204 protein-coding genes, 1 other RNA gene, 1 pseudogene, 1 riboswitch and 1 other annotated feature (1 of these 208 only partly in view) are annotated in these 230,686 nt (G+C 45.2%); of the genes and pseudogenes, 63 read left to right on the forward strand and 143 right to left on the reverse strand.

Annotated features, from left to right (window positions below; translation table 11 throughout):
- From hisD to tet(35), 3 genes are all read right to left on the reverse strand, one after another.
- On the reverse strand, window positions 1-380 hold the 5' portion of the coding sequence (gene hisD, locus J4N42_RS08915) for a histidinol dehydrogenase (protein ID WP_252027528.1). 931 nt of this gene lie to the left of the window's left edge; only the first 380 of its 1,311 coding nucleotides appear in the window; the start codon lies at window positions 378-380; the stop codon falls past the left edge of the window.
- A gap of 4 nt (window positions 381-384) precedes the next feature.
- Window positions 385-1,281 (reverse strand): ATP phosphoribosyltransferase, encoded by an 897-nt coding sequence (gene hisG, locus J4N42_RS08920; RefSeq protein ID WP_252027529.1) that lies wholly within the window; start codon window positions 1,279-1,281, stop codon window positions 385-387.
- Window positions 1,282-1,333: 52 nt separating this feature from the next.
- Window positions 1,334-1,471: a sequence feature (His leader region), on the reverse strand.
- A gap of 176 nt (window positions 1,472-1,647) precedes the next feature.
- Window positions 1,648-3,249, reverse strand: coding sequence for a tetracycline efflux Na+/H+ antiporter family transporter Tet(35) (tet(35), locus tag J4N42_RS08925; RefSeq protein ID WP_252027530.1), 1,602 nt, complete (start codon window positions 3,247-3,249; stop codon window positions 1,648-1,650).
- Window positions 3,250-3,364: 115 nt separating this feature from the next.
- Window positions 3,365-3,547, reverse strand: a riboswitch (Lysine riboswitch).
- 391 nt (window positions 3,548-3,938) lie between these two features.
- On the opposite strand from tet(35), the gene J4N42_RS08930 reads away from it, so the two are divergent.
- On the forward strand, window positions 3,939-4,349 hold the full coding sequence (locus J4N42_RS08930) for an H-NS family histone-like protein (protein WP_252027531.1): 411 nt from the start codon (window positions 3,939-3,941) through the stop codon (window positions 4,347-4,349).
- A gap of 90 nt (window positions 4,350-4,439) precedes the next feature.
- Here the strand turns inward: J4N42_RS08930 and J4N42_RS08935 are convergent, their stop codons facing one another.
- Window positions 4,440-5,744, reverse strand: coding sequence for an inosine/guanosine kinase (locus J4N42_RS08935; RefSeq protein ID WP_252027532.1), 1,305 nt, complete (start codon window positions 5,742-5,744; stop codon window positions 4,440-4,442).
- 114 nt (window positions 5,745-5,858) lie between these two features.
- Window positions 5,859-6,128, reverse strand: coding sequence for a hypothetical protein (locus J4N42_RS08940; protein WP_252027533.1), 270 nt, complete (start codon window positions 6,126-6,128; stop codon window positions 5,859-5,861).
- Between the two features lie 219 nt (window positions 6,129-6,347).
- On the opposite strand from J4N42_RS08940, the gene mnmA reads away from it, so the two are divergent.
- The 3 genes from mnmA to purB all read left to right on the forward strand — a co-directional run bounded on the left by mnmA (window position 6,348) and on the right by purB (window position 9,637).
- The gene (mnmA, locus tag J4N42_RS08945) at window positions 6,348-7,457 is read left to right on the forward strand and encodes a tRNA 2-thiouridine(34) synthase MnmA (RefSeq protein WP_252027534.1); all 1,110 of its coding nucleotides are present in this window, start codon (window positions 6,348-6,350) and stop codon (window positions 7,455-7,457) included.
- A 26-nt stretch (window positions 7,458-7,483) separates the two neighbouring features.
- Window positions 7,484-8,101: a high frequency lysogenization protein HflD gene (gene hflD / locus J4N42_RS08950; RefSeq protein ID WP_252027535.1), complete on the forward strand. Its 618-nt coding sequence runs from the start codon at window positions 7,484-7,486 to the stop codon at window positions 8,099-8,101.
- Between the two features lie 165 nt (window positions 8,102-8,266).
- On the forward strand, window positions 8,267-9,637 hold the full coding sequence (gene purB / locus J4N42_RS08955) for an adenylosuccinate lyase (RefSeq protein ID WP_252027536.1): 1,371 nt from the start codon (window positions 8,267-8,269) through the stop codon (window positions 9,635-9,637).
- Between the two features lie 203 nt (window positions 9,638-9,840).
- Here purB and htpX read toward each other — a convergent pair whose 3' ends face one another.
- A complete protein-coding gene (htpX, locus tag J4N42_RS08960; RefSeq protein ID WP_252027537.1) occupies window positions 9,841-10,716 on the reverse strand; it encodes a protease HtpX in 876 nt (291 codons plus the stop codon).
- 246 nt (window positions 10,717-10,962) lie between these two features.
- On the opposite strand from htpX, the gene J4N42_RS08965 reads away from it, so the two are divergent.
- On the forward strand, window positions 10,963-11,130 hold the full coding sequence (locus J4N42_RS08965) for a hypothetical protein (RefSeq protein WP_252027538.1): 168 nt from the start codon (window positions 10,963-10,965) through the stop codon (window positions 11,128-11,130).
- A 49-nt stretch (window positions 11,131-11,179) separates the two neighbouring features.
- On the opposite strand, the gene bioD is transcribed toward J4N42_RS08965, so the two are convergent.
- From bioD to bioB, 4 genes are read right to left on the reverse strand one after another with little or no spacing between them, the layout of a single operon-like run.
- On the reverse strand, window positions 11,180-11,860 hold the full coding sequence (gene bioD, locus J4N42_RS08970) for a dethiobiotin synthase (RefSeq protein WP_252027539.1): 681 nt from the start codon (window positions 11,858-11,860) through the stop codon (window positions 11,180-11,182).
- On the reverse strand, window positions 11,857-12,660 hold the full coding sequence (gene bioC, locus J4N42_RS08975; RefSeq protein ID WP_252027540.1) for a malonyl-ACP O-methyltransferase BioC: 804 nt from the start codon (window positions 12,658-12,660) through the stop codon (window positions 11,857-11,859). The genes bioD and bioC overlap by 4 nt, the downstream gene beginning before the upstream one ends.
- Complete coding sequence (locus J4N42_RS08980) at window positions 12,661-13,815, reverse strand: 8-amino-7-oxononanoate synthase (RefSeq protein WP_252027541.1); 1,155 nt, start codon at window positions 13,813-13,815, stop codon at window positions 12,661-12,663.
- Window positions 13,799-14,851, reverse strand: a complete 1,053-nt coding sequence (gene bioB / locus J4N42_RS08985; protein ID WP_252027542.1) for a biotin synthase BioB — start codon at window positions 14,849-14,851, stop codon at window positions 13,799-13,801. The genes J4N42_RS08980 and bioB overlap by 17 nt, the downstream gene beginning before the upstream one ends.
- A 126-nt stretch (window positions 14,852-14,977) precedes the next feature.
- Here bioB and bioA point away from each other — a divergent pair, with 126 nt between their 5' ends.
- Window positions 14,978-16,258 (forward strand): adenosylmethionine--8-amino-7-oxononanoate transaminase, encoded by a 1,281-nt coding sequence (gene bioA / locus J4N42_RS08990; protein ID WP_252027543.1) that lies wholly within the window; start codon window positions 14,978-14,980, stop codon window positions 16,256-16,258.
- Between the two features lie 83 nt (window positions 16,259-16,341).
- On the opposite strand, the gene J4N42_RS08995 is transcribed toward bioA, so the two are convergent.
- Both J4N42_RS08995 and J4N42_RS09000 read right to left on the reverse strand, forming a co-directional pair.
- Window positions 16,342-17,037 (reverse strand): YccT family protein, encoded by a 696-nt coding sequence (locus tag J4N42_RS08995; RefSeq protein WP_252027544.1) that lies wholly within the window; start codon window positions 17,035-17,037, stop codon window positions 16,342-16,344.
- Window positions 17,038-17,200: 163 nt separating this feature from the next.
- Window positions 17,201-18,169, reverse strand: a complete 969-nt coding sequence (locus tag J4N42_RS09000) for a porin (protein WP_252027545.1) — start codon at window positions 18,167-18,169, stop codon at window positions 17,201-17,203.
- Window positions 18,170-18,683: 514 nt separating this feature from the next.
- Between J4N42_RS09000 and dinG the strand changes: the two genes are divergently transcribed.
- From dinG to J4N42_RS09030, 6 genes are all read left to right on the forward strand, one after another.
- Window positions 18,684-20,759, forward strand: coding sequence for an ATP-dependent DNA helicase DinG (gene dinG, locus J4N42_RS09005; RefSeq protein WP_252027546.1), 2,076 nt, complete (start codon window positions 18,684-18,686; stop codon window positions 20,757-20,759).
- A 62-nt stretch (window positions 20,760-20,821) separates the two neighbouring features.
- Window positions 20,822-21,601, forward strand: a complete 780-nt coding sequence (locus J4N42_RS09010) for a sulfite exporter TauE/SafE family protein (RefSeq protein ID WP_252027547.1) — start codon at window positions 20,822-20,824, stop codon at window positions 21,599-21,601.
- Window positions 21,598-22,146: a primosomal replication protein gene (locus J4N42_RS09015; protein ID WP_252027548.1), complete on the forward strand. Its 549-nt coding sequence runs from the start codon at window positions 21,598-21,600 to the stop codon at window positions 22,144-22,146. The genes J4N42_RS09010 and J4N42_RS09015 overlap by 4 nt, the downstream gene beginning before the upstream one ends.
- 1 nt (window position 22,147) lies before the next feature.
- A complete protein-coding gene (gene rsmS, locus J4N42_RS09020; protein ID WP_252027549.1) occupies window positions 22,148-22,315 on the forward strand; it encodes a pleiotropic regulatory protein RsmS in 168 nt (55 codons plus the stop codon).
- Window positions 22,316-22,319: 4 nt separating this feature from the next.
- Window positions 22,320-23,477: a ribosomal protein uL16 3-hydroxylase gene (locus J4N42_RS09025; protein WP_252027550.1), complete on the forward strand. Its 1,158-nt coding sequence runs from the start codon at window positions 22,320-22,322 to the stop codon at window positions 23,475-23,477.
- A 113-nt stretch (window positions 23,478-23,590) separates the two neighbouring features.
- The gene (locus J4N42_RS09030) at window positions 23,591-23,869 is read left to right on the forward strand and encodes a hypothetical protein (protein ID WP_252027551.1); all 279 of its coding nucleotides are present in this window, start codon (window positions 23,591-23,593) and stop codon (window positions 23,867-23,869) included.
- Window positions 23,870-23,931: 62 nt separating this feature from the next.
- Here J4N42_RS09030 and J4N42_RS09035 read toward each other — a convergent pair whose 3' ends face one another.
- Window positions 23,932-26,049, reverse strand: a complete 2,118-nt coding sequence (locus J4N42_RS09035) for a methyl-accepting chemotaxis protein (protein ID WP_252027552.1) — start codon at window positions 26,047-26,049, stop codon at window positions 23,932-23,934.
- 214 nt (window positions 26,050-26,263) lie between these two features.
- On the opposite strand from J4N42_RS09035, the gene xthA reads away from it, so the two are divergent.
- Window positions 26,264-27,070 carry an exodeoxyribonuclease III gene (xthA, locus tag J4N42_RS09040; RefSeq protein WP_252027553.1) on the forward strand — a complete coding sequence of 269 codons (807 nt, stop codon included), beginning with the start codon at window positions 26,264-26,266 and terminating at the stop codon, window positions 27,068-27,070.
- Window positions 27,071-27,143: 73 nt separating this feature from the next.
- On the opposite strand, the gene J4N42_RS09045 is transcribed toward xthA, so the two are convergent.
- From J4N42_RS09045 to J4N42_RS09060, 4 genes are all read right to left on the reverse strand, one after another.
- Window positions 27,144-27,821 (reverse strand): ABC transporter permease, encoded by a 678-nt coding sequence (locus J4N42_RS09045; protein ID WP_252027554.1) that lies wholly within the window; start codon window positions 27,819-27,821, stop codon window positions 27,144-27,146.
- 3 nt (window positions 27,822-27,824) lie between these two features.
- Window positions 27,825-28,565, reverse strand: a complete 741-nt coding sequence (locus J4N42_RS09050; protein ID WP_252027555.1) for an ABC transporter permease — start codon at window positions 28,563-28,565, stop codon at window positions 27,825-27,827.
- Between the two features lie 92 nt (window positions 28,566-28,657).
- Window positions 28,658-29,428 (reverse strand): L-arginine-binding protein AotJ, encoded by a 771-nt coding sequence (aotJ, locus tag J4N42_RS09055; protein WP_252027556.1) that lies wholly within the window; start codon window positions 29,426-29,428, stop codon window positions 28,658-28,660.
- Between the two features lie 80 nt (window positions 29,429-29,508).
- Window positions 29,509-30,279, reverse strand: coding sequence for an ABC transporter ATP-binding protein (locus tag J4N42_RS09060; RefSeq protein WP_252027557.1), 771 nt, complete (start codon window positions 30,277-30,279; stop codon window positions 29,509-29,511).
- A gap of 591 nt (window positions 30,280-30,870) precedes the next feature.
- Here J4N42_RS09060 and J4N42_RS09065 point away from each other — a divergent pair.
- From J4N42_RS09065 to J4N42_RS09075, 3 genes are all read left to right on the forward strand, one after another.
- Window positions 30,871-32,418, forward strand: a complete 1,548-nt coding sequence (locus tag J4N42_RS09065) for a DUF3360 family protein (RefSeq protein ID WP_252027558.1) — start codon at window positions 30,871-30,873, stop codon at window positions 32,416-32,418.
- A 291-nt stretch (window positions 32,419-32,709) separates the two neighbouring features.
- Entirely contained in the window at window positions 32,710-34,986 is a 2,277-nt protein-coding gene (gene pflB, locus J4N42_RS09070) for a formate C-acetyltransferase (RefSeq protein ID WP_252027559.1), read from the forward strand.
- A gap of 210 nt (window positions 34,987-35,196) precedes the next feature.
- Window positions 35,197-36,201 carry a lipid A deacylase LpxR family protein gene (locus J4N42_RS09075; RefSeq protein ID WP_252027560.1) on the forward strand — a complete coding sequence of 335 codons (1,005 nt, stop codon included), beginning with the start codon at window positions 35,197-35,199 and terminating at the stop codon, window positions 36,199-36,201.
- Between the two features lie 6 nt (window positions 36,202-36,207).
- Here the strand turns inward: J4N42_RS09075 and J4N42_RS09080 are convergent, their stop codons facing one another.
- Window positions 36,208-38,088, reverse strand: coding sequence for a methyl-accepting chemotaxis protein (locus tag J4N42_RS09080; RefSeq protein ID WP_252027561.1), 1,881 nt, complete (start codon window positions 38,086-38,088; stop codon window positions 36,208-36,210).
- A 222-nt stretch (window positions 38,089-38,310) separates the two neighbouring features.
- On the opposite strand from J4N42_RS09080, the gene pflA reads away from it, so the two are divergent.
- The 3 genes from pflA to J4N42_RS09095 all read left to right on the forward strand — a co-directional run bounded on the left by pflA (window position 38,311) and on the right by J4N42_RS09095 (window position 40,413).
- Complete coding sequence (pflA, locus tag J4N42_RS09085) at window positions 38,311-39,051, forward strand: pyruvate formate lyase 1-activating protein (RefSeq protein ID WP_252027562.1); 741 nt, start codon at window positions 38,311-38,313, stop codon at window positions 39,049-39,051.
- Between the two features lie 69 nt (window positions 39,052-39,120).
- A complete protein-coding gene (locus J4N42_RS09090) occupies window positions 39,121-39,789 on the forward strand; it encodes an energy-coupling factor ABC transporter permease (protein ID WP_252027563.1) in 669 nt (222 codons plus the stop codon).
- 123 nt (window positions 39,790-39,912) lie between these two features.
- Window positions 39,913-40,413 (forward strand): YfbU family protein, encoded by a 501-nt coding sequence (locus J4N42_RS09095; protein WP_252027564.1) that lies wholly within the window; start codon window positions 39,913-39,915, stop codon window positions 40,411-40,413.
- 124 nt (window positions 40,414-40,537) lie between these two features.
- Here J4N42_RS09095 and J4N42_RS09100 read toward each other — a convergent pair whose 3' ends face one another.
- A complete protein-coding gene (locus J4N42_RS09100; RefSeq protein WP_252030816.1) occupies window positions 40,538-41,245 on the reverse strand; it encodes a MipA/OmpV family protein in 708 nt (235 codons plus the stop codon).
- A gap of 376 nt (window positions 41,246-41,621) precedes the next feature.
- On the opposite strand from J4N42_RS09100, the gene J4N42_RS09105 reads away from it, so the two are divergent.
- From J4N42_RS09105 to J4N42_RS09115, 3 genes are all read left to right on the forward strand, one after another.
- The gene (locus J4N42_RS09105; protein ID WP_252027565.1) at window positions 41,622-43,556 is read left to right on the forward strand and encodes a PrkA family serine protein kinase; all 1,935 of its coding nucleotides are present in this window, start codon (window positions 41,622-41,624) and stop codon (window positions 43,554-43,556) included.
- A 90-nt stretch (window positions 43,557-43,646) separates the two neighbouring features.
- Window positions 43,647-44,918 carry a YeaH/YhbH family protein gene (locus J4N42_RS09110; protein ID WP_252027566.1) on the forward strand — a complete coding sequence of 424 codons (1,272 nt, stop codon included), beginning with the start codon at window positions 43,647-43,649 and terminating at the stop codon, window positions 44,916-44,918.
- Between the two features lie 9 nt (window positions 44,919-44,927).
- Window positions 44,928-46,469 (forward strand): SpoVR family protein, encoded by a 1,542-nt coding sequence (locus J4N42_RS09115; RefSeq protein WP_252027567.1) that lies wholly within the window; start codon window positions 44,928-44,930, stop codon window positions 46,467-46,469.
- Window positions 46,470-46,566: 97 nt separating this feature from the next.
- Here J4N42_RS09115 and kdsB read toward each other — a convergent pair whose 3' ends face one another.
- Genes kdsB through J4N42_RS09140 form a run of 5 tightly spaced genes read right to left on the reverse strand, consistent with a single transcriptional unit; the run spans window position 46,567 to window position 52,520 of the window.
- Window positions 46,567-47,313, reverse strand: a complete 747-nt coding sequence (gene kdsB, locus J4N42_RS09120; protein ID WP_252027568.1) for a 3-deoxy-manno-octulosonate cytidylyltransferase — start codon at window positions 47,311-47,313, stop codon at window positions 46,567-46,569.
- On the reverse strand, window positions 47,313-47,492 hold the full coding sequence (locus tag J4N42_RS09125; RefSeq protein WP_252027569.1) for a Trm112 family protein: 180 nt from the start codon (window positions 47,490-47,492) through the stop codon (window positions 47,313-47,315). The genes kdsB and J4N42_RS09125 overlap by 1 nt, the downstream gene beginning before the upstream one ends.
- Entirely contained in the window at window positions 47,473-48,480 is a 1,008-nt protein-coding gene (gene lpxK / locus J4N42_RS09130) for a tetraacyldisaccharide 4'-kinase (RefSeq protein ID WP_252027570.1), read from the reverse strand. Before lpxK ends, J4N42_RS09125 begins: the two co-directional genes overlap by 20 nt.
- A 3-nt stretch (window positions 48,481-48,483) precedes the next feature.
- On the reverse strand, window positions 48,484-50,232 hold the full coding sequence (msbA, locus tag J4N42_RS09135; RefSeq protein WP_252027571.1) for a lipid A ABC transporter ATP-binding protein/permease MsbA: 1,749 nt from the start codon (window positions 50,230-50,232) through the stop codon (window positions 48,484-48,486).
- Between the two features lie 32 nt (window positions 50,233-50,264).
- Window positions 50,265-52,520, reverse strand: coding sequence for a DNA internalization-related competence protein ComEC/Rec2 (locus J4N42_RS09140; RefSeq protein ID WP_353505324.1), 2,256 nt, complete (start codon window positions 52,518-52,520; stop codon window positions 50,265-50,267).
- Window positions 52,521-52,528: 8 nt separating this feature from the next.
- Between J4N42_RS09140 and J4N42_RS09145 the strand changes: the two genes are divergently transcribed.
- Window positions 52,529-53,038: a DUF2062 domain-containing protein gene (locus tag J4N42_RS09145; RefSeq protein WP_252027573.1), complete on the forward strand. Its 510-nt coding sequence runs from the start codon at window positions 52,529-52,531 to the stop codon at window positions 53,036-53,038.
- A 161-nt stretch (window positions 53,039-53,199) separates the two neighbouring features.
- Here J4N42_RS09145 and lolE read toward each other — a convergent pair whose 3' ends face one another.
- The 3 genes from lolE to lolC are packed head-to-tail and all read right to left on the reverse strand — an operon-like array spanning window position 53,200 to window position 56,329.
- Complete coding sequence (gene lolE, locus J4N42_RS09150) at window positions 53,200-54,444, reverse strand: lipoprotein-releasing ABC transporter permease subunit LolE (RefSeq protein WP_252027574.1); 1,245 nt, start codon at window positions 54,442-54,444, stop codon at window positions 53,200-53,202.
- Window positions 54,445-55,131, reverse strand: a complete 687-nt coding sequence (gene lolD, locus J4N42_RS09155; RefSeq protein ID WP_252027575.1) for a lipoprotein-releasing ABC transporter ATP-binding protein LolD — start codon at window positions 55,129-55,131, stop codon at window positions 54,445-54,447.
- Entirely contained in the window at window positions 55,124-56,329 is a 1,206-nt protein-coding gene (lolC, locus tag J4N42_RS09160) for a lipoprotein-releasing ABC transporter permease subunit LolC (protein WP_252027576.1), read from the reverse strand. Before lolC ends, lolD begins: the two co-directional genes overlap by 8 nt.
- A 244-nt stretch (window positions 56,330-56,573) precedes the next feature.
- Here lolC and J4N42_RS09165 point away from each other — a divergent pair, with 244 nt between their 5' ends.
- From J4N42_RS09165 to J4N42_RS09180, 4 genes are read left to right on the forward strand one after another with little or no spacing between them, the layout of a single operon-like run.
- A complete protein-coding gene (locus J4N42_RS09165; protein ID WP_252027577.1) occupies window positions 56,574-57,140 on the forward strand; it encodes a PilZ domain-containing protein in 567 nt (188 codons plus the stop codon).
- A gap of 8 nt (window positions 57,141-57,148) precedes the next feature.
- Window positions 57,149-60,610: a transcription-repair coupling factor gene (mfd, locus tag J4N42_RS09170; protein ID WP_252027578.1), complete on the forward strand. Its 3,462-nt coding sequence runs from the start codon at window positions 57,149-57,151 to the stop codon at window positions 60,608-60,610.
- Between the two features lie 45 nt (window positions 60,611-60,655).
- Window positions 60,656-61,432 (forward strand): peptidoglycan binding protein CsiV, encoded by a 777-nt coding sequence (locus tag J4N42_RS09175; RefSeq protein WP_252027579.1) that lies wholly within the window; start codon window positions 60,656-60,658, stop codon window positions 61,430-61,432.
- A 56-nt stretch (window positions 61,433-61,488) separates the two neighbouring features.
- Window positions 61,489-62,025: a GNAT family N-acetyltransferase gene (locus J4N42_RS09180; protein WP_252027580.1), complete on the forward strand. Its 537-nt coding sequence runs from the start codon at window positions 61,489-61,491 to the stop codon at window positions 62,023-62,025.
- Window positions 62,026-62,124: 99 nt separating this feature from the next.
- Here J4N42_RS09180 and J4N42_RS09185 read toward each other — a convergent pair whose 3' ends face one another.
- The 7 genes from J4N42_RS09185 to hinT form a co-directional block, all read right to left on the reverse strand.
- Window positions 62,125-63,414, reverse strand: a complete 1,290-nt coding sequence (locus J4N42_RS09185; protein ID WP_252027581.1) for an NAD(P)/FAD-dependent oxidoreductase — start codon at window positions 63,412-63,414, stop codon at window positions 62,125-62,127.
- Window positions 63,415-63,791: 377 nt separating this feature from the next.
- Window positions 63,792-64,331: an alpha/beta hydrolase YcfP gene (gene ycfP / locus J4N42_RS09190; protein WP_252027582.1), complete on the reverse strand. Its 540-nt coding sequence runs from the start codon at window positions 64,329-64,331 to the stop codon at window positions 63,792-63,794.
- A 176-nt stretch (window positions 64,332-64,507) separates the two neighbouring features.
- Window positions 64,508-65,383 carry a phosphotransferase gene (locus tag J4N42_RS09195; RefSeq protein WP_252027583.1) on the reverse strand — a complete coding sequence of 292 codons (876 nt, stop codon included), beginning with the start codon at window positions 65,381-65,383 and terminating at the stop codon, window positions 64,508-64,510.
- Window positions 65,384-65,407: 24 nt separating this feature from the next.
- The gene (gene lpoB / locus J4N42_RS09200) at window positions 65,408-65,998 is read right to left on the reverse strand and encodes a penicillin-binding protein activator LpoB (RefSeq protein WP_252027584.1); all 591 of its coding nucleotides are present in this window, start codon (window positions 65,996-65,998) and stop codon (window positions 65,408-65,410) included.
- 146 nt (window positions 65,999-66,144) lie between these two features.
- Window positions 66,145-66,531, reverse strand: a complete 387-nt coding sequence (locus tag J4N42_RS09205; RefSeq protein WP_252027585.1) for a YcfL family putative periplasmic lipoprotein — start codon at window positions 66,529-66,531, stop codon at window positions 66,145-66,147.
- Entirely contained in the window at window positions 66,531-67,934 is a 1,404-nt protein-coding gene (locus J4N42_RS09210) for a COG3014 family protein (RefSeq protein WP_252030817.1), read from the reverse strand. The genes J4N42_RS09205 and J4N42_RS09210 overlap by 1 nt, the downstream gene beginning before the upstream one ends.
- Before the next feature lie 161 nt (window positions 67,935-68,095).
- Window positions 68,096-68,446, reverse strand: coding sequence for a purine nucleoside phosphoramidase (hinT, locus tag J4N42_RS09215; RefSeq protein WP_252027586.1), 351 nt, complete (start codon window positions 68,444-68,446; stop codon window positions 68,096-68,098).
- A gap of 229 nt (window positions 68,447-68,675) precedes the next feature.
- Here hinT and J4N42_RS09220 point away from each other — a divergent pair, with 229 nt between their 5' ends.
- Window positions 68,676-70,667: a methyl-accepting chemotaxis protein gene (locus J4N42_RS09220; protein WP_252027587.1), complete on the forward strand. Its 1,992-nt coding sequence runs from the start codon at window positions 68,676-68,678 to the stop codon at window positions 70,665-70,667.
- A 172-nt stretch (window positions 70,668-70,839) separates the two neighbouring features.
- On the forward strand, window positions 70,840-72,000 hold the full coding sequence (locus tag J4N42_RS09225) for a DUF1887 family protein (RefSeq protein ID WP_252027588.1): 1,161 nt from the start codon (window positions 70,840-70,842) through the stop codon (window positions 71,998-72,000).
- 60 nt (window positions 72,001-72,060) lie between these two features.
- Here J4N42_RS09225 and fadR read toward each other — a convergent pair whose 3' ends face one another.
- The gene (gene fadR, locus J4N42_RS09230; protein ID WP_252027589.1) at window positions 72,061-72,900 is read right to left on the reverse strand and encodes a fatty acid metabolism transcriptional regulator FadR; all 840 of its coding nucleotides are present in this window, start codon (window positions 72,898-72,900) and stop codon (window positions 72,061-72,063) included.
- A 631-nt stretch (window positions 72,901-73,531) separates the two neighbouring features.
- On the opposite strand from fadR, the gene nhaB reads away from it, so the two are divergent.
- Both nhaB and dsbB read left to right on the forward strand, forming a co-directional pair.
- On the forward strand, window positions 73,532-75,124 hold the full coding sequence (gene nhaB / locus J4N42_RS09235) for a Na(+)/H(+) antiporter NhaB (protein ID WP_252027590.1): 1,593 nt from the start codon (window positions 73,532-73,534) through the stop codon (window positions 75,122-75,124).
- A gap of 83 nt (window positions 75,125-75,207) precedes the next feature.
- On the forward strand, window positions 75,208-75,732 hold the full coding sequence (gene dsbB / locus J4N42_RS09240) for a disulfide bond formation protein DsbB (RefSeq protein ID WP_252027591.1): 525 nt from the start codon (window positions 75,208-75,210) through the stop codon (window positions 75,730-75,732).
- 215 nt (window positions 75,733-75,947) lie between these two features.
- On the opposite strand, the gene J4N42_RS09245 is transcribed toward dsbB, so the two are convergent.
- Complete coding sequence (locus J4N42_RS09245) at window positions 75,948-78,977, reverse strand: DNA translocase FtsK (RefSeq protein ID WP_252027592.1); 3,030 nt, start codon at window positions 78,975-78,977, stop codon at window positions 75,948-75,950.
- A 171-nt stretch (window positions 78,978-79,148) separates the two neighbouring features.
- Window positions 79,149-79,643 carry a leucine-responsive transcriptional regulator Lrp gene (lrp, locus tag J4N42_RS09250; RefSeq protein WP_017033863.1) on the reverse strand — a complete coding sequence of 165 codons (495 nt, stop codon included), beginning with the start codon at window positions 79,641-79,643 and terminating at the stop codon, window positions 79,149-79,151.
- Between the two features lie 156 nt (window positions 79,644-79,799).
- On the opposite strand from lrp, the gene ald reads away from it, so the two are divergent.
- Complete coding sequence (gene ald / locus J4N42_RS09255; RefSeq protein ID WP_252027593.1) at window positions 79,800-80,924, forward strand: alanine dehydrogenase; 1,125 nt, start codon at window positions 79,800-79,802, stop codon at window positions 80,922-80,924.
- 73 nt (window positions 80,925-80,997) lie between these two features.
- Here the strand turns inward: ald and yfbV are convergent, their stop codons facing one another.
- Window positions 80,998-81,450, reverse strand: a complete 453-nt coding sequence (gene yfbV / locus J4N42_RS09260) for a terminus macrodomain insulation protein YfbV (protein ID WP_252027594.1) — start codon at window positions 81,448-81,450, stop codon at window positions 80,998-81,000.
- 363 nt (window positions 81,451-81,813) lie between these two features.
- Between yfbV and J4N42_RS09265 the strand changes: the two genes are divergently transcribed.
- Window positions 81,814-83,010 (forward strand): acetate kinase, encoded by a 1,197-nt coding sequence (locus tag J4N42_RS09265; protein ID WP_252027595.1) that lies wholly within the window; start codon window positions 81,814-81,816, stop codon window positions 83,008-83,010.
- 67 nt (window positions 83,011-83,077) lie between these two features.
- Window positions 83,078-85,243 (forward strand): phosphate acetyltransferase, encoded by a 2,166-nt coding sequence (gene pta, locus J4N42_RS09270; protein ID WP_252027596.1) that lies wholly within the window; start codon window positions 83,078-83,080, stop codon window positions 85,241-85,243.
- 134 nt (window positions 85,244-85,377) lie between these two features.
- Here the strand turns inward: pta and J4N42_RS09275 are convergent, their stop codons facing one another.
- From J4N42_RS09275 to J4N42_RS09315, 9 genes are all read right to left on the reverse strand, one after another.
- Window positions 85,378-86,319, reverse strand: coding sequence for a glutathione S-transferase family protein (locus J4N42_RS09275; RefSeq protein ID WP_252027597.1), 942 nt, complete (start codon window positions 86,317-86,319; stop codon window positions 85,378-85,380).
- A gap of 180 nt (window positions 86,320-86,499) precedes the next feature.
- Entirely contained in the window at window positions 86,500-87,873 is a 1,374-nt protein-coding gene (locus tag J4N42_RS09280) for a YjiH family protein (RefSeq protein WP_252027598.1), read from the reverse strand.
- A gap of 266 nt (window positions 87,874-88,139) precedes the next feature.
- Window positions 88,140-89,132: a murein tripeptide/oligopeptide ABC transporter ATP binding protein OppF gene (gene oppF, locus J4N42_RS09285; protein WP_286036640.1), complete on the reverse strand. Its 993-nt coding sequence runs from the start codon at window positions 89,130-89,132 to the stop codon at window positions 88,140-88,142.
- On the reverse strand, window positions 89,129-90,100 hold the full coding sequence (locus J4N42_RS09290) for an ABC transporter ATP-binding protein (protein ID WP_252030818.1): 972 nt from the start codon (window positions 90,098-90,100) through the stop codon (window positions 89,129-89,131). Before J4N42_RS09290 ends, oppF begins: the two co-directional genes overlap by 4 nt.
- 28 nt (window positions 90,101-90,128) lie before the next feature.
- Window positions 90,129-91,031, reverse strand: coding sequence for an oligopeptide ABC transporter permease OppC (oppC, locus tag J4N42_RS09295; RefSeq protein ID WP_252027600.1), 903 nt, complete (start codon window positions 91,029-91,031; stop codon window positions 90,129-90,131).
- A gap of 15 nt (window positions 91,032-91,046) precedes the next feature.
- Window positions 91,047-91,967, reverse strand: coding sequence for an oligopeptide ABC transporter permease OppB (gene oppB, locus J4N42_RS09300; protein WP_252027601.1), 921 nt, complete (start codon window positions 91,965-91,967; stop codon window positions 91,047-91,049).
- A 73-nt stretch (window positions 91,968-92,040) separates the two neighbouring features.
- Window positions 92,041-93,681 carry an ABC transporter substrate-binding protein gene (locus tag J4N42_RS09305; protein ID WP_252027602.1) on the reverse strand — a complete coding sequence of 547 codons (1,641 nt, stop codon included), beginning with the start codon at window positions 93,679-93,681 and terminating at the stop codon, window positions 92,041-92,043.
- 763 nt (window positions 93,682-94,444) lie between these two features.
- On the reverse strand, window positions 94,445-95,440 hold the full coding sequence (locus J4N42_RS09310; RefSeq protein WP_252027603.1) for a DUF1254 domain-containing protein: 996 nt from the start codon (window positions 95,438-95,440) through the stop codon (window positions 94,445-94,447).
- Between the two features lie 86 nt (window positions 95,441-95,526).
- Window positions 95,527-97,032 (reverse strand): DUF1254 domain-containing protein, encoded by a 1,506-nt coding sequence (locus tag J4N42_RS09315; protein ID WP_252027604.1) that lies wholly within the window; start codon window positions 97,030-97,032, stop codon window positions 95,527-95,529.
- A gap of 117 nt (window positions 97,033-97,149) precedes the next feature.
- On the opposite strand from J4N42_RS09315, the gene J4N42_RS09320 reads away from it, so the two are divergent.
- Complete coding sequence (locus J4N42_RS09320; protein WP_252027605.1) at window positions 97,150-98,103, forward strand: LysR family transcriptional regulator; 954 nt, start codon at window positions 97,150-97,152, stop codon at window positions 98,101-98,103.
- A gap of 63 nt (window positions 98,104-98,166) precedes the next feature.
- Here the strand turns inward: J4N42_RS09320 and J4N42_RS09325 are convergent, their stop codons facing one another.
- Window positions 98,167-99,150, reverse strand: a complete 984-nt coding sequence (locus J4N42_RS09325; RefSeq protein ID WP_252027606.1) for a helix-turn-helix domain-containing protein — start codon at window positions 99,148-99,150, stop codon at window positions 98,167-98,169.
- 146 nt (window positions 99,151-99,296) lie between these two features.
- Here J4N42_RS09325 and J4N42_RS09330 point away from each other — a divergent pair, with 146 nt between their 5' ends.
- On the forward strand, window positions 99,297-100,250 hold the full coding sequence (locus tag J4N42_RS09330; RefSeq protein ID WP_252027607.1) for a LysR family transcriptional regulator: 954 nt from the start codon (window positions 99,297-99,299) through the stop codon (window positions 100,248-100,250).
- Between the two features lie 88 nt (window positions 100,251-100,338).
- On the opposite strand, the gene J4N42_RS09335 is transcribed toward J4N42_RS09330, so the two are convergent.
- From J4N42_RS09335 to J4N42_RS09390, 12 genes are all read right to left on the reverse strand, one after another.
- Entirely contained in the window at window positions 100,339-101,370 is a 1,032-nt protein-coding gene (locus tag J4N42_RS09335) for an HlyD family secretion protein (protein WP_252027608.1), read from the reverse strand.
- Window positions 101,370-101,831 (reverse strand): magnesium transporter, encoded by a 462-nt coding sequence (locus J4N42_RS09340; protein ID WP_252027609.1) that lies wholly within the window; start codon window positions 101,829-101,831, stop codon window positions 101,370-101,372. Before J4N42_RS09340 ends, J4N42_RS09335 begins: the two co-directional genes overlap by 1 nt.
- 11 nt (window positions 101,832-101,842) lie before the next feature.
- Entirely contained in the window at window positions 101,843-103,024 is a 1,182-nt protein-coding gene (locus tag J4N42_RS09345) for an OmpP1/FadL family transporter (RefSeq protein ID WP_252027610.1), read from the reverse strand.
- A gap of 218 nt (window positions 103,025-103,242) precedes the next feature.
- Window positions 103,243-105,423 (reverse strand): TonB-dependent siderophore receptor, encoded by a 2,181-nt coding sequence (locus J4N42_RS09350; protein ID WP_252027611.1) that lies wholly within the window; start codon window positions 105,421-105,423, stop codon window positions 103,243-103,245.
- Window positions 105,424-105,630: 207 nt separating this feature from the next.
- Window positions 105,631-106,521 carry an AraC family transcriptional regulator gene (locus J4N42_RS09355; RefSeq protein WP_252027612.1) on the reverse strand — a complete coding sequence of 297 codons (891 nt, stop codon included), beginning with the start codon at window positions 106,519-106,521 and terminating at the stop codon, window positions 105,631-105,633.
- A gap of 72 nt (window positions 106,522-106,593) precedes the next feature.
- Entirely contained in the window at window positions 106,594-107,325 is a 732-nt protein-coding gene (locus tag J4N42_RS09360; protein WP_252027613.1) for a siderophore ferric iron reductase, read from the reverse strand.
- Window positions 107,326-107,450: 125 nt separating this feature from the next.
- Window positions 107,451-108,617, reverse strand: coding sequence for a tetratricopeptide repeat protein (locus J4N42_RS09365; protein WP_252030819.1), 1,167 nt, complete (start codon window positions 108,615-108,617; stop codon window positions 107,451-107,453).
- A gap of 32 nt (window positions 108,618-108,649) precedes the next feature.
- Window positions 108,650-109,270, reverse strand: a complete 621-nt coding sequence (locus J4N42_RS09370; protein ID WP_252027614.1) for an energy transducer TonB — start codon at window positions 109,268-109,270, stop codon at window positions 108,650-108,652.
- The gene (locus J4N42_RS09375) at window positions 109,270-109,674 is read right to left on the reverse strand and encodes an ExbD/TolR family protein (protein WP_252027615.1); all 405 of its coding nucleotides are present in this window, start codon (window positions 109,672-109,674) and stop codon (window positions 109,270-109,272) included. The genes J4N42_RS09370 and J4N42_RS09375 overlap by 1 nt, the downstream gene beginning before the upstream one ends.
- Window positions 109,671-110,237 (reverse strand): MotA/TolQ/ExbB proton channel family protein, encoded by a 567-nt coding sequence (locus tag J4N42_RS09380; protein WP_252027616.1) that lies wholly within the window; start codon window positions 110,235-110,237, stop codon window positions 109,671-109,673. Before J4N42_RS09380 ends, J4N42_RS09375 begins: the two co-directional genes overlap by 4 nt.
- Entirely contained in the window at window positions 110,237-111,586 is a 1,350-nt protein-coding gene (locus J4N42_RS09385; RefSeq protein ID WP_252027617.1) for a MotA/TolQ/ExbB proton channel family protein, read from the reverse strand. Before J4N42_RS09385 ends, J4N42_RS09380 begins: the two co-directional genes overlap by 1 nt.
- A gap of 1 nt (window position 111,587) precedes the next feature.
- Complete coding sequence (locus J4N42_RS09390) at window positions 111,588-112,355, reverse strand: DUF3450 domain-containing protein (protein WP_252027618.1); 768 nt, start codon at window positions 112,353-112,355, stop codon at window positions 111,588-111,590.
- Between the two features lie 395 nt (window positions 112,356-112,750).
- Between J4N42_RS09390 and J4N42_RS09395 the strand changes: the two genes are divergently transcribed.
- The 5 genes from J4N42_RS09395 (at window position 112,751) to J4N42_RS09415 (ending at window position 119,465) form a co-directional block, all read left to right on the forward strand.
- Window positions 112,751-113,518 carry an ABC transporter ATP-binding protein gene (locus tag J4N42_RS09395; protein ID WP_252027619.1) on the forward strand — a complete coding sequence of 256 codons (768 nt, stop codon included), beginning with the start codon at window positions 112,751-112,753 and terminating at the stop codon, window positions 113,516-113,518.
- A gap of 23 nt (window positions 113,519-113,541) precedes the next feature.
- Window positions 113,542-114,432 (forward strand): ABC transporter substrate-binding protein, encoded by an 891-nt coding sequence (locus J4N42_RS09400; protein ID WP_252027620.1) that lies wholly within the window; start codon window positions 113,542-113,544, stop codon window positions 114,430-114,432.
- Window positions 114,433-114,510: 78 nt separating this feature from the next.
- On the forward strand, window positions 114,511-116,436 hold the full coding sequence (gene fhuB, locus J4N42_RS09405; RefSeq protein ID WP_252030820.1) for a Fe(3+)-hydroxamate ABC transporter permease FhuB: 1,926 nt from the start codon (window positions 114,511-114,513) through the stop codon (window positions 116,434-116,436).
- A 211-nt stretch (window positions 116,437-116,647) separates the two neighbouring features.
- A complete protein-coding gene (locus J4N42_RS09410) occupies window positions 116,648-118,804 on the forward strand; it encodes a TonB-dependent receptor (RefSeq protein WP_252030821.1) in 2,157 nt (718 codons plus the stop codon).
- A gap of 181 nt (window positions 118,805-118,985) precedes the next feature.
- Complete coding sequence (locus J4N42_RS09415) at window positions 118,986-119,465, forward strand: peptide-methionine (S)-S-oxide reductase (RefSeq protein WP_252027621.1); 480 nt, start codon at window positions 118,986-118,988, stop codon at window positions 119,463-119,465.
- Here the strand turns inward: J4N42_RS09415 and J4N42_RS09420 are convergent.
- Complete coding sequence (locus J4N42_RS09420; RefSeq protein ID WP_503034766.1) at window positions 119,456-120,289, reverse strand: DUF3626 domain-containing protein; 834 nt, start codon at window positions 120,287-120,289, stop codon at window positions 119,456-119,458. The two genes, J4N42_RS09415 and J4N42_RS09420, sit on opposite strands and share 10 nt — an antisense overlap.
- 77 nt (window positions 120,290-120,366) lie before the next feature.
- A complete protein-coding gene (locus J4N42_RS09425) occupies window positions 120,367-120,819 on the reverse strand; it encodes an HPP family protein (protein ID WP_252027623.1) in 453 nt (150 codons plus the stop codon).
- Between the two features lie 106 nt (window positions 120,820-120,925).
- Between J4N42_RS09425 and J4N42_RS09430 the strand changes: the two genes are divergently transcribed.
- Both J4N42_RS09430 and J4N42_RS09435 read left to right on the forward strand, forming a co-directional pair.
- Window positions 120,926-121,501: a TetR/AcrR family transcriptional regulator gene (locus J4N42_RS09430; RefSeq protein WP_252027624.1), complete on the forward strand. Its 576-nt coding sequence runs from the start codon at window positions 120,926-120,928 to the stop codon at window positions 121,499-121,501.
- A gap of 59 nt (window positions 121,502-121,560) precedes the next feature.
- A complete protein-coding gene (locus J4N42_RS09435; protein ID WP_252027625.1) occupies window positions 121,561-122,298 on the forward strand; it encodes an RNA methyltransferase in 738 nt (245 codons plus the stop codon).
- A gap of 109 nt (window positions 122,299-122,407) precedes the next feature.
- Here the strand turns inward: J4N42_RS09435 and fdxA are convergent, their stop codons facing one another.
- Window positions 122,408-122,731: a ferredoxin FdxA gene (gene fdxA / locus J4N42_RS09440; RefSeq protein ID WP_252027626.1), complete on the reverse strand. Its 324-nt coding sequence runs from the start codon at window positions 122,729-122,731 to the stop codon at window positions 122,408-122,410.
- Window positions 122,732-122,937: 206 nt separating this feature from the next.
- Here fdxA and J4N42_RS09445 point away from each other — a divergent pair, with 206 nt between their 5' ends.
- Window positions 122,938-124,551, forward strand: coding sequence for an NAD(P)/FAD-dependent oxidoreductase (locus J4N42_RS09445; protein WP_252027627.1), 1,614 nt, complete (start codon window positions 122,938-122,940; stop codon window positions 124,549-124,551).
- A gap of 116 nt (window positions 124,552-124,667) precedes the next feature.
- Window positions 124,668-125,477: a fumarylacetoacetate hydrolase family protein gene (locus J4N42_RS09450; RefSeq protein ID WP_252027628.1), complete on the forward strand. Its 810-nt coding sequence runs from the start codon at window positions 124,668-124,670 to the stop codon at window positions 125,475-125,477.
- A 137-nt stretch (window positions 125,478-125,614) separates the two neighbouring features.
- On the opposite strand, the gene J4N42_RS09455 is transcribed toward J4N42_RS09450, so the two are convergent.
- Entirely contained in the window at window positions 125,615-126,046 is a 432-nt protein-coding gene (locus tag J4N42_RS09455; RefSeq protein ID WP_252027629.1) for a hypothetical protein, read from the reverse strand.
- A gap of 206 nt (window positions 126,047-126,252) precedes the next feature.
- Here J4N42_RS09455 and J4N42_RS09460 point away from each other — a divergent pair, with 206 nt between their 5' ends.
- A complete protein-coding gene (locus J4N42_RS09460) occupies window positions 126,253-126,795 on the forward strand; it encodes a sigma factor-like helix-turn-helix DNA-binding protein (RefSeq protein WP_252027630.1) in 543 nt (180 codons plus the stop codon).
- Window positions 126,767-127,411 carry a DUF3379 family protein gene (locus J4N42_RS09465; protein WP_252027631.1) on the forward strand — a complete coding sequence of 215 codons (645 nt, stop codon included), beginning with the start codon at window positions 126,767-126,769 and terminating at the stop codon, window positions 127,409-127,411. Before J4N42_RS09460 ends, J4N42_RS09465 begins: the two co-directional genes overlap by 29 nt.
- A gap of 100 nt (window positions 127,412-127,511) precedes the next feature.
- Here the strand turns inward: J4N42_RS09465 and ahpF are convergent, their stop codons facing one another.
- The 5 genes and pseudogenes from ahpF to J4N42_RS09490 all read right to left on the reverse strand — a co-directional run bounded on the left by ahpF (window position 127,512) and on the right by J4N42_RS09490 (window position 133,500).
- Window positions 127,512-129,119 (reverse strand): alkyl hydroperoxide reductase subunit F, encoded by a 1,608-nt coding sequence (gene ahpF / locus J4N42_RS09470; RefSeq protein WP_252027632.1) that lies wholly within the window; start codon window positions 129,117-129,119, stop codon window positions 127,512-127,514.
- Window positions 129,120-129,488: 369 nt separating this feature from the next.
- On the reverse strand, window positions 129,489-130,046 hold the full coding sequence (gene ahpC / locus J4N42_RS09475; protein WP_032553653.1) for an alkyl hydroperoxide reductase subunit C: 558 nt from the start codon (window positions 130,044-130,046) through the stop codon (window positions 129,489-129,491).
- Between the two features lie 348 nt (window positions 130,047-130,394).
- An RNA gene (gene ffs, locus J4N42_RS09480) (signal recognition particle sRNA small type) lies at window positions 130,395-130,491 on the reverse strand.
- A 135-nt stretch (window positions 130,492-130,626) separates the two neighbouring features.
- Window positions 130,627-132,636 (reverse strand): GGDEF domain-containing protein, encoded by a 2,010-nt coding sequence (locus tag J4N42_RS09485; RefSeq protein ID WP_252027633.1) that lies wholly within the window; start codon window positions 132,634-132,636, stop codon window positions 130,627-130,629.
- A 124-nt stretch (window positions 132,637-132,760) separates the two neighbouring features.
- Window positions 132,761-133,500, reverse strand: a pseudogene (locus J4N42_RS09490) (VP0952 family biofilm-associated protein).
- A gap of 52 nt (window positions 133,501-133,552) precedes the next feature.
- Between J4N42_RS09490 and J4N42_RS09495 the strand changes: the two are divergent.
- Window positions 133,553-133,855, forward strand: a complete 303-nt coding sequence (locus J4N42_RS09495) for a DNA base-flipping protein (RefSeq protein WP_252027634.1) — start codon at window positions 133,553-133,555, stop codon at window positions 133,853-133,855.
- 36 nt (window positions 133,856-133,891) lie between these two features.
- Here the strand turns inward: J4N42_RS09495 and J4N42_RS09500 are convergent, their stop codons facing one another.
- On the reverse strand, window positions 133,892-134,323 hold the full coding sequence (locus J4N42_RS09500; RefSeq protein ID WP_252027635.1) for a YbaY family lipoprotein: 432 nt from the start codon (window positions 134,321-134,323) through the stop codon (window positions 133,892-133,894).
- A gap of 149 nt (window positions 134,324-134,472) precedes the next feature.
- Between J4N42_RS09500 and tesB the strand changes: the two genes are divergently transcribed.
- Window positions 134,473-135,333, forward strand: coding sequence for an acyl-CoA thioesterase II (tesB, locus tag J4N42_RS09505; protein WP_252027636.1), 861 nt, complete (start codon window positions 134,473-134,475; stop codon window positions 135,331-135,333).
- 16 nt (window positions 135,334-135,349) lie between these two features.
- On the opposite strand, the gene J4N42_RS09510 is transcribed toward tesB, so the two are convergent.
- Both J4N42_RS09510 and J4N42_RS09515 read right to left on the reverse strand, forming a co-directional pair.
- The gene (locus tag J4N42_RS09510; RefSeq protein WP_252027637.1) at window positions 135,350-136,060 is read right to left on the reverse strand and encodes a substrate-binding periplasmic protein; all 711 of its coding nucleotides are present in this window, start codon (window positions 136,058-136,060) and stop codon (window positions 135,350-135,352) included.
- Window positions 136,061-136,150: 90 nt separating this feature from the next.
- On the reverse strand, window positions 136,151-136,609 hold the full coding sequence (locus J4N42_RS09515; RefSeq protein WP_252027638.1) for an Lrp/AsnC family transcriptional regulator: 459 nt from the start codon (window positions 136,607-136,609) through the stop codon (window positions 136,151-136,153).
- A gap of 124 nt (window positions 136,610-136,733) precedes the next feature.
- On the opposite strand from J4N42_RS09515, the gene J4N42_RS09520 reads away from it, so the two are divergent.
- Window positions 136,734-137,801: a PLP-dependent cysteine synthase family protein gene (locus J4N42_RS09520; RefSeq protein ID WP_252027639.1), complete on the forward strand. Its 1,068-nt coding sequence runs from the start codon at window positions 136,734-136,736 to the stop codon at window positions 137,799-137,801.
- 143 nt (window positions 137,802-137,944) lie between these two features.
- Here the strand turns inward: J4N42_RS09520 and recR are convergent, their stop codons facing one another.
- The 7 genes from recR to J4N42_RS09550 all read right to left on the reverse strand — a co-directional run bounded on the left by recR (window position 137,945) and on the right by J4N42_RS09550 (window position 143,934).
- Window positions 137,945-138,544: a recombination mediator RecR gene (gene recR / locus J4N42_RS09525; RefSeq protein WP_252027640.1), complete on the reverse strand. Its 600-nt coding sequence runs from the start codon at window positions 138,542-138,544 to the stop codon at window positions 137,945-137,947.
- A gap of 38 nt (window positions 138,545-138,582) precedes the next feature.
- Window positions 138,583-138,912, reverse strand: a complete 330-nt coding sequence (locus J4N42_RS09530) for a YbaB/EbfC family nucleoid-associated protein (RefSeq protein ID WP_004413339.1) — start codon at window positions 138,910-138,912, stop codon at window positions 138,583-138,585.
- 88 nt (window positions 138,913-139,000) lie between these two features.
- Complete coding sequence (gene dnaX / locus J4N42_RS09535) at window positions 139,001-141,229, reverse strand: DNA polymerase III subunit gamma/tau (protein ID WP_252027641.1); 2,229 nt, start codon at window positions 141,227-141,229, stop codon at window positions 139,001-139,003.
- Window positions 141,230-141,254: 25 nt separating this feature from the next.
- A complete protein-coding gene (gene apt, locus J4N42_RS09540; RefSeq protein ID WP_252027642.1) occupies window positions 141,255-141,800 on the reverse strand; it encodes an adenine phosphoribosyltransferase in 546 nt (181 codons plus the stop codon).
- A 241-nt stretch (window positions 141,801-142,041) separates the two neighbouring features.
- Entirely contained in the window at window positions 142,042-142,434 is a 393-nt protein-coding gene (locus J4N42_RS09545; protein WP_286036668.1) for a YbaN family protein, read from the reverse strand.
- 25 nt (window positions 142,435-142,459) lie between these two features.
- Window positions 142,460-142,591, reverse strand: a complete 132-nt coding sequence (locus tag J4N42_RS22615) for a hypothetical protein (protein ID WP_005432936.1) — start codon at window positions 142,589-142,591, stop codon at window positions 142,460-142,462.
- A gap of 239 nt (window positions 142,592-142,830) precedes the next feature.
- Complete coding sequence (locus J4N42_RS09550) at window positions 142,831-143,934, reverse strand: response regulator (RefSeq protein WP_252027643.1); 1,104 nt, start codon at window positions 143,932-143,934, stop codon at window positions 142,831-142,833.
- A gap of 239 nt (window positions 143,935-144,173) precedes the next feature.
- Between J4N42_RS09550 and J4N42_RS09555 the strand changes: the two genes are divergently transcribed.
- The gene (locus J4N42_RS09555) at window positions 144,174-145,049 is read left to right on the forward strand and encodes a LysR family transcriptional regulator (protein ID WP_252027644.1); all 876 of its coding nucleotides are present in this window, start codon (window positions 144,174-144,176) and stop codon (window positions 145,047-145,049) included.
- A gap of 83 nt (window positions 145,050-145,132) precedes the next feature.
- Here J4N42_RS09555 and J4N42_RS09560 read toward each other — a convergent pair whose 3' ends face one another.
- The 3 genes from J4N42_RS09560 to fadI form a co-directional block, all read right to left on the reverse strand.
- Window positions 145,133-145,681 carry an NAD(P)H nitroreductase gene (locus J4N42_RS09560; protein ID WP_252027645.1) on the reverse strand — a complete coding sequence of 183 codons (549 nt, stop codon included), beginning with the start codon at window positions 145,679-145,681 and terminating at the stop codon, window positions 145,133-145,135.
- 149 nt (window positions 145,682-145,830) lie between these two features.
- On the reverse strand, window positions 145,831-148,008 hold the full coding sequence (fadJ, locus tag J4N42_RS09565; RefSeq protein ID WP_252027646.1) for a fatty acid oxidation complex subunit alpha FadJ: 2,178 nt from the start codon (window positions 148,006-148,008) through the stop codon (window positions 145,831-145,833).
- The gene (gene fadI, locus J4N42_RS09570; RefSeq protein ID WP_252027647.1) at window positions 148,008-149,333 is read right to left on the reverse strand and encodes an acetyl-CoA C-acyltransferase FadI; all 1,326 of its coding nucleotides are present in this window, start codon (window positions 149,331-149,333) and stop codon (window positions 148,008-148,010) included. The genes fadJ and fadI overlap by 1 nt, the downstream gene beginning before the upstream one ends.
- A gap of 575 nt (window positions 149,334-149,908) precedes the next feature.
- On the opposite strand from fadI, the gene J4N42_RS09575 reads away from it, so the two are divergent.
- From J4N42_RS09575 to J4N42_RS09590, 4 genes are all read left to right on the forward strand, one after another.
- Window positions 149,909-150,484: a sigma-70 family RNA polymerase sigma factor gene (locus J4N42_RS09575; protein WP_252027648.1), complete on the forward strand. Its 576-nt coding sequence runs from the start codon at window positions 149,909-149,911 to the stop codon at window positions 150,482-150,484.
- The gene (locus J4N42_RS09580; RefSeq protein ID WP_252027649.1) at window positions 150,477-151,202 is read left to right on the forward strand and encodes a DUF3379 domain-containing protein; all 726 of its coding nucleotides are present in this window, start codon (window positions 150,477-150,479) and stop codon (window positions 151,200-151,202) included. The genes J4N42_RS09575 and J4N42_RS09580 overlap by 8 nt, the downstream gene beginning before the upstream one ends.
- 245 nt (window positions 151,203-151,447) lie before the next feature.
- A complete protein-coding gene (locus J4N42_RS09585) occupies window positions 151,448-152,758 on the forward strand; it encodes an outer membrane protein transport protein (RefSeq protein ID WP_252027650.1) in 1,311 nt (436 codons plus the stop codon).
- Window positions 152,759-153,057: 299 nt separating this feature from the next.
- Window positions 153,058-154,344 carry an outer membrane protein transport protein gene (locus J4N42_RS09590; protein WP_252027651.1) on the forward strand — a complete coding sequence of 429 codons (1,287 nt, stop codon included), beginning with the start codon at window positions 153,058-153,060 and terminating at the stop codon, window positions 154,342-154,344.
- 93 nt (window positions 154,345-154,437) lie between these two features.
- On the opposite strand, the gene J4N42_RS09595 is transcribed toward J4N42_RS09590, so the two are convergent.
- The 23 genes from J4N42_RS09595 to sixA all read right to left on the reverse strand — a co-directional run bounded on the left by J4N42_RS09595 (window position 154,438) and on the right by sixA (window position 175,817).
- Window positions 154,438-155,190, reverse strand: a complete 753-nt coding sequence (locus J4N42_RS09595) for an MlaA family lipoprotein (RefSeq protein ID WP_252027652.1) — start codon at window positions 155,188-155,190, stop codon at window positions 154,438-154,440.
- A 76-nt stretch (window positions 155,191-155,266) separates the two neighbouring features.
- Window positions 155,267-156,484, reverse strand: a complete 1,218-nt coding sequence (gene ccmI / locus J4N42_RS09600; RefSeq protein ID WP_252027653.1) for a c-type cytochrome biogenesis protein CcmI — start codon at window positions 156,482-156,484, stop codon at window positions 155,267-155,269.
- Complete coding sequence (locus J4N42_RS09605) at window positions 156,484-156,963, reverse strand: cytochrome c-type biogenesis protein (protein ID WP_252027654.1); 480 nt, start codon at window positions 156,961-156,963, stop codon at window positions 156,484-156,486. Before J4N42_RS09605 ends, ccmI begins: the two co-directional genes overlap by 1 nt.
- A complete protein-coding gene (locus J4N42_RS09610; RefSeq protein WP_252027655.1) occupies window positions 156,960-157,514 on the reverse strand; it encodes a DsbE family thiol:disulfide interchange protein in 555 nt (184 codons plus the stop codon). Before J4N42_RS09610 ends, J4N42_RS09605 begins: the two co-directional genes overlap by 4 nt.
- On the reverse strand, window positions 157,515-159,473 hold the full coding sequence (locus tag J4N42_RS09615) for a heme lyase CcmF/NrfE family subunit (protein WP_252027656.1): 1,959 nt from the start codon (window positions 159,471-159,473) through the stop codon (window positions 157,515-157,517). It lies immediately after the preceding gene.
- Window positions 159,470-159,955 (reverse strand): cytochrome c maturation protein CcmE, encoded by a 486-nt coding sequence (gene ccmE / locus J4N42_RS09620; protein ID WP_252027657.1) that lies wholly within the window; start codon window positions 159,953-159,955, stop codon window positions 159,470-159,472. The genes J4N42_RS09615 and ccmE overlap by 4 nt, the downstream gene beginning before the upstream one ends.
- A complete protein-coding gene (gene ccmD, locus J4N42_RS09625; protein ID WP_252027658.1) occupies window positions 159,952-160,158 on the reverse strand; it encodes a heme exporter protein CcmD in 207 nt (68 codons plus the stop codon). The genes ccmE and ccmD overlap by 4 nt, the downstream gene beginning before the upstream one ends.
- A gap of 1 nt (window position 160,159) precedes the next feature.
- Complete coding sequence (locus tag J4N42_RS09630; RefSeq protein WP_252027659.1) at window positions 160,160-160,912, reverse strand: heme ABC transporter permease; 753 nt, start codon at window positions 160,910-160,912, stop codon at window positions 160,160-160,162.
- A gap of 91 nt (window positions 160,913-161,003) precedes the next feature.
- Entirely contained in the window at window positions 161,004-161,672 is a 669-nt protein-coding gene (gene ccmB, locus J4N42_RS09635) for a heme exporter protein CcmB (RefSeq protein WP_252027660.1), read from the reverse strand.
- Between the two features lie 3 nt (window positions 161,673-161,675).
- On the reverse strand, window positions 161,676-162,296 hold the full coding sequence (ccmA, locus tag J4N42_RS09640) for a cytochrome c biogenesis heme-transporting ATPase CcmA (protein ID WP_252027661.1): 621 nt from the start codon (window positions 162,294-162,296) through the stop codon (window positions 161,676-161,678).
- 207 nt (window positions 162,297-162,503) lie between these two features.
- Window positions 162,504-162,989 (reverse strand): DUF2802 domain-containing protein, encoded by a 486-nt coding sequence (locus tag J4N42_RS09645; RefSeq protein WP_252027662.1) that lies wholly within the window; start codon window positions 162,987-162,989, stop codon window positions 162,504-162,506.
- Window positions 162,989-163,483 carry a chemotaxis protein CheW gene (locus J4N42_RS09650; protein WP_252027663.1) on the reverse strand — a complete coding sequence of 165 codons (495 nt, stop codon included), beginning with the start codon at window positions 163,481-163,483 and terminating at the stop codon, window positions 162,989-162,991. The genes J4N42_RS09645 and J4N42_RS09650 overlap by 1 nt, the downstream gene beginning before the upstream one ends.
- Window positions 163,484-163,523: 40 nt before the next feature.
- Window positions 163,524-164,582 (reverse strand): chemotaxis protein CheW, encoded by a 1,059-nt coding sequence (locus J4N42_RS09655; protein ID WP_252027664.1) that lies wholly within the window; start codon window positions 164,580-164,582, stop codon window positions 163,524-163,526.
- A complete protein-coding gene (locus tag J4N42_RS09660) occupies window positions 164,575-165,351 on the reverse strand; it encodes a ParA family protein (protein ID WP_252027665.1) in 777 nt (258 codons plus the stop codon). The genes J4N42_RS09655 and J4N42_RS09660 overlap by 8 nt, the downstream gene beginning before the upstream one ends.
- 10 nt (window positions 165,352-165,361) lie before the next feature.
- Complete coding sequence (locus tag J4N42_RS09665; protein WP_252027666.1) at window positions 165,362-166,480, reverse strand: protein-glutamate methylesterase/protein-glutamine glutaminase; 1,119 nt, start codon at window positions 166,478-166,480, stop codon at window positions 165,362-165,364.
- A gap of 28 nt (window positions 166,481-166,508) precedes the next feature.
- Window positions 166,509-168,734: a chemotaxis protein CheA gene (locus tag J4N42_RS09670; RefSeq protein ID WP_252027667.1), complete on the reverse strand. Its 2,226-nt coding sequence runs from the start codon at window positions 168,732-168,734 to the stop codon at window positions 166,509-166,511.
- A gap of 9 nt (window positions 168,735-168,743) precedes the next feature.
- Entirely contained in the window at window positions 168,744-169,463 is a 720-nt protein-coding gene (locus J4N42_RS09675) for a protein phosphatase CheZ (protein ID WP_252027668.1), read from the reverse strand.
- Window positions 169,464-169,510: 47 nt separating this feature from the next.
- Window positions 169,511-169,879, reverse strand: a complete 369-nt coding sequence (cheY, locus tag J4N42_RS09680; protein WP_161153530.1) for a chemotaxis response regulator CheY — start codon at window positions 169,877-169,879, stop codon at window positions 169,511-169,513.
- A 45-nt stretch (window positions 169,880-169,924) separates the two neighbouring features.
- Window positions 169,925-170,656: an RNA polymerase sigma factor FliA gene (locus J4N42_RS09685; RefSeq protein WP_252027669.1), complete on the reverse strand. Its 732-nt coding sequence runs from the start codon at window positions 170,654-170,656 to the stop codon at window positions 169,925-169,927.
- Window positions 170,649-171,536 (reverse strand): MinD/ParA family protein, encoded by an 888-nt coding sequence (locus J4N42_RS09690; protein WP_252027670.1) that lies wholly within the window; start codon window positions 171,534-171,536, stop codon window positions 170,649-170,651. Before J4N42_RS09690 ends, J4N42_RS09685 begins: the two co-directional genes overlap by 8 nt.
- Window positions 171,537-171,549: 13 nt before the next feature.
- Window positions 171,550-173,025, reverse strand: coding sequence for a flagellar biosynthesis GTPase FlhF (gene flhF / locus J4N42_RS09695; RefSeq protein WP_252027671.1), 1,476 nt, complete (start codon window positions 173,023-173,025; stop codon window positions 171,550-171,552).
- A 31-nt stretch (window positions 173,026-173,056) separates the two neighbouring features.
- A complete protein-coding gene (gene flhA, locus J4N42_RS09700; RefSeq protein ID WP_252027672.1) occupies window positions 173,057-175,150 on the reverse strand; it encodes a flagellar biosynthesis protein FlhA in 2,094 nt (697 codons plus the stop codon).
- A gap of 202 nt (window positions 175,151-175,352) precedes the next feature.
- Complete coding sequence (gene sixA, locus J4N42_RS09705) at window positions 175,353-175,817, reverse strand: phosphohistidine phosphatase SixA (RefSeq protein ID WP_252027673.1); 465 nt, start codon at window positions 175,815-175,817, stop codon at window positions 175,353-175,355.
- Window positions 175,818-176,177: 360 nt separating this feature from the next.
- On the opposite strand from sixA, the gene J4N42_RS09710 reads away from it, so the two are divergent.
- Window positions 176,178-178,955, forward strand: coding sequence for an insulinase family protein (locus tag J4N42_RS09710; RefSeq protein WP_252027674.1), 2,778 nt, complete (start codon window positions 176,178-176,180; stop codon window positions 178,953-178,955).
- Window positions 178,956-179,084: 129 nt separating this feature from the next.
- Here the strand turns inward: J4N42_RS09710 and J4N42_RS09715 are convergent, their stop codons facing one another.
- On the reverse strand, window positions 179,085-179,681 hold the full coding sequence (locus J4N42_RS09715) for a VOC family protein (RefSeq protein ID WP_252027675.1): 597 nt from the start codon (window positions 179,679-179,681) through the stop codon (window positions 179,085-179,087).
- Window positions 179,682-179,905: 224 nt separating this feature from the next.
- Between J4N42_RS09715 and argS the strand changes: the two genes are divergently transcribed.
- Window positions 179,906-181,639 (forward strand): arginine--tRNA ligase, encoded by a 1,734-nt coding sequence (argS, locus tag J4N42_RS09720; protein ID WP_252027676.1) that lies wholly within the window; start codon window positions 179,906-179,908, stop codon window positions 181,637-181,639.
- Window positions 181,640-181,737: 98 nt separating this feature from the next.
- Window positions 181,738-182,166: an HIT family protein gene (locus J4N42_RS09725; protein WP_252027677.1), complete on the forward strand. Its 429-nt coding sequence runs from the start codon at window positions 181,738-181,740 to the stop codon at window positions 182,164-182,166.
- Window positions 182,167-182,237: 71 nt separating this feature from the next.
- Here J4N42_RS09725 and J4N42_RS09730 read toward each other — a convergent pair whose 3' ends face one another.
- From J4N42_RS09730 to znuA, 5 genes are all read right to left on the reverse strand, one after another.
- The gene (locus J4N42_RS09730; protein ID WP_252027678.1) at window positions 182,238-182,468 is read right to left on the reverse strand and encodes a FeoC-like transcriptional regulator; all 231 of its coding nucleotides are present in this window, start codon (window positions 182,466-182,468) and stop codon (window positions 182,238-182,240) included.
- Window positions 182,465-184,738 (reverse strand): Fe(2+) transporter permease subunit FeoB, encoded by a 2,274-nt coding sequence (gene feoB / locus J4N42_RS09735; RefSeq protein ID WP_252027679.1) that lies wholly within the window; start codon window positions 184,736-184,738, stop codon window positions 182,465-182,467. The genes J4N42_RS09730 and feoB overlap by 4 nt, the downstream gene beginning before the upstream one ends.
- Window positions 184,735-184,965 (reverse strand): FeoA family protein, encoded by a 231-nt coding sequence (locus J4N42_RS09740; protein ID WP_252027680.1) that lies wholly within the window; start codon window positions 184,963-184,965, stop codon window positions 184,735-184,737. Before J4N42_RS09740 ends, feoB begins: the two co-directional genes overlap by 4 nt.
- A gap of 841 nt (window positions 184,966-185,806) precedes the next feature.
- Window positions 185,807-189,151 (reverse strand): AraC family transcriptional regulator, encoded by a 3,345-nt coding sequence (locus J4N42_RS09745; protein ID WP_252027681.1) that lies wholly within the window; start codon window positions 189,149-189,151, stop codon window positions 185,807-185,809.
- Window positions 189,152-189,365: 214 nt separating this feature from the next.
- Window positions 189,366-190,247: a zinc ABC transporter substrate-binding protein ZnuA gene (gene znuA / locus J4N42_RS09750; protein ID WP_252027682.1), complete on the reverse strand. Its 882-nt coding sequence runs from the start codon at window positions 190,245-190,247 to the stop codon at window positions 189,366-189,368.
- An 82-nt stretch (window positions 190,248-190,329) separates the two neighbouring features.
- Between znuA and znuC the strand changes: the two genes are divergently transcribed.
- Entirely contained in the window at window positions 190,330-191,115 is a 786-nt protein-coding gene (znuC, locus tag J4N42_RS09755; protein WP_252027683.1) for a zinc ABC transporter ATP-binding protein ZnuC, read from the forward strand.
- On the forward strand, window positions 191,108-191,893 hold the full coding sequence (gene znuB / locus J4N42_RS09760; RefSeq protein ID WP_252027684.1) for a zinc ABC transporter permease subunit ZnuB: 786 nt from the start codon (window positions 191,108-191,110) through the stop codon (window positions 191,891-191,893). The genes znuC and znuB overlap by 8 nt, the downstream gene beginning before the upstream one ends.
- A 93-nt stretch (window positions 191,894-191,986) precedes the next feature.
- Here the strand turns inward: znuB and purF are convergent, their stop codons facing one another.
- From purF to fabB, 10 genes are all read right to left on the reverse strand, one after another.
- Window positions 191,987-193,501, reverse strand: coding sequence for an amidophosphoribosyltransferase (purF, locus tag J4N42_RS09765; RefSeq protein ID WP_252027685.1), 1,515 nt, complete (start codon window positions 193,499-193,501; stop codon window positions 191,987-191,989).
- A gap of 32 nt (window positions 193,502-193,533) precedes the next feature.
- The gene (locus tag J4N42_RS09770; RefSeq protein WP_252027686.1) at window positions 193,534-194,025 is read right to left on the reverse strand and encodes a CvpA family protein; all 492 of its coding nucleotides are present in this window, start codon (window positions 194,023-194,025) and stop codon (window positions 193,534-193,536) included.
- 62 nt (window positions 194,026-194,087) lie between these two features.
- Complete coding sequence (locus J4N42_RS09775) at window positions 194,088-194,636, reverse strand: SPOR domain-containing protein (RefSeq protein WP_252027687.1); 549 nt, start codon at window positions 194,634-194,636, stop codon at window positions 194,088-194,090.
- Window positions 194,637-195,902, reverse strand: coding sequence for a bifunctional tetrahydrofolate synthase/dihydrofolate synthase (gene folC / locus J4N42_RS09780; RefSeq protein WP_252027688.1), 1,266 nt, complete (start codon window positions 195,900-195,902; stop codon window positions 194,637-194,639). It abuts the gene before it with no gap.
- Window positions 195,903-195,944: 42 nt separating this feature from the next.
- Window positions 195,945-196,871, reverse strand: a complete 927-nt coding sequence (gene accD / locus J4N42_RS09785; protein ID WP_252027689.1) for an acetyl-CoA carboxylase, carboxyltransferase subunit beta — start codon at window positions 196,869-196,871, stop codon at window positions 195,945-195,947.
- Window positions 196,872-197,045: 174 nt separating this feature from the next.
- Window positions 197,046-197,840 carry a tRNA pseudouridine(38-40) synthase TruA gene (truA, locus tag J4N42_RS09790; protein WP_252027690.1) on the reverse strand — a complete coding sequence of 265 codons (795 nt, stop codon included), beginning with the start codon at window positions 197,838-197,840 and terminating at the stop codon, window positions 197,046-197,048.
- 111 nt (window positions 197,841-197,951) lie between these two features.
- The gene (locus J4N42_RS09795; RefSeq protein WP_252027691.1) at window positions 197,952-202,970 is read right to left on the reverse strand and encodes a FimV/HubP family polar landmark protein; all 5,019 of its coding nucleotides are present in this window, start codon (window positions 202,968-202,970) and stop codon (window positions 197,952-197,954) included.
- A 308-nt stretch (window positions 202,971-203,278) separates the two neighbouring features.
- Complete coding sequence (locus J4N42_RS09800) at window positions 203,279-204,292, reverse strand: aspartate-semialdehyde dehydrogenase (RefSeq protein WP_252027692.1); 1,014 nt, start codon at window positions 204,290-204,292, stop codon at window positions 203,279-203,281.
- On the reverse strand, window positions 204,276-205,421 hold the full coding sequence (locus J4N42_RS09805; protein ID WP_252027693.1) for a 4-phosphoerythronate dehydrogenase: 1,146 nt from the start codon (window positions 205,419-205,421) through the stop codon (window positions 204,276-204,278). Before J4N42_RS09805 ends, J4N42_RS09800 begins: the two co-directional genes overlap by 17 nt.
- A gap of 253 nt (window positions 205,422-205,674) precedes the next feature.
- On the reverse strand, window positions 205,675-206,886 hold the full coding sequence (gene fabB, locus J4N42_RS09810; protein WP_252027694.1) for a beta-ketoacyl-ACP synthase I: 1,212 nt from the start codon (window positions 206,884-206,886) through the stop codon (window positions 205,675-205,677).
- Between the two features lie 128 nt (window positions 206,887-207,014).
- Between fabB and mnmC the strand changes: the two genes are divergently transcribed.
- On the forward strand, window positions 207,015-209,033 hold the full coding sequence (gene mnmC, locus J4N42_RS09815) for a bifunctional tRNA (5-methylaminomethyl-2-thiouridine)(34)-methyltransferase MnmC2/FAD-dependent 5-carboxymethylaminomethyl-2-thiouridine(34) oxidoreductase MnmC1 (protein WP_252027695.1): 2,019 nt from the start codon (window positions 207,015-207,017) through the stop codon (window positions 209,031-209,033).
- Between the two features lie 109 nt (window positions 209,034-209,142).
- On the opposite strand, the gene J4N42_RS09820 is transcribed toward mnmC, so the two are convergent.
- From J4N42_RS09820 to J4N42_RS09830, 3 genes are all read right to left on the reverse strand, one after another.
- Window positions 209,143-209,667, reverse strand: a complete 525-nt coding sequence (locus tag J4N42_RS09820) for an NADPH-dependent FMN reductase (RefSeq protein WP_252027696.1) — start codon at window positions 209,665-209,667, stop codon at window positions 209,143-209,145.
- Between the two features lie 117 nt (window positions 209,668-209,784).
- Entirely contained in the window at window positions 209,785-210,048 is a 264-nt protein-coding gene (locus J4N42_RS09825; protein WP_252027697.1) for a YfcL family protein, read from the reverse strand.
- A 48-nt stretch (window positions 210,049-210,096) separates the two neighbouring features.
- Window positions 210,097-210,627, reverse strand: a complete 531-nt coding sequence (locus J4N42_RS09830) for an elongation factor P hydroxylase (RefSeq protein WP_252027698.1) — start codon at window positions 210,625-210,627, stop codon at window positions 210,097-210,099.
- A gap of 215 nt (window positions 210,628-210,842) precedes the next feature.
- On the opposite strand from J4N42_RS09830, the gene J4N42_RS09835 reads away from it, so the two are divergent.
- Window positions 210,843-211,466, forward strand: coding sequence for a trimeric intracellular cation channel family protein (locus J4N42_RS09835; protein WP_252027699.1), 624 nt, complete (start codon window positions 210,843-210,845; stop codon window positions 211,464-211,466).
- Window positions 211,467-211,558: 92 nt separating this feature from the next.
- On the opposite strand, the gene aroC is transcribed toward J4N42_RS09835, so the two are convergent.
- Window positions 211,559-212,644 carry a chorismate synthase gene (gene aroC / locus J4N42_RS09840; RefSeq protein ID WP_252027700.1) on the reverse strand — a complete coding sequence of 362 codons (1,086 nt, stop codon included), beginning with the start codon at window positions 212,642-212,644 and terminating at the stop codon, window positions 211,559-211,561.
- 194 nt (window positions 212,645-212,838) lie between these two features.
- Window positions 212,839-213,771 carry a 50S ribosomal protein L3 N(5)-glutamine methyltransferase gene (gene prmB, locus J4N42_RS09845; RefSeq protein WP_252027701.1) on the reverse strand — a complete coding sequence of 311 codons (933 nt, stop codon included), beginning with the start codon at window positions 213,769-213,771 and terminating at the stop codon, window positions 212,839-212,841.
- Window positions 213,772-213,832: 61 nt separating this feature from the next.
- Here prmB and smrB point away from each other — a divergent pair, with 61 nt between their 5' ends.
- Window positions 213,833-214,363, forward strand: coding sequence for an endonuclease SmrB (smrB, locus tag J4N42_RS09850; protein ID WP_252027702.1), 531 nt, complete (start codon window positions 213,833-213,835; stop codon window positions 214,361-214,363).
- Between the two features lie 20 nt (window positions 214,364-214,383).
- Here smrB and flhB read toward each other — a convergent pair whose 3' ends face one another.
- The 17 genes from flhB to J4N42_RS09935 all read right to left on the reverse strand — a co-directional run bounded on the left by flhB (window position 214,384) and on the right by J4N42_RS09935 (window position 230,596).
- Window positions 214,384-215,514 carry a flagellar biosynthesis protein FlhB gene (gene flhB, locus J4N42_RS09855; RefSeq protein ID WP_252027703.1) on the reverse strand — a complete coding sequence of 377 codons (1,131 nt, stop codon included), beginning with the start codon at window positions 215,512-215,514 and terminating at the stop codon, window positions 214,384-214,386.
- Window positions 215,515-215,565: 51 nt separating this feature from the next.
- The gene (gene fliR / locus J4N42_RS09860; protein ID WP_252027704.1) at window positions 215,566-216,348 is read right to left on the reverse strand and encodes a flagellar biosynthetic protein FliR; all 783 of its coding nucleotides are present in this window, start codon (window positions 216,346-216,348) and stop codon (window positions 215,566-215,568) included.
- A gap of 9 nt (window positions 216,349-216,357) precedes the next feature.
- Window positions 216,358-216,627 (reverse strand): flagellar biosynthesis protein FliQ, encoded by a 270-nt coding sequence (gene fliQ, locus J4N42_RS09865; protein WP_252027705.1) that lies wholly within the window; start codon window positions 216,625-216,627, stop codon window positions 216,358-216,360.
- Between the two features lie 12 nt (window positions 216,628-216,639).
- Complete coding sequence (fliP, locus tag J4N42_RS09870; RefSeq protein WP_252027706.1) at window positions 216,640-217,527, reverse strand: flagellar type III secretion system pore protein FliP; 888 nt, start codon at window positions 217,525-217,527, stop codon at window positions 216,640-216,642.
- Window positions 217,524-217,919 carry a flagellar biosynthetic protein FliO gene (gene fliO, locus J4N42_RS09875; protein ID WP_252027707.1) on the reverse strand — a complete coding sequence of 132 codons (396 nt, stop codon included), beginning with the start codon at window positions 217,917-217,919 and terminating at the stop codon, window positions 217,524-217,526. The genes fliP and fliO overlap by 4 nt, the downstream gene beginning before the upstream one ends.
- A 35-nt stretch (window positions 217,920-217,954) precedes the next feature.
- On the reverse strand, window positions 217,955-218,365 hold the full coding sequence (gene fliN, locus J4N42_RS09880; RefSeq protein WP_252027708.1) for a flagellar motor switch protein FliN: 411 nt from the start codon (window positions 218,363-218,365) through the stop codon (window positions 217,955-217,957).
- A 14-nt stretch (window positions 218,366-218,379) separates the two neighbouring features.
- Complete coding sequence (gene fliM, locus J4N42_RS09885) at window positions 218,380-219,435, reverse strand: flagellar motor switch protein FliM (protein WP_252027709.1); 1,056 nt, start codon at window positions 219,433-219,435, stop codon at window positions 218,380-218,382.
- 7 nt (window positions 219,436-219,442) lie between these two features.
- Window positions 219,443-219,940 (reverse strand): flagellar basal body-associated protein FliL, encoded by a 498-nt coding sequence (gene fliL, locus J4N42_RS09890; RefSeq protein WP_252027710.1) that lies wholly within the window; start codon window positions 219,938-219,940, stop codon window positions 219,443-219,445.
- A 32-nt stretch (window positions 219,941-219,972) separates the two neighbouring features.
- Window positions 219,973-222,057, reverse strand: coding sequence for a flagellar hook-length control protein FliK (locus tag J4N42_RS09895; RefSeq protein ID WP_252027711.1), 2,085 nt, complete (start codon window positions 222,055-222,057; stop codon window positions 219,973-219,975).
- A gap of 157 nt (window positions 222,058-222,214) precedes the next feature.
- Window positions 222,215-222,667, reverse strand: a complete 453-nt coding sequence (gene fliJ, locus J4N42_RS09900; RefSeq protein WP_252027712.1) for a flagellar export protein FliJ — start codon at window positions 222,665-222,667, stop codon at window positions 222,215-222,217.
- Between the two features lie 59 nt (window positions 222,668-222,726).
- Window positions 222,727-224,046 (reverse strand): flagellar protein export ATPase FliI, encoded by a 1,320-nt coding sequence (gene fliI / locus J4N42_RS09905; protein WP_252027713.1) that lies wholly within the window; start codon window positions 224,044-224,046, stop codon window positions 222,727-222,729.
- The gene (fliH, locus tag J4N42_RS09910) at window positions 224,046-224,846 is read right to left on the reverse strand and encodes a flagellar assembly protein FliH (protein ID WP_252027714.1); all 801 of its coding nucleotides are present in this window, start codon (window positions 224,844-224,846) and stop codon (window positions 224,046-224,048) included. Before fliH ends, fliI begins: the two co-directional genes overlap by 1 nt.
- Before the next feature lie 63 nt (window positions 224,847-224,909).
- Window positions 224,910-225,965 carry a flagellar motor switch protein FliG gene (fliG, locus tag J4N42_RS09915; protein WP_252027715.1) on the reverse strand — a complete coding sequence of 352 codons (1,056 nt, stop codon included), beginning with the start codon at window positions 225,963-225,965 and terminating at the stop codon, window positions 224,910-224,912.
- Entirely contained in the window at window positions 225,958-227,703 is a 1,746-nt protein-coding gene (gene fliF / locus J4N42_RS09920; protein ID WP_252027716.1) for a flagellar basal-body MS-ring/collar protein FliF, read from the reverse strand. The genes fliG and fliF overlap by 8 nt, the downstream gene beginning before the upstream one ends.
- Before the next feature lie 16 nt (window positions 227,704-227,719).
- Window positions 227,720-228,031 (reverse strand): flagellar hook-basal body complex protein FliE, encoded by a 312-nt coding sequence (gene fliE / locus J4N42_RS09925; protein ID WP_252027717.1) that lies wholly within the window; start codon window positions 228,029-228,031, stop codon window positions 227,720-227,722.
- 98 nt (window positions 228,032-228,129) lie between these two features.
- Complete coding sequence (locus J4N42_RS09930) at window positions 228,130-229,536, reverse strand: sigma-54-dependent transcriptional regulator (protein ID WP_252027718.1); 1,407 nt, start codon at window positions 229,534-229,536, stop codon at window positions 228,130-228,132.
- A complete protein-coding gene (locus J4N42_RS09935) occupies window positions 229,523-230,596 on the reverse strand; it encodes a sensor histidine kinase (protein WP_252027719.1) in 1,074 nt (357 codons plus the stop codon). The genes J4N42_RS09930 and J4N42_RS09935 overlap by 14 nt, the downstream gene beginning before the upstream one ends.
- Window positions 230,597-230,686: the final 90 nt, after the last annotated feature.

A 230,686-nucleotide genomic window follows, 5' to 3' on the forward strand; every position in this document is an offset into this window, starting at 1 on the left:
TACAAACCCACGGTATTAATTGGACGCGTAACTTGCTCACAAACAACACCAGGTTGAGTTTCTACTCTGAGAGGCTCAGGGCGCTGAGCCTTGTGAAATTTGGCGATGTTAGAGTACGCTTGCTCAAGTGCGTTTTTCATCTTTTCTGATAGACGCCCAGCAGCCTCATCGATTTCTTGTGCAGAGACACGAATAGATTCAGGTTTAACGCGATCAAACTTTTCTGTCAGCTCTGTTAATGCCTTATCACCTTCGCTACGTACCTTGGCTATAACATCGGACACTGCCGCTGTAATGTTTGCGCCTTCACTGATCGCAGGTCGCTCCAGTACAGAGTCTTGCTGAGATTCACTTAATGACTGCCATACAACCGTTCTCATGTTGTTACCCCATCATTTTCTCAATTGGAAGTACTAGAATTGAGCTTGCACCCAACTCTTTCAGCTGTTCCATCGTTTCCCAGAACAAGTTTTCTGTACTAACAAGATGTACGGCTACTTTCTCCTTATCAGAAGAAAGAGGCAAAACGGTTGGATCTTCTGCTCCTGGCAATAACGCCTTCACTTGTTCAAGCTTGGCAACAGGAGCGTGCAACATGATGTACTTCGACTCTTTCGCTTGCTGAACGCCTTGCATACGAGTAAGTAACTTTTCAATTAACGCAAGTTTGTCTTCATCAAACTCGCCAACACGTTGAATCAAGGTCGCCTTAGACTGGAAAATAACTTCGGCTTCTTTCAGCCCATTTGCTTCTAAAGTCGCACCTGTCGAAACAAGGTCTGCAATCGCATCAGCTAGGCCCGCTCTTGGAGCCACTTCTACAGAGCCTGTCAGCATACAAGTGCTAAACGGTACGCCCTGCTCATCCATGTAAGCTTTAAGCAATTGAGGGTAAGTCGTTGCGATACGCTTTCCGGCCAAATCTTGCGGGCCGTTATACTCTTCATCTTTGTCAATGGCGATGGACAAACGGCAACCACCAAAATCTAAGCGACGAAGTGAAACAAATTCATAAGGCTCACCTAGTGCTTTACGGTCATAACGAACTTCTTCAAGCTCATTTTCGCCAATAAAGCCCAAATCAACGACTCCGTCCATGATGAGGCCTGGAATGTCATCATCACGAACAAGCAATAAATCAATTGGCATATTTAGTGAGTGAACCACTAGGCGCTCACCCATGATGTTAAATTTAACACCACATTTTTTGAGTAGGTCTTGGCACTCTTTACTCAAGCGACCTTTCTTTTGGATTGCGATTCTTAGGCGTTGTGATTGCATTGCTGTATCCCTGTGCAAGAAGTTGAATTTATTAAATTTTACTGAATCAAAAACTAAAAAACCCTCAGGAGCTTTTGGTCTCCCGAGGGTTTAAAATCTTGTTTTCTATGATTTTATCTCCGGGAGTTTTCTGCCTCCCGGGTATGCGCGTATCTCCCCGAAAGACTAGATAGGGTGATGATGGTGATGAATGTTCATTACAAAATTGCGCATACTTATCAGCTCTTAGTTATGTTGCTGTCTTGATATCCACACTAACTAAGCTTGATTTTATTTGCAACCTTTAATTAGCACTTTTTTAATTTTATTTGTTTGAAACAAAAAAGGAGGCCGAAGCCTCCTTTATGACAGTTTTATTTCCTGCGCTTAAGCGCTCTGGCAATTTGCCATTTTTGATTTCGACATAATCGAAAGTACAAAACAAACCAATACAAATGTTGCAGCAGCGGCAGCAAAAGACATAGCAATAGAGGTAGTCATGCCAAGAACAATAAAGCCAATACAAGAGACTAACGCTACAGAAAGTGCATATGGGAGCTGAGTCGCAACGTGGTCAATATGGTTACAACGTGCCCCTGTAGATGAAAGAATCGTTGTATCAGAAATTGGTGAGCAGTGGTCACCAAATACAGCGCCTGCCAGTACAGCACTCAACATAGGTAGCATCAGCGCTACATCAGTTGCACCAGCCATATCACCAGCGATTGGTAACATGATACCAAACGTACCCCATGACGTACCGGTTGAGAAAGCCATTAGGCCCGACAACAAGAATAAGATGACTGGTAGCCAATGAACGTCAATGTTGCCTTGAGCTAAGGTAGACAAGTAAGAACCCGTCTTCATGTCACCAATGACTGAGCCAATTGTCCAAGCAAATACTAGGATCAGAATTGCACCAAACATTGATTTTGCACCAATCCAAAGCGTACGGGTAATTTCCACCATTGGAATACCCTGCTTAAGTACAGTAAACAGTGCAACCGCTAGGCCAAGCAAACTACCATAGATAAGAGACATGCCTACATCGGTGTTTTCGAATGCACCAAGCAACGCAAATTCTTTACCATCGGCTGCCAGTGCTTGTCCACCGGTGTAGAGCATGGCTGCTACTGTTGCTACGATAAGCGTTACGATAGGAAGTACTAAATCAAGCACATTGCCTTTCTCACTTTCACGAATATCCAACTCTTCGTTTAAGTCATGAGCTTCCTGTGTGTCGTTCTCTTTATCTTTATCGAAACCACGGCCTTGGGAAGCTGCAATTTCATGATCACGCATTTTACCAATATCTAAACCGAACCATGCCACTGCAAATACCATTAGGAGAGCAAATACAGCGTAGAAGTTCATTGGTATGAGTCGAACATAAGCACCAAGAGCTGAATACTCTGTAATGCCGTGAGAGACCAAAATACCGCCGATAATAGTAATGATGTAAGCACCCCAACTAGAAGCCGGCATAATCACACACATCGGCGCCGCCGTTGAGTCTAGGATGTAAGCTAGTTTAGCGCGAGAAACATAGAATCGATCAGTTACCGGACGCGAGATAGCGCCTACCGCTAGACTGTTGAAGTAATCATCAACAAAGATGAAAACCCCAAGGAACGCTGCGAGTAACTTCGAGCCGCGTTTACTTTTCACACGAGATTGAGCCCATTCAGCAAACGCGCGAGTACCACCAGACAATGTCAGTAATGCAGTCGTCATTCCTAATAAAATAAGAAAACCTACAATGCTCATGTTCCAAGTATTAATACCACCGTCTTCAATAAAGACGCTTGAAACAGTTGTCCCAACATAACCTAGTGCATTACCGATAGAGTAATCGGCAAGCAAAACTGCCCCCAGGAGAATACCAACCCCAAGAGATACTAAAACACGACGAGTAATGATTGCTAAGCTAAGCGCGACAATTGGCGGCAATAGCGACAGCGGAGATGATGCGAAATCAATTAAATTCATGATCTTCAAAAACCAGTAAGTAATGGCTAGAGATCTACTGCAGACAAATTACGTGAAGTCATTTTAACGCAATTAATGTTGAACTTAGCGAAAGGGAAGCGAACACTTCACCCAACCCTACAGTAGCGCTCCATAGTTTAACAAATTATAGACTATGGCAGTGTTGTACCTATTTGATACAACCCCAGCAGGTGGCGTTGATATACCAATCTACTTCGGCGATAGCACCCTTTCACAACAATTCATAGGCATCACCCCAACTGCTGCTACTGATTTGTATCGCTCCTCTACCGCGCAACATACAATCAACTATTGAAAAGTCAATTTAACAATTAATTAACTGCACATACGCATAAGGTGACGCCATTGTACTTACACAGGTCACCAATGCAACATATCATTCCATTTTTAGTGATATTTTATTTTTGGCCAATTCTGGCACATCTACTCTTGTAGGAAATCTAATGCTACAAATATCATAACTAGGATTAATAGCTAGAGAGACACTTTAGTCGTGTATGGGTAGCTTCGATAAAATTCACTCATATCTGGTTACTTATTCGATTAAATATGAAGCAAGTTTAATTTAACCCAAATATTAAAAACTATTCGAGCGAAATAATATTGTATTCTTAGTAGTCGCAGTTTAATATTATTCGGTCGACTCTTTTAAATTCATAGGAATAGTCATGTCGGATCTATCTAAAACTTTATTAAACATTCGTAGCCTACGTGCTTTTGCTCGTGAATTAACTTTAGAGCAACTAGAAGAAGCATTAGACAAACTAACCATCGTTGTTCAAGAACGCCAAGAAGCTGAAGCAGAAGAGCGCGCAGCGAAAGCAGAGCAAGAAGCGAAGCTGGCGGCAATTGCTGATCAAATCGCTAAAGATGGTATTGATGTAGAAGCACTTATTTCAGCACTTTCTGGTGAAACAAAAGCGAAAGGCACAAAAACAAAACGTGCTCCTCGCCCGGCTAAATACAAATATGTAGATGGCGAAGGTAACGAAAAAACCTGGACAGGCCAAGGTCGTACACCTTCAGCTATCCAAGCGCAGCTTGACGCAGGTAAATCTCTAGAAGATTTTGCGATTTAATAGCGAATTCGTTAAATAAAAAAGGCTCCTTTCGGGAGCCTTTTTTATTATTACTAATTAGTCATGTTGTCCACTTATTACATGAGGAGCTTAGCGTTCCCAATATGACTCTTCTAGGCTATCTTCTCGTTCAGGTAAACCTCGAGACAAACGCGGAGAGTGTTGAACTAATACTTCGTAACTGGCTCTATTTGAATACTTACAAACTTGTGAGAATGAAGAGTAAGTTAAGAATGTATGAGCGTGTTTGCTCGAATTCGGTACATTCTCTTTATGGTATTTATTTGCTGCCATATCATGCAAAAGAGCTGACAATGCAGCATCACCAGCACCGTTGGTATTCTTTATTTTTTCTGGGCCGCCCATATAAGGTGCAATATGTGAATATACCTTGATTGGTTGTTCACATGCAGACTTTGACGCCGGACGACTGAACTCAAAACGGTTAAATTCAGCAATAGAGCCCGGTAAGAGAGGTAACGAAGTTTCCCTTTTTGCGGCATCTTCAGTATAGCCAGCCATGAACAGTCCAACAGGACCTGCGGTACACAATACCAAGTCAACCCATTCTAACGCTTTATCCGATGCAGCTAGAGGATCGGATTCCCCAGTTAACGCTTCAGCTTCGTCTTCATTCATAGCTACCACAGTGACATGGTCGCGTAAAAACTCTTGCCAGAACGTCGGATCATCTTGAATTACGAATTTCGTTCCTAATGTAAGTACAACAGGCACGTCATTTTGTTTTGCATATTCTATTGCTTTCATCGTCGCTTCAGGCATTGGGTCGCCTTCTTTACAACGAACTAAATATGCTGTTAATACTAACGCAGAAGCATTTTTAAAGATTTTCTCTGGAATACTTTCTGGATGAAGTTTATTCATTTGGCCTTCACTGATCGCGAAAGTTCTTTCTCCATCTTCGGTAATCAAGGCAAAACAACGGCCAATTGCTCCTTCAACACCCTGTAGATAATTCAAATCCATTCGGCTCGATGTATTACATAAATAACGGTAACCGTAGCTGCCAATCTTAATATCTTGGCTCATCACTCCTAAAAGCGTCGAACGATCATCGGCAAGCACAGAGTAGTTGTGCAAAGTATTGCCAATCGTGCCACCCGCAAATTCATTGGTAATAAGTTTTTGGTCTTTGAGTTCGTTATAGAGAGACTCTGCCGCTTCATCATCAATAACCAACGAATGACCTTTACTTAGATTATATTTCTCAATTAAATCAGTCGTCACTTTTGCTTCAATATCAACCAGAGTTTGATCAATACCGATAATATGCGTGCTGGACATTTTTTTACTTTCTTGAGCCTGGCTCACTAAAGGGTCACGAGCGTGTACTGGAAAGTAGTGCTTAGATTTACGTTGGCCTGGAAATTTCATAGCAATGATTCTAAGTATGGAAGTGAAGGATGCGGGATTCTACCGCGCACTTGTGTGCGCGGCAATACAGTGAATTATAGCAAACGTTTGCAACATTCAATTAACGGCTGAGTTCTATTCCCCTTCCATAAAACTCAAATCTGGTAGCATATCTAAGTGCTCAGAATAACGTTTTAAATTAAATTCAGAGTCGTTTTTCATTACATCGAAAATCTCAATCGCAACGGCACACGCCATCATCGCAACCGCTTCGTCGCGTGGGGTTCCTGTCATCATCAAACGCATTAAAGTTTCTTTCGCTTTGATCGGGTTACCATCTTCCAATTGATTCTCAACCACTTCAATCAACTCGGCTTCCTGCATAAATTCATTTTGTTCAGACATAATTTTCTCTTAGGCTTGTTTTCGCGAAACTATGCCATATATACGCATGGAATACATCTGAAGAAATAGTAAGAGCGGCGCGTTAAGACACTGTCCAACCACCGCCACTTAAGTGGGTAATTTGTAGTCAAATCGAATTGTGATTTAGATCGCGGATCTGTCCCCTACTCGCTATTTCTGTTAGAATCTGCGTCCAGTTATTTTGAGTGGTGTTTAGTAATGTCTGACAACAGCCAGAAAAAAGTCATTGTCGGTATGTCCGGCGGTGTTGATTCCTCCGTTTCCGCTTATCTTCTGCAACAACAGGGCTACCAAGTTGAAGGCCTGTTCATGAAGAATTGGGAAGAAGACGACAACGAAGAGTATTGTACTGCAGCGGAAGATTTAGCAGATGCACAGGCTGTGTGCGACAAACTAGGCATTCACCTGCACACCATCAACTTTGCTGCAGAGTATTGGGATAACGTATTTGAGTATTTCTTAGCTGAATACAAAGCTGGCCGTACGCCAAACCCTGATATTCTGTGCAACAAAGAAATCAAATTCAAAGCGTTTTTAGAGTTTGCCGACGAAGTACTCGATGCCGACTACATTGCTATGGGCCATTACGTACGCCGCTCTTTCCCAGAAAATGGCGATAAACCGCAGATGCTTCGTGGTTTAGATGGTAATAAAGATCAAAGTTACTTCCTATACACATTGAGCCACGAGCAAGTTGCACGCAGCTTATTCCCAGTAGGTGAGCTGGAAAAGCCAGAAGTTCGTCGAATCGCTGAAGAACAGGGCTTAATCACTGCCAAGAAAAAAGACTCTACCGGAATTTGTTTCATTGGCGAACGTAAGTTCACTGACTTCCTAGGGCGCTACCTACCTGCTCAACCAGGTAATATTGAGACCCCAGAAGGTAAAGTCATTGGTAAACACAATGGCTTGATGTACCACACCCTAGGTCAGCGAAAGGGCTTGCACATTGGTGGCCAAAAAGGCGGTGGTGGTAATGAAGACCCATGGTTCGTTGGTGACAAAGATCTCAAACGCAACGTACTTATCGCAGTACAAGGCAAAGATCACCCAATGCTTAAATCTCAAGGGCTTATCGCTTCTCAGTTACACTGGGTAGATCGCGACGTTATTAATCAACCATTACAATGCACTGTGAAAACTCGCTACCGTCAAACAGATATCCCGTGTACTATCATCCCTATTGACGATGAAAACATTAAAGTTATCTTTGATGAACCTCAAGTCGCTGTAACACCAGGGCAATCTGCAGTTTTCTACCTAGGCGAAGTTTGCTTAGGTGGCGGCATTATAGAACAGCGCATTTAACTAATTAAAATAAGGAGTAAGACTACGTGGCTAATACACTTTATGATCGTACTATCGCTTTTGCAGGGATCTGCCAAGCTGTTGCTTTAGTTCAACAAGTAGCGAAGAACGGTGAATGTGATACTGACGCGCTTACAACTTCTTTGAATGCCATACTCAACACAAACCCGAACAGTACACTAAACGTATTTGGACGTGAGGCCGACCTGAAAATTGGTCTTGAGTGTTTAGTGAAAGGCATTGACAGCACTCCGACAGGAAGTGAGATTACTCGCTACATCATCAGCTTGATGGCGCTTGAGCGCAAACTAAGCAGCAGAAACGACGCTATGTCTCAACTTGGTGATCGTGTCCAAATGTTAGAGCGCCAACTTGAGCATTTTGATTTGCTAGACGAACAGATGGTTAGCAATCTTGCGAGTGTGTACCTAGACGTAATTAGCCCTATCGGGCCAAGAATCCAAGTCACAGGTACGCCGGAAGTGCTTCAACATACAACAAACCAACACAAAGTAAGAGCTTTGCTGCTGTCTGGAATCCGAAGCGCCGTTCTATGGCGTCAAGTAGGGGGCAAACGACGCCACCTCATTTTCGGACGTAAGAAGATGGTTGAACAAGCTCAAATCTTGTTGGCCAGAATGTAATACTCAGCTCGCGCATAGTCGCGAGCTGATTTTTTATCCGCCAATACTTTTTATTTACCAAAACAAACTCAACGCAAACGTTTGCGCAATCTTCGTGACAATTGCCGTTGATATTGGTATAAAGCTCACCAAATTAAGTTAAGAACCTCAATTCAGGAGAACACCATGGAACTGTCAGCATTGACTGCTGTTTCACCAGTAGACGGCCGTTACGGAAGTAAAACCACTGCATTACGTAGTATCTTTAGTGAGTTTGGCCTACTAAAGTACCGCTCTATCGTTGAAATTCGTTGGTTGCAAAAACTTGCTGCTACCGATGCGATTAAAGAAGTACCAGCATTCAGTGCAGAAGCAAACCAGTTCCTAGATGAACTTGCAGCAAACTTCTCTGAAGAAGATGCAGCACGTATCAAAGAGATCGAACGTACAACCAACCACGATGTTAAAGCGGTTGAGTACTTCCTTAAAGAGAAAGTAGCTGGTGTACCTGAGTTGCACGCTGTAAACGAGTTCATTCACTTTGCTTGTACTTCAGAAGACATCAACAACACTTCTCACGCTCTAATGCTGAAAGAAGCTCGTGACGAAGTGATTCTTCCTGAAATCCAAAACATCATCGATGCTATCAAAGCGCTTGCTGTTGAATACCGCGACATCCCTCTTCTATCTCGTACACACGGACAGCCTGCATCTCCATCTACAATGGGTAAAGAAATGGCGAACGTGGCGTACCGTATGGAGCGTCAATACAAGCAAATCGCTAACGTCGAAATTCTAGGTAAGATCAATGGTGCTGTAGGTAACTACAATGCTCACCTTTCTGCTTACCCAGAAGTTGATTGGCACCAATTCTCTGAAGAGTTCATTACTGAATCTCTAGGCGTAACTTGGAACCCATACACGACTCAAATCGAACCACACGATTACATCGCTGAACTGTTCGATGCAGTTGCACGTTTCAACACTATCTTAATCGACTTCGACCGCGACGTATGGGGCTACATCGCTCTAGGTCACTTCAAGCAGAAGACTATTGCTGGTGAGATCGGTTCTTCAACGATGCCACACAAAGTGAACCCAATCGACTTTGAAAACTCGGAAGGTAACCTTGGCTTAGCGAATGCAGTATTCGGCCACCTAGCGCAGAAACTACCAATTTCTCGCTGGCAGCGCGACCTAACGGACTCGACAGTTCTACGTAACCTAGGTGTTGGTGTTGGCTACGCAATCATCGCATACACTTCAACTTTGAAAGGTATTAGCAAACTAGAAGTGAACCGTGAAGCACTTCTTGCGGAACTAGACCAAAACTGGGAAGTTCTTGCAGAGCCAGTACAAACTGTGATGCGCCGTTACGGCATCGAAAAGCCTTACGAGAAGCTAAAAGAGCTCACTCGTGGTAAGCGTGTTGATGGTGAAGCAATGCGTAACTTCATCGACGGCCTTGAGCTTCCAGAGCACGAAAAAGCACGCCTAAAAGAAATGACTCCAGCTAACTACATCGGTCAAGCAATCGAGCTAACTGACAAGCTGTAAGTTTCAAATAAGATGATTAGAAAAGGCTTCCAAAATGGAAGCCTTTTTTGTTCCCCCAGGACGATATATAGATAATACGGCCAGCAGTCAGCTCAGCTCTATAACTCAACGGCCAAGCCAGCCAAAATCGGCACCTGAAATTTCAAACAGGTAATAAAAAGGCCTCCTAATGGAAGCCTTTTAATAAATCGCTGTACTAGCAATTACATGTTACGTAGAGACGCAATGCGCTTATCTAACGGTGGGTGGCTCATTAGAAGCTCACTCAGAGAGCGTTTACCATTGATACCAAACGCCATCATAGAACCTTCTAGTTGCGGCTCATGACTCACTTTTAAGCGCTCAAGTGCCGCTATCATCTTCTCTTTACCAACTAGGCGAGCTGCTCCAGCATCCGCATGGAATTCGCGATGACGGCTGTACCACATCGTAATAAAGCTGGCTAAGAAACCAAACACCAATTCAAGCACCATAGACACACCGAAGTAAACCATCATGTTACTTCCACCCTCACCCTCTTCATTGTTGTTATTTGAGGCAACAATGTTGGCAATAAAGCGAGATAAGAAGATAACGAAAGTATTTACTACACCCTGCATAAGAGTCATGGTAACCATGTCGCCATTCGCAATATGGCTCACTTCATGGGCCAGAACGGCTTCCGCTTCGTCTCGGGTCATGTTGTGTAAAAGACCTGTAGACACTGCAACTAAGGAATCGTCTCTTTTTGCACCCGTTGCGAATGCGTTGATATCTGCTGCGTCATAAATCGCAACCGTTGGCATACCGATACCAGCCTGTTGCGCTTGACGGCCGACTGTTTCTAGAAGCCAGTGCTCCGTTTCGTTACGTGGACTTTCGATCACCATACCACCCACTGAGCGAAGAGCCATGCTCTTTGACATCATCAGCGATATGAATGAACCACCGAAACCAAAGACGGCAGCCATTAATAGAATTCCAGACGTGCTTCCGCCGCCTAGTTGAATTCCAAATACAGCACTCACAATATTCAAAACAACACTTAGCACTAAAATCACGGCCAAGTTAGTTGCTAAGAACAACATTACTCGCTTCATTACCTGTCTCCAATAGCAAGCTTTTAATTATCCCCTTCCAACACTCAGTTGTTAGGGACTGTTAGTTATAGATATAGTTTAAATGCAAATAAAACAAGGTTAAGTGTTAAATTGAAACATTTGTTTTCTGGTAAGATTTTGGAATCAGCGCCACACGTTAGACTTTAGTCTTATTGAGGTCGAAAGATAAAGAGACTACATTGCGATGAGAACAAAACGAGCTCCATGTAACCAAAGGGACTGACCATGGCAGAGACTAGCAACTATCAAATGGCTATTGATTTACTTTGCTGTCATCTTGGAATCTCAGAAGATGAAGCAAAACAACAACTTGGAATAAAGCAGCCACAACAGGCGCAACAACAAATCAGTGATACTCAACAAGCACTGATGGGCTTAACCCAAGAAAAATAACTACAAATAAAGGGCTGCAACTGCAGCCCTTTTTCATTTTTCTCTCTCGTTAACTCATCAATGGAGCTAAATCGATATATTTACCAAGATCTTTTCTCTTCACTCTAGGCACGTATGGAATTTCACCTAACTTAGGTGCATCCATCTTGTCTTCAAGCATTTCAATGATCTCAGCATAGTGCTCTGTACCAGGGTTAACTCGGTTAGCGACCCAACCTACAAGGTTAAGTCCGTCGGCTTTAATAATTTCAGCCGTTAACATCGCATGACTCAGACAACCCAATTTAATCCCAACGACTAGTACAACTGGAAGTTGTTCTTGCTTGACCCAAGTGGATAAGCAGTCAGTATCGGAAACAGGTACACGCCACCCACCTGCGCCTTCAACCAGAACGACATCGGCGTTCTGTTTATGCAGCATAAGCTTTTCGCTCAATACCTCATACTCGATAGATACGTTTTCATGCTTTGCAGCAATATGAGGAGAAGCAGGTAGCTCCAACGTGTAAGGATTTATATCTTTATAATCACACTCAACATTTGCGGCTTGTTGTAAATGCAACGCATCTGAGTTGCGCATTCCCAGTTCAGTGCTTTCACTACCCGCTGCAACCGGCTTATAGCCAATTGTTTTTAACCCTTGTGCAGCCAACGCTTGAAGAATAGCCTTCGAAGCGACTGTTTTGCCTACATCGGTATCCGTACCAGCAATAAAAAATGAGTCGATCATAGATTGATGGCCCCAAAACATACCTGATAAGTAGCAGGCAGTTTATTCTGTTGATTCTTGTATACTTGGTACGCACGCTCGACTTGAATAAGCGATCGACGACTCGTCAGACCATGTGAGCGACCACTTACGTGGTTAGCACCTATGCCTTTGAGATCACGCATGACAGAAAATGCAGTGTCGTACCAAACTGTGATAGGGGTCAAGTTTAGGTGATGATTGGTGCAGTGAGATTGCGCTAGCGCAATTTTTACCTGATTGGATGTCATAAAATCGTTAACATGTTGATATGAGTCAACTTCACGCCACGCTTGCTTAAGCTCATTCAGTGAGCCATCAAGTAATGTGGAGAATACTCCTCTACCTTTCGGTTTAACGATCCGCTTTATCTCAGCTAACGGCACCGCGAGATCGGTACACCATTGCAATGCCAAGCTTGAGAACACAAAGTCCACGCTATTATCCGCCAAAGGTAAGCACTCCGCATCGGCTAGCACATATTGAACTTTCTCGCTCCCACAGCGCTGATTAGCTTGTTCTAGCATCTGACTTGAAAGGTCAATACATATCACTTCAGCACCTTTCGCCAACAACTGCTCACTGAAGTAGCCGGTTCCACAGCCAAGGTCGACAACGGTTGTACCGCTCAGGTCTTCAGGTAATAGTGTCAGCAACCTATGCCCAACATCGCGTTGAAAGGCAGCATGCTGATCGTATCCCGCAGCTGCTTTTCCAAAAGACTCAGCAATAAGGCGTTTATCCGTTTGCGTATCAAACAATTCTGTTACTACTTGAACCATTTAGTACCCTTTATTGATATTTTCGAGTATCGCATCCGACAAGTTCACGACTTGCTCCTTCGTGTGGTTGGCAGTCAAAGTTACTCTCAATCGTGCACTATTTGTCGCAACAGTTGGCGGCCTGATAGCAGCAACCCAAAGTCCTGAAGCTTTTAGGTAGTTAGAAAAGGTGAGCGCTCGCTCACTGTCGCCTAATATGAAAGGTTTGATTGGTGTTGTTGTATCTACAAAACCGTTAACTTGACTCAGCTTGCTTTGGTATACACCCTGCAACTCTGCTAGTTTTTCTCTGCGCCAATTCTGCGTTTGAATCATTCCAATAGCATGAGTTAGAGCGTAAGCCTGAGAGGGCGGAATCGCGGTCGAGTATACGTGGTGCTTTGCAAACTGCGTTAAGTAATCCCCACACTCCTGACTACAAAGGATCGCTGCTCCCGACAAACCAAATGCCTTGCCAAAAGTCACCACCAATATTTCAGGGCGAATTCCAGCCTCATCACAACTACCTCGACCGTCTGAGCCCAACACTCCGATCCCATGAGCATCATCGACCGCCAACCATGCTCTATCGAGACAAGCGCTTTGGATATCCACTAACGGCGCAGTGTCTCCATCCATGCTGAACACACCTTCGGTCATGACGAGCGTATTCGAAGCCTTACCCAAGAAACTCGACAGATGTTGAACATCATTGTGGCGAAAACGCTTCATATCAGCGGCTGACAACAATCCAGCTTCCATCAAAGATGCATGGTTTAATTTGTCTTGAACGAGCAAATCACCCTTTTCTAAGAGACCAAAGATTAACGCCTGATTAGCTGAAAATCCTGAGCTAAACAGTATTGCCCTTTCAAAACCAAGCCAATCACACAATGCACTTTCAAGATCTGCATGGGCCGAGCTATAACCTGTAACTAATGGTGATGCGCCACTGCCACAGCCGTATAAGCTAAGTCCATGCTGCCAAGCTTCCAGCAACTGTTTATCTCGGCCCAAGCCAAGATAGTCGTTGCTAGAAAAATTAACATATCGGCTCCCTTCGAACTCGATACATGCTTCGTCAAGCGATGTCAGTATCTTTGATTCTCTAGCGAGATCATGCTGACGCCGATATTCTAGTGCACCAGCAATCCGCTCGTTAAATGCTGGCTTCATAAAATAGGTCGTCTTTACCCGGTCTTGCCGCAACGCGCTCAACGACACGATCTAAGAGGTCATTTTCTTGAATTTCATCTGGCTTCTGAACAACTTGTTGACTATTGATGCCCAATTTTTTGAACAATTGCATGTCGCTGTCTTCGTCCGGGTTTGGAGTCGTAAGTAGCTTACATCCATAGAAGATTGAGTTAGCTCCAGCCATAAAGCAAAGCGCTTGCATTTGCTCATTCATATTCTCACGACCAGCAGAAAGACGCACAGCTGACTTAGGCATCATAATGCGCGCAATCGCAATCAAGCGGATAAAGTCGAATGGCTCAACATCGTCAACTTCTTCAAGCGGAGTACCTTTCACTTTAACCAGCATGTTAATAGGCACACTCTCTGGGTGGGTCGGCAGATTCGCCAGTTCTACGAATAACCCAGCTCGGTCATTCGTACTCTCACCCATTCCAATAATTCCACCTGAACAGATTTTCATACCTGCATCTCGCACATGAGATAATGTATCTAAGCGGTCTTGGTAGGTGCGTGTTGTAATGATATTGCCGTAGAATTCAGGGGAGGTATCGAGATTGTGGTTATAGTAGTCAAGACCAGCATCCGCTAACTCTTTCGCTTGCTCTGGGTTAAGCATACCCAGAGTCATACACGTCTCTAGCCCCATACCTTTTACCCCTTTAATCATTTGGGTTAAATGTGGCATGTCACGCTCTTTCGGGTTTTTCCATGCAGCCCCCATACAAAAACGCGTTGAACCTGAATCTTTTGCCTTCTGTGCAGCATCGAGTACACGCTCAACCTCCATTAATCGTTCTTTATCTACATCAGTACGATAATGAGCACTTTGTGGGCAGTATTTACAGTCTTCCGGACACGCACCTGTTTTAATCGACAACAGCGTGCTGACTTGTACGTGGTTATGAGGTTGATGTGAGCGATGAACAAGCTGCGCTTCAAACAGTAGATCCATGAACGGCTTTTGCATCAGTGTTTGTACTTCTGCATGTGTCCAGTTGTGACGTACTTCCACAAGGCTTCCTTATTTAATTATTTGTTAATTGCTTGGCTAGTGTAACGACAACAGATACACTGTCAACAAATTGAGATTCAACAAGTTTACACTTGGTTATTTTTTAATCTACAGGTTAAATCATTCATGGACTTAGAATTCGACCAGCAGCACATTTGGCACCCATACACCTCTACAATCTCTCCTTTAAAATGCTACCCCGCTTCATCTGCAAAAGGAGTACATATAGAACTTGAAGATGGCCGGCAGTTGATTGATGGAATGTCTTCCTGGTGGTCTGCAATTCACGGCTACAATCACCCGACTCTTAATGAAGCGGCTCACGCGCAGATTGACCGCATGTCGCATGTCATGTTTGGTGGTATAACACACCAACCGGCCATCGACTTATGTAAGTCGTTAGTTGAAATGACTCCGAAAGGGCTTGAGCAAGTTTTTCTCGCTGATTCAGGATCGGTAGCTGTTGAAGTCAGTTTAAAGATGGCGCTGCAATACTGGCACGCAAAAGGTGAAAAACGATCTAAGTTTCTAACCTTAAGGGATGGTTATCATGGCGATACCTTCGCTGCCATGTCAGTGACCGACCCCGATAACTCGATGCATTCCCTATATAAAGGTTTCTTACCTGAACACATCTTTGCCTCCTCCCCTAATACGGGGTTCTGGGACAATTGGAACCCAGAGGATATTGAAGATTTGGAGCACAAACTCGAGCATAACCATAAGGAGATTGCCGCGGTTATCCTTGAGCCGATCGTGCAAGGTGCAGGAGGGATGCGTATTTATCACCCGGAATATCTAAAACAGGTACGTAAGCTCTGCGACCAATATGGCCTATTGCTGATTCTCGATGAAATAGCGACCGGATTCGGGCGGACGGGAAAATTGTTTGCTTGCGAGCACGCTGAAGTCATGCCGGATATTCTCTGCGTCGGCAAAGCCTTAACAGGCGGATACATGACCCTATCGGCAACCATAACGACTAAACATGTCGCGGACACTGTATGCAGTGGAGAAGCGGGTTGCTTTATGCATGGTCCAACGTTTATGGGAAACCCACTTGCGTGTGCAGTTGCTTCAGCAAGCATGTCACTACTTAAGCAAGGCAACTGGAAATCTCAAACACACAATATCGAGTCAATCTTTGCCAAGTTGCTCCCTGCACTTCTTCAAAACGAACGCGTGAAGGACGTGAGGTGGTTAGGTGCTATAGGTGTCGTAGAAACCAACCAACCAGTTAATATGGAAGCAATACAAAAACGGTTTGTTGAACAAGGGGTTTGGATACGACCATTCGGCAAACTTATTTATATGATGCCTCCCTTCATTAGTGAGGCTCACCATATCAAGCAACTGATTGATGCGATTGCACAGGTTATCACCGAAGACGATTGCTTTTTAGATTAGTTTATAGTTTTTGACACCTAACTATTAAAACAAAAGCCGCATCGACAGACGCGGCTTTGCTGTGTAGATGACACTTTGAACTTTTATTCTTGATCAATCATCCATTTACGGAATTCTTTTTGCTCAGCTTTAGTCGCTTTCTTATACCAAGCTTTAAGCTGTTCTACTGTCTGAGGTTCGACAGCCTTAGGTTGCTCAACAACGTTCTTTTCAACCTGCGTCGCCGAAGTTTGTGTAACTTCTTTCTCTGCTGATGCACTGGTCGCAACCACTGCTGCACTTGCCGTTGTCGCAGTCACCAGTTTGCCATCGACAAATGTAATACCACGTTCGCTGTTATAGTCTTCGACAATGCCGTCCATCCCCATGAATGGAAGTAGACCTTTTTTGCCCGAAAGTTTGTCCAGATCATAAGCTAACGCATTGCCATCCTGAGACAAGCGCCATTCAGGGTTGTTAGAGCGAAATGCTTTTTCTGCCTCAGCTTTACTTCTGGCTACAGGGTGGTTCAATTTTATTTCTTCACCAGAAACATCAAACGTCAAGACAAAGGGTTCCGATGTATATACCGAGCTGCTGCTTCCTCGCCCTAAATCTTTGTCCATACGAACAATAACTTGATTCATGCCTGGATCGATGTTGTTCTTGCCAATTTTTGATTCAGCTTCTTGACCATTAATATAAAGGACAGAAACCCCTTTAGCGGGAACTAGTGTTGCTGCATTAATAGAGAATGCGACCATCATTGTCGACAGTGAAAGGATTTTGATTAACTTCACAGGGCTTAACTCCTTGATAATTATACGCTAGTGAACCTTTACTAGCTCGATAGATACTATAATTCACATCAAACGAGACAACAATGCTCGTCAAGTTATACTCAAAAAAACAAAGCCACCCTTCAGGGTGGCTTTGTTAGGATATAAATCAATTAAGATTTAATTAGAAGCTAGCTTTAACACCTAGTGCAACGCCTACTTCGCTGTTGTCAGCATCATCGCCACCTACTTCAGCGTAAGCTGTAGTGTTTGGAGCTAGAGCATAACCAGCATTTAGGAACCAGTTGTCTGATTCTAGAGCATCAACGTCGCTTGAACCGAAGCTGTAACCAGCAGCGATAGTAACTGAATCGATTGTGTAATCAGCAGCTAGGCCAACAGTGCTTGAATCAACTTCAGAACCAGTTGCTTTAACTTTAACGTTAGTTGCGTAGTAACCTAGTTCTAGGTTTAGGTTCTCTACACCAGCGTAACGAGCTTCTAGAGCAAGAATTTGTTCTTCTTGAGGAACAGTAGCTAGAGTTAGGTCGCCGTCACCGTAGTAACCAGTGAAGTCGAAGTCAGCAACGCGAGCACCTAGTTTAAGGTCAAAGTAAGAACCATCTGTACCGATGTTAGTTGAGTTGTTGTGGTCCTGTGCGATAGACACTGTACCGTAGAAAGTACCTTTGTCTACGTCGTAACGAATCATTTCGTCTTCACAGAATGTGCTGTCGTTGTTGAAGAAAGAGCTAATACCAAATTGGAAGTCAGAACCAACACCAGCGTCATCTAGAGCACCACAAGTACGACCTACTTTAATAGAACCGATAGACTGAGAGTATAGAGCTACGTATGTGTCACCAACATCTGCGCTAGAACCTTGACCGCTAGTTACAGTACCGCTTGCGCCGTCAAATTCCCAGTAACCACCGAATTGTAGATCGTCGTTGATTGCGTAACGAACGTCAAAACCGAAGTCTGCGTCTTGAATTTCTTGTTGGAACTCAGCGTCTTTGTCGAAACCTTTTACGTATACAACTTCGATATCACCAGCTAGATCAACTGTAACACCTTCATTGTTGTAAATCTCGATTGCTTGAGCAGAACCTGCTGCCGCCATAACACCTAGAGCTACTAGAGTCTTTTTCATAATAATCCACTGCCTTTTCTATAGAATGGGAATTCCTTATCCGGTTCCCTTTATGTTTTTTGACCATGACTCAAACTCTTAACTGGTTGGATGTCATCGCCTGTAATTCGGGTTCTAGATTGCAAAAGATCCTCCCGCCTGTCAAATAAACTAAAAAATTATTATCAAAAAACATAAAACCCATTAATAACAATAAGTTACAGTGATTTGCGTATTTTTTTCGAGCAACTTCTTAGCTTTGCCCGATGTTTACCCCGAGTCATCCCCCACCCACAGAGTAGTTTTAAATTCCAATTTTTAACTAAAATTGTCACCGTCACAGAATATTAAACTTAACATTCATACAACTCGAAGTTATATATAATTCATTACCTAAATTTATTCTAAGTTCATGATGGTTCAGTTTTTTTTTGTGAAGGAGATCTAGATTTGTTTTAAAAGCATTCAATTTCGTGAACTAAGTATCCCATAGCAATATGTGCTACTATCCGGGGGTCGTTAAGTAGGTCACAGTATGTCAACCAGTAAAATCCAGCAATCCATTCGCCACAGCTATCAAAACCTTCAATCACAGCTAGAAAACTTTGTACCTCGTCGAGCTCAGAATTATCTTGTTGCTGAGATCGCCAAGACACTCTGTGGCGACTATCACAAATCTAATCGCATTCTGGTGGCCGAAGCCGGTACTGGGATCGGTAAATCGTTGTCTTATTTGATGGCCACGATTCCCGTGGCAGTATGGAATAATCGTAAAGTTGTTATTTCTACCGCTACCGTTGCGCTACAAGAACAACTAATAAATAAAGACCTTCCATTGTTTCGTCGACTAACTGATAGAGAGTTTTCTTTTATTCTTGCAAAAGGTAGACAACGGTATTGCTGCGCGGAAAAGCTGGCATCAGCAAGTGGCGTTGATGGTGGTCAACTGGCGATGTTTGAGTCAAAGCCGAAAGCAAAAGACATCGAATTACTCGGAAGACTCTATACCGCTTTGTCCCAAGGTAAATGGGATGGTGACAGGGATTCTTGGCCAAAACCAATCAAAGATGAATTGTGGCAACACATCGTTAGCGACAAACATACCTGTAATCTCAGTATGCCCGCTCATAGAGACTGCCCTTTTCAGAAAGCCCGATCAGAGCTAGACAAAGCTGATGTCATTATCGCAAACCACAGTTTAGTGATGTCCGACGCTGACTTAGGCGGGGGCGTAATTCTTCCAGAACCCGAAAACACAATTTACGTTTTCGACGAGGCCCATCACCTGCCAAAAGTTGCACGTGACCACTCCTCGGCGGCCGCCAGTCTAAAAGGTGCTGCAAGTTGGTTGGAGCGGTTGAACCAAGCTGCGAGTAAGTTTTCTTCCCTCGCAGATGAAAAGCGGGTCAGTCGCTTTCGAAATGAACTACAGGATGCTATCCAGTTTCTCATACCCACTCTAGGTGCTCTCGCAACGCGTTTTGAGCCAAGCCAATTTGAAGAAAAGCGCTATCGTTTCGAGAATGGTGAACTCCCCGAATGGCTAGAAGCCGAATCTCAGGAGCTTAAGAAAGCTGCGAATAAAGCAAACACAGCAGTCGCGAAGATCGCAGATTTAATCGCCGAACGCGTCAAAGATGGAGAGTTAGCAAATCGGCTAGCGGAACCGGCACTTGCTGAACTGGGCTTCTATATACAACGGATGGAGAACCTTGCCCAAGTATGGCAGTTGATGGCCGAGCCGATTCGAGATAAAGGAGCTCCGCTCGCTAGGTGGCTAGAAGTGAGTCCGGATAGAGAAGACGACTACATTGTTAATGTCTCACCACTAGAAGTTGGCTGGCAGCTAGACCAGCAACTTTGGAGCAGGTGTATTGGCGCGGTCTTGGTGTCTGCAACCATGAGAGCGCTAAACTCTTTCTCTTTCTTTTGTCATCAAGCTGGCATTAGTGAAAAACCGGAAAAAGGAACACGCTTTCTAGCGTTGGCCTCACCGTTCGACTATCAAAATCAGGCCGAACTTTACGTGCCAACAATGAAGTATGAGCCTCAAGCTCCTCAGTTTACTGAATATCTTATTGAAAGATTGCCTAAGCTAATAGAAGACAAGAAAGCCAACCTTGTTTTATTCTCCTCTTACTGGCAAATGAACCAAGTTGCTGAAGCATTGGCAACCAATTTTGCTAAAAGAGGCTGGGCTCTTCAGGTTCAAGGTGATAGCTCAAGGTCAGAAATTCTAAATAAACATAAAACGCTCGTACAATGTCAGAAAACCAGTGTGCTATTTGGTACTGGTAGCTTTTCAGAAGGCTTAGATTTACCAGGTGAGCTACTGGAAAACTTAATTATTACGAAGATTCCTTTCGCTGTTCCAACGTCACCTGTAGAGCAGGCTCATGCGGAATATATAGAACAGAGGGGTGGGAACCCTTTCTTACAAATCAGTGTACCTGAAGCGAGTAAGAAGCTGATCCAATCGGTTGGCCGTTTGCTGCGCAAAGAACGAGATTCTGGTAGAGTCATCATCCTTGATCGCCGGATAGTCACCAAGCGGTATGGAAAGTCGTTACTCGATTCACTACCACCGTTTAAAAGAACAATCGAATATTAGGAAATTTCCCTAGAACTCGTTCTCCGTAGTATCCGGTGAGTGAATAAATAGAAGAATAATGTATGGAATTTATCGAACCAACCATGTTGGTTGCGTTGGCACTTGTTGCATTCACTGCTGGGTTTATAGACGCAGTGGCCGGAGGGGGGGGGATGTTAACAGTCCCAGCTCTCTTATCAATCGGCTTACCACCTCATATCGCGCTGGGGACGAATAAGCTTGCCGCTACTTTTGCGTCATCAACGGCAGCATTTACTTACTACAAGAAAAAGCTCTTTAAACCCGAGTGCTGGGGAAGAGCTTTTGTTGCGACATTAATCGGCGCGACAATCGGGACACTAGTAGTCGATGCAATCAGTACAGAGTGGCTCGAAAAAGTGCTGCCATTAGTCATTTTGGCGGCCGCTATCTATACCATCTGGCATAAAACACCGAATGCAAATAACAATGCCACACCTCAGCCCTGCCCCACCCTACACAAAAAGCAATACGTGCAGGGTTTTACGCTTGGTTTTTATGATGGTGTAGCCGGGCCAGGCACCGGCGCTTTCTGGACGGTAAGCTCCATGGCGCTATATCGCTTAAATATACTGCTCGCTTCAGGGTTAGCGAAGGCGATGAATTTCACCAGCAATTTCACATCATTGGTCACTTTTGCCATATTAGGACACATCGATTGGGTATTGGGACTCACCATGGGTGTATGCTTAATGGCAGGTGCTTTTGTCGGCGCCCATTCAGCCATTCGCTTTGGTGCTAAGTTTATCCGTCCTGTGTTTGTAACCGTAGTAAGCGTATTAGCAATTAAGCTTGCTTATGAAGCTTGGTTTGTGAATCTATGAGTAAATTGTCGCAATTAAAACCAATATTGGCTCAGCTCGCTGTAGACGCAGCCAATCTCGACCGAGCCCGCGGCGAGCACCACCAGCCTCTATTTGATGAGCGCTTGTTCCATGCGCACTGTAAATTGCTAGTACCGTGTGTGAAAGAAGCTCAATCTACATTCGACACGATTCTTCGAGAAGAACAAGCGAATAAACTTACGCAGCAACGGGCTGAGTTTCTTTCAGAGCGGTTGCTCGCACAGATCTCTGCCATTCAACGAGAATTGTCGACTCAATCTATCCGCAAAAACGAACCCAAGCACTCTTCTTACTATCGAAAGCCTATCAACGCCTTGTATCAAGAGCTTGCGCAGCACCAAGAGTGGGAAACACGGCTTAAAGATATGGTTCGTGAAAAAGAATTCGCTGTATCCCAAGCCTCTTCTTTTCAGCAACAGCAAGCTCAACAAGCACTGATTGCAACTGAGCAGCGGCTAAAGCGCTGCCAAGAAGCCAAACTCAAAATCGAAAACCAAATTACCTATCGAGAGAAGAACCAATAACATGGCCGACCAAGCTAAATCACCACTCGATGACGCGCCCGAAGAAATCAAACTGGCCGTCGACCTCATCTATTTACTTGAATCGAATGAAATCGAACCTTCCATAGCGCTAAAAGCCATTGAGATCGTCAAATCAGATTTAGAACAAAAGCTATCCGCTACAGAGTAATACCATGGATCAACTAACCGAGTATCAGCTAACTTTCTCCCTAGACGAGTTTCTATCCCTGTATTGGCAGAAAAAGCCCACCATCATTAAACAGGGTTTTAAAAACTTTAGAGATCCTATTTCTGCCGAAGAATTGGCTGGTTTAACCATGGAAGAGGAAATAGACTCTCGCTTCGTTTCTAACTTGAATGACGACTGGTGCGCTGAACACGGGCCTTTTGACGAGACTAAGTTTTCAACTTTAAATGACTCTCACTGGCAGTTTATCGTTCAAGCAGCAAATCACTGGCACCAAGGTGCAGCGCAGCTTGTCAAACCATTCAAGCAGTTACCGCAATGGCTGTTTGATGATTTGATGATCAGCTATTCTGTACAAGGTGGGGGGGTTGGCCCTCATATCGATCAATATGATGTATTCATCATTCAAGGAAGTGGGCGTAGACACTGGCGTGTTGGCGCAAAAGATATCGGTCAGTATAAAGAAACTTGCCGCTCATCCGCTTTACGCCAAATCGAAGGCTTCGATGCTGTCATTGATGCAATACTAGAGCCCGGTGACATTCTTTATATTCCACCAGGCTACCCTCATGATGGTTACGCACTAGAACCTAGTATGAGTTATTCTGTTGGCTATCGTTCACCAAAAGAACAGGAACTCGTCAGTAATTTCGCCGACTACATACTTGCTCACGATATGGGCGACGTGCACCTCAGTAACCCTGACCTTAGAGCCCGTCAGCAATTCGGTGAAATACAGCAGCAAGACTTAACGCAACTCACCGAGATGCTCACCTCCGCACTTGAGCACCCTGAAACTATCAAAGACTTTATGGGCTGTATGCTGAGCCAGTCTCGTCACCAGTTAGATATTGTTGAACCCCAGGAGAAATGGGAAGCTGAAGAAATACAATATTACTTACAGCAAGGCGGTCCGTTGCACAAAGTGTCAGGCTTACGTGCCCTTTATCATCAGGGTGAAAGTAATATTGCCTACATTAATGGTGAAGTTATTAAGGTCCCGACAACGCAGTGCCACATACTTGAAACTCTGTGTAACCAAGATGAATTTCAGTTGAAAGATTTAGATGGAGAGACTGATGCGTCCACAATTTCTCTGCTTTGTAATCTGGTAAATAAAGGCTATTGGTACTTACTCGATTAGGGTACTTACTCGATTAAGCACCAAACCTTTTTCTTACGGTTAGCACGAGTTGGAGTGATCTTTTCCCATAACACCACGTATTCCTTGAATGAGAACGGTGTTGGGGAATAGTTATGTCGGACAACGAAAAGCTAAGGGAAATTCATCAAAGGTTACGTACAAAAGCTGAGTGGAGAAAAGCTTTCTCTATATTGGCTTTAATAGCCAGTTCTGCGATATTAACAATTGCATTGATTTGGACGACAGCTTATCTCATCGACTCAGACAAGGCTGTTGACTGGGGCATCACTTTCGAACACATAGCCTACACATGGAGTCCGCTGTTACTCATCTTTACCTGTATTCTCCTAGCTCTTTTCAGCATTAAGAGTTACATCCATCAAGAGCGATAAAAAAAGCGAAGAGAAAACTCTTCGCTTTTTCAATTGTTTGATTGCTTGATCGCTTGACAGTGTTAAACCTTAAATTGATCTACCAGCTTTTGCTGATTTGCAGACAGCTCTTCTATCTGTACACCGACCGCTTCTGATTCACCCGCTTGCGACAGTATCTGCGCACTTAAGTCCCTTATATTCGAGACGCTTTGGTTCACTTCCGCCGATACGGCTTGTTGTTCTTCTGCTGCCCTAACAATCTGACTGTTCATATCATTAATTGCAGAGATCGCCTCAAAGATATGACTCAATTCAACGACAGCTTGGTTCACTTGCTGTGCAGAATCATTGGCAAGAATATTACCTTCTTGAATGGCCTCAACTACGTCTTGAGTACCTTGTTGAACTTTGGCGATAACATCTCGAATTTCTCCCACAGAATCCTGGGTCCTACTTGCAAGGTTACGAACTTCGTCGGCTACGACTGCAAAGCCTCTACCTTGTTCTCCCGCACGAGCAGCTTCGATTGCGGCATTCAATGCCAGTAGGTTAGTCTGCTCCGAGATGCCTTCAATAACGGATAGGATTTCGGTAATATTAGCGTTGTTCTTTGCCAGTTCCTCTACAACAGGTACGGCTGCGGTCATGCGCTCAACCAGCTTAACCATCTCTTGTTCTGACTGTTCGATAACTCTTTGCCCTGAGCTTGCTGCTTCATCCGCTTCACTCGCCGCCTTCACTGCCACTTCCGCATTTTGGACCACGAGACTTGCCGTTTGAGTCATTTCTTCTGACGCGGTCGCGACAAGGTCGACTTCCTTAAATTGAGAGTCACTACTGGTTCGCGTTTCTGCCGCGGCAATTTTTGCTTGCTCTGTCGTCGTTGCGACCTGATGGGTGGTATCAACAACTTGTTTGATCGTGTGCTGCAGCTTATCTAAGAAAGAGTTGAAGCCATTCGCCAACTGGCCAATTTCATCTTTGGATTTTACGTCTAATCTCTGAGTCAGATCTCCTTCACCAGAAGCGATATCATCCAAGCGGCTGACCACTTCACGTATTGGCTTAACGATATTTAAAGCCAGCAGTGCAATCAGAGCTAAACCAACAACAACAAAAATAGCGCCTGCAATCAATTCAGTTTGAACACCTGCAGAGACTTGATCGCTGATGATCATATCGAGCTTGTCCGCATCTTCTAACACTGCTGATCGTGGCATTTCAAATATAACGCCCCAGGTCTGGTTAGCGACCATTATCGGCGCGAACACAGACAACCATTGGCCATCGTCGCTCCATTGAGTCGTCACCTCATAACCAAACAAGAAGTCTGTAATAGCATCACTACTTAGGCGTGGCGTGGAAAGCGCTTGACCAATCGTTAGTGACGAATCATCGCTGGCGATCAAGCTACCATCTAACGCGACGATATATACATTACCCAAACCAGAGAACAGAGTTTCATCAGAGGCTTTAGCAACATCACCGAGCTGGTCGAGTTTTAAATCGATGCCGAAGAAGCCGATAGCGGTGTCGTCTATTTTAATTGGCACGGAGATGGATGTAGTGAGGACAGTACCTTGCTCTTGCTGAACCAGTTTTGGCGTTGATACACATGTTTCACCACTGGCCAACGGACAGAAGAAACGCTCGCTATTATCACCGTGGTCAATCATCGCTTCTGTTAGAACATTAGGAACAATGTTTTCACCGTTAGCGGCGGTTTGCCAGTACGGTGCAAAACGCCCTCTCTCGTTTGACCCCACATAATCGGCACCTTCATAGTTACTGTCTTCACCATCAAGCATATGAGGTTTAAATACGAGATAAGCGCCCTGAATTGAATCAAATGCTATAACGGATTTTCTCACCATTTCATCAAGCGCAGTACGTAGCTCTTCACTAGAACCAAAGTTTTCTTCTGTATTGGTTTTATAGAAAAGAGCACTAGATGCCAGCATCTCTGATCGATAGATAGCTTCATTCAGATATTCACTCACTTCCGTTGAATTGAGCAGCGCACGGGTTTGTAACAATTGCTCTGATTTATCGATCACCGATTCAGAACTTTGTTCCTTAATGATCTGCTGATTCGCCACCGCGTTATAGACAGAGAATCCAACTAATGAAAGAGAGGTAATAAGCAGGCAACATCCTGCTAGAAGTGTGATTTTCCACTGAACGGAAAGGGTTCGCATACTACATCCTTATAAGCAAGCAATCTATACATCTTAATGAGAATAACCTGACTAAATCATTAGACCATAATCCTTAAACAGGTCAATCTAAAGTTTATATATCTGTTAACAATTTTGTCATAACTGGTCAATGTAGCTGGTTAGCCACGTCTATTTCTCGTTCTGTTTTGTTTAGTGTTACTATCTCAGTCAAATACAAAAACAAGGACACTCAATGAAAGTCATTAGCTTTAATATCAATGGACTTAGAGCTCGCCTCCACCAGCTACAAGCATTGATCGACAAACATCAACCGGATGTCATAGGCCTTCAAGAAATCAAAGTTCATGACGAAGCATTCCCAATTGAAGACGTTGAAGCCATGGGCTACAAAGTCTACTTTCATGGTCAAAAAGCGCACTACGGTGTAGCAATGTTGTGTAAGCAAGAGCCAGTTCACGTCCAGAAAGGCTTCCCTACCGACAACGACGATCATCAAAAGCGCATGATCATGGCAACTTTCGAAAATGAAAACGGCGAAAAAGTAACGGTATTAAATGGCTACTTCCCTCAAGGAGACAATATTTCTCACGAGACTAAGTTCCCATACAAGCGCCAGTTTTATAAAGATCTGATGACTTATCTAACCGATCATCACAGTAACGATGAGCAACTTATTGTCATGGGCGACATTAACATCAGTCCGCTCGATTCAGATATCGGCATTGGCGAACCAAACCGTAAGCGCTGGTTGAAAACGGGTAAGTGTTCATTCCAACCGGAAGAACGTGAATGGCTGAAAACACTGCTTGATTGGGGATTTGAAGATACATTCCGTAAGCTGCATCCAGACACTACTGAGCAGTACTCATGGTTTGATTACCGCTCACGCGGGTTCGACGACAACCGTGGCCTTCGTATTGATGTTGTGCTGGCGACGCCATCACTTGCGGCAAAGTGTACTGAAGCGGGTATCGATTATGAGTTGCGTGGCATTGAAAAACCATCCGACCACGCGCCAATCTGGTCGACATTCGAATAATAAAACTCGAGTTTTAAACCCAAACGAAAAAAGGCTTCCAAATTGGGAGCCTTTTTGTATTCATCAAAATGAACTAGCTAAGTGGTCTTAGATACGCTAGGAAACGTTTTTCCGCGTGTTTGAAACACCACAGAATGATGAACGTTAGAGCCATGTAGAATAGGCCTGCAGTTAAGAATGATTCAAACGGCGCATAGTAACGAGAGTTCACCAGGCGAGCGGCCCCCGTTAAGTCCATAATAGTCACGATACCGGCAACTGCACTACCATGCAGCATGAAGATCACTTCGTTACTGTAAGCAGGCAATGCACGACGCAGTGCACTTGGCAGAATGATCCTACGGTATGTCTTCCACGGACTCATACCATAAGCTTTCGCCGCTTCTACTTCACCCTTTGGTAAACCGTTAATCGCGCCGCGGATAATTTCCGCTGTATACGCTGACGTGTTCAAAACAAACGCGACGAGTGCACAGAACCAAGCGTTCTCCCACAACGTATCTTTAACCGGAAAGAACTGGTCCATTCCGTAGTAAATAAGATAAAGCTGAACCAGCAATGGTGTGCCGCGGAAAAAGTAGATAAAGGCCCAAGATGGCCCACTCACAAAGTAGTTGTGGCTATTACGAGCGACGGCCAAAGGAATCGCTACGATTAGACCAAGAATCAGTGCTAGCCCGACTAACCAAACCGTCGTCCATAAACCGTCTAAGTAGACCGGGAAGCTTTCAATTACTAATGAAAAATCCATTTCTTACCTCGCGTGAATACTGAACTTGCGCTCAACGAGCTTTAAGAAGCCGGTCGATACACTGGTGAAGAAAAGGAAAATAAGCGCAACAGCCATGTAGAAAGTGAATGGCATTTTCGTTGAGCCCGCAGCTAGGGAGCTCACACGAACCATGTCTTCAAGGCCGATAATGGAAACCAGTGCTGTCGTTTTCAAAAGTACCAGCCAGTTATTGCCAAAGCCTGGCAACGCATGGCGAATCATTTGCGGCAACAGGATGCGGCGAAAAGCCAGTACCGAACTCATTCCGTACGCCTTTGCCGCTTCCATTTCGCCTTTGTCGACCGCCATAATTGCACCGCGGAACGTTTCCGCCATGTAAGCGCCGAATATAAAACCAATGGTTAAGATACCCGCGATAAACGGACTAACGTCAATGTAATCCGGCAGGTAAGAAGTCCACTCATGGTTTGGATCGCTCGAAGCGAACCACTCATTTAACCATTCGTTAATTGAGTACAAACTGTTATTGAGAAGAATTTGGCCACCAAAGAAAATTAGCATCATCAGAACCAAATCGGGGATGCCACGAATGATGGTGGTGTAAAGAGTAGCGATAGCACGCGCCCAGCGATATGGCGCAAGTTTTGCCAGTGCTCCTAGCATGCCTAATACCATTGCAAGTATTAACGACAGAATCGCAACTTCAATAGTCAGCACGGCCCCTTTAAGAATAGAGGCTTCGTATCCTTGTAAATCCAGCATATTTTTATCCCAACAGAACTGCTTAAGTGTTGGTAAATAGAGTTAAATCAGGAGAGGCACCAGCCTCTCCTAAACCTAGAAAAATCTAGTTGTTATTGACCGTAAACGTCGTAGTTGAAGTATTTAGCAGCAATCTCTTGATAAATACCTTTCTCACGTAGAGATAGGATTGCAGCGTCTAGCTTCTTAGTAAGATCTTTATCTTGCTTACGTACCGCAATACCAAAGCCTTCACCGAACCACTTCGGATCAGTCAGAGAAGGACCAACGAACTCATACGCTTCGCCGCCCGCTTTATTTAGCACGCCTTCTTCAAGTGCAGATGCATCACCTAGAACTGCCGCTACGCGACCGTTTGCTAGGTCAAGGTAAGCTTCATCGAAAGAGCCGTAACGTACGATGTCTACTTTGTCACCGTAGTTGTCAGTTAGGTATTTATCATGCGTTGTTGCACGCTGTACCGCGATTTTTTGACCATCTAGGTTGTCAAAGTTCAGGCCTGCGCCTTTCTTCGCGATGAATTTGTTAGGGATAAGTGCGTACTTACCAGTGAAATCAACTTTCTTCTTACGCTCTTCGGTGATAGACATCGCTGCGATGATTGCATCGTATTTACGAGCAAGTAGAGAAGGAATGATACCATCCCAATCTTGAGGAACGATCTTACATTGAACTTCCATCTCTTTACACAGAGCGTTAGCCATATCCACGTCGAAACCTTTCAGAGAACCATCTGATTCTGTCCAGCTAAACGGAGGGTAAGCACCTTCGATACCGAAGCGAACTGTTTTCCATTCTTTCGCTTGAGCGACACCAGTTGCAGTAGTTGCAGCAAGTGCTGCTACTAATAACCACTTTTTCATTTCCATACTCCTGTGATTGGTATAATCGTTTTTTGTTAGTTAATGTTGTGTTTTTAGAATGACTAACTTGGCTAGCCAATTTAGTAAATCGAAGATATAAATTGCTGAAGTCTTTCAGACTCAGGCTGCGTAAATAGCTTAGCAGGATCTCCCTGTTCTTCTACTAGCCCCTGATGCAAGAACATCACGTGATTGGAAACATCACGAGCAAACGCCATTTCATGAGTTACCACTAACATGGTTCTGCCTTCATCAGCCAGATCACGCATTACACCAAGAACTTCACCCACTAGTTCAGGGTCAAGTGCAGAGGTCGGCTCGTCAAATAGCATAACTTCTGGGTCTACCGCGAGAGCGCGTGCGATTGCTGCACGTTGCTGCTGCCCGCCTGAAAGGTGGCCTGGGTAATAATCTTTACGCTCGTAAAGCCCTACCTTCTTTAGCAACATTTCTGCATTTTCGATAGCTTGAGCTTTTGGCACACCTAATACGTGAACTGGAGCTTCGATAACATTCTCAAGCACAGTCATATGTGACCAAAGGTTAAAGCCTTGGAATACCATCGCCAAGCGAGAGCGAATTCTTTGTACTTGTTTTTCATTAACAGGTACGGCTTCGCCTTGACGGTTATTCTTCATTTCGATGAGCTCACCGTTTACCCAGATTTCACCTGCGGTCGGTGTCTCTAATAGATTGATACATCTAAGAAAGGTACTCTTTCCTGAACCGGAAGAGCCAATAATAGAAATTACGTCGCCTTTGTGTGCTTCTAAAGAAATACCTTTTAGTACTTCATTCTGGCCAAAGGTTTTGTGCAGTTCTTTTATATCCAGCGCTGGTACATCTTTCATGCGCTTTTACTCCCTGTCGTGTCTAACTGCTTGGGTTCCACCCATATTTCGCTACAAACTAGCACTCCTCCCGAACAGATGCAACAAATTATTAACCTATAAACTATGGATGCATAGTTACAAAATATGACTAATAATTCATAAAATAGGCATTTATGCTTCTATGCTCGCATAAACCAAACAGCAACCATCAATTCCATTGAGTTATATTTATTAACAAATTTATAAAAACAAGATCTATCTCAATCTTTAGATTTCCGCCTAAAATCACTCCTGACATAGCATATGCATATTGTTTACTTCGAGTTATGTAATAATATTTCACTTTAAAAATCAGAACGATGGACTATTTAGGCTGCTTGTGTAGTTTTCTTTCACATTCTTTCATAAAGTGATCAAGATCAATCACCCTAAAGGGTAAGCACGTTACACTCGCCTCAAAGATAAAAGCCCTTAGAAGGCTACCATTGTCTTTTTAGTCGTCTATTCTTAAGCACTCAATTACCGTGCTACATAGGCAGGCTAAGGACTTTGCCGCAGGAAGCGGACTTGAAATTGAAAGAATGACTTACTTTTGAATATGAGGAATCTATGTCAGACGCAGTGAAACAACCGCACTCTGATTCGGATATTGAGAACAAGAGCTATAAAGAGCTTCATCGTCCAGCATCAGAATTTGCGAGCCGTTCAGATTACTTAGATCATGAACTGCAAATTATGAAACCGCGCCGCTTTGGATTAAACCTTCCTGGTCGCGACTTCCGATTTGAACTTGAAGATTTAGTTCCTGCACTCGCAGGTACCATCGGCATTATCGCGATGTACTCTGCAGTAATGATGTCTTGGGCAGATGGCCTAACCGCCGCTTGGGACCACGTGAACCTTGGTAAAGAGTTTGCGATTGAAGTTGCTCGTGTAGAGATGCTTATCCCTGCCCTACTTTTCTGTATTCTTGCTTCAGGCTTTTTTAACCCTCGCGCCAACCTGGCCGGTAACCATGGCCCGATGATTCCGCTGATCGGTTCCATCGCGTTAGCTGGCGCTCACCCTCTTGCTCTTGCAATTTTACTTGGCGTGTTTGGTTTACTATTAAGCTACTTTAAGGGCGGTTCCAAACTGGTGAACCTCACCTCAGAAGGTACAGCCGGCGGCTTGCTTATCTTCCTTGGCTTTACGGGTACCATGAGCCAGATTGGTTCAATTCAATCTTGGGCAACGGGTCTACAGTCTGCAGATGTCGCTGCAGGTAGCATGGGCTATGTTGGCCTCATCGTACTTGGTATCACCATCGCCATTTACGCTTTCCTAGCCAAAATCAACATGCGTTGGTTAGCCATCCCTGTATGTGCTATTACCGGCCTTATCGTCGCACTTGTACTTGGCGCCGGCTTCGACCTAACGTTTGAAACTGAAATGGGTCTACCTAACCTAAACCCTGTTTATTGGTGGGGCAGCACAGAACAAGGTTGGATGCTTGGTCTTCCAAATCTTGAGCACTTCATCGCTTCTTTACCTTTTGCGATTCTAGCGGTAGCTATGTGGTCACCAGATTTCCTTGGTCACCGTATCTTCCAAGAACTGAACTACCCACGTAAAACTGAAAAAGTGCTGATGGACGTTGATGACACTATGACTATGTGTTCGGTACGTCAAATGGTCGGTACGGCGGTTGGTGGTGGTAACATCACATCTTCTTGGGGTACTTACATGATCCCAGCTGCAATCGCGAAACGTCCTATCCCAGCAGGTGCAATTTTACTAGGTTCACTATGTATTATTGTTGCTATCCTTGGTTTCCCTATGGACGTTGCGGTATGGCCACCAGTGATGCGTGTTGCTCTGTTAGTAGGTGTTTTCCTACCACTACTTGAAGCTGGTATGCAAATGGTAAAAGACACCAAGGACTCGCAAGCTGCAGGTATTTGTATCTTCGCTTCTGTAGTTGCTAACCCTGTATTAGCATGGGCTCTGACCATGTTCTTAGACAACAACGGCCTAATTGGCGATAAAGAACGTGCCACTCGTCTATCGTTTGCAGACAAGATCATTATCCCTGTTGGTGTATTTGTTATCTGTCTCGTTGCTATGCTTGCTGTAGGTATGCTAGAAAGCCAATATGGCTTAAAAGCTTGGCTATAAGCACCATCGATTCAAAAAATGTGTGGGTAGCGCAAGTCGCTACCCTACTTTTATCAACTTTTTTTATCTTTTATTGATTTAGTTTAAGGTTTACGGATTTTTTTTAGTTTACTCTTAATTTCAAGTTAGCGAGTCTCTTTCTCGAAACGAGTAACAATATCTATAGTATTAACGTTGAATTTTGAAACTATACATATTGTTATTAATAAAGAGTGTACTGGTTCCCTCTCTGGGATTGCTGGCTCAACAGTAAACAGTACGTGTTTTTTCTACTAAAAAGGTAGGTATGTCATGGCAGAGCAATTTGCTAAAGCTTGGGAAGGTTTTGCTGAAGGTGATTGGCAGAACGAAGTAAACGTTCGTGATTTCATTCAAAAGAACTACACACCGTATGAAGGCGACGAGTCTTTCCTAGTTTCTGAAGGTACTGAAGCAACAAACGTACTTTGGGCTAAAGTAATGGAAGGCATCAAGCAGGAAAACGCGACTCACGCACCTGTTGATTTCGATACTTCTGTTATCTCTACCATCACTTCTCATGATGCTGGTTACATCAACAAAGACCTTGAAACTATCGTTGGTCTTCAGACTGAAGCACCTCTAAAACGTGCAATCATGCCTAACGGCGGTGTACGTATGATCGAAGGTTCTTGTAAAGCTTACGGTCGTACGCTAGACCCACAAGTTTCTAAAATCTACTCTGAGTACCGCAAAACGCACAACCAAGGCGTTTTCGATGTGTACTCTCCTGATATCCTAAAATGTCGTAAGTCTGGTGTTCTGACTGGTCTTCCAGATGCATACGGCCGTGGTCGTATCATCGGTGACTACCGTCGTGTTGCACTGTACGGTGTAGACTTCCTAATGAAGGACAAAGTTGCTCAGTTCCACTCTACTCAAGAGAAACTAGAAGCTGGCGACGATCTACAAATGACTATGCAGCTGCGTGAAGAGCTTCAAGAGCAACACCGTGCTCTAGGTCAAATGAAAGAAATGGCTGCGTCTTACGGCTTCGACATTTCTGGTCCTGCGACTACAGCTCAAGAAGCTATCCAGTGGACTTACTTCGGTTACCTAGCAGCTGTTAAATCTCAAAACGGCGCGGCTATGTCTCTAGGTCGTACTTCGACTTTCCTTGACGTATACGTTGAGCGTGACATCGCAGCTGGCATCATCACTGAAGAACAAGCTCAGGAAATGATCGACCACTTCGTAATGAAGCTACGTATGGTTCGCTTCCTACGTACTCCTGAGTACGATGAGCTATTCTCTGGCGACCCGATCTGGGCAACAGAATCTATGGGTGGTATGGGTGTTGACGGTCGTACGCTAGTAACACGTACAAACTTCCGTTTCCTAAACACGCTATACACTATGGGTCCTTCTCCAGAGCCAAACATCACTGTACTTTGGTCTGAGCAGCTACCTGACGGCTTCAAGAAGTTCTGTGCGAAGGTATCTATCGATACTTCTTCTATCCAGTACGAGAACGATGACCTAATGCGTCCAGATTTCGACAACGATGACTACGCTATCGCTTGTTGTGTATCGCCAATGGTTATCGGTAAGCACATGCAGTTCTTCGGCGCTCGTGCAAACTTAGCTAAAACTCTTCTATACGTTATCAACGGCGGTGTAGATGAGAAGCTTAAGATCCAAGTTGGTCCTAAGACTGAAGCAATGACTGACGAAGTTCTAGACTTCGACAAAGTTTGGGCTGGTCTAGACAACTTCATGGATTGGCTAGCTAAGCAATACGTGACTGCGCTAAACGCAATCCACTACTCTCACGACAAGTACAGCTACGAAGCAGCGCTTATGGCTCTACACGACCGTGACGTTCGCCGTACAATGGCTTGTGGTATCGCTGGTCTATCAGTTGCAGCTGACTCTCTATCTGCAATTAAGTACGGCACAGTTAAGCCAATCCGTGACGAAGACGGCATCGCAATCGACTTCGACATCTCTGGCGACTACCCGAAATTTGGTAACAACGACGCGCGTGTTGATGACATGGCTTGTGAACTTGTGACTATCTTCATGAACAAGATCCGTAAGCTTAAGACTTACCGTGATGCAGTACCTACACAGTCTATCCTGACTATCACTTCAAACGTGGTATACGGTAAGAAGACTGGTACTACACCAGACGGTCGTAAAGCAGGTGCTCCATTCGCTCCAGGTGCAAACCCAATGCACGGTCGCGATGAAAAAGGTGCTGTAGCTTCTCTTACTTCTGTAGGTAAACTACCGTTTGCTGACGCTAAAGATGGTATCTCATACACATTCTCTATCGTTCCAAACGCACTAGGTAAAGAAGAAGATTCACAGCGTTCGAACCTTGCTGGCCTAATGGATGGTTATTTCCACCACGAGCAAGGCATTGAAGGTGGTCAGCACCTAAATGTGAACGTTCTTAACCGTGAGACTCTAGAAGACGCAGTTAAGCACCCAGAGAACTACCCTCAGCTAACAATCCGTGTATCCGGTTACGCTGTTCGCTTCAACTCTCTAACTGTTGAGCAGCAAAAAGACGTAATCGCACGTACGTTTACTGAAACTCTGTAAAACATCCGTTAATAAACGCTTGTTAACAGTAAAAGCCCTGCTCTATTGAGCTGGGCTTTTTTATTATTCAAAAACATAATTATTAGTTATGAACTCGATGCGGTAAATTGGCGAGCTCGTGCACATTTGTACTTGTTTCTGCATTCTTTGCTCACAGATGGTTACAAGTTGCGGTAACATGAGGGTTCATTCAAGATTTGTAGTACACACATGAAGTTCACTCACCTATTACCTTTGCTCCTGCTATCGACTAGCGCTGTAGCCTCTGAACGTTCTACCGTTACTTTTGGCTTAGACAATGATGGCGTATTCGGTGTCGATCAGGATTACACCAACGGAATATTCCTCTCTTATACATCCAGTGCCATTAACGAACCTTGGCTCATATTTAAGCCTCTCAGCCTTTCATTTTGGGGCGCAGGTTCACTGGATAAATGGGAATTTACGCTCGGTCATAAAATGTGGACTCCTTCAGATATCGAAGATACCACTCCGCGCGCGAACGACCGCCCATACGCAGGTTACTTCCATGGTGAACTGAACTACATCAGCCTACACCCCCAACAAGCTCAACGCTTCAACTTAACACTGGGTGCAACGGGCGAAAACTCCTACGCAGACCAAGCACAAAAGTTGGTTCACAGTATTACCGGATCAGACGACCCGAACGGTTGGGAATTTCAAATTGATGATGAAGTAGTGGGAAGTGTGGGCTATTTGAGCCACTTTAACCTAATGCGTAATCGCTCCATTGCCAATACAGATTGGGAAATCTCCAATGTATCGGAAGCGAATGTCGGTAACTTCCGAAGTGATGTCTCTACAGGCTTAATGTTTCGCTGGGGTACCGACCTAGCAGGCAACATGGGGGCTGCGAACATCAGCACAGAAAACCCATTTCGTGCAGGCATGATTGGTGCGTCCAATTCCGCTTGGTTCGTCTTTACCGGTATTGAAGGTCGCTATCGTTTCAACGATATAACCATTGAAGGCGATCGCTCTGGGGTTGAAGAGTGGGCGCTAGAGAATGGACAAGATCCAAGTATCTATGATGTGACTCTTGAGAATGTTCAAGCTAGTGCCGTTGCTGGTGTCGCTTGGTATAATGAATACGTAGGCGTGAGCTTAGCAGCAACAGTGAAAACGCCCGATTACAAAGAAGCCACTGAATCCATTTACGGTACTGGTGCCTTCTCTTTCTGGGCGTTCTTCTAACAAGTCCTAAATAGTAAAACGTTGGCAGTCTGAATTCAGGCTGCTTGAACGTTTGTCCACAAGTTGGCTGGTTGCTCTTAACTGTTCGTTGTTGTCTTCCAGCTCTTTCATCGCACCGGAAATTTGCGTCATGTTGTCCGCCATAGACTGACTAGTGGTCGCTAGCTCTCTAATTGAAGCGAATATGACTTCCGTTTGGTGCGCCGCTTCATCGGCTTTTTCAGTGATTTGAGTCAACGCCTGCATAGCCTCATGGCCTTTTTCCTGCCCAACTCGTATCGATGATTCGGATTGGCCAATATACTGAATCACTTCCGCACTCTCTTTTTTCATAGTGTCGATGGTGTCTGATATCTCAGTCACGGCATCTACCGTACGGACTGCTAAGCTTCTAACTTCGTCGGCTACCACCGCAAATCCTCGACCTTGCTCGCCTGCCCTAGCGGCCTCAATAGCCGCATTCAGTGCCAACAAGTTAGTCTGCTCGGCGATTCCGTTGATGATTTCCATGACAGAGTCGACTTTCGAAGAGGCTTCTTCCAGTTGCTGAGTGTGGCCTGCCGCTGAACTTAGGATCTTACCCACATCTTCTAGAGATCCAATAGCAGCAGTAATGACGGCTGCCCCCTCTTCAGCCGCTTGTGTCGAAGACTTACTGATGTCTGCCACGAATTCTAACGAGTTTGATACTTCTTGAGTTGTTACGCTGACTTCTTCAGTTGCTGAAGCCAAAAGTTGAGTTTGTCCTAGTACTTCTGACTGATTGTGGACCAACCTGTCGATGCCAACGTTGAGCTCAGCTGCGTTTTCTGACAACGCATCACTGCTTTGTTGCACACCATGAACCAATTCTCCTAAGTTTTCACAACTTTCATTAATCGTGGTGGCTAATTGATTGAATTCATCTTTATGATTCTTACTGATTACCATTCTCTGAGACAAATCCCCTTTCGCAACCGCCCCCAATACCTTGTTGGTCAAGTTGACAGAACGGGTAAGTGTCATACTGATCGTTATAAAAATTGCGATAGTGAACACAGCCAGTACTGCACATGCCACCAGCACCGACCACTGTGTTTGAGTTGCACTTTTGCTCGCATTCGCTTGGTAACGATGACTTATATCGGCGAGCTCTGCTGTCACCGCGTTGATGACACTAGTGAAATGCTCCTCACTGGCAAACAGCTGCTGATCCTTGCTACCTAGTTGCTGAGAGAGCTCACTCACTCGCATGAAGGTACTTTTGAATGCGTCGATTTCTTTCTCATACAAGTCCAACATCGCATAGGTATTCGACATATTGACGAAGCCCGCCATGGCTCGATTGAACAATTTTAAGTTTTTTTCATTCGGTTGAAGTAAGTAGTTTTGCTGCGCTTTGATCATGGCTTGAAAATCGGAGTTGAGCGTAACCATGCCGGTTTCTTCAATTTTTTGCTCAATGGTTGCAGCGAGTTGTTTAAGTTGTCCAAGGTTACCTTCGTCAACATTAAAACCAAGCTCTGCTTTGAGTTCTAGCCAAGGCACAATTGCAGTAGCAAATTCATTGGCACTTTCTGTTAATTCGCTGGCTTGTGTTGCAAGTCCTAATTCACGTAGAAAAAGCGCATCTTGCTCCGTCATGGCCTTAAGCTCATCCACTTTGGTTTTCACTTCTTGAACTTGGGAAGCTGTGAGTGAATCCAATTCTGAGGCTAAAAATAGCAACTCACTTTGCGTTCGATAGATAGACATCGAACCATCGGCTACTTCACCACTGCTGTGGTACTGCTCTTCCATTCCAGATAACCGATTCGACGTGAAAATGCCGAGCGTTAAAAAACCAACTGACAACACGACTAAGAACAAAGTGATCTTTTGTCGCTGAGACATGATTAGCGCATCCATGAAATTTCCCTCAATCACCAATGGTGATTCCAGCAAAAGGCAATATACCCAAGTAAGTATTTACATTTTTGTTATTAATAACAATTTTATAACATATTTCTAACCATGATCGATGTTTTTTTGCTGTTACAGTTTTCATCTTGAGGATTCGCCCTAAAGACCTATTTATACAAAGGGTTTTGTAATAAAATAACGTACAAATCCCTTACTTGAGAGCACACCATGTCTACAACTGGTCGTATCCACTCCTTTGAGTCTTGTGGAACCGTTGACGGTCCTGGAATTCGTTTTATTGTCTTTATGCAGGGCTGCTTAATGCGTTGTATGTATTGCCACAATCGCGATACTTGGGATACTCACGATGGCAAGGAAGTCACTGTTGAAGAAATCATTAGTGAAGCAAAGTCTTATCGTCACTTTATGAATGCTTCCGGTGGTGGTGTCACATGTTCCGGTGGCGAAGCAATGTTGCAACCTGAGTTTGTGCGTGATTTCTTCCGTGCGGCAAAAGCAGAAGGCATTCACACCTGCTTAGATACCAATGGCTATATTCGTAAGCACACTGAAGTTGTAGATGAAGTGCTCGAGGCGACAGACCTTGTCATGCTCGACCTTAAACATATGAAGGATGAAGTTCACCACGACTTTATTGGTGTCTCAAATAGACGTACGCTCGACTTCGCTCGATACTTACACAAAATTGGTCAAAAGACTTGGATTCGATACGTTGTCGTTCCAGGTTACACCGACGATGAAGAAGCGGCGCACATGCTCGGTGAGTTCATTAAAGATATGGACAACATTGAGAAAGTCGAGTTACTTCCTTACCATAAGCTAGGTGCGCATAAGTGGGAAGCATTAGGTCACGATTACCCACTGGATGGTATCAACCCACCGTCAAAAGAGACAATGGACAATATCGTTTCTATCATCGGTCAGTATCACGATAACGTTAAGTATTAAGTACATAACGGAAATACGATAGACTATAAGCCAGCATTCTTTGCTGGCTTTTTTATATGGAGATAAATCATGCTGCTGCCAGAGCTGTTTGCATTGGCTATCGTGACGGTTGTCATCGTGGTGTTTTGCTATACCGACGTAAATACAGTGTTTTTCCCAAAACTCCAGGCAGAGAAGACTTTCCAACACCTCACTTTCGCCAGCATGTTCGCCATTTTTATTCTTTGGTCAGCTCAGGCAGGGATTAAGCAAGGTTTAGACATCCATTTTCTCGCACTAACTACATTGTGTTTAATGTATGGTTGGAAAAGTGCATTTACCATCACAATCCCAATCACTTTTGGCCTAGCTCTATTTGGTACAATCTCGTTTTACCACATCCCAGTATACCTGTTGGTTTCCAGCCTAATTCCAATCCTTGTTAGCTATTTAGTTTTCGAGCTCAGCTACCGATTTTTGCCACGTAATATATTTGTATTTATCTTTGTTGCTGGTTTTTTTAACGCCGCATTCACTGGCAGTATCCACCTCGTCGTCAATGCGCTTTGGTACTCCGTTAATGACGCGTATACGTGGCCTGAAATCGTTGATAACTACCTTGTATTCTTGCCTTTGCTCGCTTTCCCCGAGGGGTTACTCAATGGCATGTCAGTCGCCCTACTTTGTGTATTCAAACCAGAGTGGCTGCGAACGTTTTCTGATAGAGATTACCTTTACCCACGAAACTCTCAAAAGTAGCCCTTCAAGCACGTTAAAAATTACATTTTTCACATTAAAACCGTGTTGAGATCATGTTTCGAGCCGGATAACACCTGTTAATCTTAGCTACAGAAAAATGAATATCTTTTAGTGAGGCTACTTATGGAAATGACAAACGCTCAACGTTTGATCCTATCGAACCAATATTACTTAATGTCTCAGATGGACCCTGAAAACCGTGCAAAGTACCAGCGTTTACAAATGATTGTTGAACGTGGTTATGAACTTCAAATGCGCGAGTTAAATAAAGATTTCGGCTGCTTAGTAGAAGCAGAGTGCCGTGAAATCATCGATATCTTAGAAATGTACCACGCAATGCAAGAGTCTAATAAAATGCTTGCAGAGCATGAACAATCGCAAGTGGATCAGCGCCGCCTTCAATTTTTAGGCTTCGATATCGCTAGTGAAGCGCAACTAGTGAACTATGTACGTTTCTTAATTGACTCAGAAGGACTTTATCCTCAATTCGACAAAGGCGATCACCACTTTAACAGTCAGATGCCAATGTTAGATAAATACCGCCGTATGCTGGTAACTTGGAAAAATTGTCCAAGACAATACCACCTATGCGCGACAGAGCTTACCCAAATTTTTAACGCGTAAGCTCTTCCCCTCTGTTTTAGGCACGTTAGAGCCAAGAACGACAAAAGGTTGGATTACATCCAACCTTTTTTACGCCAAATACTCTTGTTGTGCCAAAACAAAGGTCTACTCACTTTTCCTTTATTTAGAAAACGTACGCCACACCGACGTTGGCCGTGGTATTGACCCCACTTTCGATAATCGGGCTTCGCTCGATATCACCTTCTAAGTTGGTGTAACGAACCCCACCTGTTACCCGAACTCTCGGTGTAATGTGCAGGTATGCCGAAGCTCCAATAAAGTACTGGCCGTCCCAATCTGCATCAAACTCCGTCAACCCACTTCTCATAGCCTCTTCACCACTCACACCATATAAATGATTGTTGAGGTTCTCGCTGTTGTAGGCATATCCGATTGACGGTGTAATCGCCCAGCCGCGTTTTCTAATTGGTAGCCTCCACGCAGCTTCTGCATATAAGCCATTATGTGTACGCCCAACATCGGTTCCTGCCGTCGCTTCAAACATACCCACCATGGTAATAAGCTGATAGCTGACACCACCTAATATTGTCGAATCACGCTCGTCAAGCTTCTGAATTTGTTCATTGTCTGAGTCAGATGGCTTGAGCGTTCTTGGGTCATACACCAAGCGAAATACTACGTTCTGTACTGAACCTACCGGATTAATGCGATAGCCTGCGCTAAAGCCACGTAAGAATAAGTGTTCTCCCTCGTAACCAATTACGGGAATGACTGTCTGATTTGATGGCGTGTCTTTATAAACAGCAGGAGAGTATGACGCTGCGACACCGAGTGACCACTGAGATATGTCAGCTTGTACTCCTGATGTCATCGCTGTCCAAACACCAATCGAACCCACTATTTGTTTCAAAAATCTCACACTGCCACCAGTCACCTCAAATTAATTAGGTTTGAAATATACAGAACAACGTACAGTTTATCAATACAATCATTGTTCATTTTTATTTATTAAGCATGAAGCATTCACTCACAAGAGGACTTTCTCATAGAAGCAAAACTGCGGAGAAGCACAGCCATATTCAACTCGCAAATGAGAAATTTTAGATAGGCGATTTTCATCACCCTTTTGCAAATAAACACATAATTGTTAAGCAAAATTCGAAATAGCAACTAGGCTTAAATAGGAAAGGATTTGTATTCCATTGCGGGTTGTTTGTCAGTATGACAGGTTCAGAGGGGATTTCATTATGAGTATTTTCGACCACTTCCAAGCACGCTATGAAGCAGCCAAGGATGAAGAGTTATCACTGCAGGACTTTTTAGGTCTCTGTAAAGATGATAAAAGCGCGTATGCAAACGCAGCAGAACGATTACTAATGGCCATTGGTGAGCCAGAAGTTATTGATACTGCCCAAGATCCCCGATTAAGCCGTATTTTTTCTAATCGAGTCATCTCTCGTTATAAAACGTTTGAGGATTTTTATGGGATGGAAGATGCGATTGAACAGATCGTTTCTTACCTAAAACATGCGGCTCAGGGGTTAGAAGAGCGCAAACAAATTTTATACTTACTCGGCCCGGTGGGCGGTGGTAAGTCATCACTTGCAGAAAAGCTAAAAGCACTGATGCAACAAGTACCAATTTACGTACTGTCCGCTAACGGAGAGCGAAGCCCAGTCAACGACCACCCATTCTGTCTATTTGATGTCAGCGAGGATGGTGACTTATTGAAGCAAGAATATGGCATCGAAAAACGTTACCTACGTTCAATCATGTCACCTTGGGCTGCAAAACGTCTGCACGAGTTTGGGGGGGATATTTCTAAGTTTAAAGTAGTGAAAGTTCGCCCTTCTATCCTCGACCAAGTTGCGATAGCTAAGACTGAGCCAGGTGATGAAAATAACCAAGATATCTCATCTCTAGTTGGTAAAGTCGACATTCGTCAGTTAGAGCACTTTTCTCAAGATGATCCCGATGCCTACAGCTATTCCGGTGCTTTATGTAAAGCCAACCAAGGCTTGATGGAATTCGTCGAGATGTTCAAAGCTCCAATTAAAGTGTTGCACCCGCTCCTAACTGCGACTCAAGAAGGCAACTTCAACGGTACCGAAGGGCTGTCGGCACTTCCATTCGACGGTATGATCCTGGCTCACTCCAATGAGTCCGAATGGCAAACCTTTAGAAACAACAAGAACAACGAAGCATTCCTCGACCGTGTGTACATTGTCAAAGTACCGTATTGTCTAAGAGTGTCTGAAGAAGTGAAGATTTACCAGAAATTGCTGGATCACTCAGAGCTATCCAAAGCACCTTGCTCACCAAGCACATTAGATTTACTGGCTCAATTCAGTATCCTGTCGCGCTTAAAAGAACCAGAAAACTCTTCACTGTTCTCCAAAATGCGAGTCTATGACGGTGAAACCCTTAAAGACACCGATCCAAAAGCGAAAAGCTACCAAGAATACCGCGATTATGCAGGCGTCGATGAAGGCATGTCAGGGCTATCTACCCGTTTTGCATTCAAGATCCTCTCACGTGTATTCAACTTTGACCAAGCAGAAGTGGCAGCTAACCCAGTGCACTTGTTCTATGTCATTGAACAACAGGTAGAGAGAGAGCAGTTCCCTCAAGAACAATCAGAGAAATACTTGGAGTTCCTAAAAGGTTACCTAGTGCCACGCTACGTCGAATTTATTGGTAAAGAAATTCAGACTGCGTACTTAGAGTCCTACTCTGAATACGGTCAAAACATCTTTGACCGCTATGTCACCTACGCGGATTTCTGGATTCAAGATCAAGAATACCGTGACCCAGAAACAGGCCAGCTGTTCGACAGGGCATCACTGAACAGTGAGCTTGAAAAAATTGAGAAAACAGCAGGCATCAGTAACCCTAAAGATTTCCGTAACGAAATCGTTAACTTTGTACTTCGAGCTAAAGCCAACAACAACGGACAAAACCCTGTTTGGACCAGCTACGAGAAACTTCGCACCGTGATCGAGAAGAAAATGTTCTCGAATACGGAAGAGTTGCTTCCAGTTATCTCCTTCAATGCGAAAACCTCTTCAGAAGATCAGAAAAAACACGACGACTTTGTCGCTCGCATGATGGAGAAGGGCTATACCGAGAAGCAAGTGAGATTGCTATCTGAGTGGTATTTGCGAGTACGTAAATCCTCTTAAACGCAAGCTAACCTAAGCCCGCAATAAACCTTACAGCCATCATAATGGTGGCTGAAGGTTCAGTGGTGTGACGCTTACAGGGGGTAACTCATGGCGCAATTTATCGATAGACGACTGAACGGGAAGAACAAGAGTGCGGTTAACCGTCAACGCTTCCTTCGCCGTCACAAAGAGCAGATTAAAGAGTCTGTGGCAGATGCCGTTAATCGCCGCTCAATCACTAACACTGATTCTGGTGAGGATGTTTCAATCCCTCACCGAGATATAAAAGAACCCGTATTCCATCAAGGAAAAGGAGGCGTTCGAGAGCGCGTTCATCCAGGTAATGATCAATTCATCAGAGGCGATAAAATTGAACGTCCAAAAGGCGGTGGCCAAGGTGGAGGCTCAGGTGAAGGTGAAGCAAGCCCTGATGGCGAAGGGCAAGACGAATTTGTATTCCAGATCTCCAAGGACGAGTACTTAGATCTTCTATTTGAGGACTTAGAGCTACCAAACCTCGAAAAGAATCAAATCAACAAAATTACTGAATGGAAAACCCACCGAGCAGGTTTTCAGACCGCTGGTATTCCTTCTAATATCGCGATCGTTCGTTCATTGCAGCAATCTCTTGCTAGACGCACAGCAATGACAGCCGGCAAAAAACGTATGCTTAACGAGTTAGAAGACGAACTAGAGCGAATCAAGAACATTGAGCCCGCTCAAGCACTTGAAGAAAAACGGCTGAAACAAGAAATAAAGGACCTACGCAAGAAGATCGAAAGTGTCCCATTTATCGATACGTTTGACCTTCGCTTTAAAAACTATGAGAAACGCCCTGTTCCTTCCAGCCAAGCGGTTATGTTCTGCTTGATGGACGTATCAGGCTCGATGGACCAAGCCACAAAAGACATCGCTAAACGTTTCTATGTACTCTTGTACCTGTTCTTAACTCGTACGTATGAAAATGTTGAAGTGGTGTTTATACGTCACCACACGCAAGCGAAGGAAGTCGACGAACATGAGTTCTTTTACTCACAAGAAACCGGCGGAACCATCGTTTCAAGTGCCCTTAAGCTAATGAATGAGATCGTTGCAGATCGCTACCCTGTTGGCGAGTGGAATATATACGCAGCGCAAGCTTCTGATGGTGATAACTGGGCAGATGACTCCCCTCGTTGTAAAGAGCTTCTAATAAACAAACTGTTGCCGACGTGTCAGTACTATTCGTACATCGAAATTACTCGTCGCTCCCATCAAACTTTATGGCATGAATACGAAAAACTCGAACAGTCTTTCGATAACTTCGCGATGAAGAATATTCGAACGGTTGACGATATTTTCCCTGTATTCCGAGAGCTATTCCAAAAAGAAACCGCGTAGGGAGGCACTATGACAACAAAAACGAAAAAGCCAACCAACAAAAGTAAGGTGCTGCCGGACGGTCCTGATTGGACGTTCGAATTATTGGAGCGTTACCACAAAGAGATAAAGCGTGTAGCAAACCACTATCGACTCGATACTTATCCAAACCAAATTGAAGTCATTACATCTGAACAAATGATGGATGCATATTCTAGTATTGGTATGCCCATTAATTACAACCATTGGTCATTTGGTAAAAAGTTCATCCAAACCGAGCAAGGTTACAAACATGGTCAGATGGGGCTCGCCTACGAGATTGTTATCAACTCAGACCCTTGTATTGCCTATCTCATGGAAGAAAATACGGTCACCATGCAAGCGCTTGTTATGGCTCACGCATGTTACGGTCATAACTCTTTCTTTAAGGGTAACTACCTGTTCCAAACGTGGACAGATGCCAGCTCTATTATCGATTACTTGCTATTTGCCAAAAACTACATCACTGAATGTGAAGAGAAGTATGGTGTCAGCGAGGTAGAGGAGTTATTAGATTCTTGCCACGCACTGATGAACTTCGGTGTCGATAGATACAAACGCCCGGAAAAAATCTCTATTGCAGAAGAAACCGCACGCCAAGAAGAGCGTGAGGCGTACTTGCAATCTCAAGTGAATGAGCTTTGGCGTACCGTACCTAAGGCTAAAACCAAAGAGGAAGATATTAAGGTTCGTTTTCCTACCGAACCTCAAGAAAACATTTTGTATTTCATCGAGAAACACGCGCCATTGTTAGAGCCTTGGCAACGAGAAATTGTGCGTATTGTGCGTAAAATCAGCCAATATTTTTACCCACAAAAACAAACTCAAGTGATGAACGAAGGTTGGGCTACGTTCTGGCATTACACCATACTCAACCATCTTTATGATGAAGGGTTGGTGTCAGACAAATTCATTCTAGAATTTTTGCACAGTCATACCAGCGTAGTCGCGCAGCCGTCATACAACAGCCCTTATTTTAGTGGTATCAACCCGTATGCTCTGGGCTTTGCAATGTTTCGAGATATTAAACGTATCTGTGAAGAACCTACCGACGAAGATAAAGAATGGTTCCCAGACTTGGCCGGAACGGATTGGCTAGATGCAGTTCACTTCGCAATGCATAATTTCAAAGATGAGAGCTTCATTAGTCAGTACTTGTCACCTAAGCTGATGCGTGATTTTAAGCTTTTCGCTGTGTTGGATGACGATCGTAAAAACTTCATTGAAGTGAGTGCCATCCATGATGACTCTGGTTATCGTGCCATCAGGGAGAAGCTAGCCGCGCAGTACAACCTTAGCAACCTTGAACCTAACATTCAGGTATTCAATGTGGATGTAAGAGGCGATCGTTCATTGACCTTACAATACGTGCCTCATGATCGCATTCCATTAGCGGACAACCATGAAGAAGTCCTCAAGCACATGTACCGGCTTTGGGGATTCGATGTCATTCTTGAGGAAGTGAAAGACACAGGAAGAAGAGAAATACTCTCCACCTGCCCTCAACGTGGAGACTACGACGGTAAAATTTAGTATTTGAAAGATTTAACTTCCCCCTCCCCTAGCCCTAGATAGGGCAATAAAAAAGGAGCGCACTGCGCTCCTTTCTCTATATGCTGGATAGACCAACTTAAGACAAAATGTTTCGTACAACTTCCAAGTCTTCTGGTGTATCCACACCGGCCGCCGGTGCTTCTTTAGCTACAGCAACATGGATTTTTTCGCCATACCAAAGCACACGTAACTGCTCGAGACATTCAATTTTTTCCAGTGCAGTCGGTTGCCAATTGATATAGGTGTTAATGAAACCAGCTCGGTAAGCATAAATACCTATGTGGCGCATCAGCGGTTGATGAATAGCTTTATCTTCCTTCGCAAACGCATCGCGATCCCAAGGAATCGTTGCTCTGCTGAAGTACATTGCGTAACCATCTTTGTCTGTTACAACCTTAACTGCATTTGGATTAAACACTTCGGATTCGTGTTCAATTTCTACGGCTAAGGTCCCCATTGGTGCTTGGCTTGCCGCTAGGTTATCTGCTACCTGACGAATGATTGATGGCGGGATAAGTGGCTCATCCCCCTGTACGTTAACAATGATGTGGTCTTCGGGAATATTCATCACCTTTACCACTTCAGCCAAACGTTCGGTGCCCGATTCATGGTTTGCTGAAGTCATACAGACTTGGCCGCCAAATGCGCTAACAGCTTGAGATACTCGCTCATCGTCAGTCGCAATGATTACATTATCAGCGCCCGCTTGAATAGCTTGCTCATAAACCCATTGAATCATCGGCTTGCCTGCAATATCTGCAAGAGGCTTACCCGGAAGTCGCGTGGACTGATAACGAGCAGGAATGACGACTGTAAAAGACATTAGCGTCCCTCTTCCATAGACATGGTACGTGCTTCAGGTTCAATCAGAACAGGGATGCCCTCTTTGATCGGGTATGCCAAACGGTCTAGTTTGCATATCAGTTCTTGGCTTTCTTTATCAAACGTAAGCTTACCTTTACATACCGGACAAGCGACGATTTCAAGCAGACGGTGATCCATATTGTTCCATTACCTCATTAATTTTGTTCAAAACACGCAGCTCATCTTCCTCTCGGAAGGTGGCAGAAACAGGTAGATACCACCAATTTTCTTCTGCAAACGCTCGGCATTTTACCGCGTCTTTTTCGGTCATTATGACATTAGAACCTTGCTGTGCAAGGTCTCTTAATTCTTGCTGATTAAAGTCTTTATGGTCGGCAAAACCTTGCGTCACTTTAACTTGCGCCCCAAGCGTAGCGAGGGTAGCAAAAAAGCGTGGAGGGTGACCTATCCCGGCGAACGCGACAAGATCAGCAAGTTGACTAACTGGCGCTTTCTCCCCCGTGACCAAATTGATTGCTAGACTTGGAGTGAGCATCATTGGCATTTCACCAGATTTGGCATTGCCACCATTGGTCACAACAAAATCCACTGTCTCTATTCTTGAAACCGGCTCTCTTAGTGGTCCCAACGGTATCATTTCGGCATTACCAAAACGGCGTACACCATCGACGATAGAGAACTCTATATCACGCTGTAACGCGTAGTGTTGCAGGCCATCATCGGTAACAATGACGTCCACACCAAGAGGTAACAGTGCTTGTACCGCTTGGCTGCGCTTGGGATCTACAGCAACAGCAGCCCCAGTACGTTGAAAAATGAGTTTTGGTTCATCGCCACTGTGCTCGGTAGGGGTATCAGCGTTTAGAACGAGTGGATAACTTGGCGCTTTCCCGCCATACCCGCGAGAAACAACGCCTGGCTTGTACCCCTGTTTTTGTAAAGCTTCAACCAACCAGACAACCACAGGCGTTTTACCATTGCCGCCCGCAGTGATATTGCCGACAACGATAACAGGAACAGGTGCTTTGTAACTGACTTTCTTACCCGTTTCGTAGCCTTGTTTTCTCGACGAACTAATCCAGCTAAATAATAGGCTTAGTGGCCACAAAAGTGGCCACAAGACATATTTAAGCGGATGGTTTTCAAACCAGATTTTTTCAATCACGGATTATTCGCCAAATTGGATCTTATGTAACTGAGCATAGGCACCTTCTCGCTCAATAAGAGCAGCATGTGGGCCACGCTCAATGATCTCACCATCGTCGACCACCAAAATTTCATCCGCTTCTTCGATGGTGGACAAACGGTGTGCAATCACTAATACCGTTTTATCTTTTTGTAATTCATCTAATGCCGCTTGAATCGCACGTTCAGACTCTGTATCCAGTGCCGATGTCGCCTCATCCAAAATGAGAACAGGCGCATCACGCAGCAATGCTCGCGCTATTGCGATTCGTTGGCGCTGACCACCGGACAGGCTTGCACCGTTTTCTCCGATGACAGTATCCAAGCCGTCATCCATGCCTTCAATAAATTCCATAGCATGGGCTAGCTTAGCTGCGTTCTCGATTTGTTCTCGACTGTATTCTCCGCCAGAGGCGTAGGCGATATTATTTGCAATCGTATCGTTGAATAAATGGACATTCTGCGATACCAACGCAAAGTGATTACGTAAGTTTTTAAGTTTGAAGTCACGTACATCATGGCCGTCTAGCATAATTGAGCCAGAATCTACATCGTAGAAGCGAGTAAACAAGTTTGCGATGGTACTCTTACCCGACCCCGAACGGCCAACCAGTGCAACTGTCTTACCCTGAGGGATCGAAAAGCTCACATTCGACAGAGCTGGCTTTTCTTTACCTTGATAAGTAAAGGTCACGTCCTTCACTTCAATTTCGCCACGCACTTTTTGAGCCTCGTACTTACCCGAGTCTTTTTCAGTTTCTAGATCCATTAGGGCAAATAGGGTTTGGCTCGCAGCCATACCACGCTGGAATTCCGACGTCACATTCGTTAGCGCTTTCAAAGGGCGCATAAGACCGAACATAGCTGAAAAGACAACCGTAAAGGTACCAGGAGTAAGATCTGCTCGAATAGAGTCTACGCTTGCTAAGAACAACACGGTAACAAGAGCGATTGAGGCAATCATTTGGATCACAGGGTTTGCAATAGCTTGAGCTGCGACCAACTTCATTGTCTGCTGACGCATCTGGTTACTCACGCTATCAAAACGTTCACGCTCAACCTCTTGACCTCCGTACGAAAGCACAACCTTATGCCCTTTAAGCATTTGCTCTGCAGAGGCTGTCACATGTCCCATCGAGGTCTGCATATTTTTGGAAATCTTGCGAAAACGCTTCGACACCACGCTAATTCCCCATGCCACTAATGGAGCAACCACGATTAGCACTAGCGATAGTTCCCAACTGTTCCAGAACATCAGAATCAGCAAACCAATAATACTAGCACCTTCACGGACAATACTGACCAAGGCGCGACTGGTCGCTCCGGCAACTTGTTCAGAGTCATAGGTAATTCGAGACAGCAACCCACCTGTCGATTCTTTATCGAAGAACGCAACCGGCATATGCATAAACTGATTGAAGATCTTGCGGCGCATCTGCATCACCACATTACCCGAGACCCAGCTCAAGCAGTAGGTTGATACAAAGCCACTCAAACCGCGAACGGCCATCATGCCAAAGATGATTAAAGGAAGAATTCGAAGAAAGTTAGACTCTGCATTACCAAAACCTTCATCGAGAAGTGGTTTCAGTAAAGAGACCATATAAGTATCTGCAGCAGCATTAATGATGAGAGCAACAACCGCAACAGATAAACCAGATTTGTACAGTCGAATGAAAGTCCAAAGTCGCTTAAAGGTTTGCCACGTGGTCTCGTCGGTATTTAATGACATAGAAGTGCTTTATTTTTATTACAATATTCCCTCTATTCTACTCCGTTACGTAGCATCTGCCTATACCAAGCACCGCCTTCATTCTGCCTTAAGTGAGAAACTTGCCAGCCCTGATGGCCTACATGCAGTGTGATTTGCCCATGAGTACCTGTATCTAGCCACTCGCTACCGTATCTTTGGTAGCGTTCTACAACGTGACGGTTCGGTAAATCCCATCTTCCGTGTTTGGCTGTCGACGCAATGGCAAGGCTTGGGCTCACTGACGCAACAAAGGCAGAGGTTGAAGACGTCCTGCTGCCATGATGAGGGACAATGACCACTTCACTGTCGAGAATACTTGGGTTCCGTACCAGTAACCATTCAACAACAGCATCCATGTCTCCCGTTAATAGCAAACTAAATTGCGACTCAACATCCACCAGCTTAATCACACAAGAGTGAGGATTATAAGCTCGTGAAACTGTATCCGGCGGCCAAAGCACATGAAAATCAACACCTTGCCAATTCCAACTTTCGCCTTTCACACAAGAATTAGCACCGGCAAGAGATTGACTACTCCATACCTTGGTGGGGGAAAGTAATTGTTTCACATCCTCAGCGCCACCCGCATGGTCGTTGTCCATATGGCTATAAACCACACCATCTAACCTTTCAACTCCACGAGCATGAAGTAGTGGTGCCACCGTAGAACGAACCATAGAGCCCCCTTCCCAACCGATTCCTGTGTCGTAGAGAGTTGCTTGGCCATTTCTTTGCACTAATACCGCTAAACCATGACCAACATCTAGTACATCGATCCTTAGACGCCCGTCGCTTGTTTGCTTTATAACAACGGAGACGAAGATACTTCCCATGACGGCTGCAGTTAGTATTTGAGCCTTTCTTCTGAGCACTGTTCCAACACTAAGCACTAACGTCAGACACGTGATACCTAACCACTGCAGATCGGATAAAACGATCCAGCTATTAATAGAGTGTTCGCTAGCCCACGAAACCAAATCCAAACTAGCCGCAACCAACTCCCAGAGAGGCTGACACCATGATGCACCGATAAGTGTTGCCGCTAGAGACACGAAAAGCACTGGCACAACAACAAAACTAAACCAAGGAATGAAAAACAAATTGTATGCTACTGAACTCAATGACAAGCCAGAAAACAAATAACTACTCAAGGGCGTCAGCAATAGAGTGATCGCTATTTGAATCGTAATTGTTTTTCTAACCAGCCCCCACGTAACCGGAGTATGAGCAGTGACCCAATAAAGCACAGATACAGCGGTTAAAGACAACCAAAAGCTTGAGCTCAAAACGGAAAATGGTGAAACAAAGGTCAACACTACCGCCGTTAGCAGAATCTTCATTAATAAGGTCGAGCGTAGATTCATCGCTAGCAACCCAACCACAATGACACACATTACCAATGCCCTAGTCGTTGGCACGCTGAACCCTGCCAACCACGAATAACAAACTGCAAATAGAAAGCCTGTCACTAGCGATGCCCACACTAGGTTATAGTGGAACACCGTCAATACGCGGCCAACAAAAAAGCCGATTGCGAATGCTAAGCCAATATGGAGCCCTGAAATAGCAATCAAATGAGACAACCCACTTGTTCGATACCTTTCCCGCTGCTCTAACGTCAAGCGGCTACGGTCTCCAAAACTCAGCGCCAGTATTGGACCAAGCTGCTCATTCTCTTCCAACAATGCCGCTACTTTGCTATGTAGCGCACTTCTTAACGAGCTAGCGGAACGTATACGTAAAGGCTCGTGATGGTCAATCACACCCCTAGCGAGCCAACCTTGACTAATATAGTATTGCTCCTTATCAAAGCCAGCTTCATTCATCTGCCCGTAGATACGTTTTAAATATACGCTAGCGGTAATTTCATCACCCAAGTGGATAGGTAGATTCGAATGCAAGCGTATCCGCGGGCGGACTAAGGCGGGCAAAGTTTGACCATTGATTGATCTAACTACAACTGTGGCTTCATAACCTCGACTTATTTGCTTAAAAAAGCTGTCAACCTTAGCATTTATGGTAATATTCTGGCCGGCATGAAAGAGTGTGTTTGTCTGAAGTGATATCAAGTTACCATTGATTACTATGACAAATAAGGCAAGGGAGCTTCCTAGAACGACTCGTAGCCTCCTATACTTCATTGAAAGTAAGGAAAACCCTATTACCGGTAATAACCAAGCCAACGATGGCATAACTGGCCAGTGCGATGCCGTTATTATCGTGATAAAAAATGAAGCTAGTAACCAGTAGTTAGAAAAGAGAGTCATAGTCCCCGATGCCAAGAAAATTCATCAAACGTTTTATGCCCAATCACGACGTGATTAAACGTCAGAAGGCATTAAAGGTTTTTGGCAATGTGCTTTACAATCCAAACTTGTGGTGTTTAAACCGCCGTTCCGCCGCAGGCGCGTTTGCTGTTGGCTTATTTATGGCGTTCGTCCCACTCCCTAGCCAGATGATTATGTCTGCTGGCTTAGCGATCGTTTGTGGAGTGAATCTTCCATTAGCAGTGGCGCTTGTCTGGATCAGTAACCCTATTACCATGCCAGTCATGTTCTATTTCGCCTATAAGGTTGGTGCTTTTGCTATGAATGTTCCGGCCCAAGGTTTCCATTTTGAGCTATCGTGGGAATTCTTGCTTCACCAGATGCATACCATCGGGCCTCCATTCTTACTTGGCTGCCTAATTTGCGGGGTGATTTCTGCGATATTGGGCTACTTTGGAATCAAAGGTTTATGGCGCTACTCCGTTGTTCGTAGCTGGCAAAAACGCCAACTACGTTAAGATATTTATCCTCGAAGTGACAGTTGAGCTTCGTAGATTAAAACCCAGTTAACCTCGTACATGAAATGAGATGTTAGCCAAAACTAAAAAAAGGACCTATCGGTCCTTTTTTGTTATTTGAAGAACAGGTTAGAAAGATGATTCAACTAACCTTATCTCCTTTACTTGGAGCTGAGCACCGAGGCAGGATTGAGTTTGGTTGCCCGAGATGAAGGGTACCAAGTCGCCAATAGGCTAAGTACTATCGCAGTGCCCGATACTAAAAGAATGTCTGACAAGTTAACCTGCGAAGGTAGGAAGTCAACGAAATAGATATCACCAGATAAAAACTGGTGACCAATCAACGCCTCCAACGATTTAATTAGAGCGGTAAGGTTCATCGCAACCAAGGTACCCAAGACACTGCCGACAACACTCCCCAGAACACCGGAAAAGACACCCTGCCATACAAATATCTGCTTAATAAGACTGTCAGTCGCTCCCATTGTTCGAAGTATCGCTATTTCTCCAGCACGATCTTTAACTGCCATCATCAATGTGGAAACAATGTTAAAACTCGCGACTCCAATTACCAAAACCATAACCAAATACATGATGGTTCTTACTAGCTGAATGTCTCGATGTAAGAAGCCATATTTTTGCTGCCAGCTTCTCAGGTAAACATAGACATCCAATGTATTCCCTACTTCTCGAACTATTTGCGTTGCTTCAAGGACTGGTTCAACCTTGATGGAAACGCCAGTGACAGAATCTTGCATAGAAGCATAACGTTGAGCATCGGCTAGTGGGATAAGTGCTAAGCTATGATCGATTTGGCCATTAAGCGCAAGTAAACCTGCCACCTTAACGCGGACACGCTTGGGAGTTTGTACTTTCGTTGTCCCATCTGCCATGGGGATCATCAATGTGACGTAATCACCCACAGCAACACCTAACGTATTTGCTACGCCCTGGCCGAGAATGACACTCTGCTGTCCGGCAGTGAAACTCGACCACGCTTCTTGATCAATAAAGTCTGCCAAGCTCGAGACTCTGCTCTCTAGTTCTGGTTGAATCCCCCGCACCTCGATGGCTTTAAGCTGTGCTCCTCGCTCAACTAACGCCGTAAGCTTAACGTATGGGGCAGCAGCCACAACTTGCTTATGCTGCTCCGCTTTATCGACCACAGTTTGCCAATCTTTTAATGGTGAACGTACCCCTTCTAGTTCTGCGTGAGGGATCACCGAAAGCACTCGGTTTTGCAGTTCTCGCTCGAAACCATTCATCGCAGAAAGGCCAATAATGATAACGGCCACACCTACGGCAATACCAATCGTTGACGATAGCGAGATGAAGGACACCATCTTATTACGCTGTTTCGCTTGGCTAAATCGGCGACCGATAAATAACGATAAAGAAGAAAACACTTAGGCAACCCCTTCATTCATTAGTAAGCCATCTTGCATTTTCATCTGACGATCCATTTTGGCGGCTAACTCTCCATCGTGAGTTACTACAAGAAATGCGGTACCAGACTCTTGATTCAACTGACGCATCAAGTCATAGATGGCCAAGGCAGTGTTGTGGTCTAGGTTACCCGTCGGCTCATCGGCCAGAACCAAATCTGGCTTATTAACTAACGCTCTCGCAATCGCCACACGCTGTCGTTCACCACCAGAGAGCTCTGACGGGCGGTGGTCGACTCGATGGCTAAGTCCAACCTTTTCTAGCAATTCCCTTGCTGCTTGCTTCGCTGTCGCTGTTTTCGCACCACCAATCATCAGTGGCATCGCCACATTCTCGAGCGCTGTAAAGTCAGCCAATAGGTGATGGAACTGATAAACAAACCCTAAGTGCTGATTACGAATTTTGGCTTGTTTATTCGAGCTTAACTTGGTGAGTTGTTGTTCCAAGAAAGTCACCTCACCTTCTGTGGCATCATCCAATGCGCCAAGAATATGGAGCAACGTACTTTTACCGGAGCCTGAGGTGCCGATTATAGACACCAACTCACCACGCTGAATATCAAAGCTAACGCCTTTCAATACTTGAGTGTCCAACGCTCCTTCATGGTAGGTTTTACATACATTACGACATTGAAGAAGATTACTCATATCTTAAGGCCTCGGCTGGTTTAACTGAAGATGCTCGGTAAGAAGGAAATAGCGTCGCTAATAAACTCAGGGCAATAGCCAATACGACGACAACAAAAATTTGAACTGGGTTAATCAGTATCGGTAGTTGACCGCCTACTGAAAATAGCGCGACCCCCATACTTTCAAGCAGCGTATTAAGGTTAGTGGCCAGCAAGATACCAAGTCCACCACCAACCACGGCACCTATAATGCCACTACTCGCACCCTGCACCATGAAAATAGAAAGTATTTGATTGTTAGTCATACCTTGCGTTTTTAATATCGCCACTTCTGATTGCTTCTCCATCACCACCATTATCAAGGCTGAAATGATATTGAATGCTGCGACACCAACAATCAGCCCCAGCATCAACCCCATCATGTTTTTTTCCATTCTGACGGCTTGGAACAACTCACCGCGTTGGTCACGCCAGTCACTCCATTCCCAGCCCGTAGGTAAAGGCTGTTGCGACAGTTCACCAACCACAAATGGGTCATCAAAAAATAGACGCCAGCCAGAAATAGACTCTTTGGAATAACGCAGCAAACGTCCCGCATCACCAATATGAGTGATCATGAGTTGCCCATCGACATCAGAACCCGTATTGAAAATACCCGCTACGGTAAAGTTGCGCTGGCTTGGAATACGCCCAAGAGGAGTATATTGGCTAGCACTGGTCACCATTAAACGAACCTTATCTCCCATCGAAACATTCAGTGAACGCGCCAAAGTATGACCAAGAAATACGCGATAACGGCTAGGTTGGAGGTCAGGCAGGTAACCCGCAATAAGGTGTTGCCCAATTGGATCATCGTCGCCAGGTTCGATCCCAACCAGATAACCAGCTGCAAGTTGAGAAGCACTTTGGATGACCGCTTCACTGCGCACAATCGGCTCTGCAGGTTTATTTGACAGAGCTTGAATAAAATCAGGGGCAACTTCGGTATAAGCCGTTTTGCCACTTTCGTCCGAGATCACCGCTTGAGGTAATACGCCTAAAATTTTGCTCTTAAGCTGTGCTTCAAAACCGTTCATTACCGACAACACCGTGATGAGAGACATCACCCCAATCGTAATACCGGCGGTAGACATATAAGACACAAATCGACTGAACCTATCGCCCGAGCGTCCTCGTAAGTAACGCAATCCGATAAAGGCCGAAATTGGATGAAACATATTAAAAACCAAGAAAAAGTTATGGCTCATACTCTAACGATTAACATCGGAAGGTTGTAGCCCTATTTTGCTAATTATAAGGTTCAATACGCTATAACTAGCCCAAATACTGTATTTATTTACACCATTAGTCCTCCGATACCTTGATAAGTTCGCAAGTATGGCGATAATCACAAGATCACTTGTTATTTTTGTCTTGCGAAAGAGGCAGATATAACAACTACTTTTTACAAGGAAGATGTCTATGTCAGATCAAGAGTTTTTTACCGTTCATCATCAAATGAACGCCAATGTAGAACCATTGGGTGATGGATTCAGCCTTCCTTCTAAAGAACAATTCGAAGCTGAAATTCCTGCGCCTTTTATTGTCGCTAGCGAGTTCAGCCAACTCGACCTAATCAACGACCAAGCTAGAGCTGAATTGAAAAACAGCGACTTTAAGCATGTGATTCAACTGCTAGACACTCAGAACTCAAAGCTTAACTTGCTGCTTTCGTTTATGCTTTCTCAGCAAGACTATGAGCGCTTTCGCTGTAAAACCAAGTCGTTCGGAGCCAGTCAATTCACTTTTGCTTCAGAGCAAGCCGTGTCAAAAGGCACAAACGTTCGCGCCAAATTGTTTTTGGAGTACCCGCCTGCGGCCATCTATTGCTACGGAGAAGTCACAGACTGCCAACAAGAAGACAGTGGCCACCTCGTGCACGTGAAATACACGTTACTCAGAGACAGCGACCAAGACCTGCTGATTAAGGCTGCACTTCACCAACAACAAAAACTACTGCGTCAACGTTCGCTCAATAGAGACAGCTAAACAAGATTATGACAACACCCACTCTATTATCTCTGGCGCTACCAACTGGCGCCGGAGACAAAAAACATGTCGGTAACCTGAAAGGGGCCAGCTTGGCACTTGCCGTTGCAGAACTGGCAAAGCAACACAATAGCCATACCCTACTAGCGGTACCTGATCCACAAACCGCTCTAAAACTACTGCAAGAGATCGAGCAATTTACCAACGAAGAAGTCGCGCTGTTCCCTGACTGGGAGACGCTGCCTTATGATAACTTCTCGCCACATCAGGAAATCATTTCTGACCGTATTGCTCGACTTTATCAATTGCCTACGCAGACAAGTGGCATCACGATTATTCCTGTCGGTACACTTTTACAGCGTCAATCACCTCGCGACTATTTAATGCAACACACTTTGATGGTCAAAACAGGTGATTTATTCTCATTGGAAAAACTTCGTATCCAGTTAGAGAACTCCGGCTACCGTCACGTTGACCAAGTATTTGGCCCAGGCGAGTATGCGAGCCGTGGATCGATACTCGATCTGTTCCCTATGGGCAGTAACGACCCGTATCGCATTGATTTTTTCGACGACGAAATCGATACGATTCGTACCTTTGACCCAGAGAACCAGCGTTCGATCGAGGACATTCAAGAGATCCGCCTGCTCCCGGCGCATGAGTTCCCAACCACCGAATCGGCAATTGAAGATTTTCGTATTCGCTGGCGTCAACGCTTTGATGCGCGTAGAGAGCCCGAATCGGTTTACATGCAAGTCTCAAAAGGAACTTGGCCAGCAGGTATTGAATACTGGCAACCACTGTTTTTTGAAAAAACTGAGACACTGTTTGACTACATTGCACCTGATAGTCAACTGATCACAATTGGCGATCTGGAAACCGCCATTGACACCTTCCTAAATGACGCTGAGTATCGCTACGATCAGCGCAAAGTCGATCCCCTAAGACCTCTTCTTCCACCTAACGAATTATGGATGAAGAAAGACGAACTATTTAGCCAGTTCAAAGCGCTACCTCAAGCTGTTTTAGCCGTTGATTCAATCAATGAGAAGCAAGGCCGAGTCAACGCACAGGTCGAATCTCTACCTGAGCTTTCAGTACAGAATCAAAACAAAGAACCGCTCGCGCTGCTGCGTAAGTTCAGCGAAGCGCATAACGGAAAAATCGTCTTCTCGGTCGAGTCAGAAGGCCGCCGTGAAGCTTTATTAGAATTGCTGCAAGGCATCAAACTGCGTCCAAATGAAGTCACTGACCTTTGCGCCGCTATCTCAGGCAACGACAAGTTTACTCTCGTACTAGGCGCATCAGAACACGGCTTTATTCACCAAGGCGAAAACCTCGCCTTTATTTGTGAAAGTGACTTACTTGGTGATCGCGTCATTCAGCGCAGACGAAAAGACCGCAAAGTCACCAATAGCGATGCGGTAATTCGCAACCTAGCTGAATTAACCACCGGACAACCTGTGGTTCATATCGACCACGGTATTGGCCGTTATATTGGGTTACAAACACTCGAAGCAGGTGGGATGACAACCGAATTCGTTACCCTCGAGTATCAAAACGACGCGAAACTCTATGTACCCGTAGCCTCACTTAACTTGATAAGTCGCTATTCCGGTGGCGCAGAAGAATCGGCACCACTTCATAAACTCGGCGGCGAGGCTTGGGCGAAGGCTCGTCGTAAAGCGGCAGAGAAAGTAAGAGATGTGGCGGCAGAGCTACTAGATGTCTACGCCAAACGAGAGTTAAAACCAGGCTATAAATTCGCCCTCGACAGAGGGCAGTACGCTACTTTCAAATCCGGTTTCCCATTTGAAGAAACCGACGATCAAAACATGGCGATTAACGCCGTACTTTCAGACATGTGCCAAGCAAAAGCAATGGATCGACTTGTCTGTGGCGACGTGGGTTTTGGCAAAACAGAAGTCGCAATGCGTGCTGCATTTGTGAGTACAGATAATGGTAAACAGGTAGCGGTGTTAGTTCCGACAACCCTGCTTGCCCAACAGCACTTTGAAAACTTCCGCGATCGTTTTGCCAACCTTCCCATCAGAGTGGAAGTGCTATCTCGTTTTAAATCAGCCAAAGAGCAAAAACAGATCATACAAGACGTAGAAGACGGCAAAGTCGATATCTTGGTAGGTACACACAAACTACTTTCAAATGATTTGAAGTTCAAAGATCTTGGTTTACTGATTGTCGATGAAGAGCACCGATTTGGCGTCCGTCAGAAAGAAAAAGTCAAGGCTATGCGTGCGGACGTCGACATCCTCACCCTCACCGCAACCCCAATTCCAAGAACACTGAATATGGCAATGAGTGGCATGCGAGACTTATCGATCATCGCTACTCCACCCGCTCGTCGATTAGCCATCAAGACCTTTGTTCGCCAAAGCGAAGACAGCGTTATTCGAGAAGCGGTTCTGCGTGAGATCATGCGCGGTGGTCAGGTGTACTTCTTGCACAACCAAGTTGAAACCATCGATAAGGTCGCTGCCGATCTAGAAAAGCTCATTCCAGAAGCTCGTATTACCACTGCGCACGGACAGATGCGGGAGCGTGAATTGGAAAAAGTCATGAACGACTTCTACCACCAGCGCTTTAACCTGTTAGTTTGTACCACAATTATTGAAACAGGCATCGACGTTCCGACAGCGAACACCATCATCATGGATAGAGCGGACAACTTAGGGCTTGCTCAGCTTCATCAATTGAGAGGACGTGTAGGCCGTTCACACCACCAAGCGTACGCATATCTTCTGACGCCACACCCTAAAGCAATGACGAAAGATGCCATTAAGCGTTTAGATGCGATTGCTTCTTTAGAGGACTTAGGTGCGGGCTTTACCCTAGCGACCCACGACTTAGAAATTCGTGGTGCTGGTGAGCTGCTGGGTGATGAGCAAAGCGGCCAAATTCAGTCGGTCGGCTTTACCTTATATATGGAAATGCTAGAGCAAGCAGTCGAAGCGCTAAAAGAAGGCAAAGAACCCTCTTTGGATGAGCTACTCAGAGAGCAAACCGAAGTCGAAATGCGACTCCCTGCCCTACTACCGGACGATTACATCCCAGACGTTAATACTCGATTGTCGATGTACAAGCAAATCGCTAGTGTGACCAGCCAAGAAGAGCTGGCTGAGCTAAAAGTGGAACTGATTGATCGTTTCGGTTCATTACCAGACGCCACCAAAAACTTACTCTCAATAGCGACTCTGAAAATCGATGCCGCTGCACTGAAGGTGAAGAAAATTGAGGCACATGACAAAGGGGGTTACATCGAGTTCTATCCTGATGCTGACATTAACCCGATGTTTTTGGTTAAACTATTACAATCACAGCCACAAAAATTCTCTATGGAAGGCCCAACGAAGTTCAAGTTTACTGTACCATTAGTAGACAGACGCAAGAGAATCCAATTTGTAGCGGATATGCTGTCAGAATTTCAACAAAACTTGCTTCCAAAAGCGTAGAATATATTCATTATTAATGGGTTAGCCCCAATTGACGGAGTCAGAATGAAAAAGTTGATCCCACTACTGCTCTTATTAGTCTCCATGCCGAGCTTGGCACAAAGACAATTTGATATAGAAGTGATCATTTTTGAGCGTGCAGTTGATGCAGAAAAGACCAGCGAGTCATGGCCAAATACGCTGCCTGAAATCGACTTGGAACGTGTTGGAAGCTTCGCTGATGCCAGTTATCGCCAAGAGAAAGGCGTAAAAATGCTTGATTACTCAAAGTATGAACTCACTGAGCAAGCGCAATCTCTGCGTGATCATGCTGGCTTCAAAGTATTGCTGCATAAAGCTTGGCGCCAAGGTGATGAAGGAAAAAGAGCAGCACCTGTTTTCCATATCCAAGCAGGTAAAGATTACTCAGCGAAATTCAACGCAGATGGTTCTGAAAAAGTCTCCGACGTTGATGCTTCTCCAGTAGAAGGAGTGGTCGAAGAGAGTATTCCTCAGCCCTTGTATGAGTTGGATGGTAAGCTGCAGATTTACGTTCAGCATTACCTATACGCTGAAACCCAACTGGATATCAAAAAGCCAAGCGTACGCGAAGTTAAGCTCGAGGAAAAACCTCTAGAAGTATCCGGTGACCTCGTAGAAGAAGAGGCAACCGTTGTAGCCGGCAATATGGAAGATGTTACGCCGACTGTAAAAGTGGAAGAGTTCTTAAAAAGTTACCGTATGGAGCAAAAGCGTCGTATGCGAAGCACTGAAACTCACTACTTAGATCACCCGCTACTTGGAATGATAATTCAAGTTCGCCGTGTCGAAGAGCAACAATAAGTTTCTACGCCCTCTTACGAGGGCGTTTTTAGTTCCGCTTGCCAAAACCAATCGCTATGAGCCCTGATTACACGATTATCTCACCACGACTGACGTTAAAACTAATCAGCCCAGATGAAGCTGCTAACTTCAGCGCCATCATTCGCCATTCTGCTACTCTTCATCAGTGGATTGATTGGTGCTCCTCCGAGTTCACAGCAAAAGATGCAGAGCGCTTCTTGCTCGCTAACAAACTCAACTGGGTTAAAGGCCAAGCCTATGGTTTTGGTTTGTATCGACGCGATGAGGATACGTTAGTGGGTATGGTGGCGATTAATGAGTTGTACCACACATTCAATATGGCGAGTGTGGGCTATTGGATTGCCGATGAGTATCAGCACAACGGGTATGCTAAAGAAGGCGTCAACGCACTGGCGAGCTTTTGCTTCGAACAACTAAAACTCACTCGAGTTGAGATTGTCTGTGACCCGGATAACCTACCTAGCCATCGACTCGCATTAAGTTGTGGTGCAAAACAAGAAGCGCTAGCCCAAAATCGATTTATCTATGATGGAAAGCCCAAAGCAGGATTAGTGTTTTCGATTCTCCCCTAGGATTAAGGCCGCCTCAAAAAGCGACCAACACAGCATGTTTGATTGAGAGCTGCTCCTTTAAAATCAATGGGCTCCGATTGGAGCCCATTGTGATCTATCTTAGTGCAGTTTCAAGTTCGGTCTCAAGACTCGGTTGATCCTGCCCATCAGGATAATCAGCGCTGTCTTAAACATGCCGTGAAGCGCCATCTGGTGTAATCGATAGAGCGAGATATACACCACACGTGCAATTCTACCTTCGACCATCATCGAACCTTTGGTCAAGTTACCCATCAGGCTACCGACGGTAGAGAAACGGCTTAATGACACTAAAGAACCTTTGTCTTTGTATACATACGCCTTCAGGTCGCGACCGTTAAGCTTAGCGACGATATTCGAAAATGCACAACTTGCCATTTGGTGTGCAGCTTGAGCTCGTGGAGGTACAAATGAACCGTCTTCTTGAGTACATTGCGCCAAGTCACCGATGACGAAGATATCATCGTCACGGGTTGTTTGTAGCGTATCTTTCACAACAAGCTGGTTGATCCGGTTCGTTTCAAGACCTGCGATGTCTTTAATAAAATCAGGTGCTTTGATACCGGCCGCCCAAACCATGATTTGAGCAGGAATTTTCTCGCCATCTTTAGTAACCAGACCGTGCTCGTCCGCTTCTGTCACCATTGTCGCAGTACGAACGTTAACGCCTAGCTTGGTTAATTCTTGATGAGCAGCGCCCGAAATACGTGGAGGAAGAGCAGGAAGAATACGTTCACCCGCTTCTACAAGGTTCACGTTCAGCTTACTTGAATCTAGATCACCAAAGCCATACGTACGTAGCTCTTTAACCGCATTGTGAAGTTCGGCAGAGAGCTCTACGCCGGTTGCACCAGCACCTACAATAGCTATATCTACACTGCCTTGTCCGTTCTTAGCGTGTAGCTTTAGGAACTCATTGTTCATTTCAGTGCGGAAACGGTGAGCCTGTTCAGGGCTATCTAGGAAAATACAGTGGTCACGAACACCTGGGGTATTAAAATCATTTGATGTTGAACCGATAGCCATAACGAGAATGTCGTACTCAAGCTCGCGCGTCGGCATTAACAGTTCGCCATGTTCGTCTTTTAATTCGTGAAGTTTGATCGTTTTACGTTCACGATCGATGTCTTCTAAACCACCCATTTGGAAATCAAAGTGATGATTCTTAGCGTGAGCTCGATAACTCAATGCATCAACACCTTCGTCCAGTGATCCCGTCGCTACTTCATGCAGCAAAGGCTTCCATAGATGGCTAGCTTTACGGTCAACCAGTGTGATTTTAGCTCGCTTCTTGCGGCCTAGGGTTCGGCCCAGCTTCGTGGCTAGCTCTAGCCCACCAGCACCACCGCCTACGACAATAATTCGCGTCACGATAACATCCTCTAAAAGTTTGAATAATTATGATTCGAGCCGCCGTAGCGTCCCGATAGAATTCGCTTGTTTACTCGGGTAGAGAGATCACCGCAATGCGGTTTATGAAGGCAATCCTAGCTTTTGGGAAAACAGCTATTGAAAACCTCAGTTACTGGACACAAATACGGGATGAACCGCAATAAATGGGCAAGTTTAGTACTCGCTCTCAATTTTTTTTGATATTTGTCAATTTTTTTATAGCCCACTCATTATATAGGGGTTAAGCCGCTTCGCAACTCCTGAATACAGCCAATTCGTTAGTATTTTTGTCGATATGCCTAATAAAAAAGCGACATACTTTCGTATGTCGCTTTTTTGTTCTGAATTACTCGCCTTTAAGCTTGTTTAAAGGCTTTCATTGCCTGTAAATGCTGAGAAATCTTTTTAAACTTGTGTGCTTGCGTTTCGTCCCAAACGATATCGTAGTAGTCTTCCAATTCAGACGCCGACTTACCGTTATCATGAATTTCATCTTCTTTCGACAAAATCACTAAGCATCGGCCTTTATTTTTCGTCCTGAATTCCGACACGCATTTTGTCGCGATGTCTTCATACTCTTCAGGCCTATCGATTCGACCTTCCATTGTTCGCTCTGGGTGCAAATTAGGATTAAAGATGACTTGCTTTATCCCGCATAAAAATCCAATGCGCTCTGACCAATAACCACCAAGGCCTACACCACAAATGATAGGCTGTTTATCATCCGACTGTTCAATCAGCTTATGCACTTCTTTCAATAAATGCTGCATATCGTGCTTAGGGTGTAAGGTACTGTAGTTCACGAAACGCACATCGTCATCAATAAACTGTAACTGTAAAATCTTCTCGTGGTTGCCAGGGCTTGTTGAGTCAAAACCATGCAAATAAATAATCATAATAACTTTCCCCGCTTTTTGGATAATCTACCACGAACTTTATGGTTTTAAAGGAATCATTACACAATAAGCCTAGCGACAGCGCCAAACAGTGATCCGATTATCACTGTTGATTGCTGCCGACAGATGAATTGATGAAATATTCAGCGTAAGTGCGAGGTATTTGTCCAGTGCGACTATTCTTGAGGCGGAGCATCATCGACGGTGAGTTGCGATTTAAGCAGTTCTGCCTGCTCTAAATACTCTGCTTCACCCCACAATTGATAAGCCAGTAGGTACCATAACATTGCCATCATCATCGTCCGAGGCTGCCATGCAAGCACCCCTTCTGCCCAATCATCGACTCCCTCTACTTCACCGAGTTGGCAATAACGGTACACGGCTTCTAATGGCTTTTCTTCAAACACCATAATACTCAGTGTCAGATCAAGCCGCGGGTCAGCGATGGATGCATACTCCCAATCAATCACGCGGTTGCCCATTTCCGTCTTTACCATGTTGTAGCCAGCTAAATCAAAATGACATAAAACCTTTCCAACATCAGCCAAATTCGGTGCACTTCGCCAGCGCTGGTAAAGGGATTGATAGCTTTCTGTTTTAAGCTCTTTTTTGATTTGCAGCCAATAGTGGTCAACTCGGGCTGTATAACTGAAAGGAGCAACGGGTACGCGAGATGTATCTAGTTGATGCACTTTGAGCAGCATTTTTAGCAGGTCGTCGAATGCCAGGGAATCGGTCAAAGATTCCCCTTCTATCCACTCTACCAGCAAGCCATGTTCATTTACTGTTATCGGTTTAGGCCCCACAGAAGAGGACTCTATAGCAGAAAGGATTTGATACTCTTGGAAGCGAGAAATTGAAAAGGCTTTTGTGATAGGAGTATTAGGACGCCAAACATAGCTATCACCGTTGGGTAATACAACTTTCCAACAGCGATTAGTTAATCCCCCAGTTAGGGTTTGCGCATAACTTGGGGGAACTTTGAAGAAGTGATCTAAAGACAATAACGATGAATCTAACTGACACGCTTCATGCCACGACATCCTTGCCATACATCACCTCTCCAACTTAGTTCATTACAGACCTAATAGGCTCTTAGACTCTTGCTTACGAATCTCTGTCTCATCAGCCCACTCGATTAGGCCAGTTTCGAGATCCATCAAGCGCATCGTCATTTTGTAGTACACATCTTTATCACTACCTGCATTCTTCACGATGCTAGATAGGTTGCCGTAGAGCATGTACTGTGCGCCAACCATCTTACCAAACTGAATCGCCGTGCTTTGATTCACTAGCTCATCGTTGTTTTGGAAGTTCAACTGCTCACGCACTGACTCTACACGATCCATATCAACGAAACGGAACTTGCCAGAGTTAAGCATTTTAGTGCTCACTGTATCAGTGATCGACTCTGTATCGATGTGTTCGCTGGTTTTGTTTTTGATACGCTCAACAAATACGATTGGGCGAGAGTCTTTCGTGATTGCTGCCACTGAACCCGACATCATCATGCTATCAACCATTTCACCTGCAATCTTTTGAAGGTCTGTTGAACCGAAATCAATCGTTGTAGTTTCTACAGCTTGAGCGTCGCCATAGCTCACCTTGTTTGAACAACCGCCTAAAATGACCGCAAGACCTAATAGTGCAATTACACTCTTTTTCATACCTGTTCCTTATTTACCCGTATTCTGGGCTTATAACTTTTACTTTCGATATTTTCGGTTGTTTTTCCGACAACCGTATTCATTAACGGCTAATTCATACCATCAGAAATAGCGAAGAACTAACCGTCTCAAACTTTTCACTTGGATTAATCCGCTTCGCGAATTTGCACACGAAACTGTTTACCGTTCGGGTTAACTGACACTTCTGAGATAGAGAAGCTCTCTTTACCACGTACCACCGTTTGACGCCATGGGCTGAGTTTATTGTTAACCTCTAGACCATCTTCGTCATACCAGTAAAAACGGTACTGGATGTGTTGATCGCCATTGTATTCACTGACGAGCCTAACAACGCCACGTGCGTGTCCATCGACTTCTGTCGTCGCAATATCGTCAATAACTAAGCGAGAGCCTAGAACATTGTCGCCAAACAGCACATTCTGCGAAGCGCCATCGACACGTAAACCGGCCGTGTTACTCGAACACCCCACCACGAGAACTGCAATCAATGCAGCAAATAACCACTTTTTCATTACAATTTTCCTAATTGTTTATGCCAAACAGTAGAGTTATTTCCTTGTCTTGAAACCCAAACTAATACCGTTCTATTTTGCTCAACGTTGAACGTGTAATCCTTTCCGTCAACATTGAGGGTTTGCTCGCCCGCATTCACTTGCGCGCTTGCGCTATACACTTTGCCAGGTAATGTTTGCCAGCTACGCGTATCGGCTTGCTCAGTCAATGTATTCCAAACATTGAACAGCAAGTTACCTACATCGTCGCCTTTCGCTGTCTCTTTACGCATCTGATCCTTTGCCAATACACGTAGAGTTTGCCTTATTACTATGGTCGGCATTCTTTCAGAAAGATCTCGCTGAGCCATCAAATTTACGTTGGTCAACTGATCTGAAGAAAGCGCATCATCGTTAAGCTGTAACTCTCTAAACCTTTCACTTGCATCAGAGCGATAGTAAGGCAATGCTAAAGAATACAATGCACCATCACCGCGACTGTCATATACCGGTAGAGATAGCTTCCAAGCACTCAAGGCTTCTACAACGCCCTGCTCATCAATCACTATGACTCGGCTCTTGCCAGAGTCCAGAGAGTTAACGTCTCCGTATCGCTTCTTAAGCTTTTCAAGATCTTGGTTCATCCCCAAGCGCTTAGCAACACGCATCGTTCCATCAATGATTTCTGCGTTATCTGGTTCGACAGCCAACGCTCGACGATAATCCACATATGCACTATTTAGATCGTTAGAAGTTTCGTATAGCAAAGCTGATAGATACAACAAATACCCATTTTGAACCGCTTGCAGCGTTTTGCCTGCATCTGGGTAATTGGAAAGTACACTCCCCAAATTTGGAGATACCCCTTGCTTCTTCAAGCTCGCCTGGGCGGACTCTAATTCGCGTTCGCGATCTTTCCTTGCCCTTTCCTGCACTTGGTTCGCTCTTCGCATCTCGACGAGCGCCCCTTCTAAGCTGTTACTTTGAAGATAGTTCAGCCCCAGATAAAGATGCAAAAAGCCGAGCTCGTAATCGGCAGGGCTATAGGTGTTGAGATTATCATTAACAGCAATAGAGCCCACACTGGTCGCTGTATCGCTGACCGAGATCACCGCTTTATCTTGCTGAACACGAACGGCTGAATCACTCAGTTCTAAGCTAGATTTGCTTTGTGGGTAATGCTCATTGAGAAAATAAACACGCCCTTTTTCCATATTGTCTAAGATATCACCTGCGATATACTCAGGGAGCTTTTGCTCCGCTTCATCATACTGACCCGACTTAACCGCAGAATAAACGCCATTATTTTGGGCGCTGTAGTGACTAAATAAATTTCCAGCCGACAAATTTGCACAGGCTGAAAGAAGCATTACCGCAGACGTTACGATTGTGATCCGAATTGGTCGTTTCACTTCGTACTCCATTGTTGTAAACATACTATTGTTCTAAACGTGCATTGTTTGAGCATATTGGCTGATATTCCACCGAGATACAGTATCTAATTAAAGACTGTAGTGCCGGAAAACCAAAACACCGAGTTGGACAACACAACTCGGTGTTAGTTTACATTAACCAGCCACCCTGATTAGCTCATTAACAGCGGACCAAGAGGTCGGCCGCCGACTAAGTGCATGTGAATGTGGTATACCTCTTGACCACCGTGTGAATTACAGTTCATGATCAAACGGTACCCGTCGTCTGCAATACCTTCATCTTTAGCAATCTTTTTCGCCACAGTGAACATACGCCCCATGGTCAACTCGTCTTCAACTTCGATATCGTTAGCTGTTGGTATTAGTTTATTTGGAATAATCAGCACATGGATTGGAGCTCTAGGGTTGATGTCACGAAATGCGGTGACTAAATCATCTTGATACACCACATCGGCAGGGATTTCTTTATTTATAATTTTGCTAAAAATGGTTTCTTCAGCCATTGAGTACTCCGTCTACTCGTCTTTATATGCGTTAGCTTCAGTATGCTCCAAGCTGGAACAAAGCTCAATAAAAACAGTGTTCACTTAACATTTATCACAATACCCTAATATTCGAAGTAAAATTTGTATTGTGCGTCATAAAATGCGTCTCTCACTCTCAATACAATAATGACTATTTTGTTAATTTTATAAGACGAATTTGTCTTTGTGTTTTCTAGGGAGAGAGTATATGAAGGGTTCAGTGATTAGGCGTATGTACGCCGGCTTCACACTGATCATCATAATGTTCGCAATTATGACCAGTATTATGATGGGAGGCATGAGCCAGATCCATTCAAACTTTGAGTCGGTATCTAAGGTTTCACTTCCGTTAGTATCAATATCTAACCAAACTGCAGTTCAACTGCTGTCAGCAGACAAATCTTTTAAAGACTTTTTGACTACGCAAAGTACCGAACGTATGGCGGAAATGCGTGAAGAATTTGCCAGCGCAAAAGAGCAATTTGCCGCAACGTTTGCGCAGCTACAAACTTCCAGTGCAAACAATCCGCAGCTGGCAGAAAACATTACCTTGCTTCAAGAAATGGAGCAGCGCTACTTTGCCGAAGCAGAGGATGCAATGAACAACTACGAAGCGATGTTTGCCGCTCAAGAGAAAGTTCAAAAGTCTACGCGTAACTTCCAGCGTCTGCATTCTGAGTTAAGCACTGGTATGAAAGAATACGTCGATGACCAAAGCAGCATCTCAGTGAAAGTCATGGCAAAGAGTTACTTTATCAAGCTAAAAGACGCAGAAGTGATCACATCCGATGCGCTTGCAAGCTCGAATGTTGAGCTGGTCAACAAAGCTGTAGCCAAAAACAAAAAAGCCGTGACTCATTTAAATTACGCGTACCGTGGCCTTTCAGCTCAAATGCCTGAATTGAAAGAAGTGTTTGATGAGTCCGTACAGCAATTTACCCGCGATGTGGGTAAAAAAGGCGGCGTACTTGATCAACACAATAGCTACTTGCTGGCCAAACAAGCGTTGTATGAGAACATTGGTAACCTCGCTGTTGAGGTTGATACGGCTATGTCTATCTTAGACTCATTCAACACCGTAGCGACAGAAGGATTGAATCAATCACTTGCAGAAGCTGGGGAAGTTTATGACCAAGGCGTAGTGAAAGCGATTGTTATCGGTGCGATTGTCGTGTTGTTTGCAGCGGGCATCGGATATCACATTGCACATAGTGTTCGTGAACCACTCACTCGTATTTTGAAGACACTAGAAAGCCTAACCGAAGGGGATATGACTCAACGTATCGATATCCGATACAACAACGAGTTTAGTCGAGTAAGTGGCCACATCAATTCACTTGCAGATAACCTGCATAACATCTTAGTTAAACTTAACGACGCGTCAGATGATCTAACCAGCACAGCGAATTCAAACCAAAGCACGTCCTCTAGCGCACAAGCTCAATTGAGTACCCAGCGCGAACAAACAGCCAATGTAGCAACAGCAATGACAGAGATGTCTCATTCTGTACAAGAAGTTGCTCAAAGTGCACAAAGTTCACAGCAGATGGTCAAACAGGTTGAAACCGCATCAGAGTCTGGACGTCAGATTATGAGCACCAACATTTCGACCATTAACCAGCTTGAAGTTCGACTAACCGAATCCGTTGAAGCAGTGAGTGAACTGCGCAAAATGAGTAGCCAGATCGGATCAATTCTAGATGTGATTCGCAGCATTGCTGAACAAACAAACCTACTTGCACTGAACGCTGCCATTGAAGCTGCTCGTGCCGGTGAACAAGGACGTGGCTTTGCTGTGGTAGCAGATGAAGTTCGTGTACTTGCTCAAAAGACGACAGAATCAACATCTGAAATCGAGAATATGATCAGCAACTTACAAAGCAGCTCAACGGCAGCGAACAACGTCATTGAAAGCTGTATGAGTGATATGGAACTGTCGGTAGAACAAGCATCTAACGCCAATAGCGCAATGGAAGAGATACAAGCTCTGATTCTAGAAATCAGTCATATGAGTACTCATATCTCACAGGCGGCAGGTGAGCAAAGCGAAACAACGACTGAAATAGCACGTAACATCGAGGAGATTAACCTCATCGCAGACGCGAGTTACCAAGCAATGTCGCAAATTGCTAGCACCAATGAAAGCCTGACCCAACTTGCCAACCAACAAGGTGAGTTAGTACACCGCTTCAAACTTTAAGGTTTTGCTAGTGAGCGTAAACTCACTGTCAACCTAACGTAAAACTCTGACTAAGGGCGCCTTTATTTCTGAGGCGCCCTTGTTTTTTGTCTGGCACGGCGTTATATCCTATTTATGGTTCGCGCACCTTTTCCCAATTTCCCTTTTCGCGAGCCGAACATGAGGAAGATTTATGGCTGTTCATGTCGGTATCATCGACCAAGATCCAATTCGATTAGTCACCCCCCTACTCGACAATCGTACCATCAGCAAACACATCGTATTCATTGGTGATGCCACTCAAGAGTCAATGTATGTAAGACTCCATTCCGTGTTAGCTCAGCGTGACATTACCTCCGAGTTTTTCGAAATTCCTACGGCAGTGAACACCTCGATCATCAAACAGTCAATTCGCAAACTTGCTGAAGATTTAAAAGCGCGTGGTGAAGACGTTAAGCTAAATGCCAGCTGTGGTTTACGCCATCGCTTATTGTCTGTATACGAAGTGTTCCGCACCTACCATTGGCCAATTTTTGTTGTTGAACCAAACAGCGACCGTCTTTGCTGGCTATACCCAGATGGACAGGAAGATACCCAAGTTCAAGATCGCATCACCATATCCGACTACCTAACCGTTTTTGGTGCGCGCGGTGAATTCAATGAGCACGAGCTACCTCCTCAACTTGATCAAACTCTATACGAACTTGGCGAGCGCTGGGCAAGTAATGCACTAGAGCTGGGTCCTGGCCTAGCGACGCTAAACTATCTTGCGACCACGTGTCGTAAAGAGCAAAAGTTAGACGTTGAGCTATCAGAGAAGCAGCAAGGTTATCGTGAACTCAACATGCTGTTGGATGATTTAGTCAAAGCCGAGATTGCGACTTACAGCGATGGAGTGCTAACCTTCGCCAATGAGGATGCGCGCCGCTTCTCCAACGGTGAATGGCTAGAAACTCTTGTGCATAGCACTGTGAAGCAGATACAGGACACAATGCCAACGATTCAAGACCGCTCTTTGAATGTACAGGTATATCGCCAACTTGGAGAACGTGAAGTACGCAACGAGCTTGATGTAGCATCGGTAGTGAACAACAAGCTACACATTATCGAATGTAAGACCAAAGGTATGCGTGACGACGGTGATGACACCTTGTACAAGCTTGAATCACTTCGCGATCTTCTAGGAGGACTTCAGGCAAGGGCAATGTTGGTGAGCTTCCGCCCTTTACGCCATAATGACATCACACGAGCAGAAGATTTAGGCTTAGCACTTATTGGCCCTGACGAGCTCAAAGATCTTAAAACGCACCTAACCACTTGGTTTAAAGGTGCAGGCGGTTACGAAGACCTCTAAAACGCCAGTCTTTAGGCATAAAAAAACCGGCGGTAGCCGGTTTTTTTGTTCTGAATCGAATTAACTGTCATCTTCAGTAAAGTTTGTTGGCAGTGTCGTCTTCATCTGATTCCAGATTTGTGCACTACCTAAACCATAGTGACGAACCGCTAGTGGTATTTGATCACGACTTCCTGTTTCACAGATATCCAATAGTTGGCGGTAGAAATCCAATGCTAACTTACGAGCTTCTGGATTAGAGAAATAATAGCTACCTACTCGGTCATATAACTTTCTCAAACCATTGAAAATTAATCCATATATCTGGTTACCAGAATGGAATGCCAAACGCTGGAACAACATGTAATCATAATAATTAAATGTTTTCGCAATTAGATTACTTTGGCGCTTTTCTTCATCTTTTTCACCATCATCTTTTATGTGTTGGCGAAGCTTTTCAGCGTAAGGAGATGATTCGATAAATACGTCCCAGCTCTCAGCATTTAATAGCGATTCACAAGATTCAATCACATTTGCAATTGTTCTTTCTGAAGCTTCTTTGTTTGCCTTAAATGCGTAACGCATAAAAATAGGACTGATACTTGTACGTGCTGCAAGCAAATCTTCAACAATTGTTGTCGCATTATCCGCGTCTAACGTCATAAGAGTATCTAGGATGTGTAGACCCGAAGTTTCCATGAATTGGTTTACTTTCGTCGGCTTACCGTGCTGGATCGTCAACCAACCATCACGCGCTAGACGCTGTAAAACTTCACGTAGAGTTGTGCGCGTAACACCTATTAATTCTGATAATTCACGTTCTGCTGGTAAAATAGAACCTGGAGGGAATCGGCCATTCCAAATGCTTTCGATAATGTATTTTTCTGCAAATCCTGCTGGGCTTTTTGCCTTAATGACCATTAAGTACTTTCCAGTTTTATTTTTAATTAGATAGCACTCATCATACCACTAGTTTCACCACTTCGGAAACCTACTGATATAAAACTCGCCACAAGTAACATTTAGAGTTAATACTCTAATCATCTTCTCAATTTAAACAAGTTAAACCGGGATAGGAAGCGCAATAAATTTACACTTTAGTAGTACAAGTGTCTCGCAACTGCTTATATGTTATGACTCCTTATTCTATACGGCATAAATGTTTTCTCAGTTAACTTCAAACATCTTCATTCATATAAGATACATAAATTGTCAATTTCAGCACTTTCATTCATTGCGAACTATTAAGTTAACTTTTTCACAACTCTTCTTTGATATTTACCCAACTTAGATCGCGTTTTTTGACTAAATTCATCCATCTTTCATACCAAGGATGAGTTTCTTGTTGACTAAATAAAAGCGAAGAGTAGAGTTGCGGTCGAAGTAGAGTGCTTGTCTTTCTCAGGGAGTGACTTGGCAAGGCCACAATCGTCATGGATCGTTGTTGTTTTTCTAAGTCGCTGTTGGATCAGAGCATTACCCAAGAAAGTTCTGATTAATGGATACGAGCTACTCATAGTGTCTATTTATAACAACATTAAGAGTATTACCCATGCCGATGTCACTCGGAAGTGCTTTTATTAAGAACTTTCTTGGTAAAGCACCAGACTGGTACAAAGTTGCCATCATTTCATTTCTAATTATCAACCCTATTGTTTTCTTTTTGATCAACCCATTTGTTGCTGGTTGGTTATTAGTTATCGAATTTATCTTCACTCTCGCTATGGCGCTAAAATGTTACCCACTCCAACCAGGTGGTTTACTAGCGATTCAGGCTGTCGCGATTGGGATGACAAGTGCCGACCAAGTAAAACATGAACTCGTTGCGAACATCGAAGTTCTGTTGCTACTGATCTTTATGGTTGCTGGCATCTACTTCATGAAGCAGCTGCTTCTCTATATTTTCACAAAGATACTGCTAGGTATCCGTTCAAAAGCAATTCTCTCTGTTGCTTTCTGTTTTGCAGCAGCATTTTTGTCAGCATTCCTAGATGCACTAACAGTAATTGCGGTTGTCATTAGCGTAGCGGTTGGTTTCTACTCGATTTATCACAAAGTAGCCTCAGGAAAAGGGTCATCAGCAGCACATGACCACACCCACGATGGTGAGCTATCTGAACTAACACGCGATGATTTAGAAAACTACCGTGCATTCCTACGCTCACTACTGATGCATGCTGGTGTGGGTACAGCTCTTGGTGGCGTTATGACAATGGTGGGTGAGCCTCAAAACCTTATCATTGCAGATCAAGCTGGCTGGCTATTTGGTGAGTTCATCATTCGCATGTCACCAGTCACTGTTCCTGTTTTCTTCTGTGGACTAGCAACTTGTGTGCTAGTCGAAAAATTCAAAGTCTTTGGTTACGGCGCTGAGCTTCCAGATAACGTTCGTCAAATCTTAGTCGATTTCGATACTGAAGAGCGTAAAAACCGCACTAAGCAAGATGTTGCTAAGCTATGGATTCAAGGTGCAATTGCAGTATGGCTAATCGTTGGCCTAGCCCTTCACTTAGCGGCTGTAGGTTTAATTGGCCTGTCCGTTATTATCCTTGCTACTGCATTTACCGGTGTTATTGAAGAACACTCATTAGGGAAAGCATTCGAAGAAGCACTGCCTTTCACGGCGCTACTTGCAGTATTCTTTGCGATTGTTGCAGTAATCATTGACCAAGAGCTGTTTAAACCTGTTATTGACGCGGTTCTGCACGTAGAAGATAAAGGGACACAGCTTGCTCTGTTCTACGTCGCAAACGGCCTGCTGTCGATGGTGTCAGACAACGTATTCGTTGGAACGGTCTACATCAACGAAGTGAAAGCTGCGCTGGTACAAGGCATCATTACTCGCGACCAATTCGATCTACTGGCCGTCGCTATCAACACCGGTACTAACCTACCTTCAGTGGCGACACCTAATGGCCAAGCAGCCTTCCTATTCCTACTAACATCTACGCTGGCACCACTTATCCGCTTGTCGTATGGACGCATGGTTATTATGGCTCTACCGTACACTGTGGTATTGGCGATTGTTGGCCTTGCAGGAATCATGTTCTTCGTTGAACCAATGACCGCGTTCTTCTACGACGCAGGTTGGATTTCACCTAGCACGGCAGAAGCAGTTAGTAGCACGGTTTCAAACGGCCACTAAAAAATTTAGTTGATCGTGAAACTATTCCAAGATAAAAAGCTCTGATATATCAGAGCTTTTTTATTACGAATAAGGAATCTTTTGTGAAGCTTCTCTCTTTACTCAACACCTTCTCAAGAAGTCGCCTATCTTGGCTGCTGCTATTACTTGTAGTCGTCTTCTTTGAAGCATGTGCCCTATTCTTCCAACACGTCATGCTTTTACCACCATGTGTCATGTGTATTTATGAGCGTGTTGCTTTACTTGGTGTGGGTGGCGCGGCTCTCATCGGTCTGACTTCTCCGAATAATCCATTCGTACGTTGGTTGGGCCTTGCGGCTTGGGGAGCCTCTTCTTATAAAGGGCTTCAGCTTGCGCTCCAACATGTGGACTACCAATTCAATCCATCACCATTCGCGACATGTGACCTGTTCGTGACGTTCCCAAGCTGGGCGCCATTAAACCAATGGGCACCGTGGATGTTCGAAGCTTATGGCGACTGTAGCAAAGTGGTTTGGCAATTCTTAACGCTTTCTATGCCGCAATGGTTAGTTGTCATCTTTGCCGCGAACCTTGTTGTTCTAGCCGCAGTTGTTATCTCTCAGTTTGTAAAACCTGAGAAAGCGTAATCTCCAAAGGGCAATCTCGCGATTGCCCTTTTTCATACGTGACTTTCTGTTCCACCAGCACCTTCTAGCCTACCCTCAATCACTATTTCGACTCCGTATCATCCATACCGATCGCAATTTTTCATTTGCAAAGATACCGATGTTAGCCAGCGAGCACACAAAAAAAACGCAAGCTGTAATAGCTTGCGCTTCAATCATGATCACGGCCTAATTGACTAGTTCATCTCACGACCAGGAGCCGGAGCAAGAACCTCTCGGTTACCATTATGGCCTGGTGCACTAACAATACCTTGTGCTTCCAGTTGCTCAACAATGCGTGCAGCTCGGTTATAACCAATCTTAAATCGACGTTGAACCCCTGAAACAGATCCTCGACGAGACTGCACAACATGCTCTACCACTTGGTCAAACAGTGGATCCATGTCTTCCTCACCTTCTGGCTTTTCACCCGGAAGTAGTGCTTCTGGGCCTTGGTCGCCATTAGTGATCTCATCAATATAGTTTGGTTTGCCTCGCGCTTTCCAATTATTGACCACTGCATGAACATCATCATCGGATGCAAACGCACCGTGCACACGCACTGTATGACTAGAGCCTGGCGGTAAGTAAAGCATATCACCCATACCCAACAGCGACTCTGCGCCACCTTGGTCTAGAATCGTACGCGAGTCAGTTTTCGTTGAAACCGTAAACGCCACACGTGTTGGAATGTTGGCTTTAATTAGACCTGTGATGACATCCACAGAAGGGCGTTGAGTGGCAAGAATCAAATGGATACCCGCTGCACGTGCTTTCTGCGCCAACCGAGCGATAAGCTCTTCGACTTTCTTACCTACAACCATCATCAAGTCGGCAAACTCATCGACAATAACTACGATGTACGGCAAGTTTTCAAGCAATGGAGGCTCAGGATCCATGCTGTCACCATCACGCCATAAAGGATCGTGAATTGGATGGCCCGCTTCCGCTGCCATTTTCAGCTTATCGTTGAAGCCCTTAATATTACGAACGCCTAGTGCAGACATCAGCTTGTAACGACGTTCCATTTCACCCACACACCAACGCAGCGCGTTTGATGCATCTTTCATATCGGTAACGACTTCAGACAGAAGATGCGGAATACCTTCATAAACAGAAAGCTCTAGCATTTTCGGGTCGATCATGATGAAACGCACTTCTTCTGGCGTTGCTTTGTACAGCATACTTAGAATCATTACGTTCACACCCACCGACTTACCAGAGCCCGTAGTACCGGCTACTAATACGTGTGGCATCTTAGAGAGATCGGCAATCACGGCTTCACCAGCAATGTCCTGACCAAGCACTACTGTCGTTGGTGACTTCGCTTCAATGAACTGCTGGCTACCCACAACATCAGAGAAATAAACCGTTTGTCGGCTCATGTTTGGCAGCTCAAGGCCAACATAAGGTTTACCCGGGATCACTTCTACAACACGAACCGCCATCGCAGACAGTGAGCGTGCCAAGTCCATAGAAAGACCGGAAATACGGCTGACCTTAACACCAGGTGCCAGATCAAGTTCAAAACGAGTAATGACAGGACCAGGGAATATATCTACCACTTCAGCCTTGATCTTGTAGTCCGCCAATTTAGCTTCAACCAAACGCGCGATATTTTCTAATGCCTCTCGGTCGATAAAGTTTTCACGCTTTTCAGGGTGATAGAGTAACTCTAACGTCGGCATTGGTTCTGCCGGCTTAGGCAAATTGACGTCTTGCTGGACTAGGAATGGGTTTTGTTGAGCAGCAACATTCGCCTGCGCTTCTGAAACCATATCTTGGAACGCAGCCACATCTTCATCGTCTGGCTCAACGTCTTCTTGCACAAATTCCTCAGCGGGCATCAATTCTGCCATTGGCGCTTCATCTTCTACCCGCAGCTGTTCTGGCTCAGACTCAAATTCATGAGAAGTCAGTTCCTCCTCTTCTTGCTCTGCGACATCAAATGTCGAGATAGTCGGCTCAATATGTAGCGAATCAGGTTCTACATCTTCTGCAATACGTTCAAATTGCTGCTCATTGATCACTGGTTCAGTAATTGATTGCTCATCTACTGCTTCAACTGCAGGATCTGCAGCTGTTTCTACCATAGGCTCGAACACAGGTTCTGAAAGCTCTGGTGTGCTTGCATTGCTTTCAACTTGCCAAGGCATAGTGTCAGCTTCAGGGACACCAGGCTGTTGAATTGGGCTTTCGATAGCTGCCGGTGATACAACGGCAGCTGCAAGCACCTCTTCTTTAGGCGCAAGATCATTGGCATCCGCCGCCGCCATTTCTAATTCTTCTATGGTTGCCGTCAATGGACGTTCACGTTCTTGCTCGGTCTCATCATAGTGGTACATCGGCTGCTCTGGCTGAGCACTTACTGGCTCAGATGCCACTGATACGGCTGTAGCGCTCGCGGCAACTGCCGTTTCAGGCATATGGATGTTGAAGCGTCTTTCTGGCACGTGCTCTTCGACTTCAGGCTCAGTAGGCAGAGCATCAGACATAGTGACAGAATCAAAATCACGTCTTTCTTCTTTACTCGAGGTAGGTGCGTATTCAGACAAATCCGGGGCCAGGGTTTCTTCTTTCTCTCCACGGATGCGATTCATTAGTAAGCCTGCAGCATGGATTGTGCGCTCACCTAGCCACTCGACGATAGCCAACCATGAAATTCCAGTAAGCAGAGTAAAACCCGCCCCCCATAAGAAAAGAAAAACGAGAGTGGTGCCTAGCACATTTAATGTCGGTAGAGCGAGACTGGTTAGTACATCACCGATAACACCGCCTGACGAGAAATACCAAATATCGTCGAAATTAATGTCAGCTAAACCACAGCTTGTAAGCACCAAAACCACAAGGCCAAGTAATCTTGTGCCCCACAGCGTAAGATCTAGAGGCTCATCTTCCCCTCTAGTTCGTAAGAAAATCCAAGCGGTCGCAGTAAGAATGATTGGTATTGGGTACGCTAAAGAACCGAACACGAAAAACAGTGTGTCAGCAATCCACGCGCCTAAAGTGCCGCCAGCATTTTGGATATCACTGCCCCATGCGGTTTGTGACCACGAAGGATCAGCAGGGCTAAAGGTTACCAGCGCAACGGCGAGTAGGACTGAGAAAAGTACCGCCAGAATTAGGCCGCACTCTCGAAGACGTTGTGATCCATTTAAACGAGAAGACTGAGGCTCTTCACCCGTTTTAATAATAGTCGCGACTTTCTTTTTGTTCTCTCTGAACATAAACCAACTTGATTTTAATTAAGACCAACACTCGTAGGAGTTTTGGTGGTGTGAAAACAATCTGAGCGGCATAAGCCGCTCAGAAAGATTTAACCATATTAAGGGTTAAAACCCAATTGCAGAAAGTCAGAATATGGAAAAGAGTTCCATCATTTCCCGACCTTTAGGCAACTAGCGAGTTTTAATCACTAACTGGTTGGTTTGTTTTACTTCTTCCATAACTACGTAGGTACGAGTGTCATTTACACCCGGCAGGCGAAGTAGCGTATCGCCAAGTAGCTTACGGTAAGCGCTCATATCTGATACGCGTGTTTTAAGAAGATAGTCGAAGTCACCCGAAACCAAATGACATTCTTGGATATCATCTAGCTTCTGTACCGCTGTGTTGAACTGCTCAAATACATCTGGAGCACCACGGTTAAGAGTGATTTCTACGAATACGAGTAATGATGCATCAAGGTACTGCGGATTCAAAAGAGCCGTATAGCCTGTGATATATCCTTGTCGCTCTAAGCGACGCACACGCTCTAAACACGGAGTTGGAGAAAGTCCAACACGTTTTGAGAGCTCAACGTTAGAAATTCGACCATCTTTCTGCAACTCGTTAAGAATGTTGCGATCGATACGGTCTAGATCCTTGGACGGCTTTTTGTAGTTGTCTGCCATTTTTTATTCCACCTTATTACTTCCTTGCAAAAAAATATACTACAACTTTTTAATATTCAGTATCAAATTTTACTTACTACTGTCTATACTAGATATTAATTCGACAGAATTACCCTACACACAGATAATACAACCAAAATTAAATAAGGAGTCAGGATGATCATTGGCGTACCTAAGGAAATCAAGAACCACGAATACAGAGTGGGCATGATCCCGGCAAGTGTTAGAGAGCTAATCTCACACGGTCACCAAGTTTATGTTGAAACCAACGCCGGTACTGGTATCGGTTTTTCAAACGATGATTACATCGCTGTAGGCGCATCCATTCTTCCTACCGCTGCTGACGTTTTTGCCAAAGCAGAAATGATTGTAAAGGTTAAAGAACCTCAAGCTGTCGAACGAGCTATGCTCAAAGAGGGGCAAATTTTATTTACTTATTTGCACCTAGCACCAGATTTTCCACAAACTGAAGAGCTAATCAAGAGCAAAGCTGTCTGCATAGCATATGAGACTGTAACAGATAATATGGGTCGCTTGCCACTATTAGCACCAATGTCTGAGGTAGCAGGTCGCATGTCTATCCAAGCAGGTGCACAAACTTTAGAGAAATCTCACGGTGGACGTGGTCTACTTCTTGGTGGTGTACCAGGTGTTGAGCCAGCAAAAGTTGTTGTTGTTGGTGGTGGTGTCGTGGGTGCAAACGCTGCACGCATGGCAGTTGGTCTACGCGCGGACGTAACTATCCTTGACCGTAACGTTGATACTCTTCGTCGCCTAGATGAAGAATTCCAAGGTCGCGCAAAAGTGGTTTATTCTACAGAAGACGCTATTGAGAAGCATGTTCTAGAAGCTGACCTAGTGATCGGTGCGGTGCTAATTCCTGGTGCAGCAGCGCCTAAACTAGTGACAAAAGAGCACATCGCTAAGATGAAGCCTGGCGCAGCGGTTGTAGACGTAGCGATCGACCAAGGCGGTTGTTTCGAGACTTCTCACGCAACGACTCACGCAGAACCGACTTACATCGTTGATGACGTTGTTCACTACTGTGTTGCAAACATGCCTGGTGCAGTTGCTCGTACATCAACATTCGCGCTTAACAACGCAACACTTCCTTACATTGTTAAGTTAGCGAACAAAGGCTACCGCGAAGCACTTCTAGAAGATAACGGCTTCCTAGAAGGTCTAAATGTCATTCACGGTAAAGTGACTTGTAAAGAAGTTGCTGAAAGCTTCGACCTAGAGTACATCGCTCCAGCAGACGCTATCGCAATGTTCAACTAATGTTGAATGAATAGACAAAAAAGCGCCCATCAATGATGGGCGCTTTTTTATTTGATTGTTTTGAATATTGAGTTTAAAACCAACGCTCTAAAGCGGTCTTATCTAGTTGCCTAAACGCTCTGTTAAGGATCACCGCTAGCTCTTTATAACGCGGTTTAGATTTGATTGGCTCTAAGGCAAACCCACTTTCGGTGATCTTTTGGTACAACTCTCTGTACCAGCCTGCTAATGCCGGAGGTAGTTGAGTATTGGCACGATTGCCTAACCACCAGATGCCTTGAAGTGGCAAACTAATAGCAAATAGCGCAATAACTACAGCTTGAGGCATTGCTTGTTGGTTTTGGAACGCCATTTGAGTCAGGATACTAATTGCTGCAATGGCCGGCATGACTTTAATCGCAAAGCGGGTTGCTTTTATCACTCGCTGCTCAGGAAAGAGCATGTTGAGCTCTTTGCGCATCGGCCAAATATCCATATATTTCTGACCATCTTTTAAGCTGTGGACTAATCCGACTTTATTATTCATATGACACTCTCACTATCAAAGCGGGCTCAGCGCTAAAAATTAGTTGAACTTTTCAACTTATCGCGTAAAAAATTGACGAAAGTTAATATTCTTTCAAATTTTTTTTGTTATATTTGCCTATTATCGCTATCCTTTGCGCACCCTCAATCTCATTGTTGCTGTTATTTACAATTAAGGCAACTTTGCGATGACCATCTGCAAGGATTGCATAAGTTGCTTTCATGGTAAAGCGACGTCTCACTATACGGAAATTGAAGTTTTTTTGACCAAGATTAGTGCGCACTCGCAAAGAGTTGAACTATTCTTGAGATTGATTTTCATCCTTAACTGATAAATTGTCAGACGAATAACAGGTAGTCACACATGTCTAAGCTAGTTTTAGTTTTAAACTGCGGTAGTTCTTCTCTTAAATTCGCTATTGTTGATGCAGCAAATGGCGAAGAGCACCTAACAGGTCTTGCTGAATGTCTTCACCTTCCAGAAGCTCGCATCAAGTGGAAACTTGATGGTAAACACGAAGCACAGCTAGGTGACGGTGCAGCACACGACGAAGCACTATCTTTCATCGTTGAAACTATTCTTGCGTCTAAGCCTGAACTAGCAGAGCAACTAAAAGCTGTTGGTCACCGCGTTGTACACGGCGGCGAGAAATTCACTCAGTCAGCTCTAATCACAGACGACGTACTTAAAGGCATCGAAGACTGTGCAACTCTAGCACCTCTTCACAACCCTGCAGCTATCATCGGTATCAAAGCCGCTCAAAAAGCGTTCCCTGGCCTACCAATGTCTGCAGTATTCGACACGGCTTACCACCAAACAATGCCTCAAGAAGCTTACCTATACGCTCTACCGTACAACCTATACAAAGAGCACGGCATCCGTCGTTACGGCATGCACGGTACTTCTCACCTATTCATCGCTCGCGAAACTGCTGAGCGCCTAGGCAAACCTGCTGATGAACTAAACATCATCAACTGTCACCTAGGTAACGGCGCATCTGTATGTGCAATCAAAAACGGTAAGTCTGTAGATACTTCAATGGGTCTAACACCACTAGAAGGTCTAGTAATGGGTACTCGTTGTGGTGACATCGATCCTGCGATCATCTTCCACCTACACGATGCTCTAGGTTACTCAGTTGAGAAAATCAACACTATGCTAACTAAAGAGTCTGGCCTACAAGGTCTGACTGAAGTGACTTCTGACTGTCGTTTCGTTGAAGATAACTACGGTGATAAAGAAGAAGCAACTCGCGCGATGGATGTATTCTGCCACCGCCTAGCGAAATACGTTGCTGGTTACACTGCAACTCTAGAAGGTCGTCTAGACGCTATCGTATTCACTGGCGGTATCGGTGAAAACTCTGCGCCAATCCGTGAAATGGTTCTTAACCGTCTAGGTGTATTCGGTATCGAAGTTGATGGCGAAGCAAACCTTAAAGCACGTTTCGGCGGCGAAGGCACTATCACTTCTGCAGACAGCCGCATCCCTGCAATGGTTGTTTCTACTAACGAAGAACTTGTTATTGCAGAAGACACAGCTCGTCTAGCTGGTCTTTAATGAATTTTCTGGCTAGCTTCTCGCTAGCCAGTTTTTTTATATCCATATAGTCAAAGGTACTCTCCTAATGTCCCGTACTATTATGCTTATCCCTACCAGCGCAGGCGTTGGTCTAACTAGTGTTAGCATGGGTGTTCTACGCGCTATGGAACGTAAAGGCGTTAAAGTCTCGTTCTACAAGCCAATCGCACAGCCTCGTAGCGGTGCAAACCAACCAGATTTAACATCAACGATCATTGCTGCAAACAGCGACATCATCGTTGGTGAACCAACTCCAATGACCACTGCTGAAACTCTGATCGGTAGTGAGAAAATGGATGTACTTCTTGAGTCTGTTGTTGAGCAATACAACAAAATCAACAAAGAAGCAGAAGTAACGCTAATTGAAGGCCTAGTACCTACTCGTAAGCACCCATTTGCAAACCAAGTGAACGCGGAAATTGCGAAAACACTTGGCGCTGAAATCGTATTTGTAGCGACTCCAGGCACAGACAACCCAGCTCAACTGAAAGAGCGTATTGAGGTTGCATGTTCTAACTTTGGTGGTACCAAGAACAAGAACATCAAAGGCGTAATCATCAACAAGCTAAACGCACCTGTCGATGATGCTGGCCGTACGCGCCCTGACCTATCTGAAATCTTCGATGATGCAGACAGCGCTCAGCAAGCAAACCTTGAAGTAATGCAAATCTTCAACTCTAGCCCTATCCGTGTTCTTGGTTGTGTGCCATGGAGCATCGACCTAATTGCAACTCGTGCAATCGATATGGCTAAACACCTTGATGCGGAAATCGTAAACAAAGGTGAAATCGAATCTCGTCGTATTAAGAGCATCACTTTCTGTGCACGTTCTCTACCGCACATGATTGAGCACTTTAAGCCAGGTTCATTGCTAGTAACTTCAGCAGACCGTCCAGACGTAATCGTTGCAGCAGCACTAGCAGCTAAAAACGGTGTAGAGATCGGTGCGATCCTACTGACTGGCGGCTACGACATTCCAGAGCAAATCGTTGACCTATGTAAGCCTGCTTTTGAAACAGGTCTTCCTATCTTCAAAGCTCAAGGCAACACATGGCAAACCTCTCTTAACCTGCAAAGCTTCAACCTAGAAGTTCCTGCAGACGATAAAGAGCGTATCGAGTTTGTAAACGACCACGTTGCAAGCCACATCGATGGCCCTTGGATCGACTCACTATCTGAAGGTACTCAAGGTATTCGCCGTCTAAGTCCACCAGCGTTCCGTTACCAGTTAACTGAGTTTGCTCGTCGTGCAGGCAAGCGTATCGTTCTTCCTGAAGGTGATGAGCCACGTACCGTAAAAGCTGCGTCTATCTGTGCTGAACGCGGTATCGCAACTTGTGTACTTCTAGGTAACCCAGATGAAATCCGTCGCGTTGCAGCACAACAAGGTGTTGAACTAGGCGCGGGTGTTGAGATCATCGATTCAGATTCAGTTCGTGAAAACTACGTAGCTCGCCTAGTTGAACTACGCGGCGCGAAAGGTATGACTGAAGTCGTTGCTCGTGAAAAACTAGAAGACTCAGTATTCCTAGGCACTATGATGCTAGAAGCTGGCGAAGTAGACGGCCTAGTTTCTGGTGCGGTACACACAACAGCGAACACGATCGTTCCTCCATTCCAGATCATTAAGACTGCACCTGATGCGTCTATCGTATCTTCAATCTTCTTCATGCTACTGCCTGATCAAGTATTGGTTTACGGTGACTGTGCAATCAACCCAGATCCAACAGCAGAGCAACTTGCAGAAATCGCTATTCAATCTGCAGATTCTGCAACTGCGTTTGGTATCGACCCTCGCGTTGCTATGATCTCATACTCTACTGGTGAATCTGGTAAAGGTGCGGACGTAGATAAAGTACGTGAAGCAACTAAGATTGCTCAAGAGAAACGTCCAGATCTTGTTATCGACGGTCCTCTTCAGTACGACGCAGCTATCATGGAAAACGTTGCGGCTTCTAAAGCACCTAACTCTCCAGTAGCAGGTAAAGCAACAGTATTCGTATTCCCAGACCTAAACACGGGTAACACGACGTACAAAGCAGTGCAGCGTTCAGCAGATCTAGTATCTATCGGTCCAATGCTTCAAGGTATGCGTAAGCCAGTAAACGACCTGTCACGCGGCGCTCTAGTCGACGACATCGTTTACACCGTTGCTCTAACCGCTATCCAAGCAGACCAAGCTGAAAAAGCTGAAGAGAAAGTCGTTAACTAATTTTCTTAGCGATAACCATATTGAGTGGCTAAGCTTGATGCCCTGATATGGAATACTGATGTAAATTAGTAATAAAAAGCCCTAGATTAAATCTAGGGCTTTTTTGTACCTAGTAGAAACAAGTTAGGCAGTACTTACTTATCGCGGCCATGCGGCGAATCTAGGTCAAGCTCTGGCCCTACTGGCACAACTTGAGTTGGGTTAATACCAGTATGACTAAAGTAATAGTGACGCTTAATATGATAAAAATCCGTCGTCTCTTTCACACCCTCAACCTGATAAAGCTCTTTCAAGTAGCCTTGAATATTTGGGTAATCTGCAATGCGCTTTTTATTGCATTTGAAGTGGCCAACATAAACCGCGTCGAAGCGTACTAGTGTGGTGAATAGACGCCAATCAGCTTCTGTGATTGTATCGCCTACTAAGTAGCGGCTCGTAGCTAAATGAGCATCTACCTTATCAAGCGCTTCGAATAGCTGTTCATACGCTTCTTCGTAGGCTTCCTGTGTAGTCGCGAAACCGCATCGATAAACACCGTTATTAATTCGTGGGTAAATGTAGTCGTTCCATTCATCTACTTTAGCTTGCAATGCTTGAGGATAGTAATCGTCATGATTACCCGTTAACTCGTTAAAGGCTGAGTTAAACATACGGATGATCTCGGAGGACTCGTTACTCACGATAGTCTCGGTTTTCTTGTCCCACAGCACAGGAACAGTAACACGGCCAGTGTAGTCGCGCTTCGCTTGAGTATAAATCTGATGCATGCGTGTATGACCATATAACGGCTCAGGAAGCCCCATTTCCCAGCCTTCGCCCATCATGTCTGGGCATACTACGGTAACGTCAATATGATCGGCTAAGCCTTTGAGTTGGCGAAACACCAAAGTACGATGCGCCCATGGGCAAGCTAAGGAAACATAGAGGTGGTAACGCCCCGACTCAGGCTTGTAAGTCGCGTTTGGTGAGTTCTCGATCCAGTTGCGAAAACCTGCGTCTTCTCTTACGAATTTACCACCCGATGTTTTAGTATCGTACCAAACGTCATGCCATACACCTTCAACTAACTTACCCATACTGGTTTCCTCGCTAAGCTCTTCTGATGTCATTCATTATATGAAATGAAGAACAGAGCTTAATGGGCAAAAATTGGCGTTGTTATTCGAAAAATTGGAACAAGTACAGCGTAAGCTAGGTACATGATCAAAAAAGCCTGCTTATTCAAAGCAGGCTTTTTAACTGTTACATCGCTGTGATTAGAAAATCCAATGCGCAATCACTACGATAATTGGCAATGTTACAAGCGTACGTAGTAGGAAGATGGCAACCAGTTCCAAGAAATTGATTGGCACCTTACTGCTAAGAATAACTGAGCCCGTCTCTGCCATGAAGATAAGCTGCGTTACCGACAGTGCAGCGACAACAAACTTAGTCATGTCTGCATCGATTGTTGATGCAGCGATGATTGAAGGCACATACATATCAGTAAAGCCAACCAACATAGTTTGCGCTGCTGCCTGTGCATCCGGCACGTTCAACGCTTCTAATAGCGGAACAAACGGCGCGCCTAGCATTGAGAACAGTGGTGTTGTTTCTGCAACAACCAAGCCTAATGTGCCCACAGCCATTACTACAGGAAGCACTGACAGAACCATATCGAGCGCGTTGTGAATGCCTTCTTTTGCTACTGAGCCTAAGCTTTTTACTTGATTGGCTCTTTTCAGCGCAAGGTTCAAACCAAAGCCCATTGTAGATTGACCTTCAGGTACCAACTCGTCATCACGGTTTGGTTTTGTGCCATCAATGTATAAGTCTTTCTTGTAAGACAGAGGTGGCAAGAATTGAATGACCATAGCTGCAAACACGCCTGACAAACAAATCGCAAAGTAGAATGGAACAAAGTAGTTTTGTAGGCCAACTTGCGTCAGCACAACCAGCGAGAATGAAATACCTACAGGTGAGAACATTGTCGCAATGACGGCTGCTTCACGAGCTGTGTACTTTTTGTCTTCGTACTGCTTACTGGTCAGAATAACCCCTACCGTACCGTCACCTAACCATGAAGACATACAGTCAATCGCCGCACGCCCTGGTAGACGGAAAACTGGGCGCATGAATTTACTCAGCATGGTGCCAAGTAACTCTAATAGACCAAAGTTCAAAAGCAGTGGAAGAAGAAGACCTGCAAAAAAGAATGTCACAAAAAGCGAAGGTAAAAGGTCATTCAGAACTAGGCCACCTGTGTTGCCATTCCAGATCATTTCTGGACCAACTTGATGCAGTGCAACCAACGTAAATACTGCGCCTAGTACACGGATGGTTAGCCAAACAGGGGTCAGGACAAACAGTCTGGTCATCAATGCTGAGTTTTGAACAAATGCAGGTTTGAATAAAGTTGCAGCAAGTGAAGCAACTGCAGAAAAACAAATAACCGCGGTTACCGTTGGTAAAATTGCGTCACCAAGGATGCCTTTGAAACCTTTAGCAAGTAATGCTAAAGGAAAGGTAAAGTTTCCGTCGATCGTTAGTGGTGCAAGAAAGAAAAACAAACCAAGCAATGATGGAATGGCAAACATCAGCACATTCCGGCTCGTTTTGTGGTTGTCTTGGGTAAGAACTGTTTCGCTCATCTGACTACTCCCTAGATGATTTAAATTTCACATATAGTGAATAACTTTTCTTTTGCGAGATTATATCGACAAAAAAATCACACACAAGCAAAATTTGTATATTTATTCACTTAAACAGCATTTAAATACAAAATATAAAGCTAAAACTCGATAAGCTATTGATTGGAGTAGAATTCAAAATCTGAGCGGCATGTATCCCGATGACAAGACAAATAAAAAAGCGCGCCGATTGGCGCGCTTTATGCTGATTAGCTAGGGGCTGTTGATTACACTTCTACATGTAAACAAGACACCGCGTGAACATCGGAACCTTGAATCGATGGTTTAGTTTGAGCACATGCTTCAGTCGCTTGCGGACAACGAGTACGGAACACACAACCAGATGGAGGGCTGATTGGCGACGGTAAGTCACCTTCTAGCATTTCAATCTTCTTGTTACGCTCTAAGTTCGGATCAGGGATCGGAACCGCCGACATCAGTGCACGTGTATACGGATGCTTAGGGTCGGCGAACAGTGCTTCGGCTTCACCGAGCTCTACCGCATTACCCAAGTACATAACCAGAACACGGTCAGAAATATGCTTGACCACCGATAGGTCGTGGGCAATAAACACCAGGCTAAGACCTAGCTCTTTCTGTAGCTCTTTAAGTAAGTTCACTACCTGAGCTTGAATCGATACATCCAATGCAGATACTGGCTCGTCACAGATGATCATCTTCGGCTTAAGAATAAGCGCGCGTGCAATACCGATACGCTGACACTGGCCACCAGAAAACTCATGCGGGTAACGGTTAATCACGTTTGGTAACAAACCTACCTTCGCCATCATTTCTTTCACGCGAGATTTCACTTCGTCTTTAGATAATTCTGGATAGAAGGTTTCCAAAGGCTCAGCAATGATATCGCCGACCGTCATACGCGGGTTAAGTGACGCTAGAGGGTCTTGGAAGATCATCTGAATCTCTTTGCGAGTTTCGCGACGTTTTACGTCTTCCATCTTGGTTAAGTCTTGACCGAGCCATACAACTTCACCGTCGGTAGATTCCACCAAACCGATAATTGCACGGGCGAACGTTGACTTACCACAACCCGACTCACCTACTACACCCAATGTTTCGCCTTCATAAAGACGAACATTAACGCCATCCACCGCTTTAAGATTGGCAGGTTTCGCCCAAGGCCACGCAGATTTAGACGCAATACTAAAGTGGACTTTGAGATCTTTTACATCCAGCAGTAAAGATTTATTCATGCTCATCGTTTCCAAGCCTCCCAATCAGAAAAACATGCACGCTGACGTCCGTCTCCGAATGGAGTCAGGATCGGCGTTTCACTCTTACAACGGTCTGTTACACGGTGGCAACGCTCTTGATAAGGGCAGCCTGGTGGTAAGCGAAGTAAGTTTGGTGGGTTACCAGGAATTGTTGGCAGAATTTCACCTTCAGTATCCAGACGAGGAATCGCTTTCAGTAGGCCCTCTGCATATGGGTGGCTTGGCTGATAGAAGATTTCATCAACCGTACCGTACTCCATCGTTCGGCCTGCATACATAACCAATACTTTGTCACATGAACCCGCAACAACACCTAAGTCGTGCGTAATCATGATGATCGCTGTATTGAACTCTTGCTTAAGCTCATTCAGTAGATCCATGATCTGAGCCTGAACTGTTACATCCAATGCCGTTGTCGGCTCATCTGCAATCAGCAGTTTAGGACGACACAGCAGCGCCATTGCAATCATTACACGCTGACGCATACCGCCCGAGAATTCGTGCGGATACATAGTAATACGCTTGCGAGCTTCAGGAATCTTTACCGCTTCAAGCATACGGACCGATTCTTCGAATGCTGCCGCTTTACCCATGCCCTTATGCAGCATAAGTACTTCCATCAATTGGTCACTCACCTTCATGTAAGGGTTAAGTGACGTCATTGGATCTTGGAAGATCATCGCAATCTGTTCAGCACGGACTTTGTTTAAAGCATGTTCTGGAAGGTTCAGGATTTCATTACCTTCAAACTTCGCACTGCCGGAAATAATACCGTTTTTAGCCAATAGGCCCATGATTGCGAATACTGTTTGAGATTTACCCGAACCCGACTCCCCTACAATACCCAAGGTTTCGCCTTGGTTTAGAGAGAAGTTCAAATCGTTTACCGCGGTGACGATACCATCTTGAGTGGTGAACTCGACTCGCAGATCTTTGACATCTAATAGACTCATCATTGCTTCCTTATTTTTATAGCTTTAATTATCGGTCTTTAGGGTCAAGCGCATCGCGCAAGCCATCACCAACGTAGTTGAAGCAGAATAGAGTCACGACCATAAAGGCTGCTGGGAAGGCCAATTGCCAAATAGCAATTTCCATCGTTTGTGACCCTTCTTGCAGTAGTGCACCCCAACTCGTCATAGGCTCTTGAACACCTAGACCAAGGAATGAAAGGAAGGATTCAGTCAGAATCATGCTTGGGATAAGCAGCGTTGAGTAAACCGCAACAATACCCAATACGTTTGGAACAATGTGGCGAGTAATGATCTTCCACTTGCTTACACCGCTCACGTGTGCCGCTTCGATAAACTCTTTGCTACGTAGGCTCAGCGTTTGGCCACGTACGATACGTGCCATGTCGAGCCAAGCAATGGCACCAATCGCCACGAAGATAAGAATGATGTTACGGCCAAAGAAAGTAACCAATACGATAACCAGGAACATGAATGGTACCGCGTAAAGGATTTCCAATACACGCATCATCAAGCGGTCAACTTTACCGCCAATAAAACCAGATGTAGCACCGTAGAGCGTACCAATCAGAACGGCTACTAAGGCACCTAGGATACCTACCATTAATGAAATTCGACCGCCAATCAAGGTACGAACGTAAAGGTCACGCCCGAGGCTGTCTGTACCAAACCAGTGCTCAGCGCTTGGCCCAACGTGCATCGCATACCAGTCAGTATCGTCGAAGGTGTAAGGCGCAACCATTGGCAAAAACACAACAGCCAAGGTCATAATGAAAAGGATAAACAAGCTCACCATCGCCGCTTTGTTACGCATGAAGCGAATGCGGGCGTCTTGCCATAAACTACGACCTTCAATCTCAAGATTTTCTGAGAACTTTTCGATCGCTTCTAGATTCTCTTTTTTCGTTAACATAACGATACTTCCCTGTTAGTAACGGATTTTCGGATCAATCAGCGCTAGCAAGATATCAACGACAGCGTTGAAAAGGATGAATAGGAAACCAATTAGAATGGTAATCCCCATTACTAGCGAATAGTCACGGTTGAATGCAGCGTTAACGAACAGCTTACCGATACCTGGTAAACCAAAAATTGTTTCGATAACAACAGAGCCGGTAATGATACCTACGAATGCAGGGCCCATGTACGACACAACAGGTAGCAACGCAGGTTTCAGCGCATGCTTTAGAATGATGTAACGGTAGCTCAAGCCTTTTGCGCGAGCGGTACGGATAAAGTTACTGTTTAGAGTTTCGATCATTGAACCACGCGTGATACGGGCAAAGGTCGCAATGTATAGGAACGACATACCAAGAACCGGTAACACCATGTATTCAATTGCACCGCCATTCCAACCACCTGCTGGGAACCACCCCAGGCCGATTGAGAATATGTAGATCAGAACGGGGGAGAAAACAAAGGAGGGCAACACCACCCCTATCATGGATGTCGACATCACGGAATAGTCGAGCCACGTATTCTGTTTGAGTGCGGCGAGCGTCCCGACGGCCACACCAACCACAACGGTAAAGATGAACGCGTAAAAGCCGACTTTTGCTGACACAGGCAGCGCTTCAGACACTAGCTCATTTACTGTGTAGTCTTTGTATTTGAATGATGGACCAAAATCACCTTGCAAGATATTGCCTAAGTAGGTGGTGTATTGTTCGAAAAGAGGCTTGTCCAAGCCGTATTTCTCATTGATATTCTGCATTACTTCAGGCGGCAAAGTTTTTTCAGAAGAAAATGGGTTACCTGGAGCAAAACGCATAAGGAAAAACGAAACGGTTATCAGGACAAGTAAGGTTGGAATTGCTTCCACAATACGAGTAAAAATTAACTTCAACATAATGCATCTCACATCTAAAAAATAATGCGCCCATAGCGCAAGCTACGGGCGCATTGTTATCTACTTCAAACTATTATTTTTGAATGATGTACATATCTTTTGAGTAGATATTGTCCTGAGGGTTTTGATCAGGGTAACCACCTAGTTCAGTGCTCACTAGACGAGGCTGAACGTATTGGTAAATTGGCGCGATAGGCATGTCTTGCGCAAGCTGAGCTTCAGCAATTGCGTAGTACTTGTTACGCTCGTCTTCCGACTTCGCCACTTTAACCGCGTCGTTCATCGCTTTGTCGAACACGTCGCTTGAGTATTTCTGATCGTTTGAACCGTTCTCAGTCATAGCAATCGCTAGGAATGTAGATGCTTCGTTGTAGTCCGCACACCAGCCAGCACGACGAACATCAAAGTTGCCTTGCTTAGAGCTGTCTAGGTACGTTTTCCACTCTTGGTTTTCTAGCTTAACGTTTACGAATCCACCTAGAGATTTCTTCCACATAGATTGAACCGCTACTGCGATTTTCTTGTGGTTCTCTGAAGTGTTGTAAAGAAGTGTGAAATCAAGTGGTTTGCCTTGACCAAAGCCCGCTTCTTCTAGCAGTTCTTTTGCCTTAGCGATACGCTCTTTCTGTGAAAGTGCTGCGTATTCTGGAGTTTCAGGAGCAAAACCTGTGATACCACTGTGAGTCAGTGCGTAAGCTGGTTTTTGACCTTGGCCAAGAATCGCTTTGGTGATGATGTCGCGGTCGATTGAGTAAGACAGTGCTTTACGTACGCGAACATCGTCGAATGGAGGACGCTGTGTGTTGAAACCGTAGTAGTAAGTACATAGGTTTGGTGAAACCACAACGTTATCTGCGTAATCTTTCGTTAGACGGCGGAATTGCTCGTTTGGCACTTCGTAAGTCAGGTGGATTTCACCTGATAGGAAGCGGTTCATTTCCGCGTTTTGGTTTTCGATAGGTAGGAACGTTACTTTGTCGATAACTGTGTCTTTGTTATCCCAGTAGTTTTCGTTACGCTCAAGAACGATCTTCTCGTTTACTACCCAATCAGACAGTACGTAAGCACCGTTACCAACAAAGTTACCAGGCTTAGTCCAGTTGCTGCCGAATTTCTCAACTGTTGCTTTGTGCACTGGGTACATTGTTGTGTGTGCCATCATCTTAACAAAGTAAGGTAGTGGTACTTCTGTTTCTAGAACAAGTGTGTGGTCATCAACCGCTTTAACACCCAACTCACTTACATCTTTCTTACCTGCAATGATGTCTTTCGCGTTCTTCATCTTGGTGTATTCGATGTACCAAGCGTATGGAGAAGCTGTCGCTGGATCCGCTGCACGCTTGAAGCTGTATTCGAAGTCGTACGCTGTTACAGGATCGCCGTTAGACCATTTTGCATCTTTACGGATTTTGAAAGTAAATGTTTGGTTGTCTTCTGTAGTCCAAGATTCTGCCGCACCTGGAATCGTGTTACCTGGGCCATCTTGAATAACTAGGCCTTCCATTAGGTCACGAAGCACGTGTGATTCTGGCACACCTTCTACTTTATGTGGGTCAAGAGACGCAACTTCAGTACCGTTACCACGAACGAGTTCTTGAACTTTTGCCAATTGAGTACCAGCTGGAACTTCAGCTGCTAGAGTTGTTGTAGAGGTGGCAGCCACTGCCAAACCAGCCCCTAGAAGTAGGGCTTGAGTGATTTTATTCTTGTACATGCATTAAACTCCAAGTTTTATGTTTTGCATCCATGACTTCTCTGCAAGGTCACTAGAACGGACAGTGATTTAGGTTTTTTTAGCTCAAAAATTAAGCATAAAACTCTAAAACCTTACAAAGATTGCGGCACACATTAGCAATCATCGAAGTAATTTGCCATAAAAACGCGGCAAAAAATCTTATAATTCTCCGATAACCACTCAAAACCAATCGAATTCACCAACAAAAAGATAAATTATGGTGAAACAATGTAAGAAAGAACTTACAAGCTAGCGGTTAGTGCCAAATAATCTAACATGACACACTTTTGCAGCATCTTATGCTAGAAACTGACCAAGAATTTAACATTTACGGCATGACAGGTCTAATAATTACTCATGAATGACTTATCGGAGCTGTCAATTTGTGAAGGCAATCACCAACCAATATCATCAAAAATTAGAGTAATTTATCCGCCTAATCGACTGCTTATTCACATACAACGAGTGAATAATCCATATCAGCATTTAATAGAATACGGCAGCATATCCTACTGGCCTATGCTCACCTATACATATCGACAAAATCGTCACTGAATGGTTATTTAAACGCTTTTTGCCCGACTCACCTCGATTAACCAACACCGGATAACCGCCAAAACTTGAAGTAGTCACACACTTCTCACAATTAATACCTAGTTAATCGACACAGCGCAGTCACTCCCTCTCTGTTCAGCGGACATAAAAAAGGCTCCTTGAAGGAGCCTTACTAACGACTAGTGATTTACTTAACCGTCATTTCCGGAGATATCTTTCCATCCATGACTGGCTGACTTACTCCGTAATAGCGCATCGTAAAACTGAAGTCCTGCCCTTTCGTATCAATGTTATTCACCGCTTGTTCGCCACAGTTGAATGATACCGTTACTGTCCCATCTGCATTTTTAGACCAAGTATGCGAATTGACATTGGTGACACCCTCAATGAGGTAGCGTGTATTGTCATAAGCGGTAACTGATGTGAAGTACTTCGATTTTGGATCGTCAAAGGTCGTGGTTAAGCATTTCCCTCCATCAAGCATGACAGAGTTAGTATATTTGTTTGCCACACCGACTTCCGGCGACGAACCACCCCAACCGTTGGCATTCTCCAAGTTCCATTGATGACGATCGGTAATCTCGTTCGATGTTCTTGGGAAAGTATATTCGAACACTTCACCCTGTGTTTCTTCGGTGAGGCGTGCCGTCCACTCTTCTACTTTGTCGTAGTCATAGTTCTGGATGGTATAAGAGCCAAACTTAAATGAGTCATCCTGATAGAGATCTTGTGTTTGACGCGCGACATCCAACCCTTTTTCCATACCCGTTCGGTAAATCAAAAACACGTAATCAGTTTCTACAGGTAAATCATAACGCCCAGCGCCCACAACATAATGTTGTCCGTGGCCTCCTTCCGTTACCACTTGAACCGCAGAGTAGACCTCCGTTTTTGGCAAGTCGAACTGAACTCGACCATCAGTAGTTTGAGCCACCACCACTGAGTAGAGAGTGTCATCATTCATTTGAACGGTTGGCGCTTTGTTCCCTCTTGGTGGCAAGTTGCGCATATGAGTAATTTGTTGGTTGGCTCCAAGCGCTACCCAGTTACGGTAGTTACGCGCTGTTTCAGCATGTGCGTAGTTCTGATCTGTAACTTCGATAGTATCAGAAGCCAAAACCGGAGAAGACGACAGCATACTTGTAGAAAGTAGTGAAGCTGCGATTAGTGTCTTTTTTAACATGAGATTACCTTTACGTAGTTAATCTAAATGATGTGTAACGTACCACCTGCTGAATTAGGTGATACGTTATTCGTGGACTTTCGCTATTACTTCACTTCTACGAAGTCACTTGGTTTCCAAGATTTATCGAACCATTCCTGCTTAGGTCCGTATACTCGGAAAATAACGTTGTAGCCTTTGCCGTCAACAGTTTGAACCCAGTTACCTTCATGGCCCTCTGGAGCTTCAGGTGCAAAGTGGACAGTGATTGAACCATCTTTATTCTTAACAACGTTTTTGTTCAACCCGTCAAGACCAGCACTTACTTGGTCTGTGGCAAGCATTGAACGTGTTTGGTTGTCATAAACCATAAACGACCAGAATTTAGTCACAGGTACATTTGCGGGTAGTGTCACCGTGTAATGCTTAGAACCATCCAGTAGGTTTTCGTCGATATCACGGGTCGCAAGTAAATAGTCGGAACCCTTGCCAACACTTTTCGTCACCATATCCGGCGTAATCCCTGTTGCCATAAAGTGGAACATGGCACGGTCGTCAGCATTAATTACACCACTTGCATCTTTGAATTCATGCCCATTGATGAGTGGAGTAAACCAATGACGATCATCATACGTTTTCACGGATTCATCCGGATGAAAGTAGAAACTACGCGCTTCAGCTGTCGCGATCTTGGCGGCTTCTTCTAATATACGTGCCATACGAGCATCAGGTTTGAACGCTTTACCTTTTTCTATGCCTAAACGTTGAGCCAGTGATAGCCATTCTGGATCAAAAATTTCGCTCGGTTCGTACTGAATTAAGGTATTGATCTCGTCATAAAACTCTTCGTTCATCGCGTGAACCGTGTTGTATTTCACATCGGTAATATTGATGAACTCCGTGTTATTGCTCTTACCGTATGGATAAAGCTTCATTGTTTCTTTCAGTTTTTGCACATCTTGCTCAACAGAGTTCGGCGTGGTGACGATTCTTACTAATAGCCAATGCTGATACCCGTCTGTTTTTACGTGAATGTAACCGTCTGGGAGTTCACCTTGGTATGAAGAATGGTAGAAGAAATATTTACCACCTTTACCTTGGTCCTCTGGGTGTGTTACCCCCACTCTCGAGGTGAATTGAAACGCCGCGTTATCCACCAGCCCCAATATAGGTGTGCCAACCTCTAACACTACTGGACCATTCTTTACGTCAATTTCCGATGTTACATATGGCGTAGTTGTATTCGCGGTTAACCAAATGCTATTTGCGTTGAGCATGCCTTCCGAAATACCAATGGTCTGATTCGGCTTCATGCCTATGCTTTCATGTCCTTGAAGTAGCCCCTGAATCGACGCAACAGGAATACCCGATAGAAAGACACGCACTGCGTCGGCAGTGTCGACAAAGTCGCTCGCTTTCGTAGACGCTTCTAAAGAGGGAGCGCCATCGACATAGTTCAGTTCGCCAAGGTATTTTGACTCGACGTGATTTGGCGTAACAATGGAGCTTGGGATATGAGAAGAAAGATCGGAATTGCTGGCTAGTGCATTAGCACTCAAAGACATACATCCAATAACGGCCAAGCTAATAAGTTTCAGTTTGCTATTTACCACGAAGGTCTCCTAAACACAGTGAAGTAACTTGTTCAAAGAATACCCAACGCCTCAATTTGCATCCAACGACTTATAGTCATAGTATATTATTACCAAAACGAATAATTTAGCATTTCAATGACCAACGAAACGGCGCAGCAACTCTCACGAGTCGACCTGAACCTTCTAGTGACTTTAGATGTATTACTGAGAGAAAAGAATGTCACTCGCGCAGCTGAGACACTACACCTATCCCAATCTGCTTTGAGCAGAGCCTTAAAGCGGCTGCGTACAACCTTTGACGATCCACTCTTCACTCGAGTTGCAAGTGGGTTAGTACCGACACCAAAAGCACTACAGTTGGAAACTCAACTGCGAAACGTTTTGCCTTCGTTGCGCACTATTTTTTCAGAGCAATCATTCATTCCCAAAGAATGTAAACTCACATTTTCTATTTCATTACCTACCTTTATCTCAAGCGCTTTAATGCCTAGCCTGATGCGCCAACTAGCTTGTGACGCACCCTTGGTCAATATCGTCGAGCAGCCAGCAAAAGCCAATCCATTCACCGCCATAGACCAAGGGCAAATCGACTTCGCTTTTCATTACTCAGCATCGAATACTAAGCGCTTTATTTCTCAGGAGGTGGGCACCCTATTCCCACAATTATTTGTTAGAAAAGGCCATCCTCTAACAAAAGAGAACCAAGTTAATATCGAACGTATCCTACAGTTCCCATTACTCGGCATGTTGGTGGAACAAGATCAAACGCACTCGTTCAGTGCGCCCATTCAAAAGCTGTATGAAGACTTTATGCTCAAGAGCCAGCCTAAACTTAGAAGCTCTCAAACACAGATTTTGCTCGATAGGATGTGTGAATCCGACTCTGTGCTGTTCGGTACCAACACCATTCAAGCATTACCCGGATTCAATACCAATTTTCAGCTGATCTATACATTAGAACATGAGGAAAGGTACAACGTAGCTTTACATTTAGTACAACACGAACGAACGCAGCACAGTCAAGCGCATCAGTGGTTTGCGGGAGTGATGCTAGAACACTTACAAAAAGCTCTTAGCACCCACCGTTAAACTCTTCAGAAAAATAAAAACGCCGGATAACTTATCCGGCGTTTTTATTGATGCTAAAGACTACTATGCAGCTTGAGCTTCACGACCCAACTGCTCAAATAGTTGTGTCGGAGTGAGATTAAATCGGCGCCGAACAAAACGGCAGAAATGCCCTACCGAAGAGAAGTGTAGCTCGGTTGCAATCTGAGTAATGTTTTTACCTGTTGTCTTCAGTGACTGTGCCTTGTCGATGATTAACGATTCTTTAATCTTGAGAAATGACAGCCCTTCTTTTTCCAACCGGCGCTGAATGGTACGGCGTGGAATTGACGTCACACTAGAAGCAACATCGAGCGATATGTCGTGCTCATCGAATATTGGCCCAAGCGCACTTTTCAATGATTCGCTGAATGTCTCGACACCATGAGATTTCACCGAAAACAACGGTGTTGGCGAATTGCATTCGGTCGGCAACAGTTCGATCCCAGTGTACGGCTGCGCAAAACACAGCACACATTGTTGCTGATAAACTTTCGCCAAGTAATGGTGAATATCACTAAGCTCATCGACCTTAAGGTATAGATTAGATTTTACTGGGATATCTTTGAGTAAGTGACGGTATAACTCCAACGACAAGATCGAGAAATAGACCTCAGCAAAGACAAATTTCACGCTCGACTGCTCAACCGGTTCTACCACTAAGATTGGTTTACCATAGTGATGTGTTGCGCCCATCCAGAAACCGGCAAGGTGCGGCTCTGAGTTATAGACAGCTTGCGCCACATTCCATTGGAATAAAGACGTCGAATCGACGAGGCCTTGAGTCAAGACCGGTAAGATATCGTTTTGAATGCTGCATTGAATCGCTTCGACCAGCTTTTCTTTACCGTACTGCTGGGCAGTATTACGCAACAAAGATTCAAAACTAGCGTACGAAACAAGTCGAGTTTCCTCTTTTTGAGGAAAAGGACACATGGCATCACGATAAAGCTGTGACTTACGTTCTGCGTTTCCTTCCAGAGCATTAATAAATCCATCTAAGTACATTGTATGAATTAACGGAATCATAATTTACCTAGGATATTTAATTTAAAGGTGTCGATACAAAAACGATAAAAAGCCCTAACAATCGACATCTGTCCGTAATTTACTCTTGTATAGATATAAGAACCAATGTAAAAAAAGGATAACTGATATACGCCTGGTGCATTTCTATGGTTACATTAGAGCAACAACTATCCAGAATTGACCTCAACCTACTCGTCTCTCTGAGTGTTTTGATCAAGGAAAGGAACGTAACAAAAGCGGCTAAGGTGCTTTACCTTTCCCAGCCGGCAATGAGTCGAACCTTGTCTCGCTTGCGCGATCTACTTGGCGATCCACTGTTCTATCGCGAATCCAACGGCCTAGTTCCGACCCAAAAAGCGTTGGAGCTGCAAGCGCCACTCGATGAGCTGCTTAGAGCGATGCAACAGTTAGTCACCGCAACTAGCTTTAGCCCCAAGGAGTGTGAGCAAGCCTTTACCATTTCTCTGCCACCCTTGATGAGCCAGTTTTTGTCTGTACCTTTGGCCAAACGCTTTATGGCGGAAGCACCCAAAGCTAGCCTGCTTGAGTTCCCGATCTCCCGAGACCCGTGCCAACAATTGCAAGAGCGCATCGTTGACTTCACCATCCACATCGACAAACCTGGCAACGAAATGGAAATGCCAGCGCAAAAGATTGGCCAAACCTACGCCATGTTTTACGTGGCTCCAGATCACCCGTTAACTCAGAAAGAAAGCGTGACACTGGAGGATTGCCTGTCCTATCGCTTCGTAGATCTAACACTCGATATTCGCTCTAACTACGGATTGCTAAACCCGATCGACAGCTACCTGCACTCCAAAGGGCGTATGCGTGATATTGCGTTTCGTAGTGGGCAGCTTCAGACCTTAATTCAGGTGATGCAGGGAACGAATACTGTGCTGTCTTCGTCTCACAAAGTGGCCGAGCTCGAGAACTTGAAAGATACTCTCGTTCCTATCTATGCCATGGATGACAGCGAACTACTGGTCGACGTGTACTTGATTGAGCATAAGCGCACAGAAAACAGCCGACCTCACCAATGGCTTAAACAACTCATACTGAATACATTAAGTGATGTGCTGAGCACACCGAATGCCTAACCAGCGAAAGCGCTAGCTGCATAGAATTGAAGTGCGAGTTCTTTGAACTCGCACTTTGTCGTTATAGAGCGGATGTATCGATAGGTAATTAGAGCGCGCTTAGGTAAGCTTTCAGAGATTTCAGTCGAACCGTCGCACCACCAATAATGTCCATAAAACCAAGCATTGGGTGTGGTTTGGTTGCTGAAATCCAAGCTGCGCCTTTCGCACCGAGTGGAATGTGGTAACCCTCTGGTTCTTCGAACTCAATGATCACCGTACGGCCATGAGTTCCCATGTTATTACCGACATGTTGAGTTACGCGCTGAGCACCGTTTTGAACCGACACCATCGACTCACCCGTGCCACTGGTAATACTGTGAACCTTACCGCGGAACACTTCACCAGGATGCGAGTTGACATAGAACTCGGCAAACTGACCAACCTTGATGTAACGGAAAGATTGGTCTGGAATACGCATTTCCATGAACTTCTTACTGGTGTTGAATAAGTGCATGTTACCGGTGCGCGTGCCTTTAGTGATGTTAACCACACCCACTTGGCCATCAAATGGCGCAACCACTTGGTTTAGGTCATTAAGCCATTCCGTTTCTGCAATTTGCGCGCGAATGTTGCCGATATCAGCACGCTTAGACGCCAGTGTCGCGTAACCTTGCTGGATCTTGTTGGTTAAGTCATCGCGGTCCACTTCGCTGCTGTACTCGTCCAACTTCTCCATACGTTGTAGGTTTTTCTCGTCGGTTTTGATTTGGGTTTTCGTCGCGTCTATTTCGTGCTCAATCGCTTTTAGCTGTGCTTTCAAGCCGTTGATTTGTTCAACATCTGACGTTGATTCCAACGTGTACAGCAAGTCACCTTTCTTAACCACTTGGTTGTGCTTAACGTAAACATCTTGCACTTTTTGACCAATCAACGGGCTAAGGACCGCATGAGGAGCCTTCACGGTACTGCTATCGGTAAGATCCACAGGCGCCCAAAATCGGCTAACGGTGAATAGTGTCGTTGCAAGGAAAGCACCAAAAGACACTAAAATCGTTGCATTCTTCAAGTTCCACTTAATGACACCAGCTTTAACTAACAGCCAGCAAATCAGGATATAAGGCAGCATAATTTCTTTCATTACTTCGTCTCCTCACCTGTTGATTCTGAATCTTGAACACCTTTGCGAATGATCGCACTCAAGCCATCACTGATAACATCCCAACGAGTAAAGGCGATAATTAACGCGAAAATCCACCACACTTTGTTAATAAACAAACCACACAGCGATAAGATGAACACTAGATTGCTATGAGCGCTCTTTTTATGTTGTGTTTCATGCACCGCCACTTCATGTAAGCGCCACAATAAGTAACCGACATACCCAAAAATCGACAGAGTGATCACAAAGATCAACCCCATGAACCCTTCGGAGTTCAGCAAGTTTATGATGCTCGGGTTACCACCAACGAAATCGCTCGCTGGCATCTCTTTGCCGTGGATCAGTGACAAAGTAGAAAAAAAGAATGATGTGCCAGCCAGTGCTGACACTACTGCGATGGCTTTAACAAGCCACATCAGAATCGCTTTGATTTTTTTCATGGTTTAGCCCTCTAGAACGTGTACGCCATGCCAACAAAGTGAACGTGGCCGATTAGAACGCCGTCCAATGGGTTTGCTTTTCCAGTTTGCTCGATATCCATTTCGCCAAAGTCTGCAAACTCGTAGTAGATGTCTAGCTTGCTGTCTGTCCACGCTTTACTGACGCCCACGGAGTAACGGTGCTGTTCGCCCACAGGTAGGTCTGGGCTTTGGTTTGCAGGATCATCAATAGGAGACGTTTCATAAGCGTAACCAGCTTTTAGGCTCCAACTGCTTGTAAGTTGATATTCACCCCCAACTGACGCGCGCCATACGTCTTGCCATTCACGATTAATCGAAAGCGTCCCCTCAGGGCTAGTTAAGTCGACATCTGTTGACTGCATATCAGACCATTGATGCCACTGAACAGACGTCACAAGGTCGAGCCTGTCTGTCATTTGATAAGCAAGGCTTAAGTCTGCTGTCGCAGGAAGGATAAATTCGGTGCTATACGTACCCGTTCTAGTCACCGTTCGATTTAAGATATCGGCACTGACTGTTGAGTCACCATCAAACTCATGTTCAATTTTAGAACGGTAAGACAAGCCAATTCTGGCCTTATCTGTCGCTTGAAAAACTACGCCCAAGTTGTAGCCGTAAGCAAAATCATCAGCGGTGTCGAGCTCGGCTAAAGCGGAGTTTTGCTGGAACAAAGCGTAATCAACTTGTAGGCCCGCAGCGATCGAAAGCTTGTCGCTTACCGCGTAGCTCAAAGATGGGTTAAATTGGTATGTAAGAAGTGCAACATCTGTCAGCTGGTTTTCACCTTGCCAGCCGTCGCCATAATCTAGCGTTGCGCCACCAAGCGTACTGAAAGCCAAACCCAGTTTTAGTTTTTCATTTAACTCCATCACATGGTAAAAACTGGCGATAGGCATCGTTGTATTACTGTGCCCTTCAGTACCCTCACCTTCATACTTTACGTCCAAGTTAAGTAGTAGGCCCGAGATTGTGGTGTGCTCTTTCTCCATATGAGACATAATCGCTGGGTTGCTCCAAATGGAGGCAGCGGATCCAGTGTAAACTGCATCTCCGGCTCCTGCCGTACCCATATTTGCGTATGTTGCTTCCTGCAAAAATACTCCACTAGCGAATGCCGAATTGCATGCCGCTAAAACCGATAAACCGGCTATACGGAACATTGTTTTTGCCATTGTGATTCCTAGAGTAAGTGATAATAAACACACTAAAACTAGGGCAACACAAGTCATCACTTCAAATCATTTAAAAGCATTTCAGGTATACGATAAACGCATAGCTATTGATACAGCTATCATTCAGGCATTTTTTTGATTTTCACAAAAGATATAAAAAAACCGCATACAAGAAACTTGTATGCGGTTTGTTATTTAAGTTGTAATTACGCTGTTACTTAGAAGTTGTAGCTCACGTTTAACTCTACTGTTTGCTCAGCACCATACCAACAGTTGTACATGTCGTAACAAGTGTATGATTCTTCGTTAAATAAGTTGTTCACGATCAAGTTAGCTGACGCACCACTTAACGAACTAGATAAGTAACTCATATCATAACCAAGCGATAAATCGACTGTCGTATAGCTTGGGACCATACCCTGAGTATTAGTCGCGTCCATCTGCATTTCACCGACATAGCGAACGCCTGCACTTGCACGAGTCCCCGCAAGTGCACCGTCGTAAACGAAGTAGTTCGCCCACAGGTTCGCAGCATGCTCAGGGATATAGATTGGAGTGGTGCCCTCTAAGCCATTTTCACTATCCTGAGTAACTTCTACATCTAGATAGGTGTAGTTTGCAGCAATATCCAAGGCATCAGTAATAAACCACGTACCTTGCGCTTCTAAACCACGAGAGGTGAGTTCACCGACTTGCAGTTTTGCGCCCCATGGGTCTAGAGGATCTGCCATCAAGGCATCGCTTTTCACGATATTGAACAGCGATATCGACCCTGATTTAGACATATCCGGCGCCATATATTTCACGCCAACTTCAACTTGCTCACCCATTTCTGGCTTGTAGTTCTGACCTTCGGTGCTTACCGTTGGTTCAAAGCTGGTAGCATAGCTGATAAAAGGTGCCACGCCGTTTTCGAATTCGTACAGTCCACCCACGCGGTATGAGAATTGGTTTTGGTCCGCTTCTGTGTAGTTTTCGTAAGGATACCAATCTGGCCCGTACTGATATTGGCCAGTGTAGTCGCTACTCGATTTAAACTGATCGTAACGGCCACCAGCAATCAACACCCAACGGTCCCAACGCAATTGGTCTTGGAAGTACATGCCTAGCTGTTCAACCTTCACTTTGTCTTCGTATTCGGAAGTCTTAGAGAGTTGGCTGCGATCAATCATGTCGTTATTTGGGTCGAATAGATTAAACGTACCAAACTGGCTAGTACTTCCGTACTCGTTGTACAGCGAATTACCATCCAACTTCTGGTAGTCGAGGCCAAATAGAATGTTGTGCTCAACGTCGCCCGTCATCACTTTAGCGGACAACTGGTTATCAATCACGATACCTTCCGACTTCTCGGTTGTGTCGTAGATGGTGCGATCCAAATTCCCTGTTGCTGGGTCAAATTGATCTGCGGTGTGGTAAGTGTTCTCTTGGTACAAATCCGCTTTCATATAACGGAAGTTTTGTAAGAACGACCAGTTGCTGTTGAACTGATGTTCAAATTTGTAGCCAGCTAAGAAGACTTCACGCTCAAACGTGCTCCAGTTTTTATCACCAACAAAAGTATTTGGGTTAGTGCTACCGTTAGGATTATCGACGAACATACCCGATGCAGGCATCGAAGAGTTCATCCCCATTGCTGGATCATTTTGATAGTAGATATTCAGATTAAGTAGCGTTTTCTCGCTAATATTCCAATCTATCGAAGGTGCAATGACATAACGCTCCTCTTCGGTATGATCGACTTGGCCATCTTGCTTTCTCGCTAACGCAATGAAGCGGTAGTTGAGATCTGAATTGCCGATTTGCCCCGTACTGTCAATCGATGCTTCCATTAAGTTACGAGAACCAGTAGCGACACCAATATCTGTATTCGCTTCCTGCTGTGGTGATTTAGCAATCATATTCACCATACCACCAGGAGGCATGGCACCGTAAAGTACCGATGTAGGCCCCTTAAAGATTTCGACCTGCTGCAATGCGATTGGATCAATCTGAGGTTGTAGGTTCCAACCCGCTAAAGACTGCAAAACCAAGCCATCGTAATAGCTTTGGCTCACATCAAAACCACGGATATTGAACGTATCGTACATAGTGACCGACGAGCCTTTTTGCTCTGTCACTACGCCCGGTGTATAACGCAGCGCTTGGTTTAAAGACTTCACGCCTCTCGCTTCTAGCGTCTCACTTTCGATCACATTAATCGCTTGTGGCGTTTCTTCTGGCTCCAGTGACGTTTTGGTCGCAGTATTTCGGTAAGCTTTACCTAATACAGAAATAGTCTCAACGTCAGAAGAATCCGTTTCTTCTGCAACAGTTTGGAATGAGGCCAATAGTGAAATAGAGATAGCGCACGCAAGCGAAGTACGTACGAATAACGGGCGTGAATTTTGAATAGTCATAAGTCCCTACAAGTCGTATCCGATAGATGTAAATAGAATGTTAGTGATAATTGTTATCATTTGCATGCATGATATCCGAGAACGAATCGGAAAACTTAACCATTTGGTGCAACTTAACTGATTAATTTATTGATAGGGAACTTTTTCATCGGGTTAAAAGGTGAACTGAGTACGACAACGTGTACTGCAGGCTTTCTTTTATGCGCTTTAAGCATCTTTAGGTGCGACAGGTAACCAGTATTCGACACTAATTAAGCCTTGTTCAGTTTGAGGCTGGTACACTTCTATCTCACTTCCATCTAAGGCGATATAGCTTGAATGAGGAAGCCAGTGGAAAATAAACCAACTGACCGCTTCGGAAAAACGTTCAATTTCGCCCTCGTACTTCAAGACAGCATATTGACCCTCATCGATAGAGACCAAGTCTAGTGTTTCAGATAGCGGGTGTGTGACATTAGCAGCGTCCGTTCCAGCAAAGTAACTGAGTGACCCTTCCAATATATCGCTATCAAACTGAAACACGCCGACATATCGCTCAAAGGGCTGCTCATGGGTTAGCTTTTGAAAGTGTTGCCAAGCGAGTGGAACCGTTTGCAAGTAATCTGGATTGGTCGACATTAAGCCTTGTACCAGTTGGCATACTCCAACCACATCGAATCTATTTGAGTGTTCAATTTTAACTTGATAAAACACATCCCCTTGAGAGGAGGAGGGCTGTGGCGCACGGACGACTCGCTGACAAATACCCGTTCGCGTACCACGTAGCTGATATTGCTTTGGGCTTAAACCAAACTGCTTTTTGAACGCCCGACTAAAAGCAATTTCAGAGCCGAATCCACAAGCAGAAGCGATGTCTAACATGCGTTGTTGCTTGCCGAGCACAAGCTCCGCAGCATGAGAAAGTTTCTGCTCTCGCACATACTGAGCAACTTTCTTTCCTGTGTATGTCTGAAAAACTCGCTGCAACTGCCAACGAGACCAACAACTTTTCTCGGCAAGCAGTTCTAAAGAGATGGGCTGGGAGATATGCTGATCGACATAATCTAGCACTTGCTCGATTCGATTCAGTCTATGGCTTGCTGATGTCGACGCTTTCATATGTCATAACGGTGGGTGGTTAAAAAGTAAGTCCAGTGTATACCCATCCATCACTTCGATGCACCAACTGAATTACTTCTTGTTATCAGGATGACGAGGGCAATCTGCGCATAGCTTTCGCCCCTCGCATTTATACACCAAGCAACAGCTGGTTCTTACTAACTTAAGATGTCCTGTCTCGTCATCAACTCGCAAACTTGCTAACAACTTCTCGGGTAGTTGGAATGCTTTAAACCAGAGCTGCGCTTGAGCAAGAAGATAGTCGTTGGTTAACTCCGGTACAAAGTTTTGCAACTTGATGAGACAACCTAAAATACCATCGGCGATTAAGTGGTGGGTAAACCCTGGGCGAATGCGAGTCCAGCTGTCGATAGACTGGCGATAAAACGAGTAGAGCTCTTGTAAATCGCGCCCGGCCATGTCAATCAACTCTTCCTGAGAAGCAGGGGTATGTTGATGGCTTTCGAAGCTAAACCCCGCGACAAAGTTGGCATGCATTCCCTGCCCTATGCGCTTCAGTGGAGGCAGACCATGACAGGCATAGATAGAGACAAAGGCCAAATACATCGGCTGCCAGCAGAGTAAATCCCACGTTCGGGTTAACCAATAAGCCGCACCAGCTTCTGGGTTTTCCTGCTTCAAGCGTAGGTACAAGCCTTGAATATCACCAGAACAATCATTGTCGATATGAACAAGGCCAAATCCAGTCTTATCCTGTGGGCACGACGTAACTTCCCCTTCCAAGTATGGTGTGACTTGGCGCGAGTAATCAAAAAGCTGTTGGAAAAATGAGTCTGTCTGCATCGCTGTATGAACGGTTCCGGATTTGGACGCTAGAGCATAGTGCGATACAAATAATAATGCAATTGATTATCATTAATAAAAAACCAGCGCCAAGGCTGGTTTTTTATTATATGGATTAGCTTGGGTTACACTTTGCTACTCGAAGAAGCTTCACGTAACTGTGTTAGAAACTTCACCCAGCTTTGAGCTTCATTCGACGGGTTAATTTCGTTGACTCGTTTTGCATGAACCAGCGCTGTTTCAATATCATTAAGCTTGTACAGCGCTCGTACCCTAGCCAGTTCAACATCGGCTTTACGCGACTTATCAGTCACTTTATCCAACGAAGCTAGGGCAGCTTTATATTGACCCTCTTGGCTTTGTAGCAGGGCCAGGTTCCAGTAGTACTTTTCATCCAACTTCGCCGCGAGTTTCCAAGTGCCAATCGCTTCTTGCCACTCTTTCGCCATTTGCCAATATGTCGCCTGCTCTGCTAGGAGCTTCGATTCTTGGCTGAGCTTTTCAAGTGTCGCCATCGTCTGCGCAGCGCGCACCGGAATCCCACGCTGTGCGTACAACTGAGCTTTTAGGTGAATGTCTTGCTGAGACAGTTCAATGCCTTGCAGGGTTGCGAGGGCTAGTGTGTCTAACGCCGCTTTACTTTGCTCTAATCTCAGGTGTAACCCGGCTAATTGACGCCACCAATTGACCTTATTCGGCTCCAGTACAATCAGCCGTTCAAGAGTAGGGATCGCGCCTTTCCACTGCTTGAGCTGCATCTGGGCACCCAGTTTTAGCGAGAGTGGCGTGACTTCATCTGGATGACCAAATTTATCGTATTTAGCGATGCCGTTAAGCACCTCACGATACTGTTCAATTTGGTATTGGGCCTGCGCAATACGAAGCCACAGCTGGTCTTCTTTTTGGCTGTCAGGTACCGCTTTAACCAAATCATAGTAATACGGTAAAGCTTGTGAGAACTCCTGCTCGTTGAGCAACAGATCTGCCAACATTTTTTTGGTTGTCCAAGCTTGCTCATCTTCAAGCAAGTCGCTCTCCACAGCTTGGCGAATATGTTTGATTGCTAGCAAAGTATCATCGGATTGCCAATAGAAAACCCCAAGCATACGGTCGACGTACGCCTTATCGTATGCACCATTCGCATCGATAGCGTTGAGGGTTTCAATCGCCTCGGCATACTTTTCTTCCTGCGCTAATGTGTTTGCTTTTTGCACCCGAACCGCAGTGTACTGCGTTAGTTGAGCGCCAACAGTAACCGGTGTCCAAGAGAGTGACGCCACCAATACAAGCATGGTGAAAGCGACCGTTGTGTATTTGCGTATCATCATTTTGCTAGTTTGAACTCCAGCTTAACGCTCTGATTGAGCTGAGCAATGGCCTTACCATCAATCACTTTTGGCTGATATTTCCACTTTTGCAACGCTCGAATGGCTTCTCGTTCGAATACGCGTCGTGGATTAGCTTCCACCACTTCGATATCCGTCGGGCGACCTGTTGAGTCAATCGTAAACTTCATGATCACATACCCTTCCATGGAGCGTTTAAGTGCTTTGGCAGGATAACGGGGCTCAACACGATATAACGGCATTGCTTGCTGATTAACACCAAAGTCAGAGAAAGTCGGCGCATTGATCGCCAGTCCATCAATAGCGGTATCTAAACCAAGTGATGGTACGGATTGCATCGAAGTGACTTGATTCACTTCTGCCTTCGCTTGGCTAACTTGAGCTTCCGGTGGAATTTCTGGTGGCTCTGGTTGATCTGGCACGCTGCGCTGACGGCGTTGCAATTCCTGCTCGTTTTCCACCATCACCATATTAAAGCTCACCGCTTCACTTTGCTTAGGTGCGCCTTTATGACCATTATCGACCATCCATGCCATAAAGCTGAATAGCCCTACAGAAAGTATCAGCGCCAGCGGAATAGCAACCCAGATACGCCCCATTATTGTTTCTCCGCGGCCAGTGCGATGTTTTTCACTCCTGCTCCCTTGGCAGCATCCATCACCTTCACAACCGTACCGTTATACGCATGTTCATCAGCTTGAATCACGAGAGAGGCATCAGGCTTATCCAGTAACAGATGTTCGAGAGTGGCTTGAACACGTTCCGCATCGACCACACGTTTATCAATGTAGATATCGTTTGCCGACGTAATTGCTACGAAGATCCCAGCATCTTTCTGGCTGGCAACATTTGAAGCCTGAGGGCGGTTGACCTCTACTCCAGATTCACGAACAAATGAACTGGTCACGATGAAGAAGATCAGCATGATGAAAACAATATCGAGCATCGACGTTAGATCGATTTGTGCTTCTTCAGATTTATTGTGGCGTCGACCGAGTCTCATCGTTGACTCCTTAAAGATTTTTCTAACTTGAGTTCAAGTAAATTGCATTTCTTGGCAAGACGAGAGTGTACAAACATCCCAGCTAAGGCTGCGACCATACCGGCCATCGTTGGCAGGGTCGCCAACGAAATCCCTGAAGCCATTAGCTTAGGGCTGCTGCTACCTTGGTTTGCCATGACATCAAAAACAGAGATCATACCCGTCACGGTGCCAAGCAAACCTAACATAGGGCATATTGCCACCAGCACCTTGATGAAATTGAGATTCTGGCGAAGCGCCATATGCGCTTGACTAACCCAACTGTCACGAATCGCACGGGCGTGCCAAGAAGCATGGTCTTGCCTTTGTTGCCAAGCTTCAATCCACTCCGAGCGCTGCTTAGGGAAATAGAATGCGATGTACAATACTCTCTCAATGACAAGACACCAGAACACCGCGACGACAGCCGCCAGCCACCATAGTACTTGACCACCTTGCTGCATGAACTGCTGCAAACTCAAGTACCAATGGCTAGACAACAATCCGCTGCTTTCTAGCAATGAGATTGAAATGAGATCGTTCATTACGCTGGCGTTCCTACAGGCTCAAGATTGGTTTTTTCCGCTTGCTCTGCCACTAGGCCGATGCCTTGTTTTTCCAGAATATTACGAATATTTTCAGACTGAGTGCTCAGAATGTTATGCGCTAGAAGTAGTGGCATCGCTGAAACAAGACCAAGCACGGTAGTCACGAGTGCCATCGAAATGCCGCCCGCCATAACTTTAGGGTCACCGTTACCAAACTGCGTGATCACTTGGAAGGTTTCGATCATACCCGTTACAGTACCAAGTAGGCCTAACATCGGGGCCAATGCTGCAAGAAGCTTCAGCATTGATAAACCTTTTTCTAACGCCGCTTGTTCGTCAACTACCGCTTCCAACAAGCGCAGCTCAAGCGCTTCTACGCTTCTGTTTTGCTCTTTGCTGTATACGGCAAGTACACGGCCAAGTGGGTTATCTCCTGGATTTTCCGGCTGTTTCAGCTGCGCCGCGATCTTACGACGAGCGTTTGCCAGTGATACTCCACGAACTAACGCAATCACAAGGCCAACCACCAATAAGCCTAAGATAATCTTACCCACTACACCGCCTGCTTGTAGCCTGTCTGATAGGCTTGGCGTATGAGCCAGTTGCTCGAGCATAATGCCGCGAGATGGGTCTAGTACCACGTTCGACATGTCACCAGATAGCACACTCGCAAGAGAGGAAAGTGTTGGCCCTTGCTCTGGCTGTTTGCGGTATTCAACCGCGTCGCCACGTTTGCCATTCCACTCAATGTAGCCGTTGTCTGTCACCAGTCCTAAAGCGCCAATGCGCACGGCTTCCACTTGTTGTTTCTGCCCCTCACCATTGATGAGAGTCACATTCTCTTTTTTCACTTCACCACTGGCGTTAATTTGTTCTAGCAAACTCTGCCAAAAACCGGTTAGCTGCGGCATTGAAGGTAATGACTTAGCCGCAACGATATCATCGACAACAGCAGAGTGAGTGTTCTCGCTAACCCCAGTTACCGAGAAATGAAGCTCCGACTGAAGCTCTTTCGCATTTTGGCGCACAACACCAAACAACTCGCCCAAGCTCCCGGTTTCTAAGCGCAGTTGCTCTTCTAGTCGGGCTAGAGTGTTTTCATTTTCACCGAACGTTTTGGCTAGCGCGTCCGTTTCGTTCTGTAATTGATCACGCTTGGCCGTCAACTCTGCTTTCAGTGCGTTAAGCTCTTTCTCCGTGAGGTTGAACTCAGCGCGTCTTTGTTTCTCAACTTGTTGCTGTTGCTGCCTGTCGGTAGAAGCTTTTTGCGCCAATTCGTCGGTCGCATGAGTCGCGAAAGACGCAAGAGAACACAGTAAAACAGTGCTTAAAATACGAGCTTTCATGTTATTTCGCCTCCGCAACAGTCAAAGATACAGGTAGTTGAATTAAGCTTGGAGCAACTTGCTTGGCAGCAATCGCATACGCTTTATCAAGTTCCGCTTTATTTGATGAATCAACCGTTACCCAAGATTGAGACTTCTCGTCCCAAGACCAGTATTTGTTACCCGCTAAATTACGCGCAATTAAGCTCACGCGGCCTAAATACAACACATCGGCTTCAATGCGTTCAGTACCAGACATTTCGATACTGCCGCGGTAAAGGCCAAGCTTAGTTCCGTAATCTAGCTCTATTTGGTAAGCCTCTAGAATACGACGGTATTTTTCAGCATCGCTCACATCCGCTCTTGGCATCATGGCTTCTAGCTTCTCGATGCGAGTGACTCGCTGTTCAAAACGAAGGGGCTTGTCGTTTTCCACCAATGTTTTTAGACCATCGATCATGTTATACATCAGAGGCACTACCCCCTGACGAGTGTATTTGATTTGGTCGATCTGCTGATCAATGCTGGTAATTTCTTTCTGTTGGCTATCAACCAGAGACTTAAGGTGATCGCGGTATACTTCCAGATTCTTAAGCTCTTCTCGCAGCTGTTCAATCTCGGCTTTGTGTGCCATCGCAGCTTCTGCGCTGCGGTCGATTTTGACTTGGCTGCTTGCCGATTCAGCGTGGCTTTTACTTTGAATAGACTGTGCGCTATCTAAGCCAGAAGCGAGTGCCGTGGCAGAGCAAACAGTGAGGAATAAGGTGAAGCTAGATTTCATTATGTTCATGGCGATACTTACTTTAGAAGCGATCCCGAAGAAAGACAGTGTTGTCGTGTTTTCAAATACCTTATTGATAAACACTCTCATTATCAATAGGGCGGCGATTGTATCGGCTTTTATTTTTAAATACCAATCGATATTTCAAACGTATTGTTCACCAACCATAATCACAAATAAAGTAAGGGTATTAACTCTTTTCACAATATCACTTGGTAACGAATAAGGATTTTATCATCTACCGTACGCTACCCACAGCTATCCTGACGCCCAATTCATAGCTTTGATAAATACAAACTCTATCAAATACGCCAAGACTAATGATTATGAAAATCGTTATCATTAATAATATTTTATGGTAAAGTCAGCGCCTGATAATAACCCTATGCATAATGCGTTCACTCATGTACCAACTCGTCGATGCCTCTTTTGATATTGAAGGCAAAACCATTCTTCAGCCTACTTCCCTTACTTTTCAAAAAGGACAGGTAACGACATTACTCGGTCATAACGGTTGTGGTAAATCGACTTTGGTAAAGTTACTCAGCAGGCAAAACTCACCCAGTCACGGCAAAGTATTGTTCGAAGGAAAGGCTGTTTCTGAGTTTTCGCACCAAGATTTTGCACTAAACGTCGCTTATCTCCCTCAGCACCCACCTATCACCGACGGCGTGACCGTCCGAGAGTTAGTGTGCTTTGGCCGTTACCCTTGGAAAGGCGCTTTTGGCCGATACAGCAAACACGACTACCAGTTGGTCGATGACGCCATCGAAAAAGTAGGCCTTACGCCGTTTAAAGATAGATTTGTAGCAACGCTGTCGGGTGGTGAGCGTCAACGAGCATGGGTAGCGATGCTACTTGCCCAGCAAAGTAAGTGTATTTTATTGGATGAGCCCACCTCAGCATTAGATGTGGCTCACCAATACGAATTGCTGGCACTAATTAGAGAGCTCAATCAAAGCTTAGGGCTAACCGTCATCATGGTGCTGCACGATGTGAACATGGCTGCGAAGTTCAGTGATGAGCTTATCGCCCTGCATTCAGGGAAAGTCATCGCATCAGGCTCACCAGAATCAATGATGACACCACAAACATTACAACAGATCTACGGAATGGAACTGGCACTCTTTCCTCACCCAGAAACAGGCAAACCTATCAGTTACATCCCTTAACTGTCCGGTAGTAGGAACTCAGAATGAAATTCATAACGCTTTTATTTGCTGCACTGATTGCTTTCAACGCGAGCGCAATTGAGATTGAACACGAAATGGGAACGGCACATTTCGACGCCACGCCTAGCAAAGTCGTGACCCTAGACTGGGCACTGACAGAAACCGTACTTAGCCTTGGCATTGAGCCTTATGGTGTCGCCGATGTCCCAGGCTACGATACTTGGGTTTCTCAACCAAAACTGAGCCCTGGTACTATCGACGTGGGTTCTCGCCGTGAACCCAACCTAGAACTGCTTACTGACCTCAAGCCAGATGTTATTTTGATCAGCCAACACATGGCACCTGCTATCGAGCAACTGCAAAAGATCGCCCCAGTTCTTGTTTTCACAGTCTACAGCGATAAAAAAGCGCCACTTGAGTCGGCAGAACATATTACTACTCAACTAGGTGCTTTATTTGGAAAGCAGCAACAGGCGAAAAATGTCATTGACGCGACTCATAAACGTTTAGCAGACAATGGTGATGCGATTCGTGAGCAGATGGATGAAGATAAGCCTCTGATGTTTATTCGTTTCATTAACGACAAAACGCTAAGAATTCATAGCGACGGTTCTTTAGCACAATCAACCATCGCGCTTATGGGTTTAGAAAACTCTTGGCATGAACAGACTAACCAATGGGGCTTTACGACGGCTGGGATCGAAAAACTAGCAGAGCATCAGAAAACCAACCTGATGATCTTTGGCCCACTCAATGACACTGAACGCCAGCAGCTGATCAGCTCACCACTTTGGCAAGCGATGGAGTTCACTCGTACCGATTCCGTTTATGAACTGCCAGCGATTTGGACCTTTGGCGGATTACTGTCAGCACAACGGTTTAGTGACCACATCACGCGTCAGTTATTGAACTAATCAATGAACACAACCACATGCCAAGATAGCGAGTTACCCGTTACATTCAGCCGCAAGCTACTTATAGTTGCGGCGATAATGGTCGCTATTGTTATTGCGTTACTCGAAATTACCGCCCCTTATTCTCAAGGTATTCAATTGCTGTGGGATACGGTATTTCACTACGACCAAACTAATTACCAGCACCTGATCACTCATTTAACTTATCTACCCCGTTTGGTTGTCGCGATATTGTGTGGTTTTGCACTTGCGATTGCTGGGTGCGTGATGCAGTTTGTGTTGCGTAACCCTATTGCCTCTCCTACTACGCTGGGCGTTGCGGCAGGTGCAGAACTTGGCATGATATTAGGTACCTTGCTAATCCCTGCCAGTATGGGGATCGGGGGATTCATTCCAGCTTTCATCGGTGGCTGCTTAGCAACCTTTCTCGTCTTCTCATTGAGTGCTAAACGTGGCTATTCGCCGGTACATATGGTTTTAGCTGGCATGGTCGTTAGCCTATTCTTTGGCTCCCTCAATACGATGCTGCTACTGCTGAACGAGCAGCAGCTCACCAGTTTATTCGTGTGGGGGGCTGGTACTCTAAACCAAAATGACTGGTCGAGTACCCAAATGCTTATCCCATTGGTGTTCATTCCTACTGCGTTACTGCTCGCACTGCAACGCCCTCTGTCAGCCCTTCAGTTTGGCGATGGCGTTGCGACATCTCTTGGCGTAAATATTAAACAGATTAAGCTCGCCTGTTTATCACTGGCAATCTTTGTTACTGCAGCGGTTGTCAGCGAAGTTGGGTTAATTGGTTTTGTTGGTATCGTTGCCCCTGCGCTTGCTCGAATGTTAGGTGCTCGAACTCTTTCGCGTCAGATTTTACTTAGTGGTGTTATTGGTTCAACCATGCTGCTTTTGGTTGATCTGGTGATTCAGCCTTTCTCTGGTGTGGGAGGAGAAATGCTACCAACTGGAGCGATGACTGCACTGATTGGCGCTCCATTCTTACTATGGCTATTGCAACGCAAATCTTTGCAATCAGATTTGCGCTCACGTGACGAAGTGGTTGAGCAGTATCAACATCGTCGACTTATCCCTGTACTCAGCATATTAACCATTGTGGTGTTCATCGTGGCGATGATTGCGCTATTTATTGGTAAAAATCAGTTTGGTTGGAGTTACGCCATCACGCAATCATTGTTTGAATTGCGGGCACCAAGAGTCGCCGTGGCTTTACTTGCAGGAATTGGGCTAGCGTTTGCGGGCACCATTATTCAACGAGTATCCAATAACCCTATGGCAAGCCCAGAGATTCTCGGTATCAGTTCTGGCGCAGCCTTAGCCTTGGTCCTTGGCACCGTGCTTGGTATGTCACTTGAGCGACATGAACAAATGCTGTGGGGAACGATAGGAGCATTATCTGTTACCGCTGTCGTTTGGTTGATGGGACGAAAACACAACTTTGCACCCACTCAAACCTTGTTAACAGGTATTGCACTCAGTGCTGGCTTAGATGCCCTACTGCGCGTTGCCATGACGTCTGGACAAGATAATGTGAAGTCTTTGTTGACTTGGTTATCCGGCTCAACGTATTTGGTTTCTAGCCAAGATATTTGGTTGCTGCTCTTTGGCGTCGTTATCATTGGTGCGGTGTCTCTGACCTCACATCGCTGGATTGAATTGATCGGGATCGGTGAAGTCAGCGCCAACAGTGTGGGTGTCGACTGCCGAAAAGTGCGCTTGGTATTACTCATTTTGGTCGCGGCGATGACAACCCTCTGCACGATTGTGATTGGCCCGCTAAGCTTTATCGGCTTATTGGCTCCGCATATGGCCAGATCTTTGCACCAATATCGGGCTCTACCGCAAATGATAACAGCAGCACTGATCGGCGGCGCCGTGATGGTAATGGCCGATTGGATTGGGCGCGTCGTCTGGTTCCCATGGCAGTTCCCTGCTGGGCTACTTGCTTCCCTAATCGGCGGTGGCTACTTCTTGTATTTGATGAGACGTTAGGTGAGTTCAGTCTATTTCAATAGCTAAATCGGCTCTCATCTAATTGATAATAATAATATTTATAAACGGATAATTCACAACACTAAAACATCCAACTCTACTTTTTCTAATATTCCATCAATTTCTCTAAAATTAGTTGATCATATTAATGCAACTAATTATCATTCCGGTTCTTATTTTCAATACTAACAACGTCAACCCGAGAAAGATGATGAAACCTACAATAAGGAAATTCCCCCTTTCGTCTGTTGCTGTCGCAGTGGCCCTTGCAGCAACAACTTCGATCACCGCCCAAGCTGAAGAAACCACAACGACTCAAGAGAAAATGGTTGTTGTGGCTAGCCAAACACCTAAAGCGATCAGTGAGATCCCAGGTACAGTTTGGTACATCGATTCAGAAGCAATCCAGCAAGAATACCGCGCTGGCAAGAACCTTGATGAGATCCTAGCAGCAACTGTACCGTCACTCGACATTGCAAGCGGTGGTCGTACTAATGCGGGGCAAAATCTACGTGGCCGTGGTATTACAGTGATGATCGACGGTGTGTCACTACAATCGATCCGCGATATCAGCCGCCAGCTTGATGCAATTGACCCATTCAACATCGAACGCATCGAAGTGCTTTCAGGTGCAAGCTCTATCTACGGTGCAGGTGCAGCTGGCGGTGTAATTAACATCATTACCAAGAAAGCAGACAGCAACGAAGTTGCATTTGAAACATACGTAAGTGGTACTTCTGGCTTTAACGGTAGCGAAGATGGCGACTTTAAAATCGCTCAGTCTATCTCAGGCGGCAATGAAAAAGTCAGCGGTCGTGCAGCGGTTGCCTACACCACAACCCAAGCTTTCTACGATTCAAATGGCGACATGGTCACTCCGGACATGAGCCAAGGTTCTTACCAATTCAATGACACGATTGATCTACTTGGTACATTGCAGTTCAACATTAGCGACGAACAGCGCTTGAACCTCCTTGCTCAATATTACGACAGCCAACAAGACTCTCCTTATGGTCTGTACTTCGAAAAGAACGAAGATGGCTTCTATGACTTTGTTGACGTAAGAGATGGCTACCACTCTGATAGACAGCAAGGTACCGAGCGCATGATGCTGAGTGCGGCATACTCTCACGATAACGTGCTTAACCAACAATTTATCGCTGAGCTATCTTACCGAACAGAGGATCACACCTACACGCCTTACATTGGTATCTACAGCAACGGCGAACCATATAAAGACGAACTGAGCCTGAGTTCTTCTCGTCAAAAGACTGAGATCATCAGTGCAAAAGCGCTTCTACACAAATCCTTTGATTCTGTGAATCTTACTTACGGTGTTGATGGCTACATTGATAAGTTCACCAGTGATCAAGCAATTTACGATTCGCAAACGTCTAGCGAATCAGGCGGTCTAATCAACAACATTTCTCACTACGATGGTCGTTACCCTGGCATTGATTCCTCGGCACTTGCTGGTTTCATCCAAGCCGAGTACGCCATTACTGAAGCGTTATCGTTACAAGGTGGCTACCGTTACCAATACATCAATACTGAAGTAAAAGATTTCCAAAAGAATGCGGAGTCTGATTTTTACGAAGGTGGCGATGTCGATTATTCAGTTAACCTATTTAACCTTGGTGCGATTTACAAACTGACTTCAAACTCGCAAACATGGGTGAACTTCTCACAAGGTTACGATCTAGCGAACCCGGCGAAGTACTATGGTAAGAATGATTCTAACGGCAACCCTGTCGACGTAAATAGCTCAAAACTTGATGGTATTAAGACCAACAGTTACGAACTCGGTTATCGTATCGAAGGCGCGGATGTGTCATTCCAAACAGCCGCTTACTACTCGTACTCAGACGGTTCAATCTTGTATGACTACGATAACGACCACACAATCTCTGACGTTGCAGAGTCAACACGAGTATACGGCTTAGAAGCGTTAGTGGATTACTGGGCAACAGATCGACTAAGCCTAGGTGCGTCTGGTCACTACGTTGTGTCTGAGATCGAAGCCGATGACGGTTGGAAAGAGATGAACGCTGAAGATGCAAGTACATCGAAAGCGAATCTTTGGGTTGGCTGGACAGAAACTGACTACAACGTGAAGCTTCAAAGCTCAACAGCATTTGACTACGAAGATGCCGATGGCGATAGCCTAAATGGTTACACAGTGGTTGACCTAATGAGTACATACCACTTACCAGTTGGCTCTCTTGGCTTTAGCATTCGTAACCTATTTAACGAAGAGTACGACACAATGCTAAGCCAGCGTGCGAAGTACTGGTATGGCGACAACGCAATGTTTGACTACAACGGCCGTGGCCGCACGTTCACATTGAACTACCAAGTTAAGTACTAATACGAAACTTCGTAAACCAACACCATAACGACAAAGCCGCTGATTACTCAGCGGCTTTTGATTCTCTCAAGCACAAAGACACCATCACTTCTCACCTACTAGCACTTTCCCCTCTTGTTTGTTCTAATACCTTCGCCTTCATTCAGAGGCTAGCTAAGTTAAAACGATATTGGGGAACATCATGGAAAGCATCTATTTTGCCGGCGGCTGCTTATGGGGCGTACAGGAGTTTATTCGCCACCTTCCTGGTGTTATCTCTACTGAAGTTGGCCGAGCTAATGGGACAACCGATAGCACCACCAGCGATTACGATGGCTACGCTGAATGTGTGCTCACTCAATTTGACCCGAATGTCATCACAGTAGAAGTGTTGATGGGATATTTCTTTGAGATCATCGACCCATATAGTGTGAATAAGCAAGGAGAAGATGTTGGCCTGAAATACCGCACCGGTGTTTACAGCACGCAGGCTAATCACTTAGAACAAGCTCGACAGTTTATAGAGTCACGAGAAGACGCTGCTCGAATCGCAGTCGAAGTACTGCCACTAACCAATTACGTGAAAAGCGATGAAGAGCACCAAGACAGGCTTACTCGCTTTCCGGATGACTACTGCCACATCCCGCTCGATCTGCTGCATAAATACAAGAATCAGCCTTGATAGCCAAACCTTGCCAGATAGTGCCAGACTTTCTTCACATCTTGTTGGTCGAACCCATTCTGGTTTACTGCTTCTCCCAATAAATAAGGAGTCAGCCAACCGTCTTTGGCAATGTCTTTTGCCACCTCTACAATCTGTTTTCCGCGGTATTCTGGGTTCTGCTCGACCACTTTAACGGCTATTCGATAGCCGGCATGCCAGCGAACAGGTAGTTCCATCCTTTGAGAAATATCTTCGACCTCACTACCTTGAAATGACGGGTCCAATACCAGTTCTTTTACATCTTCAGTCAAAGAAAGTTGGCCATGAACATGCGCCTCTATGTAATTATCGAGAGCATCGCTGTTGCTGGAGTGTGCCAGTTCAATCAAAGGAGTTAAATATTCATTGGCAGCAAAATGCTCCGGTTCGAAAAAGCTGTCTGGATAACAGTAGCTCGTTCTTTTTAAGGTGTGTGGTTGCAACACAAAATACGAAGAGCCAAATCTAGGCGATGCTCCGGTTTCCAATGCCAGATAATTGAGCGCGCCATATTTCGGTCTAAGCACGTCAGGAGCATGGTCGTAAGCACCATCAAATACTCGCTGCTCCCATAACCAGCGGTCACCACCTTGGTAAGCCGTTAATCCACCATTGCTCGTCCCCGTTTCAAACTGAGATTTCAACCTGCCATCATTTGCGATCGCTGCCAGTAATGGCTCTCCCTGTAGGGTCAACCTATCAGGGTGAAAGTTTATGGTGACTTGGTGCAGAGAAGGTTGTGGTATTCCAGACGACTTAGCCGTCATAGTTGCGATGACAGCATTGCAGATATCGGTTTCCAACGTCACTGAGCATTTCCAAAAGTTCGACACTTAGTGACTGTATCGAACCTCAGCTCTGTTGCCTAGCACTCTATGAGCTAAGCGTATTTCCGCTGCCACGACTGCATTGCTTTGCCGACTAACACAATGGTGATCGTTCCAATCAATACAGGGGTAATCAAAAAGCTCCAACCAAGTAACTGACTCGACATCATGATGAACAGCGGGTTTGCGCCTGCAGGTGGATGTGTTGTGTCGGTCAACAGCATAGCCGATACTCCGATTCCAGTCGCAATAGCTGAGGTCGCAGGGTTAACACCAATAAAATGAACAAAGGCCAACCCTACTGCCGCAGTGATCAAATGACCGAAAATGACATTTTTCGGCTGCGCAAGCGGGCTATTCGGCAAGCCAAACACAATCACTGTCGACGCACCAAATGGAGCCATGACTAGGATAAAGTCGGAATAAGATTGGTTAGAAAACGTTAGGATTCCAATTGCGATTGCCGCACCGATTCCAGCCACTACAGAAGTGGAAAGTTTATTCATGACATGCTCCAAATTTATTTCAAAAATAGTAGACAACTCTGTCTCCCTTTTTTTAGGGTAGACAAATCGGTCTCCTTTTGTCAACATACAAAAAACGGAGAGATATATGAGTAAAAAACGTCAGCTTCTGATCGATACTGCACTTGAACTGTTCTACACGCAGGGCATTAACTCGATTGGCATTAATGAAGTGCTCAAAGTGTCTGGCGTGGCCAAAAAGACCTTATACAGCCACTTCGAAAGTAAAGATGCCTTGATACTGGCGGCACTAGAACAGCGACATTCGGTCTTTATCCAATGGCTTGAGAGCAAACTCGCAGACGCCCCCGACGACGAATCACTAATCAGGCAGTTATTTGGCGCACTTGATGAGTGGTTTCATGGCGAGTCAAAAGAACTGGGGGCCTTTCGAGGCTGCTTTTTCATCAACACCTCCGCTGAATTTAGCCAGCAGAGCCCTGAGATATTGGGCCAATGTCAACTGCACAAACAGCAAGTAAAAGCGTTGCTGGATGACCGATTACAGTGCCCTTCGCCTCTGCTATTGGATACCCTCTGTACCCTTAAAGAAGGGGCAATTTCAAGTGCCCATGTTTCTCATGATCGCGATGCGGCGAAGCGCTGTATTGAGCCGCTACTTGTTTTGCTCTCAAGTGTAAACGCGCCAGCCAGTGAAGCTTAACAGGTTGTGTCCTCCTTGCTTTGGCTTATAATGAGCGCGATTTATTTGAGACCTCGACAATGATTTCTAAAAACCAGCTAAAACTCCTTCGTGCTCTCGGGCAAAAGAAACAGCGTAAAGCCCTAGGCCAATTTCTCGTTCAAGGTGAAAAGAACGTCTTAGAGCTTCTTGAAAGCCCGCTAATCACTAAGCAAATCTTCGCGACGTCGGAGTTTTTGGCGCAGCACGGTAAAGAGCTACAAGGGTTTGACTGTATAGAGGCCTCGCTAGATGAACTCACTAAGGCAAGCACTCTCAAAAGCAATAATGCCGCCATCGCGGTGGTGGAAATGCCTGTAGTTCAAGAGCCAAAAGCACAAGGTTTGATGATCGCTCTTGATGGTGTTTCCGACCCGGGCAACTTGGGTACTATCATCCGCCTAGCGGATTGGTATGGAATCGAGCACATTGTCGCAAGCAGCGATTGCGCCGACCCTTACAACCCAAAAACAATCAGCGCTACGATGGGCAGTTTTGGTCGCGTTACGGTGACCCAGTTGGATTTACCTCGCTATTTGGAACAAACCGATTTACCAATATATGGCGCGTTCCTTGAAGGTGAAAGTGTTCATCACACCGAGTTTTCTGCACAAGGTATTTTACTGATGGGTAGCGAGTCTCACGGCGTGCGTGAAGAAGCGTCCAAGTTTGTCACCGACAAAATCACCATACCGGCGTTCGGTGGCGCGGAATCCCTCAATGTTGCAATGGCAACGGGCATTATTTTGGATAACCTACGCCGACAGCACAGCGCCTAATAAAGAAGTTACTCTATTTAAACAACGAAAAAGGGTTGGCGCTAAACGCCAACCCTTTTTTAATCATTTGTAGCTCGATGCTGCTTTGCAGTTTGAATGCAAGTCGTAACTACTTTTCCAGCATGTCCAATTTATCTGGCACACCATTCCACTTTTCAGCTTCATCCATCGCTGGCTTCACTTCTGTTTGTACCGGCCACACTTCGGCGAGTTCAGCATTCAATTCAATGTAGATTGTTTGATCTTCTGGTACTTCATCTTCTTGGAAGATCGCATTCGCATCACATTCATCGACACACAGACCACAATCGATACATTCGATTGGGTTAATCACCATAAAGTTAGGGCCTTCATGAAAGGCATCGGCAGGACATACCGCAACACAGTCCGTGTATTTACATTGGATACAGTTATCGGTTACGACAAACGCCATGATGATCCGCTCTATAAGTTAGTCAAAATCGAAGAATGGGGATAATACTCATCCCAAGCCAAAATTCAACCGCTTGAATCGGGATAATTCCCTACAGCCCGTTAATTAGTATGACAGACTATCGAATTTTTCGTAAAATGCGCGCCATTGTGAGCTGACTCTTACCCAAGAGTTTCGGCTAAGACACCTACTACGAGACATCAATAATGATACGTTTAACTGAAATTAAGCTGCCTCTTGATCACGAAGAGAGTGCGCTAACCGACGCGATTGCGAAAAAACTGGGGATCTCCAGCGAGCAAATCATCTCTTTCAACATGTTTAGACGTGGCTATGATGCGCGTAAAAAAGCCAGCATCCTGCTTATCTATACTCTTGATGTCATCGTAGAAAACGAAGCACAACTGCTTGAGCAATTTGCCAACGACCCACACGTAAAACAAACACCAGACATGGAATATAAGTTTGTTGCTCACGCTCCAGAAAATCAAACAGAGCGCCCTGTGGTTATCGGTTTTGGCCCATGTGGCTTGTTTGCGGCGTTGATTCTTGCTCAAAGCGGCTTCAAACCTATTGTTGTCGAACGTGGTAAAGAAGTGCGTGAACGCACTAAAGACACCTTTGGTTTCTGGCGTAAGCGTACACTGAACACGGAATCTAACGTGCAGTTCGGTGAAGGTGGCGCAGGTACTTTCTCTGACGGAAAACTCTACAGCCAAGTAAAAGATCCAAACTTCTATGGCCGCAAAGTCATTACCGAGTTTGTTGCAGCAGGCGCACCAGAAGAAATTCTCTACGTAAGTAAGCCGCACATTGGTACCTTTAAACTGGTGACCATGATTGAAAAAATGCGCGCTAAAATTATCGAGTTAGGCGGTGACATTCGCTTTAGCACTCGTGTCGACGACATTCATATGGAAGATGGTCAAATCACAGGCTTGACGCTATCAAACGGCGAAGAGATCAAGTCTCGTCACGTGGTACTCGCAGTTGGCCATAGTGCCCGTGATACCTTTGAAATGCTGCACGAGCGCGGTGTTTACATGGAAGCGAAGCCGTTTTCTGTGGGATTCCGTATCGAGCATAAGCAATCAATGATCGACGAGGCTCGTTTTGGACCGAATGCAGGCAACCCGATTCTAGGCGCTGCAGACTACAAATTGGTTCACCACTGTAAAAATGGCCGCACCGTATACAGCTTCTGTATGTGCCCGGGTGGTACTGTGGTTGCCGCCACCTCTGAAGAAGGCCGCGTTGTCACTAACGGGATGAGCCAATACTCTCGTGCTGAGCGAAATGCAAACAGTGCGATTGTGGTAGGTATCGACCCAGAACGTGATTACCCTGGTGACCCACTGGCTGGTATTCGTTTCCAACGTGAGCTTGAGTCAGGTGCTTACGTACTTGGTGGTGAAAACTACGATGCGCCAGCGCAGAAGATTGGTGACTTCCTGAAAGGTCGCGATCCAAGCCAAATTGGCGACGTTGAGCCTTCATTCACTCCGGGCATTAAGCTGACTGATATTTCTAAAGCGCTACCAGCATTTGCAATTGAAGCCATTCGTGAGGCAATTCCTGCATTCGATAAGAAAATCAAAGGCTTTGCATCGGACGATGGCTTGTTAACGGGTGTTGAAACTCGTACTTCTTCTCCGGTTTGTATTAAGCGTGGCAAGGATTTCCAGAGCATCAACCTAAAAGGGTTCTTCCCTGCTGGTGAAGGTGCGGGTTATGCCGGAGGCATCCTGTCTGCGGGTATTGATGGCATTAAGGCTGCTGAAGCAGTCGCTCGCTCTATGGTTGAGCAAGCCAACAAGTAATCGCTTACGATTAATCCAAACAGAAAATAAGCGGGGTAAAATTTATCCCGCTTTTTTATTCTCATTTTCTTCCATACTGAGTTAAACACGCTACCCACTGAATAGGTACTTCAATAATGAAATGGCTACTTGCACTGCTCGCTCTCAGCGCGACTTCATTCTATGCGTTAGCAGATACCACCCACTACATCCGTTACTCTCATTTAGGAAAAGTCAGTTACGGTAAGTTGGTTAACGACACCATCTATCCACTCGAAGGCGACGTATTTACCAACTCTGCCCTGTCTAGTCGCACTTTAACGCTTAGCCAAGTAGAGGTATTGCTGCCCACCCAGCCAGAAAAAGTGTTCGCGGTAGGTATGAATTTCGCGAGCCACATGTCTTCGCCTTCCGATCAAGCGCCGCCACTGTTTCTCAAATTGCCTTCATCACTTATTCTGTCCGGCAGCCCGATCAACGTTCCTCAAGGTGCAAGCAACGTACATTTCGAGGGTGAGTTAGTTATCGTCATCGGGAAAACTGTCCGCAATATCCCAGAAAGTGAAGCAGAAAGTGCCATATTTGGCGTAACGGTAGGTAACGACATTACCGAGAGAAACTGGCAAGGCTCAGATTTGCAATGGATGAGAGCAAAAGCCGCCGATGGCTTTGGGCCTATCGGCAAAACCATTGTTCGCGGTGTCGATTACAATAATGTGCTACTAACCACTCGCTTAAATGGAAAAGTCGTACAGCAAGAAAACACGCGTAATATGATTCATTCTCCAGCGAAAGTGGTCAGCTACTTAAGTCAGTATTTTACTCTTAAACCTGGTGACCTGATCTTTATGGGGACACCGGGTCGCACTCAAGCGCTAAAAGATAAAGATGTTGTCTCTGTAAGCATTGATGGTATCGGAGAAGTCAGTAACCAAGTTCGTTTTTAACTGGCTCTTACAAACAGCCGGGACTTTAGTAAGCACTCATCCTAATATAATTCAGCACATGGCGACCTTTTATTTGGTCGCCATGTGTTTAAATGGGCTTAAATAAAAAATTTTGTTTCCCGATAAATATTTCTTATTTAGCGAGCAGAGCTTACTGGCACCAATTTATTTTTCGAACCAAGAGTAAAAGTGTCGTAATCTCTTAAAACATACAAAGCAAAACACGCTGCTAACATTGGCCATGCGGCAAAGAAAAGCAAGTTATTGAACGGATCCATGTACTTTCCAAACGAAGACAGCGTCGAAACCGCATGCAAACCAAGGATCGCACCGTAAGTCCACTTCTTCCATAGGCCTGCAACAAAAGCACCCAGAAATAGCATTTGCAACACGCCAAGCCCCATCATTGCGCCGGTCGATAGCGACAAGCCGTAAAACCCTTGCATTACCTTAACCGCGTGTTCTGGAACAATAATCTTGTCCAATCCCCACATGAGAAACACAACAAATATCGACACTCTGAGTAAAAGCAAACTGACTGAAATGTTGCTTGCGAGTTTTTTGTCCATTAGTAATCCTTATTATTTTGTTACAGATATAATCTGGAAGCCATTTATTAAAAATGTAATGTTGCCCACCTCGCGAATATCTAACCGCGCAGTAACACAACCGAAGAAGATGACCTTTCAACGAAAATAAACATTTCACGAAATACGCATCAGGTTGTAAGCAAATATTAAATTCTCTAATCAATTGGTACGGACAAAATAGGTTTATGACCCAATCACTGCTCACTCGCTTCCAGCAACAGTGGCCAATAGGTAAGAAAAAGCGCTACCAGTCGCTGGTAAACCGCTACTCTGCCGAGTTATACCAATATGCATTCTGGCTGACTCTCAATCAGCAAGACGCACAAGACATGGTTCAAGAAACCTATGTACGCTGCTGGCACCAGATTGGAAGCTTCCAAAATCCTTGTGCCAAGAAACAAAAACACACTTTGTTCGCTTTATTGCGACACCAAAGCTTTTATCACTTTGAGACTCGCTGTAGCACCACCTCTACCCCAGAATTTGCTTTAGGATGTAATCCACAACACGCCAACCTGATAGGGATACAATCATCTGTAGCGCAACTGCCACTGGTTTATCGTGAGCCGTTAGTATTGCAAAGCATGCAAAAATTCAGCACTAAAGAAATCTCAGTGCTATTGAATATGAGCGAATCATCCATTAACAACAGAATTTTGGAAGCTAAACAAAGGTTAATTACGCAAGGGGAGAAAGGTCATGAGCACCGAGAAACCCAATGCTCCTAATGTTGCCAGCTTTATAGAGTATAAACGACGCAGCGACAGCTTTGAGAATGAGCTGTTTCAAGCGCTACGAGTGGATGTTCCGAACAATTTGGCTACCAACCTTAAAGACATCCCTAATCGGGTGCCAGAGAGAACCCGCCGACCGGCCATTATTGGCAGCATGGTGGCAGGTTTATCTTGTTTGTTATTGGTGGGAAGTTTGCTGTTCAATTCGACACCGACGGCGCATGCCGATAACCTAATCGACACCGCCTACAACCATATGATGACTCAAAAGAACTTCACAGACACAATATCGAATGAAGTAGAGATAGGCGAAGTAAACAACAAATTAGAACCATTTGGCGTTAAAATCGAAGAACTTCCATGGAAAGTTCGCTATGTAAATCACTGCTATTTTAAATCAAAAGCAGTATTTCAGATGATCACTTTGCTCGATTCAGGTCAACGAGTCAGTATTTACTTGATCCCAAACGCAGCTTCCAAAGGAAAGGCAGACAACGCGGACAAAGGCGTAGAGATTAACTTGGAATCAGGAGCTGCAGTGGTTGCTGTCAGTGAGAGTCGAGAGCTATCAAAACAAGTTCTTAAAGAGTTTAGCGGTAACATCAGCTAGCTTTTACTCATCAAATTAAAAAAGCCACTTCTAGTCTCCTAGAAGTGGCTGCTGTTCCCGATATCGTTTAACCCGATACCTATCAACTAATCAGAGTCAGTTACGCTGTTTCTGTCTCTTTCATAACGTCAGACTTATCTTCAAAAGAATTGCGAATCAGGTAATCAAATGCACCCAAGCTTGCTTTCGCACCTTCGCCCATCGCGATGATGATCTGCTTGTAAGGTACCGTCGTCACATCACCAGCTGCAAATACACCACTCATGGATGTCGCACCATGCGCATCAATTTCAATCTCGCCACGAGGTGACAGCTCCACTTTGGTGCCTTTCAGCCATTCACTGTTTGGCATCAAACCAATCTGTACGAAGATACCCGCCAATTCGATTTGCTTCAGCTCGTCAGTATTGCGATCTTTGTACTCTAGACCCGTTACTCTACTGCCATCACCTAGCACTTGTGTCGTTTGTGCCATCTTAATGATTTCGATGTTAGGCGTTGCGTTGGCTTTGTCGATGAGTACTTGGTCGGCGCGAAGCGTATCCGCAAATTCAAGAACGGTGACATGCTCAACGATACCGGCAAGATCGATCGCCGCTTCAATCCCTGAGTTACCACCACCGATAACCGCTGTTTTCTTACCTTTGAATAGCGGGCCGTCACAGTGTGGGCAGTACGCTACGCCTTTATTACGGTATTCTTGCTCGCCTGGAACATTCATTTCGCGCCAGCGTGCACCTGTGCTAGTGATAACAGTGCGTGAACGTAATACCGCGCCACTTTCTAACTCAACGTGAATGTAGCCATCCTCGGTATCTTGAGCATCGACGATGTTTGCAGCACGTTGCTCTGTCATCACTTCAACACCGTATTCTTTTACATGTTCTTCAAGGCTTGCAACCAGCTTAGGGCCTGTTGTTGCTTTCACTGAGATGAAGTTTTCAATCGCCATAGTATCCATTACTTGACCGCCAAAACGATCAGCAACTACACCGGTACGAATGCCTTTACGTGCCGCATAGATTGCAGCTGACGAACCAGCCGGGCCACCGCCAACAACCAATACATCAAACGGTGCTTGCTCGTTTAGGCTGGCTGCTTTCTTCTCTGCTGCACCACTGTCCACTTTGTTTAGGATCTCAGCCAGAGACATGCGGCCTTGACCAAAAAGCGCACCGTTAATAAATACGCTCGGTACCGCCATGATGTCGCGTGATTTCACTTCATCTTGGAACGCTGCACCATCAATCATGGTCGTTTTAATTAGCGGGTTGATTGCCGACATCATATTGAACGCCTGAACTACCTCTGGACAGTTTTGGCACGAAAGAGAAATAAAGATTTCAACATTCAGTTCTTTATCAAGCTGTTTGATCTGCTCGATAACATCTGCTTCAAGTTTAATTGGATGGCCACCGCTGTGAAGCAGCGCTAGAACCAAAGAAGTAAACTCATGACCCATTGGCAAACCAGCAAAACCAATCGCAGTACCTTTTGCCTCGTTCACCACTTGCATAATCGGCTTGCGAGAGCTCGCGCTATCATCGCGCGTCACATCAATCTTGTCGGTCAGTGACGCGATGTCATTCGCTAGAGCTTCAAGTTTTGTTGCTGTTTCACTGCTATCTAGGCTCAGTACCAGCTGAACATTTGTTTTTAAGTTTTCTAAGTACGCTTTTAGCTGCTGCTTCATTGCTTGGTCTAACATAATCGTGCCCTTTCCCAATTCTTGTCTTCATTCTTTGTGTTGCGCTCTTTTGCGCTGATGGAGTTAGTTTGCCCTGCTCACTAACATAGGTAAATTCGAACGTTTCTATCACTTTGGTAGGCAAAACCTATTATAAAAGTGCATGAAATTATTCTCTTTTCGGCTCAAGAGTTACTCGCAGCTTCCTACTTAGAGAACCTACTTAATAGCTCTCGATAGTGATTTACAACGCGAGTCACTTGCATCGTTGGTGGACAGCCCCTGATGTGAAAAAGCCACATCGGTAATGATGTGGCTTGAAAGCTAAGGCGGCACACCTCGCCCTTTAGGAGCGCGGACAAGGTATGCCTTTTTAATCGGAGTAATCCGTTAGATTTTACCTACTAGGTCTAGAGATGGCGCTAGAGTCTCTTCACCTTCTTTCCATTTAGCAGGGCAAACTTCACCTGGGTTGTTTGCTACGTACTGTGCTGCTTTCACTTTACGTAGTAGGTCTTCTGCATCACGGCCAATGCCTTCTGCAGTGATTTCCATTGCTTGGATAACACCTTCTGGGTCGATTAGGAACGTTGCACGGTCTGCAAGGCCTTGACCTTCACGCATTACGTTGAAGTTGTTAGTGATAGTGCCCGTTTGGTCGCCTACCATGAAGTATTCAATAGTACCGATTTTGTCTGAAGTGTCGTGCCACGCTTTGTGTGAGAAGTGAGTGTCTGTTGATACTGAGTAAACTTCTACACCGCGAGATTGAAGCTCAGCGTATTTTTCTTGTAGGTCTACAAGTTCAGTAGGGCATACGAAAGTAAAGTCTGCTGGGTAGAAGAAAAATACTGCCCATTTACCTTTTACATCTTGCTCTGTGATTTCTACGAACTCGCCGTTTTTGAATGCCGTTGCGTTGAATGGTTTGATTTCTGTGTTGATCATGATTCTACTCTCTTTCATTTTTGTCATGTTTGACGCTCTGCTGCGTCGATGGAGATATATTGCCTCTCCCAGAGAGAATTAGAAAATTGGACGTTTCTATTAAATTGATAGCCAAAAGCTATTTGTAAGCCACCAACTTGATAGGTAATTCAAATCAACAGTCAATTTAATAGCCGGAAGATAATTGAATGACAGAGTGAACTGCTTGGCACTATAGAGCGATGTTCCTGAACATCGATATAGTAAAACTGACTGCTGAGGTCTGCTAATAATGAGCAATAAGACGGGATTTTGAAAAGCTTCAGATAGCAAAACGCCGCTAATAAAAGCGGCGTCTTAAATGGGCGGAGACCCCAGCCACATCCCGGCACACAAGTCACACGCTGCGGCTGCTTCCTTCCGGACCTGACCGAGTTCACGAGCTATTGTTGCGGGAGGACCAGGGCCTCCATAGATTCTGTTTCTTGACGTTGCCATCAAGAGCGAAAGGGATTATCGGTGATAGCAGCCCCTAATGCAAGGGCAAACCCGCTTATTTTGGTGCTTAGGAATCTAAGTGTTTAGGGATTAAGCGATCCGGCTATAAAGCTCGCAAGATATTGCTGGTTTTCGATGCGCATTGTGTCTCTTTATTCTTATCGCGATACATCGCTTCATCGGCAATGTTCATGACTTCTTGCAAAGACATAAATTGCTTTCTTGGTGGAGAAACGCCAACCGCGACTGACACTTTCAATGTCAGATTGGCGGAAGTGTTACGATAGTAGATTGGGCTTAGCTGCTCGGACAGCCCGATGATATCTTTGCGCTCAATGTCTGCGACCAACACAAATTCGTCACCACCAATTCGATAACAACTGCCACGCCATACTGAACGGATTCTGTCAGCAAGTGCTTTGAGTACCTCATCGCCTATCTCATGGCCATAGTTGTCGTTAATCACCTTGAATTCGTTGATGTCTAGGTACACCAAGGTCATATTTGCGCCCACGCCCGTACGGAATTTACGGTGCAATGCTCGTCTGTTTTTCAAACGAGTAAGGTTGTCGGTTGTGGATTGAATATGAAGATACATTGCTACAACCAACATAAATCCAATCACCAACATAAGTAACCATTGACTCTGACGGGCAAAACGCTTCTCTGTCAGTAGCGTCGCTCGCCAATCTGGCTGCACATCGTATTGACTCACAATCGATTCCACATCCAGCATCTTCATTGCTCGACTAAATAAAGCAGCTAACGCTTCACCCTGTTCATTTTTGGTGAATCCAATCGCAATATCTGATGTGTAAAAGCTGCCAATCATCGAATCTTTTACCAAAGGCAGTAGTTCGTTAGCACCACGAAGAATGAGATTAAAGCTGGTTTCACTCATTGGCACATAATCGATATCCCCACGAAGTAGCGCTTGCATTAATTCCGTATCAGTTTGATAGGTTTTTAATCGCTTATTGGGAAGAAGTTGCCCGAGCAGTTCTTCAAAGAAATCATCTTCAATGACACCTATTCGCTCAACCACCAGCTCCGATACATTGCGATAGACGTTATCTTTGTAGCCTTCCCTTTTCACCATTACAGAACTTGGCTGGTAGTAAACGTCACTATAGCTTACCAATGCTTTTCGGTGCTCAGACACAACCAAGGGGGCAATAATGTCGATATCTTTGGAGATGATGTCACCATACATACTTTCCCAAGATTCTCCTGCGTGACTTGTGATATCACACTTAAGAAGCAGTATTTCGCAAGCAGAGAGAACAATGTCGGCACTAATCCCCGTCACTCGGCCATCACGATGGTAAGTGGCGTACTGGCCACCATTTTCAAATTTGACCTTTAGAGGACGAGAGATGTTGAGTCCAGCATCGATAACAGCCTGACGCAGCGCCTGCTGACGGATATCCAGTTGGTACTTCTCAATCGACTCTCGTAGCAATTTCTGAATAGGCGCAGTGTGAATGTACGCAACCATCTGCTTGAGCACAGCTTGGTGTTGACCTTTAGGTGCAACAATAGAGACAGGTTGGATAGAGATTTGATCGTTAAGCAACTGAGCATCCAACCCTTTGAGCAACATCGGCTTAAGTTGGTTAATTGCGTCTACGACCCCTTCAACACCGCCGCTGTTGAGTAGCTGATAAGCTTCAGCATGACCACTGTATTCCACCGTTGTGATATGCGGAAAGTTAACATTTATCAATTCTCCATACACAGTCCCGGCTGGCACTCCAACAATAGAAATATCTCCGAGCCGAGCGTTGTTGTAACTGTATAGGTAGGTATATTCGATATTAGTGGGTTCAGAAAAAGAAAAGCGCAATGCTCTCGCATCGGTATAGGTGATATTGGCAGCGAAATCTGTGTCTCCACTTTCCACAGACTGAAGAATTGCATCGAAGCTCGGTTGATCGATGTAGTCGATATTAACGTTGAACTCATCGGCAATCGAATCAAACAAGACTCGAGTAACGACATCATCAGCTTCTGTCGACACTTTATAAGTGGTGATGCTCGAAGCTGCATGCAATGCAAAGGATGCACTGCATAAGCAGCAAAAGAAGAATGTTCGAGCAAGCCAAGCAAACATTAGGTATATCCGTTATTTAAATGAGTGGATATTAATTATTTCTAATATTATGCATCACCACACATCAAAACAAAACAGCACACGTTAACACTTGTGCAACATAACACCTAAACTAAGAGTTCAATCACACCTCTTCCGACTCATCCGAACTGCGCAAGATGTAATCCGTCATCCAAGCCGTACCAAGCAAACAAATCCACACCACAAACACTGGGTTGGGTACTTCAATATTAGGCGACACGACGAGTGCAGCAAATCCTACGGTTGGTAAAGTCCAGCAGAGTAGCTTGTTCCAGCGGAAAGTTTTGAGCTTAGTGAGGCTTTCCATTGACGCCATGATTCCCGTAACGCATAACGCAACCAATACCGCGTAAGAAAGGTCGGCTATCCAGAGTGGTAGAATAAGACCTAACGCCCACCAACTGTGTTTATTAGACGGCTTCCAATGATTGGCCGCCCACCAAATCACAATCACAGAAAGAGTTTGCACCGCCGTCACCATAGCACTGCCACCCAACTTCCCACCTGATTGCGTCACCATGATGCCAACCTGAAGCGTCACCACTATCAAAGCTGCAGTGAGAATCACGCCAATGCTACTGCGGCGGGAGAAAATCACCATCAATAATGGGAATAGCACCCATAAGCTGACTGATAATGCGATAGGTTGATGGGGAAGCGTCAAACCGTAACTGGTCATTGCACCCAATAAGATAAGCCCTGCCACGCCCCCCTTGTGGAAATATCCATAACGCAGGGATCACTAGCAAGAACGGGAATGTCACCTTCACTCAAACTGATTGCTCTGGCACAAACTACCGCTAATAGGGTTGTGATTAAGAATTGAAATGTTGAAAATACCATGCCCTCTCCTTATACCGTTCCGTGGTAACAATTGAACTAGGACAAATTCAGTATGGATCAATTTTTAGTACAAATCTTTGCAGTAATTCACCAAATTCCACAAGGAAAAGTAACCACTTACGGTGAGGTCGCGAAGTTAGCAGGTTATCCAGGATACGCTCGTCACGTAGGTAAAGCGTTGGGGAATCTGCCAGAAGGTAGCAAATTACCCTGGTTTCGAGTCATCAACAGCCAAGGAAAAATCTCACTCAAAGGTGAAAACCTTAACAGGCAAAGAGACTTACTTGTTAAAGAAGGCATTGAGGTAACTGAAGAAGGGAAAGTGAGGTTGCGAATATACAAATGGCAGCCGTAGCTGCCATTTGTATATATAACGTTACCGAAACTCTCGTTACTTACCACGTACACCAATCAGGCGAAGATCGACAACTTGGGTGTTGTTTTCATCTGTGATCACAGCGTTCATAGTGTCGGTTATAAAACGAAGCTTACCATCAACCTCAATGCGTGCACTTACGCTGTAACGATGGCGAGGGTCGATTTTCTTGCTGTCGTATGCAAGGTCAAAGTTAAATGGCACCTGCGCCCCATTGGTTTCAAAGCGATGCTTAGCGAGAACTTTTGCAGGTGCGTCTGCCAATGAAACATCTTGTAGCGTAATGGTGACTACCGCATTGTCAGGTAATGCGATACGCTCGCGATAAGCCACAGTACCGGTGATAGACTGAACGCCGCTCTGTTCTGCAGCTTGCTCTGATGCTTGGCATCCCATCAAAATTGAACCGAATACCACTGACAGTACAAGCATTAGTGCCTTTTTCATAAAGCCTCTCTAAATTGTTAAATTCACAGCAATTATAGGTTTGGTTTGCTAAGCTGTCATTGTATATAAACCAAGTTGACAAAAATTTGACTCTGCTAAGATTTGGACAACTAGAATACTAGAACAACAATAACTAAGGTAATTGAAGTATGAGTAAAGCCTTAACTGAATTATTAAGCCTGCTTCAGCTAGAAAAGCTGGAAGAAGGGCTATTTCGCGGTCAAAGTGAGAATTTAGGACTGCCACAAGTCTATGGTGGCCAGGTGATTGGCCAAGCGCTATCCGCCGCTCGATATACTGTTGAGTCCGACAGAACCGTTCACTCTTTCCATAGCTACTTCCTTTATCCCGGTGATCCAGAAAAGCCGATTATTTATGACGTAGAAAACCTCCGTGATGGTCGCAGCTTTAGCACGCGTAGAGTGAAAGCCATCCAGAATGGCCGTCCAATTTTTTATCTCACCGCCTCTTATCACGGTGACTCTCCGGGTTTCGAGCATCAAAATACGATGCCAAACATTCCTGGGCCTGAGAACTTCGCTTCAGAATCAGAGCTAGCTGCTCGTATTGCAGAGTTTCTACCTGAGCGTCTAAAAAAGACGTTTTGTGGGGAAAAACCTATCGAAATGCGACCAGTGACTGTAGTCAACCCGCTTAAACCCAGCAAAGAAGAACCCAAACAATACCTTTGGATCAAAGCGAATGGCGACATGCCAGACAGCCAATTAATCCATCAATACTTGCTGGGTTATGCATCCGATTGGGGTTTCTTGGTGACCGCTTTGCACCCTCATGAAGTCTCGCTGATGACGCCTAATTTCCAAGTGGCGACGATTGACCATTCGATTTGGTTTCATCGCCCCTTCAAAATGGATGATTGGTTGCTTTATGCCATTGAAAGCCCAACAGCAAGCAACACTCGTGGCTTAGTGAGAGGGGAAATATACAACCGCCAAGGCGACTTAGTTGCGACCGCAGTGCAAGAAGGGGTAATGCGCTACACCAAGTAAGTAAGTAAGGAATGACTCACTTCTCTTCTAAGTAACACGCTTGAAGCTCTCTATTGAAGTTGGCGACCAAATCCGGTCGCCCATTTAAATTTCGTTTCGTAAAGTACAGATACAGTGGCTTGTTCTTCACAAGCGAAGACTCCACTTCTTCCAACATTTCCATTTCTTCGAGTAACTTTTCTGCCACTAGATTATTGGCGATGAAAATATCAATCCTGCGCTTTTTGAGCAGCAGTACCAGCTGTTCAGTCGTGTTCGGGCGGTTGTAGATCGGATAGCTATTGTCTTCAAGCCAGCGCGACATATTCGACCCGATGAAAGCACCAATTCGTGGCCCGTTTTTCAAGTCATCGACATTTTGTGGATTAGATTTAAGCCAATACCACTTCCATTTTTGCTCCGCAATAATGTCCGTTTTCACGGCATAACTGTCTCGGTAATTGTTCTGAGAACCGGAAAAAAACCCGTCAACTTCAGAGCTCTCAGCCAGCCTTTGCGCTCTAGCCCAAGGTTCGACGAGAATCGTCAGATCCACCCCCAACTTATCGAAAGCACACCGAACTCTATCCACTGCAATACCCCGGAAGTGTTCATTGGCAACAGTCTCTACCCTCGCCACTTCCGAGTAGCTACCATAAGGAGCAAGGTTGTGAGTAGCAAGTACCACTTGCCGAGCAGCTACATGTACCGAAAAAGTCGCCAACATAATCCAAAGGACGCAGCGCATAACGACACCAATAAATCAGAATCAACACACTAACTATAGTTTCTATTGGCGCGATCGTTCATAAAACAACCAGGTGCGTACTATGCAAACTTATATAGGCAAAGCGGTGGTGTATTTAAGTGGTTCCATCGCAAAAGTCGAGGTGACGTTAGATATGCCATCAATACTGTTAACGAGCTTTTTATAGAACTCATCAAAGCACTTCATATCTTTAACGAGCACTTTCATCATGTAATCGTACTCCCCCGCCATTCGGTAAAACTCCATGATTTCTGGGAACTCTGATGCAGTCTCAACGAATCGGCTATACCACTCATGAGAATGATCGCATGTTTTAACCAGTACAAATGCGGTAAATGATAACCCCAAAAGTTCTGGGTTCAGCAAAGCTACCCGCTTTTCAATCACTCCGGATTCTTCGAGCTTCTTTAACCGTTTCCAGCACGGGGTTGTGGTTAGGTTGACCGCTTCGGCAAGGTCATTGAGTGACAAAGTGCTGTCTTGCTGAAGCAACGCGAGTAGTTTTCGATCAGTACTATCTAGATTCATTTCATCGACTCGGAACAAAAGAGAAAAATATTCTCTCAATAATAGAATTTACAGTGTCGATAGCAAAGCTTTTCTCTCAGATTAAGGCTAAATTATTAGCATAACAATTTTAAGGAGATACCCTATGTGCAAAGATCATAACTGGATAAACAATGCTGTTCGTAAAATCGAAGCAGATTACCAACGTTCAGCAGACACTCACCTTATTAAGCTAGATATTCCAAGCTTAGAAGGCATTGATATTTATCTAAAAGATGAAAGCACACACCCAACAGGTTCCCTTAAACATCGCCTCGCACGTTCACTGTTTCTATACGCTATTTGTAATGGCTGGGTTGGTCCAGAGACCACCATCATTGAATCTTCTTCAGGTAGCACTGCCGTTTCTGAAGCGTACTTTGCCCGTCTGTTAGGCTTACCATTTATCGCAGTGATGCCAAAGAGCACTGCTCGTAAGAAAATTGAACAAATTGAGTTTTACGGCGGTAAAGCACATTTGGTCGACCGTTCAGATGAAATCTATGCTGAATCTCATCGCTTGGCTAAAGAGCTTAACGGCCATTACATGGACCAATTCACGTATGCTGAGCGCGCGACAGACTGGCGTGGAAACAATAACATCGCCAATTCGATCTTTAGTCAAATGGAACATGAAGACCACCCAATTCCAGAATGGGTTGTAATGAGCCCGGGTACAGGCGGTACATCAGCTACTATTGGCCGATTCATCCGCTACCAGCAGCACAACACCAAGCTATGTGTTGTCGACCCAGAAAACTCAGTGTTCCACGATTTCTACAAAACAGGTAATGCCAACCTTACCGGTGACTGTGGAAGCAAAATTGAAGGTATTGGCCGTCCTCGCGTAGAGCCGAGTTTTATCCCTGGTGTTGTCGATGAAATGCGCACTATCCCAGACGCAGCCAGTGTCGCAACCGTTCACTGGCTAGAAAAAGTGCTCGGTCGTAAGGCTGGCGCATCTACCGGTACTAACCTATATGGCGTGCTCCAACTGGCAAGTGAAATGAAACAACGTGGTCAACGCGGCTCTATCGTCACACTATTGTGTGATAGCGGAGAACGTTACCTAGACAGCTACTACAACGCCGACTGGATTAAAGAAAACATTGGTGATCTTCAACCATATCTAGCAAAACTAGAGACCTTAGAAGCAACAGGTGTACTAGATTAACGTTGAACACAGCACAGTTTCGTTAGTCTTGGGGAAAAGGTTCTACCTTCTTTCATCTTGATAACAAAAATCTGTCTAGCAAAAACAAAGGCCACTGAAATGTCAGTGGCCTTTAAGTATTTCACTCTAGATTTGAAGATGCGTTACAGCTTTTGCCTTCCCAGCAATGAGTGAGACAACGTTGTGCCGTCAACCAACTCAAGCTCTCCTCCGACAGGAACGCCATGAGCAATACGACTTGCCGAGACTTCATGAGCATGACACAACTCAGCAATATAGTGCGCTGTGGCCTCACCTTCTACTGTCGGGTTGGTGGCTAAAATCACTTCAGCAATATCGCCACGTCGTAGTCGGTAATCGAGTACATCTAGGCCAATATCGCTCGGGCCAATACCATCAAGCGGAGACAAATGCCCCATTAGCACAAAGTAACGGCCAGAAAACTGTCCGGTTGCTTCAACAGCTGCAATATCTGCCGGGCTTTCAACCACACAAAGCTGACCATTTTCTTGGCGCTTTGGATTGGTACAGATATGACACACTTCTTCTTCGGTAAAGGTTCGGCACTCGGTACAGTGACCAATTTCAGTCATCGCCTGACTCAATGCATCAGCAAGCTGAACGCCACCTTTTCTATCGCGCTGTAACAAATGAAAGGCCATACGCTGTGCCGACTTGGGGCCAACCCCAGGTAGACAACGTAAGGCCTCCATCAAATGCTCCAGCATATGACTGGTACGCATTAATAAATCGCTTTATTCAATAAAACTAAGCTTGCGCTTTAGAATGGCATCTTCATGCCTGGTGGAAGTTGCATACCACCAGTTACACCAGCCATTTTTTCTTTTTGTGTTTCTTCAACACGACGCGCCGCATCGTTAAATGCCGCTGCGATAAGATCTTCTAGCATCTCTTTATCGTCTTCCATCAGACTTTCATCGATTTCAACACGACGCACGCTGTGGCTACCAGTGATAGTCACTTTTACAAGGCCAGCACCAGACTCACCGGTTACTTCCATGTTTGCGATTTCTTCTTGAAGCTTTTGCATACGATCTTGCATTTGCTGGGCTTGCTTCATTAGATTGCCCATACCGCCTTTACCAAACATTTTCGTCTCTCTGGTTTAATTGGGTGTTTCACTATTTATGGGGCTAAACATGCTTTATTTCAACCCCTGCTTATTCTGTTCTATCAGGTTAGATTGGACGAACGCTGTCTCTATCTAACTCGGCTGCAAAGCGCTTTTCAATAAATTGTACGTTACCGTCGTTCTCTAAACTGACGAACGCCTGCTGTAGCCTTTCTTGATAAAGCTTATCACGTAATTCTAACGGCGTTTCTCCCGCCTCGCCGATTTCTACAGATAAATGACAATCTTCACCTAACGCTGTATTCAATGCTTCGAGAAGCTCTTGCTGCGCTTTATCGGTGTTTAAATGCGCTTGTCCGGCACGTAGCGTCAGTTCAATTGAACTGCCCGATTTTTTGTACGACGAGTTTAGTGCTAACTGTTCGACCAGTTTTGCTGTCTCAAGTTTGGAAATAATTTTGGACCAACCGTCTTGCTCGATTGACTCTTTCACCAGCTTTTCTGCCATTTCTGGCGTTTTAATATGCTCTAACGCTTTTTTAATTTGCGTCGGTGTCAGTTCCTTTTTGACTGTTTCAACAACAGGTTTAGACGGTTTCCATTGATATGGTTCATTCTTGTCCTGCTCTGGTGTACCAGAAGATAAGTTTGCAGTCATTGAAGCAGGCGACACCGGCGCAGTACTCGCGTGCTTTTGAGCGACACGATCAAGTACCGATTCTTTTTTTGCTGATGTCGCACTAGGCTTTTTTGAGCCCGACTCCTTGCCAGATGATGAATCCCTAGCAGAGGATAATCCACGTCGCTGCGAGCGTAATTGATGACGTAAACCACTCAATGGTGAAGCAGGAGCCGCGCCCTGAGAGGCTTGCTGTTCAGGTTGGGAGACTATTTGTGCTGACGGAGGTGTACCTTGTGGCTCAGGCGCCATATCACTCGGTGGAATAGAGTCATACTCTGCGTAATCAGGCTGTCCCATCTCATAGCTAGGAGGCACATCCTGTGGCGCATAACCGTATTGGCTGCCGTCACTCACTGGTGGTGGTGTTTGTTCCGTATTAGGCTGCTGCTGACGCGGCATCGAAGGTACTGGTCGTGCAGCAATTTGCGGTGCAGATTGCTCAGCAATCGGTGACGCAGGGGCTGCCGGCGCTTGATTGACAGCAGGTGCAGCTTGAGGCTGAACCGGCACACTCGCTTCTTGAGCAGCACTTGTTGCTTGCGTCGAGATACTGTTTATCACCGAACTGGATGCTGGCTTGAATGCCATCATACGAAGTACGATCATTTCGAGGCCAATACGCTCTGTTGGCGACAGCGGTAAATCTTCTCGACCTTTTGAAGCAATCTGATAGTACAGCTGCACATCTTGTGGCGACAACGCTTTACTTAGTAATTCGATTTTTTCCGCGTCTGGCTGCGCTTTATCAAGCGTCGCTGGTAATGCTTGATACATTGCTATTCGGTGCAGCTGAGTAGCAAGCTGCTCGAGCAACCCGTCCCACTCAACTCCGTTTTGTGCTAACTGGTCAATACAGTCCATCGCTGTTTGGGGCTGTTTTTGACTGATCGCTTCTAGCAAATGAATCGCTTGATCAGTATCAAGCGTTCCCAACATGTGGGCTACGGTATCTGTTTGAACATTTCCATTACCAAGCGCAATGGCTTGATCGGTCAAGCTAAGCGCATCACGCATACTGCCATCGGCCGCGTGTGAGATCATCCCGAGCGCTCGAGCTTCTGCAGAGACTTGCTCTTGTTCAAGAATATGACCGAGTTGCTGATGAATGTTATCAACACTGATTGGTTTGAGGTGGAACTGCAAACAGCGTGACAAGATGGTCACCGGCAGTTTTTGCGGATCGGTTGTTGCCAATAGGAACTTCACATACTCAGGCGGCTCTTCCAACGTTTTAAGCAATGCATTAAAACTGTGCCTAGAGAGCATGTGTACTTCATCGATTAGATAAACCTTGAAGCGACCACGCGCGGGCTTGTATTGAACGTTATCCAATAGATCACGAGTATCTTCAACCTTAGTGCGAGAAGCTGCATCGATTTCCAGTAAGTCGACAAAGCGACCTTGGTCGATCTCTTTACAGCTATCACAGGTACCACAAGGTGTTGAAGTGATGCCAGTTTCACAGTTCAAACCTTTGGCAAACAATCGTCCAATTGTGGTTTTACCTACGCCGCGCGTTCCACTAAACAGGTACGCATGGTGTAAACGATTTTGTGCTAAGGCATTTTCTAGCGCAGTCAGAACATGCGCTTGCCCAACCACTTCATTGAACTTAGTTGGGCGCCACTTCCGCGCTAAGGCAAGATAACTCATGAAATAATCCAGTTATTCAGGGGAATTAGTGACCGTCAAACTCACAGATGCTGTAAAGCTCAAGACCTAAAGCTTCTAGTCGCTTGTCACCACCAATTTCCGGCAGATTAATGACAAACGCAGCATGCTCAACTGAGCCACCAAGTTGGCGGATTAGCTTAGTCGTCGCTTCAATGGTACCACCCGTTGCAAGTAGGTCATCGACCATCAGAACTTTGTCACCTTCGTTGATTGCATCAGTATGGATCTCTAAGGTATCTGTTCCATACTCAAGCTCGTAAGTCTGCGCTACAGTTTCTCTTGGAAGTTTACCAGGCTTACGTACTGGCACGAATCCAACACCAAGCTCTAACGCTAACGGAGCGCCAAATAGGAAGCCACGAGCTTCAGTTCCCACCACTTTGGTAAAGCCCATATCTTTGTACTTTTCAACCAACAGTTGAATCGTGGCTTGGTAAGCTTTCGCATCTTCCATCAAGCTAGTGACATCGCGAAATAAGATGCCTGGCTTCGGGTAATCTGGGATGCTTTTAATGCTCGATTTGATCAGAGAAATAGTTTCAGTAGTCATAATTCAACTTATTTAGGTTGGCTCGTTGCTCGCGCTACCTATTAGAGTTTTATTCAGGGCAACGTTCGCAAGCGTTTTGCTTATCAGTGACACAACCCACACTTACCAACTGAGCATATTGAAGAAGGTAGTCTCACTGACTCTGTATTCTTAGTAAATTATAGTGTTTTCAGCTCAACAAAGGTGTCGTTGCTGAAAAAACAAACGCCCACTCGAAGAGCGGGCACACTTCCCAGCAATATTAGTGATTTTCTTCTTTTTCGGCAACCAACTCTATCACAGGAAGGCGTATAAACCACGTCAGCAGCAGGCACAGCATGACCAATAGCATGGCTTTTAACCCAAGATGTGGAACTACCCAGATAGAAAAAAGAAAACTGATCACAATAAGCACAGCCCCGCGCTTTTTTACTTGTTTGGTAACCGCGCGATTTTGTTCCCAATTGGCGATGATAGGGCCGAAGGTTGCATGGTGATGTAACCAACTGTGAAAACGAGGACTACTGCGCATAAAGCAGGCGCTCGCTAGCAAGATAAAAGGTGTGGTAGGAAGAAGTGGAAGAACGATGCCGATAATGCCAAGTAATAGGCTCAAGCCACCAACAATATTAAGAGCAATTCGACGAATACTGATGGTGGACTCCTAACTCTTCGGGAGATTAAAAACCCGCGTAGCCGTTCATAACTCGAATCCAAGTTAATGTTGCTGGAAGGGTTGGGATTAATAGCACAGCAATGAAGCCTAAAAAGTAGAAGATATTATAAGGTTCTTTGAAATCTTTGTCTGCCATGGGATTACTTCTCTAATGTAGTTGACTGTTCGATTTTCTCATTGGTTACACAAGCGTTAACAAAATGAGTAATTATTGTTTTGGCCGCAAACTATAACCGAAACATCGAATGACAAACACCGATGAATAAAAAGGTTATTTCCATGGTTGCTGTTTTGAATACATACAAAAAGCCCGCAGATATCTAAGCAACCACATCGCTAAGAAAATCTACGGGCTTAATTTGATTAGTCCCTTTGTTAAGCACTACCACCTTGATAAATATCTAAACTAAAGCTACTGGTTCCAAGCTTACTTAACGATAACTGGCAAGCTGTGTTAATCGGCAACGAGGCCGTGACAAAATTCTTAGCACAGTTTTCTCCTAACCTTACGCCACCAGGAATGTGTTGGGATTGATAGCCGTTTGACCACTGGCCATCCAACCCGGCTGGTAATATAGATACCGTGCCTTCAGAGAGATCCGCTATGCCAAATAAAGCCTTAATTGGGCTTGCACATTCAGAGCAAGCGATACCTTTTTCGACAATATCCGCGATGTCTTTCAAATCGGCGTTGAAACATTTTAAGTTTCGTAGGTAATCGTGAAATAGCGCGCGAACTAACAAAGTCGTCGCAACACCTCTCTCATCATCAGACGACGAGTCCACAAGGTAAAAGGCAAATTGGCCGTTCATCAACCAAGCGTAGTCGAATACAAGGGGCATCATCTCTGTTGACTGTAACAACCGGTAATTACATTTCCAAACCCCTTGAGAAGTGTCTTTGTCTGGAAGTAATGCATGCAGCAGATCTTTGGCTGCACTTGGGTTGTTTTGCAAATACTCTAAATGCCAATGAAGTTCTTGTTCTTCAGGCAGATCACCACCACCATCAACTCTAAACCATTGGGTCGAAAAATCTCGTTGATCAGACATGTGATCAAAGGAATCATCCAACGTATTTTCAATAGCATCGCTTAAGTTTTGGTGATCTCCGATAGGTTTTGGCAGGAAGTCCTTAATTCCATAACGAAGTGCTTTTGCAACATCAGACATTTCGTCGGTTGCAGAGACCACAATAAGTGGTAATGAAGGGTACTCAAGGCTGACTTCTTCCACGAATTCAATACCATCTAACACCGGCATTGAGAGATCGCACAAAATAAGATCCGGTTGCTCAACTCGAAGTTGCTTTAACCCCTCTAGCCCGTTCTCTGCCTCGGTTACCTTGTATCCTTGCGCTTCTAAATAGCCGGTCGTAATACGACGAAAAATGGGGTCGTCGTCCACCAGCATAATCAATTTCTGGCTAAGAGCGTTTTGCGCCGAGTGCACAGTAGCCGCGTTGTGAGTTTTATACATAAGCTTACGCCTCACATCTCCATCACTTGGTTAGTTATTGTTATTTTTATTAGCTTGTCCAGTCACTCTTTAAAAAGTAGTCTTGAAATAACTTTTATACAAATATTCCACTTTTCAACGCAGTTGCATACTATATGTATGGAATATCACATTTCTCAGAACTTGTTGATATGACGCAAGCTTTAACATATGAGAAAGTTATAAATTAACCGAATTCGTAAAAAAATGTGTCCGGAACGATGAAATTAGATGATCTAAACCTATTTAGACTGGTTGTCGAAAATGGGAGCTATACCGCAACTTCGCGTAAGACCATGATACCTGTCGCGACCATTACCCGACGCATTCAGGCATTAGAGGACTCTCTGAACCTGAGATTGCTCAATCGTCATGCGCGTAAACTATCTTTGACAGAAGCAGGCGAACGTTTTTATCAAGAGTGTTCACCTCTACTGCAACGCTTAGCGAATACCACCGAAGAGCTGACCGATGAATGCCGAGGCGCGGCTGGTCGAATCAAGATATCCGCACCTTCTAACCTCACCAAACGTATGATGATGCCAATGTTCAATGCGTTTATGAGGCAATACCCCGACATCAATATAGAATTAACCACCAGCAACCTAGCTGATGAGCTTGACCCAACGGAATGGGATGTCATTTTCCGCGTCGGCCCTCAGCGTGACTCAAGCTTGATTGCTCGTAAGATCAGTGCAGTGGAAGATATTTTGGTTGCCAGCCCAGAGTATCTCGCAGCGAACCCTGCGCCACAGCATGCCGAAGAACTGAGCCAACATTCTCTGTTAAAAGGCTACCCACTGATCAAGTGGCAACTATCAAACAGCTCTGGTGAAACGGTCGTGAATACCGATAAAGGGCGTTTTCAAGCGAGTACCCTGAACATTGTCCGTAGCGCATGTTCCGACGGTTTAGGTATTACGCTTATGCCTAACGTTATGTTGAAAGAGTACATTGACGACGGCAGCTTGGTTCGAGTTCTTAAAGATTGGAACGCTAACCCTCGTGATATCTATATGCTGTACAACCATAAAGACCACTTACCTGAAAAAGTGCGTTTATTTATCGATTTTGTTATCGCGTTTAATATCCACTAATCGCAGGACAACTAGACAAAAAAAGAGCTTGGTAATAACACCAAGCTCTTTTTTATTGTTTTCAGCCATTCATTACCAGTGACTTACAAGTACTCGACAAACTTAGTAAGATCTCGCTCTGGCACTTTCATTGGAGTACAACCCGGAGTACCTAAGTAAAGGAAGCCGACAATTTCATCTTCACCTTCAACACCAAAAGCCTGGCGAACTTGCTCATCAAACATCCACTTACCTGAACGCCAGAAACCTTGAAAACCCTGCGCCACCGCAGCCATCTGCATCGCCTGTACAGCGCAACCGGCAGAAAGATGCTGCTCTATCGCTGGCACTTTATCGTGTGGAGTCACTTTAGCGATCACTGTAATCACCATTGGTGCTCTAAAAGGCGCATTTTTCACTTTTTCGATTACCGCCTCTTCACTGTTCGCTGCGGTCGCTGCATTGACCAACACTTCAGACAGTTTTTGCAACCCCTCGCCTTGCGCGATGACAAATCGCCAAGGGGTTAAACCCGCATGATCTGGAGCTCGTAAACCTGCTCGAATAATATTTTCTAGTGCTGCTCCTTCAGGTGCTGGCGCAGCAAGTTTGGCAATTGACCTTCTGTTGAGCAACAGATCTAACGCATCCATTTTCAATCCTTCTTTACTTCTTACTAGTCAACATTGGTTGCTAGTCTATTAATGCATTGTTATCACTTGATAATAACTCTCGGTAACAAAAAAGGCGAACCCAAAGGTTCGCCTCAATTCACATAGATGCTCTTTTCTGAACAGCGATATTACTCGTAGAAAGGTTTATCCAGCCCAGCTCGAGTTAATAAACCATCGCACGGTGCAAATCTGTCACCATATTTCTCGGCATGCTGGTTCATTATTTCAATCAAATTTTTGATACCAATCTGATCCATATACCGGAACGGTCCACCTAAGAATGGCGGGAAACCAATTCCGAATATCGCACCAATATCACCGTCACGAGGGCTGCGAATGATGCCTTCGTCTAAGCATCGCACCGCTTCGTTGAGCATTGGTAACACACAACGCATCGCGATGTCTTTCTCTGCTAGCGTAGACTCTGGTGTCAACTTAAGAAGCTTGTATACCGATTTATCCACTTCTTTTTTCTTACCTTTGTAGGTATAGAAGCCTTTGCCACTCTTACGACCTTTTCGGCCATCGTTCAACAAGGTATCGAATACATCAGGACCTTGGAATCGAGCGCCCAGTTCATTCACTAGGATAGGCATGATTTTGGCGCCAATATCCACGCCGACTTCATCAAGTAGCGTGATAGGGCCAACTGGGAAACCAAAATTGAGCAGCGCATTGTCTAGCTGTTCAATTGGCTCACCGGTTAGCAACACTTGAGCCGCTTCATTCATGTAAGGTGCCAGAATACGGTTTACATAGAAGCCCGCGCAATCTTTAACAACGATTGGCGTTTTACCTTGCTTCTTCGCCAACGCTACGACAGTCGCAATGGTCTCTTCAGACGTTTTGTCATGTGGGATCACTTCCACCAAAGGCATCTTCTCTACCGGGCTGAAGTAATGTAGTCCGATGACGTTTTCTGGTCTACTCGCTTTAGCCGCAATCTGATGAATTGGCAGCGAAGAGGTATTTGTCGCAAAAATGGTGCTTTCTTTCGCGTTCTCTTCAATATCTGCAACCATTTTCTGCTTAAGGTCTAGATCTTCAAAAACGGCTTCAATCACTACATCGGTATGATTGAATGTCGTGAAATCGGTACCGCCAGACATCTGCATCATCTTGCTTTGTAGCTGCGCTTTCGACAAAATTCTGCGTTTTCGCTGCTTTTCAAACAGTTTATAGTTGTATTTCAGCGCATTTAATACACCATCGTTCGAAACATCTTTGATTCGGACTGGCACTTTCGCCTTGGCAACCGACACATGGCTGATACCCGCTCCCATCAGGCCACCGCCCAACACTCCAACGCGACCAACTTTAGCTGGTTCTGCTGAACTGCCATTTTCTTTCTTCATTTCTGTTGTCGCAAAGAAAATCGAACGCAGTGAGTTAGATTCAGACGTCATGACCAACTCGCCAAATCTTTTTGCTTCAAGTTCCTGACCTGCTTTAAACCCTTTCTCTAAGCCGTGACGAATCACTTCAAGAATAGCGTCAGCCGCTGGGTAATTACCACGGGTCTTTTGATTGGTTTTCTTTGCAGCTTGCTCAAAGATCACTTTGCGGCCAAGCCCGGTTTGAGAGATTAACTTCTCTTTGGTCGAGACCTTGCGTTTAGCGTTCTTTTTGCCTTTATGTTTGTCAACGAATGACTTTGCTACATCCAGTAATACGGTATCTGGCACACATGCATCGACAACCCCGAGTTTTTTAGCTTTCTTAGCACGCAGCTGTTTTCCTGTAAGAATCAAATCTAGCGACGGCAATAGACCAATCAAACGTGGAAGACGCTGAGTACCGCCAGAGCCAGGTAATAAGCCAAGCTGGACTTCTGGTAAGCCCAAGCGTGTTTTATCAGAGTCAGTACACACACGGTAATCACACGCCAGTGCAAGCTCTAGACCACCACCTAAACAAGGGCCATGAATAGCTGCAACAACTGGGTATGGTAAATCCGAAAGTGCCTGGAACATTTCTTGGCCTTGCTTGGCTAACGCTTCAGCTTCGCCCGCTGTTTTACAGGCAGCCAGCATTCGAACATCGGCTCCAGCGACAAAATTGTCTGGCTTGAGTGAATGAATGATAAGGCCGTTAACCGATGAACCACTTTTCTTCAACTCAGTTAGAATCACCTGCATTTCTTCAGCAAATTCAGCTTGCAACGTGTTCATCTTCTCTCCCGGCACATCAATAGAAAGCCAGGCGATTTTTTGATCGTCAATAATTAGGTTGAAAGCAGCTGGTTTGTTCTCTGCTGCCACATTTTCTGGCTGCTTGTCCTCAGACTGCTTGATTGCATCACTCATTATTCAACCTCCAAAATCATTGCTGCACCTAAACCACCTGCCGCACATGCAGTGTTTAGAGCTAAACCACCGCCACGACGTTTAAGCTCACGAAGCGTTTGAGTCATCATTCGTGCACCAGTTGCGGCAAATGGGTGACCATAGGCGATAGAGCCACCTAGTACATTAAATCTATCCATATCTATTTCACCGATCGCCTTAGAGCGACCTAAATGTTGCTGCGCGAACTTATCACTACCGAACATTTTCACATTAGATAGCGCTTGTGCTGCGAACGCCTCGTGCATATCGATAAGCGTCAAGTCTGATAGCTCGATCCCAGCTCGTTGCAGCGCCAATGGCGTGGCATAGGATGGCCCCATCAGCATGTCTTTTTCCACGCCAATCGCTGAGAATGCGTAAGAGCGGATATAGCCCATGATTTCCAAACCCAGCTCTTTCGCTCGACCTTCGCGCATTAGCATTACTGCAGCTGCACCATCGGTCAAAGGTGTACTGTTCGCCGCTGTTACACTGCCATATTGGCGGTCAAACGCTGGGCGTAATTTCGCGTAACCTTCAAGTGTTGAATCGTGGCGAATGTTATTGTCTTCTGAAATCCACTTTTTATAAGGTTCAGGGAAAGCTGTCATCACCTCGTCTGAAATCTTGCCATCCTTCCAAGCTTGAGACGCTAGGCTATGCGAACGATGCGCCAATGCATCTTGCTCTTCACGAGTTATACCGTGACTTTTCGCCATTTGCTCCGCGGTTTGCCCCATCGATAGCCCAGTTGAATATTCAGCGACAGCTGGTGGCACTGGCATCAAATCTTTAAACGAAAGTGACTTCAAAATTTTGAGCTTTTGCCCAACCGTCTTTGTTTTACTTAGAGCAAGTAGATTAGCTGCCAACTTTTTAGATACGCCAATTGGAAGCACTGAAGAAGAATCCGCGCCCCCCGCAATACCGACATCTACAGTCCCTGAGATAATACTTTCTGCGACATTAACCGCCGATTGAAAACTCGTCGCACAAGCGCGAGTCACGCTGTACGCATCGGTATGTATATTCATTCCAGTGCCCAATACGATTTCACGTGCAATGTTTGGGGCTTCTGGCATTTGTACGACTTGGCCGAATACGACTTGATCAATCAATGCAGGATCGATTTCTGTGCGTGCCATCATTTCGCTCACAACCATCTTGCCAAGATCAACGGCAGGTACTTGGCTAAATTCCGTGCTCTGGCGTGCAAATGGTGTACGCAGCCCTGCTACAATAGCAACACGCTCACCGGAACGCGTTTGTAATATTTGTTGGTTTTTGACTTGCTGCTTACCCATTGTTTCTCCTTAGGTTCACATTCTAAAACAAAGAGGTCTGACCTGACGCATTGTAACGAGATTGTTAAAACAATCAAACATGCGTTTAAATAAACGTGACCTCAGCATAGAAACTGACCCAAGGGTAGCTAAGTCAGGACGAGAATTCGTTGGCACAATGTCAAATAATTTCAGAAACATACACAGTGTTAACCGCTTAGAGAACACATGCGGGTATATGTACCTTGCAGTCACTTGGGTATGTGTTTTAATTAGGGAAATAGTTTAGGCAAAAAAAAACCACACAGAACTGTGTGGTTGGAATATCTAAAGCAATTAACTTACGCCAATTGAAAATAATCAGTTTCCTGATTAGGAGAAAGTAAAGTCAGCCTTCAAAAGGAAGTGTCATCTTGCTCAACATGTTAGCCACAAGGACTAACTAGATGACAAGGTGTACTATAGCGACTACTTGGCAGCAGATTTTGAAGTAGATCAATTTTATATTGATTAAGCGTTTATTCGTGAAGTTACAGCAAGAAAACCCTTAATCCGTGCCTAATCAAGAACCAAAAGATGGCTAACACGCGAGCGAAATGGAGACTCATGTGCCAATTATAAATTTTTTTGGAAAGAAAAAGTCTACTAGTCCGGTCGATTCAGATATGGACAGACAAAGAAAATACGAAGCGCTTGTAAGAGCCTACCATCGAGATTTGTATCGATATGCCTATTGGCTGTGCAAAGATCAAAGCATTGCAGAAGATCTGGTGCAGGAAACCTGTTTAAGGGCATGGAAGTCTCTCGACAGTTTACAAGATGAAAAAGCCGCTAAATCGTGGCTTATTACTATCTTAAGGCGCGAGAATGCACGCCGCTTCGAAAGAAAACAATTCGATTTGGTCGATATCGACGACTACGGCAACGATGCCAAAGTCAGTGATGAACCTCACCATCAAACTGAGTGGGTTCAAGCACAAATAATGAAACTCGATGTGGAATATCGCGAACCACTGTTTCTTCAAGTTGTTGGGGGATTTAGTGGTGAAGAGATTGGCGAGATTCTCGACCTGAATAAAAACACCGTAATGACTCGATTGTTTCGAGCACGTAATCAACTGAAAGAAATGATGGATTCTTCAGAATCACCACGAGGGCAGCAAAATGGATGAATTAGAATTTCGCCGCCGCATAATGTCGGACCCAAAACAGCGCGATGCTGAAATCGCTGACGCTTTAAACAATAATGAAGCGAATAGTAAGTTTCTTGATGATGTTTTAGAGCTTGATGCACAATTGGCAAAAGCAATGAACGTTGACGTCCCAGACGATCTCGCGGACAAGATTTTGTTCAATCAACCAATAGAGAAAGACAATGTCGTTAGGCCCAACTTTGCTAAACGTGCAATGGCGCTCGCCGCTTCTGTCGCATTCGCATTTGGTTTGTTAGTTGGGCAGTTAAATTGGGGTAACTTATTGGTACCACCTGCTCAAGCAAGTCTTGTAGATACCGCAATGAAGCATGTACTCGACGAAAAAAGTTTTATCGAGCCGCTAGACGAGCAAGTCAGCTCACGACAAATCAATGCCAAAATGGCACCGTTTGCTTACCAGTTTGACGAAAATTTCCCATACCACGTGTATTACTTAAACCACTGTGGATTTGGTGATTCGAATGCAATGCATATGGTATTTCAGGGTGAAAAAGGCAAAGTAACCTTATTCCTAACTAAGGTTGGTTCAGAAGATACTAAGAATTTCCACCAACAAGGTATGTCTGGAATCGTAGAACCCATAGGTAATACCAGTTTAATCTTGGTTGGAGAAGACGGCGAAAATGTTGCTAAGATCGCTGAAAAACTCGCTCCTATGATCATCCCAGCTAGCTAACCGATAAAAGGCTCAATTCTCATAATTGAGCCTTTTTTGCAGAACAAAAGTAGAGTCAAAACTCTAAAAAGAGTCATTTTTAAGCATTTTCCTGCCAATTACACGTCATTTCCGTAATTTTATCATCCAATTAGCCAATGGTCGGATTTCTATCCTCTATACTAGCGACTAGTATCAGCCACCAAACTGAGCATTTGCTCAAATATATCGCCCACTAGAGGCGAACTATTAAAGGAAAAGCAAAAATGAACAACACGCGTCTGTTTAAAAAATCGCTGTTAGCAGTAACAATCACAGCAGCTACGTTTGCCTCTTCACAAGCAGTAGCAGCAGGTTTCCAACTTAATGCCCAATCAGCAACTGGTATTGGCCGTGCATTTGCCGGTGATGCAGTAATCGCAGATAACGCTTCTGTAATGGCTCGTAACCCAGCAGCAATGGCTCTTTTCGACAAAACTTCTCTGTCGCTTGGTTTTGAAACTATCATTACTGACATCCGAGTAAAAGATGCTACGTATACTTCGCAAGCATTCGATGCAGGAAGTATGAGTGTGGGCCCTACTCAAACATCTTCAAACTATGACGATGCTGGCGGTACTTCTGTTGCGCCAAACATCCATTTAATCGTTCCTGTAAACGACAAGTTTGCTTGGGGTGTAAACGCATACTCTAACTTTGGTACATCGACCGACTTTGGCGATGACTTCGTTGCATCAGAGTACGGCGGCGAAACAGACATCATGAGTATGAACCTTGGCCTTGCGGGTTCTTACCGTCTGAATGATCAATGGAGCTTTGGTGCTGGTATCGACTTTATCTACGGTAAAGGAACATTAAAGAGAACATTCAGCGATTCAGTATATAGCGGCCCTGTACTAGACCCTTCAATTGATGGTGGTGCAACGGCTGCTCTGAACGCGCTAAATGGCGCAAGTATCGTAGACATTGATGGTGCTGATGGCTGGGGTGTTGGATTTAACATCGGCACGGTTTACGAGCTGGATGAAAACAACCGTTTTGGTCTGTCTTACCGTTACAGCCCAGAAATTACAGCTAAAGACGACAAAGGCCAAGAAATCACTCTGCCACTACCAGATATGGCTGAATTCTCTGGTTACCACCGTATTGATGAAACTAAATTTGCCGTTCACTACTCTCTGCAATGGGTAGGTTGGAAAGCATTTGATCAAATCGATTTTGGCGGCACGCTAGATGGTACTCCAGCATCTGAGTACAAATGGAAGAACGCAGGCCACGTTTCTATCGGTGGTACATACTACCTAAACAACGACTGGACACTACGTACGGGTTACATGTACGACATCGCAGCGCAGGACGACCTAAAATCAGTATCAGTGCCTGATTCAGACCGTCAGTGGTTCTCTGCTGGTTTCACTTACCACATCGACACTGCTTCTAACGTAGACTTCGGTTTCACTTACCTAGTTGGTGAAGACGTTAAGAATGTAGAAGAGTCTCTAGCTGTAACTTCTATCAGCGCGACCACTCGCGCAGATGCTATCCTAGTCGGCCTACAATACAGCCGCAGCTTCTAAGCGAAACGCTAATAAAGCAACATTGTTAAAGGGCTGGTTTTCCAGCCCTTTTTTGTTTACTACGCCCTTGCAACCTCTTCAGTTAGCGAACAGCTGTACTCAATTAGGCAGCATTCGCATCACACCTGTACGCTCAAAATATTAAACAATTGCGTAACACTCAGAATATTCTTCTAATATATTTAATTGAAATGTATTTTATTTCTGAATGTAGTTAATTTTTCATTTTTTGTTTTTAAAGTTTTTACTCTAACTTTAAGATCTCGCGACTATTCATCCGCACTTAAGCGAACAAAATAATGAAAACAAACAAATCTCTTCTTTCTTTGGCAGTGGCAACGGGCTTAGCTGTTTCTTCTACAACAGCTTCCGCAGCTGGCTTTCAGTTAGCAGAATACTCTGCAACAGGGCTTGGCCGCGCGTACGCTGGTGAAGCTGCTATGGCGGACAATGCTGGAGCACAATGGCGCAACCCAGCAATGCTAACTTACTTGGCCGGCACGCAAATCTCGGTTGGTGCAATCTATGTAGACCCAAATATCGATGTCGACGGTACAATCAATGGTGTCCTGCCTACAAGCTCAGAAGACTTCGCAAACAACGCGGTCATCCCTAACTTCTACCTCTCTCATCAGGTAAACGACAAGGTATTCTTAGGGTTAGCACTTGGTACCAACTACGGCATGGAAACTGAGCTTGATGAAAACTTCGCAGGCAATCACTTCGGTAACGAAGCAATGGTCACCACAATGGAGGCTAACTTTAACGTCGCATACCAACTGGTGGAAAGCGTTAGCATTGGTGGTGGTATCCGCTATGTAATGGGCGAAGGTCACTTCGGCGCGACCTCCCCTCAACAATCAGAACCAACACTACCTCAAGGTACTACTTTGAAATACATGGAAGGCGACGATATTTCATGGGGGTGGCAAATTGGTACAGCATGGCAGATCAATGAGAATCACCGCATCGGTTTCGCCTACAAATCTGAAGTCGAACTCAAACTTGAGGGTTACGCTGAAGGTCTTGGCTTCGGTTTAGGATCTGTGGTGCCACAAACTCGCGACAATGGCTATATGAACCTTGCTCTTCCTGCTACAGCTGAACTTGCAAGCTTCCACCAGTTAAATGACAAACTTGCCGTTCACGCGAGCATCAACTGGACTGATTGGAGCAGCTTTGAAAAACTCGAAGCTCATTTAGATACCCTTGGCACTCACATGGTGAAGGTAGAAAACTGGGACGACAACTATCGCTTTGCATTAGGTGCGACTTACCAACTAGATGCCAAACTAGCACTACGTACCGGTATCGCATATGACATGTCAGCAGTAAGCGATAAAAATCGTACCATCACTATTCCGGAAACCGACCGTACGTGGCTAAGTATTGGAGCGAGCTACGATGTAACACCTCAATTCAACCTAGACGCCGGCTTTACGTATATCATAGCTAAAGATGCCCCGATTCAAGAATCTCGTGGCTATGAGTCTGACGACGCTTCCCAAGCCATTGGCGGTGCATTCCAAGGAGAAGTATCAGGTAGCGTTTGGTTAATTGGTGTACAAGCTAACTACACGTTCTAACTCCAGAGTTGGAAAACAAAAAAGGCTTGATGGTGACATCAAGCCTTTTTTCATTGCACTGTCCCGTCCTAAATAAGGTTGACACTTTCCAAACTAAAATTCTTCGTCTAGGTAATCATCTAAGAAGTCTTCTTCATCTTCGTCATAATCATCCGTCACAATTTCTGCTTTGAAGTCTTGGTGCTGAAGATACACTTCTCTCGTTAACGCATATGGATCAGGTGAGTTCTCTAGTTGGCTTTCTTGTGCGACTAAAGAAGCACGAGTTTCCATGCCTTCCAAAGCCCACTTGCCAAGCCCTGCCCAGAAGTTTAAGTAAGACAATGGCGCATAGAGCCCGTCGACCACATCCGTGGCTTCTCTGACCGTCCAAGGGCCATATGCAGGTACCATCACGTAAGGACCGTTACCAACTCCATAATGACCAACCGCGTCACTGAACGCTTTCTCGTTATGATCTGTGATACCAGCCTCTGAAGCGATATCAATAAAACCCAGTAAGCCTAGCGTACTGTTGAGCCAAAAGCGGTTGAAGTGATCGAGCGCCTTGTTTCCGTTTCCCATAACAAGATTATTCACCATGCTGGAAGGTTCATCTAAGTTACCAAGAAAGTTGGCGATACCGCTACGAACCGGAGATGGAACGTAGTTGACATACGCAAGAGAGACTGGGCGCACTAGGTACGGATCAAGATAGTCGTAGTTAACCGTCCACATTGCGCGGTTAAACCCTTCCAGTGGGTCATTTATATTTGACTGCGGTTCTTCTTCAGGCGCACTAGCACACCCGAGTAGGGAAATAACAAATAAGCCTAAGATCCATGGCCGAAGCGGTCGAAGCTGCATAGACACAATATCCATATAAAACAAAGGCCAGTGAATACACTGGCCTAATCGTTACAACAAGTATATACAGATTGTATTAATACTGCTTATTAATCATAACTTCAACTGCTTCACCCAGTTTAATAACATCGCTGTCACCATACCAGTCACCATCTTTGGTCGCTACGTTGCCGTCAGTATCAATACGAACTCGGACAATTAGCTCTTCCAAGTCAGACAGTTTACGCCCTTGCACCATACTGTTTCCATCATCCAACACCACCGTTCTCGGTAGTGTTCCAAGTGGGTAGCGAGCTGCCGCGACTGGCATTGGCGCACCATCAGCGCTATGAATAGAAACAATCAGTGCAGAATTAGGATCCGCTTGAACGTCATCTGAAAGAGAGATAGTTACCGATACCGATTTGCCTGGTTCAATCGCTTTACCCATCTTCTTTTGAGCACTTTCAATACTGCGAGAAAGCATCTCATAACGGCTGTCTTCTGGACCAATCATTTGTTGCATAATGCTCCAGTACTTCACCGCTGCTGGGTAATCCTGACGCTCAAATGCATCAAATGCGAGTAGAGAGAAAACACGCAGATCAACGTAGTCTTTTTGTACTAGCTTACCGAGTAAGGTACGAGCACGGTTTTGATCAACTTCATCCTGAGACAACATCAGTGCTTGTGCGTAGCCAAGCTGTACATCGTCATTTTCCGGCTCAAGACGATATGCTTTTTTCATAGCCCCAATAGACGTATCGACATCGCGATTTGCCAGTGCGATTCGGCCTAGTAGTAACCAGCCTGTAGAGTCTTCAGGTTGATAATGTAAGCGCGTGCGCAAAGCTAAAGTTAAGTCATCCATCTCGTCTTGAGTTAATGCCTCGCCCTGTGGCGACATTAACTTTTTAGACAAAGCAGGTAAGTTATTGCTCACTTCTTGCCAGCTTTTTACTTGATCTGCTGCACCAAACTTAGCGTACATACCGTAAGAAAGGCCAACCACAAGAAGCACAGAAGGGATTAATACCATAGCCGGAGAAATGTGTGACTTCTCAGTTTTTGTATCATCGGCAGGAATGTCATCCAATAGAGACTGTTTCAAATCTGAAATCAGCTCTTGCTGGTTATCGACTAGACCTTCGTCTGTTTCTTCTTCCAATTCTGATAAGCGATCTTTGTAAAACGCTTTGTTGAGTTCATCACGCAACATTTCATCATTGTTGGCTTTCTTCTTGATCACTGGTAGCGCGATAAGAACACATGCAAATGCGACAAGCGCAATTGAAGCTATCCAGAATAATCCCATTACTGCTTGTCTCCGTTATTCTTCTCGTCAAGTAACGCTTTGAGTCTTGCTTCTTTATCTTTGTCCCAATCATCTCCGCTTGCGGTTTTTTTCTTAGTCGTTCGAGTACGAAGTACGATCAAACCGAAGCCTAAAACAAGCACTGCAATTGGACCAGCCCATAGAACGGCTGTACCAAGAGTCAGTGGCGGATTGTAAGTCACAAAGTTGCCGTAACGAGCAATCATGTAATCGACGATTTCTTTCTCAGATTTACCTTCTTTTGTCATCTCATAGACTTTTTGACGCAAGTCCTGAGCGAGCTCGGCGTTTGAATCGCCAATGGTATTGTTCTGACATTTAGGGCATCGCAACGTATGGCTTAGATCCTTGAATTGAAGCTCTTGCTCCAAGGTATCAAATTCATACACATCGATCGCTGCACTCGCAGCCATAGAAAGTGAGAAAGCTGCCACTATAGCGAGGAGGAATTTTTTCATTGCTTCGCCTCCGCCAACATTTCGTCATACATTGGTTTTAGCTTCTCATTCCAGTTGCGGGTATTGACATCGCCAACATGACGGTATCGGATGATACCGTTTGCATCGATTAGGAACGTTTCAGGTGCACCGTATACACCTAAGTCTAGTCCCAGCATGCCGTCACCATCGAATAAGCTAATCAGGTAAGGGTTGCCTAATTCATTTAACCAACGTACCGCTTTATTACGCTCATCTTTGTAGTTCAAGCCAATGATTTTAACGCCTTGGCTTGCAAGCTCATTAAGGTAAGTGTGCTCTGCGTAACACGTTGGACACCATGTTGCCCAAACGTTTAGTAGCAGAGGCTCACCTTTGAAAATAGCTTGGTCGTAAATTTTGCCAGGTTCTGCTAAATCTTCTAGATGGAACTCTGGGACGTCTTTACCAACCAGAACGGATTCCAGTTTGGTTGGATCATCACCCGCAGAATTACGTACCAACTGAGTAGCAAACACGGCTGCCAAAGCCATGAACGCGACTAGTGGGATAAAGAGTATCTTCTTATTCATTTACGCCTCCTTGGCCTTCGGCTGCTTACGGAAGCGGTATCGCTTATCGCTAATTGCAATCGCGCCACCTAGAGCCATCAGTAATGAACCGGCCCAAATCCAACGGACAAACGGTTTATGATAGATACGAACTGCCCACGACTCACCATCATCAAGACGTTCACCCATCGCAATGTAAAGGTCACGAGTAATACCTCTGTCGATCGCCGCTTCTGTCATCATCGAGCGGGCGGTACGGTAGAAACGTTTCTCTGCGTGCAGTGTATTTACGTATTTACCATCTAGCGTGATTTCAAAGTCAGCAATGTAACCATCGTAGTTAGGTCCATCTTTGTCACGTAGACCTTGGAAGTAGAAATCGTAACCTTGGATCTGGTAGTGCTCACCAGGAGCTAAACGTACATCACGCTCGATACTGTAGTTTTGCACCATCGCAATACCAATAACGGTGACGGCCATACCAACGTGAGCACACATCATTGCCCAGTGGCTACGTTGCAGTTTACGTACACCCTCTGAGAATTTATGACGGTGCGTAGCACGCTCATAAAGTTCAAATGCATGCAGCAAAATGATCCAGAACGCCATCACCCAGCCCATAAATGCCATGCCAGTGTAGTGCTCGGCAAGGGAGAACACGGCCAAAGCAGCTAAGCCAAGTGAAAGGACACCGGAGATAACCATAGGCTTAATAAGCTTAGATAGGTTATCGCGTTTCCAGCGGATCAGTGGACCAATACCTAACAGAAACGAGAAAGGAATCATCAGCCAAGCAAACAGCATATCGAAGAATGGTGCACCGATAGATACCGAGCCCAAGCCAATTTGCTTATGAACTAGAGGTAACAGCGTACCCACTAAGACAACAGCCAGTGCTGCCATCAGTAATACGTTGTTTGCTAATAGTGCATTTTCACGAGATACCAGATCGAAGTTACCGCGAACTCGCACTGCAGCACCTTTCAGTGCGAACAATAATAGCGAACCACCAATAACAAAGACCAAGAAGCCCAGAATGAACATACCGCGCGACGGGTCAGATGCAAATGCGTGCACTGATACCAAAATACCCGAACGGACTAGGAATGTACCTAATAAGCTTAGTGAGAAAGCAGAGATCGCTAACAATACTGTCCATGCTTTAAATGTGCCGCGTTTTTCGGTCACCGCTAACGAGTGCATTAAGGCGGTACCCGCCAGCCAAGGCATGAATGATGCATTTTCTACTGGATCCCAGAACCACCAGCCACCCCAACCAAGTTCGTAATACGCCCACCAAGAACCTAGTGCGATACCTAGTGTTAGGAATAGCCATGCGGCAGTTGTCCAAGGACGAGACCAACGAGCCCAAGCAGTATCCAATCGACCAGACATGAGAGAGGCAATTGCAAACGAGAACGCTACAGAGAAACCTACATACCCCATGTACAGCATTGGCGGGTGAATGATCAAACCCGGATCTTGCAGCAGTGGGTTTAGATCGCGACCATCAACAGGGAAGAATGGCAATGTACGCAAAAACGGGTTAGAAGTAATGATGATGAACAGCAAGAAGCCGACAGTAATCATACCCATAACAGCCAGCACTCTTGCTACCGATTCTTGAGGCATCCCACGGCTAAACATAGCAACGGCTACAGTCCAAGCTGCTTGGATTAATACCCAAAGAAGTAGCGAGCCTTCATGAGCCCCCCAGACTGCAGTTAGCCTGTAGTACCAAGGCAACTGAGTATTTGAGTTTGTGGCTACGTAGTTTAACGTGAAATCATTGGTATAAAACGCCCATAGCAAAGCGATAAAAGACACCAACAGTAATAAGAACATCCCCCAAGACAAAGGCCTTGCTGTGTTCATTAACATTGTATTATTTCGAGACGCACCAACCAATGGCAGTATGCTTAATAGCACCGCCATACCGAGAGAGACGATCAGTGCAAAGTGACCTATTTCAGCAATCATTGACCGCTTCCTTGTTTTTGCTCTTGTGTGTATTGAAGAGGTTCGTGAGTTTTCTTCATTGCTTCAGCAACTTCTGCTGGCATGTACTCTTCATCGTGTTTTGCCAACACTTCAAATGCTTCGATGGTAGTTGCATCCGTTAAAACGCCTTGTGCAACAATCCCCTGACCTTCGCGGAACAAGTCAGGAAGAATACCGTCGTATACGACAGTGACTTTTGGACCAACGTCGTGTAACTCAAAGCTTACGCGTAGTGACTCAGGATCGCGTTTGACAGACCCAACCACAACCATGCCACCAATACGTAAACGTTGACCTACTTCTGGTTTAGTGCCGTCAGGCTTGCCGTTAACTAGCTCAGTAGGCGTGTAAAATAAATCCATATTCTGGTTCAGCGCGTAGAGCATTAAACCAACAGTTGCACCGATGCCCACTAGGATTGCGAGAACAATACCGAGCCTCTTTTTACGTCTTGGGTTCATAATGTATTCTCCATATTCTTAGCTGCATCGATACGCGCCTGACGGTCGACCTTAGCTTGAACTTCGCTTAGAAGTTTCTTGCCACGACGGATGCTAGTAACCAGTAAAATCAACATAGATAAAAAGGTGATGCCAAAAGCACTCCACACATACGCGGCATAACCGCCCATGAAGAAGAAATCACTCATCGATTCAAAATACATGCTATTTGGCTCCCTGAGATTGGTTTGTCGCAAGTTTAATCACCCAAGGGCGATGGCTCTCTTTACTGATGATTTCATTGCGAAGACGGATCATTGTGACCGCCCCGAAGAAGAACGCGAAGCCGAAGATACTCAGAAGAAGTGGCCATAGCATGTCGTTAGAAATCGACGGTTTGGCAAACTTGGTGATCGTTGCGCCTTGGTGAAGCGTGTTCCACCACTCTACTGAGAAGTGAATAATTGGTAGGTTTACGACGCCAACAATAGCCAAAATTCCGGCCGCTTTTGAAGCCGTTTTTTGATCGTCAAATGCGTGGTAAAGAGCAATAACGCCCAAATATAGAAACAGTAGAATCAGTTCAGATGTTAAGCGAGCATCCCAAACCCACCACGCGCCCCACATAGGTTTTCCCCAAACCGCACCAGTAAGCAGAGCGATAAAAGTAAACACAGCTCCGATTGGCGCCATAGCGGAAGCTGCCATATCGGATAGCTTAACTTGCCACACTAAGCCGATAAATGCGGCAATCGCCATCGACATGTAAACACCCATAGACCAAATAGCAGATGGTACGTGAATGTATATAATTCTAAAGCTATCGCCTTGCTGATAGTCCGATGGGGCAAATGCTAGGCCCCAGACTGTACCGACAGACAGACAAAGGAGGGCTAATACTGAAAACCAGGGAAGTAACTTACCGCATAGTTGGTAAGCGGATTCAGGCTTTGCATAGGGATGGAGCCATTTCCACATGTTTGTTCTCGCTCTTACTTCTGTTTAGACGAACTTAATGTTCGTTCTGTAATTTATATAAAGGGAAAATTTCGTGCTTGATCAAAAACAATTAATGCACACTTACTCGTAATGCGGCGCTAATTGCAAACGGTGTTAACGTCATAGCCCCCATAAACATGGCTCCAAGTATGGCTAACTGACCATTGTAAGGCATACCGAGAGACGCAGCATCGATTGCTGATGTAGCAAAAATAAGTATTGGAATATACAAAGGCAGTACAAGAAGACTTAATAGTACCCCTCCCTTTTGCAATCCAACGGTAAGCGCTACACCAATAGCACCTATAAAGCTCAAAGTGGGCGTCCCTATCAGTAAGGTCAACACAACTGCGAGCCAAGTGTTGAAGTCCAAAGACAACAAAATTGATAATAATGGGCTGATCATAATCAGTGGCAACCCAGTCAAAATCCAATGCGATATGACTTTTGATATCACAACTAATGGCAATGGTACGGGCATCAGCATCATTTGCTCTAACGCACCGTCTTGGAAGTCATCACGAAACAGCCGTTCAAGTGACAATAACGCTGACAAAAGTGCTGCAACCCATACGATTCCAGCGGCAATGCGGGCTAACAGGTTTGGCTCAGGACCAATACTCAATGGGAACAAAGTAATAACGATAATGAAGAACCAAAGAGGATTAAAAATATCGGCCTGTCTACGATATGCAATCAGTAGTTCTCGGTGAACAATTGTGGACATTGTAGAAATCATTGCTTATTCACCTAGTTTGATCTTTCTTAGCTTAGGGTTATCTGCAAACATGTCTTGGTGAGTTGTCAGCATAACAATCCCACCTTCTTCAGCGTGTTTGAGGAACAATGCCTCTAGTACTTTCACGCCTTGCTTGTCGATGGCGGTAAGAGGTTCATCTAAAATCCACAACTTTTGTTCACTTAGCCAGAGCCTCGCTAACGCCACACGACGTTGTTGACCTGCAGACAACTGCGCAACAGGCACATCCTCTCGGCCGGCTAGCCCTACCGTAGTAAGCGCTTGATATAGTGTCTCTTTCGTAACGTTATTTTTTGAGTGAATTGTTTGATAAAAGTTCAAGTTCTCATAGGCTGTAAGCTCTCGCTTTACACCAGTTTGGTGCCCTAAAAACAGTAAATCTTGATGGAAAGCGTCTCGATTAGATTCGATGTCTTCGCCATTCCAATAGATTGTACCCTCGTCACGATCACCTAAACCGGTAATGATACGGAGCAATGTCGTTTTTCCCGTACCATTACGACCTTCAATCTGAACAAGTTCGCCGGATTCTATCGTAAAGGTGAGTGATTCGAACAAGATTCGTTCATCACGAATGGCGGTAAGCTGTTTTACTTCTAGCATGGGCATTCATCGAGCTAATTCAAGACGGTTATATTACCACAGCCGGATTTAGACAAAACAGATTAACCCGCTTTTGAATCACGAAACTACGTAAGAAACTGTTAATTTTTAATCACTTTTTGTCGCAATTAATACTTTAGAGTTATATCAGTAAATATTAGATACAAAAAAGGAGAGCTACAGCTCTCCTTTATCAACCAGCATACGCTAACTTCTTTTCCGCACCGGTTTAGATGCCTTATCTGGATTTGTTTCCAACGGCGGAATTTTCTCTTGCCCTGCTAACTTTTTCTGGAGTGACATCATCAGTTCAGCTTCGGCTTTAGGTAGCTCACACTCTTCAATAAGTTCATGAAGCCCAGCCCCAAGCTGAACCATTTTGCTCGCTCGTGTATATAAGCGACCATCGTTGTCAGCATGTTCTAATTCGGCAATTCTTTCATTCAGGTGTTGAATAATGTCTTTCTGCTCGCCAACTTGTTGACCTAGACCGACAACAACTGACCTTACTTCCAGCAATTGCTTGTTAGCTTTTTGTAACTCTTTTTCCAGTACGCGGTACTGCTGGCGTTGGTGTGCACTTTGCTTCGAAAACTGACCTTTAAGGCGTATTAACCCAATAATCAGCACTAATACAACAAAAGTACTAACGCCAACGATGACTGGTGTACTAAGCAAAGATTCCATCGCCATTATAGGTGAGCCATTTCATCCCATTCTTCTTCAGAAAGAAGCTTATTCAGATCAACCAAGATGAGTAACTTACCGTCACGGTTACTTACACCTTGGATAAACTTAGCACTTTCATCTGTACCAACACTTGGAGTGGTGTCGATCTCTGAAGAGCGCAGATAAACAACTTCAGCTACACTGTCGACCAAGATACCAATAACTTGGCGTTCAGATTCAATCACAATGATACGCGTGTTATCAGTGATTTCACCTTCCATTAACCCAAAGCGAGAGCGAGTGTCGATTACCGTTACAACATTACCACGCAGGTTGATGATACCCAATACGTAATCAGGCGCACCAGGAACTGGGGCAATTTCAGTATAGCGAAGTACTTCACGTACCTGCATTACGTTAATGCCGTACGTTTCTTCTTCAAGTTGGAACGTCACCCACTGAAGCACTTCGTCATTAGTTTGTTCTTTTCTTACTTCGACTTCATTAGATTGAGACATACCTTTTCCTCTCTAAGTCGTTTCCGACTAAATCTGTTTGTTATCTATCTAGTGCTTTGACATCAAGCCCTGCATTAAGCATAGCTATCAATGCCTCAACGTGAATCAAAGCACACATTTTTTCTTTAACCATACCCGCTAGCCAAGGCCTCTTTCCTGCCTTTTCACGCCAGCGAACTTTTTCTGTATTAAGCGATTCGGTGCCTTTAAGTTCAGAACTTGCAAGCCCCCACATGCTCTCACCAAGCATTACGATGTATTCATAGTTTTCTTTGTAAGTATCGTCTGCCAATTTATCCGGCATCACCCACAAAGCAGTATCAACGACATCAAGTTGGTTATCTTTGTTGGTCTGTAACCCTAAGTACCAACTAGGTCGCCCAATGAGATGGCTTAATTCGCCAATTCTGTGAATACCACCTAGTTCATCAAGCGGCACCGCAAACGTGACACCGTTAACATCAAAATACAGTACCTGGAAGTCTTCCGTTCTCTGGGTACTTTGCCAGTCTGACAAGTTGTTTCCACCAGACTGCGTTTCCACTGCTTCTTGCTCAACGCTGGAGTCAGTTATATCGAAATCTTCAACTACTTCAGTGTCTACGACAACAGCTACATCTGCTATTGGCTCTTCAATAACCTCAGTATCAGACACAACTGTGTCAGCCGAAGCTTCTGGTAACTCTTCAATCACCCAATCTTGAACTTCCTCAACAACTTCAACTGTTTCAGGTGCTGATGCAATATCTATTGTGTTTTGCTCAATGAGTTCTTCCAACTCCAATTCTTGAACTGGGTTACTGTCTTCGAGTTGCTTCAACAAACGTTCAACATCATCAAGATTAGGCAGCTCAATCTCATCACCATGAAGCTGATAGTAACTGCGCTCAGGTGATGTTTGACGCTCTGGCTCTGGCTCTGGCTCTGGCTCTGGCTCTGGCTCTGGCTCTGGCTCTGGCTCTGGCTCTGGCTCTGGCTCTGCAGAGACTACCGACTCGTCAACAATGTCAACTAACGCTGTTTCCGCTTCTTCATCCAGTAGTGCAGTGAAGTAGTCATCTAACGCTTGTTCTCCTGACAACAATGAATCGCTACTCATCGATACTCAACCTCTCCAAGAAGAGTAACAACTGTTTGTATGCAAAGACCCCCCGACTCCCCGCAGCAAAGTGCGACACTGGGAGGTGCTTTAAACTTGCGTCTCTAAATTTGGTGTCAATTGGTACAGCCGAACTCCAAACTTGGTTTGGATAATCTTTTTTAAGCTGATTCAAGGTTTGCAAGGAAGCATTAGTTCGCTTGTCGTACATTGTTGGAACGATCGTGACTTTAAACGCACGGTTGCGAGACTTCTGCATAATAGCCAAAGTCCGAACCATTCGCTCCAAGCCTTTCATCGCCAAGAACTCAGTTTGTACTGGGATCAATATACGGTCGCTTGCCGCTAGTGCGTTTACCATCATCACACCAAGTATTGGAGGACAATCAATCAACACATAATCATAGCGTTCTTTTAGTGCGGACAACGCACGCTTTAGAATCAGCCCCATCCCACTGCGATTGCCCATGACTCTGTCTAATGTCGCAAGAGACATGTGCGCCGGAACTATGTCAATGCCTTCAATTTCTGTTTTTAAGATGAGAGGCGACACAGTTTGCGGGGTGTATTCTTTTAGCTGGAACAGGTCGAACAAACTCGCTGGTACATTATCAGAATCGTAGCCGAGGTAAGTGGTCAAGGAAGCATGCGGGTCAGTATCCACTAACAACACCCGTTTCCCTTGCTTGCTAAGCAAACCCGCTAAGGTAACAGTCGTAGTCGTCTTGCCAACTCCTCCTTTCTGGTTTGCTACACTCCAAACAATCATGCCCTTACCTCTATGCCATTCCGACTTCAACTAGCATACGCTCAGCAATTCGGTCGAGTGGCAAGTCTTCTGTGGACAACCCCGCTTTCGCGACTGCTTGTGGCATTCCGTACACAACACAACTGTCTTCATCTTGCGCCCAAATCGTCGCACCTGCAGTTTTCAACATACGAGCACCTTCACGACCATCTGCCCCCATACCGGTAAGTACCATCGAAAGTACCTTATCGGCATATATTTTTGCAGCAGAACCAAAAGTGACGTCAACACATGGTTTATAGTTCATGCGTTCACCGCCATCAATGACTCGCAGCTTCGCTGATCCAGGACGTCCATCAACCATCATTTGCTTACCACCTGGCGCTAAATAAGCGACACCAGGTTTCAAAATATCACCGTCTTGTGCTTCTTTAACTTGAATCCGACAAAGCGAATTCAAGCGACTCGCAAACGCTGCTGTAAATGTCGCAGGCATGTGCTGGATCAACACAATCGGATGTGGGTAATTCGCTGGAAGCTTAGTTAGAATTTTTTGCAGTGCAACAGGCCCACCAGTAGAAGTACCTATTGCCGTCAATTGGTATTTTTTACCTGTTGCCTTGAAACGCGTTGCAGCTGGAGCACTTGCCGTGGTTTTTGCAGCCGGCTTAGCACCTAGTGGAGCTCGCGTTGAGGTAGCTGGCTTAGCCGCTGGTGTAGGACGTGGTGTAACAGGTCTTCGCATCATTCCGCGACGCGAGGCGATTTGAATCACACGTTGCTGTAAAAGGCTCACTGCTTCATCACGGTTACGCGCGATATCTTCAAACTTTTTCGGTAAGAAATCCAAAGCCCCTGCATCAAGCGCATCTAATGTCGCTTTAGCACCATCGTGTGTCAGGGACGAAAACATCAAAATCGGAGTTGGAGACGCTGCCATTATCTCTCTGACAGCGGTGATTCCATCCATAACTGGCATTTCGATGTCCATCGTAATGACATCAGGCTTCAAGCGCTTGGCTTTTTCAACCGCTTCCTTACCATTTACTGCAACATCAATGACTTCTAAACGCGATTCTGAGTTGATGATCTCACTCACCCGACGACGGAAGAAACTTGAATCATCAACAACTAATACTTTAATCGCCATATTTTCCCTTTTTAATAGCGTGTAACGCTTAGATTCGCGATGCCGCAGCGTACTGCTTAAGCAAATCTGGTACATCCAAAATCAGCGCGATGTGGCCGTCACTTGTAATTGTCGCACCCGCCATGCCAGGCGTACCTTGTAACAAGTTATCTAATGGTTTGATTACCACCTCTTCTTGGCCGATCAATGTGTCAACAACAAAGCCTACACGTTGACTACCAATTTGAACGATAACGACATGCCCATGCCCTTTACGCAGTTCAACTTGACCAGCTTGAGGGGCGAGCCAGTTTTGCAAGTAGAATAGCGGAATGGATTTCTCGCGAACAATAATAGTCAATTGACCATCAACAACGTTCGTACGACTTAAGTCAAGGTGGAAAATCTCATTCACACTTGCAAGAGGAAGAGCAAATGGGTGGCCTGCAACACCAACCATTAGTGTTGGTAAGATTGCTAAAGTAAGAGGCACTTTGATGGTGATCTTAGTGCCTTTACCCATTTCAGAGTCAATATCAATCGAACCATTTAGTGTATTGATCGCTGTTTTCACAACGTCCATACCTACACCACGGCCCGAAATATCAGAAATCTGCTCTTTACTTGAGAAACCAGGCATGAAGATCAAATTGAAACATTCTTTATCAGAAAGTCGCGAAGCCGCATCTTCATCCATCACTCCGCGCTTCACCGCGATACCACGCAATTTATCCGGATCCATACCGCCGCCATCATCGACGATAGCCAGTTCGATATGATCACCCTCTTGCGAAGCAGACAGGATTACCTTACCGGTGCGAGCCTTACCAGCTGCAACACGGTCTTCAGGCATCTCGATACCATGGTCAACAGAGTTTCGCACCAAGTGAATCAATGGATCCGCTAGAGCTTCAACTAAGTTTTTATCTAAGTCGGTATCTTCACCACGCATTTCCAGTGAGATATCTTTATTCAAACTACGAGCAAGGTCGCGTACAACTCGAGGGAAGCGGCCAAACACTTTCTTAATTGGCTGCATTCTGGTTTTCATCACCGCACCCTGCAGGTCAGCGGTGACAACATCTAGATTCGAAACCGCTTTAGACATTTCTTCGTCGTTGCTGTTTAAACCAAGACTCAATAAACGGTTACGAACCAATACAAGCTCACCGACCATATTCATAATGGTATCAAGTGTTGAAGTATCGACACGGACGGTCGCATCAGCTTGTGGCTTCTTAGTTTGTGTCGCTGGTGTCGCGGCTTCTTTTTTCGCTGGTGGCTTACTCTCTGCTTTAGGTGCTGGTTTAGGAGCCGCAGGCTTAGGAGCAGAAGCAACCGGTGTGGGAGCAGCCACAGGTGGTGGCGCAGCATTAGCCGAAACAGGTTTCGTTGCAGCATCCAGTTCTTCTGGTGAAGGGCCTTTCCCTGAACCGTGGAGTTCATCGAGTAGTTTCTCGAACTCCGCGTCAGTCATAAGATCATCACCACCTGCAGCAGGTGATGCTGCAACAGGAGGAGGTGTTGGTGCTGCTGGAGGTGGCATCGTTGATGTTTCAGCGCCAGGTGCTTTACCAGAACCATGAAGCTCATCTAACAATTTTTCAAATTCATCGTCAGTGATGTCACCACTTAAATCCGCTGCAGGTGCAGCAGGCTCTGGAGCTGGTGGTGGAGTAGCCGCGGCGCTAGATTGTCCAGGAGCACTACCCTGTCCATGTAACTCGTCTAGAAGCTTCTCAAATTCATCTTGAGTAATATCATCCACGGACCCCGCGTTCACCTGTGTTTCCACGGGTGCTTCTTCTACAACAGGCTCAGCTTCAACAACTGGCTCTGGGGTAGGTACTTCAGCTACAGGTTCAGGGGCGGCTTCATCTTCTGATTCTGGTTTACACAAACGATGAAGTTCATCAAGTAAGTCTTGATCCGCTGGTGTCATTTCTTCGCGTTCTTGTACTGCTTGGAACTGTTCATTGACAGTATCTAAAGCACGTAACATGGTATCCATTAAACCAGCCGTCACAGAACGCTGGCCATTTCTTAAGATATCAAACACATTCTCGGCACCATGACAGGTATCGACAAGTTCTGAAAGTGACAGGAAGCCCGCACCACCTTTAACGGTATGGAAGCCGCGGAAAATGGCATTGAGAAGGTCTCGGTCTTCTGGGTTGTTTTCAAGTTCAACTAACTGCTCAGAAAGAAGCTCAAGTATTTCACCTGCTTCAACTAAAAAGTCCTGAAGAATTTCTTCGTCTAATTCGTAGCTCATACGTTACCCCTAAAACCCAAGACTCGAGAGTAGATCGTCTACTTCATCTTGAGATGAAACTGCGTCGGTTCGCTCGTGAGGGTTCAAAATTGGACCTTCAGGATCGACTGATGCTTTTTTCTTGTTATCGGATGCTTCTTCGGTTTGGTTAGTACCGAAAACGGTTAGGATTTCAACCAAACGACCTTCAACTTCATTCACTAAGGTGATGACACGGCGAATAATTTGACCTGTTAGGTCTTGGAAGTCTTGCGCCATCAATATCTCAGTAAGTTGCCCGCGCAACTCTGAACTGTCGCCTTCAACTTGTGATAGAAGCTCATCAATGCGATGGCAAAGCGCTTTAAACTCAGCTAATTCAATTCTGCCATGCATCAGTTCATTCCACTGTGGACGAACTTTTAACAACCCTTCATGTAGATCGTCGGCAATTGGCATACAGCGATCCACTGCGTCCATCGTTTTGTTTGCAGCAACTTCTGTTTTTTCGATCACGTATTGAAGTCGATCCCTCGCATCGGGGATTTCGTCTTTTGCAATCTCATTCATACGCTCATCGAGATTAAAATTCTTGAGCGAATCATGTAAGTCGCGGGTAAGAGTACCTATTTCTTGAAGCATGGCGTTTTCACCACCCTCGTAGATATTCTTAACTAGCAGGTCGGCTTCTTGCTGCTGCTCTTGTTCGAGCAATTCGACAAGTTGTTTTGCCTGGTCTAATGAAATCATCCTAATATTGGCCTTTTTGCGTTTAACTAAACGCCATAAAAACTGGCTTATAAGCGCTCAAAAATTTTGTCTAGTTTTTCTTTAAGAGTAGCTGCGGTAAACGGTTTAACAATGTAGCCATTTACACCAGCTTGAGCAGCTTCAATGATTTGTTCGCGTTTAGCTTCTGCTGTAATCATCAGTACAGGCAGGTGCTTAAGCTCATCATCAGCACGAATGTTCTTCAGCAAATCGATTCCTTGCATCCCTGGCATGTTCCAGTCAGTCACGACAAAATCGAAATCACCTTTCTTCAACATAGGCAATGCAGTCAGGCCGTCATCCGCTTCTTGGGTATTATTGAAGCCCAAATCGCGAAGTAGATTTTTAACGATACGGCGCATTGTTGAAAAATCGTCAACAATAAGAATTTTCATATTTTTATTCAAAATTGCCTCCACTGAGTTTGATATCAGTGATTGTTATTCATGTTCCGTCCAAGCACTTAATTTGGTACGTAGACGCTGCATTGATTGGCTGAGTATTTGGCTAACGCGAGACTCGCTAACACCAATAACTTCACCAATTTCTTTTAAGTTTAACTCTTCATCATAATAGAGCGAAAGTACTAAGGCTTCACGCTCTGGTAGAGATTTTATTGATTCTATCAATGCTTTGCGGAAAGATTCGTCTGCCACACCCTTAAACGGTGTATTATCATCATCTTCCGTTGGTGCAATTGCATCATCAGAAACACCTAGATCTTCAATTCCCACTAACCGAGAACAATTAATGTCTGTTAATGCAGTGTGGTACTGATCTATCGACATATCTAGGTATTTCGCTACTTCAGCATCCGTTGGATCGCGATTTAACTCACTTTCCAAGGTCGAAATCGCCTGGCTAATTTCTCGATTATGCTTATGCACGGAGCGAGGAACCCAGTCTCCGCGCCTGATATCATCGAGCATAGCGCCACGAATACGAATGCCAGCATATGTTTCAAAGCTGGCACCTTTGCTTCCGTCGTAATTTTTTTGGGCTTCAAGCAAGCCGATCATGCCGGCTTGGATCAGGTCGTCAACCTGAACACTTGGTGGTAAGCGGCCGAGTAAATGGTGCGCAATACGTTTGACCAATACAGAGTACTTCTCCAAAAAAATCTTTTGGCTATTTTGATTAGCATATTGGTCGTAAGTCAGCGCTTTATTCACTGAATGTTTCCCCTAAAATGTCTGTTCGATTTAATAATCGCTCTACAAAGAATTCTAGATGACCACTCGGAGTTTTGGGAATTGGCCAAGTAAGTGCTTTATTTGCCAACGAGCTAATTGCCAAAGCTGCTGGAGAGCGAGGAAACGCATCCACAACAATTTTTTGTTTTTTAACCGCTTGGCGTACTTTGTCATCTAATGGAATACATGCTACGAGTTCAAGGCTCACATTCAAGAACCTCTCTGTGACCAAAGTCAACTTTGCAAATAATTCTCTACCTTCACGGTAGCTTCTGACCATATTTGCAACAACTTTGAAGCGCTGAACCTGATGTTCTTTGCTCAAAAGTTTGATCAGAGCATATGCATCAGTGATCGACGTTGGCTCATCACATACCACAACAACAACATCCTGAGCGGCACGTGAGAAACTGATAACCATATCAGAAATACCAGCTGCCGTATCAATTAGCAACACATCCATTTCTTCTTCGAGACTACCGAACGCTCGAATCAACCCTACATGCTGTGCATGTGAGAGTTCAGTCATACTTTGCGTGCCTGAGGTCGCTGGAATAATCTTAATTCCATGCGGTCCTTCTACAATGGTATCTTTAAGCTCGCACTCACCGGCTAAAACATGGCCCAAATTAAGTTTTGGGCGAATCCCTAGCATCACATCGATGTTAGCTAAGCCTAGATCTGCATCTAGTACCATGACGTTTTTACCTTGGCGCGCCATACTAATGGCAAGGCCTAAGGTGACATTTGATTTACCTACACCACCCTTACCGCCAGTTACGGTAATAACCTTGGTTAATGATGGTTGCGTTAAGCGGCGTAAGCCACTTGCTTGGTCATGTATCATTTTATTTGTCATAATTTTTCGCCGCCTAGAGCCTCTCGTCTGAGTCACTATTCCAGTAGTGAGGCTCATTATCTGTCGACTTTTCAAGTAATTCGTTCGCTTTGGCTACCATGTATTTTGGCTGTGCTAAGACGATGTCCTCAGGTACACGCTGTCCATTTGCTATGTAAGCGACTGGCAAAGCATTTTGTACAACAACACTCACAAATTCCCCCAAGCTAAGCGATTCATCGAGCTTGGTCATAATACAACCAGAGAGCGGGATACGTCTGAAATGCTCTATGGTTTCTTGTAGCACTTTCCTTTGCGCTGTAGCTGGCAATACAAGATAGCTATGAATCACTTCTCCACTCTCTTGCATTAACGTATCTAGTTGCTCAGACAAGCGAACATCTCGCTGTCCCATACCTGCTGTATCGACTAAGATCAGGCGGCGATTCCGTAACTGATAAATTACATCGGCTAACTCGTTGGAATCTTTAGCAACTTTTACAGGGCATCCCATAATTCTTCCATAAATGGACAGTTGCTCATGTGCACCGATACGGTAAGTATCCGTTGTTACCAGTGCGACATTGTCTGCACCGTACTCCATCGCAGCTCTCGCGGCCAGTTTAGCAATAGTGGTCGTCTTACCTACACCAGTAGGACCAAGCAAGGCTACAATCCCACCGCGCTTTAAAATATCTTGTTTAGAGACTGGGATTTGGTCGGCAACCAAACCTAGCAACGCCTTCCAAGCTTTCGTTGGTGGCGTATCTTCGGGAATATAACAAGCCAACTGATCTGCAAGCTCAGATGACACTCCCATTCGCTCTAAACGTTTAATAAGCATAGCTCTTAGCGGCTCACGACGTTCGACTTCTTGCCACATTAACCCTGATACTTGGTGCTCTAGAAGGCGACGAATCGAAGTCATCTCTTCTTTCATTCCTTCGAGCTCTTCATTAGGTAACGATTTATCGTTTTGGCGCTGTCTGTCGTACCTCGAAGGATCTAGGCGTGGAGGTGCTTTCTCAACTCTGCGGTCTTCTGCAATCAAGCGCGCTAAAGGAGAATCCGCCTTTGGCATGATGCTGTCGCGATCATTTTGGTCATTCTGACGTTTAAGCAGGGCAGACAGTGAATCCTCGTTCTCGGATTTACGTACCGGCTCAGGTTCTTGTCCGTTACTGTACTGCTTAAGCATGTTGGCAAACCGTTTAGTCATTGAGTGACCGTTGTCTGCTCCAGCTTTGAGGCTTACTTTATCATCCTCGAGCTGCCGCTGAGCGGGCTTATGAGAAGCCACAGATGATGCCTGAGTGTAGTTATTTCTCGGACGAGAGCTATAGGCATTTGCTGAACGTTCATTGGCTTGCTCACCATCAACTGCGGCAACAATTTCAACGCCACCTGCGACTTTTTTGTTAGACATGATCACGGCATCAGCACCAAGTTCTTCTTTGACTTGGAGCAAAGCGGTACGCATATCTTTGGCAAAAAATCGTTTAATCTTCAAAGTAGATGTCCATTTAAGAATTGGTTAACAATCAATTTCCAACTGCCTGTACAATTCGTATTTGTTTCTCATCTGGAATTTCTTGGTAAGACAGAACCCGAAGCGATGGGATCGTGTTCTTAACAAATTTCGCGAGTGTCGAGCGCAATACCCCAGAAGTAAGGAGTACAGCAGGCTCACCTTTAAGTTCTTGATCTTGAGTTGCTTGACTCAAAGAAGACTGCAGTCTTTCCGCTAAACCAGGTTCAATGCCTGCCGATTCTCCACCGGATGCTTGCATGGTCTGATGCAATATTTGTTCCAGCTCAGGAATCAAGGTAATAACAGGTAATTCTGGCTCTATCCCATTGATTTCCTGAACGATCAGGCGTTTCAAGGAAATACGGACTGCTGCGGTCAAAATGTCGGGTTCTTGACTCTTCGTTGAGTATTCGGACAAAGTTTGAACAATGGTACGAATATCACGAATCGGAATCGCTTCGTTAAGTAAGTTCTGCAGTACTTTAACCACCACACCAAGCTGGAGTTGATCAGGTACAAAGTTCTCCACCAACTTCGGTGCGCTGCGCGATAGCATTTCAAGTAGATTTTGAACTTCTTCATGTCCAATAAGCTGAGATGCGTTGTTGGTCAGTAACTGACTCAAGTGTGTAGCAAGTACCGTTGACGAATCGACTACGGTATAGCCCAATGCCTGAGCGTGTTCTCGTTGCTCTTCTTTAATCCAAACAGCTTCTAAGCCAAAAGCAGGGTCAATAGTTGGCTCACCCTCAATCATTCCATACACTTGCCCCGGGTTAATCGCAAGCTCTTGGTCTGGGCGAATTTCAGCTTCACCGACTGCCACGCCCATTAAAGTGATTCGATAACTATTTGGGGTTAACTCAAGGTTGTCGCGAATATGTACCGCTGGAATGAGAAAACCGAAATCTTGCGACAGTTTTTTACGAACGCCTTTAACGCGTTCAAGTAGTTCCCCACCTTGGTCACGATCCACCAAAGGAATCAATCGGTACCCCACTTCTAGGCCAATAACATCGACGGGTTGAACATCATCCCAAGACAGTTCTTTTTGAGTAGGTGCTTCGGCTTCTTTTTTAACCGGAAGTTTGGCTTCTTCTGCTTCTTTTTTCTGCTTACGCGTTATCCAGTACGCCCAACCACCAGCCATCGCAGCAAGCAGCAAGAACGCAAAGTGCGGCATGCCAGGAACAATCCCCATGACACCCAAAATACCTGCCGTAATCATCAGCGCTTTAGGGTTGTCGAACATCTGGAATACGACCTGTTGCCCCATGTCCTCGTCCGTGTTCTGACGAGTCACCATAATCGCAGCACCAATAGAAAGAAGTAGTGATGGTATTTGCGCCACTAGACCATCACCGATAGTCAATAGCGTGTAGATTTCAATCGCGTCACCGAAACCTAGCCCGTATTGAGCCATACCAATCGATAGACCACCGATGATGTTGATAAATAGGATCAAGATACCGGCTATCGCGTCACCTTTAACAAACTTAGAGGCACCATCCATAGAGCCGTAGAAATCCGCTTCTTTTGTCACTTCAAATCGACGTGTTCGCGCCTGCTCTTGATCAATCAACCCCGCGTTTAGGTCGGCATCAATCGCCATTTGTTTACCCGGTAAGGCGTCCAACGTGAATCGCGCGCTTACCTCGGAAATACGCCCTGCACCTTTTGTTACAACCATGAAGTTGATGATCATTAAGATAAGGAAGACCACTAGACCAACGGCGTAATTACCACCAATAACAACGTTACCAAATGCCTCGATCACGCTACCCGCAGCCCCTGGCCCCTCGTGGCCATGCAGCAAAACTACACGAGTTGAAGCAACGTTGAGCGCTAGACGCAGCAGAGTCGCAATAAGTAGTACTGTCGGAAATGCAGCAAAATCTAGTGGACGCCTGGTGTACACAGTCACCAATAGCACCACCATCGCTAGTGCAATATTAAAGGTAAAAGACAGATCGAGAACAAATGCAGGTATTGGCAGGACAACCATCGCCAATGTAGCGAGAACCATGACTGGCGCGCCAATAGCCGGCATCGCTCGCTGTGGAATTGAAGGCAGTTTATCCGCAAATGGAAGTGAAAATTTCATAGCTCAGCTGGCGGTCTCGATTGAAAATATTGATTAGTATTGAATTACTTAAATCAGGAATGCAAAAATTAGTCCGCTTTACATCGTCAAAATAATGGCTGGCTAGGTTTTGTACCAGAGTAAGATAAATTAGCCGAAACCTAAGCAACGACTAACCAAATCTAAAGCACTGTCAGAGAACTGGCTGTTCTCTACCGCTCTATTAAGGATGGATATGCCAACTTTGTTGACCAGACTGACTTGCCGGTTCGAAGTCAATACACATGAGGCCGGACGTTGGGAACATTGGAGGAACCATGTCAGTCACGAACTCTGCAGAGAGATATCCAACAAGTGGTAGATGGGACACTAGCAGCACCGATTGTAAGTTTTCAACTTCAATCAAAGCGGAAACATAGTCAAACACTTGTTCAGATTGACCATAGGGAGTGATATCTTCACTGGTTTCTACACTTTTGGCTGTAAAGTGTTGCCCAATAGCTTCCCAAGTTTGCTGTGCTCTTAGGTAGGGACTGACAAGTACCTTGTCAAACTCATGAAAACCTTGCTCGCGACAAGCACGGGCTACTGAGATCGATGCATCTCGACCTCGTTCAGTAAGAGGGCGCTCAGCATCAGAGGAAGCAAAATGCTCCGCTTCTCCGTGGCGCATAATGAATATTTTCATTCTTGGTTCCTAAACTACTTGTATTTATATCTGGCAGTCTTTTGCTGCTCTTTCTATTCCGACGGATTCTTAGCTACGCAAAGCAGTTCGATCCAATACACGCAGTCACCCTCATAATAAACCGCTAAAGAGACTCGGTTTTGGGGTGTGTGGGTATAACAATAATTATATCAACAACCTTGCTAATTACGCTGACTTTTTTAACAATCTATTAAAACGCTATGACCTACGTAGCGTTTATGATTATTTAACCCTGCCCTATATTTGCAGCTCTCTGTTTCATAGTCATAATTGAACAATAACTGATAATTACGCGTTATGCCTTTTGAGTCATAAAAAGGCACTTTTCGGAGAATTGCTGTGCACGTAAGCCCAAATGATACTAATCAATACCGCTACATTACGTTGGCTAATGGTTTACGAACCTTGTTGGTTCACGATCCCGATGCACAGAAGTCCGCAGCTGCTCTCGCGGTCAATGTTGGGCATTTTGATGATCCAAGTGACAGAGAAGGATTGGCGCATTACTTGGAACACATGCTTTTTCTTGGCACAGAAAAGTACCCGAAGGTGGGCGAGTTTCAAAGCTTTATTAATCAACATGGTGGTAGCAACAACGCTTGGACCGGGACAGAGCATACCTGCTTCTTTTTCGATGTTTCTCCAAACGCTTTTTATAAAGCCCTAGATCGTTTTAGCCAATTCTTTACCGCGCCCCTGTTCAATGAAGAAGCGCTTGATAAAGAGCGTCAAGCCGTAGAGTCCGAATACAAACTTAAGCTCAATGACGACTCTCGACGTCTATACCAGGTTCATAAAGAACTGATTAATCCGTCTCACCCATTTTCTAAATTTTCAGTCGGCAACCTCGAAACACTAGGTGACCGTGACGGGCAGTCGATTCGAAGTGAAATCGTCCAGTTTCATCAGCAGCAATATTCTGCCGATTTAATGACACTAACATTAGTCGGAGAGCAACAACTTGATGAGCTAGAGCAATGGGCTAGCGAGCACTTCTCTTCCGTGGTCAACAATCAGTTAGCAGGTAAGTCGATCGATGTAGAGTATTCTGCGCCATCCAGTACGGGTATCACTGTACATGTCGAGCCAGTCAAAGAGATCAGAAAACTCATCCTCGCATTCGCGATGCCAAGCGTCGACGACTACTACCAAACTAAACCACTCTCTTATTTAGCTAATCTACTAGGCTATGAAGGTGAAGGTAGCCTGATGCTCGCCTTGAAAGATCAAGGCTGGGTAACCTCTCTGTCTGCAGGCGGTGGGGTAAGCGGCAGTAATTACCGAGAATTTACCGTCAGCTGCGCGCTCACGGAGCAAGGGCTTGAGCACACCGACACCATTATTCAATCCGTATTCCATTATTTAGAGCTGATAAAGCAGCAGGGAATGGATGAGTGGCGATACAATGAGAAGCAAGCTGTGCTCGAGTCCGCTTTCCGTTTTCAGGAGCCAACACGACCGCTAGACCTTGCCAGCCACCTTGTTATTAACATGCAACATTACGCCAGTGAAGACGTGGTATACGGCGACTACATGATGATCGAGTATGAAGAAGCGACCATTCGACGCTTCATGGATTACATGACAATTGATAATCTGCGTACAACCATCATTGCTAAACATCAGCATTTTGACCAAATCGCTAAGTGGTATTCGACTCCCTATTCGGTCGCTCCGTTTAGCCAGCAACAAATTGACATTTATCGTAGCGAAAATAGTGACTTCCCATTAGCGCTGCCTCCAAAAAACCCATTTATTTGCTACGACCTCGATCCCCAGCCACTCGAATCTAACAGCGAGCTGCCAGAAGTGATTGAAGAATTGGATGGTTTTACGCTTTGGCATCTACAAGATCATCAATTCAGGGTGCCTAAAGGCGTTATTTACGTTGCCATAGACAGCCCCCATTCTGTAGCAAACCCTCGAAACATAGTGAAGACGCGCCTGTGCGTAGAAATGTTCTTAGATTCTTTAATTAAGGAAACCTATCAGGCCGAAATCGCTGGGATGGGTTACAACATGTACGCCCATCAAGGTGGTGTGACTTTAACGATTTCTGGCTTTAGTCAGAAACAACCTGAGTTGATGAAAATGATTTTGCAGCGTTTCGCTGCACGCGAATTCAACAGCCAGCGTTTCGACTCAATAAAGCAACAGTTGTTACGCAGTTGGAATAATTCTGCGCAAGATCGTCCTATATCGCAGCTGTTCAATGCTATGACCGGGATTTTACAACCCAATAACCCACCTTACCAAGACTTAATAGCCGCACTTGAAAGCATCGAAGTGAATGAACTCGCGGAGTTTGTAGAGAAGATCCTAGCTGAATTGCACGTCGAAATGTTCGTCTATGGTGATTGGCGTAAAGAAGACGCGCTTCAATTGGCTACGACTCTTAAGGACGCGCTACGAGTAAGTAATCAAAGTTACGAAGAGTCGCTACGCCCACTTGTCATGCTTGGCGAGAACGGTACTTTCCAGCGTGAAGTTCATTGCGATCAAGAAGATTCTGCTATTGTAGTCTACTACCAGTGTGAAGACATCGAGCCCAAAAGCATCGCGTTGTATTCACTGGCAAATCACCTCATGTCTGCGACGTTTTTCCACGAAATTCGTACCAAGCAGCAACTGGGTTATATGGTGGGAACTGGCAACATGCCGCTAAATCGCCACCCTGGTATTGTGCTTTATGTTCAGTCTCCAAATGCCGCGCCTTCAGATTTGATCAGCTCCATCGATGAGTTTCTCAATGCCTTCTATATGGTGCTGTTAGAGCTGAACGAATATCAGTGGCACAGCAGTAAGCGAGGACTGTGGAACCAGATTGCAACACCTGACTCGACGTTACGCGGTCGAGCTCAAAGGTTGTGGGTAGCAATCGGTAATAAAGACCACACTTTCGACCAGAAAGAACGCGTTTTGGAAGAACTAAAACAACTCAGTCGTACAGACATGATCCGTTTCGTCGTCAACCAACTTAAACCTCGGACTGCTAACCGTTTGATCATGCATACCCAAGGTAACGCACATCATGAATCGGCAGCCCTAGACCTAGGCCTAGAGATCGGTTCGATTGAAGAGTTCCAGCTCAGGCCAAAAGACGTTGACCTTGGTTAAAAACAAACACGAGAACTAGGACAAGCAGCTTGAACTAAAACATTCCGTTTAATTTAAAAATAACAAAGGGAGTCGTTGGCTCCCTTATGCTTTTCCTAAACTCAAGTGATCAAACTAGACCGTCAACTTTTAGCCTTGTTCTGATTCCACAATGCGCTTTAAGCTATGAGGATGCAGTTTGATACATATTCCCTGCCACTTAAACGCAACAGTTGGGTTATTCAGCCGCTCCCCCTCTCCTTTAGGGCTAGACAGTTTCACTTTAACGCCCTGATCCGCCAAGTGATCCCAATGGGCATCAAGTTTAGGAAACTGAGCGCGAATTTCTGCTGAAAACTCTTCAGCAGTTGTAGCTTGGCTCGGAATAACAAATTCAACATGCTCCCAGCTCTGTTCTGGGTAGGTTTTTCCAGCCGCTGGGTAAGGTAGCTCTAAGCACTCTATCGACCACTTTCCCCAATGGAGCGGCTTATCAAAGGCCATCACAATGATCGGGCGGCCATTAATCGTTGCTTGCGATATCACCTCCCCCTCTTTTTGCCACTCTTGATGCGCCAGTTTCGCCAACTCAGAATCATTAATTCTCAAAGCAATATGATCGGCTTGAAAATCGGTCAGATTAATATGCAAGAGTTCGGTTAAAGCTTGAATTTTATGCATAAAGCTATCAAGTTGAAGCTTCATCTGAGAAGGCATAAGGTTAGCGTTGAGAAGTGCTTGAGGCATTTTTGATAATCCAAAACATTGATTTTTCCGCAATACTAACAAGATTAGGGTGAAAAGTAGAAAAATTCCCAATTAACTCCCTACAAGCATGTCGATAAAGTTGGTATTATGTGCGCCAATTTATGAACAAAATTCAGATATGCATATCGCTCTATGAGTGAATAAAATGCATAGCTAACATTTCCCTAGTAATAAACAATTCCCAAGAATTGAAGGAAACGCGTGTGAATATCCAAGCACTTATTAATGACAAAGTATCTCAGGCTCTTGAAGCCGCCGGCGCACCAGCAGGAAGTCCTGCTGCAGTCCGACAATCTGCAAAGCCACAGTTTGGTGATTACCAAGCAAATGGAGTAATGGGTGTTGCTAAGAAGCTAGGTACAAATCCACGCGAGTTCGCACAAAAGGTATTGGACGTTCTAAACCTAGAAGGCATTGCAAGCAAAACTGAAATCGCTGGCCCTGGTTTTATCAACATCTTCCTTAGCGAAGAGTTCCTGGCAAAGCAAGCCGATGCTGCACTTGCAGACTCACGTCTAGGCGTGGCGAAAGAGTCTGAAAAGACTATCGTTGCGGATTACTCTGCGCCTAACGTAGCGAAAGAAATGCACGTGGGCCACCTACGTTCTACTATCATCGGTGATGCCGTTGTTCGTACCCTTGAATTCCTTGGCCATAAAGTGATTCGTGCTAACCATATTGGTGACTGGGGTACTCAATTCGGCATGCTAATCGCTAACCTTGAGCGCGTACAACAAGAGTCTGGCGAAGTTTCAATGGAGCTATCAGACCTTGAAGCGTTTTACCGCGAATCTAAGAAGCTTTACGACGAAGATGAAGAGTTCGCAGTAAAAGCACGTGGCTACGTAGTAAAACTTCAAAGTGGTGACGAATACTGCGCAGAAATGTGGAAGAAGCTTGTCGATGTCACTATGGTTCAAAACCAGCGTAACTACGACCGCCTAAACGTATCACTGACGCGTGATGATGTGATGGGTGAAAGCATGTACAACGACATGTTGCCAGGTATTGTTGCCGATCTTAAAGAAAAAGGTCTGGCACAAGAAGATGATGGCGCACAAGTTGTTTTCCTAGATGAATACAAAAACAAAGACGGCGACCCTATGGGCGTTATCATCCAAAAACGTGATGGTGGCTTCCTATACACAACCACTGATATTGCATGTGCGAAGTACCGCTACGAGCAATTTGGCGCAGACCGCGTATTGTACTTCATCGACTCTCGTCAACATCAACACCTAATGCAAGCTTGGACAATCGTTCGCAAAGCTGAGTACATCCCAGAGTCAGTCTCGCTTGAACACCATGCGTTCGGCATGATGCTAGGTAAAGATGGCAAACCATTTAAGACTCGTGCAGGTGGTACGGTTCGCCTAGCGGATCTTCTAGATGAAGCAGAAGAGCGTGCAGCTAAGTTGATCGAATCTAAGAATTCATCACTTGATGCGGAAGAGAAAGCTAAGATTGCAAACACAGTAGCAATGGCAGCGGTTAAGTACGCGGATCTATCTAAGCACCGCACTACTGACTACGTGTTCGATTGGGATAATATGCTAGCTTTTGAAGGCAACACCGCGCCTTACATGCAGTATGCATTCACTCGTGTATCTTCTATTTTCGCTAAAGCAGGCGTGTCTATGGACGAACTGCAAGGCGAAATTAAGATCACGGATGAAAAAGAGAAAGCACTTATCGCTAAACTGATGCAGTTCGAAGAAGCAGTTCAGTCTGTTGCTCGTGAAGGTCAACCACACATCATGTGTAGCTACCTATTCGAACTAGCAGGTCAGTTCTCTAGCTTCTACGAAGCTTGTCCAATCCTAGTCGCTGAGGACGAAAGCGTTAAGCAAAGCCGCTTGAAACTGGCGGCATTAACCGCGAAGACGATTAAACAAGGCCTTTCTCTACTTGGTATTGATACGCTAGAGCGTATGTAAAGTGAGTCTGGAGCGATAAAGAAGGGTTGGCGTGAGAGCGTCAACCTTTTGTTTTATTGGGATATATACCCTGCACAATAATAGAATGGATTAGCACTATGAGTTTTGAACTGCATCCGCAATTAGCAAAAGATACCAGTGTGATTGGTGAGTTTCCGCTATCCCTTGCTCTGCTGCATAAAGATAACGCCGTCCCTTGGGTTATTTTGGTACCTAAACGTACTAACCTAAAAGAGCTTCACCATCTGCCAATGAAAGAGCAGCAGCAGTTTTTGATTGAATCTCAAGCCGTTAGCCAAGCATTGGAAGCCACCTTCCGCCCAGATAAGCTAAACCTAGGTGCTCTTGGCAACATGGTGCCTCAACTGCACATTCACCACATAGCGCGCTTTACAGATGACGTCGCGTGGCCAGGGCCGGTTTGGGGAAATACTAACGGAGTATTCCGCTCTGAAGAAGAACAACGCGAAGTACTAACGCGAATTCAGAACGTACTTTCACTGAGCTCTCAATTCCGTAAGCTCTAACCACCAAAAGATTAAGACGACAAAAAGCCGCTGTTAAAACAGCGGCTTTTTTAAGCTAAGAGCCTAGGCGGCTACATTCTGACCGTAAGCGAAATAGCACCTGCGTGATTCACACAATACCTTATTCTCGTAATATGGTCGGATTTATTGGTATCAACCATTTTCGAGATAACACCTTTACGAATCCATACCGACAGCATTGCATCCACGCCATCTTCACTAAGCGAAAATTTCTTCGCTAGCTCTTTTCTCGAAACAAATCCAGAGTGTTCAATGTAGCGCTTTAGCTCATTTAAGATCATGCCGTTTGTACCTCCAAGTCAGGCGCATTTTTCTTACCCGCGACTTTTAACATGCGAAGAACCACAAAGCCCGTACCAATCACTGTCACAATGCATACCGAACTATAGATAGGATGTTCAGTGAAGTGAGTTACTTGGTTGTAAAGCGTTGCAGAACCATACGCTAACCCCATGGTCCAAGCGGCAATAAAACGCGCATACATTTGTCCAAACTCACGAACATATGCCCCCATTGCGGCTACACAAGGAGTGTATAGCAAGATAAAGATAAGATAAGCAAATGCTGCATTACCTGAGGCAAAATACCCTTTTAAGTTACCAAAAATTGACTCATCCACTTCAGACTCTTCAGCGAAAGCAGACTTATCTGTTAAATCACCAACTTCTATCCCTAGAGGATCTGAGTAGCTTAAACCCGCTAGATTATCTGGAATCGTCATTACGGCTTCTTCTAAGCTCGCCATTAAGTCAAATTCAGCTTCTTCGCTTTCACTTGGTGCATATAGGCTGTTTAGCGTACCTACAACTGCTTCTTTAGCAAAAATACCTGTAATAATCCCTACTGTCGCTGGCCAGTTATCTCCATTTACACCAATCGGCTCAAACACAGGAGTCACAACTTGAGCAGCTTTAGACAATACTGAGTTTTCACTGTCTTCATTGCCAAATGAGCCATCTGTCCCGATTGAGTTGAAGAAGCTCAAAATTGCTACGACCACAACAATCGTTTTACCGGCACCAAGTACAAATCGTTTAAGTTTCTGCCAAGTCTTGATCATCACGTTTTGCAGTGTAGGTAACTCATAATCAGGCATCTCCATGATCAGGTGTTCACTAGAGCCAGGGTAAAGCGTGCTTTTCAAGATGAGGCCAGTGAAAACCGCAGCTAGGATTCCAAGTACATACAATGCGAAAACAACATTTTGCCCACTTTCAGGAAAGAACGCGGCAGCAAACAGGGCGTATACTGGAAGGCGAGCACCACATGACATAAACGGCGCCATTGAGGCAGCGAGTTTACGCTCTCTTTCTTGATCCAATGTACGCGTTGCCATGATAGAAGGCACGTTACATCCAAAGCCGAGTACCAAAGGAACAAACGCCTTACCTGGCAAACCAATTTTTTGCATTACTTTATCCAGAACGAATGCCGCACGAGACATATAGCCTGAACTTTCTAGCACTGCTAGGAATAGATATAAGCAAGCGATCACAGGGATAAAGGTCGCGACCGTTTGAACACCACCACCAATACCGTCTGCAATTAATGTTGATAGCCAAATCGGCAAATGATCATCTAAAAGGTAGTGCCCGCCATCCACAAATACTGCACCAAAACTGATGTCAAAGAAGTCAATAAACGCGCCACCGACGTTTATGGCGAACATAAACATCAAGTACATGACAACAAAAAAGAAAGGAACACCAACCCACTTGTTTAAAATGACATTGTCTATTTTCTCAGACAATTTGTGAGTCAGCTTGCCTTCCATGCGACGAACTGCTTTACACTGTTCGTGTAGCAGCGTGTACTTGGTATCAGCTACTAATAGATCGACATCTATTCCCAGTTCATTAATTTGCTTTGACACCAATTCTCTTTCAGCTGATTTGAGTGCGTTGATGACTAGTCGATCATTTTCCAAAGCTCGAATTGCTAACGCACGCTCAGACGATTCTTGTCCTGCAAATAAAGGGGTAATTACTTCAAGCGCTCGTTCAAAAGCTTCACCATAGTCGAGAGAGAGTTCATCAAGCGTCACCCCTTGCACAATAGTCTTATGCAATTGATCTTTGAAAGCGTTAACTTCTGCTTTTTTGTTTGCAGAAATGGCAAAGACTGGGCAACCGAGCAGTTTCTGTAGTGCTTTGATATCCAATACTTGTCGGTCACGTTTCAGCGCATCCATCTTGTTGACCACCACAACCATTGGGCGACCAAGCTCGCGCAGCTGCAAAGTCATATATAGAGAGCGCTCAAGGCACGTAGCATCTACAACATTGACGATAAGATCTGCCGGGTGAGTTAAAACCGCTCTAGAAGCAATGGACTCATCAATACTGTTCGCATCGTTGCCACTGTCTAAGGCATAGATACCAGGCAGGTCTGTCAACGAGAAGTGATCGCCAGCATGAGTAAATGCACCTGTTTTCTTTTCAACCGTTACACCTGCCCAGTTACCTACTTGCTGCTTAGCGCCGGTGAGACCGTTGAATAAGGTCGTTTTTCCGCTGTTCGGGTTTCCTACCGTCAGTACTGTGTAGTTCATGCTAACTTCTCCACGTTCACTGCAGCTGCAATAGCTTCGCGTAAAGCCAGCGATACCCCACGTACTTCAAATTGCATCGGGTCCCCCATCGGAGCTCGTCGAATAAAGGTTACTGAAGTATTAGGTAGAATCCCCATAACCATGAGTTTCTTTCTAACATCGCTTGCTAAGTTGTCGAATGAACGCACGACGGCGACATCTCCTGGGTTCAACTCTGATAACTTCATAAGTCCCTGCTCAAATCAAAAGTGGTAATGAGAAATATTTTTATTAACAATTGTGATTGTATCGATAAATACCCCTTCTAAATTTGTGTGAAATCAAAGTTTGCATAAATGAACACGTTGCTTTCGTAAAAATAAAGCTCGTTAAAAACGTCAATTAAACCAATAGACCCGACAATTACCTCCGCATGGACATATACTTAAACCCAATCAAATATCGTGATTATCATTCCAAAACAGTAGGTTACGGGCAACTTCCAAAAACTGTCGCTTTTCTTATGGGGATTTGTCGTTAATTTTATAAGTAAAATAAGTCCAATATTTTATAGTTAATCACGTCGAGAGGGTCATCCCCTCAAAACAGAATTCCAGAGGTGATATAGCAATGCTATATCACTCCGGCAGCAAGCGAAGGTGTCATTGGCACCCGTGGTATAGTCCCCCCGGCTATACCACGATATTTTTTTTCTTATTCCCCACCCATCTAAGTAATCTCTCAATCACACCCTGTACAACCAAATTGAACTTTACTCTCTGCGTTTATCGAAGCGTTCACGTTGTTTCCATTTAAATCTGTACTTACCAAATACAAATAGCCAGGTTTGCCATACAACGAGTGGTTGCTAGCACATCGAATGTTTAGCAGGTTCTAGCGAGCTATTACGTGTAGGGCTGTGAGTCGTTGTCGCATCCGCAAACAATGTACCTAAAAGCGGCACAGACATCATAAGGATATCCGGGTATGAACAAGCCCAATATAAAAAGAGCGCGATAATCGTGCCGTTTTGGAGAGCAAGTAAATAAGAGAAGCGCTTTAGGACAAAGCGCTAGCATAAGGTAGAGTTCAATCTGCCTCGTATGTTTCAATGAACTGAGTAGGCGGCACGCCAAAATGATGCTTAAAACGCTGGCTGAAATAGGATGGATCATTAAAGCCACAATCAAAAGCAACATCAGAGACCTTTTCACCATTAAGAAGCTTTTGGCATGCGCGTTCTAAGCGAACTTCATTAAGGTACTCTTTGAACGTTTTTTCGGTTGCCGACTTAAATCTACGCTGAAGACTGCGTTCCGACATAAATAGAAGCTTAGCAGCACTCGCCGTTCCAAAGTCAGGATCAGAATAATGATTAGAGACTAACCCTTCGACTTTCTGTAGCCACTCTTGTTCTGGTCCAATTGTACTTTGCTGAACCTCTAAAGGCGCTGTAGTAGGCTCATGCTGATTGTCAGTTTCTAACTCGGTACGCTTCCAACTGAGTTCGATCAGATTGCGCTCTTGTGAAATATAAGTATTAAAACTGCCATCATTTAGCTGAACTAGCTCGGCTAAATTGACAGAGCTAACTTCATCTTCATTGACACTAGGAGACTCACCAAAAGGTTTTCCACCATCAATCAGCTTTAGAACGGCTCGGCCATCTTTACTTGTCAGTTCAAGTCTAACAATCTGAGACTTGAAACAGCGCTTCAAAGCACTATCAAACAAGGTATTAAGCACTACATCCAAATTGAAATTCATCAATTCGATATGTATATCATCCTGCTCTGAGAAAAATTCAAGTTCAATATCTGCTTTAGCAAACTCATTCCTCCACCCATCAATAATGGTTTGGATTAGTACCGGTAGATTATGAATTTGCTTCGTTCCCGTGCCATCGCTTTTAACATCACGAAGAATGTTAAGCTCGCTAGAGACTTGGGTAAGCGCAGAGCTCTCTACCATTCCATTCTTCGTTGCGGCAGACTGGAGCAAAGAAGTGATTTTAGACTGAATCGAACCAACAAACTGATCATAAATGAGCTGTCTGATTTCAAGCTGCTTGCGAAGCTGCTGGTTATTGGTCAGCAAAATGCGACTTTGATGCCTAAGCTGGTTAGTTTTCAACGCTACCTGCGCCTTTAACATTTTGTTCGTGGCAACAATAATCCTTGATCGCCAAATAATAACGATTGAAATGAACAGCAGCACTACCATTACCATGACAGATACAGCGAGATTTGTTAAATACCAAGGTTCCTTTACGGTAAAACTTTGTTCTATTGTTTCAAAATCTAAGTTCACCAAAGAGGCACGCTTGACTCTAATGGTGTAGTCCCCGGGCAATAGGTGGTCTAACGTTAATTGGCGGCCTTCCAGCTCAGTCCAACGGTCATCACCTTCCACTTGGTACAGTAGTTTTTGAGTATTGCTCTCGGGCAGTATTCCCAACAAAAAACTGATCGAATCCCCGTAGCTCAATACGATATTCTCAGCAGGCTTATTACCCGTGGAAAGTACCTGATGGTTGACGCTTATTTGGCTAAATAAAGTCTGCTGCTCAGGAAGAGGATCCACTAACAATTCGTCAGCATTTACTTTAATTAACCCCTTCCTTACCCCCAAAATCAGTTCGTTCGCCCCATCGAAAGAGCGGTCACACAGGCCGGCAACAAATTCGTTGTTCAGAAGACCAAACGGCTCGCCAAAGTGTTTTCTTAGATGACCGGATTCGTTGTAATGGGAAAGCCCAGTGGAAGAGGTAAGCCAAATGCCGCTGTCGTCATGAAGTAAACAGCGTGGGCTCAAGTTCTGCTCGTTAAGCTCAATCGCTTGTATCGCATCCCGATTGTTTTCAAAGCGATAAACACCATAAGCACCTGCGACCCAAACACCACTGCGGCTAGAAAGAATATCGATAACTTGGCCAAAGTTGTGGCTTTCGCGTACAAACCTAACTTCGCGATCTTTCAGCTGATAAACGCCATGGTCGGTGCCGATAAGCAATCCATGCTCTTCGCTTGAACGCAGTTTCGTCACCTTGGCAGGTAGATACTTATCAATAAGCCACGCTTCACCATAATCTTTAAAAGCATTGATTTTAGGGTCAAACGACCAAAGCTGCTCACCCTTGGTTCCCCATAGTACCCCATCAGCACTGATTTCTATTTGTTCTACCGGTTGGGTCCTTATTGCTTTAGGTAGGTGTCCACCAATGACTTTACCTGTCAACGCATCTAGGCAGACAATGCCAATATCCGTCGCAAGCCACAATATGCCGTCTCTCATGACTAAATCATGGACCTGGCGTCTATAAACAACCTTTTTGGTAGGACGTTGACCTAAAGTAACTTGATAAAGAGCTCGGTTACTCACTAACCAATACCCTTCTTGCTGCTCATTTTTTAGAATTTTGGTGATGGATTCATTGCTCGAAACTGAAGTAAGAAGATGATTGGGAATACGCTGAAACTTCTTACTATACAGTGAGTAATATCGAATTCCTCGGTCAGTAGCAATCCATACACCACCCACTCCATCATTGATTAGCGAATAGACCTTTCTCCCTTTGAGCGAAAAGTCATTCACATTATTGCTTTGCAGTTCAGTCAGTTCGCCGCTCAGAAATGAATATACGAACAAGCCTCTTTCGGTGCCTACCCAATATTCGGATTCTGTTTCTGTAAACGAAAGAACGTGACCTTTACCAATAAGTTCAATCGGCTTGTCTGGCTGTGCGAGATCAATAATGATCATCCCTTTCAGTGTTCCAACCAATATTTCTCTTCTGGCTTTGGAGAAGTACAGTTTCTCTACGAAGTGCTTGTTGGAAAGCCCAATATGGCTAAACGTCGAGTTATCAGACAAATAAACGCCTGAGTTGGTCGCCAATACCCATTTAGACAACACTCTCTGTGCATCATTGATAGTCACATGGCTCGACTGATTGTATTGATAAAGCTCCATCAAGGAGTACGATTTAAAGTCTCTCGTATCAACTTGATAGGTATAAAAATATTTGTCATCTGTAACCCAAATATACCGGCCAGAACTTCCTATTTTTTGGATGCTGCTGCCTGGGGTTAAGCTAAAAATGAGCTCGCGCTCTTGGTTTGGATAAGTACGATAAATTTCGTTGTCGACAAATGACCAGAACGCGTTATTGAGAAAAGCCAGTTGCTCGTTAGTGTTGTCGAGCACAGAACCGGTTCTTGGTAGGATATTTTGCCCGTCAAAAAACACTAAACGGCCATGGACATCATGAATCCAGATCCCTCCTTGATCGCCTAAATAGAGGTTTTTAGACGCAAAAACCTTCCCTTCCGCTTGGGTGGGTAACGGGTATAAGACTGTAGAAGACGTATCTTCAGCAATGCTCGCGACTGAAAACAGAAGCGAGCACAGCAAGAGAATCGTTCGGAAAAGCAAACCAAGTCCTTTTAGCAACAATGCATATCAAGCCACCGCGCCAACCGACATCACTTGCCTTCCCATTCTGAGGAGAAGTACAAATACTAAGTATCGTTATCGTACATTATTTTGCGGCGCTAATTATCCCAATTCTATATCAATCGCTTGATAATGAAAGTGTTATAGAGCACCGGTTCTACAAAATCTCCCTCAGGTCAAAGAATTTTCTTGATTACTTACTCAGGCAATCGGAGAAATCTGACGCCATCGAGGTTAAGAACGTAAAGTAGCTACCAGACTGTACTGGGATTTCTGAACCGATCGGATCTAAAACACCCACATCAACAGAACTTCCACGTGTAACAGATTCGATAACTGCCGGAGTAAACTGTGGCTCAGAAAACACACATTTTACTTCATCATTTTTTAAAGCTGTTCGGATGGAAATTAGCGTTTTAGCACCCGGTTTTCGCTCAGGAGAGACCGTGAAGTAACCAAGATGGTTCAAGCCGTAGTCAGACTCAAAGTAACCGTAAGCATCATGGAAAACATAGTACCCTTGCTCTTTTATTGGGAATAATTGGGTGTCGATGTCTTTCTTCACTTTGGCCATTTCAGCTAAGAAGGCCGCGAGGTTCGCTTCGTAGGTAGCCTTATTTTCTGGATCAATGTTCGCAAGTTTTGCAGCAATAGCTTGCGCGACTTGTACCGTGGTCTCGTTACCTAACCAGAAATGAGGGTCGTGGCTACCATGGTCGTGGCCTTCATGAGCATGTGCCCCACCCGCGTATTCTCTTAGCTTAAGGTTTGGGATATCACTCAAAGTTAGAACTTTCGGCTGAGATTCCAATACCTTGTCAAGAAACGGCTCAAGATCATGTCCAAACCAAATCACCAAATCCGCTTGTCGAATACGTTTAACGTCTGACGGTTTTAACGCATAGTCGTGAGGAGAAGTGTTAGTACTAAGGAGTACCTCTGGCTCAGATACTCCTTCGGTTAATTCGTAGGTAATCATTTGTATTGGTTTAATACTGGTTAAGACAGTTTTTGCCGACGTAACAGTTGGAGCAATGGCTAGCGGTAACAATAGTAGTGGTAGTAATTTCTTCATGAGCTTATGAGTTGAGGCTGTGGCTTTAATTGGGAACTAATGTTACATTATAACATTAGTTATTTGCAAATGAGTTCCATTCATGTCTTCTTTAGTTGAGCTGCATAATATCCAAGTGCGCTTTGGGCAAAAAAACGTTCTTGATAATGTCAGTCTTAGTCTAGAAAAAGGGAAAATCACGACCCTTATTGGGCCTAACGGAGCAGGCAAGTCGACCCTTGTCAAAGTTTTACTCGGATTACAAAGTGTTCATTCTGGTCACATATCTAAGCCCGCTAAATTGCGGATTGGCTATGTGCCCCAAAAGCTAAAGCTCAATGACTCACTTCCACTTGACGTAAAACGCTTTCTTAAACTTGCTGGTCGTTTCAGCGATCAAGAGCTACTCGATGCACTCAAACTCGTCGGTGCTGAGCATTTGATTCGCAACAACATGCATCAATTGTCCGGAGGTGAAAACCAACGTGTTTTACTTGCTAGAGCATTGCTACAAAGACCAGACTTACTTGTATTGGATGAACCTGCTCAAGGAGTTGACGTTCAAGGACAAATTGACCTCTACGAATTAATTGATAATATTCGCCATCGATTTGGGTGTGCTGTATTTATGGTCTCACACGATTTGCATTTAGTCATGGCAAAAACTGACGACGTCATTTGTTTGCACCACCATGTGTGCTGTTCAGGTGCGCCGGCAAGTATTGCGAAACACCCAAAGTACATTGCCCTATTCGGCAGCGCTGAGCGCGAAAGTTTGGCTTTTTACCACCATGAGCACAGCCATCACCACCACGATTTGGCAGGTCAGCCAGTAAAAGGGGACGCAGCAGGCTGTGCTAACCACCAACACGGTCACACCCATGATTGAGTTTTTATTGCCTTCAATACTTGCAGGCCTAGGCATTGCGCTTATCGCCGGCCCATTGGGCTCTTTTGTTGTATGGCGACGAATGGCCTATTTCGGCGACACTCTGGCACATGCATCGCTTATGGGCTTAGCGCTCGGCTTTCTATTCGATATTAATATCTACTTCGCACTGCTGATATGTAGTATGTCTTTAGCCGTTGTGTTGGTGACATTGCAAAAGCAGAAGCTCGTGGCTACTGATACATTGCTTGGTATTCTCGCGCATAGCGCATTGTCGTTAGGCTTAGTCGCAGTGAGCTTCTTGGATAATGTTCGCGTCGATCTTATGAGCTATCTGTTTGGTGATCTACTCGCTGTCTCACCTTCGGATTTACTGGTTATCTATGCTGGCGTCGTCGCTGTTGCCGCGACACTATTTATTTTTTGGCGACCGCTGCTATCTACTACGGTTAATGAAGATTTAGCGTCAGTTGAAGGACACAATGTTGACTTGATGCGTCTCGTCTTAATGCTGATGGTTGGCTTGGTGATAGCAGTTGGCATGAAGTTTGTGGGCGCGTTGATCATGACATCGCTATTGATCATTCCTGCTGCGACAGCTCGTAGATTTGCTCGAACACCAGAACAGATGGCGCTCATAGCCTCAATGCTTGGCGTAGTGAGTGTCTTATGTGGCCTTTCATTATCTTGGCATTTAGATACACCTGCTGGGCCATCTGTCGTTATTAGCGCGACGTTCTTATTTGTCCTTAGCCAAGCAGCTAAGATCCGTCATTAAGAAAATGATTCGCCAGTAGCAAAGTGTCGTTTTTTACAACGTTAGTTCACACATAAAAAGAAAGGCTTCCATTTGGAAGCCTTTCTTTATGCATTAAGCCCCTTCGTTATGAAGGTCGATGTTTGCGAGCTCTTGCAAAATCTCGGCTTGAATCTTTGCATCGTCACTTCTTAGTGACTCAAGGTAATCTAAATACTCTTGATTAATATCACCCGTAACGTATTCACCGCTAAATACAGACGTTTCAAACTGAGCAATATCACGATTACCTAAGCCGACTGCATCAACAAGGTCTTCCAAGCTTTGGAAGATTAACTCATCAGCGCCGATTTGCTTACAGATTGCATCATTATCACGACCATGAGCAATAAGTTCGTTGGCGGTCGGCATATCAATACCGTATACGTTAGGGAAACGAATTTCAGGTGCGGCTGATACCATAAATACTTGTTTCGCACCTGAGTCACGAGCCATTTCAATGATTTGCTCAGATGTTGTACCGCGCACAATTGAATCATCAACTAGCAGGACATTCTTGCCTTTAAATTCAGAGCGAATTGCGTTGAGCTTGCGACGCACTGATTTCTTGCGTTGCTGCTGACCCGGCATAATAAAGGTACGGCCAACATAGCGGTTCTTAACAAAACCTTGGCGGTATGGCTTATCGATCGCTTGTGCGATTTGAAGTGCAATATCGCACGACGTTTCTGGAATTGGGATAACCACATCAATATCGAGGTGCGCGTACTCATCTTTAATACGCTGACCTAGTTTTTTACCCATTTCTACTCGAGCACTGTACACCGAAATTTTATCGATAAACGAGTCAGGTCGAGCAAAGTAGACAAATTCGAAGATACAAGGGTTAAGCGTCGGGTTGTCAGCACACTGCTGTGTGTGTAGTTCACCGTCAAATGTCGCATAGATAGCTTCACCTGGCGCTACGTCACGTACAAAGTCAAAACCTACCGCATCCAATGCAACAGATTCAGACGCTACCATGTACTCTACGCGCCCTTCTACTTCTCGTTTACCCAAGCAAAGTGGTCGAATACCATTTGGGTCACGAAATGCAATCAAGCCATGTCCGATGATCATCGCAACCACAGCGTACGCGCCACGAATAGTACGATGAACATTTGTCACTGCACGAAAGACATCTTCAGAAGTAACATTTCCTTTCACCATGTCAATTTCATGAGCTAATACGTTCAGCAATACTTCTGAGTCAGAAGTAGTATTGATATGACGACGGTCTTTCTCGCAAATTTTGTCACGCACTTTGTGCGCATTGGTTAAGTTACCGTTGTGAGCGAGTGTAATACCAAAAGGAGAGTTAACATAGAATGGTTGAGCTTCTGAAGCACTTGAACTACCTGCTGTTGGGTAACGAACATGGCCAATACCAACGTTGCCCTGTAGGCGCTGCATGTGTTTTGCTTCAAAAACATCTTTCACTAAACCGTTCGCCTTACGCAGACGAAAACGATTGCTTTCTATGGTACAAATACCAGCGGCATCTTGGCCACGATGCTGTAATACCGTTAACGCGTCATAAATTGACTGGTTTACAGGCGTTGTACCCACGATTCCAACAATACCACACATGTCTTAACCCTCGATTGCGACAATGACTGGCGCTAAAGCGCGCCAGATAAGAAACTTGATGTTGCTTGTATATGTTCAAAGAACGGTTCGATGATTCGCTTAAATTCAGGCACTAACACTGAGGTTTTAAACCATTCAGAGTTATTAGCTGTCGTAAAGACATCCATAAAAAACAGAGCAGCGGAAACAATCAAAACACCTCTTAATGCACCGAATACGATGCCTAAGATGCGATCCGTTCCAGACAGCCCCGTTTTTTCCACCAGCTGGCCAATCACGTAATTCACCAATGCCCCTACAATAAGGGTAGAAACAAATAGTGCCGCAATAGCCGTTCCGTTGCGGAACATGTCATCTTCGATATTGGTGAAGTACACTGCGAGTTTCGCGTAATACTGACTGGCGATAAAAAACGCGCCAAACCAAATAACTAATGACAAAGCTTCTTTAGCGAAACCTCGAACTAAACTGATCAAAGCCGATAGCCCGATCACACCTAAAATGACAAAATCTAACCAATTCATGAGTTCTTACATCTTAAGTTGGCGCGCATTTTAACAGAAAAAATAGCGACGCAAACGTTTTCTTATGGATTTAGTGGTTTAAATTTAAGCAAACGACCTTTTGAACCGGTTATTTTTTCCAATTCAATTATCTGACGCTCAAGTTTACTTTTTGATACATCTGGACCAACAATGACTCGAGTAAATGAGTTTTCTTGCTTAGTATGAGCTTGATAACCACGCTTCTGTAAATCTTTAACAAGGTTTGCTGCATTGTCAGCATTTTTCAATGCCATCAACTGAATGATCCAAGCGCTGTCTTGATATTCATTCTTCTCCGCAACAGTTTTTACTTCTACCGGTAAAGGGGCTTTGTTCGCTGTTTCCACTTGAGCCGCTAAGACTTCTTCAGTCACAGAAACGGGGGACTCAGGTAATGCTACTTGATCTTCAATGGGGTCGAGCATTTCAAACGTTTCTACTTCACCATCAAGTTCGGGTTTTATTGGAATACTCGCGATCTCTTCTTTGTAATGAAGCTTCTTTCCATCAAGTAGATCAGGAAGGACGATAACACCAATGGCAACCAAAATAATGGTGCCGACTAATCGGCTTTGGAACTTACTTGCCATTTATTCTCCTTTTTTCTGCCAGTGTTCTAAAACTTCACCAACAGTATGAAATGAACCAACAACCAGTATCACATCTTCTCTATTTGCTGATGTCAGCGCGGCTTCAAATGCAGCAACTGGCGATTCGTATGAGGTAACAGGGCTATCGATGTACTGGCAAAGTTCAGAAGCGGTTGCAGCTCTAGGGCCAGTGAGAGAGGCTGGATACCAATCCCCACAGATAGTTGCGAGTACATTAAGCGTAGCTTCGATATCTTTATCATGAAGCATCGCTACGACGACATGTACTTTACGCCCCGAAAATTGCTTATTCACTTGCTCGACTAGGTACTGCGCCGAATGAGGGTTATGTGCAACGTCCAAAAGAACCGTTGGCGTTTCCGCTAGTACCTGCATTCTTCCAGGCAATGCGGCTTGCTTTAAGCCATTCACAATATTGACATCACTTAAATCAAGCTCAGCACATCCCAGCGCCATTAGGGCGGTTGCGGCATTTTGTAAAGGCAAACTAGGCACAGGTAAATCATCTAGCCTAAAGGCGCCGCTAGACCACTTCCAAGAGTCTTCTCCAGTAAGGCTGTACTCGTATTGAATGCCTACTTGATGAAACTCAGAGCCAATGTCATCAGCATGCGCAGCAACGGTTGCTGGAGGCTTAGGCTGACCACAAATAGCGGGCTTACCTGGGCGATAGATACCCGCTTTCTCAAACCCAATCACGTTTATGTCGTCACCTAACCAATCAACGTGGTCGACCGCTAAACTAGTGATGACCGACACGTCATGGTCAACGACGTTAGTTGCGTCTAAGCGCCCGCCTAGTCCAACTTCGAGCAGAACTATCTCAACTTGTTCAGTTTGAAATAAACGAAGTGCAGCCAGTGTCGCGTACTCAAAAAAGCTCAGGCTGATATCGCCACGTTGCTTTTCAATATAGTCAAAGGCTTGGGTATGCTTATCATCACTGAGCTCATATCCATTGATACGAACACGTTCGTTGTAACGAATTAGGTGCGGAGAGCTATAAACGCCCACTGAGTATCCAGCATCAAGTAGAATAGCTTCCATCAGGGCGCAGGTTGAACCTTTACCATTGGTGCCAGCTACAGTGATGACTTTTGGAGCGGGTTTGGTGAGGTTGGCTTTCTTAGCGACCGCGTCTACACGCTCAAGGCCAAGGTCGATTGCCGAAGTATGGATGTTTGTTAAATAATCAAGCCACATCGTAAGAGGAGATGTGGCTTGAGGAATAGGGTTTTGACTCATCTAACTTTAACCGATAATTAAGGTCTGTTGTTAGTGTCTACTTTACCCTTTTTCGCCTGCTTCTGGTACTTGATATGCAGGTTCATTTGGTGAATCGTTCACAGAAACTACCATTGGCGATTCTTTACGAGTCATTTTGGCAATAAGGCTACCAACACGTTGGCGCATCTCACGACGGTCAACAATCATATCGATAGCACCGTGTTCTAGTAAGAATTCACTGCGCTGAAAACCTTCAGGCAAATCTTCACGTACCGTTTGCTCAATAACACGACGACCAGCAAAGCCAATCAGGGCTTTAGGTTCACCAATATTTACGTCACCTAGCATTGCCAAACTCGCTGAAACACCGCCCATTGTCGGATCTGTCATCACTGAGATAAACGGCAAGCCTTTGTTAGATAGACGCTCAAGAGCAGCACTGGTTTTCGCCATTTGCATTAGAGACATTAATGCTTCTTGCATACGAGCACCGCCACTTGCGCTGAAACACACAAGACCACAGTTATTTTCGATTGCAGCTTCGACTGCACGTACGAAACGAGCACCTACAACAGAGCCCATTGAACCGCCCATGAAAGAAAACTCAAATGCACAAGCCACTAGAGGCATGCCTAGAAGTTCACCTTTCATTACGATCAATGCGTCTTTCTCGCCACTGCTCTTCTGAGCAGCTGAAATACGGTCTTTGTATTTCTTGGAATCTTTGAACTTTAGCTTATCTTGAGGCTCAAGGTCGTTTGCGATTTCTTCACGGTTATTTTCGTCAAGGAAAGTTTCAAGACGACGACGAGCTTTCATGCGCATGTGATGATCACACTTAGGGCACACTTCTAAATTTCTTTCTAGTTCCGCGTGGTATAGCACCTGCTCACAAGAGGTACATTTTGTCCAAACACCTTCAGGGATTGATGCTTTGCGTGAACTTACGATGTTGCTTTTTTCTAAAATCTTTTCAAGCCAACTCATGGAAGACCTTTCTCTCTACTCCCCCGCTTTATTGCGAGAGATACAAATTCGGAATTTATGCGTGATGGATTAAAGCATATAAAATGCCAACTGTAGACAAAAAACTGGTTGTACCTATTTCCTGTATGGATATCTCACGCACAAGCTAATGAAACCAGAGCATATTTTCGCCGCTTAGTTTAATTCATCGGGGAAAAACAGCGGCCCAATTGGTACCCTTGGTAATTCAAAACTACTTGGGTAATCTACATCAACAAGATAGAGCCCTTCAGCCTTGGCCGTTGCCCCCGCAAGCTTTCTATCTTTTTCAGCCAATAGCCATTTGATCCATTCTGGAGATTGTTCTCCTCGCCCTACGGCGATCAAGCTACCGGTAATATTTCGGACCATATGGTGAACAAAAGCGTTAGCCTTGATATCGATAACAACGTAATCGCCGTGACGGCTCACGTTTAAGTGCATAATATTACGCCAAGGGCTACGTGACTGGCAATGAACGGCTCTAAAGGACGTGAAGTCATTCTCACCTAAAAGGTACTGCCCTGCTTGATGCATTTTTTCGACATCAAGGTCTCCATGATAATGACTCACCCCCGATGACAGGATCCCCGGACGATAAGCGTGATTATATATCACGTAGCGATAGCGCCTTGCTGTGGCTGTAAATCGTGCATGAAAGTCTTCAGGTACTTCTTTTGCCCAGCGAACAGCAATATCACGTGGCATATTTGCATTGACTCCCATAGTCCACGCTGCCACTTTTCGTACTGATGTGGTATCAAAGTGGACAACTTGCCCTGTCCCATGAACACCCGCATCCGTACGCCCAGCGCATTGAACTTCGACCGGATGGTTCGCAACAATACTTAAAGATTTCTCCAGTTCTTCCTGAACACTTTTGACATCTCTTTGACGCTGCCAGCCATAATACTTTGTGCCGTCATATTCGATACCTAGGGCAATTCTCATGTTCGCTTTACTCTTGAAATTGGGGCGAGCAGTATAATAGGAATTGTTACTGATTTCTAACCGACAAAACAAAAATAGGCAGCCTAAGCTGCCTATTTGGTTTACTTTAACTTAACTCTGACGAATGGTATCAATTAAGTTTTTAGCTTCGCGACGTATTTCGTCTGAACCGTCTACTATTGCCTCTTCTAACAGCTTAATTGCCCCTTGAGAATCATTCATCTCGATATAGATTTTAGCTAAGTCGAGCTTGCCTACCGCTTCTGCGTTAGAATCTACATCTTCAAAGCCAATATCACCGATAACATCAGGGAATTCATCCAAACCAACATTTAAGTTTAGTTCCTCTTCACTGCTCGATAGCTCTTCCGCTTCGCCATCAACTTCCGCCATCAGTTCATCGATTGTTCTGTACCCTTGCGCTTTAGGGTCGAAATCATCCTGCTCTCCCCAGTTTTCATCTGAGACTACAGCCTGTTCAGGTTGATTTTCAGCATCCCATGCAGACTGTTCATCTTCTGGAATTTCCTGAGGTATGCTCGCTTGTTGCTCCGGCGATAAACTGAATCCATTCCAGTCTTCTCCGCCAACTTCCAGCATTGCATCAAGATCCATACCCGCACTATCAATAGTTTCACTATCGATTGGTGAGTCAAACGAGAATGAAGATTGAGTCGCTCCATCATCTTCACTAAGCAATTCGTTAAGTGTTTCCTCACCATACTCAGCACCAGCAAGATCTGAAACTTCTTGATTCTGGAACACACTGAACAGAGCATCTTGTTCATTATCAGAATCTTCTACACTGGCTCTGATTTCTTCAGGCAAAGCATCTGGTTGCGTTGAATCAGATACCACATCAGCCAGTGCATCTTCTTCGTTGTACTCTGGAAGCTCTAGATCATCAAAGGACTCTGCAGTCGCTTCCTCTAGTACTTCAGTTGGTGCTTCGAGCTCTGGCTCTTGCGGTTCAAGTGCAGCATCAGCCAACGCGTCTTCTTCGTTGTACTCTGGAAGCTCTAGATCATCGAATGACTCTGTAGCCGGTTCCGCTTGTACTTCAGCCGGCGCTTCTAGATCCTTCTCTTGCGGTTCAAGCGCAACATCAGCAAGTGCATCTTCTTCGTTGTGCTCTGGAAGCTCTAAATCATCAAAGGACTCTGTCACCGTTTCCGCTGGTACTTCAGCTGGATCTTCAAGCTCTGGTTCTTGCGGTTCAAGGGCAACATCCGCAAGTGCATCTTCTTCGTTGTACTCTGGAAGCTCTAGGTCATCAAAGGACTCTGTCGCCGCTTCCGCTGGTACTTCCACTGGCTCATCTAGTTCTCGCTCTTGCGGTTCAAGCGCTACATCTGCCAGTGCATCTTCTTCGTTGTACTCTGGCAGCTCAATATCATCGAATGACTCTGTCACCGTTTCCGCTGGTACTTCGGCTGGCTCTTCAAGCTCTGGTTCTTGCGGCTCAAGCGCAACATCTGCCATTGCACCTTCTTCGTTATACTCTGGAAGCTCTAGATCATCGAATGACTCTGTAGCCGCTTCCACTTGTTCTTCAGTCGGTGCTTCTAGCTCGGGCTCTTGAGGCTCAAGTGCAACATCAGCTAGTGCATCTTCTTCGTTGTACTCTGGAAGCTCTAAGTCATCAAAGGACTCTGTGGCCTCTTCCGCTTGCACTTCAGCTGGTACTTGAGGTTCAAGCGCAACATCAGCAAGTGCATCGTCTTCGTTGTACTCTGGCAGCTCTAAATCATCGAATGACTCTGTCACCGTTTCCGCTGGTACTTCGGCTGGCTCTTCAAGCTCTGGTTCTTGCGGCTCAAGCGCAACATCAGCTAGCGCGTCTTCTTCGCCGTATTCAGGAAGCTCTAAATCATCAAACGACTCTGTAGCCGCTTCCGCTTGTTCTTCCGCTGGCGTTTGTAACTCTGGCTCTTGAGGCTCAAGGGCAACGTCAGCCAGCACGTCTTCTTCACCGTATTCAGGAAGCTCTAGATCATCAAACGACTCTGTAGCCGCTTCCGCTTGTTCTTCCGCTGGCGTTTGTAACTCTGGCTCTTGAGGCTCAAGCGCAACATCAGCCAGCGCGTCTTCTTCGCCATATTTAGGAAGCTCTAAATCATCGAATGACTCTGTAGCCACTTCCGCTTGTACTTCAGTTGGTGCTTCTAGCTCTGGCTCTTGAGGTTCAAGCGCAACATCAGCTAGCGCGTCTTCTTCGCCGTATTCAGGAAGCTCTAAATCATCGAATGATTCTGAAGCCGCTTCCGCTTGTTCTTCAGTCAGTGCTTCTATCTCGGGCTCTTGAAGCTCAAGTGAAACATCAACAAGTGCATCTTCTTCGTTGTGCTCTGGAAGCTCTAGATCATCAAGTGATCCATCACGAGGTTCTGGGTCTGTTGTCTCCATATCGGCCAGAACATCTGCCGCAGTTGACTCCACAGCATCTAGCTCGGCATTGTCCGTATCGACTTCTACTTGAGGCTCAACTTGAACATTTTCTTCAAGCTCAGGTGTACTTTTATCGCCAAGATCCTCAACATCTTGGTCAATTAGCCAATCATCGTCTTGCGGAACGCCAAACTCATTCGCCACCGCTTCAGAAACTGATGGCTCTGGCTCTGGCTCTGGCTCTGGCTCTGGCTCTGGCTCTGGCTCTGGCTCTGGCTCTGGCTCTGGCTCTGGCTCTGGCTCTGGCTCTGGCTCTGGCTCTGGCTCTGGCTCTGGCTCTGGCTCTGCAAGGTTGCTTTCAAGCTCTTCGATGTCAACTGTTTGTTGCGCTTCATCTAAGTCCAGCGTGTCCAACAGTGGATCGGCTTCAGGTGCAACGCTGAGCATGTCATCGATAAAGTCATCGCTGGAAAATTCTTCATTAGTATTTGGCTGAGCGCTGTCATCCGTACCAGTTTGAGCTGACTCTTCATCCGGCGTGTCTATTTCAGACAGTTCCAAATCCAGTTCATCAGAAATCGAATCTGGTTCTACAGTCTCATTGGCCGGCTCCGAGAGTTCAGTTTGCTCAAAATTAGTTTCTTGAGGCTCTTGCTGACTAGCTTGCTGCTCAATTTCCAATAATTCATCAAACAGGTCGGTACCGTCGCTATCAAAGCTGTCATCACCAACAAGAGAATCATCAGACTCTAGCAGCTCATCAAGTGTGCTCGAATCGTCAACATTTAACGGTGTATCTTCGGAGTCAAGTAAGTCATCCAGTAAATCTGTACTGTCTTCCTCAACAGAAACCTTGTCTGCTTCCTGCTCTTCCCCTAATAGTTCATCAAGCAGTTCAGTGCTATCACTATCGAGCTCTATTGCAGACTCTACTTCACTGCTAGACTCATCGAGGTCGATAAGCTCATCCAACAAATCTGTACTTGTGTCATCAAGCGAAATCGATTCTTCATCAACAATCTCATCCAATAGTGCAGTGTCGTCGACGGCATGCTTTTCCAATTCTTCTAAATCGGCTTGAGATTCGATCTGAGCAAACAAGTCATCAATTTCACTATCAGACGCTAGATTTGAATCTCCTAAGTCAAAGTCTTCTGCACTCTCCAAATTCACATCACTTTGCGTGTCGACAGGCTCATCATCAGGGCTATTTAGGTCAAACGAGTCGCCACTTTCTTCTAGCAAACTATCAATGTCAAAATCGTCATCGTCGTCACTGTCTCCTAGAAGCAAATCGTCTAGCATTGACTGATCAAGTTCATCAGTACCTAACTCTTCATGGTCGTCGTCCCCAGAAAGTAGCGCTTCAATATCATCTTGAGACATGCCGTTGTCATCTGAGAGGTCAAAGCCAGCTTCTTCATCATTATCACCGAGAGAGGCTTCATCAAGCGCTCGTTCCATCTCTTCTAGACCTAACGCTTTGTCTTCTGTGTTGACGCTAATGCCATTCGAACTCATATCGATGTCTTCAAGCTCAGCGTCCAAATCTCCGTTATCACCGATACCAGCAAACGGGTCTTCACCATCTTCGTCTTCTAGATTGAAATCAAGATCGCTGTCATCGAGGTCGGCAAAGATGTCGTCTTCTTTCTTGTTGTCTTCGTCTTCTTCTAACGAGATATCATCATCTAGAGCTTTGTCATCATCAGCTTCACCAAATAGGTCATCATCGAGTAAAAGGTCATCATCAATGCTGTCGTCAATTTGGTCGATAGGTGCAACAGGCGTCATGCTATCTTGCTGAGATTGCATGAGCGGCTCTTGTGCTGATGACTCTTCTTTCGAACGACGTCCAAGTAGCACAACGATGATCAACACAATCAGCAAGCCAGGAATGATAGCTAAGGCAGCCACTAGCCAAGTATTAGATAGCAGCTCATCAAGTTGTGATGGCTTCATCTTTTGTTCTTCGCTTAGACGGTTGCGCTCTTCTTGAAGTAGCTTTTCCACTTCATTACGAATACGATCTTCATCACTCAACTCGTCTTTAAGCACATCCACTTCTGACTGGACATCAGCCAGCATCAAACGAAGTCGATGGTTTTTTTCTTCAAGGGCTTGCAGTTCACTTTCTGAACTTTCCAGCTCGTTCTTTAGGTTGCTGACAATCTCAGGTTGCTTTTCAGGCGGAGCTTCTTGGGCCGCTGTAGCAGAGTTTTCAGTTGTCTTAGGTTCAGGCTGGGTTGGCGTACTTGGTGCTACTTTTTCGGTGGTCGCCGGAGTATTCGATACAACTGTTGTTGGGGCGACAGGTAGATTATTAAGCTTGTTTTGGTGAGCCTCCATTATAGCGACAGCTTTAGCGGTAGAAGTTCCGCGAACCTGCGCTAGAGACGGTATACGCAATGTACTACCAGGAATCAGGCTATGAATATTTTGGTCTTCAAAAGCACTTGGATTGAGCTCGTATATCGCCAATAGAGTCTGCTGAACCGTCAGGTTGGGAGCAGGCCTCACCTGTGTAGCGATCTTCCATAGGGTATCGGCGTCCGTTGTTGGGCCGAAGAAGCGAGAAGGCTCATTGCTGTTTGCACGAGAAATAGGTTCTGCAAATTGTGGAGAAGCTTGTCTCTCACCATTTGGACCTGTAAGGCGAATGCTTTCGGCACTAACGATAGAAGTCTGAGTCACGGCTACCAACACCAAAGGTAAAAGTAGACGCTTTAAAAATTGACGCATATAAGGCTCAGCTATGTGCTTAATAAGAATAAAATTATAGAGATCTGTTAAATATATCGGATTAGGCGAGCAAAACTATAGGCCTCAAGGCAAAAAATGTGTTGCTGGCGCAATAATCGCAGTAATCTCACATTAAAGTTAGGCCAATTGGATGATTTGTGTACCTAGCTCTGCTCAAGTTGTGAATTACAACGACTTATGGCTAAAGTCTTACTGATTTGAACCAGAATTGATTTTTGTCTTACCTAGTACAAAAAAACCTCGCATATTGGCGAGGTTTTGAAGCTAAATCAGATGAGATTCAATACTTAGAAGTAGTCTCGAATCAACACTTCTGCAATTTGTACCGCGTTAGTCGCAGCACCTTTACGTACGTTATCAGCTACTACCCAAAGGTTAACACCACTATGGTGGCTAATATCATTGCGGATACGGCCAACTTGAACGTGGTCTTTACCACCAGCATCACGTACTTGGGTAGGGAAATCGTCACCGAAAAATACTTCGATTCCATCTGTTTGATCTAGCAGACGTGTAACTTCTTCAGCATCAATTGGAGAACGTGTTTCGATATGAATCGCTTCCGCATGGCCGTAAAACACAGGCACACGAACACAGGTTGGGTTGACCATAATCGATGGATCATTGAAGATTTTCTGCGTTTCCCACACCATTTTCATTTCTTCTTTGGTGTAACCGTTTTCCATAAACTTATCGATTTGAGGAATACAGTTAAACGCAATTTGCTGAGAGAAGTTTTCCGCTTCTGCAGGCATACCATTTAGCAGCTTGGCCGTCTGGCCTGCTAGTTCATCAATACCCGACTTTCCAGCACCCGAGACTGACTGATAGGTTGATACGTTGATACGCTCAATACCCACTGCGTCATGAATTGGCTTCAGCGCTACTAACATCTGAATCGTAGAGCAATTAGGGTTAGCGATGATATTGCGGTTACGAAACTCTGCAATAGCTTCTGGGTTTACTTCCGGTACAACAAGCGGAATGTCGTACTCGTAGCGGTAGTGTGAAGTGTTATCAATCACCACAACACCTTCGTCAGCAGCAACCGGTGCCCACTTTTCAGAAAGCGCACCACCCGCTGAAAATAGCGCGATGTGAACTTGAGACCAATCAAACTCTTCTACATTCTGAACTTTGATGGTTTTACCATTGAAACGGTAAGTCTTACCTTCGCTGCGCTCGCTCGCAAGCAAGTGCAGTTCGCCAATCGGGAATTTGCGTTCTTGCAACACTTCTAGGATGGTTTCGCCGACTGCTCCAGTCGCACCCAAAACCGCAATATTAAACTCTTGGCTCATCACTTACCTCGATTTGAAAACCTAATTTTTCCAGTGGGGCTAAATTACACGATGGTGTCCCAGTCACTGTTACTGCACTGTATTCACGCCTATCCCAATACTGCTTACGCATCAGGTCGAAAGAACCAGGAGTGGCAATTTCGCGACGGAATAAGGCATCGTCTTTACGCACATCATAGATTAATTGCGTTATGTTGTGCAGACTCGCTTCATCCCATGCTCGATCTAAGACCAAATTCGGCACTGGAGCCGTTGGTAACAAGTCGGAGGCTTGGGCACGTAAATCTCGGCCAATGAACTCACAATAACTATTAAAAATCATTGTCGTCCCTCTGGCTTTCCCCTCTAAACCATAGCCTGCAACGTGAGGGGTGGCGAATGCTAACAGAGGTAAGAGCTCCATATCAACTTCTGGCTCATATTCGAATACATCTAGCGCCGCAACAAAGCCATCATTTTTTAGCAAGCGATGTTTCAAAGCCGTGTTATCAACAATTGGACCACGAGCAGCATTAATCAGTATTTGATCGCTACGTAAGTTAGACAACACTTGCTCATCGATCAGGTGGTGGGTAGGAAAATCTCCGTCTTTAGTCAATGGAGTGTGCACGGTAATCACGTCCGCTTGCTCGAGCAGCTGGTCTAGAGGAGTAAATTCACGGCTATCGCCTTGTTGCTGCTTAGGTGGATCGTTGATCAATACTTTCAAGCCAATGCCGCCTAACGCTTTCGCTAAATACGAACCAACTTGGCCAGCACCGATAATGCCCACCGTTTTATCAAATACCGAAAAGCCTTTTTGCTGGGCCAACACCATCAATACGCTGAACGCGTATTCCGCAACACCCACTTTGTTACACCCAGGAGCAGCTGTGAAGAAGATACCTTTTTCCTTCAGCAAGGCTTGGTCAACGTGATCCATACCTGCGGTCGCAGTGCCAACAAACTTCAACTTGTTGGCTTTCGATAATAACTGCTCATTCACTTTGGTTACCGAACGAATCATTAATGCGTCTACATCAATCAAGTCATCGGCGGTAAGCGTTCTACCAGGTTTAAGCACTACTTCGCCCAACTGGCTGAATAACTGCTCAGCATAAGGCATGTTTTCGTCAATAATAATTTTCATATCGGTAATCGAGTAAGAATAGTTCGAAAAGATTGCTTGGATTGTGCAAAAAAGCACAAGTGGTGTCGAGCATATAATGAGTAGAGCAGGTATAAAAATGCCCGGCTCACTCGAGCCGGGCAAACATCCAGAACAAAAGGATCTTGTCCCGCTCTCCATGGGACAAAGTCTGCGTCTGTTCGATTAACTAGATACAACACTAGCCAATCAAGCTCTGGAAACTGGCGTGCTCTGTTCGAGCATCATTCAGTTTTTAGCCTTGGTACTTCTTGATTACTAGTGTCGCGTTTGTACCACCAAAACCAAAGCTGTTAGACATAACCGTTGTTAGCTCTTGATCGCGCTTTTCAGTCACGATATCTAGGCCTTCAGCCGCTTCGTCTAGGTTTTCTACGTTAATGCTTGGTGCGATAAAGTTGTTATCTAGCATTAGCGCTGAGTAAATTGCTTCATGAACACCTGCAGCACCCAATGCGTGACCAGTCATCGCTTTAGTTGCTGAGATTGCAGGGCTCTTACCAGCGAAGACCTCTTGGATTGCACCAAGTTCTTTCACGTCACCGACAGGTGTTGATGTACCGTGCGTGTTTACATAATCAACAGAGTCAACGTCTTGCATTGCCATCTTCATACAACGCACAGCACCTTCACCAGATGGTGCTACCATGTCGTAGCCGTCTGAAGTTGCGCCGTAACCAACGATTTCACCGTAAATTTTCGCGCCACGAGCTAGTGCGTGCTCTAATTCTTCAACCACTAGCATACCGCCGCCACCAGAGATAACGAAACCGTCACGATCTGCATCGTAAGTACGTGATGCTTTATCTGGAGTTTCGTTGTACTTAGTAGATAGCGCGCCCATCGCATCGAACATCATGGTCAGAGACCAATCTAGTTCTTCACCACCACCTGCGAATACAACGTCTTGCTTACCAAGTTGGATAAGCTCCATTGCGTGCCCGATACAGTGTGCTGAAGTTGCACATGCAGAACTCATTGAGTAGTTCACACCGCGGATTTTAAATGGAGTTGCCAAACATGCTGAAACTGTAGAAGCCATCGTACGTGGAACCATGTAAGGGCCTACACGCTTTACGCCTTTCTCACGAAGAATATCCACTGCGTTCACTTGGTTTAGTGAAGACGCACCGCCCGAACCTGCCACAATACCAGTGCGCTCGTTCGATACTTGTTCTTCAGTTAGGCCAGAGTCTGCAATCGCCTGTTCCATCGATAGGTAAGCAAACGCTGCTGCGTCGCCCATAAAGCGCATTTTTTTGCGATCAATATGGTCAGCAGGGTTCATTTTTAGGTTACCCCAAACTTGAGAACGCAGGCCATTTTCTTTGAACTGCTCTGAAGCTGTGATACCTGACTTCCCTTCTTTAAGAGACGCTAAAACTTCTTCGACGTTGTTACCGATACTTGAAACAATACCCATACCGGTGATTACGACTCGTTTCATGTGACAATCCTAATAATTCAAAATTCCGCTAGATAATAACTAAGAAGACCAACAAAAGTGGTCAGCTTTCCCATAAATTCGTACAATCTCACCTTATATACCGCAGTTTCTCACAGAATTCACACATTATGACTTCTATAACCAATGCACAGCTCGATTGGAATGAATCAGGAACACCTGTATCCGATCAATTTGACGATGTTTATTTTTCCAATGTAAACGGCCTCGAAGAGACCCGATACGTTTTTCTCACTCAGAATCATCTACCGCAAAGATGGCAAGAATATGACCAACGTCGATTTACCATTGGGGAAACGGGGTTTGGGACTGGCTTAAATTTCCTTGCGACTTGGCAATGGTTCGACGCATTCAGACAAGCCAATCCAGACGCTAAGCTCCAAGAGCTGCATTTCATTAGCTTTGAAAAGTATCCGCTCAGTATCGAAGATTTAGCAAAAGCTCATGAGGCATGGCCTGAATTAGCCGAGTACGCAAAAAAGCTGCAACGCCACTACCCTATCGCCGTTCCCGAGTGCCATCGAATTGTGCTTGAAGACGGCGCCATCACTTTGGATCTGTGGTTCGGTGACATCAAAGACTGTATGCCACTAGTTCCAACAACCCAACGTGGCTTAATTGATGCGTGGTTCTTGGATGGCTTTGCACCAAGTAAAAACCCTGAAATGTGGAACCAAACCTTATTCAATAACATGGCGAAACTGGCAAAGCCAGAAGGCACCTGCGCCACATTTACCGCGGCTGGTTTTGTCCGTCGAGGACTAATCGAAGCTGGCTTTGAGATGAAAAAAGTCAAAGGTTTTGGCACTAAACGAGAAATGATCGCAGGCTCAATGAAACAAGCCTTACAGTTTAGCAATATTGCGCCCTACTATGATCGAACCGCAACCGAGCATCTTAAGGATGTCGCAATCATTGGTGGGGGTATTGCCAGCGCAACTCTGGCTAAGACGCTAGCACGAAGAGGCATAAATGTTAGCCTCTATTGCGCCGATAAAAAACCAGCACTAGGCGCATCGGGCAACAAGCAAGGGGCGGTATACCCACTACTTAACGGTACTCATACCGGCGTGTCTCGTTTGTTTGCGCCGGGAATGCTATTCGCACGCCAATTCGTAGAGCAGTGCGCAGATACCATTGAATTCGACCATGATTGGTGCGGTGTAACCCAATTAATGTGGGATGACAAAACCAAAACAAAACTCAGCAAAATGATGGAAGGAAACTTTCCAGCATCTCTCATTGAAAAACTGTCGGCTGAAGAGACGAATCAAATACTGGGTTTACCTGTCGATATGGACAGCATCCACTATCCACTTGGCGGCTGGCTTTGCCCAGCCCAGCTAACCCAGAACCTCATTGCCGAATTAGAAAACACTCAAAAGCTCAGCGTTCACTACCAACATGAAGTTGAGTCACTAAACTTCGACCAAGACTCACAACGCTGGTCACTATCGACTCAACAAGGTCACTTTGAGCATCAAGCAGTCGTCATCGCAAACGGTCATCAGTTCGACCAATTTGTGCAGAGCCAGCATCTACCGCTTGGTAAAGTGAAAGGACAAGTGAGCCACATACCTACCTCAAACAACCTCCAACAGCTCAAAACTGTATTGTGTTACGACGGATACATGACACCGCATAATCCGAATAATCATCAGCATTGTATCGGTGCAAGTTACGACAGAAGCCATATTGACCAAGAATTCGATCCGCAGGCGCAAGTCGATAACGCAGCAAAACTCAAAAGTTGCTTACCAAAACAAGCTTGGGTTGACGATGTAGACACCAGCGGCAACCAATCGCGCCAAGGCGTAAGGTGTGTAAGCCGAGATCACTTACCCTTCGTAGGAAATGTCGGTGACTTCGAGCAGATCAAACGTCAATACGCTGATCTGTCTCAGCAAACCGAAGAGCATATTAAGCCTATTGCCCAATATGATAATTTGTACTGTTTCGTAGGATTAGGCTCTCGTGGCCTTAGTTCTGCACCTTTGATGGCTGAAGTGTTAGCGTCGCAAATGTGTGGCGACCCGCTGCCACTACCTGTTGATATGCTCGAAGGGATCCACCCGAGCAAGATGTGGGTAAGAAAGCTGAAAAAAGGCAAGGCTCTGACCGAGCTGTAAAATTGAAAACGCCTCGATTCATCGAGGCGTTAATTCGTCAAGGTATTATAGCATCTAACCATTTCTAATTTAGCGTTAATTCATAAATGGCGCTAAATTGGAAAGCCTACTAAGCAAGTTTAGCCACTGCCTGTTTAAGCTCCGCTGCAATTTCGTCGTTGCTCACCGCACCTGTTTCGAAATTGAAGTTGTCGTAGAAGCTTGGTACTGAAACCGATGCTTTTACGTTGCCACCAAAATAAGGTGCGGAACCCACTGCAGCAGCCAATACATTTTGAGCTCCGCCTGGGCCTGGTGATGTAGCTAGGTAAACCGCTGGTTTGTTCTTAAACACTTCACGGTCAATACGGGTCGCCCAATCGAATAGGTTTTTGTACGCCGCAGGGTAATGGCCATTGTGCTCTGCAAACGAGATAACAAACGCATCCGCCTCAGCCAAATCATTCAAGAAACCTAGCGCACCTTCCGCCTGGCCAATTTCTTTTTCCAGATCTTCACTAAACATTGGCACTTGATAGTTATTGATATCTAATACAACTACTTCAGCACCTTCGACTAAGTTTGCTGCATAAGTAGCCAAGGCTTTATTAATAGAAGTTGAACTGGTTGATGCTCCAAATGCGATAACTTTCATGGTGTTGCTCCTGTTGACTCGTTTCTTGTTATCTAGAATAACGGAGTACAGATTTTCAACAACCGTAATTTTCGCATCAAGTTATTCAATATTTTCGAACAAGAGTTAGCGCGCTCTTTAGGCTTGGCTTTGCAGCTCTTGCCATAAATCTTGAACAATGATGCGATCCGCTGGAGTCAACTCACTGCGTGCGTCTTCAAGGCTTTGTTCAATTCGCTGCTTTAGTACATCTAGCTCTGCAATACCATCCTCTTCACAAGAAGCGGCAGAAAGAGAGATATGACCACGCAGATAACCACCGGCAAACAACTCATCATCTGAAGCGCTCTGTATGCGCGCATCAATCATATCCAGTAGTTTTTCTTCAAATTCAATAATCATTGTCGTCTCTTTATATTTTTAGATTGGGTATCCGTAACATCATAGCGTTCAAGCAACCTTGAAGTGGCTAATATCGAGTTCAGGAACCTCGTAATACTGGCGCAAAGCATCTGAAAGCATTTTAACTCTTGGCGGGATGCCCTGCTCAAATATACTTTCAACTTCACGATAGACCTTATTCATAAAGCCCAATCGATCTGGCTCAAAATCGCCGTGTAGGTTGTCACAACTTACGTTAAAAGGAAAGCCAGCGCTCGTGGCTAATATCCACTCATAAGCCTGAGGACGAATTTCTACTTTCTCGAACTCGGCTTGTACTGCTTCTGTCCTTCCATCTGGCTCATACCAGTACCCAAAATCTTCCATTAGCCTTCTTTCCGGACCTGCTACACACCAATGCGCAATTTCGTGTAACGCAGATGCATAAAAACCACGAGCAAAAATAATGCGATGGTGTGGCACTTTCTCGTCGGCAGGCAGATAGATAGGCTCATCCCCACCCAACTCCAACTTAGTGTTGAACTGGGGGTAAAATGTGTCGTTAAAGATTGTCACTAAGTCTTGGTATTCGTGGCTCATAGCATGTCTAGCGTAGTGAATGACAGCAAAAACGCATTTTCCCTTTTTTAGCTGATAAGGTAAAGCTATTGTATGGGGTATAACATTAGATTATGTAATCTGAAAAACGATTTCGTCAGTATAAAATCTCATTCGTCTAAAAACGTATTTACCACTACACTCTCGCCTTTCTTATTCCCTTTACTGGTTTGCCAGTAAGTTTTGAGTACCTCATTATGCTACTAAGTGTTTTGTATATCATTGGCATCACGGCAGAAGCCATGACAGGCGCATTGAGCGCTGGTCGACGCAAAATGGACTGGTTCGGAGTTATGCTGGTTGCAAGTGCAACAGCTATAGGTGGTGGTACAGTACGAGATATTCTGCTGGGGCACTATCCACTTGGTTGGGTCGAAAACCCACAGTTTTTGGTGATTACCTGTATTGCAGGCGTTTTGACCACAGGGTTTGCAAAATGGGTAATTAAACTGAAAGGCCTATTTATTCGCCTTGATGCACTTGGGCTGATCGTATTCAGTATCATTGGTACTAAAGTCGCTATGGGAATGGGCCATCACGCGCTGATCTGTATGGTGGCAGCTCTCGTCACCGGTGTGTTTGGTGGATTACTGCGAGATTTGATCTGCCGCCAAACTCCTCTTGTACTGCACGAAGAGCTGTATGCGTCTGTTGCATTGATTGCTTCAGGACTCTACTTGGGTCTATTGGAGTTGGGGGTAAATGACGTTACCGCGACCATCTCTACCCTTGTTGTGGGCTACGCACTTCGTATGGCAGCAGTGCGATTTAAATGGCGCCTACCTTCATTTCAACTAGAAGCGGAAAGCTCTATTCACTAACTGAATAGACAACCCCACGGCTCAGCGAAACTCAGGCACATAAATGCAAAAAAGCGCTACTATAAAGTAGCGCTTTTTCTTTTAGCTGGAGATTAAATCTTTGGCGTTTCCGTGGTCACACCAAAGTTTTGACCTCGGTGGCGCAGCAAGTGATCCAACAACACAATTGCTAGCATAGCTTCCGCGATTGGCACAGCTCGAATACCGACACAAGGATCATGACGACCTTTAGTAATCAGCTGAGTCGGTTCACCTGTTTTGGTAATCGTCTCACCTGGTACAGTGATACTTGACGTTGGCTTCAACGCAATGTTTGCGACAATTTCTTGACCAGTAGAAATACCGCCGAGAATTCCGCCAGCATGGTTACTTGCGAAACCTTCTGGTGTAAGCGGATCACGGTGTTCGCTGCCTTTTTGCTTAACCACATCAAAGCCGTCACCAATTTCAACACCTTTTACCGCATTAATGCTCATCAACGCATGGGCGATATCTGCATCTAAACGGTCAAAGATTGGCTCACCTAAACCAACAGGGACGTTGGTCGCAACAACCTGCAGTTTGGCACCAATTGAATCGCCTTCCTTTTTCAGGTCGCGGATCAGTTGGTCAAACGCATCTACTTTATCCGCATCTGGGCAAAAGAACGCATTGTTCTCAATCTCATCCCAATCAACTTTGTCGATGGATACGTCACCCATTTGAGACAAGTACGCACGCACCTGAACGCCGAACTCTTGCTCAAGATATTTCTTAGCGATGGCACCTGCCGCCACTCGCATTGCGGTTTCGCGTGCAGAAGAGCGACCACCACCACGGTAATCACGGACGCCGTATTTCTGGTGGTAAGTATAATCGGCGTGACCTGGGCGGAACTTGTCTTTGATTTCCGAGTAATCTTTTGAGCGTTGGTCGGTATTTTCGATCAGTAGGCCAATCGATGTACCTGTTGTTTGACCTTCAAAAACACCGGAAAGGATTTTTACTTCATCAGGTTCACGACGCTGCGTTGTGTAGCGTGATGTGCCAGGACGACGACGGTCGAGATCTTTTTGAAGATCTGCTTCTGTAATTTCAAGCCCTGGTGGGCACCCGTCGACGATACATCCTAGTGCGATACCGTGACTTTCTCCGAACGTGGTCACTCGGAAATGTTGTCCGATACTGTTTCCTGCCATTACTTCCTCAATTGCTGCCAGTATTCATTGCCACAGTGAGCATATGCCTACTGACGTTACTCTCTATTCTTCGTGATTTCATAGTGGCTTTATTGCCCAATGATGTAAACCCCTAATGAGGTACAAAAGTGGCTTTTGCCGCAATAAAAAACGCCAGCATTACAATGCTGGCGTTTTCGATTCACTATGAATAATCAATCTTTGTAGAGTGCAAACTCTTCTGCATGCTCAACAATCTGGTCACGAGTTAGCATAAACACGCCATGGCCACCGTTTTCGAATTCAATCCAAGTGAATGGAATCTGCGGGTATTGCTCCATCATATGTACCATTGAGTTACCTACTTCACAGATAAGAATACCTTGTTCAGTCAAATAATCAGGGGCATTAGCCAGAATACGACGTACCAGTTTCAGGCCATCAGTACCCGCAGCAAGACCTAGCTCTGGCTCATGAGTAAACTCATCAGGCAAGCTGTTCATATCTTCCTCATCCACGTATGGCGGGTTAGACACGATTAGGTTGTACTTCTCTTTTGGCAGATCGCGGAACAAATCGGAACGAATCGGGAACACTTGCTGCTCCATACCATGATCTTGAACGTTTTGTTCTGCAACCTGAAGCGCGTCGGTCGAAATATCGATAGCATCCACTTCGGCTTCAGGAAATGCATGCGCACAAGCGATCGCAATACAACCACTGCCAGTACATAAATCCATGATGCGCACTGGCTCTTCTACCAGCCAAGGTTGGAACTGAGCTTCAATCAGTTCACCAATTGGCGAACGTGGCACAAGCACTCGCTCATCAACGAAGAACTCAAGTCCACAGAACCACGCCTTGTTAGTTAGGTAAGACGTTGGCGTACGCTCATTAATACGTTTTACCACTCGCTCAACAATACGCAGACGCTCGCTGCTGGTTAATCGGGAGTTCAATACGTGTGGAGGCACATCAATAGGCAGATATAGAGTTGGCAAGATTAATTGCACTGCTTCATCCCACGCGTTGTCCGTACCATGACCATAAAAAAGGTTTGCGGCATTAAAGCGGCTTACCGTCCAACGAATCATGTCTTGAAGGGTATGAAGCTCAGATACCGCTTCTTCTACAAAAATCTTATCCAAAATTGCCTCCGAAAAGCGCTACAATACTGCTAATTGAGTTTTACTATAAATTTTGAACCCTATGAGCAAAAAAGACACCGATCACGATGATGATTTCGCCTTATTTAAGGATGCAGTAGAGGGCGTTAAAAAGTTGCGACAGGATACCATAATCCACCAACCAAAAAAAAACCCTAAGCAAAAAGAAATCAAGCGCAGTGCCCGTGAAGCCAGCGATACAGAGTTTTATTTCTCCGATGAGTTTGTCCCGATCCTAAGCGAAGACGGCCCAACGCGTTACGCTCGTGATGATGTATCCACCTACGAGGTAAAACGCCTGCGTCGCGGGGTATATGTTCCAGATGTGTTTTTAGATATGCATGGTATGACACAGCAAGAAGCTAAACGTGAGTTAGGGGCGATGATTGCATACTGCATCAAGAATGATGTTCACTGTGCATGTGTGCAACACGGAATCGGTAAACATATCCTCAAGCAAAAAACGCCACTTTGGCTTGCACAACACCCCGATGTGATGGCATTCCACCAAGCCCCTCTAGAATTTGGCGGCGACGGAGCATTGTTAGTTCTACTATCCATTCCTGAAAAGTAAAAAAGCCGCATATGCGGCTTTTAATGTCTAAGCTCTGGTGGAATTGGTACGTCTTCAGCTTGAAACTTAGGCCTTTCGCCACCGCGCTTACGGTATTGCTTAAGCTGGAACACATACGCTAACACTTGAGCTACCGCGGTAAATAGCCCATCTGGGATTTCCTGTTCCAGCTCTGTTGTATGGTATAACGCCCTTGCCAATGGCGGAGCCGGCACCACATAAATATCATGCTCTCTCGCCACTTCACGTATTTTCATCGCCATATGGTCAATACCTTTTGCGACAACAACAGGGGCTTTATCGGTGTTTTGTTTATACCTTAGTGCAACTGAAAAGTGCTCTGGGTTAGTAATAATAACATCGGCTTGCGGTACTTCTGCCATCATACGACGCTGTGCGGCTTCCCTTTGGAGCATACGAATTCGGCCTTTCACTTCAGGCTTACCTTCAGTGTCCTTATATTCGTCTTTAACTTCCTGCTTGGTCATTTTTAACTGGTTGGCGTGTTGCCAAATCTGGAAAGGAATATCAATCGCGACAACCACAAGTAATGAGCAGCTGATCAACAAGACGAAATTCAGCAGGATGTCCAATGCATGGAAGATATTCTGCGGATAAACATCCATGCTTAACTGAAACAAGTCTTCTTTGGATGCATTGATTAGGTAGAAAGCAACGCCAGACACTAGAGAGACTTTTAGAATCGACTTGACCAACTCTACCCAGCTCTGCATGCCGACCATACGTTTTACGCCGCTCAATGGATTCATTTTGGACCACTTAGGCATTGCGGCCTCAACTGAAAAGCTGATACCTCCAACACCCGCGGAACCAATCAAGGCAGCGATAAAGAGCATGATCAAAACCAGAATCAAAGGCCCAAGTAGGCTACCAATCGCACCAAGTGCAATATCGCCTAATTTGGCAAAGTCGAACACCTCTTCTCGACTCAAGTCGAATAAACGACTCATCGATAAAAACAGTTCTTTGCCGAGCGCTTCGCCGAACCACATCAACGCAATCGCGCCAACCACTAATACCGATACGGACGCGAGTTCTTTAGACCTTGCAACCTGCCCTTTCTCTCGAGCCTGTTGCAAGCGCCTGGGCGTGGCGTCTTCTGTGCGTTCTTGGCCGTCTGATTCTGCCAATTCAGCCTCCTAACACATTATTTAGCGTGTAACGTAACTTCGTTTTGCATGCTAACAATTCAATCGGATCATGCGACATAACTGCTGCTCGCCTTGTTCCCATAGTAGTTCATAGTGGCTATACAAGCCGCCTAAAATATACCAACAAATCAATAGGCCGACCAAAAGTGCGAACGCAAAACCCAGCGAGAAAATGTTTAGCTGCGGAGCGGCACGTGTCATTACGCCAAATGACATATTGATGGTGAGTAGCGCGATGATCCCTGATAAAGACATGCTCAGTGCAAACTTGAACATGATACCGAGCCACAATGCAATTTCGCGAAAGTCGACCGCAGTCAAGGAACCAGACCCAATCGGCAGCGAGTGAAAACTCATCACCACTAATTGAATCATTTTAAGATGGCCGTCAGTCGCGAGGAAAAACATTGTCGCAAGAAACATAAATAGCTGACCAAGTAGCGGCGTGTTTTGCCCGTTCGCGGGGTCAACCATTGAGGCGAAACCTAAGCTAGCCTGCATACCTAAGATCTGACCGAGAATAACAAACGTCTGGATCATAAACTGGGTGATTGTGCCCATCGCGACGCCAATCACGATTTGCTCGAGCAATACCATAAAGCCTTCAAAAGACACCAGTTCAATTGTATTAGGAACAGCTGGAACAGCCGGGCTCACCGCAAAAGTGATGGCTAACCCAAGGTATAGGCGTACTCGTGTTGGAACAAAACGCGCACCAGTGACCGTCATAACCATTAACATGGCCGCAATACGCGTATAGGGCCAAAAGTAGTTCGCAATCCAATCTAAAACGACACTGGTTGGATATTCCATAAGAGGCCTTTAGTACAAGACCTGTGGGAGACGCTCGATAATGCCGAAGAAGAATTCCATAAGCATTTGCGTCATCCAGTGAGCAAACAACATAAGTGCAAGCAACGTCACTACAAGACGAGGCAAGAAACTCAATGTTTGTTCGTTGATAGACGTGGCCGCCTGAAAGATGGCCACGACTAAACCAACCAATAAGCTTGGAATGATGATGGCACACACCATAATGAGTACCATCCAAAGCGCATCTCTAAAAAGTTCGACGAATAACTCAGGAGTCATAGTATCCTCCCGCTACAAGGCGAAGCTGCCGGCGAGCGTCGACAAGATCAAGTTCCAACCATCGACCAGCACAAACAACATCAGTTTAAACGGCAACGATACGATCATCGGTGATAGCATCATCATACCCATTGCCATCAGAACCGATGCCACTACCAGGTCAATGATCAAAAAAGGTAAGAACAGCATAAAACCAATTTGGAACGCCGTTTTCAGCTCTGAGGTGATAAATGCAGGTATCAAAACCGCCATCGACACATCTTCTGGGTTAGTCACCTCTGCACCAGCAATATTGACGAAAGTTTCTAAATCTTTCACACGAGTCTGCTTCAGCATAAATGCTTTCATCGGCTCTTGGGCAGTATCAAACGCTTCACGAGCAGTAATTTGTTCATTGAGATAAGGCTGAACCGCCTGATCGTTTATCTTGCTCAATACCGGAGACATGATGAAAAAGGTGAGGAAAATTGCGATACCGATAATCACCTGATTCGATGGTGTCTGCTGCAAACCCATCGCCTGACGTAATATCGACATCACGACCACGATTCGTGTAAATGAGGTCATCAAAATAACCATGGCAGGCAAAAAGCCCAACATGGTCATCAGCGCTAGAATTTGTAAGTTAATCGAATAGTCTTCACTACCATCAGGGTTACTGGTCATAGTAAAGGCAGGAATCCCACCGCCACTCGAGCTTCCCGAAGCAGCCGTACGAGCAGCACCCTGCTCTTTCTCCATTGCCGTAACTGTGACACTCGATGCACCTGCAGCATTTTGAGGGATAGGTGTTTCTAACTCTTCTTGCGCATAAGTCAACGATGAAAAAGAAAAGAAGATTAAAGTAACCGCTAGGCTAAGTACGCCACTTAGTTTTTTGAATATGAACAGATAATTCATCCTTTTTCACTCGCTCCATTCTTTTTCAATAGTTGAGCTAGCTGGTTCGAAAACGGGACAGTTTCCGCATCTTCCTGAGAAATGGGATTATCGAGCTTAGAAATGAGCTGAATAGATTGAGCGGTCACACCAACTAAAAACTGTTCCTCTCCTGCCTGAACAATCATGATCCGCTCTTTGGTACCAACCGGCAATTGGCGTACGACACTAAGGCCCTTTTGATTCATCAAAGTAGGCACTCGCATTCGCTTTAACAGCCAAGCTAAAAATAGAATGAAGGCTATAACGAACAAAAGCGACCCAAGGGTGGTCGCTAAATCAAGTTGGCTCGCAGGATTTGCAGCCAACGCACTAGACGGCATAAGAACAAGCCATAAAACGCTTCGTTGCATATATTACCCGTGGCTTCCAGCCAGTTAAGGGATAACTATCTAAGTTTCTTAATACGCTCGGTCTGGCTGATAACATCAGTCAGACGAATACCAAACTTATCGTTGACCACAACAACTTCACCGTGTGCAATCAAAGTACCATTCACCAAGACGTCAAGAGACTCACCAGCCACACGCTCTAGCTCAACCACCGAACCTTGGTTCAATTGCAGCAAGTTACGGATACTGATTTGAGAACGCCCAACTTCCATTGAAATAGTCACTGGGATATCTAGGATCGTATCAAGTTTACGTCGCTCATCTTCTGAAATTGGAGATGAAGTATCTTTTAGTTCATCTAACGGCGCGGCAAGAATATCGTCTACATCCACTTCCGGAGCAGCAGGGTCTTCACCTAAGGCAGCAGCCCATTCGTCCGCTAGTTTTTGGTCGTCACTTGGTTCCATTTTTCATTACCTACTTAATATTCTTCTTCATCATCGCCAGTCTCTTCTTCGAATTCAGACATGATGTCTTTTCCGAAGAATGCGAGGTCCGTTTTAACGACATCTGGGCGTTTAATTTTCTCGGATACTTGCACCGCCATGTTCTCGCCTGCTCGTCCCATCTTCACACGGAATGTCGGCAATTCTTCAACAAACATGGTGGCATGTTCAGGCATAGTGATTGGGATAATATCGCCAGCTTGAAGCTCCATTAGGTCGCGCAGCGAAATGTCTTGCTCGAGCAGATTAACTCGGAAATTCACCGGCACGTCCATAATTTCTTCACGCAGCGCAGAACTCCAACGGATATCGGTTTCCATCTTGTCCGATTGGACACCTGCATCGAGCAGTTCACGAATCGGCTCAACCATGGAGTACGGCATAACGACATGGAAATCCCCGCCGCCACCATCGACTTCAATGTGGAAAGAGCTGACTACAATCACTTCCGTCGGGCTGACGATATTCGCCATACTTGGGTTCACTTCAGAATCAAGATATTCGAACTCGACACCCATCACCGGCGACCAAGCCTCTTTGTAATCTTCAAACACTATTTTTAATAGTAGTTGAACAATTCGTCTTTCCGTTGGAGTGAACTCGCGACCTTCAATACGGGCATGGAATCGACCATCACCGCCAAAGAAATTTTCGACCAGAATAAAGACCAAACGCGCTTCCATAGTCACCAAGGCCGTACCTTTTAACGGCCTAAAGCGCACCATGTTCAAACTGGTTGGAACATAAAGGGTGTTCTGATATTCGCCAAACTTCATCATTTGAACGCCGTTTATCGACACTTCAGCAGTTTTGCGAAGCATGTTAAACAGGCTGATGCGTAAATGTCGTGCAAAACGCTCGTTGATTAGCTCGAGCGTTGGCATTCGACCACGAACTATTCGGTCTTGTGAGGAGAAGTCAAAATTGACGGCGGCGCCACTTTCGTCTTCTATTTCCTCTTCGACCTCTTCGACATCATCTACCCCGTGGAGTAGCGCATCAATTTCGTCTTGGCTTAATAAATCGGTCACTCTGCACCTACTGAATTACAAAATCGGTAAACAAGACACGTTCAATAACGGGCTGTCCTACCGCTCGAGTTAGGCTGGCTTTAATATCTTCCGTTGCCTTATCTCTCAGCTCTACTCGTCCATTGGCACTGCGAAGTTGGTCAACGGTGGCAGAGGCAAAAGTGCCCAATAATGAACTTTCAATCAACGGCGAATGATAACGAGCTAAGTTTTCGTTCTCACTACCTCTTACCATTAACTGCACTTTGATCTGTACAAGCCTGTCTCGCTTATCGCCTGTTACGTTAAACAAGAAAGGCTGAGGAATGTTGACATAAGCAACTGGGTCGGCCGGCGTCACTGTTTGGGTATTCACCGTTTCTGCTGCAGGAGCAGGTTCATCGGAACCCATCAAAAAGAAAGCCGCACCACCGCCACCTGCTATCAATACAACGACTGCAATAATGATGATAAGCAGTTTACTTTTCCCTTTGGGCGCATCTTGTTCTAGATCTTCGTCAGCCATAACTTTCTCTAAACATGTAGTTTTTATATAGTTTATGCGTAATAACTAATTCCATCACGCTTTGTTGCGACATTCAAATCAAGATTGACGTCTGTATCAAGGTTTTCTTCCATTCCAGCGGCTTCATTGCCGCTTCCTTGAGCATTATTGCCATTTTGTGCGCTATAACGCCCCTGTTGCTGGCCCGCACTTTGCTGCTGAACAGAAGTGTCATTTAACTGTACACCTTGCTGTGCCAACATCTCTCTTAACCTTGGCATAGACTGTTCAATAACATCTCGCGCCTGTTGGTTAGCAACGGTGAAATGTACGGCTGTACCATCGCCATTCATATTCATTCTAATTTGCATACGTCCCAGTTCTGGCGGATCGAGACGAATGTCGATGTTTTTCAAGTTTTTCGACATCATCATTTGTACACGTTCCGCAACCTGGTCTCCTGCCGTCTCTTTAGTCAGCATCATCGGTGTTTGAGCTTGCGCAGCACTTTCCACGCGAGCTTGTAGACTATTTGGACCTTGTTGCGCCCCTGCCGCACCAGCAAATTGCTGAGCGCCGGTGACGTCTTGCTTGTCTTGGCCTTTTGCTAAGCTACTCACACCCTTAGCACCTAATGCTGCTTTCAATGCCGCCTGGTTATTAAGCTGCTGCTGTGGTACTTGGGGAGCCATATTCGCTGCTACCAGCTGCTGCATCTGCGCTTGAGATAAGTCCGAAGGCATGGATGACGCCATTTGAGTCATTGCCGCCTTGTCAACATTGATAGCAGTGGCCGTTTGTTGTGCCCCCTGCTGCTGGAGAGCTTGATGGACTGATGCTGCAACTGCTGCCTGTTTCGCTTTGTTGCCTTGAGCATCTTGAGCTTGTGCTGCACTTGGGTCGGCTTGTTCGGTTGAATTCCAAGCTATTGCTCCTGCTGCAACTGCCGCCCCGGAGCCTGCGCTGCCCACACCACCACTTGTAACTCCCGACGCGCCAGCAGAACTCACCTGAGGGCTACCAGTAACTTGTACTGACTGAGCAGACTTCACATCACCCTGCGCCGCCGCACCAACCCCCAGGGCAGCAGCCGCTTTCACGCTACCTTCCTCACCCGGAGTTAATTCCTCAACCCCAGAGCTAACAATCGAAGCTTCCCCTTGGGGTGCTTTAGTCAAAGCCCCTTCTTCTGGCTTTTGGCCTACAACGGCTGCGGCCGTAGCCACTTTTATTCCCGCATTTTGATTTGCTTCAGCGTCTGCTTGAGGGTTAGCACCTTTTACCTGATGAGTCGATGGGTCTTGCTGAATAAATCGCTTTGCCGACTCTGGAATATTGTCCGACTGTTGAGCGTTGGCGGGCTGTTCTGAACTCGCAGCAAACTCATTAGGTGATTGCTGAGCGACCTTACCATCGCCGACAACGGAATCATTTGAGCCTGCTTGAGATTTTGCTGCAACAGCTGCAGCAGCCACCTTAGGATCTTTCGGCTCGCCATCACTGATAACCTTTTCACCCTCTTGTTGAGGCAAAGGTTTGCCGTCTTTTGATTGTAAAGCATTGTTCGATTCATTTATTCGACCAAGCATCTCATCGGTTTCTTGTTTCGCTTTGGTTGCTTGCGCTTTTTCTGACTCTTCAGCACTCACTTTTTGCTGGGTTTGCTTGCCTGTATCAACCGATTCTGCTTCCGACAATTTAACTGTATCGCTATCTGATTGGGTATTTTTTTCTGCACTGCTTACTTGTGACGTTTTGGTTTCCTTAGTGTCACCTAGCTCGTTGCTTTCTTTACTTTTTTCAGCACTTGAGACGCTTTTCTCTTCATCATCGGAAGCATCTGCCTGCTTCAACACCTCATCAGTGCTTTCACTGCTTTTCTTAATCTCCGCTTTAGCCTCTTCGCTACTTGAAGATTCACCGTCAGTCGATAACGATTTTTCTGTTGAAGACGACTTAGCGCTTTCTTCAACTTTTCCTTTTTCGTCAGAACCTTGCTCCCCTTCACCACTGATAAGAGAAGTAAGCTTGGATAGAAAGCCTTCTGAGTCTTTAGATTCGGAACTGGCAGTCGCCCCCTCACTTGACGGGGTTTCTGATTTGGAAGAGCCAAAAACTGAGGATAAATTTATATTCATACAGACGTTACTCTTGTAGACGTACCAAGTGCTGCATAAAACGGGGGAAACCAGCAGCAGTGAGAAAATACCTTGGACTACAATTGCAAAAAACACGCCAACCGGACATAACACGCAAACAATTTAACCGACTCGCGGTAAATTGCTCTAAGCCGAATTAAAAAGAGTCGCGATTCGCTCTATTGCGGCTAAATTGAAGCGTAGAAAACTCATCAAGTTGCTGTTGCTCCTTCCGAGCCAGTTGCTTTTGGCGTTCTGTTTGCTTTTTCTCTAGCATCCATTCATACGAACGACGCTGCTTTCTTACTTCCATCCAGTGTTGCTGGCAGTTTTCAACCTGTGACTTAAAGTGGTTCTCTGCCTGCTTTTGCTTAGCAAGCGTTTCGTCTAACTGGGTCAAGAATCGGTTCAGGTGGCTATATTCGCTTGCCGTTAAACCGGACTTACCGCGATCGATCAATTGCTGACAGTAATCGAGGCGATACTGCTCAATTTGAGAAAGTTGGTCATAATAGTTTTCGAGTTCGACGCGCGCAGTATTCAACGCAAGTACCGCTTGTTCTTCGCGCTCTTTGGATTGGTCAAGTAGGAAATCTAGTGCATTTTCCATCGCTTATGTATGAACTCTTCCGTTAACAGTAACAATGACGTTTGAACTTACCGTAAGCGTTATGCTTGCAGCACATTTTTAAGCATGCCAATACACATATCGTAAGGCACACTTTGTGTCATACCTTGTTGCAAATACTCGTCCAGCTTCGGCTTGAGAGTAAACGCACTGTCTATCGCAGGATCGGTGCCTGGTTTATACGCGCCAATAGAAACAAGGTCTTGGTTCTTACGACAAATAGAAAGCACCTGTCTAACCGCTTTAGACATTAGGACATGTTCTTCGGTTGTGATTTGCGGCATAACACGACTCACCGACTTCTCAACATCTATCGCTGGATAATGACCGGCATCGGCCATTTCACGTGATAGTACAATGTGCCCATCAAGAATCGCACGAGAAGCATCGGCAATAGGGTCTTGGAGGTCGTCACCTTCTGTAAGTACGGTAAAAAAGGCTGTAATTGAGCCTTGTTCATCCCCGCCATTACCAGCGCGTTCGACCAGAGCGGGCAGCTTAGCGAACACAGAAGGCGGATAACCTTTCGTAGCTGGTGGTTCGCCTACCGACAAAGCAATCTCACGTTGCGCCTGAGCAAAACGAGTCAATGAGTCCATAAGCAAAAGAACATCCAACCCTTGATCGCGAAAATACTCTGCAATAGTCAGAGCGGTTTGGCACCCTTTCAGCCGCATTAATGGTGACGAATCGGCTGGTGCAGCGACAACAACGGAGCGCTGACGTCCATCAACACCAAGAATTTCTTCAATGAATTCTTTTACTTCTCGGCCACGCTCACCAATCAAACCAACAACAACGACTTGAGCGGTAGTTCCTCGCGTCATCATCCCTAAAGTGACCGACTTACCCACCCCCGAACCTGCAAACAGGCCAATACGCTGCCCTTTGCCGACAGTAAGTAGGCCATTGATAGCCTTCAAGCCCACATCGAGAGGTTCAGTGATTGGTTTTCTTGCCAGAGGATTAATAGGTTCAGCATTAAAGGCGGCTCTTTGATCGGAATAAATCGGCCCTAAGCCATCCAATGGATTACCAACGCCATCGATGACTCGGCCAAGTAACTCCATCCCAACAGGTAAACCCGCTTCACTGGTTAAAGGCGTTACTTTTGCACCCGGTAATACCCCGGTGATTTGCTCACTCGGCATAAGATAGAGGTTATCACCCGAGAAGCCGACAACTTCGGCCTCCATAGAACCATTCATGGTTTCAACCGTACACAGGCTCCCGATCGGAGCGCGACAGCCTGTCGCTTCTAATGTTAAACCAACCACTCGAACAAGCTTGCCTGAAGCCACGGGGCGACAAGTCAAACCTTGGGTTTGATATTGGCTTAAGCGTTCTGCGAGGGCTAACATTACTCACCACCATTGTGGCGATTAGAACCACAAAAGCTTTGCAAAACGTTCCGAATACGCTCTTCCATTCGATAATTCACACTCGATTCACCCGCTTCTATTTGCACATCTCCACGGTTAAGCGCTGGCTCTGCAACCAGCGTCCAATTGCGAAAATCGAGTTCATTTTCACCGTAAGCAGAGCGGATAATATCGACGTCTTCAGGGTGGAGTTTCAACGTAATCGCGTGACCAGAAATTGGCAATGCTTCTACCGATTGCTTAATGGTATCGAGGATTACCTGTGGATTGGTTTGAGCTTCAACATGAACAACTTCCTTCACTAGCGTGAGCACCATGTCGACTAATTGTTTTTCAACTTGAGCATTCATCAGCTCTAACGGCTGAGCAAACTGATTGGCAAGCCCTACAAAGGTGTGAACTTGCTGCTGAATAAACTCTTGTCCCTCGGCAACACCTTGTAACTTACCTTGTTCTAGCCCTTCTTGGTGCCCTGCTTCTAGGCCCTGCTCTTTGCCTTTGTCATAGCCTTGTTTAAAGCCAGCCTCTTGGCCTTGCATTAGACCATCTTGATAAGCGCCTTGCTTGATCAGCTCAATTTCTTCTTCTGTGAGTTGAAGTGGCTCTTCTTCGGCAGGCTCATCAAAGTTAGGTACCCAGCTTGGGTCATAGTTAAGCGCAGTATCCTTCGCCTGTTTATTAACTTCAGAGCCGTAGTCAGGTAGGCCCCATTTCTTAGGCTGCTCGACTGATTCATCATTATCGAGGCGCAAAAAGCCTCGTTTCCTTTCACCTGACATGCTCGGTTTCACCTGACTGTGTAGTCTCGACTCGCTTTAATGAAGCAGTCGCTTAAAGAAAAATTATAGGAACTCGTCTGCGCCGCCAGACAACATGATCTCACCGTTGTCGGCCATTCGGCGCGCAATGGCCAGAATTTCTTTCTGAGCAGTCTCGACATCAGAAACTTTAACCGGCGGCATTGCTTCAAGGTCATCACGCATCATCTCAGCTGCACGTTTAGACATGTTCTTGAAGATCTTATCGCGCAGTGCATCGTCAGCACCTTTAAGCGACTTCTGCAATACATCTTGTGGTACATCACGCAGCAACTTCTGAATACCTTGGTCGTCCACTTCGATAAGATTCTCGAATACAAACATAAGGTCTTGGATTTGCGTCGCCATATCTTCGTCTTGGTCGCGAATCTGATCCATGAGAATACCTTCGACATTGTTGTCCATGTAGTTCATGATCTCTGCGGCAGCTTTCAGGCCACCGATCTTGGCCGCTTGCGCGCCCGCTTGGCCCGCAAACTGTTTCTCCATGATCTCGTTCAATTCGGCTAGTGCAGAAGGTTGGACTTCTTCAAGGTTCGCAATACGCATCATAAGATCCAATCGGTCACGCTCGGCAAACTGAGATAAGATTTCCGCTGACTGATCCGCCTCTAAGTAAGAAAGAACGATGGTTTGAATCTGAGGGTGCTCGTTGATGATGATAGAAGCCACTTGACGAGGGTCCATCCACTTCAACGAGTCTAGGCCTTTCGAGCCCGTACCTAGAAGGATTTGGTCTACTAAGTTATTGGCTTTATCTTCACCTAATGCCGCAACGAGGGCGTTACGCATGAAGTCTTCGCTGCCCATACCAATGTTGGTGTATTTTTGAATATCTTCTAAAAAGGCGCGGTGTACTGCTCCCACCTTTTCTTGACTCAGATCCGCAGCCCTTGCCATCGCGCTACCAACACGCTGAACCTGCTTCGGTTCTAAATGGCGAATAATACCCGCAGCGTCATCTTCATTGAGGCTTAACAGCAGAATCGCGGCCTTTTCGTCACCGCTAATCGTCGAGATGTCGACGGCGTTCTCGTCTTCGCCGTTGCCATTTTCTTGAGGTACAATTTCGTTAGGCATCTTGCATCCAATTCTTCACTACTTGAGCTGCTAGCTCAGGTTCATTCGCCACTAAAGCACGCACAGCTTTCAACACGTCTTCATCTTTATGTAAGTTTGGTAGGTCAATGCTAGAGCCAAATTCAAACAGCTCTCCACCTTCTATATCACCGCCGATTAGGCTGGTTTCACCATCCATACCGATTGGCAAGCCATCTGGACCGTATGTTTGATCGTCTTCTTCAGCAGCAGGGTTAAGCAGTTTTTTCATTGCAGGACGAACCAGCACTAGAACCACAACAATAATGACCAACGCACTGGCGAACCAACGAACCCAGTCGTTGAAGTTTGGATGTTCCCAAATCGGCACGTCTGCAATGCTTTCAATTTCAGGCTCAGCAAACTGCATGCTCAGAACATTCAGTAAATCACCACGATTCTCGCTAAACCCTACCGCTCCAATTAAAACTTGGCGTATAGAATTGAGCTCGGCATCTGAAAGAGGCGTGTAGGTTGTTTCACCGGTATTCGGATCCACCGATGCGCGATTTTTTATCGCGACCGCAACTGTCTGACGATTCACGACACCGGTCTGGCGACGCTCATGGCTAATAGTAGTGTCTAACTCAAAGTTCCGCGTCGCTTCTTTATGAACCGAGCCTTGCCCCAGCATCGAACCATCTTTCATTTGCGCTACGTCTTGCGGAATAGAAGCATCTGCCGGTGGTTGGTTACTCAGAGCGCCTGGCACACCAGCAACAACATTCCCGTTGTTGTAATCTTCTAAGGTGTACTCACTTCGCGTTGATGGAGTATTAGGATCAAACTGTTTGCGTGTTTGCTCGATCGCGCTGAAGTCCAGTTCAATATCCACTTGAGCGGTATAATTACCAAAGCCTAAGATTGGAATAAGAACTGAGTCAATCTTGTCACGTAGCGCTTGTTCCTGTTTGCGCTCTAACTCGTGTTCTTTACGGCGAGCAGATGAGGCAGGATCTTGAGAACCAGAGCTAAGAAGACGACCATGTTGGTCGGTGACCGTCACTCTGGTTGGTTTCATTCCAGGAACTGCACTCGCAACCATATCTACCACAGAATCGACTTCACCCTGCTTTAGTACAGAGCCAGTACCTAGAGTCAAAAAGACTGAAGCTGAAGCTTCTTGGTTATGACGAACGAACACGCTTTGTTTTGGTAAAGCAAGTAAAACGCGAGCACGTCGTACTTGTTTCATTTCCTCAATCGCTTTAGACAGTTGGCGTTCTCGGCTCAGCTTTAATCGTTCTAATTCAAGACGCTGTGATACACCGAACCCCATATCTTGAAGCAAGATTTCATCACCAGCTTCAGTTTGGTTATTTAAACCTGCACGGGCCAAATCAAGTTTCAGGCCACTGTATTCGGTAGCCGGTACTAAAATCGTATTGCCTTCAAGCTTGTAGGACAGTTTTTTCTGGTCGAGGTAGTCAAGGACAGGAATCAACTCATCGGTTTCATACGCACCCAAAGGGCGCATCTCTGGCTCTTTCACCCAGAAGAACAACATGACGATAAGCGCCACACAAATCGAAATCGATAGTACAAGTACGACTTGGCGTAGCAGATCCAAATCCCCCATCGCAAAATCAAACTTCGATGAGTCTTTTTCATTTAAATCAGGGTTTTGCTGCTCAACATCCAGATCCGAGCTGGCAACCATCGCATGGCTGTCAGCGGAGTCGGATAGTGCGAGATCTGTTGTTTGATTCTGGTCTGCCACTGTTACTACCTAATCATTAAACCGGCATGTTCATTAGTTCTTTATAAGCTTCAACCAACTTATTACGAACTTGGATAGTTGCATCAAATGCGACACTGGATTTGTTACGAGCGATCATTACGTCCGAAAGAGACACATTTTCGTCACCACGGTCAAAACGCATTTGCAAGTCGCCTGAGGTTTTCTGTAATCCATTTACGTTATTAATCGCTTTGGTCAGCATATCACCAAAGTCGGCACCTACTTTTTGCCCAGTCGGCGCAGGTGTCGTGTTGGTCGCTTCAAGCCTCATTGCTTGCATTTCGCTGTTTAGACCGTCGATTCTCATTGTTCCCTCGGCTGCCAATTCTTTGACTTTTGCATTAGTTCTTTAGTTAGTTCAGCAATATGTATGCCATCACAAATTTGACGCATGAATTCGTTCAATTAACCCGGTATATCAATACCAGCATCGCGCATTTTAGCTAACTTATAACGCAATGTTCTCGGGCTAATTCCAAGCTTTTCTGCCATTTCTTTACGGCGGCCATTACACTCTGCCAATGTGTCAAGAATGATAGTGTATTCCTGATCCCGAAGCTCCCCACCCAGGCTTGCAGAACCCTGCGATAGGGAACGATTTTCCGTCACTTCAGCAATAGGCTTGATCGCCGGCGTCGCAACGCCTGTTTCTACGACTTGCTGTAAGCTGCCTGCATCTTGCCAATCGACACCTTCCAAAAGAATATGGTCGCCAGAAATATTTCCGTTCTCACTCAGGATAAGCGCACGCTGAACCACGTTGTCCAATTCACGCACGTTGCCTGGCCACGGGTACATCAGCAGTTTACCCATTGCATTGCTGTCAATTTCTGGAACGGGTAGTCCTAACTTTTTACAGTGACGCTCGATTAAGTGTTTAGCTAAAGGTTCAATATCTCCACGGCGGTCACTCAAAGCTGGCCACGCAATTGGGAACACATTCAGGCGGTAGTACAAATCTTCACGGAAGTTACCTTCTTGAACGTATAGTTTCAGGTCACGGTTACTGGTCGCTAGCACGCGAACGTCCAGTTTAATGCTTTTACGGCTGCCTAAACGCTCTACTTCTCTTTCTTGTAAAACGCGAAGCAGCTTAGCTTGAAGGTTCAAATCCATTTCACTGATTTCATCAAGTAAAATAGTACCACCTTGCGCTTGCTCAAACTTACCCGGACACGCCTGAACGGCACCAGTGAAGGCACCTTTTTCGTAGCCAAACAAGGTTGCTTCGAGCATGTTGTCAGGAATTGCCGCACAGTTGATCGCTACGAAAGGGCCATCTTTACGATTCGACGCATTGTGGATGTATCGCGACATCACTTCTTTACCCGAACCACTTGGGCCAAGCACCATCACATTCGCATCGGTTTTTGCAACTTTGTCTGCCAACGCTAACAACTTTAGGCTTTTATCATCAGCGACAACCGCATCACCATTGTCGTCTGATTTGATTGGCGCGTAACGACTAACCATATTGAGCAGAACTTCTGGGGCGAATGGTTTCGCCATATAGTCGATCGCGCCATCTTTCATAGCAGATACCGCATCTTCAATATTGGCATATGCTGTCATCAATAAAACGGGCAGATTTGGCCAATGCTGTTTAATGTTACGAAGCAGCGCTAAACCACCCATACCAGCCATTTGAACATCCGAAACAACAATGTCGATAGCGTTTGACTTCAACTTCACTAACGCATCTTCAGCACTGTCAGCTTCTAACCATTCGTATCCCGCTAAAGCTAGGGTATCGACCAACGCTTCGCGTAGACCTTCGTCGTCTTCTACGATTAAGACTTTACTTTGAGCCATTGTCACTCTCCATCATTACTTCTAGGGGATCAGCAGCTTCGCACTGAAGTGGGATACACATGGTGAAACATGCGCCATCACCCTGTTCTGAAATCAATTCAAGCCTGCCATCATGTGCCCGGCAAACCATTTGCACAACCGCCAAGCCAAGACCTGTACCTTGGGAGCGCGTTGTAAAAAATGGTTCCATAATTTTGCTCTGTAATTCAGCTGGCACACCAGGACCACTGTCTTGAACTGAGATTTTTAATTCATTGTTTACTGGTCTGAAAAACACATCGATCTGTGAGTTTTTACCGGCGATTTGTATCGCGTTCATAACCAGATTACTTAACGCAGACGCGATCGCATTTGCGTTACCTAGTAAGGACGTCTGTTCTTGTTCAACTTCTTGGCAGTAATCGATGTGATTATTTTTTAACGACGTTTCCACCATAGGGGCAAATTCCGCAACTAAGTCAGAAATGGTGAAAGGCTTAACTACCTTGTTATCGCCGCCTTTAGCAAACAGCAGCATGTCGTTGACCTGCTTCTCTAGGTCGTGAAGCCTATCCATCAGTTTCGATTGGAAACGATCTTTGGTCGCCGGTGGTAAGTTAGGCGCAGCCAAGTTCGACGCATAAAGCATCGCACTAGAAAGAGGTGTTCTGACCTGGTGAGCCAGTGAAGCGACCATACGGCCGAGCGATGAAAGACGCTGTAAATCACTCACTCGAGATTGGAGCAAGCGTGTTTCAGTAAGATCGGTGATAAGAATCAATTGACCCGTGTTGGATGCTGAAATCGCCAAACGCACCTTACGACCATTTCGCAAGGAAATTTCATGGCCATCATCTTCTCGTGGTGCAAAAGCAGTCTGAATAATTGAAAACCACTTCTCCCCAAGCAAAGGGACGTCTAACAACTTCATTGCTTCTGGGTTGGCTTCGCGCACAACACCTTGTGTATCCAACAGAATTACGCCTGCGGGCATAACATCGAGCACTTGTTTATAGCGCTCTACTTGGTCTTCCAATGTGTCTAAATGAGACTGATTTTCTGCTGGGTCAACTGCTTGCATGTCGTATTTCTGCCAATAAAACTACAAAAGGCTAACATGCGAAATGCATGCCAGCCTTTTATTCTTTATTTTCAACAAGTTATCACCATG

This window comes from Vibrio sp. SCSIO 43135, assembly GCF_023716665.1.
GTDB classification, from domain to species: domain Bacteria; phylum Pseudomonadota; class Gammaproteobacteria; order Enterobacterales; family Vibrionaceae; genus Vibrio; species Vibrio paucivorans.

Excerpts from the sequence above, each read along its gene's own strand:
- J4N42_RS09365 (WP_252030819.1), bottom strand. The coding sequence starts at position 108,617 with ATGCTTGTATTGGTGGCGTCACTCTCTTGGACACCGGTTACTGTTGGC.
- ccmB (WP_252027660.1), bottom strand. The coding sequence starts at position 161,672 with ATGATTTCTACAATGTCCACAATTGTTCACCGAGAACTACTGATTGCA.
- J4N42_RS09825 (WP_252027697.1), bottom strand. The coding sequence starts at position 210,048 with ATGATTATTGAATTTGAAGAAAAACTACTGGATATGATTGATGCGCGC.
- fliI (WP_252027713.1), bottom strand. The coding sequence starts at position 224,046 with ATGTTAGCCCTCGCAGAACGCTTAAGCCAATATCAAACCCAAGGTTTG.
- purF (WP_252027685.1), bottom strand. The coding sequence starts at position 193,501 with ATGTGTGGTATTGTTGGAATCGTGGGTACAACGCCTGTAAACCAGTCA.
- J4N42_RS09010 (WP_252027547.1), top strand. The coding sequence starts at position 20,822 with ATGGAATTTATCGAACCAACCATGTTGGTTGCGTTGGCACTTGTTGCA.
- J4N42_RS09410 (WP_252030821.1), top strand. The coding sequence starts at position 116,648 with ATGAAACCTACAATAAGGAAATTCCCCCTTTCGTCTGTTGCTGTCGCA.
- J4N42_RS09210 (WP_252030817.1), bottom strand. The coding sequence starts at position 67,934 with ATGGAGTACGAAGTGAAACGACCAATTCGGATCACAATCGTAACGTCT.
- J4N42_RS09690 (WP_252027670.1), bottom strand. The coding sequence starts at position 171,536 with ATGACAAATAAAATGATACATGACCAAGCAAGTGGCTTACGCCGCTTA.
- znuC (WP_252027683.1), top strand. The coding sequence starts at position 190,330 with ATGTCTTCTTTAGTTGAGCTGCATAATATCCAAGTGCGCTTTGGGCAA.
- J4N42_RS09485 (WP_252027633.1), bottom strand. The coding sequence starts at position 132,636 with ATGTTTGCTTGGCTTGCTCGAACATTCTTCTTTTGCTGCTTATGCAGT.
- aotJ (WP_252027556.1), bottom strand. The coding sequence starts at position 29,428 with ATGAAAAAGTGGTTATTAGTAGCAGCACTTGCTGCAACTACTGCAACT.
- fliR (WP_252027704.1), bottom strand. The coding sequence starts at position 216,348 with ATGGAATATCCAACCAGTGTCGTTTTAGATTGGATTGCGAACTACTTT.
- J4N42_RS09665 (WP_252027666.1), bottom strand. The coding sequence starts at position 166,480 with ATGGCGATTAAAGTATTAGTTGTTGATGATTCAAGTTTCTTCCGTCGT.
- J4N42_RS09820 (WP_252027696.1), bottom strand. The coding sequence starts at position 209,667 with ATGAAAGTTATCGCATTTGGAGCATCAACCAGTTCAACTTCTATTAAT.
- J4N42_RS09280 (WP_252027598.1), bottom strand. The coding sequence starts at position 87,873 with ATGAGCGAAACAGTTCTTACCCAAGACAACCACAAAACGAGCCGGAAT.
- cheY (WP_161153530.1), bottom strand. The coding sequence starts at position 169,879 with ATGAAAATTCTTATTGTTGACGATTTTTCAACAATGCGCCGTATCGTT.
- J4N42_RS09805 (WP_252027693.1), bottom strand. The coding sequence starts at position 205,421 with ATGAAAATTATTATTGACGAAAACATGCCTTATGCTGAGCAGTTATTC.
- bioA (WP_252027543.1), top strand. The coding sequence starts at position 14,978 with ATGGACTTAGAATTCGACCAGCAGCACATTTGGCACCCATACACCTCT.
- J4N42_RS09455 (WP_252027629.1), bottom strand. The coding sequence starts at position 126,046 with ATGGACAAAAAACTCGCAAGCAACATTTCAGTCAGTTTGCTTTTACTC.
- J4N42_RS08930 (WP_252027531.1), top strand. The coding sequence starts at position 3,939 with ATGTCGGATCTATCTAAAACTTTATTAAACATTCGTAGCCTACGTGCT.
- purB (WP_252027536.1), top strand. The coding sequence starts at position 8,267 with ATGGAACTGTCAGCATTGACTGCTGTTTCACCAGTAGACGGCCGTTAC.
- J4N42_RS09095 (WP_252027564.1), top strand. The coding sequence starts at position 39,913 with ATGGAAATGACAAACGCTCAACGTTTGATCCTATCGAACCAATATTAC.
- ahpF (WP_252027632.1), bottom strand. The coding sequence starts at position 129,119 with ATGTTAGACCAAGCAATGAAGCAGCAGCTAAAAGCGTACTTAGAAAAC.
- ald (WP_252027593.1), top strand. The coding sequence starts at position 79,800 with ATGATCATTGGCGTACCTAAGGAAATCAAGAACCACGAATACAGAGTG.
- fliG (WP_252027715.1), bottom strand. The coding sequence starts at position 225,965 with ATGCCTAACGAAATTGTACCTCAAGAAAATGGCAACGGCGAAGACGAG.
- J4N42_RS08935 (WP_252027532.1), bottom strand. The coding sequence starts at position 5,744 with ATGAAATTTCCAGGCCAACGTAAATCTAAGCACTACTTTCCAGTACAC.
- xthA (WP_252027553.1), top strand. The coding sequence starts at position 26,264 with ATGAAAGTCATTAGCTTTAATATCAATGGACTTAGAGCTCGCCTCCAC.
- J4N42_RS09225 (WP_252027588.1), top strand. The coding sequence starts at position 70,840 with ATGGCTGTTCATGTCGGTATCATCGACCAAGATCCAATTCGATTAGTC.
- mfd (WP_252027578.1), top strand. The coding sequence starts at position 57,149 with ATGACAACACCCACTCTATTATCTCTGGCGCTACCAACTGGCGCCGGA.
- J4N42_RS09450 (WP_252027628.1), top strand. The coding sequence starts at position 124,668 with ATGAAATGGCTACTTGCACTGCTCGCTCTCAGCGCGACTTCATTCTAT.
- oppF (WP_286036640.1), bottom strand. The coding sequence starts at position 89,132 with ATGAGCATGAATAAATCTTTACTGCTGGATGTAAAAGATCTCAAAGTC.
- J4N42_RS09555 (WP_252027644.1), top strand. The coding sequence starts at position 144,174 with ATGAAATTAGATGATCTAAACCTATTTAGACTGGTTGTCGAAAATGGG.
- J4N42_RS09510 (WP_252027637.1), bottom strand. The coding sequence starts at position 136,060 with ATGCGCTGCGTCCTTTGGATTATGTTGGCGACTTTTTCGGTACATGTA.
- J4N42_RS09035 (WP_252027552.1), bottom strand. The coding sequence starts at position 26,049 with ATGCGAACCCTTTCCGTTCAGTGGAAAATCACACTTCTAGCAGGATGT.
- J4N42_RS09275 (WP_252027597.1), bottom strand. The coding sequence starts at position 86,319 with ATGGGTAAGTTAGTTGAAGGTGTATGGCATGACGTTTGGTACGATACT.
- fadI (WP_252027647.1), bottom strand. The coding sequence starts at position 149,333 with ATGGGTAAGCAGCAAGTCAAAAACCAACAAATATTACAAACGCGTTCC.
- J4N42_RS09050 (WP_252027555.1), bottom strand. The coding sequence starts at position 28,565 with ATGCTGGATTTACAAGGATACGAAGCCTCTATTCTTAAAGGGGCCGTG.
- J4N42_RS09770 (WP_252027686.1), bottom strand. The coding sequence starts at position 194,025 with ATGAATTGGTTAGATTTTGTCATTTTAGGTGTGATCGGGCTATCGGCT.
- ccmI (WP_252027653.1), bottom strand. The coding sequence starts at position 156,484 with ATGGGATTATTCTGGATAGCTTCAATTGCGCTTGTCGCATTTGCATGT.
- J4N42_RS09610 (WP_252027655.1), bottom strand. The coding sequence starts at position 157,514 with ATGAATAAGAAGATACTCTTTATCCCACTAGTCGCGTTCATGGCTTTG.
- J4N42_RS09290 (WP_252030818.1), bottom strand. The coding sequence starts at position 90,100 with ATGAGTCTATTAGATGTCAAAGATCTGCGAGTCGAGTTCACCACTCAA.
- nhaB (WP_252027590.1), top strand. The coding sequence starts at position 73,532 with ATGCCGATGTCACTCGGAAGTGCTTTTATTAAGAACTTTCTTGGTAAA.
- pta (WP_252027596.1), top strand. The coding sequence starts at position 83,078 with ATGTCCCGTACTATTATGCTTATCCCTACCAGCGCAGGCGTTGGTCTA.
- lpoB (WP_252027584.1), bottom strand. The coding sequence starts at position 65,998 with ATGAAAAAGAGTGTAATTGCACTATTAGGTCTTGCGGTCATTTTAGGC.
- J4N42_RS09090 (WP_252027563.1), top strand. The coding sequence starts at position 39,121 with ATGCTGCTGCCAGAGCTGTTTGCATTGGCTATCGTGACGGTTGTCATC.
- fliO (WP_252027707.1), bottom strand. The coding sequence starts at position 217,919 with ATGCAACGAAGCGTTTTATGGCTTGTTCTTATGCCGTCTAGTGCGTTG.
- J4N42_RS22615 (WP_005432936.1), bottom strand. The coding sequence starts at position 142,591 with ATGGCAGACAAAGATTTCAAAGAACCTTATAATATCTTCTACTTTTTA.
- tesB (WP_252027636.1), top strand. The coding sequence starts at position 134,473 with ATGAGTAAAGCCTTAACTGAATTATTAAGCCTGCTTCAGCTAGAAAAG.
- J4N42_RS09415 (WP_252027621.1), top strand. The coding sequence starts at position 118,986 with ATGGAAAGCATCTATTTTGCCGGCGGCTGCTTATGGGGCGTACAGGAG.
- dnaX (WP_252027641.1), bottom strand. The coding sequence starts at position 141,229 with ATGAGTTATCTTGCCTTAGCGCGGAAGTGGCGCCCAACTAAGTTCAAT.
- J4N42_RS09830 (WP_252027698.1), bottom strand. The coding sequence starts at position 210,627 with ATGAGCCACGAATACCAAGACTTAGTGACAATCTTTAACGACACATTT.
- J4N42_RS09935 (WP_252027719.1), bottom strand. The coding sequence starts at position 230,596 with ATGCAAGCAGTTGACCCAGCAGAAAATCAGTCTCATTTAGACACATTG.
- fabB (WP_252027694.1), bottom strand. The coding sequence starts at position 206,886 with ATGAAACGAGTCGTAATCACCGGTATGGGTATTGTTTCAAGTATCGGT.
- J4N42_RS09740 (WP_252027680.1), bottom strand. The coding sequence starts at position 184,965 with ATGAAGTTATCAGAGTTGAACCCAGGAGATGTCGCCGTCGTGCGTTCA.
- J4N42_RS09045 (WP_252027554.1), bottom strand. The coding sequence starts at position 27,821 with ATGGATTTTTCATTAGTAATTGAAAGCTTCCCGGTCTACTTAGACGGT.
- J4N42_RS08965 (WP_252027538.1), top strand. The coding sequence starts at position 10,963 with ATGGCAGAGACTAGCAACTATCAAATGGCTATTGATTTACTTTGCTGT.
- bioC (WP_252027540.1), bottom strand. The coding sequence starts at position 12,660 with ATGGTTCAAGTAGTAACAGAATTGTTTGATACGCAAACGGATAAACGC.
- fliH (WP_252027714.1), bottom strand. The coding sequence starts at position 224,846 with ATGTCAGGTGAAAGGAAACGAGGCTTTTTGCGCCTCGATAATGATGAA.
- J4N42_RS09795 (WP_252027691.1), bottom strand. The coding sequence starts at position 202,970 with ATGCGTCAATTTTTAAAGCGTCTACTTTTACCTTTGGTGTTGGTAGCC.
- J4N42_RS09670 (WP_252027667.1), bottom strand. The coding sequence starts at position 168,734 with ATGAGCTACGAATTAGACGAAGAAATTCTTCAGGACTTTTTAGTTGAA.
- J4N42_RS09430 (WP_252027624.1), top strand. The coding sequence starts at position 120,926 with ATGAGTAAAAAACGTCAGCTTCTGATCGATACTGCACTTGAACTGTTC.
- J4N42_RS09000 (WP_252027545.1), bottom strand. The coding sequence starts at position 18,169 with ATGAAAAAGACTCTAGTAGCTCTAGGTGTTATGGCGGCAGCAGGTTCT.
- J4N42_RS09630 (WP_252027659.1), bottom strand. The coding sequence starts at position 160,912 with ATGTGGAAATGGCTCCATCCCTATGCAAAGCCTGAATCCGCTTACCAA.
- J4N42_RS09330 (WP_252027607.1), top strand. The coding sequence starts at position 99,297 with ATGGTTACATTAGAGCAACAACTATCCAGAATTGACCTCAACCTACTC.
- J4N42_RS09660 (WP_252027665.1), bottom strand. The coding sequence starts at position 165,351 with ATGATTGTTTGGAGTGTAGCAAACCAGAAAGGAGGAGTTGGCAAGACG.
- J4N42_RS09165 (WP_252027577.1), top strand. The coding sequence starts at position 56,574 with ATGTCAGATCAAGAGTTTTTTACCGTTCATCATCAAATGAACGCCAAT.
- J4N42_RS09465 (WP_252027631.1), top strand. The coding sequence starts at position 126,767 with ATGAGCACCGAGAAACCCAATGCTCCTAATGTTGCCAGCTTTATAGAG.
- J4N42_RS09370 (WP_252027614.1), bottom strand. The coding sequence starts at position 109,270 with ATGGGGCGTATCTGGGTTGCTATTCCGCTGGCGCTGATACTTTCTGTA.
- folC (WP_252027688.1), bottom strand. The coding sequence starts at position 195,902 with ATGAGTCAAAACCCTATTCCTCAAGCCACATCTCCTCTTACGATGTGG.
- J4N42_RS09205 (WP_252027585.1), bottom strand. The coding sequence starts at position 66,531 with ATGAAAAAGTGGTTATTTGCTGCATTGATTGCAGTTCTCGTGGTGGGG.
- J4N42_RS09100 (WP_252030816.1), bottom strand. The coding sequence starts at position 41,245 with ATGACATCAGGAGTACAAGCTGACATATCTCAGTGGTCACTCGGTGTC.
- J4N42_RS09645 (WP_252027662.1), bottom strand. The coding sequence starts at position 162,989 with ATGGCGATGGAATCTTTGCTTAGTACACCAGTCATCGTTGGCGTTAGT.
- J4N42_RS09585 (WP_252027650.1), top strand. The coding sequence starts at position 151,448 with ATGAACAACACGCGTCTGTTTAAAAAATCGCTGTTAGCAGTAACAATC.
- ccmA (WP_252027661.1), bottom strand. The coding sequence starts at position 162,296 with ATGCTAGAAGTAAAACAGCTTACCGCCATTCGTGATGAACGAATCTTG.
- sixA (WP_252027673.1), bottom strand. The coding sequence starts at position 175,817 with ATGAAAATATTCATTATGCGCCACGGAGAAGCGGAGCATTTTGCTTCC.
- fliE (WP_252027717.1), bottom strand. The coding sequence starts at position 228,031 with ATGAGAATCGACGGTCTAAACAGCGAAATGCAAGCAATGAGGCTTGAA.
- J4N42_RS08980 (WP_252027541.1), bottom strand. The coding sequence starts at position 13,815 with ATGAAGCCAGCATTTAACGAGCGGATTGCTGGTGCACTAGAATATCGG.
- J4N42_RS09590 (WP_252027651.1), top strand. The coding sequence starts at position 153,058 with ATGAAAACAAACAAATCTCTTCTTTCTTTGGCAGTGGCAACGGGCTTA.
- lolD (WP_252027575.1), bottom strand. The coding sequence starts at position 55,131 with ATGAGTAATCTTCTTCAATGTCGTAATGTATGTAAAACCTACCATGAA.
- J4N42_RS09775 (WP_252027687.1), bottom strand. The coding sequence starts at position 194,636 with ATGGCAAGTAAGTTCCAAAGCCGATTAGTCGGCACCATTATTTTGGTT.
- J4N42_RS09725 (WP_252027677.1), top strand. The coding sequence starts at position 181,738 with ATGAGTTTTGAACTGCATCCGCAATTAGCAAAAGATACCAGTGTGATT.
- J4N42_RS09335 (WP_252027608.1), bottom strand. The coding sequence starts at position 101,370 with ATGAAAGAAATTATGCTGCCTTATATCCTGATTTGCTGGCTGTTAGTT.
- J4N42_RS09380 (WP_252027616.1), bottom strand. The coding sequence starts at position 110,237 with ATGAACGATCTCATTTCAATCTCATTGCTAGAAAGCAGCGGATTGTTG.
- J4N42_RS09350 (WP_252027611.1), bottom strand. The coding sequence starts at position 105,423 with ATGACTATTCAAAATTCACGCCCGTTATTCGTACGTACTTCGCTTGCG.
- J4N42_RS09265 (WP_252027595.1), top strand. The coding sequence starts at position 81,814 with ATGTCTAAGCTAGTTTTAGTTTTAAACTGCGGTAGTTCTTCTCTTAAA.
- fliJ (WP_252027712.1), bottom strand. The coding sequence starts at position 222,667 with ATGGAAAATGCACTAGATTTCCTACTTGACCAATCCAAAGAGCGCGAA.
- J4N42_RS09930 (WP_252027718.1), bottom strand. The coding sequence starts at position 229,536 with ATGGCTCAAAGTAAAGTCTTAATCGTAGAAGACGACGAAGGTCTACGC.
- J4N42_RS09575 (WP_252027648.1), top strand. The coding sequence starts at position 149,909 with ATGGAGACTCATGTGCCAATTATAAATTTTTTTGGAAAGAAAAAGTCT.
- znuB (WP_252027684.1), top strand. The coding sequence starts at position 191,108 with ATGATTGAGTTTTTATTGCCTTCAATACTTGCAGGCCTAGGCATTGCG.
- J4N42_RS09445 (WP_252027627.1), top strand. The coding sequence starts at position 122,938 with ATGATACGTTTAACTGAAATTAAGCTGCCTCTTGATCACGAAGAGAGT.
- ycfP (WP_252027582.1), bottom strand. The coding sequence starts at position 64,331 with ATGATTATTTATTTGCATGGTTTTGACTCAACAAGCCCTGGCAACCAC.
- fadJ (WP_252027646.1), bottom strand. The coding sequence starts at position 148,008 with ATGAGTGATGCAATCAAGCAGTCTGAGGACAAGCAGCCAGAAAATGTG.
- J4N42_RS09615 (WP_252027656.1), bottom strand. The coding sequence starts at position 159,473 with ATGATTGCTGAAATAGGTCACTTTGCACTGATCGTCTCTCTCGGTATG.
- yfbV (WP_252027594.1), bottom strand. The coding sequence starts at position 81,450 with ATGAATAATAAAGTCGGATTAGTCCACAGCTTAAAAGATGGTCAGAAA.
- J4N42_RS09730 (WP_252027678.1), bottom strand. The coding sequence starts at position 182,468 with ATGATCTTAAATGAGCTAAAGCGCTACATTGAACACTCTGGATTTGTT.
- aroC (WP_252027700.1), bottom strand. The coding sequence starts at position 212,644 with ATGGCAGGAAACAGTATCGGACAACATTTCCGAGTGACCACGTTCGGA.
- fhuB (WP_252030820.1), top strand. The coding sequence starts at position 114,511 with ATGGTCGCTATTGTTATTGCGTTACTCGAAATTACCGCCCCTTATTCT.
- J4N42_RS09655 (WP_252027664.1), bottom strand. The coding sequence starts at position 164,582 with ATGAGTAGCGATTCATTGTTGTCAGGAGAACAAGCGTTAGATGACTAC.
- J4N42_RS09715 (WP_252027675.1), bottom strand. The coding sequence starts at position 179,681 with ATGCCTCAAGCACTTCTCAACGCTAACCTTATGCCTTCTCAGATGAAG.
- J4N42_RS09530 (WP_004413339.1), bottom strand. The coding sequence starts at position 138,912 with ATGTTTGGTAAAGGCGGTATGGGCAATCTAATGAAGCAAGCCCAGCAA.
- oppC (WP_252027600.1), bottom strand. The coding sequence starts at position 91,031 with ATGTTAACGAAAAAAGAGAATCTAGAAGCGATCGAAAAGTTCTCAGAA.
- fdxA (WP_252027626.1), bottom strand. The coding sequence starts at position 122,731 with ATGGCGTTTGTCGTAACCGATAACTGTATCCAATGTAAATACACGGAC.
- J4N42_RS09605 (WP_252027654.1), bottom strand. The coding sequence starts at position 156,963 with ATGAAAAAATTCCTCCTCGCTATAGTGGCAGCTTTCTCACTTTCTATG.
- J4N42_RS09495 (WP_252027634.1), top strand. The coding sequence starts at position 133,553 with ATGGATCAATTTTTAGTACAAATCTTTGCAGTAATTCACCAAATTCCA.
- mnmA (WP_252027534.1), top strand. The coding sequence starts at position 6,348 with ATGTCTGACAACAGCCAGAAAAAAGTCATTGTCGGTATGTCCGGCGGT.
- smrB (WP_252027702.1), top strand. The coding sequence starts at position 213,833 with ATGAGCAAAAAAGACACCGATCACGATGATGATTTCGCCTTATTTAAG.
- pflA (WP_252027562.1), top strand. The coding sequence starts at position 38,311 with ATGTCTACAACTGGTCGTATCCACTCCTTTGAGTCTTGTGGAACCGTT.
- J4N42_RS09025 (WP_252027550.1), top strand. The coding sequence starts at position 22,320 with ATGGATCAACTAACCGAGTATCAGCTAACTTTCTCCCTAGACGAGTTT.
- J4N42_RS09500 (WP_252027635.1), bottom strand. The coding sequence starts at position 134,323 with ATGAAAAAGGCACTAATGCTTGTACTGTCAGTGGTATTCGGTTCAATT.
- fliP (WP_252027706.1), bottom strand. The coding sequence starts at position 217,527 with ATGAATTATCTGTTCATATTCAAAAAACTAAGTGGCGTACTTAGCCTA.
- J4N42_RS09435 (WP_252027625.1), top strand. The coding sequence starts at position 121,561 with ATGATTTCTAAAAACCAGCTAAAACTCCTTCGTGCTCTCGGGCAAAAG.
- J4N42_RS09675 (WP_252027668.1), bottom strand. The coding sequence starts at position 169,463 with ATGATTTCATTAGACCAGGCAAAACAACTTGTCGAATTGCTCGAACAA.
- J4N42_RS09060 (WP_252027557.1), bottom strand. The coding sequence starts at position 30,279 with ATGAAAGATGTACCAGCGCTGGATATAAAAGAACTGCACAAAACCTTT.
- J4N42_RS09425 (WP_252027623.1), bottom strand. The coding sequence starts at position 120,819 with ATGAATAAACTTTCCACTTCTGTAGTGGCTGGAATCGGTGCGGCAATC.
- J4N42_RS09065 (WP_252027558.1), top strand. The coding sequence starts at position 30,871 with ATGTCAGACGCAGTGAAACAACCGCACTCTGATTCGGATATTGAGAAC.
- ccmD (WP_252027658.1), bottom strand. The coding sequence starts at position 160,158 with ATGTATTTTGAATCGATGAGTGATTTCTTCTTCATGGGCGGTTATGCC.
- ccmE (WP_252027657.1), bottom strand. The coding sequence starts at position 159,955 with ATGAACCCAAGACGTAAAAAGAGGCTCGGTATTGTTCTCGCAATCCTA.
- J4N42_RS09375 (WP_252027615.1), bottom strand. The coding sequence starts at position 109,674 with ATGAGACTCGGTCGACGCCACAATAAATCTGAAGAAGCACAAATCGAT.
- J4N42_RS09400 (WP_252027620.1), top strand. The coding sequence starts at position 113,542 with ATGAAATTCATAACGCTTTTATTTGCTGCACTGATTGCTTTCAACGCG.
- J4N42_RS09125 (WP_252027569.1), bottom strand. The coding sequence starts at position 47,492 with ATGGATCACCGTCTGCTTGAAATCGTCGCTTGTCCGGTATGTAAAGGT.
- apt (WP_252027642.1), bottom strand. The coding sequence starts at position 141,800 with ATGACTACTGAAACTATTTCTCTGATCAAATCGAGCATTAAAAGCATC.
- J4N42_RS09145 (WP_252027573.1), top strand. The coding sequence starts at position 52,529 with ATGCCAAGAAAATTCATCAAACGTTTTATGCCCAATCACGACGTGATT.
- fliL (WP_252027710.1), bottom strand. The coding sequence starts at position 219,940 with ATGGCTGACGAAGATCTAGAACAAGATGCGCCCAAAGGGAAAAGTAAA.
- J4N42_RS09560 (WP_252027645.1), bottom strand. The coding sequence starts at position 145,681 with ATGGATGCGTTAGATCTGTTGCTCAACAGAAGGTCAATTGCCAAACTT.
- znuA (WP_252027682.1), bottom strand. The coding sequence starts at position 190,247 with ATGAAGAAATTACTACCACTACTATTGTTACCGCTAGCCATTGCTCCA.
- J4N42_RS09175 (WP_252027579.1), top strand. The coding sequence starts at position 60,656 with ATGAAAAAGTTGATCCCACTACTGCTCTTATTAGTCTCCATGCCGAGC.
- fliN (WP_252027708.1), bottom strand. The coding sequence starts at position 218,365 with ATGGAACCAAGTGACGACCAAAAACTAGCGGACGAATGGGCTGCTGCC.
- J4N42_RS09110 (WP_252027566.1), top strand. The coding sequence starts at position 43,647 with ATGGCGCAATTTATCGATAGACGACTGAACGGGAAGAACAAGAGTGCG.
- J4N42_RS09595 (WP_252027652.1), bottom strand. The coding sequence starts at position 155,190 with ATGCAGCTTCGACCGCTTCGGCCATGGATCTTAGGCTTATTTGTTATT.
- feoB (WP_252027679.1), bottom strand. The coding sequence starts at position 184,738 with ATGAACTACACAGTACTGACGGTAGGAAACCCGAACAGCGGAAAAACG.
- J4N42_RS09105 (WP_252027565.1), top strand. The coding sequence starts at position 41,622 with ATGAGTATTTTCGACCACTTCCAAGCACGCTATGAAGCAGCCAAGGAT.
- oppB (WP_252027601.1), bottom strand. The coding sequence starts at position 91,967 with ATGTTGAAGTTAATTTTTACTCGTATTGTGGAAGCAATTCCAACCTTA.
- pflB (WP_252027559.1), top strand. The coding sequence starts at position 32,710 with ATGGCAGAGCAATTTGCTAAAGCTTGGGAAGGTTTTGCTGAAGGTGAT.
- J4N42_RS09800 (WP_252027692.1), bottom strand. The coding sequence starts at position 204,292 with ATGAGCCAAGAGTTTAATATTGCGGTTTTGGGTGCGACTGGAGCAGTC.
- J4N42_RS09515 (WP_252027638.1), bottom strand. The coding sequence starts at position 136,609 with ATGAATCTAGATAGTACTGATCGAAAACTACTCGCGTTGCTTCAGCAA.
- J4N42_RS09345 (WP_252027610.1), bottom strand. The coding sequence starts at position 103,024 with ATGGCAAAAACAATGTTCCGTATAGCCGGTTTATCGGTTTTAGCGGCA.
- J4N42_RS08940 (WP_252027533.1), bottom strand. The coding sequence starts at position 6,128 with ATGTCTGAACAAAATGAATTTATGCAGGAAGCCGAGTTGATTGAAGTG.
- J4N42_RS09385 (WP_252027617.1), bottom strand. The coding sequence starts at position 111,586 with ATGAAAGCTCGTATTTTAAGCACTGTTTTACTGTGTTCTCTTGCGTCT.
- J4N42_RS09075 (WP_252027560.1), top strand. The coding sequence starts at position 35,197 with ATGAAGTTCACTCACCTATTACCTTTGCTCCTGCTATCGACTAGCGCT.
- J4N42_RS09195 (WP_252027583.1), bottom strand. The coding sequence starts at position 65,383 with ATGGCAAGGATGTCGTGGCATGAAGCGTGTCAGTTAGATTCATCGTTA.
- flhA (WP_252027672.1), bottom strand. The coding sequence starts at position 175,150 with ATGAAATTTTCACTTCCATTTGCGGATAAACTGCCTTCAATTCCACAG.
- mnmC (WP_252027695.1), top strand. The coding sequence starts at position 207,015 with ATGACTTCTATAACCAATGCACAGCTCGATTGGAATGAATCAGGAACA.
- hinT (WP_252027586.1), bottom strand. The coding sequence starts at position 68,446 with ATGGCTGAAGAAACCATTTTTAGCAAAATTATAAATAAAGAAATCCCT.
- fliQ (WP_252027705.1), bottom strand. The coding sequence starts at position 216,627 with ATGACTCCTGAGTTATTCGTCGAACTTTTTAGAGATGCGCTTTGGATG.
- J4N42_RS09140 (WP_353505324.1), bottom strand. The coding sequence starts at position 52,520 with ATGACTCTCTTTTCTAACTACTGGTTACTAGCTTCATTTTTTATCACG.
- J4N42_RS09245 (WP_252027592.1), bottom strand. The coding sequence starts at position 78,977 with ATGTTCAGAGAGAACAAAAAGAAAGTCGCGACTATTATTAAAACGGGT.
- lolC (WP_252027576.1), bottom strand. The coding sequence starts at position 56,329 with ATGTTTCATCCAATTTCGGCCTTTATCGGATTGCGTTACTTACGAGGA.
- htpX (WP_252027537.1), bottom strand. The coding sequence starts at position 10,716 with ATGAAGCGAGTAATGTTGTTCTTAGCAACTAACTTGGCCGTGATTTTA.
- truA (WP_252027690.1), bottom strand. The coding sequence starts at position 197,840 with ATGAGAATTGCCCTAGGTATCGAATATGACGGCACAAAGTATTATGGC.
- J4N42_RS09325 (WP_252027606.1), bottom strand. The coding sequence starts at position 99,150 with ATGATTCCGTTAATTCATACAATGTACTTAGATGGATTTATTAATGCT.
- J4N42_RS09360 (WP_252027613.1), bottom strand. The coding sequence starts at position 107,325 with ATGCAGACAGACTCATTTTTCCAACAGCTTTTTGATTACTCGCGCCAA.
- J4N42_RS09355 (WP_252027612.1), bottom strand. The coding sequence starts at position 106,521 with ATGAAAGCGTCGACATCAGCAAGCCATAGACTGAATCGAATCGAGCAA.
- ahpC (WP_032553653.1), bottom strand. The coding sequence starts at position 130,046 with ATGATCAACACAGAAATCAAACCATTCAACGCAACGGCATTCAAAAAC.
- J4N42_RS09835 (WP_252027699.1), top strand. The coding sequence starts at position 210,843 with ATGCTACTAAGTGTTTTGTATATCATTGGCATCACGGCAGAAGCCATG.
- J4N42_RS09460 (WP_252027630.1), top strand. The coding sequence starts at position 126,253 with ATGACCCAATCACTGCTCACTCGCTTCCAGCAACAGTGGCCAATAGGT.
- J4N42_RS09340 (WP_252027609.1), bottom strand. The coding sequence starts at position 101,831 with ATGAAAAAAATCAAAGCGATTCTGATGTGGCTTGTTAAAGCCATCGCA.
- fadR (WP_252027589.1), bottom strand. The coding sequence starts at position 72,900 with ATGGTCATTAAGGCAAAAAGCCCAGCAGGATTTGCAGAAAAATACATT.
- J4N42_RS09080 (WP_252027561.1), bottom strand. The coding sequence starts at position 38,088 with ATGGATGCGCTAATCATGTCTCAGCGACAAAAGATCACTTTGTTCTTA.
- msbA (WP_252027571.1), bottom strand. The coding sequence starts at position 50,232 with ATGTCATTAAATACCGACGAGACCACGTGGCAAACCTTTAAGCGACTT.
- J4N42_RS09895 (WP_252027711.1), bottom strand. The coding sequence starts at position 222,057 with ATGAATATAAATTTATCCTCAGTTTTTGGCTCTTCCAAATCAGAAACC.
- bioD (WP_252027539.1), bottom strand. The coding sequence starts at position 11,860 with ATGATCGACTCATTTTTTATTGCTGGTACGGATACCGATGTAGGCAAA.
- J4N42_RS09580 (WP_252027649.1), top strand. The coding sequence starts at position 150,477 with ATGGATGAATTAGAATTTCGCCGCCGCATAATGTCGGACCCAAAACAG.
- J4N42_RS09030 (WP_252027551.1), top strand. The coding sequence starts at position 23,591 with ATGTCGGACAACGAAAAGCTAAGGGAAATTCATCAAAGGTTACGTACA.
- J4N42_RS09320 (WP_252027605.1), top strand. The coding sequence starts at position 97,150 with ATGACCAACGAAACGGCGCAGCAACTCTCACGAGTCGACCTGAACCTT.
- J4N42_RS09220 (WP_252027587.1), top strand. The coding sequence starts at position 68,676 with ATGAAGGGTTCAGTGATTAGGCGTATGTACGCCGGCTTCACACTGATC.
- J4N42_RS09015 (WP_252027548.1), top strand. The coding sequence starts at position 21,598 with ATGAGTAAATTGTCGCAATTAAAACCAATATTGGCTCAGCTCGCTGTA.
- J4N42_RS09115 (WP_252027567.1), top strand. The coding sequence starts at position 44,928 with ATGACAACAAAAACGAAAAAGCCAACCAACAAAAGTAAGGTGCTGCCG.
- kdsB (WP_252027568.1), bottom strand. The coding sequence starts at position 47,313 with ATGTCTTTTACAGTCGTCATTCCTGCTCGTTATCAGTCCACGCGACTT.
- J4N42_RS09305 (WP_252027602.1), bottom strand. The coding sequence starts at position 93,681 with ATGTACAAGAATAAAATCACTCAAGCCCTACTTCTAGGGGCTGGTTTG.
- recR (WP_252027640.1), bottom strand. The coding sequence starts at position 138,544 with ATGCGTACCAGTCATATGCTGGAGCATTTGATGGAGGCCTTACGTTGT.
- accD (WP_252027689.1), bottom strand. The coding sequence starts at position 196,871 with ATGAGTTGGCTTGAAAAGATTTTAGAAAAAAGCAACATCGTAAGTTCA.
- J4N42_RS09520 (WP_252027639.1), top strand. The coding sequence starts at position 136,734 with ATGTGCAAAGATCATAACTGGATAAACAATGCTGTTCGTAAAATCGAA.
- J4N42_RS09650 (WP_252027663.1), bottom strand. The coding sequence starts at position 163,483 with ATGTCTCAATCTAATGAAGTCGAAGTAAGAAAAGAACAAACTAATGAC.
- J4N42_RS09310 (WP_252027603.1), bottom strand. The coding sequence starts at position 95,440 with ATGTTAAAAAAGACACTAATCGCAGCTTCACTACTTTCTACAAGTATG.
- dinG (WP_252027546.1), top strand. The coding sequence starts at position 18,684 with ATGTCAACCAGTAAAATCCAGCAATCCATTCGCCACAGCTATCAAAAC.
- rsmS (WP_252027549.1), top strand. The coding sequence starts at position 22,148 with ATGGCCGACCAAGCTAAATCACCACTCGATGACGCGCCCGAAGAAATC.
- J4N42_RS09395 (WP_252027619.1), top strand. The coding sequence starts at position 112,751 with ATGTACCAACTCGTCGATGCCTCTTTTGATATTGAAGGCAAAACCATT.
- J4N42_RS09390 (WP_252027618.1), bottom strand. The coding sequence starts at position 112,355 with ATGAACATAATGAAATCTAGCTTCACCTTATTCCTCACTGTTTGCTCT.
- lrp (WP_017033863.1), bottom strand. The coding sequence starts at position 79,643 with ATGGCAGACAACTACAAAAAGCCGTCCAAGGATCTAGACCGTATCGAT.
- J4N42_RS09550 (WP_252027643.1), bottom strand. The coding sequence starts at position 143,934 with ATGTATAAAACTCACAACGCGGCTACTGTGCACTCGGCGCAAAACGCT.
- J4N42_RS09180 (WP_252027580.1), top strand. The coding sequence starts at position 61,489 with ATGAGCCCTGATTACACGATTATCTCACCACGACTGACGTTAAAACTA.
- hisG (WP_252027529.1), bottom strand. The coding sequence starts at position 1,281 with ATGCAATCACAACGCCTAAGAATCGCAATCCAAAAGAAAGGTCGCTTG.